Annotated in this window: 175 protein-coding genes, 1 tRNA gene, 3 rRNA genes, 2 pseudogenes and 1 riboswitch (2 of these 182 only partly in view); of the genes and pseudogenes, 105 read left to right on the forward strand and 76 right to left on the reverse strand. The window is 63.6% G+C overall.

Annotated features, from left to right (window positions below; genetic code table 11):
- The 6 genes from S6FBBBH3_RS03415 to S6FBBBH3_RS03440 form a co-directional block, all read right to left on the reverse strand.
- Positions 1 to 64, reverse strand: partial view of a PepSY domain-containing protein gene (locus S6FBBBH3_RS03415; RefSeq protein ID WP_120176419.1) — the start only. It extends 386 nt beyond the left edge of the window; the window shows 64 of its 450 coding nt (coding positions 1-64); the start codon lies at positions 62 to 64; the stop codon falls past the left edge of the window.
- A 326-nt stretch (positions 65 to 390) separates the two neighbouring features.
- Positions 391 to 693, reverse strand: a complete 303-nt coding sequence (locus S6FBBBH3_RS03420; RefSeq protein ID WP_120176420.1) for a hypothetical protein — start codon at positions 691 to 693, stop codon at positions 391 to 393.
- A gap of 275 nt (positions 694 to 968) precedes the next feature.
- Complete coding sequence (locus S6FBBBH3_RS03425; RefSeq protein WP_120176421.1) at positions 969 to 1,439, reverse strand: PepSY domain-containing protein; 471 nt, start codon at positions 1,437 to 1,439, stop codon at positions 969 to 971.
- Between the two features lie 490 nt (positions 1,440 to 1,929).
- Positions 1,930 to 2,412, reverse strand: a complete 483-nt coding sequence (locus tag S6FBBBH3_RS03430) for a PepSY domain-containing protein (RefSeq protein WP_120176422.1) — start codon at positions 2,410 to 2,412, stop codon at positions 1,930 to 1,932.
- A gap of 349 nt (positions 2,413 to 2,761) precedes the next feature.
- Positions 2,762 to 3,661: an Hsp33 family molecular chaperone HslO gene (gene hslO, locus S6FBBBH3_RS03435; protein ID WP_120176423.1), complete on the reverse strand. Its 900-nt coding sequence runs from the start codon at positions 3,659 to 3,661 to the stop codon at positions 2,762 to 2,764.
- 171 nt (positions 3,662 to 3,832) lie between these two features.
- Positions 3,833 to 3,909, reverse strand: a tRNA-Pro gene (locus S6FBBBH3_RS03440).
- A 208-nt stretch (positions 3,910 to 4,117) separates the two neighbouring features.
- On the opposite strand from S6FBBBH3_RS03440, the gene S6FBBBH3_RS03445 reads away from it, so the two are divergent.
- From S6FBBBH3_RS03445 to S6FBBBH3_RS03475, 7 genes are all read left to right on the forward strand, one after another.
- A complete protein-coding gene (locus S6FBBBH3_RS03445; RefSeq protein WP_120176424.1) occupies positions 4,118 to 4,954 on the forward strand; it encodes a PHP domain-containing protein in 837 nt (278 codons plus the stop codon).
- Between the two features lie 297 nt (positions 4,955 to 5,251).
- The gene (locus S6FBBBH3_RS03450) at positions 5,252 to 5,908 is read left to right on the forward strand and encodes a site-2 protease family protein (protein WP_120177806.1); all 657 of its coding nucleotides are present in this window, start codon (positions 5,252 to 5,254) and stop codon (positions 5,906 to 5,908) included.
- A 9-nt stretch (positions 5,909 to 5,917) separates the two neighbouring features.
- Positions 5,918 to 6,493: a class I SAM-dependent methyltransferase gene (locus tag S6FBBBH3_RS03455; protein ID WP_120176425.1), complete on the forward strand. Its 576-nt coding sequence runs from the start codon at positions 5,918 to 5,920 to the stop codon at positions 6,491 to 6,493.
- Positions 6,494 to 6,749: 256 nt separating this feature from the next.
- Positions 6,750 to 7,919 carry an outer membrane protein assembly factor BamC gene (bamC, locus tag S6FBBBH3_RS03460; RefSeq protein WP_120176426.1) on the forward strand — a complete coding sequence of 390 codons (1,170 nt, stop codon included), beginning with the start codon at positions 6,750 to 6,752 and terminating at the stop codon, positions 7,917 to 7,919.
- Between the two features lie 90 nt (positions 7,920 to 8,009).
- The gene (locus tag S6FBBBH3_RS03465) at positions 8,010 to 8,954 is read left to right on the forward strand and encodes a DUF805 domain-containing protein (protein ID WP_170143802.1); all 945 of its coding nucleotides are present in this window, start codon (positions 8,010 to 8,012) and stop codon (positions 8,952 to 8,954) included.
- Positions 8,955 to 8,958: 4 nt separating this feature from the next.
- Complete coding sequence (locus S6FBBBH3_RS03470) at positions 8,959 to 9,402, forward strand: DUF805 domain-containing protein (RefSeq protein ID WP_120176428.1); 444 nt, start codon at positions 8,959 to 8,961, stop codon at positions 9,400 to 9,402.
- Between the two features lie 17 nt (positions 9,403 to 9,419).
- The gene (locus S6FBBBH3_RS03475) at positions 9,420 to 10,046 is read left to right on the forward strand and encodes an FKBP-type peptidyl-prolyl cis-trans isomerase (RefSeq protein ID WP_120176429.1); all 627 of its coding nucleotides are present in this window, start codon (positions 9,420 to 9,422) and stop codon (positions 10,044 to 10,046) included.
- Between the two features lie 46 nt (positions 10,047 to 10,092).
- Here the strand turns inward: S6FBBBH3_RS03475 and gluQRS are convergent, their stop codons facing one another.
- Positions 10,093 to 10,998, reverse strand: a complete 906-nt coding sequence (gene gluQRS / locus S6FBBBH3_RS03480; protein WP_120176430.1) for a tRNA glutamyl-Q(34) synthetase GluQRS — start codon at positions 10,996 to 10,998, stop codon at positions 10,093 to 10,095.
- Between the two features lie 218 nt (positions 10,999 to 11,216).
- On the opposite strand from gluQRS, the gene S6FBBBH3_RS03485 reads away from it, so the two are divergent.
- Positions 11,217 to 12,518: a multidrug effflux MFS transporter gene (locus S6FBBBH3_RS03485; RefSeq protein ID WP_120176431.1), complete on the forward strand. Its 1,302-nt coding sequence runs from the start codon at positions 11,217 to 11,219 to the stop codon at positions 12,516 to 12,518.
- A 128-nt stretch (positions 12,519 to 12,646) separates the two neighbouring features.
- On the opposite strand, the gene S6FBBBH3_RS03490 is transcribed toward S6FBBBH3_RS03485, so the two are convergent.
- Together S6FBBBH3_RS03490 and S6FBBBH3_RS03495 are read right to left on the reverse strand one after the other, a co-directional pair.
- Complete coding sequence (locus S6FBBBH3_RS03490) at positions 12,647 to 13,357, reverse strand: HAD-IA family hydrolase (protein ID WP_120176432.1); 711 nt, start codon at positions 13,355 to 13,357, stop codon at positions 12,647 to 12,649.
- Complete coding sequence (locus S6FBBBH3_RS03495; protein WP_120176433.1) at positions 13,354 to 14,364, reverse strand: RluA family pseudouridine synthase; 1,011 nt, start codon at positions 14,362 to 14,364, stop codon at positions 13,354 to 13,356. Before S6FBBBH3_RS03495 ends, S6FBBBH3_RS03490 begins: the two co-directional genes overlap by 4 nt.
- 1,327 nt (positions 14,365 to 15,691) lie before the next feature.
- On the opposite strand from S6FBBBH3_RS03495, the gene S6FBBBH3_RS03505 reads away from it, so the two are divergent.
- From S6FBBBH3_RS03505 to S6FBBBH3_RS03515, 3 genes are all read left to right on the forward strand, one after another.
- Positions 15,692 to 19,165 (forward strand): ribonuclease E/G, encoded by a 3,474-nt coding sequence (locus S6FBBBH3_RS03505; protein ID WP_120176435.1) that lies wholly within the window; start codon positions 15,692 to 15,694, stop codon positions 19,163 to 19,165.
- A gap of 492 nt (positions 19,166 to 19,657) precedes the next feature.
- On the forward strand, positions 19,658 to 20,818 hold the full coding sequence (locus S6FBBBH3_RS03510; RefSeq protein WP_232008823.1) for a hypothetical protein: 1,161 nt from the start codon (positions 19,658 to 19,660) through the stop codon (positions 20,816 to 20,818).
- Between the two features lie 99 nt (positions 20,819 to 20,917).
- Complete coding sequence (locus S6FBBBH3_RS03515; protein WP_120176437.1) at positions 20,918 to 22,528, forward strand: gamma-glutamyltransferase family protein; 1,611 nt, start codon at positions 20,918 to 20,920, stop codon at positions 22,526 to 22,528.
- Between the two features lie 137 nt (positions 22,529 to 22,665).
- Here S6FBBBH3_RS03515 and S6FBBBH3_RS03520 read toward each other — a convergent pair whose 3' ends face one another.
- Positions 22,666 to 23,550 (reverse strand): LysR family transcriptional regulator, encoded by an 885-nt coding sequence (locus S6FBBBH3_RS03520; RefSeq protein WP_170143803.1) that lies wholly within the window; start codon positions 23,548 to 23,550, stop codon positions 22,666 to 22,668.
- Between the two features lie 221 nt (positions 23,551 to 23,771).
- Between S6FBBBH3_RS03520 and S6FBBBH3_RS03525 the strand changes: the two genes are divergently transcribed.
- The 4 genes from S6FBBBH3_RS03525 to S6FBBBH3_RS03540 are packed head-to-tail and all read left to right on the forward strand — an operon-like array spanning position 23,772 to position 26,664.
- Positions 23,772 to 24,392 carry a flavodoxin gene (locus S6FBBBH3_RS03525; protein ID WP_120177807.1) on the forward strand — a complete coding sequence of 207 codons (621 nt, stop codon included), beginning with the start codon at positions 23,772 to 23,774 and terminating at the stop codon, positions 24,390 to 24,392.
- The gene (locus S6FBBBH3_RS03530; protein ID WP_120176439.1) at positions 24,389 to 25,339 is read left to right on the forward strand and encodes a DUF362 domain-containing protein; all 951 of its coding nucleotides are present in this window, start codon (positions 24,389 to 24,391) and stop codon (positions 25,337 to 25,339) included. Before S6FBBBH3_RS03525 ends, S6FBBBH3_RS03530 begins: the two co-directional genes overlap by 4 nt.
- An 11-nt stretch (positions 25,340 to 25,350) precedes the next feature.
- Positions 25,351 to 25,812: a cyclophilin-like fold protein gene (locus S6FBBBH3_RS03535; RefSeq protein ID WP_123957632.1), complete on the forward strand. Its 462-nt coding sequence runs from the start codon at positions 25,351 to 25,353 to the stop codon at positions 25,810 to 25,812.
- 39 nt (positions 25,813 to 25,851) lie between these two features.
- Positions 25,852 to 26,664 (forward strand): carboxymuconolactone decarboxylase family protein, encoded by an 813-nt coding sequence (locus S6FBBBH3_RS03540; RefSeq protein WP_120176441.1) that lies wholly within the window; start codon positions 25,852 to 25,854, stop codon positions 26,662 to 26,664.
- 101 nt (positions 26,665 to 26,765) lie between these two features.
- Here the strand turns inward: S6FBBBH3_RS03540 and S6FBBBH3_RS03545 are convergent, their stop codons facing one another.
- Positions 26,766 to 28,394 carry an FAD-dependent oxidoreductase gene (locus S6FBBBH3_RS03545; RefSeq protein WP_123957633.1) on the reverse strand — a complete coding sequence of 543 codons (1,629 nt, stop codon included), beginning with the start codon at positions 28,392 to 28,394 and terminating at the stop codon, positions 26,766 to 26,768.
- Positions 28,395 to 29,127: 733 nt separating this feature from the next.
- On the opposite strand from S6FBBBH3_RS03545, the gene S6FBBBH3_RS03550 reads away from it, so the two are divergent.
- From S6FBBBH3_RS03550 to S6FBBBH3_RS11395, 7 genes are all read left to right on the forward strand, one after another.
- The gene (locus S6FBBBH3_RS03550) at positions 29,128 to 32,241 is read left to right on the forward strand and encodes a molybdopterin-dependent oxidoreductase (RefSeq protein ID WP_120176443.1); all 3,114 of its coding nucleotides are present in this window, start codon (positions 29,128 to 29,130) and stop codon (positions 32,239 to 32,241) included.
- A gap of 16 nt (positions 32,242 to 32,257) precedes the next feature.
- Positions 32,258 to 33,178: a 4Fe-4S dicluster domain-containing protein gene (locus S6FBBBH3_RS03555; RefSeq protein ID WP_120176444.1), complete on the forward strand. Its 921-nt coding sequence runs from the start codon at positions 32,258 to 32,260 to the stop codon at positions 33,176 to 33,178.
- A 10-nt stretch (positions 33,179 to 33,188) separates the two neighbouring features.
- Positions 33,189 to 33,905, forward strand: a complete 717-nt coding sequence (locus S6FBBBH3_RS03560) for a cytochrome b/b6 domain-containing protein (RefSeq protein WP_120176445.1) — start codon at positions 33,189 to 33,191, stop codon at positions 33,903 to 33,905.
- Between the two features lie 358 nt (positions 33,906 to 34,263).
- A complete protein-coding gene (locus tag S6FBBBH3_RS03565; protein ID WP_170143804.1) occupies positions 34,264 to 35,184 on the forward strand; it encodes a formate dehydrogenase accessory protein FdhE in 921 nt (306 codons plus the stop codon).
- A 21-nt stretch (positions 35,185 to 35,205) separates the two neighbouring features.
- Complete coding sequence (gene fdhD / locus S6FBBBH3_RS03570; RefSeq protein ID WP_120176447.1) at positions 35,206 to 36,087, forward strand: formate dehydrogenase accessory sulfurtransferase FdhD; 882 nt, start codon at positions 35,206 to 35,208, stop codon at positions 36,085 to 36,087.
- A gap of 318 nt (positions 36,088 to 36,405) precedes the next feature.
- A complete protein-coding gene (locus S6FBBBH3_RS03575) occupies positions 36,406 to 37,680 on the forward strand; it encodes a dicarboxylate/amino acid:cation symporter (protein ID WP_232008824.1) in 1,275 nt (424 codons plus the stop codon).
- A gap of 314 nt (positions 37,681 to 37,994) precedes the next feature.
- Complete coding sequence (locus S6FBBBH3_RS11395) at positions 37,995 to 38,360, forward strand: P-loop NTPase family protein (RefSeq protein ID WP_120176448.1); 366 nt, start codon at positions 37,995 to 37,997, stop codon at positions 38,358 to 38,360.
- Here the strand turns inward: S6FBBBH3_RS11395 and S6FBBBH3_RS03585 are convergent.
- The 5 genes from S6FBBBH3_RS03585 to S6FBBBH3_RS03605 form a co-directional block, all read right to left on the reverse strand.
- Positions 38,306 to 40,123, reverse strand: coding sequence for an aryl-sulfate sulfotransferase (locus S6FBBBH3_RS03585; protein ID WP_120176449.1), 1,818 nt, complete (start codon positions 40,121 to 40,123; stop codon positions 38,306 to 38,308). The two genes, S6FBBBH3_RS11395 and S6FBBBH3_RS03585, sit on opposite strands and share 55 nt — an antisense overlap.
- A gap of 239 nt (positions 40,124 to 40,362) precedes the next feature.
- Positions 40,363 to 41,322 (reverse strand): LysR family transcriptional regulator, encoded by a 960-nt coding sequence (locus tag S6FBBBH3_RS03590; RefSeq protein WP_120176450.1) that lies wholly within the window; start codon positions 41,320 to 41,322, stop codon positions 40,363 to 40,365.
- A 172-nt stretch (positions 41,323 to 41,494) separates the two neighbouring features.
- The gene (locus S6FBBBH3_RS03595; RefSeq protein WP_170143805.1) at positions 41,495 to 43,015 is read right to left on the reverse strand and encodes a flavocytochrome c; all 1,521 of its coding nucleotides are present in this window, start codon (positions 43,013 to 43,015) and stop codon (positions 41,495 to 41,497) included.
- 174 nt (positions 43,016 to 43,189) lie between these two features.
- Positions 43,190 to 44,170 (reverse strand): LysR family transcriptional regulator, encoded by a 981-nt coding sequence (locus S6FBBBH3_RS03600; protein WP_120176452.1) that lies wholly within the window; start codon positions 44,168 to 44,170, stop codon positions 43,190 to 43,192.
- On the reverse strand, positions 44,167 to 45,111 hold the full coding sequence (locus S6FBBBH3_RS03605; protein ID WP_120176453.1) for a LysR family transcriptional regulator: 945 nt from the start codon (positions 45,109 to 45,111) through the stop codon (positions 44,167 to 44,169). The genes S6FBBBH3_RS03600 and S6FBBBH3_RS03605 overlap by 4 nt, the downstream gene beginning before the upstream one ends.
- Before the next feature lie 227 nt (positions 45,112 to 45,338).
- On the opposite strand from S6FBBBH3_RS03605, the gene S6FBBBH3_RS03610 reads away from it, so the two are divergent.
- Together S6FBBBH3_RS03610 and S6FBBBH3_RS03615 are read left to right on the forward strand one after the other, a co-directional pair.
- Positions 45,339 to 46,865 carry a flavocytochrome c gene (locus S6FBBBH3_RS03610; protein ID WP_120176454.1) on the forward strand — a complete coding sequence of 509 codons (1,527 nt, stop codon included), beginning with the start codon at positions 45,339 to 45,341 and terminating at the stop codon, positions 46,863 to 46,865.
- A gap of 14 nt (positions 46,866 to 46,879) precedes the next feature.
- Positions 46,880 to 47,617, forward strand: coding sequence for a cupin domain-containing protein (locus S6FBBBH3_RS03615; protein WP_120176455.1), 738 nt, complete (start codon positions 46,880 to 46,882; stop codon positions 47,615 to 47,617).
- 200 nt (positions 47,618 to 47,817) lie between these two features.
- Here S6FBBBH3_RS03615 and S6FBBBH3_RS03620 read toward each other — a convergent pair whose 3' ends face one another.
- From S6FBBBH3_RS03620 to argH, 3 genes are all read right to left on the reverse strand, one after another.
- Positions 47,818 to 48,501: a FadR/GntR family transcriptional regulator gene (locus tag S6FBBBH3_RS03620; RefSeq protein WP_120176456.1), complete on the reverse strand. Its 684-nt coding sequence runs from the start codon at positions 48,499 to 48,501 to the stop codon at positions 47,818 to 47,820.
- A gap of 152 nt (positions 48,502 to 48,653) precedes the next feature.
- Entirely contained in the window at positions 48,654 to 50,000 is a 1,347-nt protein-coding gene (locus S6FBBBH3_RS03625; RefSeq protein ID WP_120176457.1) for an anaerobic C4-dicarboxylate transporter family protein, read from the reverse strand.
- 112 nt (positions 50,001 to 50,112) lie between these two features.
- Entirely contained in the window at positions 50,113 to 51,525 is a 1,413-nt protein-coding gene (gene argH, locus S6FBBBH3_RS03630) for an argininosuccinate lyase (RefSeq protein ID WP_120176458.1), read from the reverse strand.
- A 382-nt stretch (positions 51,526 to 51,907) separates the two neighbouring features.
- Between argH and S6FBBBH3_RS11400 the strand changes: the two are divergent.
- The 7 genes and pseudogenes from S6FBBBH3_RS11400 to S6FBBBH3_RS03665 form a co-directional block, all read left to right on the forward strand.
- Positions 51,908 to 52,093 (forward strand): annotated as a pseudogene (locus S6FBBBH3_RS11400) (helix-turn-helix domain-containing protein); the annotation flags it as partial.
- Between the two features lie 149 nt (positions 52,094 to 52,242).
- Positions 52,243 to 52,881 (forward strand): LysR substrate-binding domain-containing protein, encoded by a 639-nt coding sequence (locus S6FBBBH3_RS03640; protein ID WP_232008825.1) that lies wholly within the window; start codon positions 52,243 to 52,245, stop codon positions 52,879 to 52,881.
- Between the two features lie 183 nt (positions 52,882 to 53,064).
- On the forward strand, positions 53,065 to 54,900 hold the full coding sequence (locus S6FBBBH3_RS03645; RefSeq protein ID WP_120176461.1) for an aryl-sulfate sulfotransferase: 1,836 nt from the start codon (positions 53,065 to 53,067) through the stop codon (positions 54,898 to 54,900).
- 168 nt (positions 54,901 to 55,068) lie between these two features.
- Positions 55,069 to 55,207, forward strand: a riboswitch (FMN riboswitch).
- A 205-nt stretch (positions 55,208 to 55,412) separates the two neighbouring features.
- Entirely contained in the window at positions 55,413 to 56,069 is a 657-nt protein-coding gene (ribB, locus tag S6FBBBH3_RS03650) for a 3,4-dihydroxy-2-butanone-4-phosphate synthase (RefSeq protein WP_120176462.1), read from the forward strand.
- Between the two features lie 176 nt (positions 56,070 to 56,245).
- A complete protein-coding gene (gene sbcD, locus S6FBBBH3_RS03655) occupies positions 56,246 to 57,562 on the forward strand; it encodes an exonuclease subunit SbcD (RefSeq protein ID WP_120176463.1) in 1,317 nt (438 codons plus the stop codon).
- A gap of 2 nt (positions 57,563 to 57,564) precedes the next feature.
- A complete protein-coding gene (locus S6FBBBH3_RS03660; RefSeq protein ID WP_120176464.1) occupies positions 57,565 to 60,948 on the forward strand; it encodes an AAA family ATPase in 3,384 nt (1,127 codons plus the stop codon).
- 111 nt (positions 60,949 to 61,059) lie between these two features.
- Complete coding sequence (locus tag S6FBBBH3_RS03665) at positions 61,060 to 61,668, forward strand: hypothetical protein (protein ID WP_120176465.1); 609 nt, start codon at positions 61,060 to 61,062, stop codon at positions 61,666 to 61,668.
- 82 nt (positions 61,669 to 61,750) lie between these two features.
- Here S6FBBBH3_RS03665 and lplT read toward each other — a convergent pair whose 3' ends face one another.
- Positions 61,751 to 63,067, reverse strand: coding sequence for a lysophospholipid transporter LplT (lplT, locus tag S6FBBBH3_RS03670; protein WP_120176466.1), 1,317 nt, complete (start codon positions 63,065 to 63,067; stop codon positions 61,751 to 61,753).
- Positions 63,068 to 63,413: 346 nt separating this feature from the next.
- Between lplT and alr the strand changes: the two genes are divergently transcribed.
- Both alr and radA read left to right on the forward strand, forming a co-directional pair.
- Positions 63,414 to 64,499: an alanine racemase gene (gene alr, locus S6FBBBH3_RS03675; RefSeq protein ID WP_120176467.1), complete on the forward strand. Its 1,086-nt coding sequence runs from the start codon at positions 63,414 to 63,416 to the stop codon at positions 64,497 to 64,499.
- Positions 64,500 to 64,608: 109 nt separating this feature from the next.
- The gene (gene radA / locus S6FBBBH3_RS03680; protein WP_120176468.1) at positions 64,609 to 66,015 is read left to right on the forward strand and encodes a DNA repair protein RadA; all 1,407 of its coding nucleotides are present in this window, start codon (positions 64,609 to 64,611) and stop codon (positions 66,013 to 66,015) included.
- A 109-nt stretch (positions 66,016 to 66,124) separates the two neighbouring features.
- Here the strand turns inward: radA and S6FBBBH3_RS03685 are convergent, their stop codons facing one another.
- From S6FBBBH3_RS03685 to S6FBBBH3_RS03700, 4 genes are all read right to left on the reverse strand, one after another.
- A complete protein-coding gene (locus tag S6FBBBH3_RS03685; RefSeq protein ID WP_120176469.1) occupies positions 66,125 to 66,547 on the reverse strand; it encodes a hypothetical protein in 423 nt (140 codons plus the stop codon).
- 185 nt (positions 66,548 to 66,732) lie between these two features.
- Positions 66,733 to 67,794, reverse strand: coding sequence for an aldo/keto reductase (locus tag S6FBBBH3_RS03690; RefSeq protein WP_120176470.1), 1,062 nt, complete (start codon positions 67,792 to 67,794; stop codon positions 66,733 to 66,735).
- Positions 67,795 to 67,875: 81 nt separating this feature from the next.
- A complete protein-coding gene (locus S6FBBBH3_RS03695) occupies positions 67,876 to 68,232 on the reverse strand; it encodes a TIGR04076 family protein (RefSeq protein WP_120176471.1) in 357 nt (118 codons plus the stop codon).
- A gap of 22 nt (positions 68,233 to 68,254) precedes the next feature.
- The gene (locus tag S6FBBBH3_RS03700) at positions 68,255 to 69,844 is read right to left on the reverse strand and encodes a Na+/H+ antiporter NhaC family protein (protein WP_120176472.1); all 1,590 of its coding nucleotides are present in this window, start codon (positions 69,842 to 69,844) and stop codon (positions 68,255 to 68,257) included.
- Here S6FBBBH3_RS03700 and S6FBBBH3_RS10975 point away from each other — a divergent pair.
- Positions 69,843 to 70,046 (forward strand): hypothetical protein, encoded by a 204-nt coding sequence (locus S6FBBBH3_RS10975; RefSeq protein ID WP_123957634.1) that lies wholly within the window; start codon positions 69,843 to 69,845, stop codon positions 70,044 to 70,046. The two genes, S6FBBBH3_RS03700 and S6FBBBH3_RS10975, sit on opposite strands and share 2 nt — an antisense overlap.
- 278 nt (positions 70,047 to 70,324) lie before the next feature.
- On the opposite strand, the gene pbpC is transcribed toward S6FBBBH3_RS10975, so the two are convergent.
- The 7 genes from pbpC to S6FBBBH3_RS03740 all read right to left on the reverse strand — a co-directional run bounded on the left by pbpC (position 70,325) and on the right by S6FBBBH3_RS03740 (position 84,810).
- A complete protein-coding gene (gene pbpC, locus S6FBBBH3_RS03710) occupies positions 70,325 to 72,736 on the reverse strand; it encodes a penicillin-binding protein 1C (RefSeq protein WP_170143807.1) in 2,412 nt (803 codons plus the stop codon).
- A 197-nt stretch (positions 72,737 to 72,933) separates the two neighbouring features.
- Entirely contained in the window at positions 72,934 to 74,379 is a 1,446-nt protein-coding gene (locus tag S6FBBBH3_RS03715; protein ID WP_120176475.1) for a lyase family protein, read from the reverse strand.
- A gap of 89 nt (positions 74,380 to 74,468) precedes the next feature.
- Complete coding sequence (locus S6FBBBH3_RS03720; protein ID WP_120176476.1) at positions 74,469 to 80,624, reverse strand: MG2 domain-containing protein; 6,156 nt, start codon at positions 80,622 to 80,624, stop codon at positions 74,469 to 74,471.
- Positions 80,625 to 80,864: 240 nt separating this feature from the next.
- A complete protein-coding gene (locus tag S6FBBBH3_RS03725) occupies positions 80,865 to 81,827 on the reverse strand; it encodes an AEC family transporter (protein WP_120176477.1) in 963 nt (320 codons plus the stop codon).
- A 241-nt stretch (positions 81,828 to 82,068) separates the two neighbouring features.
- A complete protein-coding gene (locus S6FBBBH3_RS03730; RefSeq protein ID WP_120176478.1) occupies positions 82,069 to 83,166 on the reverse strand; it encodes a hypothetical protein in 1,098 nt (365 codons plus the stop codon).
- Positions 83,163 to 84,095 (reverse strand): SAM-dependent methyltransferase, encoded by a 933-nt coding sequence (locus S6FBBBH3_RS03735; protein ID WP_179950565.1) that lies wholly within the window; start codon positions 84,093 to 84,095, stop codon positions 83,163 to 83,165. The genes S6FBBBH3_RS03730 and S6FBBBH3_RS03735 overlap by 4 nt, the downstream gene beginning before the upstream one ends.
- A gap of 112 nt (positions 84,096 to 84,207) precedes the next feature.
- Positions 84,208 to 84,810, reverse strand: coding sequence for a Maf family protein (locus S6FBBBH3_RS03740; RefSeq protein WP_120176479.1), 603 nt, complete (start codon positions 84,808 to 84,810; stop codon positions 84,208 to 84,210).
- A gap of 139 nt (positions 84,811 to 84,949) precedes the next feature.
- Between S6FBBBH3_RS03740 and S6FBBBH3_RS03745 the strand changes: the two genes are divergently transcribed.
- Entirely contained in the window at positions 84,950 to 85,480 is a 531-nt protein-coding gene (locus S6FBBBH3_RS03745) for a YceD family protein (RefSeq protein WP_120176480.1), read from the forward strand.
- Positions 85,481 to 85,529: 49 nt separating this feature from the next.
- Here S6FBBBH3_RS03745 and mfd read toward each other — a convergent pair whose 3' ends face one another.
- A complete protein-coding gene (gene mfd, locus S6FBBBH3_RS03750; protein ID WP_120177809.1) occupies positions 85,530 to 89,012 on the reverse strand; it encodes a transcription-repair coupling factor in 3,483 nt (1,160 codons plus the stop codon).
- A 289-nt stretch (positions 89,013 to 89,301) separates the two neighbouring features.
- On the opposite strand from mfd, the gene brnQ reads away from it, so the two are divergent.
- Positions 89,302 to 90,642, forward strand: a complete 1,341-nt coding sequence (brnQ, locus tag S6FBBBH3_RS03755; protein ID WP_232008827.1) for a branched-chain amino acid transport system II carrier protein — start codon at positions 89,302 to 89,304, stop codon at positions 90,640 to 90,642.
- A gap of 145 nt (positions 90,643 to 90,787) precedes the next feature.
- On the opposite strand, the gene S6FBBBH3_RS03760 is transcribed toward brnQ, so the two are convergent.
- Together S6FBBBH3_RS03760 and S6FBBBH3_RS03765 are read right to left on the reverse strand one after the other, a co-directional pair.
- Positions 90,788 to 92,023 (reverse strand): MFS transporter, encoded by a 1,236-nt coding sequence (locus S6FBBBH3_RS03760; RefSeq protein WP_120177810.1) that lies wholly within the window; start codon positions 92,021 to 92,023, stop codon positions 90,788 to 90,790.
- Positions 92,024 to 92,191: 168 nt separating this feature from the next.
- Positions 92,192 to 93,631 carry a DUF362 domain-containing protein gene (locus tag S6FBBBH3_RS03765; protein ID WP_120176482.1) on the reverse strand — a complete coding sequence of 480 codons (1,440 nt, stop codon included), beginning with the start codon at positions 93,629 to 93,631 and terminating at the stop codon, positions 92,192 to 92,194.
- A gap of 143 nt (positions 93,632 to 93,774) precedes the next feature.
- Between S6FBBBH3_RS03765 and S6FBBBH3_RS03770 the strand changes: the two genes are divergently transcribed.
- Together S6FBBBH3_RS03770 and S6FBBBH3_RS03775 are read left to right on the forward strand one after the other, a co-directional pair.
- Positions 93,775 to 94,668, forward strand: coding sequence for a LysR family transcriptional regulator (locus S6FBBBH3_RS03770; protein ID WP_170143808.1), 894 nt, complete (start codon positions 93,775 to 93,777; stop codon positions 94,666 to 94,668).
- A gap of 141 nt (positions 94,669 to 94,809) precedes the next feature.
- A complete protein-coding gene (locus S6FBBBH3_RS03775) occupies positions 94,810 to 95,874 on the forward strand; it encodes an alpha/beta hydrolase (protein ID WP_120176484.1) in 1,065 nt (354 codons plus the stop codon).
- A gap of 147 nt (positions 95,875 to 96,021) precedes the next feature.
- On the opposite strand, the gene S6FBBBH3_RS03780 is transcribed toward S6FBBBH3_RS03775, so the two are convergent.
- Complete coding sequence (locus S6FBBBH3_RS03780) at positions 96,022 to 97,677, reverse strand: sigma-54-dependent Fis family transcriptional regulator (protein ID WP_120176485.1); 1,656 nt, start codon at positions 97,675 to 97,677, stop codon at positions 96,022 to 96,024.
- A 310-nt stretch (positions 97,678 to 97,987) separates the two neighbouring features.
- Here S6FBBBH3_RS03780 and S6FBBBH3_RS03785 point away from each other — a divergent pair, with 310 nt between their 5' ends.
- The 3 genes from S6FBBBH3_RS03785 (at position 97,988) to S6FBBBH3_RS03795 (ending at position 101,796) form a co-directional block, all read left to right on the forward strand.
- The gene (locus S6FBBBH3_RS03785; RefSeq protein ID WP_232008828.1) at positions 97,988 to 99,496 is read left to right on the forward strand and encodes a flavocytochrome c; all 1,509 of its coding nucleotides are present in this window, start codon (positions 97,988 to 97,990) and stop codon (positions 99,494 to 99,496) included.
- A gap of 57 nt (positions 99,497 to 99,553) precedes the next feature.
- Positions 99,554 to 99,928, forward strand: a complete 375-nt coding sequence (locus tag S6FBBBH3_RS03790; protein ID WP_120176487.1) for a cytochrome c3 family protein — start codon at positions 99,554 to 99,556, stop codon at positions 99,926 to 99,928.
- A 209-nt stretch (positions 99,929 to 100,137) separates the two neighbouring features.
- Positions 100,138 to 101,796, forward strand: coding sequence for an HAL/PAL/TAL family ammonia-lyase (locus S6FBBBH3_RS03795; protein ID WP_120177811.1), 1,659 nt, complete (start codon positions 100,138 to 100,140; stop codon positions 101,794 to 101,796).
- A gap of 120 nt (positions 101,797 to 101,916) precedes the next feature.
- On the opposite strand, the gene S6FBBBH3_RS03800 is transcribed toward S6FBBBH3_RS03795, so the two are convergent.
- Both S6FBBBH3_RS03800 and S6FBBBH3_RS03805 read right to left on the reverse strand, forming a co-directional pair.
- Positions 101,917 to 103,281 (reverse strand): OmpP1/FadL family transporter, encoded by a 1,365-nt coding sequence (locus tag S6FBBBH3_RS03800; protein ID WP_120176488.1) that lies wholly within the window; start codon positions 103,279 to 103,281, stop codon positions 101,917 to 101,919.
- Between the two features lie 486 nt (positions 103,282 to 103,767).
- Positions 103,768 to 104,262 (reverse strand): TIGR00645 family protein, encoded by a 495-nt coding sequence (locus tag S6FBBBH3_RS03805; RefSeq protein ID WP_120177812.1) that lies wholly within the window; start codon positions 104,260 to 104,262, stop codon positions 103,768 to 103,770.
- A 210-nt stretch (positions 104,263 to 104,472) separates the two neighbouring features.
- On the opposite strand from S6FBBBH3_RS03805, the gene ispF reads away from it, so the two are divergent.
- Entirely contained in the window at positions 104,473 to 105,657 is a 1,185-nt protein-coding gene (ispF, locus tag S6FBBBH3_RS03810) for a 2-C-methyl-D-erythritol 2,4-cyclodiphosphate synthase (RefSeq protein ID WP_120176489.1), read from the forward strand.
- A gap of 99 nt (positions 105,658 to 105,756) precedes the next feature.
- Here ispF and S6FBBBH3_RS03815 read toward each other — a convergent pair whose 3' ends face one another.
- Positions 105,757 to 107,172: an ATP-binding protein gene (locus S6FBBBH3_RS03815; protein WP_120176490.1), complete on the reverse strand. Its 1,416-nt coding sequence runs from the start codon at positions 107,170 to 107,172 to the stop codon at positions 105,757 to 105,759.
- Positions 107,173 to 107,451: 279 nt separating this feature from the next.
- Positions 107,452 to 108,171 carry an osmolarity response regulator transcription factor OmpR gene (gene ompR, locus S6FBBBH3_RS03820; RefSeq protein ID WP_120176491.1) on the reverse strand — a complete coding sequence of 240 codons (720 nt, stop codon included), beginning with the start codon at positions 108,169 to 108,171 and terminating at the stop codon, positions 107,452 to 107,454.
- A 369-nt stretch (positions 108,172 to 108,540) separates the two neighbouring features.
- Here ompR and S6FBBBH3_RS03825 point away from each other — a divergent pair, with 369 nt between their 5' ends.
- From S6FBBBH3_RS03825 to panF, 6 genes are all read left to right on the forward strand, one after another.
- Entirely contained in the window at positions 108,541 to 109,035 is a 495-nt protein-coding gene (locus S6FBBBH3_RS03825) for a hypothetical protein (RefSeq protein WP_123957635.1), read from the forward strand.
- Between the two features lie 255 nt (positions 109,036 to 109,290).
- Positions 109,291 to 110,034: a tRNA (adenosine(37)-N6)-threonylcarbamoyltransferase complex dimerization subunit type 1 TsaB gene (tsaB, locus tag S6FBBBH3_RS03830; RefSeq protein WP_120176493.1), complete on the forward strand. Its 744-nt coding sequence runs from the start codon at positions 109,291 to 109,293 to the stop codon at positions 110,032 to 110,034.
- Between the two features lie 20 nt (positions 110,035 to 110,054).
- Positions 110,055 to 110,504, forward strand: a complete 450-nt coding sequence (gene rimI / locus S6FBBBH3_RS03835) for a ribosomal protein S18-alanine N-acetyltransferase (protein WP_232008829.1) — start codon at positions 110,055 to 110,057, stop codon at positions 110,502 to 110,504.
- Between the two features lie 42 nt (positions 110,505 to 110,546).
- Complete coding sequence (locus S6FBBBH3_RS03840; RefSeq protein WP_120176495.1) at positions 110,547 to 111,596, forward strand: uracil-DNA glycosylase; 1,050 nt, start codon at positions 110,547 to 110,549, stop codon at positions 111,594 to 111,596.
- A gap of 4 nt (positions 111,597 to 111,600) precedes the next feature.
- Positions 111,601 to 111,939 carry a YhdT family protein gene (locus S6FBBBH3_RS03845; RefSeq protein ID WP_120176496.1) on the forward strand — a complete coding sequence of 113 codons (339 nt, stop codon included), beginning with the start codon at positions 111,601 to 111,603 and terminating at the stop codon, positions 111,937 to 111,939.
- A gap of 15 nt (positions 111,940 to 111,954) precedes the next feature.
- Positions 111,955 to 113,469, forward strand: a complete 1,515-nt coding sequence (panF, locus tag S6FBBBH3_RS03850; protein WP_120176497.1) for a sodium/pantothenate symporter — start codon at positions 111,955 to 111,957, stop codon at positions 113,467 to 113,469.
- A 99-nt stretch (positions 113,470 to 113,568) separates the two neighbouring features.
- Here the strand turns inward: panF and S6FBBBH3_RS03855 are convergent, their stop codons facing one another.
- Together S6FBBBH3_RS03855 and S6FBBBH3_RS03860 are read right to left on the reverse strand one after the other, a co-directional pair.
- Positions 113,569 to 115,404: an aryl-sulfate sulfotransferase gene (locus tag S6FBBBH3_RS03855; protein WP_120176498.1), complete on the reverse strand. Its 1,836-nt coding sequence runs from the start codon at positions 115,402 to 115,404 to the stop codon at positions 113,569 to 113,571.
- 292 nt (positions 115,405 to 115,696) lie between these two features.
- The gene (locus tag S6FBBBH3_RS03860) at positions 115,697 to 116,917 is read right to left on the reverse strand and encodes an aminotransferase-like domain-containing protein (protein ID WP_120176499.1); all 1,221 of its coding nucleotides are present in this window, start codon (positions 116,915 to 116,917) and stop codon (positions 115,697 to 115,699) included.
- A 699-nt stretch (positions 116,918 to 117,616) separates the two neighbouring features.
- Between S6FBBBH3_RS03860 and S6FBBBH3_RS03865 the strand changes: the two genes are divergently transcribed.
- From S6FBBBH3_RS03865 to S6FBBBH3_RS03885, 5 genes are all read left to right on the forward strand, one after another.
- Complete coding sequence (locus S6FBBBH3_RS03865) at positions 117,617 to 118,597, forward strand: Bug family tripartite tricarboxylate transporter substrate binding protein (protein WP_120176500.1); 981 nt, start codon at positions 117,617 to 117,619, stop codon at positions 118,595 to 118,597.
- A 146-nt stretch (positions 118,598 to 118,743) separates the two neighbouring features.
- Positions 118,744 to 119,595 (forward strand): 1,4-dihydroxy-2-naphthoyl-CoA synthase, encoded by an 852-nt coding sequence (gene menB / locus S6FBBBH3_RS03870; RefSeq protein WP_120176501.1) that lies wholly within the window; start codon positions 118,744 to 118,746, stop codon positions 119,593 to 119,595.
- 7 nt (positions 119,596 to 119,602) lie between these two features.
- Positions 119,603 to 120,961 (forward strand): AMP-binding protein, encoded by a 1,359-nt coding sequence (locus tag S6FBBBH3_RS03875; protein ID WP_120176502.1) that lies wholly within the window; start codon positions 119,603 to 119,605, stop codon positions 120,959 to 120,961.
- Between the two features lie 603 nt (positions 120,962 to 121,564).
- Complete coding sequence (locus S6FBBBH3_RS03880; protein WP_120176503.1) at positions 121,565 to 123,502, forward strand: cytochrome C; 1,938 nt, start codon at positions 121,565 to 121,567, stop codon at positions 123,500 to 123,502.
- Positions 123,503 to 123,739: 237 nt separating this feature from the next.
- Positions 123,740 to 124,042, forward strand: a complete 303-nt coding sequence (locus tag S6FBBBH3_RS03885; RefSeq protein ID WP_170143809.1) for a helix-turn-helix domain-containing protein — start codon at positions 123,740 to 123,742, stop codon at positions 124,040 to 124,042.
- A 109-nt stretch (positions 124,043 to 124,151) separates the two neighbouring features.
- Here S6FBBBH3_RS03885 and nth read toward each other — a convergent pair whose 3' ends face one another.
- The 5 genes from nth to S6FBBBH3_RS03910 all read right to left on the reverse strand — a co-directional run bounded on the left by nth (position 124,152) and on the right by S6FBBBH3_RS03910 (position 128,654).
- The gene (gene nth / locus S6FBBBH3_RS03890) at positions 124,152 to 124,820 is read right to left on the reverse strand and encodes an endonuclease III (RefSeq protein WP_120176505.1); all 669 of its coding nucleotides are present in this window, start codon (positions 124,818 to 124,820) and stop codon (positions 124,152 to 124,154) included.
- 9 nt (positions 124,821 to 124,829) lie between these two features.
- Positions 124,830 to 125,447 carry an RnfABCDGE type electron transport complex subunit B gene (locus S6FBBBH3_RS03895; protein WP_120176506.1) on the reverse strand — a complete coding sequence of 206 codons (618 nt, stop codon included), beginning with the start codon at positions 125,445 to 125,447 and terminating at the stop codon, positions 124,830 to 124,832.
- A 7-nt stretch (positions 125,448 to 125,454) separates the two neighbouring features.
- Entirely contained in the window at positions 125,455 to 126,198 is a 744-nt protein-coding gene (locus S6FBBBH3_RS03900; protein ID WP_120176507.1) for a ferredoxin--NADP reductase, read from the reverse strand.
- Positions 126,199 to 126,435: 237 nt separating this feature from the next.
- Entirely contained in the window at positions 126,436 to 126,759 is a 324-nt protein-coding gene (gene fdxA, locus S6FBBBH3_RS03905) for a ferredoxin FdxA (protein ID WP_120176508.1), read from the reverse strand.
- Positions 126,760 to 126,944: 185 nt separating this feature from the next.
- Positions 126,945 to 128,654, reverse strand: a complete 1,710-nt coding sequence (locus S6FBBBH3_RS03910) for an FAD-dependent oxidoreductase (protein ID WP_170143810.1) — start codon at positions 128,652 to 128,654, stop codon at positions 126,945 to 126,947.
- A gap of 130 nt (positions 128,655 to 128,784) precedes the next feature.
- Here S6FBBBH3_RS03910 and dinB point away from each other — a divergent pair, with 130 nt between their 5' ends.
- The gene (gene dinB, locus S6FBBBH3_RS03915) at positions 128,785 to 129,933 is read left to right on the forward strand and encodes a DNA polymerase IV (RefSeq protein WP_120177813.1); all 1,149 of its coding nucleotides are present in this window, start codon (positions 128,785 to 128,787) and stop codon (positions 129,931 to 129,933) included.
- A 117-nt stretch (positions 129,934 to 130,050) separates the two neighbouring features.
- Here dinB and S6FBBBH3_RS03920 read toward each other — a convergent pair whose 3' ends face one another.
- Entirely contained in the window at positions 130,051 to 130,824 is a 774-nt protein-coding gene (locus tag S6FBBBH3_RS03920; protein ID WP_120176510.1) for a BPSS1780 family membrane protein, read from the reverse strand.
- A gap of 103 nt (positions 130,825 to 130,927) precedes the next feature.
- Complete coding sequence (locus S6FBBBH3_RS03925; protein ID WP_120176511.1) at positions 130,928 to 131,365, reverse strand: hypothetical protein; 438 nt, start codon at positions 131,363 to 131,365, stop codon at positions 130,928 to 130,930.
- Positions 131,366 to 131,687: 322 nt separating this feature from the next.
- Between S6FBBBH3_RS03925 and polA the strand changes: the two genes are divergently transcribed.
- Positions 131,688 to 134,588, forward strand: coding sequence for a DNA polymerase I (polA, locus tag S6FBBBH3_RS03930; protein ID WP_120176512.1), 2,901 nt, complete (start codon positions 131,688 to 131,690; stop codon positions 134,586 to 134,588).
- 86 nt (positions 134,589 to 134,674) lie between these two features.
- Here the strand turns inward: polA and S6FBBBH3_RS03935 are convergent, their stop codons facing one another.
- Positions 134,675 to 135,115, reverse strand: a complete 441-nt coding sequence (locus S6FBBBH3_RS03935; protein WP_120176513.1) for an META domain-containing protein — start codon at positions 135,113 to 135,115, stop codon at positions 134,675 to 134,677.
- A gap of 475 nt (positions 135,116 to 135,590) precedes the next feature.
- Here S6FBBBH3_RS03935 and S6FBBBH3_RS03940 point away from each other — a divergent pair, with 475 nt between their 5' ends.
- The 7 genes from S6FBBBH3_RS03940 to S6FBBBH3_RS03970 all read left to right on the forward strand — a co-directional run bounded on the left by S6FBBBH3_RS03940 (position 135,591) and on the right by S6FBBBH3_RS03970 (position 142,469).
- Positions 135,591 to 135,941 carry a YgiW/YdeI family stress tolerance OB fold protein gene (locus tag S6FBBBH3_RS03940; protein WP_120176514.1) on the forward strand — a complete coding sequence of 117 codons (351 nt, stop codon included), beginning with the start codon at positions 135,591 to 135,593 and terminating at the stop codon, positions 135,939 to 135,941.
- Positions 135,942 to 136,350: 409 nt separating this feature from the next.
- The gene (locus S6FBBBH3_RS03945) at positions 136,351 to 137,571 is read left to right on the forward strand and encodes a hypothetical protein (protein WP_120176515.1); all 1,221 of its coding nucleotides are present in this window, start codon (positions 136,351 to 136,353) and stop codon (positions 137,569 to 137,571) included.
- The gene (locus tag S6FBBBH3_RS03950) at positions 137,562 to 138,662 is read left to right on the forward strand and encodes a hypothetical protein (RefSeq protein WP_120176516.1); all 1,101 of its coding nucleotides are present in this window, start codon (positions 137,562 to 137,564) and stop codon (positions 138,660 to 138,662) included. The genes S6FBBBH3_RS03945 and S6FBBBH3_RS03950 overlap by 10 nt, the downstream gene beginning before the upstream one ends.
- Positions 138,663 to 138,719: 57 nt before the next feature.
- Positions 138,720 to 139,409 carry a hypothetical protein gene (locus S6FBBBH3_RS03955; RefSeq protein ID WP_120176517.1) on the forward strand — a complete coding sequence of 230 codons (690 nt, stop codon included), beginning with the start codon at positions 138,720 to 138,722 and terminating at the stop codon, positions 139,407 to 139,409.
- A 92-nt stretch (positions 139,410 to 139,501) separates the two neighbouring features.
- Positions 139,502 to 140,947, forward strand: coding sequence for a DUF6844 domain-containing protein (locus S6FBBBH3_RS03960; RefSeq protein ID WP_120176518.1), 1,446 nt, complete (start codon positions 139,502 to 139,504; stop codon positions 140,945 to 140,947).
- On the forward strand, positions 140,937 to 142,190 hold the full coding sequence (locus S6FBBBH3_RS03965; RefSeq protein WP_120176519.1) for a CsgG/HfaB family protein: 1,254 nt from the start codon (positions 140,937 to 140,939) through the stop codon (positions 142,188 to 142,190). Before S6FBBBH3_RS03960 ends, S6FBBBH3_RS03965 begins: the two co-directional genes overlap by 11 nt.
- Before the next feature lie 27 nt (positions 142,191 to 142,217).
- On the forward strand, positions 142,218 to 142,469 hold the full coding sequence (locus S6FBBBH3_RS03970) for a DUF4236 domain-containing protein (RefSeq protein WP_120176520.1): 252 nt from the start codon (positions 142,218 to 142,220) through the stop codon (positions 142,467 to 142,469).
- Between the two features lie 105 nt (positions 142,470 to 142,574).
- On the opposite strand, the gene S6FBBBH3_RS03975 is transcribed toward S6FBBBH3_RS03970, so the two are convergent.
- Both S6FBBBH3_RS03975 and S6FBBBH3_RS03980 read right to left on the reverse strand, forming a co-directional pair.
- On the reverse strand, positions 142,575 to 143,843 hold the full coding sequence (locus S6FBBBH3_RS03975) for a hypothetical protein (protein WP_120176521.1): 1,269 nt from the start codon (positions 143,841 to 143,843) through the stop codon (positions 142,575 to 142,577).
- A gap of 189 nt (positions 143,844 to 144,032) precedes the next feature.
- Positions 144,033 to 145,253, reverse strand: a complete 1,221-nt coding sequence (locus tag S6FBBBH3_RS03980; RefSeq protein WP_232008830.1) for a dicarboxylate/amino acid:cation symporter — start codon at positions 145,251 to 145,253, stop codon at positions 144,033 to 144,035.
- A 538-nt stretch (positions 145,254 to 145,791) separates the two neighbouring features.
- Between S6FBBBH3_RS03980 and S6FBBBH3_RS03985 the strand changes: the two genes are divergently transcribed.
- The 5 genes from S6FBBBH3_RS03985 to murB all read left to right on the forward strand — a co-directional run bounded on the left by S6FBBBH3_RS03985 (position 145,792) and on the right by murB (position 151,330).
- Positions 145,792 to 146,724 carry a ZIP family metal transporter gene (locus tag S6FBBBH3_RS03985; protein ID WP_120176523.1) on the forward strand — a complete coding sequence of 311 codons (933 nt, stop codon included), beginning with the start codon at positions 145,792 to 145,794 and terminating at the stop codon, positions 146,722 to 146,724.
- A 100-nt stretch (positions 146,725 to 146,824) separates the two neighbouring features.
- Positions 146,825 to 147,100: an exodeoxyribonuclease VII small subunit gene (xseB, locus tag S6FBBBH3_RS03990; protein WP_120176524.1), complete on the forward strand. Its 276-nt coding sequence runs from the start codon at positions 146,825 to 146,827 to the stop codon at positions 147,098 to 147,100.
- 136 nt (positions 147,101 to 147,236) lie between these two features.
- The gene (locus tag S6FBBBH3_RS03995; protein ID WP_408646496.1) at positions 147,237 to 148,145 is read left to right on the forward strand and encodes a polyprenyl synthetase family protein; all 909 of its coding nucleotides are present in this window, start codon (positions 147,237 to 147,239) and stop codon (positions 148,143 to 148,145) included.
- A 48-nt stretch (positions 148,146 to 148,193) separates the two neighbouring features.
- Positions 148,194 to 150,095: a 1-deoxy-D-xylulose-5-phosphate synthase gene (gene dxs, locus S6FBBBH3_RS04000; RefSeq protein ID WP_120176525.1), complete on the forward strand. Its 1,902-nt coding sequence runs from the start codon at positions 148,194 to 148,196 to the stop codon at positions 150,093 to 150,095.
- A gap of 221 nt (positions 150,096 to 150,316) precedes the next feature.
- Positions 150,317 to 151,330, forward strand: coding sequence for a UDP-N-acetylmuramate dehydrogenase (gene murB / locus S6FBBBH3_RS04005; protein ID WP_120176526.1), 1,014 nt, complete (start codon positions 150,317 to 150,319; stop codon positions 151,328 to 151,330).
- A 159-nt stretch (positions 151,331 to 151,489) separates the two neighbouring features.
- Here the strand turns inward: murB and rpsT are convergent, their stop codons facing one another.
- On the reverse strand, positions 151,490 to 151,753 hold the full coding sequence (gene rpsT, locus S6FBBBH3_RS04010) for a 30S ribosomal protein S20 (RefSeq protein ID WP_120176527.1): 264 nt from the start codon (positions 151,751 to 151,753) through the stop codon (positions 151,490 to 151,492).
- Positions 151,754 to 152,099: 346 nt separating this feature from the next.
- On the opposite strand from rpsT, the gene murJ reads away from it, so the two are divergent.
- On the forward strand, positions 152,100 to 153,641 hold the full coding sequence (gene murJ, locus S6FBBBH3_RS04015) for a murein biosynthesis integral membrane protein MurJ (RefSeq protein ID WP_120176528.1): 1,542 nt from the start codon (positions 152,100 to 152,102) through the stop codon (positions 153,639 to 153,641).
- A gap of 134 nt (positions 153,642 to 153,775) precedes the next feature.
- Here the strand turns inward: murJ and S6FBBBH3_RS04020 are convergent, their stop codons facing one another.
- A complete protein-coding gene (locus S6FBBBH3_RS04020; RefSeq protein WP_120176529.1) occupies positions 153,776 to 154,186 on the reverse strand; it encodes a YgiW/YdeI family stress tolerance OB fold protein in 411 nt (136 codons plus the stop codon).
- A gap of 249 nt (positions 154,187 to 154,435) precedes the next feature.
- A complete protein-coding gene (locus S6FBBBH3_RS11405) occupies positions 154,436 to 154,546 on the reverse strand; it encodes a helix-turn-helix transcriptional regulator (protein ID WP_120176530.1) in 111 nt (36 codons plus the stop codon).
- A 31-nt stretch (positions 154,547 to 154,577) separates the two neighbouring features.
- On the opposite strand from S6FBBBH3_RS11405, the gene S6FBBBH3_RS04030 reads away from it, so the two are divergent.
- The 4 genes from S6FBBBH3_RS04030 to S6FBBBH3_RS04045 all read left to right on the forward strand — a co-directional run bounded on the left by S6FBBBH3_RS04030 (position 154,578) and on the right by S6FBBBH3_RS04045 (position 157,739).
- Positions 154,578 to 154,964, forward strand: coding sequence for an NAD(P)H-dependent oxidoreductase (locus tag S6FBBBH3_RS04030; protein ID WP_120176531.1), 387 nt, complete (start codon positions 154,578 to 154,580; stop codon positions 154,962 to 154,964).
- A gap of 235 nt (positions 154,965 to 155,199) precedes the next feature.
- Positions 155,200 to 155,436 (forward strand): putative quinol monooxygenase, encoded by a 237-nt coding sequence (locus S6FBBBH3_RS04035; protein ID WP_408646492.1) that lies wholly within the window; start codon positions 155,200 to 155,202, stop codon positions 155,434 to 155,436.
- 252 nt (positions 155,437 to 155,688) lie between these two features.
- Complete coding sequence (locus tag S6FBBBH3_RS04040; RefSeq protein ID WP_120176532.1) at positions 155,689 to 156,855, forward strand: porin; 1,167 nt, start codon at positions 155,689 to 155,691, stop codon at positions 156,853 to 156,855.
- 65 nt (positions 156,856 to 156,920) lie between these two features.
- Positions 156,921 to 157,739 carry an SGNH/GDSL hydrolase family protein gene (locus tag S6FBBBH3_RS04045; protein ID WP_120176533.1) on the forward strand — a complete coding sequence of 273 codons (819 nt, stop codon included), beginning with the start codon at positions 156,921 to 156,923 and terminating at the stop codon, positions 157,737 to 157,739.
- 102 nt (positions 157,740 to 157,841) lie between these two features.
- Here the strand turns inward: S6FBBBH3_RS04045 and S6FBBBH3_RS04050 are convergent, their stop codons facing one another.
- A complete protein-coding gene (locus S6FBBBH3_RS04050; RefSeq protein ID WP_232008832.1) occupies positions 157,842 to 158,192 on the reverse strand; it encodes a hypothetical protein in 351 nt (116 codons plus the stop codon).
- 322 nt (positions 158,193 to 158,514) lie between these two features.
- On the opposite strand from S6FBBBH3_RS04050, the gene S6FBBBH3_RS04055 reads away from it, so the two are divergent.
- Positions 158,515 to 159,624, forward strand: a complete 1,110-nt coding sequence (locus S6FBBBH3_RS04055; RefSeq protein WP_120176534.1) for a hypothetical protein — start codon at positions 158,515 to 158,517, stop codon at positions 159,622 to 159,624.
- Between the two features lie 72 nt (positions 159,625 to 159,696).
- Here the strand turns inward: S6FBBBH3_RS04055 and S6FBBBH3_RS04060 are convergent, their stop codons facing one another.
- A complete protein-coding gene (locus S6FBBBH3_RS04060) occupies positions 159,697 to 161,610 on the reverse strand; it encodes an ABC-F family ATP-binding cassette domain-containing protein (RefSeq protein ID WP_120176535.1) in 1,914 nt (637 codons plus the stop codon).
- Between the two features lie 6 nt (positions 161,611 to 161,616).
- Positions 161,617 to 162,543 carry a 50S ribosomal protein L3 N(5)-glutamine methyltransferase gene (prmB, locus tag S6FBBBH3_RS04065; RefSeq protein ID WP_120176536.1) on the reverse strand — a complete coding sequence of 309 codons (927 nt, stop codon included), beginning with the start codon at positions 162,541 to 162,543 and terminating at the stop codon, positions 161,617 to 161,619.
- A 442-nt stretch (positions 162,544 to 162,985) separates the two neighbouring features.
- On the opposite strand from prmB, the gene S6FBBBH3_RS04070 reads away from it, so the two are divergent.
- A complete protein-coding gene (locus S6FBBBH3_RS04070; RefSeq protein WP_120176537.1) occupies positions 162,986 to 163,978 on the forward strand; it encodes a LysR family transcriptional regulator in 993 nt (330 codons plus the stop codon).
- Here the strand turns inward: S6FBBBH3_RS04070 and S6FBBBH3_RS04075 are convergent.
- The 11 genes from S6FBBBH3_RS04075 to S6FBBBH3_RS04125 all read right to left on the reverse strand — a co-directional run bounded on the left by S6FBBBH3_RS04075 (position 163,966) and on the right by S6FBBBH3_RS04125 (position 177,645).
- Complete coding sequence (locus S6FBBBH3_RS04075) at positions 163,966 to 165,210, reverse strand: 4Fe-4S binding protein (RefSeq protein WP_120176538.1); 1,245 nt, start codon at positions 165,208 to 165,210, stop codon at positions 163,966 to 163,968. The two genes, S6FBBBH3_RS04070 and S6FBBBH3_RS04075, sit on opposite strands and share 13 nt — an antisense overlap.
- The gene (locus S6FBBBH3_RS04080; protein WP_120176539.1) at positions 165,207 to 167,582 is read right to left on the reverse strand and encodes an FAD-dependent oxidoreductase; all 2,376 of its coding nucleotides are present in this window, start codon (positions 167,580 to 167,582) and stop codon (positions 165,207 to 165,209) included. The genes S6FBBBH3_RS04075 and S6FBBBH3_RS04080 overlap by 4 nt, the downstream gene beginning before the upstream one ends.
- The gene (locus S6FBBBH3_RS04085; protein ID WP_120176540.1) at positions 167,579 to 168,331 is read right to left on the reverse strand and encodes a 4Fe-4S dicluster domain-containing protein; all 753 of its coding nucleotides are present in this window, start codon (positions 168,329 to 168,331) and stop codon (positions 167,579 to 167,581) included. Before S6FBBBH3_RS04085 ends, S6FBBBH3_RS04080 begins: the two co-directional genes overlap by 4 nt.
- A gap of 89 nt (positions 168,332 to 168,420) precedes the next feature.
- Entirely contained in the window at positions 168,421 to 169,128 is a 708-nt protein-coding gene (locus tag S6FBBBH3_RS04090) for a TorD/DmsD family molecular chaperone (RefSeq protein ID WP_120176541.1), read from the reverse strand.
- Between the two features lie 21 nt (positions 169,129 to 169,149).
- A complete protein-coding gene (locus S6FBBBH3_RS04095; RefSeq protein WP_123957636.1) occupies positions 169,150 to 169,938 on the reverse strand; it encodes a hypothetical protein in 789 nt (262 codons plus the stop codon).
- 21 nt (positions 169,939 to 169,959) lie between these two features.
- The gene (locus S6FBBBH3_RS04100; protein ID WP_120176543.1) at positions 169,960 to 170,553 is read right to left on the reverse strand and encodes a 4Fe-4S dicluster domain-containing protein; all 594 of its coding nucleotides are present in this window, start codon (positions 170,551 to 170,553) and stop codon (positions 169,960 to 169,962) included.
- A 53-nt stretch (positions 170,554 to 170,606) separates the two neighbouring features.
- Positions 170,607 to 173,264: a molybdopterin-containing oxidoreductase family protein gene (locus S6FBBBH3_RS04105; protein ID WP_120176544.1), complete on the reverse strand. Its 2,658-nt coding sequence runs from the start codon at positions 173,262 to 173,264 to the stop codon at positions 170,607 to 170,609.
- A gap of 449 nt (positions 173,265 to 173,713) precedes the next feature.
- Positions 173,714 to 174,586, reverse strand: a complete 873-nt coding sequence (locus S6FBBBH3_RS04110; protein ID WP_120176545.1) for a TonB family protein — start codon at positions 174,584 to 174,586, stop codon at positions 173,714 to 173,716.
- Positions 174,549 to 174,938, reverse strand: coding sequence for a TonB system transport protein ExbD (gene exbD / locus S6FBBBH3_RS04115; RefSeq protein WP_120176546.1), 390 nt, complete (start codon positions 174,936 to 174,938; stop codon positions 174,549 to 174,551). The genes S6FBBBH3_RS04110 and exbD overlap by 38 nt, the downstream gene beginning before the upstream one ends.
- Entirely contained in the window at positions 174,935 to 175,363 is a 429-nt protein-coding gene (exbB, locus tag S6FBBBH3_RS04120) for a TonB-system energizer ExbB (protein ID WP_120176547.1), read from the reverse strand. Before exbB ends, exbD begins: the two co-directional genes overlap by 4 nt.
- Positions 175,364 to 175,569: 206 nt before the next feature.
- Entirely contained in the window at positions 175,570 to 177,645 is a 2,076-nt protein-coding gene (locus tag S6FBBBH3_RS04125; protein WP_120176548.1) for a TonB-dependent receptor domain-containing protein, read from the reverse strand.
- Between the two features lie 449 nt (positions 177,646 to 178,094).
- Here S6FBBBH3_RS04125 and S6FBBBH3_RS04130 point away from each other — a divergent pair, with 449 nt between their 5' ends.
- The 10 genes and pseudogenes from S6FBBBH3_RS04130 (at position 178,095) to def (ending at position 192,035) form a co-directional block, all read left to right on the forward strand.
- A complete protein-coding gene (locus S6FBBBH3_RS04130) occupies positions 178,095 to 179,138 on the forward strand; it encodes an ABC transporter permease (protein ID WP_120176549.1) in 1,044 nt (347 codons plus the stop codon).
- A complete protein-coding gene (locus S6FBBBH3_RS04135; RefSeq protein WP_120176550.1) occupies positions 179,135 to 180,184 on the forward strand; it encodes an iron chelate uptake ABC transporter family permease subunit in 1,050 nt (349 codons plus the stop codon). The genes S6FBBBH3_RS04130 and S6FBBBH3_RS04135 overlap by 4 nt, the downstream gene beginning before the upstream one ends.
- Positions 180,185 to 180,205: 21 nt before the next feature.
- Complete coding sequence (locus S6FBBBH3_RS04140) at positions 180,206 to 180,961, forward strand: iron ABC transporter ATP-binding protein (RefSeq protein ID WP_197714302.1); 756 nt, start codon at positions 180,206 to 180,208, stop codon at positions 180,959 to 180,961.
- Between the two features lie 78 nt (positions 180,962 to 181,039).
- Positions 181,040 to 182,005 carry a siderophore ABC transporter substrate-binding protein gene (locus S6FBBBH3_RS04145; protein ID WP_120176551.1) on the forward strand — a complete coding sequence of 322 codons (966 nt, stop codon included), beginning with the start codon at positions 181,040 to 181,042 and terminating at the stop codon, positions 182,003 to 182,005.
- Positions 182,005 to 182,961 carry an ABC transporter substrate-binding protein gene (locus S6FBBBH3_RS04150; protein ID WP_120176552.1) on the forward strand — a complete coding sequence of 319 codons (957 nt, stop codon included), beginning with the start codon at positions 182,005 to 182,007 and terminating at the stop codon, positions 182,959 to 182,961. Before S6FBBBH3_RS04145 ends, S6FBBBH3_RS04150 begins: the two co-directional genes overlap by 1 nt.
- A 283-nt stretch (positions 182,962 to 183,244) precedes the next feature.
- Entirely contained in the window at positions 183,245 to 186,859 is a 3,615-nt protein-coding gene (gene smc, locus S6FBBBH3_RS04155) for a chromosome segregation protein SMC (protein ID WP_120176553.1), read from the forward strand.
- A gap of 179 nt (positions 186,860 to 187,038) precedes the next feature.
- On the forward strand, positions 187,039 to 188,226 hold the full coding sequence (locus S6FBBBH3_RS04160; protein WP_120176554.1) for a hypothetical protein: 1,188 nt from the start codon (positions 187,039 to 187,041) through the stop codon (positions 188,224 to 188,226).
- 5 nt (positions 188,227 to 188,231) lie between these two features.
- A pseudogene (gene ligA, locus S6FBBBH3_RS04165) lies at positions 188,232 to 190,355 on the forward strand (NAD-dependent DNA ligase LigA); the annotation flags it as partial.
- A 365-nt stretch (positions 190,356 to 190,720) separates the two neighbouring features.
- Positions 190,721 to 191,488: an S-methyl-5'-thioinosine phosphorylase gene (locus tag S6FBBBH3_RS04170; protein WP_120176556.1), complete on the forward strand. Its 768-nt coding sequence runs from the start codon at positions 190,721 to 190,723 to the stop codon at positions 191,486 to 191,488.
- A 19-nt stretch (positions 191,489 to 191,507) separates the two neighbouring features.
- Positions 191,508 to 192,035, forward strand: a complete 528-nt coding sequence (gene def / locus S6FBBBH3_RS04175; RefSeq protein WP_120176557.1) for a peptide deformylase — start codon at positions 191,508 to 191,510, stop codon at positions 192,033 to 192,035.
- 79 nt (positions 192,036 to 192,114) lie between these two features.
- Here def and S6FBBBH3_RS04180 read toward each other — a convergent pair whose 3' ends face one another.
- Complete coding sequence (locus S6FBBBH3_RS04180) at positions 192,115 to 192,792, reverse strand: FadR/GntR family transcriptional regulator (protein ID WP_197714303.1); 678 nt, start codon at positions 192,790 to 192,792, stop codon at positions 192,115 to 192,117.
- Between the two features lie 477 nt (positions 192,793 to 193,269).
- Between S6FBBBH3_RS04180 and S6FBBBH3_RS04185 the strand changes: the two genes are divergently transcribed.
- On the forward strand, positions 193,270 to 193,836 hold the full coding sequence (locus S6FBBBH3_RS04185; protein WP_120176559.1) for a TMEM165/GDT1 family protein: 567 nt from the start codon (positions 193,270 to 193,272) through the stop codon (positions 193,834 to 193,836).
- Between the two features lie 131 nt (positions 193,837 to 193,967).
- On the opposite strand, the gene S6FBBBH3_RS04190 is transcribed toward S6FBBBH3_RS04185, so the two are convergent.
- On the reverse strand, positions 193,968 to 194,729 hold the full coding sequence (locus S6FBBBH3_RS04190) for a MipA/OmpV family protein (protein ID WP_120176560.1): 762 nt from the start codon (positions 194,727 to 194,729) through the stop codon (positions 193,968 to 193,970).
- A 332-nt stretch (positions 194,730 to 195,061) separates the two neighbouring features.
- Here S6FBBBH3_RS04190 and S6FBBBH3_RS04195 point away from each other — a divergent pair, with 332 nt between their 5' ends.
- Complete coding sequence (locus tag S6FBBBH3_RS04195) at positions 195,062 to 195,688, forward strand: TetR/AcrR family transcriptional regulator (RefSeq protein WP_170143811.1); 627 nt, start codon at positions 195,062 to 195,064, stop codon at positions 195,686 to 195,688.
- Between the two features lie 64 nt (positions 195,689 to 195,752).
- On the opposite strand, the gene S6FBBBH3_RS04200 is transcribed toward S6FBBBH3_RS04195, so the two are convergent.
- The 3 genes from S6FBBBH3_RS04200 to S6FBBBH3_RS04210 all read right to left on the reverse strand — a co-directional run bounded on the left by S6FBBBH3_RS04200 (position 195,753) and on the right by S6FBBBH3_RS04210 (position 201,198).
- Positions 195,753 to 197,273: a hypothetical protein gene (locus tag S6FBBBH3_RS04200; RefSeq protein WP_120176562.1), complete on the reverse strand. Its 1,521-nt coding sequence runs from the start codon at positions 197,271 to 197,273 to the stop codon at positions 195,753 to 195,755.
- Positions 197,274 to 197,328: 55 nt separating this feature from the next.
- Positions 197,329 to 200,064, reverse strand: a complete 2,736-nt coding sequence (mutS, locus tag S6FBBBH3_RS04205; RefSeq protein WP_120176563.1) for a DNA mismatch repair protein MutS — start codon at positions 200,062 to 200,064, stop codon at positions 197,329 to 197,331.
- A 168-nt stretch (positions 200,065 to 200,232) separates the two neighbouring features.
- On the reverse strand, positions 200,233 to 201,198 hold the full coding sequence (locus S6FBBBH3_RS04210; protein ID WP_120176564.1) for an inositol monophosphatase family protein: 966 nt from the start codon (positions 201,196 to 201,198) through the stop codon (positions 200,233 to 200,235).
- Positions 201,199 to 201,812: 614 nt separating this feature from the next.
- Here S6FBBBH3_RS04210 and S6FBBBH3_RS04220 point away from each other — a divergent pair.
- From S6FBBBH3_RS04220 to S6FBBBH3_RS04265, 10 genes are all read left to right on the forward strand, one after another.
- Complete coding sequence (locus S6FBBBH3_RS04220) at positions 201,813 to 203,354, forward strand: ABC transporter substrate-binding protein (protein ID WP_120176566.1); 1,542 nt, start codon at positions 201,813 to 201,815, stop codon at positions 203,352 to 203,354.
- Positions 203,355 to 203,556: 202 nt separating this feature from the next.
- Positions 203,557 to 205,851 (forward strand): dipeptide ABC transporter ATP-binding protein, encoded by a 2,295-nt coding sequence (locus S6FBBBH3_RS04225; protein WP_120176567.1) that lies wholly within the window; start codon positions 203,557 to 203,559, stop codon positions 205,849 to 205,851.
- A 3-nt stretch (positions 205,852 to 205,854) separates the two neighbouring features.
- The gene (locus S6FBBBH3_RS04230) at positions 205,855 to 206,778 is read left to right on the forward strand and encodes an ABC transporter permease (protein ID WP_120176568.1); all 924 of its coding nucleotides are present in this window, start codon (positions 205,855 to 205,857) and stop codon (positions 206,776 to 206,778) included.
- Between the two features lie 43 nt (positions 206,779 to 206,821).
- On the forward strand, positions 206,822 to 207,655 hold the full coding sequence (locus tag S6FBBBH3_RS04235; protein ID WP_120176569.1) for an ABC transporter permease: 834 nt from the start codon (positions 206,822 to 206,824) through the stop codon (positions 207,653 to 207,655).
- Positions 207,656 to 207,755: 100 nt separating this feature from the next.
- Positions 207,756 to 209,375 (forward strand): alkaline phosphatase family protein, encoded by a 1,620-nt coding sequence (locus S6FBBBH3_RS04240; RefSeq protein ID WP_120176570.1) that lies wholly within the window; start codon positions 207,756 to 207,758, stop codon positions 209,373 to 209,375.
- Positions 209,376 to 209,506: 131 nt separating this feature from the next.
- Entirely contained in the window at positions 209,507 to 210,451 is a 945-nt protein-coding gene (gene serB / locus S6FBBBH3_RS04245; RefSeq protein WP_120176571.1) for a phosphoserine phosphatase SerB, read from the forward strand.
- A gap of 223 nt (positions 210,452 to 210,674) precedes the next feature.
- Positions 210,675 to 211,565, forward strand: a complete 891-nt coding sequence (locus S6FBBBH3_RS04250) for an aldo/keto reductase (protein ID WP_120176572.1) — start codon at positions 210,675 to 210,677, stop codon at positions 211,563 to 211,565.
- Between the two features lie 110 nt (positions 211,566 to 211,675).
- On the forward strand, positions 211,676 to 212,470 hold the full coding sequence (locus S6FBBBH3_RS04255) for an RNA methyltransferase (RefSeq protein ID WP_120176573.1): 795 nt from the start codon (positions 211,676 to 211,678) through the stop codon (positions 212,468 to 212,470).
- 103 nt (positions 212,471 to 212,573) lie between these two features.
- A complete protein-coding gene (locus S6FBBBH3_RS04260) occupies positions 212,574 to 213,302 on the forward strand; it encodes a hypothetical protein (RefSeq protein WP_120176574.1) in 729 nt (242 codons plus the stop codon).
- Positions 213,303 to 213,481: 179 nt separating this feature from the next.
- A complete protein-coding gene (locus tag S6FBBBH3_RS04265) occupies positions 213,482 to 214,042 on the forward strand; it encodes a flavodoxin family protein (protein WP_120176575.1) in 561 nt (186 codons plus the stop codon).
- 117 nt (positions 214,043 to 214,159) lie between these two features.
- On the opposite strand, the gene S6FBBBH3_RS04270 is transcribed toward S6FBBBH3_RS04265, so the two are convergent.
- Positions 214,160 to 215,338, reverse strand: coding sequence for a MalY/PatB family protein (locus S6FBBBH3_RS04270; protein ID WP_120176576.1), 1,179 nt, complete (start codon positions 215,336 to 215,338; stop codon positions 214,160 to 214,162).
- A gap of 317 nt (positions 215,339 to 215,655) precedes the next feature.
- Between S6FBBBH3_RS04270 and ilvD the strand changes: the two genes are divergently transcribed.
- From ilvD to S6FBBBH3_RS11140, 5 genes are all read left to right on the forward strand, one after another.
- Positions 215,656 to 217,317, forward strand: a complete 1,662-nt coding sequence (gene ilvD, locus S6FBBBH3_RS04275; RefSeq protein WP_120176577.1) for a dihydroxy-acid dehydratase — start codon at positions 215,656 to 215,658, stop codon at positions 217,315 to 217,317.
- Between the two features lie 435 nt (positions 217,318 to 217,752).
- A 16S ribosomal RNA gene (locus tag S6FBBBH3_RS04280) occupies positions 217,753 to 219,287 on the forward strand.
- Positions 219,288 to 219,577: 290 nt separating this feature from the next.
- Positions 219,578 to 222,458 (forward strand): 23S ribosomal RNA (locus S6FBBBH3_RS04285).
- Between the two features lie 97 nt (positions 222,459 to 222,555).
- Positions 222,556 to 222,670: ribosomal RNA gene (rrf, locus tag S6FBBBH3_RS04290) — 5S ribosomal RNA — on the forward strand.
- Together the 16S, 23S and 5S rRNA genes form the textbook arrangement of a ribosomal RNA operon.
- A 113-nt stretch (positions 222,671 to 222,783) precedes the next feature.
- Entirely contained in the window at positions 222,784 to 223,260 is a 477-nt protein-coding gene (locus tag S6FBBBH3_RS11140) for a YdcA family protein (RefSeq protein ID WP_179950566.1), read from the forward strand.
- Positions 223,261 to 223,352: 92 nt separating this feature from the next.
- Here S6FBBBH3_RS11140 and S6FBBBH3_RS04300 read toward each other — a convergent pair whose 3' ends face one another.
- Positions 223,353 to 225,941 carry a [protein-PII] uridylyltransferase gene (locus S6FBBBH3_RS04300; RefSeq protein WP_120176578.1) on the reverse strand — a complete coding sequence of 863 codons (2,589 nt, stop codon included), beginning with the start codon at positions 225,939 to 225,941 and terminating at the stop codon, positions 223,353 to 223,355.
- Positions 225,942 to 226,202: 261 nt separating this feature from the next.
- The gene (gene map, locus S6FBBBH3_RS04305) at positions 226,203 to 227,027 is read right to left on the reverse strand and encodes a type I methionyl aminopeptidase (RefSeq protein ID WP_120176579.1); all 825 of its coding nucleotides are present in this window, start codon (positions 227,025 to 227,027) and stop codon (positions 226,203 to 226,205) included.
- A 357-nt stretch (positions 227,028 to 227,384) separates the two neighbouring features.
- Between map and rpsB the strand changes: the two genes are divergently transcribed.
- The 4 genes from rpsB to frr form a co-directional block, all read left to right on the forward strand.
- Entirely contained in the window at positions 227,385 to 228,137 is a 753-nt protein-coding gene (rpsB, locus tag S6FBBBH3_RS04310; RefSeq protein ID WP_120176580.1) for a 30S ribosomal protein S2, read from the forward strand.
- A 154-nt stretch (positions 228,138 to 228,291) separates the two neighbouring features.
- Positions 228,292 to 229,176, forward strand: a complete 885-nt coding sequence (gene tsf / locus S6FBBBH3_RS04315; protein ID WP_120176581.1) for a translation elongation factor Ts — start codon at positions 228,292 to 228,294, stop codon at positions 229,174 to 229,176.
- 317 nt (positions 229,177 to 229,493) lie between these two features.
- Positions 229,494 to 230,225, forward strand: a complete 732-nt coding sequence (pyrH, locus tag S6FBBBH3_RS04320) for a UMP kinase (RefSeq protein WP_120176582.1) — start codon at positions 229,494 to 229,496, stop codon at positions 230,223 to 230,225.
- Between the two features lie 329 nt (positions 230,226 to 230,554).
- Positions 230,555 to 230,686, forward strand: the start of a protein-coding gene (gene frr, locus S6FBBBH3_RS04325) for a ribosome recycling factor (protein WP_120176583.1). 426 nt of this gene lie beyond the right edge of the window; the window shows 132 of its 558 coding nt (coding positions 1-132); its start codon is at positions 230,555 to 230,557; the stop codon falls past the right edge of the window.

Genomic DNA, 230,686 nt, shown 5'->3' on the forward strand with positions numbered 1-230,686 from the left:
AGAGGCCGGCAGCGCCGAGCGTGCAGGCGGCAAGGAGAGCGGCAAAAACGGACTTCTTCGACATGATTTCTGTTCCTTATGAGGTTCGGTGATCGGGACTCTGTTTCCGATCGGGTTCGGTGTTTGGTTGATTGGCAGTGTACGGATCGGAAATTAGGCTTCGTCGAGCCCGAACTTAGGAAGTGCTAGGGGAGGGTTACTTTTTGTATTTACCCGTGAATATCAATGAGATAAGTGCTTTTTGGTCGCTCCTCGAAGGTGGCGGGGCGTCCTCCGAAGGACGGAGCGCAAAGCAAAGCCGCCCCCGACCGTGCGGACGGTCGGAGGCGGCTTCGAGGCGTGCGTGCGGGCGAGGGAGAGACGGATCGTCCGCACGAAGAAAAGAGTTCCTCAGCGAATGCCTTCCTGCATCATCCATTCGGGCGTCCGGCCCGCATCGCGGGATTCGTACATGCGGCGACCCGAATGCCCCATGGCGTGAGCCGCTTCGTCTTCGCAGTCCGCGAATCCCATCCAATCCATGTGCCCCGCGTGGCCCATGCGGCTCATGTGGCCCGAGTAGCTCGAATGGCAGCCCGTACGGAAGAAGTCCCGAACGCCTTCGGGCCCCGACGTAACGGCGGCGTAAGCAAGAGCGGAGGCGGAGACGGCGCCGACCGTACAGAGGGCGACAACGGCGATCTTTTTCAACATGGTTCGATTCCTTCAGTGTGGTGCGACTCGGAAAGGGGTAGCCCGAGGGTTCCCGATCGGATTCGGTTCCGAGAGAAAGTCAGTGTAGATACCGAGAATTAGCTTCCGTCGAGCCCGGACTTAGGGAATCCTGTGGGAGCGTTACGGATTGTTTTCCGAGGGACTTCGGGAATACGAACGAAAAAAACTCCGCGTCTGACATGGGGTCGTGAGCGGAGTTTTTTCGTGCGGAGCTCAGGGCTCCGAGAGCGGCGCCCGCGAAGGCGCGTTTCTCTTTACCACCAGTGGTGGAAACCGTGGCCACGGTGGTGACGCGGGCCGTTACCCATCATCGGGCAGTCGGGATTGGGACCCATGCCCATGCCGGGGCCGCCCATCGGGCACTGGGGATTCGGCATCGGCTGAGCATTCTTCTGAATGCCGATGACGTTGGCGGCAACGGCCTTGCCCGTCTGCGCGTCGACGTAGGCGCGAACGCGGGTGCCGTCGTCACGCATGAGGCGAACGTCCCAGACGAGGCCGTACTGCGCGGTCTGACGGAGGTTGGCGCGGAAGCTCTTCGCTTCGTAGGTCTTTTCGGCCGTAGCCACGGCGGTGCTCATCGCCACCGAGGGATTGACGGACTGAGTCGCTTCGGCGGGAGCGGGCGTGGCGGGTTCCTGAGCTTCAGTGGCGGCAAAGGCCACGGCGGCAACGGACATCGTGCCGGCGGCAAGGAGCGCGGCGAGGGTGGTCTTCTTCAACATGTTCGATTCCTTTTTGTTGTCGGGCGCCGGTAGGAAGTGTTCGGCGCTTCGGCGAGCGTGCTCGCTTATTGAGTATGCGGGAAGTATAGAGGTCGAAAATTAGGCTTTTCCTAGGAGAAACTTAGGGTTCCCTAAGTCAAGGTAACGGGCCGTATTTCCAGGCAAATCACCGGCTTACGGAGAGTCTCGCGAAGTTGCCCGGGGAGCCCTGAAAACCCGCCGGGGTCCTCTCGGACGAGGGGGCCGGGGAGAGCGGCGCGGGGCAAAAACCCTTTTCGAATGTTTGCATGTCCGGGGTTTCTCGTCTTATCCCGTCCGCTCGGCGGGACGCAGCTCGGGCGACAGCCCGAACGCAAGGGGCGACGTGTTCCCGACACGCCGCCCCTTGGACGAAAGTATGGAACCGTCGTCGGTCGGCCCGGAGGCTCGGCGTGCTGCTCCTTGGACTTGGCAGCTCCGACCGAGCGTCGTCCGGGCTCCGACGGACGAGTTACCAATTGTGGTGGAAGCCGTAACCGCGATGGTGACGCGGACCGTTACCCATCATCGGGCAGTTGGGGTTGGGACCCATCCCCATACCGGGACCCATGCCTGGACCGCCCATCGGGCATCCGGGGTTCGGCATCGTCTGAGGCGCGCCGCGGCGGATGCCGATTTCGTTGGCGGCGACGGCGTTCCCCGTTCGGGCGTCGACGTAGGCGCGCACGCGGGTGCCGTCGTCGCGCACGAGGCGAACGTCCCAGACGAGGCCGTACTCGGCGGTCTGACGGAGGTTCGCGCGAACGCTCTTCGCGTTGTAGGCCTTTTCGGCCGAGAGGAGGGCGTCGCCCATCGAGACGGCGGGCGTCGCAGCCGTGACGGCGGTGGAGGCAACGGGCGCGGGCGCCGGGGTTTCGGCGGCGGCAAAAGCGACGGCGGCGACGGACATCGTGCCCGCGGCGATGAGAGCGGCAAAGGCGGTCTTCTTCAACATGGTTTTTTCCTCTTTTCCGTAGTTCGGGCTCGTTCGATGCGTCCGACGGCAAGGAGCGTTGTCGAGTGTCGTCAGGCGTCGTCGAGTCTCGTCGTCGGGGAGGAGAGCATCCCTTTCGACTTGCCTTCAGTGTAGAAACTGAAAATTAGGTTGGGTCGAGGAGAAAGTTAGCGTTTCCTCAGCCGTGGTTACGGAGGATGTCTTTCCTAGGAAAAACAGCGTGTTGACGGGGGGTGTCGGTTCGAAAGACGGGGGTTTGAGGGCGACGAAAAAGGGGGACGCTTGCGCGTCCCCCTTTCCGAAGCGATTCGACTGCAATTCGAGCAGCCTCACGGCCAAGCCGTGCGGATTACGCCTTTGCGTCCCGGTTCGCGTTCGCAAAAAGCGCGCGCACGTCCACTTCGTCGTAGCGACGCACTTCGCCGCAGAAGTTGCACGTCACTTCGATCGCGCCCTTTTCCTTCACGAGTCGAAGGGCGTCGGCTTCGCCGAGACCGCGGATCGAGTTTTCGACGCGTTCGTTCGAGCAGGAGCAACGGAAAACGGGCGTCGCTTCGCGCGTGACGCGGGGTTCTTCTTCCCAGAAGAGGCGCGTGTTGATGGTGGTCGGGTCGAGCGTGAGGAGCTCTTCGCTCTTCACGGTCGAGGCGAACATCGAGAGACGGTCCCAGGCTTCCGGGTCGTAGTTTTCGGGAAGCGTCCCGCCCGTGGCGGGCATCTTCTGCAGCATGACGCCGCCTGCGGACGCGTCGTCCGCGGCAAGCAGAATGCGCGTTTCGACCTGTTCGGACGTACGGAAGTAGGTCTCAAGTGCTTCGGCGAAGGTCTTCCCTTCGAGGGGGACGATGCCCTGGTAGGGCTGGCGGTCCGCGGGACGCGATTCCGGATCGAGAATGAGGGCGCAGCGACCGTTCTCGGAAGCGTTGACGAGTTCGGTCATGCCGGCGTTGGCATCGACCTCGCCCGCGTCGGGCTTCATTTCGACGCACACGCGGAAGGAGAGGTCGCGTCGCACTTCGACGACGACAAGCTTCACGGGACCGTCGCCCGCGATCTGCAAAAGTACCGACCCGTCCGTTTCGAGAGCGGCGGCGGTAAGGAGCGCGGCAACCGTCACTTCGCCCGCAAGGCGTCGAACGGCCAGAGGAAGCGGACGGTGAGCGAGCGCGCGAGAGAGTTCGTCGCGAAGGGTCACCGTTTCGCCGCGCGCGTTCGCACGGACAAAGAGGAGTTTCTGAAGGGCATCCATGGCGATTCTCCGATAGAGGGCGGCCCGATGCGGCGTGGCGGCACGGACGGCCCGAAAGCGGCCCGAAAAAGGAGATGGTACGACGCTCGGCAACGGGCGTCGCACTCGGGGAGCGGAAAAACAACGAAAAAAGGTTGCCGACCGAAATCGACAACCTTCCTGAATTTGTTCTGGTCGGGGCGGCGGGATTCGAACTCGCGACCCCTTGCACCCCATGCAAGTGCGCTACCAGGCTGCGCTACGCCCCGACTAGAAGATGAAGTATAGCGCGGGCTTTTGAAAAAAGCAAGAGTCGAAAAATAAAAAATCCGTCGTCGATCGGGAGGGCGAAAGGGCGGGGGCGACGACGCGCACGCGAGTCGCTTTCGAGAATGTCTAAAATACGAAGACGTCTCACTTCCGTTGCGGCTTTCGGCGGTCTCGGAAGGTTCTCCCTCTTTACCCCGGACGACTGTCATGCTTGTTGACCTTCACATGCACTCCAACCGATCGGACGGCGCCCTGCCGCCCCGAGCGCTTGTCGAACTCGCGCACCGCAACGGCGTGACGCTCATGAGCCTTACGGACCACGACACGATGGAGGGCGTGGGGGAGGCGAGGACCGTTGCCCGGGAGCTCGGGATCGACTTCATCTCGGGCGTCGAGATTTCGTCCCGCTGGGGCGGCCGCGGCATCCACGTGGTGGGCCTGGGGCTTGACGAAACCCGCGAAGACGTGACGGCCTTTTTCGATTCCGTCGCCCTGCGACGCGACCGACGCGGTCGGGAAATGAACGCGTGCTTTGAAAAGCTCGGTATTCGCGGCGCCTACGAGGGGGCGCTCGCTCTGGCCGGAAACAAGTCGATCCTCTCGCGCACGCACTTCGCGCTCTGGCTTCTCAACGAAGGCTGGGTGAAGAATTACCAGGACGCCTTCGACAAGTACCTGCGGCCGGGCGCTCCCTGCTCGGTCGACGTCGACTGGCCGACCGTCGAAGAGTCGGTGCGCTTCATTCGGGAAAAAGGGGGCTTGGCCGTACTCGCGCACCCGGGGCGCTACCACTTCTCGAGCGACTGGATGGTCGAGGAGCTCCTCAAGCACTTCAAGGCCGTAGGGGGCGAAGCGATCGAAGTCTGCTCGGGATCGCAGGCCCGCTCGGACGACGTGCGCTTTTCGGCGCTCGCCCAATCGATGGGCTTTTTGGCGAGTACGGGCTCGGACTGGCACAGCGACCGGTCGAGCCGCCCGAAGCCGGGCGAGCAGCCGCAGCTCCCCGAGGGTGTCGTTCCGGTGTGGACGCGCTTCGGGTTCTGACCGCTACAAGCTGTTCTTGCGCCTACAACGTCTCCAATGCCTCCAACACCTCCAACGCCGCGAGCGCCGGAGGTGTTTCGTTTATTTCGAGTATTTCGAGTCGTTTCCGACCGCTCGGAAGGGAGCCGTCTTTCGTGTAGGATTAACGAGCCGTCGGGCCGACGAGAGCCCGAAAACGCGCGCCCGACGCCGATCGTGCGCGTGCCGCGCGTCCCTCCGACCTCACAACGGGCGGCGCGCTCCGGGCGGCCCGACGCGGGCACGGCCGGGGGCGACCGTCCGCGGAAATTTGTCATGATGAGTTCTTTTGCGAGCGCCGTGCAGACCGTTTGCGTCTATGCGATCCCGCTCATTTTTGCGATCACGCTTCACGAAGCGGCTCACGGGTGGGCCGCGGCCCGTCTCGGGGACCGTACGGCCCTCTATCTCGGGCGCGTGACGGCGAATCCCGTTCCTCATATCGACCCCGTCGGTACGATCGCCGTGCCGGGGGCGCTGCTGCTGCTCTCCGCCTTGACGGGCGGAGGCGGCCTTCTCTTCGGTTGGGCGAAGCCCGTCCCGATCAACACCCGCAACTTCCGTCGGCCGCTGCGCGACATGATGCTCACGGCCGCCGCGGGTCCCGCGGCGAACGCCCTGCAGATGGTCTTCTGGCTCTTTTTGCTCAAGGGCCTTGTCGGTCTCGGCATCTACGAAAAGTTCGTCGTGAGCGTTTGCACGGCGGGCATTTCGACGAACCTCATGCTGATGGCCTTCAACCTGATTCCGATTCCGCCTTTGGACGGGGGCCGCATTCTGCGCGGGCTCCTTCCGGGGCGCAGCGGCTACTGGCTCGATCGCGCCGAGCCCTACGGCTTCGTGATTCTCGTCGTTTTGATGATGAGCGGCGCGCTTTCCTACTTCATCGCCCCCTTCCTCTGGGCGGGGCAGGCGATCGTCAACGCCGTGCTTTAAGGAGGCACCATGGACGAAACTTCGGCTTGCACCTGCAACTGCAGCGCGCTTCCCAGCGCCTGGGTGATGCGGTTTCTCTCGATTCTGCCCCGCGGCGCCCGCATCCTCGACGTCGCGGCGGGCGAAGGGCGCCATACGTCGCTCTTTTTGCTCGAAGGTTTCAACGTGACGGCGGTCGACGTCGACGTCTCGAACCTGGAGCCGCTCGTCGGCACCCCGGGGCTGACGCTTGAGTGCCGCGACCTCGAAGCCGAACCCTGGCCCTACGGGAAGGAAGCCTTCGACGGGATCGTCGTCACGAATTACCTCCACCGCGAACATTTCCCCCACTACTGGGAAAGCCTCGCGCCGGGCGGCATCTTCCTCATGGAAACGTTCCTGCGCTCGAACGAATACATCTGGGGGCGCCCGAAGAATCCCGCGCACGGCTTTGAGAACGGGGAACTTCTGCGACTCATGCCCGAGGGCGCCCGCATCATCGCGTACGAAGAGGGGATGGCGTCCGACAACCGGCTCGTCGCGCGCATCGCGTTTGCGAAGCCCGGTCGCGTCGAACCCTACGGGTACCCGCTTCGCGCCCGTTAACCGGGGAGCGGCGACGCTTCAAAGCGGTCGGCATAAGGTCGGGAAAGGATCGGGAAGGGGACGGAAAAAGGTCGGAAAAACCTTGCCCGAAACGCTTTCCCGACGACCGATCGCGCTCGCAAAAGCGTTCGCGAATGTTTCTCCTAGCCTCGAATGCCCCGCGCACGCGGCGCAAAAGGCCGGAGAGGTTTGATAAAATTCCGCGATCAACGCCCGGCAAAGCCAGCCGGACGAACTACGAAGGAATCCATACAGAATGACCAAGCACGTGCTTCGTCTCGCGGCGATCTCGCCCGCGCTCATCGCGCTTTCGGGCTGCTCCTACTTCGGTATCGACCAGTACTTCAACCAGGACAAGGTTCAGTACGAATCGTCGAACACCCGACAGAACCTCGAAGTTCCGCCCGACATGGCGCCGATTCCGCAGGACGACCGTTTCCAGGTTCCCTCGCGTCCCTCCGTCGTGAGCATGAACGCCGAAGCCGCCCGCGAAGCGGCCGCCAACGCCGACAAGACCGTGACGCCTTCCTCGATCGTTGCCACGACCGTCACCGCCAAGGTGATGCGCGAAGGGGGCGAACGGTGGTTGCGCGTGAACGCGCCCGCCGATCAGCTCTGGGCCGTCGTTCAGGACTTCTGGCCGTCCGTGGGTCTCACGATCATGAAGCAGGACCCGAAGACGGGCTACATGGAAACCGTTTGGGCCGAAAACAAGGCGAAGCTCCCGCAGGACATCATCCGCGGCACGCTCGGCAAGGTGCTCGACTTCGCGTACTCGACGGGCGAGCGCGACCAGTACCGCTGCCGCCTCGAACGCACGCCCGACGGCTCGACCGACATCTTCATCACGCACCGCTCGATGGTTGAAGTGGTGAGCGGCGCACAGAACGAAACGACGCTCTGGCAGCCCGGTCCTACCGACACGACGATGGAAGCTGAAATGCTCCAGCGCCTCGCGCTTCGCATCGACGCCGAATTCAACCCGGATGCCGCCGAGCCCCTCAAGGCCGAAGACATCCGGAAGGACCTCATCCAGGTGCCCGCCGAAGCGAAGAGCAACATCGTGAAGTCGGCCGACGGCGCCGTCGAAGCGGTCGAGCTCAAGGAACCCTACGACCGCGCCTGGCGTACGGTCGGCCTCGTGATCGACCGCATGGGCTTTGAGCTCGTCGACCGCGACCGCGTGGCGGGCTACTTCATGGTGCGCTACCTCGACCCGAAGTACGAAGCGGCGAAGAAGAGCGAACAGGGCTTCTTCACGAACCTCTTCGGTTCCGACAAGGCGGTCGACGCCCCGAACTACCGCATCCACCTCGCGGACGAAGGCGCGACGACGCGCATCACCGTCCAGGCGGGCGACGGCAACGCCGACACCACGGGCGTGGCGCCCAACATCCTCACGCTCCTGGCCGAACAGCTCCGCTGATCGTCGGAAAGCGTCCGAACGAAGGGAGGTCGACCGTGCGGTCTTCCTCCTTTCTTTTTGTCGAAATCGTCCGTTCTCAGGAGCCGCTCCGTGTCCGTCGCCACCGCCGATGTACTGACCTTTTCCCTCCGGGGTCGCGCCGCGCGTTCCGCCTACGTCGCGGGCGTTTTTCTCGCGCTCGCCTCGGGGGCAGCCGCGGGAACGATGTTTGCGGCGGGCACCGAGCTTCCCGCGTCGACGCTCGCGACGGCGCTCACGGCCTTCTCGGCTCTCTTCGGGCTTGCGGCCGCGGGACTGCTGGTTTCGAGCGTCGTACGGCGCCTGCACGACATTTCCTACGGGGGCTTTGCGGCGCTCGTGCTGCTCGTGCCGCTTGTGAACGTCGTGTGTCTCGTTCTTCTCGCACTTTGGCCGGGAAAGCGCGGATCGAACCGCTTCGGCCCAGACCCCCGCGCCTCGATCGAAGAGGGGGCGCAAGCGTACGATGAACGGAGCGCCACCGCACGGACCTCGTCCGAAGTCGTCGACCTTCACGAAACACCCGACGCCTCCTCGAGCGTTGAAACCACCCCGGAAACCGTTGCGGGCCCGTCGCCCGATGCGGTTCCTCTTCTTACCACTGACAGCCCGACCGCCATGGATGACACTTCCCGCACTGCCCGTCCGTCCCGTTCTTCCCGTTCGAACGCGGGCTCGAACACCCGTTCGGGCGCGCGTACGGCAGCCAAACCGATCGCGAAGTCGCACCCGAATGCGAAGTCCGGTTCGAAATCCGCTCTGAAGCCGAAGGCGCAGCCGAAGCCGAAAGCGTCCGAGACTGCGGAGCCCGTCGAAGCCGTCGAGGTTGTCGACGAAGCCGAAGCCCGGTGCGAACGCGTCTGGGAAGCGGCTCGCGCTTCGATCGTCGACGAAAACCTTTCCGTTCGCCTTCAGGTGAAGGTGCGCAGCGTCGACAAACTCCGAAAGCTCCTCGACAAAGGCCGCATCACGCCCGAGCACTTCAAGCGCTGGAAGATACGGATCATGGAGCTCTGACGCCGTGAAGCCCCTCGAAGCTCTCGGCCGACTGGCCCTTGCCGTTTATTACCCGCAGGTGCGTACGGGCCGTGCGGTCTTTGCGGCCGAGCTCGCGCTATGGGCCGCGGCGGGGCTCTCGGTCTGGGGGCTTCTCGACCCGATTGCGGACGCCGAGTGGATCAGCGATGCGATGCTCGTGCGGATCGCACAGGTCGTCGCGGTGCTTGCGGGCTTTTGGAATGCGGCGCTTTTTCCGATTTGCGCGCGACGGCTGCACGACCTCGGACTCTCGGGCTCGTGGGCGCTTTTGAATGCCGTGCCGGGCGGCACGATCGCGCTTCTCGTCCTCGGTCTTGCGGTGCCCGGACGCCGCGCGGGGCGCGTCTGGCCCGAACGCGTCGGATTCGCGGTCGCGGACGAGTTTGCGGACGGCCGCCTCGGGCGCCTATACAATACCCGCAACTGATTTTTTCGGAGACTAGCATGAGCCTTGCGGTTCAGAACGACCGTCTCGTGACGCTTCAGGTCACGATGGCCGATATGACGGGAAAGGTCCTTGAGGAAACCGGCCCCGAGGGGATCGTCTACCTCCACGGGCACGGCGACATTTTCCCCAAGATCGAAAAGGCCCTCGAAGGGCGTTTCGAAGGCGAAGGATTCACGATCCATCTCGAGCCCGAAGAGGCGTTCGGGGAGTACGACTCGGAGGCGATTCGTCTGGTGCCGCTCGAGCGCTTGGGCGATCCCGAAGCGATCGTTCCGGGGCTCCTTTTCGACGAAGTGCCGGGAGAAGGCCCCGACGGGCGCACCTGGCGCGTGACCGACGTGGCCGACTCGGTGGCGATTCTCGAAGCGAACCATCCGCTCGCGGGGATCGGTCTTCAGTTCGCGATCAAGGTCGTGAAGGTCGAAGAGCCCGAGGGCGACGCCGTCGGTACGGACGACGTGGTCGTGCCGGGGTTCCTCGGCGTCGTCGACAAGCTCGTCGACGAAGACGAAGAAGACGACACCCCCTACGAAAACGTCGAAGGGGCGGGCGGCGCGCTTTCCGCATACGACGACGGCTCCTCGATGGCCAAACTCGCGAAACCTCCGCGCATCGTGCGCTGAGGCCTGCAAATCGGGCGGCTCGGATGTTTCCGTGGCCGCCCGTTTTTTAATGTCGTCCGCTTTCGACCTTGACGGGAAGGCTCGCAATCCGCTCCGCCCAGAGGGGAAGGGCCGCTCTGAGAAACGCTTCCGCCGAGTCGGCCCCGATTGCCGGAAGCCCCAGGTGGCGCGCCGCACGTTCGAGTTCGCCCAAGGGGTTCGTCACGTCGACGGGCGTGGCGCCCTGCTGCTTCGAAAGTTTTTCTCCGCGGTCGTTCAAAACGAGCGGCAGGTGCATGTAGCGGGGCGTCCGAGCGCCGAGCGCTTCCGTGAGAACGATTTGCCGCGGTGTGTTGTCGAGAAGGTCCGCCCCGCGCACGACGTCCGTCACGCCCGAGGCGATGTCGTCCGTCACCACGGCGAGCTGATAGGCCCAAAGGCCGTCGGCGCGCTTCACGACGAAGTCGCCCACGGCTTTTTCAACGTTCTGCGCGTAGTGCCCGTACCAACGGTCGTCGAACGCCACGTCGCGATCGGGCACCCGAAAGCGAAGCGCCCGAACCGCGCGCCCGTTCGTTCCCGTGCGACAGGTCCCGGGATAGACGGGGTAGGGGATGCCGAGGCGCTCGTCCGCTTCTTTCACGTCCTTGCGCGAGCACGCGCACCCGTACACGAACCCCGAGGCGACGAGCCGCGCGAGCGCTTCTTCGTACGCGTCGTAGCGGTCGTGCTGCCAGAGAACGGGTTCGTCCGAAACCAGACCGAAACCCTCCAAGGCGGAGAGAATCGCCCGGTCCGCCCCCGGAATGTCGCGCGGTGGATCGATGTCTTCGATGCGAACGAGCCACGTGCCCGCGTGCGCCCGAGCGTCGAGCCAACTCGCGAGGGCCGCCGCAAGACTGCCGCGGTGCAAAAGACCCGTGGGGGAGGGCGCAAAGCGTCCGCGGTAAGGAAGCGGGGTGATGTCGGTCATGGGGATTCGGGACGGAAGGTCGAGGAAGTTTGTAAACGATTTGAGCCTTTGAAAATGAGAAGCAATTTCGCGTGGTTCGAAGGCCTTTTGCTAAACTCGACATTTTAGGCGCACGAACGAAAACGGACGGTCTTCGAAGGCCGTTCGAACGAAACCGCGGAAATTTGCAACCGTCGGCCGCGTGTGCCGTCAGAACGACAAAGGGAAACGAGCGGGAAATGAGCAGAGCAATCGGTGCGGGAAGGACGACGGAGACGGCGGAAAGCACGCGGCCGACCGAAGGGACGCCCCAGGCCTTCGGGCGCTCGAAGAACCCTCCGCCCCGATTGAAGGACGCGTTCTTTCTCGCCTTTCTCTCAAGTCTCGGCCCCTTTGCGGCGGGCGCCTACCTGCCGAGCTTTCGGATGATTGCCGAGGAGCTCGAGGGATCGATGCTCGCCGTGCAGCAGTCGCTCACGATCTACCTCGTCGCCTTTGCGGTGTCGTGCCTCTTTGCGGGCACGATTTCGGACGCCTTCGGGCGGCGCCTCGTCATCATCGGCGGAACGCTTCTTTTTGCGGCGGCCTCCGTCGGGGCGATGTTCTCGGGATCGCTCGAAGCCCTCTGGTTCTGGCGCGGCGTTCAGGGCGTGTGCGCCTCGGTCGGGCCCGTCGTCACGCAGGCGGTCGTGCGCGACCGTTGGGAGGGCGCGGACGCGGCGAAGCTCCTTTCGCTGATGGCGGTTCTCTTTGCGCTCTCCCCCGCGCTCTCCCCCGTCGTGGGCGGATGGCTCGCGGTCCACGCGGGTTGGCGCATGATTTTCCTTTTCCTTGCGGTCTTCAATCTCGGTATTTGCCTTTCGGCCGCGCTTGGTCTCAAGGAGTCGCTCCCGCCCGAAAAGCGCCGCGCCTTTTCGCCCGGGGCGGTGCTCGGTCCCTACGGACAAGCGCTCCGGCACAAGGCCTTCATGGCGGGCGTCGTCGGGCACGGCTTTTGCTTTCTCGGCGCCATCGTCTATACGGCGGGCTCGGCCGACTTCGTTCTCAACATCATCGGGATGCAGCCCGACGAGTTCGCCTGGTACATGTTCCCGATCATTGCGGCGACGATGACGGGTGCCTGGCTGAGTCCGCGTTTGGCGGCGCGCACGAGCCCCAAAAAGCTCGTCCTCGGCGCTGCGGTCGTGATGGCGACGGCGGGTCTGGCAACGGCCTGGATCGAGCGCGAAACGGCGCTTCCCTATCCCTGGATTTTGTCGACGCCGATCATCTACAGCTTCTGCATGTCGCTCGTTCGTCCGGTCATGAACGTGATGAACCTCGACTACTTCCCGCAGGCGCGCGGCACGGCCGCGTCGATCCAGCAGTTCTGCCAGACGATGGCGTTTGCTTCGTCGTCGGCACTCCTCGTTCCCCTCATTCTCGGGTGGGTGTCGGGCTACAGCCTCGTCGCGGCGGGCGCGGGCCTCTGCGTTCTGGGGCTCTGGGCGATCGTCTTTGCCGAACGCCGGCGCCTCGGCTTCAAGGACGAGCGCTTCTGACGGCACGTTGATCGAATCCGAATGCGAATCGGCCCGGGGACGAAATCTCCGGGCCGATGTCTTGGTGCCTGATTGTTCGGGTGATTTCGAGAAAGCGTGTACTTACTCAATCCCGCCTTGAAGGCGGCTTATTTTTCCTCGCGGGCGGCGCGTTCCGCTTCGAACATCTCGGGGGTCACGAGCCCGGGGAAGTCGAGCGCGGCGGCGAGTTCGACCGTGTTGCGGCAACGCGCGACGGCGGGGGCCTTCGCAAGCTCCTCGGCGCTCTGAGCGCCCTGCAGCATGGCGATCCCGTCGCAGTGATAGTCGCGCGCCATGAAGAGGTCGTGCGTCGTGTCGCCGATCATGACCGTGCGCGAGGCGTCGACGCCGGTTTCAATGCCGATTTCTTCAAGCATGTCGGGGTTGGGTTTCGGACGGCATTCGTCGGGCGTGCGCGTCGTGACGAAATAGGCCCCGAGCCCCGTTTGTTCGAGTACGCGATCAAGCCCCGGGCGGCTCTTGCCCGTAGCGACCGCCAGCTGCACCCCCGCGGCATGAAGCCCTTCGATGAGGCGCCGCGTCCCCGGAAAGAGCGTCACGCGCGCTTCGTTCGGGATGTACCAGCGGCGAAAGATCTCGCCGAACTTTGGGTAGTCCTCGTACGCGAGGTCGGGTACGGCGCGACGCAGCGCGTCCTGCCATCCGAGACCGATCACGGTGCTTGCCGCTTCGAACGAGGGAACGGGAAGTCCCAACTCGCGGGCCGAGAAACGGATCCCTTCCGCAATGAGGGCGGTCGTGTCGAAAATCGTTCCGTCCCAGTCGAAAACGACGAGGTCGTAGGGGCGTGCGGTCATTGGCCTTTCTCCAGAGCGTTGAGAAGCGCCTCGCACTCGGGCGGAAGCGGCGCTTCGATGACGAGGCGCTCGCCCGTCACGGGGTGCGTGAAGGCGAGTTTGGCGGCGTGCAGGAACATGCGGCGGAAGGGTACGCCGAGCGAGCCGCGGGCGACCGCCTTGTTGAATTCGAAGTCCCCGTATTTGTCGTCGCCCACGAGCGGATGGCCCGAGGCCAACGCATGCACGCGAATCTGGTGGGTGCGGCCCGTTTTGAGTTCGACGTCGAGGTAGGAGACCGTCCCGTAGCGCTTCAGAAGCGTGAAGATCGAGTGGGCGGAGAGGCCTTCCTGCGAAACGCGCACGCGCCGCTCGCCCGAGGGGAGGAGGTAACGCTCAAGCGGGAACTTGACGTGCTGCCGATCGTTCACCCAGTCGCCCTTGACGAGCGTCAGGTAGTGCTTCTCGACCCCGCCCTCTTTCATGAGGTCGTGCATGCGCACGAGCGCCTTGCGGGTCTTCGCGACGATCAGCGCGCCGCTCGTTTCCTTGTCGAGACGGTGACAGAGTTCGAGCGACACTTCGTCGGGGCGCGTCGCGCGCAGCCGCTCAATGAGCCCGTGACGAATGCCCGAACCCCCGTGGGAGGCAAGGCCCGCGGGCTTCAGAACGACAAGCAGATGGCGGTCTTCGAAGAGAACGGGAAGAGCGTCCGCCGCGAGGGGCGCGGCGGGCGCTTCGGTGACAGGGCGGTCGCTCACCCGCATGGGGGGAACGCGCACGAGGTCGCCCGTCGCCAGTTTCGTCTGCGCGTCGACGCGTTTTTTGTTGACGCGCACTTCGCCCCCGCGGATCACGCGGTAGACGTGGCTCTTCGGAACGCCCTTCGCCAAGCGGAAGAGAAAGTTGTCGAGACGCTGGCCGTCCGTATCCTCGCCGATCACAACGAACGTGACCCGGTCGGAGGGAAGAGCGCGCAGCGACCCCGAGGGCACGGCGGAAATTTTGTCGATGGAATCGGCCGTCATCGTTTATACTTTTCTATCCTCTGCTAGATCGGGCGAGCCCCGACGGTCGGGGAAAACGGGGAATCCGGACCGCTCGGACTGCGCCGAAGGTGTTTGCCTGAAGGCCGATTTTCTCACGTTTTCATAAGGTTTTGTTCTGACGGACGAACGGCCGGTCTTTCGGGATCGTGCGGCTCGTTCGGCAGTTTTTTTGGTGCGTCCCCCGCGGAGGAACCGCCGACGCTTTCACACGGGAGCGTTGCGCGAGGCTTCGCACGAGGACGCGATCGTCCGCACGGCCGGCAGGCCGCGTTCGGACGATGCCACGATTCATAAAGAATTTCGTTTGCCTCTCCGAAGGCTCACGTTCGACGTACTCGAACGGCAGGGCCGGCGGTGTGGGAAAACGCCTTGTCGACGTGCCGACGGGTGCGACCCGTTTCGCGCGTCACGTTGCGGCGCGTCGAATCGGATTCGACCCGACCGCGCCGGCACCGCTTCGAGAAGCGGCCGTCCGAAGGCCGAACGCGCACGAGCTCCCCGTGGTCATCCCGGGTCGAGCCGCCGAACCGAGATTCGGCGCACGAAGACGCGCGGCCTGGGCGAGAGGATTCGGGCGCGCGGGTTGACCCTCCCCGTTGCCGTACGGACGAACGGAGCGGATTCGCGTGCCGATCCGCATGCTCAGGGCGTCTTCTTTTCCCCGTCGGTTCCTCTCCGCTTCTGCGTCGTCGTCGCGTGACTTGAACGGCGAGAGAATGCGTTTTGCGAACGGATCGTCGCTTAACGGACGGCATTTTCGTCGAACGCATTCGGAAAAATCGGATTCTGTGAGGGATTGAGCCCTGACGGAGGATGCCGCGTGCCGGCCGAGTGTCGTTTGCCCGTCGATTTTTTCGACGCCCGGGGCAATCGACGCGCCCGAAGCCGCACCGACAGCAAAAGGTGGAAGTGGACCGCCCCCTCGCTCGTGCGAGGCGACGCGCGTTCAGACTCCCTTGCGCTCGGCTCCCGTCGGCCGTGACTCTCCCCATCGTGCCGCCCCCGTTTTGTCGGGCTCGGCCGACACAGACCGCACACAACCGCAACCGCGCCGTGGTTCGAAAGGACGGGTGCGGGACCGCGCTTCTCCGCAGTGCGTTGCCGCTCGGGGAAGCGTTCGTTGTCCCGACCGCCGTCGCCCGAGGACCCGGGGCAAACGAAAGACGGGGAGCGTGCGCCCCTCGGGTTTTCGCCCGAGCGAGGCTCGTGCCTCGGTCGGACACCGACCTGCGCGCCGCTCCTCCCTTTAGAGCTTCCGTGGCACGTCTTCCGCCCGCGTCAGTGGCGGCGAAGGAGTGCTTTCACAATGAAGCGCATGCTTTTCAATGCCACGCACGCCGAAGAGACGCGCGTCGGCATCGTCGACGGGCAGAAGCTCATCGACATCGACATCGAAACGGCCGGCCGCGAAGCCCGCAAGTCCAACATCTACAAGGGCATCGTCACCCGCATCGAGCCGAGCCTCGAAGCGTGCTTCGTCAACTACGGCGAAGAACGCCACGGGTTCCTCCCCTTCAAGGAAATCTCCCGCAGCTACTTCAAAGAGGGCGTCGACGTCCGTACGGCGACGATCCGCGAAGCGATCACCGAAGGGCAGGAGCTCATCGTTCAGGTTGAAAAGGAAGAACGCGGCAACAAGGGTGCGGCGCTCACCACCTTCATCAGCCTCGCGGGCCGCTACCTCGTTCTGATGCCCAACAACCCGCGCGCGGGCGGCGTTTCGCGCCGCATCGAAGGCGAAGAGCGTCAGGAACTTCGCGAAGCGATGGAAAAGCTCGACCTGCCGCACGGCATGTCCACCATCGCCCGTACGGCCGGGATCGGTCGCACGACCGAAGAGCTCCAGTGGGACCTCAACTACCTCCTCAAACTCTGGGAAGCGATTGCCGACGCGGCGGCTCCCCAGTACGAGCTCGTCACGGAAGAAAACGGCCGCCGCAAGACGGTGGCGACGACGGAACCCGTCGCGAACGGCAAGCCCCTCAAGCGCCTCAATCCGCCGCCCTTCCTGATCGTTGAAGAATCGAACCTCGTCGTTCGCGCGATCCGCGACTACTTCCAGCCCGAAATCGGCGAAATCCTCGTCGACACGGACGAAATCTACGAGCAGGCCCGCCAGTTCATGGCGCACGTCATGCCCGACATGGTGAATCGCGTCAAGCGCTACCGCGAAGACATTCCGCTCTTTACGCGCTTCCAGATCGAGCAGCAGATCGAAACGGCCTACAGCCGTACGGTGCCTCTCCCCTCGGGCGGCGCGATCGTGATCGACCACACCGAAGCGCTCGTTGCGATCGACGTCAATTCGGCCCGTGCAACCCGCGGCGCCGACATCGAAGAAACGGCCTTCCGCACGAACTGCGAAGCCGCGGACGAAGTCGCGCGCCAGATGCGACTGCGCGATTTGGGCGGCCTCATCGTGATCGACTTCATCGACATGGCCGACTCGAAGAACCAGCGTGCGGTCGAGCAGCGCTTGAAGGACGCGATCCGCTACGACCGCGCCCGCGTGCAGCTCGCGAAGATCAGCCGCTTCGGCCTGATGGAGCTCTCGCGCCAGCGTCTGCGCCCGTCGCTCTCCGAAGGCAACCACGTCACCTGCCCGCGCTGCAACGGCGTCGGCGTCATCCGCGATACCGAAAGCTGCGCTCTGCAGGTGCTGCGCATCCTCCAGGAAGAAGCGATGAAGGAAGGGACCGGGGCCGTTCACGCTCAGGTTCCGGTCGACGTCGCCACGTTCCTTCTCAACGAGAAGCGCAACGACATCACGAAGCTCGAAGCACGTCACCGCGTGCCGATCGTGCTCATTCCGAACACCTACCTCGAGACGCCGCACTACCACATCGAGCGCCTGCGTCAGGACGACGAACGTCTCGACGACGCGAAGCCGAGCTTCGACCGCGCCGAGGAAATCGAAACCGTGGCGGACGACCCCTACGCTCAGAAGGGCCAGGAAGACAAGCCCGCCCGTCCGAAGCAGGTGCCCGTGATCAAGAACGTGCTGCCGCGCGACCCCGCGCCCGTGCACGTTGAAAAGAAGCCGGAAGGCAACGCCGAAAAGGGTGCGAAGGACGCCGGCCGCGCCGCGCAGTTGACGCCCGTGACGCCCAAGAAGGGGCTCTTCGCGCGCATCGCCGCCTTCCTCTTCGGTTCGCGCGACGAAAGCGCCGAGGCCGCTCCGAAGGCCGAAGCTGCCAAGGCCGAAGGGCAGGCGAAGGACGAAAAGTCCGAAAAGAACGAACGCGACGAACGTCGCGGTCGCCGCAGCCGTCGCACGAACGAACGCCGCTCGAACACGGGCCGTCGCGAACGCACGGAACGCACCGACCGACTCGAACGCGCCGAAAAGCTGAAGGGCGAAAAGGCGGAGAAGGCCGAGAAGGCCGAAAAGGGTTCGGACCGCACGGAGCGTACGGACCGCACGGACCGCACGGACCGCAACGACCGTCCCCGCCGCTCGCGTCGTCGCACGACCGAAGAGGCCGTGAACGAAGCGCCCGTCGTGGAAACGACCGAAGCGGTTGAAGTCGCCGCGGCTCCCGTCCAGTCCGCTCAGCCCGCCGCTCCCGCCGCCGAAGGCGACGAAGCGCAGAAACCCCGTCGCAGCCGCCGTCGTCGCCGTTCGAGCGCCGAAGGCGAAGTCGCTCAGGCGACCGACGAGGTGAAGAGCGAAACGGCTGCCACCGATCGCGAAGAGGGCGAGAAGGCCGAGAAGGTCGAGCAGGCTGAAAAGCCCGCCGTCGCGGCCGAAATCCCGGCCGAAGTTCGCGAAACGACGGAAGTGGTCGAAGCTGAGGCCGCCGAAGCCGACAAGACCGACAAGGCCGAATCGGGCGACAAGGCTCCCGAAGCCGACGAAGGCGAAGGCCGTTCGCGCCGTCGTCGTCGTCCCCGTCGTCGCACCCGTGCGGCGGCCGAAGAGGGTGCCGAGGAAGGTGTGAAGGCGGAAGATGCGAAGTCCGACGCCGAAGCCGCGGTCGAAGCGCAGTCCGAAACCAAGACGGAAGCCAAGGTCGAGGCGAAGCGCTCGGGCGAACTCCCCGTTGAAGGGCTCCTCCACCCCGAAATCGTCGTTCCCGCGCCGCACGTGCCGGAAGTGCCCGTGCCGCATGCGACGACCAACTTCGCCTCCGAACTCGTGCAGATCGAAACGAAGAAGTCCGCCGTAACGGAGGCCGTCGAACACGCGCTTGAGGAAGAGGCCCAGCCCCGTCCGAAGCGCCGTCGTCAGGCTCCGCGCCGCGAAGAGGAAACGCTCGTTCAGATCGAAACGAAGAAGGTCGACGTTGCGCAAACCTCGCCCGTCGTGACGGAAAAGGCCGAAGCCCCTGCCGTGGCGGAAGCGGTCGAGACGGTCGTCGCGGTCGAGCAGGTCGAAACGACCGAAACGATCGAAGCGGCCGTCCCTGCGGTTGAAGTCGTCGAGGTTGCTGAAGTGACGGAAGTCGTCGAAGCGCCGAAGGCTGTGAAGCCCGCGAAGGTCGACGACGTTGCCGAAGGGCTCGAAGCGAACCTTGCGCGTGCCGGTCTCGTTCAGGTTCACACGAACCCCGAGCACGTTACCTTCAAGGGTTACGACGTCGTTCGCCAGCCCGGCCGCGCGGTTGAAAAGCGCGCCGACGAAGCCTCGGAAGGCCCGCTCGAGCAGGTGCACACCCGCCCCGAGCTCTGCCGCCCGGTCGTCTATGAAGCGGTCCGCTACCCCGGCCGCCCGAAGGCGACGGTCGTCGTGACGGAAGAGGGTCCGCTCGTCCAGGTCCACACGACGAAGAAGGACTGAGGCGAAGCAGGGAAGCGTGCGGTCTGAAGCACCCGAACGGGTGCTTCGGCCCCGCATATCCCCCTGAGACACCCTCACAAAGAAAACGTCCGCATCGGAAACGGTGCGGACGTTTTCTTTGCGTTGTTGTGTTTTTTGCAACGAAGCTCTGAGATTTTCCACGTAAAGGTCGAAATCCCGAGGAATATGAGATATTTGCCTTAAGGAAACGGCGCTGAGGAGCTCCGCCTAGGGCGATTGCGGCAGGTGAAGCGTTGCTTAAAGCGCTCGCTTTTTGCGCGGGCCATAGGCGGTTTCTCTCAGGACGCGTTCGAGCGTCCCCCGCTACGCTCGAACGATGGAGTCCCCCGCCGAGGTTCGCCGAAGGCGGAACCCGACGAGGTTCGTTCCGGGGACGCTTCGCCAACCCTCCATCGACGGGCGCGGGCGGAAAGACCGGCACGACGCAGTGTGGCCGGGCAGGAAGCCGCGCGTACAGGCATGTTCGACAACATGTTTTTCTATCTCTTCCTCTGCCTCCTCTTTTTCGGGATCGGGGACTTCCTCGGCACGCTTACGAAAGCGAAACTCTCCGCGGTCTTCGTGAGTCTTCTCCTCTTTTTGGTGGGCTTCATGACCGACCTCATTCCGGACGACATCGTGAAGGCCGCGGGCCTTGCCGAAATCGGCAAGTGGTCCGTGCTCTTCATCGTCTTCTCGATGGGGACGACCATCAACTTGAAGGAGCTCCTCAACGAATGGCGCACGCTCGTGACGGCCGTCCTTTCCATGATCTTCGTCATGCTTTCCGCCTGCGTCATGATTCCGCTCGTCGGCACGAGCGAAACGATCGTGAGCATTCCGATCATCAACGGCGGGATCGTCGCGACCCAGATCATGACGAGTGCCGCCATGGAGCAGGGTCTCACGATGGCGGCCGCCTTGGGCACGATCGTCTACGCCGTACAGAAGTTCTTCGGCACGCCCTTTGCCTCGAACTTCGGTCTGCGCGAAGCGCGCGCGATCGTGGAAGAGTACCGCCGCACGGGCGTGAAACCCGTCGTGCCGGGCGTCGCGCCCGAAGGCGAAGCGAAGCCCACGTTCTTTGAGACGCACAAGAAGTACTACGGGAACTTCACCTCGCTTGCGATCACCGCCTTCTTTGCCTGGGTGTCGTTCGTGCTCGGCAAGTGGACGGGGCTCTCGGCCACGATTTGGGCGCTTCTGCTCGGCACGGCCGTTTCCTGCACGGGGATGCTCCCGAAGAACATCCTCAAGCACGCCAACTCGGCGGGGATCTTCAACGTCGCCGTCTTTGCGACCATCATTCCGTCCTTGGCCCAGATCGAGCTCGGCGACCTCGGCGCGCTCGGCGTGAAGACGATCGTCATGTTCGCGATCACGTTTGCGGTGCTCTACCTATTTTTCTACATTCTTCCCTTCTGGAAGATCCTCGGCTCGAAGAACCTTGCCATGGGTGTTTCCGCCGGGCAGCTTCTCGGCTTCCCCGCCACGTACCTGATCGTCAACGAAGTGGCTCAAGCCGTGGCCGAAAACGAAACGGAGCGTCAGATCATCACCGATCGCCTGATGCCCAAGTACCTTGTGTCGGGCTTTGCCACCGTGACGTCGCTCTCGGTGGTGGCGGCCGGGTTCTTTGAAAAGCTCCTCTGACGCAACCACCGCCTCTCGATTCTTTCTTGACGTCGCGCGCCTGGCCGGCAACGCCCCGGGCGCGCTTCGGACCCTCTACGACTCCAAAGGAAATCCGCCATGTACGAATTCGATGCTCAGGACTATCCGTACCCTTCGAAGCGCCACGTCGTCTATGCGAAAAACGGCATGGTCTGCGCCGGCAACCCGACGGCCACGGCCGCGGGTCTTCAGACGCTTTTGAAGGGCGGCAACGCCGTCGACGCGGCCGTCACGGTCGCCACGACCCTGCCCGTCGTCGAGCCTACGGGCAACGGCCTCGGCTCCGACTGCTTTGCGATCATCTGGTATAAGGGCAAGCTCTACGGCATCAACGGCTCGGGCCCCGCGCCCGCCGCCAACTCGGTGGCGGCGCTGAAGGCGCGCGGTTTTGACAAAATTCCGTCTTACGGGATCGAACCCGTGAACGTCCCGGGCGCCGTCGGCGGCTGGATGGCGATGCACGAACGTTTCGGCTCGATGGACCTCGAAGAAGTCATGAAGCCCGCGATCTTCTACGCGGAAAACGGCTTCCCCGTCTCTCCCAACATCTCCCGCCTCTGGGAAGAAGCCTTCGGGATCTACTCGAAGTTCCGCGATCGTCCGGAATTCGCCCCCTGGTTCGAGACGTTTGCGCCGAAGAACACGTGGCTGCGCCCGGGTGAAATGTTCGCGAACCCCGACATGGCGAAGTCCCTGCGCCTCATTGCGAAGACGCACGGCGAAGCCTTCTACAAGGGGGAACTCGCCGAACGCACGCACGACTTCTTCAAGAAGTACAACGGCTTTTTGACGGGCGAAGACCTCGCGGCCTACGCGCCCGAATGGGTCGATCCGATTTCGGTCGACTACCACGGCTACGACATTTGGGAGCTTCCTCCGAACGGCCACGGGATCACGGTCCTCATGGCGCTTCAGATTCTGAAGGGCTTCGAACTCGGCGAGCGCGACTCCGCCGATACGATGCACAAGCAAATCGAAGCGATGAAGCTCGCGATGACGGACACGGCCGCCCACGTGGCCGAGCCTTCCTACATGCGCGTGACGGTCGAAGAGCTCTTGTCCGAGCGCTACGCCGCGGAACGTCGCGCCCTGATCGGCGAAGAGGCGATGCTTCCGACGGCGGGCGATCCGCGCTACCATTCGACCGTCTACTTCTGCTGCGCGGACGCCGAAGGGAACATGGTCTCGATGATTCAGTCGAACTTCCGCGGGTTCGGTTCGGGGATCGTCGTCCCGGGGACGTCGATTTCGCTCAACGACCGTGCGGAAAACTTCAAGTTCGACGAAAACCACCCGAACGCGCTCTTGGGCGGCAAGCGCCCCTACCACACGATCATTCCGGGCTTCATCACGCAAAAGGGCGAAGCCGTCGGGCCCTTCGGCATCATGGGCGGCTTCATGCAGCCGCAGGCCCACGTGCAGGTTGTGCAGAACATGATCGACTGGCACCTCAACCCGCAGCAGGCGCTCGACGCTCCGCGCTGGCAGTGGATCGGCGGCAAGAACGTCGAAGTCGAGCAGGAAACGCCCAACCACATCATTCGCCTCCTGCAGCGTCGCGGTCACAACATCATCGTGCAGCCCGACCCCTACCACATGGGACGCGGTCAGATGATTCTGCGCGATAAGTCGGGCGTGCTCGTGGGCGGCACGGAAAAGCGTACCGACGGCCAGATCGCTTCGTACTGACGGGACGCCGGTTTCTCCGATTTTCCGGTGCCTCATGAAGTCGGGCGCCTTTCCCGGAAGCGGGAAGGGCGCCCGTTTTGCATTGCGCCGTTCGACACGACGCGGAAGGCGTCGATCAAGCGTTGTTCACATGTCGGTTACGCGCCGGCCGCCGCAACCTCTTCGCGCAGCGCCTCGAGAAACGCCGCTTCGACGGAGTTTTGCCGACGACCGTTGGGCCAAACGAGGAGGGCGTCCGTGAGAAGTTCGGGCTCGAGCGCCACGAACCGCACGTCGTCCGAGGCGTCGAGCAACCCCGGCACGTCGAGCCCGAGCACGACCGCACCCGTGCGCGCGAGGCGCCGCGCGTTGTTGATCAAGTTGTACGTTCCGCAAATCCGCAGTTCGTCGAAGGGAAAGCCCAGCCAGCCCGCGAGGCGATTGGCGATGAGGGGATGGCGCGGCACGTATAAGGGGAGGTGCCGAAGAGCATCGGGCGCGATCCCCGTCGGGAAGCTGCGCGCGAGCGCGTCGCTCATCCAAAGGCCCCAACGGGCTCGGGCACGCAGCTCCGCGTAGTCGAGCCCGTTCAAATCGACGGGGGCGTTCACGAGCGCGAACTGCGCGGCGCCCGACCGGAGGTCTCCGAGCGCCCGCTCGCCGTTCGTGCTTTCGACGTGCACGCGCACGTTCGGGTGGGCGCTTCGCAGGCGCGCGAGCGCCCGCGCCACCTCGTCGAAGGCGGGCACTTCCGCGGCGTCGATCGTGAGGTCGCCCGTCAGATCGTCGCCCGCTTTCATCGTTCGCTTCGTCTCTTCGACGAGATTCAGAATGGCCTGCGCCTGATGCAGAAGTTGCATGCCTTTTTCGGTGAGCTCCAGACCGCGCCCCGTACGCACGAAGAGTTTCGTGCCGAATTCGTCTTCGAGTTCGGCAATGCGCCGAGAAAGCGTCGGCTGCGTGAGAAAGACGCGTTCGGCTGCGGCGGTAAGGTTGAGCGTGCGTGCAGCTTCGACGAAGCAGCGCAGGGCGATGAGATTCATGACAAATAAAGGGAAGTTCGGGGAAAAAGCGCTCGAATGCGCTCGACGAGAAGCCATACGTTTTCTGCATGGATCCCCATGAGCATAAATCATTGGCGCGTCACGCTTCGCAGGGCGTACAGTGATTCCGAGTCGAAGGTATTCGGTTCGCTTTTCCCCGATCTCCGATTCCTCTTTCCCTTCTCCTTCCTTGTGATCCGTGTTTCCCGGGAGGCCTCGCCATGTCATCTGCTTCTTCTCGGTTGAATCTCTCGAACGCGTCGCTCGTGCGGCGGCGTCTCCTCGGAACAGCCTTCGCACTGCCCTTGGCTTGTGCCTTCCGTCCCGTCCGGGGAGCCGCCTCCCGTCGCACGCTCGTCGTCTGCTATTCGCGCACGGGCACGACGGAAGCCCTCGCACGTGCCGCAGCCGAATCGCTCGGAGCCGACTTTCGCACGATCGAGCCGCGCGAGCCTTATGCGGCGGAGTATTCCGACATGACGGATCTCGCGCGCGAAGAAAAACACACGGGCGCCCGGCGCGAACTCAAGGGGCCCCTTCCCGATGCGAGCAGCTACGACCTCGTCGTCATCGCTTCGCCCGTGTGGTGGGGCGGACTCTCGACGCCCGCGAGCACGTACTTGACCGACGAAGCGCGCGTCGGGCACCTCAAAGGAAAGCTCGTCGCAACGCTTCATACGTCGGGCAGTTCCGGCCCGCGCGCCGCCCGTGCCGAAGCCGAACGACTCGCCCCCGACGCCCGGTTCGTCGGGGAACCCTTCATCGCCTCGGGCTCTCGGGCGCGCACGCGTACGGACCAAGCGCAAGCCTGGGCCCGCAAACTTCTTGAGGAGGCTCTATGACGTTTCGATTGACGCGTCGCCGCTTTACGGCCGCCGTCGGTACGGCACTCGTTCTGCCCGCGGGGGTTCCCGCATTCGCGGTCGGCGAAAAGCCCGTCGTCCTCCATGCGCCGGAACCGTCGCCCCAAGCGCTCATTGCGCTTTGCCGCGCTCTGCAACCCGCGGGACTGCCCGCCAACCCCCGCGTTGGGATCAAGATCCACGGCGGCGAAGCGCGGGTCAACTATCCGCTTTTCGCCGCGTTGCGCGACGCGTATCCCGGCGCGGCCTTCGTCGAAATCAACTGGGCGAGCGACTTCGGCGGCAGCCGCCGTCATACGCAGAGCCACATCGAAGAAATCCGCAGCCAGGGCGTGACGGGTGAGATCGACATCCTTGACCGCGACGAGCGCGACGAAGATTACGTCACGGTGCCGGTCAAGAACGGGATCGAACTCACCGAAATCGAAACGACGCGGGTGTCCCTGGAAGCGTACGACTTCTTGATCGACCTTACGAACTTCAAGGTCCCGAGCTTTGCGGGCTATACGGGCGCCGTCAAGGATACGGGGATCGGCTTTGCGAGTCCGCGCGCAAAGAGCATCGTGCACGGCCCGGGCTACGCGAAAAGCGAAGGCTTTTTCCGGCGCCTTGTCGATTCCGCGCGCGGGATTGCCGGGGCCCTGAGCGAACGGATGATCCACGTCAACATCGTGACGGATCTCAAGCCCGTGACGCTCGACGGGATCGAAGCGCGTTCGGGAACGCTCGGGATTTTCGCTTCGAAAGATCCCTTTGCGGTCGATCAGGCCGTGGTCGATGCGGTCTACGGTCGGGACAACCGCGCGAAGCTCGCGGCTCAGCCCCTCGAACGGAAAATCGAAAGCGGCGTTCTGCAACTCGAACTCTTCGCACCCTACGACGCCCCCGAGCGCGACGTGCGGATCGAAACGCCGAAGGTCGTTTGAAGGAGGTTGCCGTGAAGACCCTGCTGTTTGCTTCTCTTGCCGCCGCACGCCGCTCGTTGGCCGTACTTTCTTTTCTCTCGATTTCCGCTTTTTCTTTCTTCCCGGAGCTTGCCGTGTCGCAAACCGTTTATCTCGTGACGAACGAAGGGCGCCATGCCGTGGAACTTCTCTCGAACATCGTCGCGCACCGTCTGACAGAGCGCATGCCGCTCGAAGTGGCCTTCGAAGATTACGGTTCGACGGAGCGCATCGCCTACCTCAAGGAAAAGCTCGATGTCACGGGCGCGCCCGACTCCTGTACGCCCGCTGTGGGCGACCTCACCTACTACGCGCCCTGGGGAAATCTCGCCGTTTTCGTGAAGCCTTTCCGCCATTCCGAAGGACTTGTGCCTCTCGGGAAATTGTCTCCCGAGGCGCTCAAGGCCGTGAAACGTTCGGGCGACACCGTCCTTCGCTTCGAAGCGGCCGAATGAAGCGGCCCCCGGTCGCGTACCGTCTGCTCGGAGGTACTCATGCAACGACGTACGCTTTTTCTAATCGCACTCGCCGCGGCGCTCCCCGAGCTCGAGGGAGCGGCCGCCGTACAACTCTCTGAATCTACGAATACGAACATCATGCCCGCTGCCTCTACTCAACCCGAACTTTCCACGGACGCCTTCTCCACGCTCGAACGCATGACGAAGCGCGACCTCGGCTCGATGCTCACGGCGATCAACCTCGATACGGCGCGCCTTGTGGCCGTTTCCGCCCTGACCGCGATCGGCGATGAAATCGCTCTCGAGGAGATTCTCAAAACGGCCCTTGACGAAGGGGTCGAAGCCGATCGGCTTCACGAAGCGATGCTGCAGGCGATGCCCTATTCGGGCATTCCGAGCACGCTTCGCGCCGAACGAACGCTCGGTCACGTACTTGAAGCGCGAGGCGTCGCCTTCCCGAAGGCGGGGCGCGCCCCCTCGGACGAAAAGCGTTTCGAAGAAGGCCTTCGCATCCAGAAGGGGATCTTCGGCGAAGCGATCGACACCATGCACAAAAACGCCAAGGCCGACGAGCGCACCCTCATGGTGAAACTCCTTACGGAGTTTTGCTTCGGCGACGGCTATGCGCGCGGCGTGCTCGACACCCCCGTGCGCGAACTCCTCACCTTCGCGACCATCGCCGCGATGGGCGGGTGCGAGCCGCAGGTGAAGGCCCATGCGGGCGGGAACCTTTCGGTCGGCAACACCCGCGCGATGCTCCTCGATACGCTCGTCGTTCTCGTTCCCTACATCGGCTTCCCGAAGACGCTCAACGCGCTCGCAATGGTCAACGAAGCGACAAAGGGCTGAGCGACGCGGCCCGTGCGGAACACAAAAAGAAAGGGGCGCCTCCTCGGGGGGCGCCCCTTTTTTGTGTTCCGTCAAACGAGTCGCTTCGGATGCGTCCCGTCTCAATTGGCCGAAGGTTTCGCGCCTTCCGACTCGGCAAAGCGCATCGCGCCGTGCGTTGCCTGCGCGGCAAGGCCGGGCAACTCGACGGGGGCTTTTGCACCGTGATTCCGCGCTCTTTCGGCCGGAGCCTGCCGTGCGTAGGCCGCGGCGGCTTCGCCCGCGGTGCGCCCGAAGACGATCGCGTCGGTGAGCGCCGTATCTTCGAGGCGCGACGCACCGTGAACGCCCCCCGTCACTTCGCCCGCCGCAAAAAGCCCGGGGATGGGGTTGCCGTGCCGATCGAGCACCCGAGCGTGCGTATCGATGACGACGCCGCCCGTCGTGCCGTGCAGAGCCGGGCGAACGCGCACCGCGTAAAGCGGGAAGTCCGAAAGGTCGGAGAGCATCGTCGGGCGCCGGAAGTCTTCGTCCTTGCCCTTGCGAACAAATTCGCGGTAGCGAACGAGCGTCTCCGCCACGGTGCGCGCAGAGGCGTGCATGACGACCGCAAGCTGTGCTTCGGTGTGCGCCGGGTAGACGAGTCCCTCGGAGACGAGCTGATGGATGACGGGCACGTTCTGAACCGTGTGACGGTCGACGATGAGCCAGGCGTAGTTGCCGTTTTCCCGGATGGCGTCGGACACTTCGGTGCTCGAGGCGAGTTCGTTCACGAACCGACGTCCTTCGGGATCGAGCAGTACGGCCCCGTCTGCGCGCAACGATTCGGGAAGAATCGCTCCCGAAAGCGGCACGGCGGTCGGATGGTAGAGAACGTCCTTGAGGCAGGTAAAGGCGGCGCCCACGCGGTCGGCGAGCATCAACCCGTCGCCCGTCGAACCGGGCGAATTGGAGGAGAGTTCGTGTGCGTCGGCGGGCGAAAAGCGCGTGAGCAGAAGCTGGCTTCCCGCATAACCGCCTGTTGCGAGCACCACGGCCTGCGCCTTGATGACGAAGCGGTTGCCGTTGGCGGTTTCGGCGAGAACGCCCGAGACGCGTTTTCCTTCAAGGACGAGGTCTTCGGCTCGGGTGAAGGTGAGAACGGGAATGTTGAGGGTTTCCGTGCGACGCAAAAGGGCCCCCGCGATTTCGGAGCCGACCGTTTCGCACCCCGTCGGTCGAAAGAGGCGGTATTCCTGCGTGCCCGGCACTTCGCGCACGTTTTCAAGAGCCGCACCGAGCCCCATCAGCCAGTCGAGCGCTTCGCCCGAATGCGCGACCATGTGGTGCACGAGCTTCGGGTCGGCTTCGCCGCGGCCCGCTTTGAGCACGTCCGCTTCGAACGTTTCGGAGGAGGCGCGAATGTCGTTCGCGGCCTGGTAGTTCGAGTCCGTCGCCGTGATGTGGCCCGTGGCCATCAGGGTGTTGCCGCCCGCGCGCGGCATCTTCTCAAGAATGAGAACGCTCGCCCCTTTTTCACGTGCGACGATCGCGGCGCTCATGCCCGCGCCCCCCGCACCCACCACGAGTACGTCGCAACGGTAGGCGGGATCCGTCGGATCGACCGTCGTATCGGCAAGAGCGTTCGTCGCGCCGAGCGCGCCCAACATGCTCGCCGCGCTCAACACGCCGAGCGTGCCGAAAAGCGTCCCGACCGTACGGGCGGATGTGAGAGCGACGGTCTGAAACGCGGCGGAAATCGTGGTTCGCATCGTGGTCAACGCAAAAGAAAAAGGAGGGCAACGGGTGTTCCCGAGGATCGGGGAGGGCGGACAAACACCATGCTCCCGAAGACTAAAGGAAAACCCTGATATCCCCAAGGATAGCAAAAACCATCGTGAAAATCACTCGCGGATTTGCGTTCTTCACGCTATAAACAAACCAATAACGATCGAAAACGAGAACGATTCTCTGCTGAAAGAAAGCGCCGGACCAAACGCTCCGTTCGGTTCTCCGAAATCCCTGCAAACGCGGGGTGTCGTAAGAGGTAGAGAAAAACGGTCGGAAGGCGTCGATCGTTAGTTAATTTCTATTTTCCCGATAGAAAGGGGAAACCCCCTGTCGGAGCGCACGATCGAGGTGTCGGAGAGACCGAGCCGTTATTCTCAAATAGAATAACGCAGGCCTCAACCTCTTCGGGACTTCTCTTCATAAACGGTCGCATGACGTACCTACATATAGGTATCAACCTAGCCCGAACGATGCTTTTTTTGCGTAAAGAAATGCTTCCAACGACGGACGGCTTCTCCTACCAACGACGGCTTTCGTGCGGAGCGCAAAACGTCGACACTGCGTGCGTGAAAGGTGAAAGGCGTGTTTCGCTTCCCGGTTCGGGCGCTCGAAAGGCTTTTTCCCCTGCACACGTTATGACCCACGCACAGCTGGCGCCGCATGCTTGATGAGAACGGAGCGCCGCGTGCACCCCGACACGATTTAGGAGGTCCCATGGACGTATCACGCAGAAGTTTCCTGAAGCGTGGCCTTCTTCTCGGCACGACGCCTGCCGCCGCCGGTATCGCCGCCGCGGCCCGAGCCGCCTCGCCCGCCTCTCCCAAGGCGCCCTACAAGCTTCAGAACGTCACCGAAACGACGAACATCTGTTGCTACTGCTCCGGCGGTTGCGGCACGATCTGTTCGACCCGCAACGGCGAACTCATCAACCTCGAAGGCGACCCGGATCATCCGGTTAACCTCGGCGGTCTCTGCCCGAAGGGCGCGGCCATGTGGGGTCTTCGCAACGTCGTGACGAAGGATCGCAAGTCGCAGCTTCACCCCGACCGCGTGCTCCATCCGATGGTTCGCCGTCCGGGCTCGAAGACCTGGGAAAAGGTTTCCTGGGAAGAAGCCATCGACGCCATCGCCAAGCGCGTGAAGAAGACCCGCGACGAAACCTTTGTTGAAAAGGAAGGCGACGTTACGGTCAACCGTTGCGACGGCATCGCCTCGTTCGGCGCCGCTCAGCTCAACAACGAAGAGGGGTGGCTCGTTCAGAAGTTCGCCCGCTCGCTCGGCGTCGTCGCCATCGACAACCAGACGCGCGTCTGCCACTCCTCGACCGTCTCGGGTCTTGCGCCCTCGTTCGGTCGCGGCTCGATGACCTCGCACTGGTGCGACTTCCAGAACTCCGACGTCATCATGTCGATCGGCTCGAACAACGTGGAAAACCATCCGCTTTCCTCGCGTTGGGTCGAGCGCGCCCAGGACCGCGGCGCCACGTGGATCGTGGTCGATCCGCGCTACACGCGTTCCGCCGCCAACGCGGACATCTACGCGCGCATCCGTCCGGGTACCGACCTCGCCTTCTACGGCGGTCTCATCAACTACATCCTCTCGAAGGACCTCTGGCAGCACGAGTACGTTCTCAACTACACGAACGCCGCCTGCATCCTGCGTTCCGACTACAAGTTCGACGAATCGACGGGTCTCTTCTCCGGTTGGGATCCCGAAACGAAGACCTACTCGGACGAAACGTGGGGCTACGACGTCGACCACAAGGAAGTGTGGGATACGTCCGAAACGGGCGAGTACGCCTGGGTGAACGCTCCGGGTACGCCGAAGTTCGAAACGCCGCATCTTAAGGTTCTCAAGCGCGACGAAACGCTCTCGAACCCGATGTGCGTCCTCAACGTGCTCAAGCGCCACTATGCCCGCTACACGCCCGAGATGGTTGCTCAGGTGACGGGTATGGATCCGGAAGTGATGCAGAAGGTCTGGGAGGTCTATGCTTCGACGGGCAAGGCCGACAAGGCGGGCTCGATCCTCTACGCTCTCGGCCAGACGCAGCATACCTACGGTTCGCAGAACTGCCGCGCCATGTGCATGGTGCAGCTCCTTCTCGGCAACGTCGGTATCGCCGGCGGCGGCATCAACGCGCTTCGCGGCGAACCGAACGTTCAGGGTTCGACCGACGTCGGCGCGAGCGTGCCCGATGCTCCGGGCTACCTCAAGTGGCCGCAGGGTCGCATCCACAAGACGCTCGCCGACTACCTCGCGACGGAAACGTACGCCGCGGGCTACTACGCCAACAAGCCCAAGTTCTGGGTGTCCGCTCTTCGCGAATGGTTCGGCGAAAACGCCACGGTTGAAAACGACTACTGCTACGACCTGCTTCCGAAGATCAGCCCGAAGCTCGACTACGGTGCCTACTCCACGATGATGACCTTCAACGGCATGCGTGACGGCAAGTACAAGGGCTACTTCTGCTGGGGCATGAACCCCGCGCACTCGGCCGCCAACGGCGTGCACGTGCGTCGTTCGATGGCCAAGCTCGACTGGCTCGTCGTTGCCGACTGGTTCCTGACGGAAACCGCGCTCTTCTGGGATGCTCCGGACATGAAGCCCGAAGAAATCCAGACGGAAGTGTGGTTCCTGCCGGCCGCCCTCATCTACGAAAAGACGGGCTCGATCAACAACTCCGGCCGTTGGATCCAGTGGCGTGAAAAGGCGATCGAACCTCCGGGAGAATGCAAGTCCGACTTCGAAATGCTCTCGATGCTCTTCGAGCGCATCCAGGCCCTCTACAAGGCCGAAGGCGGCGTCTGCCCGGATCAGATTCTGAAGACGCAGTTCTCCTACAAGATCGACGGCAAGTACGACATCCGCGCGCTTTGCTGGGCTCTGAACGGCTACACCGTCGCCGACGGCAAGCTCCTCAAGGGCTACGGCGACCTGAAGGCCGACGGCTCGACCGCCTGCGGCATCTGGATCTTCTCCGGCTACTACAACAACGAAGCCGACAAGATGGATCCGATGAAGCAGCCGATGACCCGTCGTTCGAAGGAAGACCCCACGGGGCTCGGTCTCTACCCGAACTGGTCGTTTGCCTGGCCTGCCAACCGCCGCATCCTCTACAACCGTGCGTCGGCCGACCCGCAGGGCAAGCCTTGGAACCCCAACCGCGTCCTCGTCGAATGGAAGGACGGCAAGTGGATCCAGAACGACGTGGGCGACTTCGTCACGGCGAAGGCTCCGGACAACAACGCCTTCTTCATGACCTGGGAACAGAACGCCCGTCTCTTCGCGTACTCGATGGTCGACGGCCCGTTGCCCGAACATTTCGAACCTTGGGAATCCCCCACGGAGAACAAGTTCAACGGCGCCGGTCAGAACCCGATGGCCCGCTTCACGGACGACTCCTCCGTCAAGCGCGGTTCGGCGAAGGACTTCCCGTACGTTGTGACGACCTACTCCGTCACCGAACACTGGCAGTCCGGTACCCAGACCCGTAACATCCCGTGGCTCAACGAACTGATCCCGTGCAACTTCATTGAGATTTCCGAAGAACTCGCGAAGGAAAAGGGCATCAACTCGGGCGACACGGTCCGCGTCTGGAACAACCGCGGCTCCGTCAAGGTGAAGGCGATGGTCACGATCCGCATGAAGCCCATGACGATCAACGGCCAGGTCACGCACGTCGTCGGCATGCCGCACCACTTCTCGTGGGCGACGAAGTTCGCCACGGGTGACAACGTGAACGACCTTTCGCCCAACGTCGGCGACCCCAATTCCTACATCCCGGAATACAAGGCCTTCCTCGTCAACATTGAAAAGGCCGCGTAAGGGCTAGGAGAACAACATGCCTGAAAAGAACAAAGAAGTAGCAATCCTCTTCGACTCCTCGCACTGCACGGGCTGCAAGGGCTGCCAGGTGGCGTGCAAGCAGTGGAACATGCTTCCCTCGAAGATGGGCTTGAACGACAACGAGTTCACCGGCTCCCTCCAGGGGCCGGGCGACCTCGGCGGCGACACCCGCCTCGTCATGACCTTCGACGAAAAGCCCTCCGGCAACAAGCTTCAGCCCATTCACTGGGCGATCGGCCGCCGTTCGTGCTTCCACTGCACGGACGCGGGCTGTGTGGCGATCTGCTCGTCGGGCGCTCTGAAGAAGAACGACAACGGCGTCGTCTCGTTCGATACGGAAAAGTGCAACGGCTGCACGTACTGCCAGAGCGCCTGCCCGTTCGACGTGCCGCGTTTCCGCGACACGGACGGCAAGATCGACAAGTGCACGCTGTGTCTCGATCGACTTGAAGAAGGCCAGGTCCCGGCTTGCGTCAAGACCTGCCAGCCGGAAGCCCTCAAGTTCGGTCCGCGCGAAGAGATGCTCGAAATCGGGCGCAAGCGCGTCGAATTCCTGAAGGCCAAGGGCTTCGACAAGGCTGAGCTCTACGGTGAAAAGGAAATGGGCGGTCTGCACATCCTGCACGTCCTCAAGTTCGGTCACGAAGCCTACGGGCTCCCGACCGATCCGAAGCCCAACTCCATGGTCGGCGTCATGCAGGCCATGAAGCCCGTCACCGCCGTCGGTACGGCTGCGGTCGTCGCCGGCCTCGCCGTGTCGTTCCTCGCCGCGATGGGCTACCGTCGTCAGGAAGTCTCGATCGAAGAGGCCAAGAAGAGCTGGACGCCCGAACAGCGTGCCAAGGCCGACCGCGAAGTCGCGGAGCTCCTCAAGAAGGAAGCCGCGTCGAAGTCGACGGGCACGAACGCCCAGTAAGGAGGTATTTATGACTCGTCGTTACATTCAGCGTCATTCGCTCCTGACGCGCGTCACCCACGGGGTTGCGGCCATTTCCTGCATCCTCCTGGCGCTTACGGGCCTCTTCGTGTTCTGGCCGGAACTCGGCGGCAGCATCATGGGGGGGGATTTCACCCAGGTGATGCGCCAGCTTCACCGCTGGATCGCCATTCCGTTCATCCTGGTTCCGATCTTCGCCGTGCTGAAGTCTCCCAAGGGGTTCGTGCACCTCTTCAAGGAAGACGTCTTCGGCAAGTGGGACAAGGACGACTTCGAATGGGCCATGAAGTTCCCGCTTTACCTCTTTGCTCCGGGTAAGGTGCACATGCCCCCGCAGCATCACGTGAAGTCCGCGCAGCGTCTCGCTGACGGCGCGCTCCTCATCCTCGGGATCTTCATGGCGATCTCGGGCGTGGTGCTCTGGCTCAACACCGGCATGTTCGGTCTCACGGTGCAGTTCGAAGCGGGTACGCTCCTCTTCTGGCACCTCGTGCACACGATCTGCTTCTTCCTCACGGTCTTCATCGGCATTGCGCACATCTACCTCGGCGCGGGCATCTTCCAGCCCTACCGCGGCACGATCCGCATCATGTTCGGCGACGGCAAGGTGAGCGAATCGGATGCGGCCTACCACTGGGGCTACTGGGCGAACGAAGAACTCGCCCTCGGCAAGAACGTTACGGTGGAGAAGGACTCCAAGAAGTAACGTAAAACCGATCGGGGACGGCACTCCCGCTGTCCCCTCCAACGGCGCCGGGCCCGGAAATTTCCGGGCCCTTCGTCGGAATGAGGACGGCTTTTTGTTTTTTAGCTCCTCTTCGTCCTCATTCCCGCGAAAGCCAAGCGGTCTCCAAGCGTTTCTCCAAGCCCTCCGGGCACCCGGGAGGTGCTTTCCCCCGCAACGAAGGGGAAAGCGTCGGGTCGGGGAGCAAAATACAGACGCGGAGACGACCCGCCCCCGAAAGGCGGGAATATGCGGCAGAATGGACGGGTGCTCGTCGGGCGCCCGGTCTCAAACCGTTTTGCCCGACCGACATTCATTCGCAGAAGAAGGAATACCACCCATGCTCAACCGCAAGACGATTGAACGCGCGCTCGCGCAGTATGCGGATCACCGCGACGCCGACGTCGCCCGACGCCTCGCCCTCTACGGCCCCATGCTCCTTGCGGCCGCCGACGTGAAGAAAAAGGCCGTCGTGTCGGCCGAGCTGCCCGAAGCGAAGGAACTCGCGAAGTACCTTCTCGCTCCGACGGCGCCCCTTCTCTCGACCGGGGCCCTGACGCTCGATCGCGCTTCGATGGAAGCGGGCGTGAAGGAAGTGCTCGCCGCGCTCGTCGAATGGTTGAAGCCCGAAGCCGACGTGCTCGCGCTCATCAACGGTCTCGACTGGTCGGCCTACCTTACGGACGACATGTTGAAGCTCGCCTCGACGGACCCCGTCGCGTGGCTCGAGCGCGCGCGCGAATCGGCCGCGGGTCTCGGCGAAGCGCACGAAGCGCTCGTCGACATGGTGATCCTCCCCGTGCTCGGCTATACGTTGCGCGCTCATCTCGACCGCTTCGCGACCGAAGCCTCGAACGCGCTTGAACGCGTCGACGACCCCGTCACCTCGCACGAACGTCGTACGAGCTGCCCCGTGTGCGGCGCTCCCGCCACGTTCTCCGCGGTCGTTCCGACCTCGCGCTCCGGCAACGTCAAGAAGCTCTTTTGCGAGTGTTGCGGCGCTTCGTGGAAGTTCGAACGCATCCGCTGCGCCGTCTGCGGCGACGAAGCGGTTTCGGACCTCGAATACGTCCACGACGAAGGCGACACGGCGCACCGTCTGCACGTCTGCCGCGGCTGCGGCGAAGCGACGCCCACGCTCTTTGCGCCGGGCGACGAAGAAACCTTCTCGGCCGACGTCGAATCGATCGTGATGACGGGTCTCGAAATGGCGTACGAAGAAAGCCGCGCCGCCGAGTCCGCCGACACGAAGGACGCCTGATTTTCGTCTTCGGAGAAACGCATGACGACCCCCGACCGCACCGATTGTCCTGAAGCCGACCGCCCCGAAGGGGCGCGTGCGGTGGAGATTCTCCGCGTGCGCGATGCCGTGGAGCCCGCCACGGACTTTGTCGTCGAAGAAGCCCCCGTCGCGCTCGTCTATAACGGCATCTCGCATGCCGTCATGATGACGACCCCGTCGATGCTGCGGGAGTTCGCCGTGGGCTTTTCGCTCGCGGAAGGTATCGTCGCCTCGCCCTCGGAAATCTACGAAATCGAGGTGACGGACGCCTGCGGGAACGGGAAAAACGTCGAAATGCGCGTTTCCTCCGAAGCCTTCTGGAAGCTCAAGGAGCGCCGCCGCTCGATGGCGGGCCGCACGGGCTGCGGCCTGTGCGGTGTCGAAAGCCTCAAGGACGCGGTGCGTCATGCGCCGCGCCTTCCCGTGACGCAAACCTTCGACATGGCGCACTACGACGCGGCGCTCACGTACCTCTTCGAAGCCGAACGGCTCGGGGAACTGACGGGCGCGACGCACGCCGCCGTCTGGGTGACGCCCGACGGGCGTCTTGCGGGCGGTGCCGAAGATGTGGGCCGCCACGTGGCGCTCGACAAGCTTCTCGGCCTTCGGGCCCTTTCGGGGTGGAAGGACGGGGCGCTCGTCATCAGCTCGCGCGCTTCCTACGAAATGGTAGAAAAGGCCGCGATGTGTGGCGTCGAAATCCTCTTTGCCGTTTCCGCTCCGACGGCGCTCGCGGTCGAAGTGGCGCGCGATGCGGGGATGACCCTTGCGGCCTTCTGCCGACGAAGTCGCGCGAACATCTACAGCCACCCCGAGCGCCTTACGGGGCTCGAGGGGCTCGATGCGTTGGCGGGCTTCGCACGACACGCCAAGAGCGCCTGAGCGCCTGAAATCCGGAATCCTTCCTCGTCGCCCGCACCGGTCGCAGCCGTTGCGGGTGACGTGCGTTTCGGGGCAGCACACCCTTACATCGCGCGTACGATTCCTCACACCGAACCCGCGTCTAGTTGTTTTCGGATCCCGTCTTTGCGTCCCGCATCGCATTTTCTTTGGGCCTGCGTGCGTGTTGACGAAGAAAAGAAATAGTTGAGGAATTTGGTTGGGTTTATACTGCGAAGGTCATTCCGACTTCTCAGACTCCCGACCGCACTCCGCCCCCGGGGGCGCGGCCGACATCCCCAGCAAAGAAGGGAAATCATCATGTCCATTGACACTCGACCCGCACTCGCGCCCGAGGCCAAGCGCGAGCAGCTGATCATGGCCGGCTTCTACCTCGTCGCGATCGTTCTCGGCGTGCTGAACGGCTTTTACGGAACGGCGTTCACGCATTCCGTCGGCGACTTCGTCTCCTCGGTCTTCATCAAGCTCTTCAAGTTCATCAGCATCCCGATCATCGCGGTGTCGATCATCTCGACCCTCGCTTCGATCTCGAAGTCGAGCGAATCGGGCCGGATCTTCCGCCACACGATCTTCTACACGCTCCTGACAACGATTCTCGCCGCAGTGCTTGCCGCGGGTCTTTACCTGCTTTTCAGTCCCGCGAACGTGGCGCTCCCCGACGGCGCGACCGCTCCCGCGGCCGTTGCCGAAAAGAGCTACTTCGCATACGTGCAGTCGGTGATTCCGGACAACTTCCTCGCGCCCTTCCTTTCGGCGAACGTCCTTTCGGTGCTTCTCATCGCCGCTGCGGTCGGTCTTGCGATCGCGAAGCTGCCGCGCGAGAGCCGCTCCCAGGAAATCCTGACGGCGTTCTTCACGGCCTGCCAGGATGTCCTCTTCGTCCTCGTCAAGTGGCTGATCAAGGTCCTTCCCGTCGGGATCTTCGGCTTCATCTCGGCCCTTTGCGTGGAGCTTGCGAGCGGCGTGAGCATCGGCGGCCTCGGCACGTACTTCGCGACCGTGCTGACGGCGAACTTCCTGCAGATGCTCGTTGTCCTTCCGCTCGTTCTTCTCATCCGCGGTCTCAACCCCCTGCGCGTTGCACGCGGCATGATGCCCGCGCTTCTCGTTGCCTTCTTCTCGAAGTCCTCGGCGGGGACCCTTCCCGTCACGATGGCCTGCTCCGAAGAACGCGTGGGCGTTCGTCCCGCGGTTGCGCGCTTCGTGCTTCCCATCTGCACGACCATCAACATGAACGCCTGCGCGGCCTTCATCCTGATTACGAGCGTCTTCCTCATGCAGAATGCGGGCGCCGAAATCACGCTCGGCACGCTCGGCGTCTGGGTGTTGATCGCCACGATCGCCGCCGTCGGGAACGCCGGCGTCCCCATGGGGTGCTTCTTCCTCACGGCGAGCCTCATGGCGAGCATGAACGTTCCCATCCTCCTCATGGGCGTGATCCTGCCCGTCTATGCCGTGATCGACATGATCGAAACGATGTTGAACGTTTGGTCCGACAGTACCGTCGCCGCCATGGTCAACAAGGACCTCTACGGCGACGAAGACGAAGCGAAGCGCGAAGCCGTTTCGGCCTAAAGCCAAGCTTCCCTTGAGCCTCGCTTGAGGCTTCGATCGGGGCGTTCTTCCACTCCTGCACGGGACTCGGAGGGCGCCCCGAATCTTTTTCCGGTCGCAGCGTGCGGAGGTCTCGCACCTCGAAGGCCCCTCCGAAGGGCTCGAACTGATCGCCAACAACCGCGGCCGGAAGAAAAAGGCGACGTGGCTGAAGACAGCTCGTTTTCCCTCATGCCAACCTGGTTACGTTCGATCCCAAGCTCTGTTGCGTTCCGACAAAGAAACTCGAAGAGCTCATGGATCTGCAGCGGCCGGTTTGAGGAGAAAACCTCTACCTGAACGGACCGACCGGACCGGGCAAGAGCCTGCCGGCCGTGGTCCTGGGAAAACGGGCTGTCCGTGCAGGATACCGCACTTTCTTCGTCGAGAAGGCCGTGAACGAGCGGTTTCTCGAGAAACGCAACGATCCAGCGTCTCTTGGGCGAACCGGAAGCGAACCGAGAGAGTGCTCCGGACGAAAAAAACGAAGCGGGAAAATGCTCCGGCCCTGCAAACGAAAAGAGGACGCTCGTTTGAGCGTCCTCTTCGGATCGGCCTCAAGTCGATCCGATCCTCGGCGGACCGGATCGGTCGGGCAGTCGACGAATTACTTCGCTTCCTGCGAGAGAGCCTTCTGGACCGAGAACGGCCAGGCCTGGTAGCCCGTGCAGTTCTTCAGCTGGATTTCGACGGACGGTTCCTTGGCGCCCCACTTGAATTCGTTGATGAAGGGGTTCGGAGCCGAGGTGAAGGCACCCGTCGAGAGGTCGAAGTTGGCACCGGCGGTCGCCGAGTAGACGAAGACGGAGTCCTTGTCGGCTTGGTATTCCGTGAGCGACGTAACGGGGCTGTACCATTCGTGTCCGCGTTCCTTGCCGTATTCCCAAACCTGTTCGACGGTCATCTTCTTCTGGTCGATCTTATAGACGACCGAACGCGAGTACTTCATTTCGGGCAGAGCGGGTTGTTCCATGCCGCGCGCATCGCCGTTGTCGAAGGCCGAGACGTAGATGATGTCACCTTTGCTCTTTTCGTCGATCTTGAAGGCCGTGTGCTGCGTCCAGGTCCAGTCGAAGTCGCCTTCGCACTTGGAGCCTTCGCATTTGATGGGGTTACCCTTCGCGTCGACGGGCTTCAGGACCTTTTCGGCCCAACCTTTCTTCCAGCCTTCGGGCGAACCGAGAATCCACTTCACCTTCTTGTCGCGACCGATCTTGACAATGGCGGACTGGTGGCGCGAGGAGATGATGATGGAGTCGTCTTCGGGGTCGTAGTCGACGGAGTTGACGTGCGCCCAGTTGCGGCCCGGACCCGTACCGACGATGTCGCCGAACTTGTCCGAAGCGTCGAGCTTGGCGAGGTCTTCGGACGAGAGGGTTTTGCCGGCCTGCGAAGCGTCGATGTTGAGGCACACGGCGCCCTGGTCGAGCACCTTCATGACATTGTCGCGGTACGGATCGAGAATTTCTGCGAGGCGGAATTCGTCGACCACGTTGCCGTTGGCGTCCACTTCGGCGATGACGTCACGAACGGTACGAACGTTTTTGCCGTCGGAGCGCTTCCAGTTCGAGCTCGCGACGCGCAGGAAGTAGTGACCGTTCTGGGCGTCGTCCATCGAGTGCGAGTAGTCGCCGTAGCGCAGCGGCAGACGACGGTTGAAGACTTCGCGACCGAGGATGTCGTACTTGACGTAGCGTTGGCCGTAGCCCCAGGTGAGAAGGCCGTCGTCGTTCTGCTTGAAGCCCATCATGACGCCCGCGCTGTAGAGCGAGTTGAGGTCGTAGATGGGGTTGGCGAACATGTACCAGCGAACTTCACCCTTCGTGTCGATAACGGTGTTCTGCGGCCAGAAATTCCATTCGAGAGCGCCGCCCGTGGGGTTGTTCCACACGGCGCGCGTGCCGACGCCGGACTTTTCGGCGAGGTTGTTGACGAAGTAGAGACGGTCGGAGAATTCCTTGTCGACCTTTTTCACGTCGACGCCGAAAGGCATCGCGCGTTCCATCGTATTGCCGGCGGGTTCGAAGTAGACGGGAGGAGCGTAAAGCTTGTATTCGTCCTTGAATTTTTCGGACTTGCCCGTCGTGTCGGTACGGGTGTACTCGACGCGAACCGTGTTGAGGTAGTCGGCGTAGAGACCGAAGACGGGAATACCGCCGTGCGTGAGAAGCTGCGTGCGGGAGACCTTGTAGTCGATCGGCTGACCGCCCTGCTTCGGAACGATGTGGACGGTGACGTCCGAAAGAGTGTAGCCGCCGTCGCGAATCACGGCCGTGAGCGGAGCGATCCCATAGGGATTCGCCATGACTTCGCCGATGTGTCCTTGAACTTCGTAGTCCACTTTGGCCCCCGAGGGGCCGCCGATGGCAAAAGCGGCACACGGAATCGTCGCGGCGATCGCGAGGGCGATCCACTTTTTCTGCATGGTGTTTCTCCTTTGTTTGCGCCCGGCACTCTCGCCGCGGCGCATGTCCCCCGTGTCAGGGGGTTGGGTGGTCATGCCCTGAAAGCGGGCTTCGTAACGAGGAGTAGTGTCGCCTTTGGGAGGCGCGGCGCGCATCGGAAGTTTCGACGGTCGGCGGAGTGTTTACGGGAAACGGCTTTTCTGAAAAATCGAAAAAGATGTTTCCCGCATGTAACGGAAACCGCAGTTTCGAACTCGTCTCAGATGCCCTCGAGGACGGGCAGGTCTTTGAGATCGGCCAGTTCCTTGGCGGCGGAAAGGAGTACGGAGCGCACCCACACGGAAGCGGGATCTTCGTGGAGGCGCTCGTGCCAGAGAAGCTTCGGGGAGAAGGCTTTCGCCGAAGCGGGGCGCCCGAGGATCACGAGGTCGGGGAACCACCGGCGCAGTCGCATGAACGTCTGAAAGGGAACGGCTCCCCAGAGCTCCATGTTGCTCATGATCTGCAGGACGGAAATGAAATAGGGCGTCCAGACGGCGACGTTGTCGGCGAGCATCGGCACGTCGCCCCGGGTGTCCGACCACGGGTCGGCCTCGTACTTCGCGGGCGCCGTGGCGATGCGAACCTGACGGTAGGGCTTGAAATCCTCAGCCGTGAGCGGCCGCTTTTCACTCAGGCGCGCAAGCGGGTGCTTTTTCGAGCATGCGAGCACGAAGACGTCCTCGGCGAGCGGCGCCGAGTGGAGGACGTCGCTCGCCGGGGCGGTCGGGTAGACGGCGAAGTCGAGTTCTCCCGTAGAGAGTTGCTCGGTAAAGTTCGGCAAAATGGGACGGAATTCGACGCCGATTCGCGGTGCCTTCTCAAAGAGCGGCGGGAGGCTTTGCGAAAGGTAGGTGAAGATCGCAGTGTCGACACATCCGATGCGAAGTACTCGGATGAGGTCCGTCGGCGCAAATACTTCCGGATTGAAGAGTTCGCTGTAGTTGCCGACGATTTTGGCGACGCGCGGCGCGAGCGCCTTCGCCTTGGGCGTCGGAATGAGCCCGTGGTTGGTTCGGTCGAAAAGATCGTCGCCGAACGTTTCGCGCAATTTGCCGAGCAGGCGGCTTGCGCTTCCGATCGACATCGAGCAGGCGGCTGCGGCGCGCGTGAGCGAGCCCGTACGCATCAGTTCCCGAAAAAGGAAGAGTGCGTCCGTATCAAGAGAAGGACGAAGCATGGCGGTTGAAAGGTGTGGTCGGGCCGACCGAGAGGGTCGATTCGGTCGGCTTGGTCGTTTTGGTCGAAGTTCGATATTACCGACTGTCGCGTTCGATTGCCCTGACAAAATGGACCGCTGTTCGTAAACCGAGCATGACTTTCGCTCGGCGCAGGGCGAGCGCAGCCTTGTCTCAGTCTCGTGCCTCGGGGAACGTCTCCGCAGCCAGCCGGCCGATCGTGCGGCCCATGACGAGGCAGTCGAGGATGGCGCACGAGCCCATGCGGCAGGCGCCGTGCACGCCGCCCGCACACTCGCCTGCGGCGTAGAGTCCCCGCATCGCTCGACCGGTCGCGGCGTTTCGCACGCGCCCGAGGGTGTCGGTGAGGAGCCCGCCCATGCAGTGGTGCACCTTGGGGCGCATCTCGGCGGCGTACCAGGGACCATCTTCCAAGGGCTTGGCGACGGTGAGGGGGCGGAAAAATTCGGTGTCGCGCCGACGGCGGATCATCGCGTTGAAGTTGCGGACGGTCGCTTGCAGGGCGCCCGTAGGAATTCCCCAAGCCGCCTCGAGCGCTTCGATCGTGTCGTACGCGTTGATGAGCCCGCGTTCGAGCATGCGGTCCATGTAGCCCGGGCGCAGTTGGTCGAGCTTTTCCTTCGAAATGCGCGAGCCGATTGCGATGGCTTTGAGGCCGAGCCGGTGGAGTTCCAGCACGGCGTCGCTTGCCGTTTTCCGGTTCGAGAGTTCGTTCACGAAGCGTTGCCCGTTGCCGTCCACCCAAAGACCGTAGTCGGCGCCCACGTAGTCGCTGAAGAGCCACCCGCTTCCCATGCCCTTTTCCTTCGGATTCGACCAGGGCGTGCACTGGATGCGGCTCGCTTCGATCATCGCGCAGCCGATGCGCTCGGCTTCGCGCCAGAGTTCGCCCGTCGCGCCGGGTTGGTTCGTGGTGTCGTAGTCGGCCGTGAGCTGCCGGTTGAAGCGCATGCGGTACGCAACGTCCGCACCGAACCCGCCGTAGCAGAGGCACAGGCCCCGACGGAAGCGAATCTCGCGCACCGTGCCGCTCTCGGCATCGGGAAAGGCGTAGCCCTCGCGCACGCGAAGCCCGACCACCTCGCCCGAGGTGTCCGTTAGAAACGCTTCCACGTAGGCGTTGAGGCGGATTTCAACGCCGCTCTCGCGCACGGCCCGGATGAGCTTTTCGTAGATTTCGCGGCCCGACCCCGTTCGCACCGTGAGCGTTCTCGGGACGCTGTGGCCGCCCGCCCAGGTGACAATGGGAAGCCACTCGACGCCGAGGCGCTTCGTCGTCCAGTCGTAGAGTGCTTCGGAGTGGAGCGCGACGTAGTTGACCTTGCTCGGATCGTTCAGGTGCTCGCCGTTTTCCAGCATGTCGTTCGCGAGCAGATCGGGCGAGTCGGCGATGTGCCGCGCGCTTTGCTGCGGGGAGTTCGCGACCGAAAGCATCCCCTCGTCGATCACGGAGTTGCCGCCCGGGGTGCCCATCTTTTCAAGAACGAGCACGCGGGCCTTCCCGCCCGAACGCTCCGCCGCCTCCAGAGCGGCAGCAAGGCCCGAAAAGCCCGAACCGATCACGACGACGTCCGCGACTTCGGGACTCGAATCGAGCGCCGAACGCGGTGCGGCGTCGGCGTCGCGTCGGGAGGTTGAGACTTCGGAAGGAATCGGGTTTCGAGTAGGGGGCATGGAAATCGTTACACGCTTGGGGCCTGCGGCCGAATGTCGAAGGACACACATTTTCCATACGGCGTGTTCGGTCGGGGAGAGCGTTAAGGGTAAGTTCGGTCTGGGGTTAACGCGGAGAAGGTCCCTTTAAAATTGTGATTTTTGCGAAGAAAACTGAAATCCATTGCATGAAAGTCAAAGCACGGGACGCTTCTCGACGGCGAGCCCCGGCGTTTCGGACCATTGTCTGCGGCACAGCGTCACGACCGTTTGGATGCGGGGCGACGGGTAGCGTTGGGGCGCGCGCAGCAGCCAGGCCACGGGAGCGGGCATGCGCCAGTCGCGCAACACCTCGACAAGGTCCCCGCGACGGAGCGCGGCGTGCGCAAGGCATCGGGGCAGACCCACGGCCACGCCCGCACCCGAGAGCGCCGCATTGAGAAGGGCGTCGTGCGTGCTGAGGTCGGACGTAAGGAGCGTCTCGGGGACGCGTCCGAGCGCGCGTGCGGCTTCAACCGACAAGTCGGGGCGGTCGCTGTCCGCCGGATCCTTCAAGTCCTTCGGGTCCTTTGAAACAGGCTCGAAGGTCGGGCGGCGCTCCAAGAGGGCCGTGAGCACCGCGTGCGTACTGAGGTCGTCGGGGTGCGTGATGTCGCCGTTACGCTCCAAGTAGTCGGGCGAAGCGGCGCAGACGAGCGGCATCGTGCCCAAGCGGGTGGCGATGACGCGCTCGACGGGCGGCTCGGGCTGAAGCACGATCGAAAAGTCGAGCTCCCCTTCGGGGGTGCGGTTGGGGCGGTCCGTGGCGCGAAGTTGCAGGCGCAGGCCCAATTCCGAAAAAGCCGCCCCCAAAGGCGCGAGAACGACGGACGCGACGGCGGAAGGCGCCTCGACGGAAACTTCGTCGGCGCGCGTGCGTTGGAAGCGGCGTTCCAGGTTGTCGAAGGCGCGCATGACCGGGGCAACCTCTTCGAGAAGACGCGCCGCTTCCGGGGTGAGGATCGTCGCGGTGCCCGCCCGTTCGAGCAGCGCCACATCCCATTCGTCCGAAAGATTCTTGATGCGCCGAGAGGCTTGGGAAACAGAAATCCCGAGCGTTTCCGCGGCGCGCGTGAGGCTGCCTGTTTCGGCGACGGCGCCGAGCGCCTCAAGGCATTCGAAAAGTTGACGGCTCATCGGACTTCTCCTTCGTTCGTCGCCGTGCGGGCGGCCTCCAGAAATTCCAGTACGACGGGGTTGGAGCGCCAACGGGCGCTCACGTCCGCTTCGAGCACCATCGGACGCATGCACCAGTCCCGAAGCAGAGGGACGAGGCGGCCTTCGAGGAAAAACGGACGCAGAAGCGCTTCGGGAATGCCGACGGCGACGGCCTCTCCGTCCAAGGCGGCTTGCACCGCGCTTCGTGCCTGGCGAAAGAGGGTCGGGCGGTGCAGTTCCACGGGGAAGTATTCGCCGTTTCGCTCGAACACCTCTCGAATCCGGTCGCGCGCGGCCACAACGCCGGCAGCCTCTTGGGTGAGAGCAGCGGGGAGTTCTTCGAGGTCGGCGGGCGAGAGAAGCGGCGCGTGCGTTTCCAAAAAGTCGGGCGAGGCCGCACACAGGCGACGAACGTTGCCGAGCGGGATCTCCGTTCGGCTTTTGCGAGCGGGGTGCGTACGGGCGCGCATCGAAACCGCCGGGAAGGTGTCGTCCCGGGCCGAGGACGCATCGCCCGTCCAGGTCACCCGAAAGTCCCAGCGCATCGCGGGATGTCGAGCGCCGATCCGCGCGGCGGCATCCCGAACGAGGTCGAGCGCAACGTCGCCCGAGCAGGCGAGACCGAAGCGCCCCGGAGCGCTTCCCGCTCCTTCGCCGCCCGGTGCGCCCTTGCGGGCGAGGGCCGCTTCCATGCGCGCGACAAGCGGCGCCACTTCTCGGAAAAGTCGTCTTCCGCTCACCGTGAGCGTGAGGCCCGCTTCGGCGCGGCTGAAAAGCTGAAGTTCGAGGTCTTCTTCAAGCCGGTTGATGCGTCGCATCAGCGAGGCGGGATCTATGCCGAGGGCTCGGCCCGCCGCGAGAAAGCTTCCCTCCCGCACAACGGCAGTGAAAAGCGCCCAGGTTTCGAATTTGATTCGCATGAGGGTTTCGGATGCTATGACATTTATGCAAGGGAATTTTGACAATCATAATATTTTTGAAAGGAGGAAGGCTCCCTAGAATCGCTTCCAAGGCCTCACCGGTGCGGCGCCGTCGCTCGGGGGAGCCTCGAGAACAACCCGCGGGGTTCGCATGTCGGGTGTTGCATTTCCCCGGTGCGGACCGGACCACCGCAATGTTTCCTTCCAAGCTTCAAAGGAGAACCAATATGGCTCAGCTTTCCCGCCGATCCTTCCTTTCGATTTCCGCCGCCGCGGCCGGCCTGGGTTTTGCCGCGACGAGCGCGAATGCCTCGACCAAGGTCCCCGCCAAGTGGGACGAGACGTACGACGTCGTTGTCGTCGGCTCGGGCCTTGCGGGCATGTCCGCCGCCGTTGAAGCGACCGCTGCGGGCGCTTCCTGCGTGATTATCGAAAAGATGGCGATCGTGGGCGGCAACTCCAACATCAATGCGGGTGCCATGGCCGTCACCGGCACGCCGATGCAGCAAAAGAAGGGCATCAAGGACAGCCCCGAACTCCTCGCCGAAGACATGCTTCGCGAAGGTCTCGGTCTGGGCGACCCCGTGCAGGTGAAGCTCGTCGCCGAAAAGAGCCTTGAAGCTTGGGAGTGGACCCGCAAGACGCTCGGCGTCGAATGGAACGAACAGACGGTCGTCGCCGAAGGCGGTCACTCGGTCGCCCGCGGCTGCATCACGCTCTCGGGTACGGGATCGACCATCATCATGAAGGGGATCGAAAAGGCGAAGCAGCAGGGCGCGAAGGTCATGACCCGCACCTACGTCGAAGACGTCATCCGCGAAGAAGGCGGCCGCGTGCTCGGCCTCAAGGTTCGCACGGGCTACAAGTTTCCGGACGCTTCGAGCGGTACGGTCCGCTACATCCGCGCCGCCAAGGCGGTGGTGCTCGCTCACGGCGGGTTCGGCGCCGACGTGGCCTTCCGCGTGGCGCATGACCCGAAGCTGACGGATCGCTTCCAGACTACCAATCAGCCGGGCGCCACGGGCGAACTCTGGCGCGTGGCGAGCTCGATCGGCTGCAACGTCATTCAGGCCGACTGGATCCAGTGCGGTCCCTGGGCTTCGCCCGACGAAGCCGGTTTCGGTCTGGCCGTTGGCTTTGCGCAGGACTGCTGCGCCATGTACGGCCTCTGGGTCAATACGACGACCGGCAAGCGCTTCGTCAACGAACTCGCGAACCGCAAGGTCCGCGCCGACGCGATCATCAACCTGAACAACAAGGAGCAGCAGTGCATCGCGATCGCCGACTCGAACGCCGTTGAAGTGTCGATCAGGGAATCGCGCCCGGGGCACCTCGAAAAGGCGCTCGAAAAGGGCTGCGTCTTCAAGTTCGACAGCCTCGCCGCCATCGCCGAGAAGTTCAAGATCCCGATGGACGTGCTCGAAGCCGAAGTGAAGGCGTACAACGAAGACGTCCGCAAGAAGGCTCAGACCGACGCCATGGGTCGGCTCCTTCAGGTCGGCGCCCGTCCGCTTGAAAACGGTCCCTGGTACGTCTCCCGTCTCGCGCCGAAGGTCCACCACTGCATGGGCGGCATCCGCATCGACGAAAACTGCGCCGCGCTCGACGTCCTGACCGACAAGCCGATCCCGGGTCTCTTCGCTGCGGGCGAAGCGACGGGCGGCACCCACGGCGCCGTGCGTCTGGGTACCTGCTCGATTACGGAGTGCATCGTGCACGGTCGCATCGCGGGCCAGCGTGCCGCGAAGGCCTGAGAAGGAGTGGTCTCATGACGAAGCGCAGCCTCGTTGCGCTGTTCGTCGCCGCCGTTTCCTGCGCCGCTTCGGCGCAGGAATACGCGCACGAGCAGTTTGCGTACCAAGAACCGCTCTACGTTCCGCGTTGGAGCACCCCGTACCTGCCTCAGGATACGATGCCCGAAGCCTGCCGCAATCCGGAAGTCGAAGCCTACATCCGCGACTGGGAAGCGGGTCGCATCGACTTTCGCACGATCCGGGCGAACAATTCGATTTCGAAGGACCAGCAGTTCTGCAAGAGCCTCGACGACAAGGGAAACATCCTCGAGGTGAAGAGCTGCCGGTATGAAGATTCGCCCGTTGGCTACATCTGGAAGGACCTCGCCGACGCCCCCGTCGTGATCGGGATCACGGACGGCGGCATGTCCGACCATGAGCCTCACTACCATTCGCAGCCCGAGTGCTACTACGCCGTGAAGGGTGAAGGGATGACGCTTGCGGACGGCCGGTTCGTGCCGCTCAAGAAGGGCCAGTACTTCTACATCCCGGGCAACACGATCCACAACACGCCGATCTACGAAAAGGGCTTGGGCGTTCTCTATTGGTACCCGAAGAACGCGCATTTCAACGGCTTTCAGTACCACTGGCGTCGTGACGTCAAGTACCTGACGCCCGCCGAAGAAGCCTTCGACAAAGTGGACGAAGTGCGCCGGCGCGACCTCAACATCGGTCCCTACGGAACCAACCAGACGGTTTTCGGAAAGAAATAAGGGGGCACCCAAACCGGAGAGGCTCTTCGTGAAAAGACGGCCCAGTGCCGATCACGTATTGATAAAAGAGGTCGGAAGGAAACATCCTCCCTGACCTCTTTTTCATGATCGGTCTCGGGAGCCGGGTGTTTCGAGCGTTGGAGTTAGCGCCTGCCGTTCAATCGGTCGAACGGCAAGCCCGCATCGGGCGCCGTCGTCCATCAGTCGGCGTTTTCTTCGCGTCCGAGCGCAACGACGTAGCTCGATTCCGTTTCAAGCATCTCGCGCAGGGTCTCGCGGGCGGCCTCGAGCTTGCCCGCTCGGGCATAGGAGACGAGTTCGCGCATGCCGTTGAGGAGCTGCATCACCGTTTCGTGGTCGTGGTGCAGGTGCGATTGGAGAACTCGGTCGTGATGGAGCGCGAGCGCGTAGGCGTAGCCGTAGAGAATGCGGTTTCCCGCGGCGTTGAGAATCGTGCGGTGGCACTCGAAGTAAAGCTTCAGAACGGCTCCGTGGAACTCCGTGCAGCGGGCCATCCGGTTGAGCTTTTCCTCGAGGTCGCCGAAGATGACGGGGGTCATCCGCTTCATGGCAAGCGGCAGGATTTCGAGTTCGGTGCTCGTGCGGGCCTCGCCGATCTCGTAGCCGTCGAAGGATGCGATCGAGAGGTGGTCGTAAATCTGCGAGGCCAGCAGATTCGGACTGTAGGGCATGAGCGTGACGCCGCGCTTTTGGGCGCGCGCGATGACACCCATGTCCGTGAGGCGGTCGAGTACGCGGCGCACGCGGAAACGTGAAACCTTGAAGCGTTCCGCGAGCTGAACTTCGGTGTCGACTTTCCCCTCTTCGCGGCTTTGTTGCCGCAAAAGCTGGAAGATGTCCTGGAAGAGGGTGTCGTCGTTCATCTTGTGAAAACCGAGGAAAGTATCGTACGGAAGTTTATGGATGTTAATCCATCGGGGACTGCGGTGTCGCGCAGATACGCAAGTGCCGGGGAAGCCCCCTTTCTGAGGGCGTTCCCCGGCTTGTTCGAGGGGTTCGGAAGTGAGCGTCGAACTCAGCCGATGAGGCTGTAGATCAGGTAGCCCGCCGCCGTTCCGCTCAGGATGTGCACGAAGCCCGGGAGCAGGTAGGAGTGGTTGAGTACCCAGGAGCCGAGATGGGTCGTCCCCGTTCGGTCGAAGGCGCAGCACCCGATCTGAGCGCCGCCCGGAATCAGGAAGTCGCCGCACGTGGCCGGATAGAGCGCCACGAGGAGCAACGGCGGGATCCCGATCGCCGCACCGATCGGCATAAGGGCCACGACGGTCGCCGACGGACTGAGAATGACCGCGGAGAAGAGGAAGAGTACCACGCCGAAGAGAAGCGGCGTCGACTCGGCCATGGTCTTGAAGAGCTCGATGAACGTGTCCTGATAGGCGTCGAAGAAGGTCCCGGTGAGCCAGGAAATACCGAAGACGCCCACCACGCCGACAAGGCCCGCACGGAAGACGGAACCGTCGGAGAACTTGTGCGGCGGCACCTTGCACAGAACGATGATGAAGAGCGCGCACGCGAGCATGAGCATCTGGATAAGGCTCGGAATCGGGAGCATCGTTTCCTTGCCGTCCACCGTCCAATGCGGCAGAAGCGCCTTGTCTGCACCGAAGAAGAGCACCGTGAGAACGCCGAGCGCAAAGATGGCGACGGAACGGCGCACGATCTTGGCGGCCTGCGCCGATTCGGGCGTCTTCTTGTCTTCATCGGACGACTTCGCTGCGAACTCGATGAATTCACCCGTCGCGACGCGACGCTTGAATTCGGGGTCGTTCTCAAGCTCGGGGCCGCGCCAGTAGACGGCCAGGCAGGTGCAGAGCGTAGCCGCAAGGAAGGCCGGAACGCTGATCAGTAGAATGTCGATGAGGCTCACGTTGTAGGGCGAGAGCGCGGCGACCATGGCCGCGGTGGCGGCCGACATGGGCGAAGCGACGACGGCGATGCCCGCGCTGATGACGGAGGCGGCGATCGGACGTTCCGGACGAACCTTGGCCTGCGTGGCGACTTCGGCAACGACCGGATAGACGGCGAAGGCGACGTAGGCGGTGCCGACGAAGATCACGAAAATTGAGCACACGAACGGCGCGACGAACGTAATGGCTTTCGGCCAGCGCCGCAGCAGCCGTTCGGCGCAGCGCACCATCAAGTCGAGACCGCCCGCACCTTGGAGTACCGACGTGCAGGCGATGACCGCCACGATGATGAGGATGGTGGAAACCGGCGGGGAGCTCGGCTTGAGACCGAAACCGAGCACGAGAAGGCACACGCCGAGACCGCCGGCGGCGCCGAGACCGAGACCGCCGAATCGACCGCCGATGCCGATGCAGACGGCGACGATGGCGAGTTGAATCCAAAAAACGAGATCCATGGGAAAACCTCAGGAAGAAAGAAGCGGGCGAGCGCATCCGGTAAAGAGGGCGCCCGCCCGAGGCCCGCAAGGGCTCATGAGGGCGTACGAGGGTCGACGCTCGACGCGCGGATCAGAGAAGACCGAGGGTGCGGGCTTCGTCGTCAAGCACCTTCTCGGCGTTGGCGATCTGGCGCGCAACGGCTTCGGGGGCCGTGCCGCCGTAGGAGCGGCGGGCGCGCACGCACGTTTCGAGACTGATCTCTTCTCGGATGTCTTCTTCGATCTTGTCGGAGAAGGACTTGTATTCCTCCATCGTGAAGTCGTCGAGCTTCTTGCCGTGCTTGATGCCGTAGTTGACCATTGCACCCACCACGTGATGCGCTTCGCGGAAGGGGATGCCCTTCTTGGCGAGGTAGTCGGCAAGGTCGGTGGCGTTGGCGTAACCGAGCTCGGCGTTGGCGCGCATCTTTTCGCCGTTGACGCGCATCTTGTCGATCATCGGCGCCATGATGGCGAGCGAGGTTTCGAGCGTGTCGATGGAGTCGAACACCTGTTCCTTGTCTTCTGAGAGGTCCGTGTTGTAGGCGAGCGGAATGCCCTTCATGATCGTGAGCATCGCCATGAGGTTGCCGTACATGCGGCCCGTCTTGCCGCGGACCTTCTCGGCGATGTCCGGGTTCTTCTTCTGCGGCATGATGGAGCTGCCCGTGCAGAAGTCGTCGGACAGTTCGACGAACTTGAAGTCCTGCGTCGAGAAGGTGACGAGTTCTTCGGAGAGACGCGAAAGGTGCATGTAGCACATGGCGGCCGCGGCGTTGAATTCCACCATATGGTCGCGGTCGGAAACGGCGTCGATGGAGTTTTCCGTCGGGCCGTCGAACCCGAGTTCGGCAGCGGTGTAGGCGCGGTCGATCGGGAAGTCCGTCCCGGCGAGGGCGGCCGAGCCGAGCGGGCAGCGACCCATGCGGGCGTAGAGGTCGGAGAAGCGCGTGAAGTCGCGTTCGAGCATCCAGAAGAAAGCCATCATCCAGTGCGCAAAGAGGATCGGCTGCCCGGTCTGCATGTGCGTGTAGCCCGGCATGATGACGTCGTCGTAGCTCTTGGCCTTGCGAACGATGACGCTCTGGAGTTCGCGGATCGCCTTCTGCACGTCGCGGATGGTGTGGCGCAGGTACATCTTCGTCGAGGTCGTCGTCTGGTCGTTGCGGCTGCGACCCGTGTGCAGACGGCCGCCTGCCGGACCGACGATCTCGGTCATGCGCTTTTCGATGGCCATGTGGATGTCTTCGTCCTTGACGGAGAAGACGAATCGGCCGGCGCGGATTTCTTCACCGACCTGCTCGAGGCCGCGAATGATCGCGTCGGCGTCTTCGCGCGGGATGATGCCCTGGCGCGCGAGCATGTCGGCATGCACCTGCGAGTCGCGAATGTCGAACGGGCAGACGCGCTGCTCGAACGTGATCGTGGCGTTGAAGTTTTCAACGAGCTCGTTGGCGGGGAGGTCGAAGCGCCCGCTTCGGCTCTTGGATTCTTGCTGAGTCATGTTGTTTTCCGGTGATGGAGGTGGTGGGTCGATGGGGAAAAAGCGTACTTATCGTAAATAACGCAAGCTTTATCCTCGTTGTGAAAAACAATATACGCTTTATTGTCGACAATATAACGGAATAAAACAACAAACTCAGGGTTTCCGAGAAAAGTAGAAACCCTGAGGATGGGGCGACGGAGGAAAAACGAAGGTCTCCGGGCGGGAGCGGTGCGGGGAAAAGATGCCCCCGTAGCAGTTTCGGGCGGTATCCTTGCGGACGGTTGTCGGAGCGGAACCGAGAGACCTCGAACAAGAAAGGGCGTTCTCAAGCGTCCCCGTCTTTCGTTTTCCGCCTCCCGCCGACCATCGACCGCCACCACCACCGAGGAACCTTTCCGCCATGCTTCGTCCCGACCAACTTCCCGATCCGGAAGCGCTTCGTCTGCTTGCCGAACTCCACCGAACCCGATCGCTCGGCGTGGCGGCGGAGCGGCTCGGCTGTTCGCTTTCGAAAGCGAGCCGCATGTTGGGGACGCTTCGAAAGCTTTTCGACGACGAGCTTTTCGTGCGGTGCGACCATTACATGCACCCGACGAAAAGCATGCAGGCGCTGGCGCCCAAGATCGAGCGGATTCTCGGTGCGTACGCCGCGCTTTCGGAAGGGGACTGCTTCTTGCCGCAACGCTTGGAGCGCACCTACAACATCGGGGGCCTTGACAAGCTCTGGTCGCGTACGTGCTTCCAGTGCTCTCGGACCTCGCCGCCGCCGCGCCCGGCGTCGCGCTCAACTTCCACCCGTTGGGGCGCGACTTCGCGTCGGACCTGCGGGCGGGGCGGCTCGACCTTGCGATCTATGCGACGGAAAACGACTACCCCGGCATTCTGAAGCGCCCGCTCGTCGAAGACATGTTCGTCTTCGTCGCGCACGACGAGCATCCGCTGGCCCGTCGCCTCCGAGAGGGCGGCGTCGTAACGAGCGACGAAGCGTCCGCGGCGGCCTCCATCCGAACGACCGTTCCGATGCGCTCGCCCGACGAAACGCCGCACGCCTACTGCATCAACCATCTGCCGGATTCGCCCGGAGGCCGTCGCAGCGCAACGAAACTCTGGACGCCTTTCTTCTCGACGATCCCGATCGCGCTTGCGGAAACGCGCGGCGTCGCGCTCATGCCCTGCCGCGTGGCGGAGCGACTCGCGAAACACCTCCCCGTCACGATTCTCGGGGCGCCCGCCCAGGCGCGGCCCTTCGTGCCGTACGTCTTTCGAGCCGAGCACGGGCACGGGGACGAGTCGCTCTCGTGGTTCGAGAACCTCTTGGTGCAGAAAGTGCGGCAAACGGCCGCCGACCTTCGAACCGTGCCGCTTCTCCCCTGAAAAACACGCCCGTTGCAGACAGTGCAACGGGACCTTGTCGATTCGTGCGCGTCGGCCTTGGGAACTGCCGAGGCGAGGGCGAAAGGCCCTTTCTAAGATGGACGACAGTTCCCGCGTCGCACCTCGCCACCGACCAACACAACTACCGGCGAGACGTGCGGCCGACCACAAAGGAGAAACGACATGCACTCGGTCAAATTCACGGCGCTCTCTTGCGCGATGCTGGGCGTTTTCGCCCTGTCCGCGGATGCTTTCGCCATGGGCGGCCCCTCGGGCCCGAGCACGAACTACATCATGCAGGGCCACCTGGGCGAAGTCATGATGAACCCGTACGGCACGGCGCCGCTCACCGCCATCATCCGCGACAACGGTTACACGCTCCATGACGTGACGGTGCGCATCGTGCCGAAGCCGAACGGCTACGACCTGAAGTACAAGGTTTCCGACGCGCAACTTCTTACGCACGGCGGCATTCCCGTCTTCGGCCTCTACCCCGACTACCTGAACCACGTCGAAGTCACCTACACGCGTGAGCTTCGCGGCAAGCGCGAAACGATGACGGACACGTACCAGCTCTACGCGCCGCCCGTCTACACGGAAGTGGCCGGGATCCCGACCGAACGTCACGCACTCTTCGGCGTCGAAGTGAAGAAGGTCGATCCGGAATTCAAGGATCGCCTCTACTACATCAACAACATCGCCGAAAAGTCCGGGATCGGCACGCGCGCCGTCTGGAACAACCCCGCGGGCGGGGCGCTCCAGTGGAACTTCTGGCCGCAGAACGCCGTCATCGACACGAAGGGCGACATCCGTTGGTTCCTCTTTGCGAACCCCATCTACGACCTGAACGACATGTACCAGGCGGGCGTCATGATGGGCTTCAAGCAGAATGACGACGGCATGATTTCCTGGGGCTACGGGCAGCGCTACGTCAAGTACGACATCATGGGCCGTGAGGTCTTCAATCGTTTGCTCCCGTACCGCTTCAATGACATTTCGCATTCCGTCGACGATGCGCAGAACGGTCACTACTTCCTGCGCGTCGCCTCGTCGAACTACCTGCGTCCCGACGGCAAACACGTGCGCACGGTGCGCGACGTCATCGCCGAAGTCGATCAGAACGGCGTGGTGGTCGACGAATGGCGTCTGGCGGATATTCTGGATCCGTACCGCGACAACGTGCTGAAGGTGCTCGACCAGGGGGCCGTGTGCCTTAATATCGACGCCTCGATGGCCGGCAAGACCCTCACCGATGAAGAACTCGCCGCCGCGGACAAGAGCGACGCCTTCGGCGACATCGTCGGTACGGGTGCGGGCCGCAACTGGGCGCACGTCAACTCCGTCGACTACGACCCCGAAGACGATTCGATCATCATCTCCTCGCGCCACCAGTCCGCCATCATCAAGATCGGTCGCGACAAAGAGGTGAAGTGGATCCTCGGTTCGCCCGAAGGCTGGAAGAAGGGTTGGGCCGAAAAGGTCCTGAAGCCTGTGGACTCGAAGGGGAACCCCATCAAGTGCGAAGGGTCGAAATGCGAAGGCGACTTCGACTGGACCTGGACGCAGCACACGGCCTTCAAGATCGACGAAAAGAGCAAGGGCGACATCATCTACGTTTCGGCCTTCGACAACGGCGACGGCCGCGGCATGGAGCAGCCCGCTCTGCCCGACGAAAAGTACTCTCGCGGCGTGATCTTCAAGATCGACCAGAAGAAGGGTACGGTCGAACAGATTTGGGAATTCGGCAAGGAACGCGGTCACGAGCTCTTCAGTGCGGTGACGTCGCTCGTCGAATACCAGCCCGACCACGACTCGATCATGATGTACTCAGCCACCTCGGGCGCAGAATACGACCTCAAGACGGGTGCCTTTGCGACCGCCCCGAATCCGACCATCTTCGAATTCAAGTGGGGCAGCACGACGCCTTCCGTCGAAATTCAGCTGAAGGACTGCACGGGCTACCAGGCCTGGCCGTTCTCCATCGAAAAGGCGATGAGTCAGGAAGTGCTGAAGAAGTAAGCTCTTACTTCCTGCGATCTTAAGCCGACCGAAAGCCCGCTCTCCGGAAACGCTTCGGAGCGCGGGCTTTTCTCGTGCGGACACGCGCGCCCGAGTCTCGGATGGCAGGGCGTTCGTCAGGTCCCGTTACGGACTGTTGGCGAATTCAAGCGTTAACCCGTAGAATGCGTTCTTGCTCAGGGATGGGTGAAATTCCCTATCGGCGGTAAAGTCCGCGAGCGCCGGGCCGTGCATAAAAACGGGACCGCGCGCAGATCCGGTGCGACTCCGGAACCGACGGTGACAGTCCGGAAGGAAGAGCAGGGAGCGGCTCGGTCGTCGGCCTCTCGGGACGAGGTTCCCGACGGCGTCCGACGTTTCGTACTCGGCATTCGGCGCGCGAGGTGTCGCGCCGTGAGGCATCCCGAAAGTGCGGGCCCGTACGGGCTCGCGCGGCACTCTTTCGCGGCCGTCGGGCCGCAACCCTCGGGCGACGAACCGATTAACGCCACCCAACAAGAAAGGAGTGCCCAATGACTGAATCCGCCCGCTACGATCTGACCGCTTTCGGCGCCGATGCCGAAGAACGCATGGTCCGCGCGCTCGAAGCCTTTCGCCGCGGCGAAGGTCTGTGCGTCGTCGACGACGAGGATCGTGAAAACGAAGGCGACCTGATTTATTCCGCCCAGCACCTGACCGAAGCGCAGGTCGCGCAAATGATCCGCGACTGCTCCGGCATCGTTTGCGTGTGCCTTACGGAAGAGGCGTGCGATCGCATGGCGCTGCCTCCGATGGTTGCGACGAACACCAACACGCAGGGCACCGCCTTCACGGTCGCGATCGAAGCGGCGGAGGGCGTCACGACGGGCGTGTCCGCCCATGACCGACTCCTCACCATCAAGGCGGCCGCCAACCCGAACGGGCGTCCCGAAGACCTCCGTCGTCCGGGGCACGTTTATCCCTTGCGCGCCCGTTCCGGCGGCGTCCTTGAGCGCCGCGGCCATACGGAGAGCTCGATCGACCTCTGCCGCCTCGCCGGGCTTGAGCCCGCGGGCGTTCTCTGCGAACTCATGCACCCCGACGGCACCATGATGCGCCTGCCCGACGTCGCCAAGTACGCGCTCGAACACGGCATGGCGATGATCTCGGTCGAGGATATCGCGGCCTACCGCATCGCGCACGGCCTCTGAGACGAGACGCCGCAAGCGACTTGAATTCAATGCTGAGCCCGCGCTTCCGGAAGCTTCCGGGCGCGGGCTTTTTCGATGCGGGTCGCCTTCCGAACGGAGCCCCCATGGGTCCTTTCGCCTTCGCGTAGACTTTTCGGACAAGCCATCCGACAGTTCTTGCTCTTCGAAGGTTTTCCATGCCGATTCGCATTCTTCACACTTCCGACTGGCATCTCGGGCGCACGCTCGCCGACGTCGACCGCACGGCCGACTTCGCGAGCTTTCTCGATTGGTTGGTCGGGATCCTCGTCGAGCGCAAGCCCGACGTACTCCTCGTCGCGGGGGACGTCTTCGATACGACGATGCCCTCGACGGCGGCACAGCGCCTCTATTACGACTTCCTTCGGAAAGCCTCCGAAACGTCCGTGAAGGCTGTTGTCATCACGGCGGGAAACCACGACTCGGCGCGCTTTTTGGGCGCCGCGCGCCCGCTTCTCGAAGGCTGCCGCGTGTTTGTCGCCGGGGACGACCCCGAGGAGCAGGCGTTCGTTGTCGAAGACGAATCGGGGATGCCGATTCTGGGCGTCGCGGCGGTTCCGTACCTGCGGGAAGGGGACGTCCGCACGTCGGCCTTGGACCTCTCGAACCTCGAGCGTGCGGAATTGTGGGAGCGGGGCGTGTTCGAGCACTATCAGGCCGTGCGGCATCTCCTGCTTGACGAAACGGGCGGGCGCGTGCCGCTCGTTGCGATGGGACACCTTTTCGTGACGGGTTCGAGCCTTTCGCCCGGCGTCACGACACCCGCCGACTACGATCCGAGCGTCTACGTGGGGTCGCTCAAAAACGTCCCCTCGGCCGCCTTCGGGACGGGCTGGCACTATGTGGCGCTCGGGCACATTCATCACGCGCAAAGCGTGAAAGCGGACATTCCCGTGCGCTACTGCGGCGCGCCTCTGGCGCTTCATTTCGGGCATGCCGCGTACGACCATCAGGTGGTGCTCGTGACGATCGACGACGATGGGCGAGTGCTTGAGCCCGAAATCCTTCCCGTGCCGCAGCCGCGCGAAATCGTCTCGATCCGGGGGACGCTCGACGAGCTGAAGTTGGCGATCGCCGATCGTGCGAACCCCGGTGGACTCGCCGCCATCGTCGAAGCCGAGTACGAGGGCGACGCGGCCGACGCGTCGATCGTGGTCGACGAGCTGCAGCGCGCGGCGGAAAAAGCCGGAGTCGTGCTCGGTGCCGTGCGGCGACATTCTCCCCGCAGAGCCGCCTCGGAAACAAGCCTTCCCACCATGAGCCTTGACGACATCACGCCCGAAGACGTGTTCCGCTCGGTGGCGGAGCGGGAAATCGAAGACGCGGCGGAGCGCGAAAAGCTCACGCACCTCTTCAACGACGTCCTGCACGAGGTGCGCGTGAAGGCGCTCCCCGACGAAGAGACGGTGAAGATCGCGGCAGCGGAAAAGTCCGCCGAAGAAAACACCGAAAAGACGGGCAACTCGGAGAACTGACGATGCGGCTCTTGAAACTGCGCTGGAAAAACATCAACTCGTTTGCGGGCGAATTCTCGATCGACTTTCGCGATCCCGCCTATCAACAAAGCGGAATTTTCGCGATCGTCGGCCCGACGGGAAGTGGCAAGACCTCGATTCTCGACGCGCTTGCGCTCGCCCTTTACGGCACGACCCCCCGAACCGAAGCCGGCAAGGGGGCGGAAAAGTGTATGGTCATGACGAAGGGCCGCACGGAATGCTATGCGGCGGTCGTCTTCGAAGTGCGGGGCGTCACGTACCTCTCGCGCTGGTCGCAGCGCCTCGCGAGGAAGAGCCTCAACCTGCAACCCGAGCAGGTGGAGCTCGTGCGCCTCGCGCACCCCGACGACGCTGCCGGCGAAATCTTGGCCGAAAAGAAGACCGAATGGCGAAACGCCATCGATCGGGTGACGGGACTGACGTTCGAAACCTTTACGAAGAGCGTCATGCTCGCGCAAGGGGCGTTTGCGAGCCTTTTGCGCGCCAAAGAGGACGAACGCGCGGCGATTCTCGAACAGATCACGGGGACGAGTCTTTATTCCGACATCGGGCGCGCCGTCTTCGAGCGCGAACGCGAGGAGCGCCGAAAGCTCGCGACGCTCGAAGCCGAACTCGAACACGCGCTTCCGATGAGCGACGAAGCGCGTGCGGCGCTCGATGCCGACTACGCGCAGGCGGCCAAAGACGTGACCGAACACGAAGCGCGCCGTGCGGTGCTCGAAAAAACGAAGGCGCTCTGGAAAGCCCGAACCGAGGCCGAGGTCGAACTCAAAGCGCGCAAAGCGCAAACCGCGCGCGCCGAAGAGGAAAGCTGCCGCACGATCGAGGACGAAGCAAAACTTCAAGCCGCGCGCCGCGCTTTGGCGCCTGCCGAAGGGCTCACGGCTCTGGAGCGCGATCGGCGCGGGGCCGAAGCCTTGGAGCGGGACCTCGCAAAAGCCCACGCGACTGCGGCCTCGGCGCGCGAGCACGCGCAAGCGGCCGAGTCGGCGCGGTCCGCTGCACGCAATGCACGTGAAGCCGCAGAAAAGTCGGAAGCCGAATTCCAGCCCGTCTTCGAAGCGCTCCTTCGGGCGGATACGGAGATCGCACAGCTCGCGGAAGCGCTTGAGCGCGAAGCCAAAGACCTCCGTGCGGCGCGTGAGAATCTCACGGCGTCCGAGGCGCGCGTCAAGGCCGCCCGGGCAACGTTCGACGAAGCCTCGCGCGCGGGCGCGAAGGCCGAAGAGGTGCTTCGCTCCGACCCCGACGCGGAAGCGATCCGCGCGGGGCTTTCCGCCATGAAGCTTGCGGTTGAGCGGCACCGCGCCGCGGCCCTGCGACGCATGGCGGTCGCAAAGAAAACCGAAGCGCTTGCGGCGGAAATCGCCGAAGACGAACGTCTCGAAGCGGAGCGCCGTCGCACCTTGGAAGCGCTCGCCAAGAAAACGGCGCTTGCCGCAGGCGCCAAAGAAAAGGCGGAGCGCGATCTCGAAATCGCATCGGCCGGCAAAGGCCTGGAACAAAGCCTCCTTGAAATGCGCCGCGCCGCGGAAGCGCGGTTGTGCGCCGAGTGGGTGACCTCGATCGACGACGAAAGCGTGCGCGGGCGCGCGGTGCTCGAAAGGGTCGAAGGCCTCACGGACACGGTGCGCGACTACCTCGAAGGGCTTCTGGGGCGCTTCGGCGAAGTGCGTGCGCGCTTGGAAGGCACCTGGCCCGAAGCGTTCGAGGGCGGACGCCCCTTGGGGGCGGATCGGCTTGAAGGGTCGATCGCGACGCTTCGCGAATGGTCGAGTACGGCGGGTGCGGCGCAGCGCAAGGCCGACGAAGCGCGTCGCGCTTTGGCGGCTGCGGAATGTACCGAGCGGGAGGCCCGCGACGAAGCCGATGCGGCCCGCCGTCGTGCGGAAGGTCGGGCGCTCGAGCGTCAGACGCTCGTCGGCGAATTGGCGGGGGCCGAAAGTGCGCTCGAGGCGGCCCGAGCCGACTATTTGCAGTCGGTTTCGCCCTGGATTTCCGAGGAAAGGCTCGCGAAAGCCCCCAAGCCCGCCGCGATTTTGAAGGAGCTCGAAGAGCGCGCCGCCCGACGCGACGAGGCGCTTCGTGCGCGTGACGCGGCACTCGAAGCCGCGCGTCGCGCGGAAAGTGCGGCGGAGCTCGAAGCGGCGAAGTGCGAAGAAGCGCGCGCCCGGGCGGAAAACGCCCGCGCGGCGCTTGAGGCTCGCGAAAAGACGCTTGCCGAAGCACGCGAAGCGCGCACCCGCACCTGGGGGACGATCGACCCGAAGGCTGAAAACTCGGCGCGTCGTGCGGCTCTTGCAACGGCGCGCACCCGCGAAGAAGCGGCGGAAGCCGAAAGCCGTCGGGCGGCGAAAACGCTCGCCGAGTCGCTCGAAGCGGAAAAGGGGCTCGAAGCGCGGAGGGAAGCGGCTGCGAAGGACCTTCTTGAGGCCGAACGGGCGTTCGGAGAGAAACTCCGCGCGGCGGGCTTTGAAAGCGAAGCCGAACTGCGTGCGGCGTGTTTGTCGGGTGCCGAAATCGAGCGCCTGGAGCGCGCCGTGCGCGAACGCGCCGAGGCGCTCTCGGCCGCACGCACCGCGCTTTCGATCGCTCGACAGAACGACGAAGCGGCCCGAGGGGCGCTCGAAGCGCTCTTCGCGTCGCTCGAAGCGGAGGGGGCAGCGGACGCGCGCCTTGATGCCGAACAAACCGACGCGGCCCTTTCCGCGGTGCTTTCGGCGGTCGCGCAACTGCGCGAAACGCTCGGGAGCTTGTCGGAAAAGCGTCGGGCCGACGACGAACGGCGTCGCACGAGTGCCGAGATGCGAAAAGCGATCGACGCGCAGCGCCTGCGAGGCGCCGAATGGGCGAAGCTCGTCGCTCTGATCGGGGACGGCGAAGGGAAGCGCTTCCGCAAGGCCGCGCAAAAGCTCACCTTTGCGATGCTTCTTCTGAACGCGAACGTGATGCTCGAACACATGCACAGCCGCTATCGGTTGGAGCCCGCTGGCGCCTCGCAATTGGACGTCGCGGTGCGCGACGAAGACCTCGCGGGGATCGTGCGCACGTCGGCGAACCTCTCGGGCGGGGAAACGTTCCTCGTCAGTTTGGCGCTTGCGTTGGCGCTCTCGCGCATCAGCACGAAGAACCTGCGCGTCGACACGCTCTTTCTCGACGAAGGTTTCGGGAGTCTCGACGCCGTTACGCTCGAAAAGGCGCTTTCGGCCCTCGAAACCCTGCAGCGCACGTCGCAAAAGCTCATCGGCCTCATCAGTCACGTGAAAGCCGTGAGCGACCGCATTCCCGCACACGTCACGGTGCGCCCGCGCGGCGCGACGGGTGAGAGCATCGTGACGGGGCCGGGGGTCGAGCGGATCGCCTGACGAAGTTCGAGGGGCCCGGTACGTCGGATGTGTCCGAAACATCTCGCCCCTCGAAATTCCCGACGGAGCCGAAATCCCGGGAAACACTCGAAGAAGAAAACGGAGGAAGTCATGAGTGTCGAATTCAGCTTTTTCACGCCGGAGGACGACGTCTTGCCGTATTGGTCGGTCGACACCGTCACGGGCCTGTGCCGCATCATGCTGTTCATCGATCGGGCGACGAAGACGGGGCTCACGGGCGAGTGCGTGCCCGTCGTCGTTGAGAAAAACGGCGTTGAGATTCCGGGCGTTGCCACGCCCGAAGAGGCGCGCCGTCGGGCGCAGGAACTCCTGCCTTCGGTCGACGCATCGCGCGACTGGTCGTTCGAATTTGTCGTGGGCGACTGCCGCGGGACGGTTGCCGCGAAGGATTCCGTCGGAAAGGTCACCGTGGGCTTTTCGTGCGACGACCCCGAAGCTACGCTCTCGATCGGCGAAGCAACGCTTGCGGCGGGCGAAGGACGTACTTCCTATCACGTGTTCGCGAGCATCGATATCGACGAAGACTCGGAGAATTACCTGGGCTTTGCGGGGTTCGTCGTCGCCTTCTTCGACCTCCTCACGGCCGAGGATACGGAGGTGCAGCCCATGTGCCTTCTTGACATTCCCTGCGCCAATCGGACGATCGACGCAGTGCACGCGGCGCTTGCGAAGGAGTCCGTGCCGACCGAAGCGGACTGACGAGCCGTCTCGGGGCTCGTAAAACAGAAGGCCGCCCGAACGCTGTCGTTCGAGCGGCCTTTTTTCTGAAACCGAGCGGCTCTCAGTGGCGTTTTTCTTCGCCGATCAGGTGCGTGCTGTCGTACTCGGCCTGATTGCGGCGGTGTTTCCAGATGACGAGCCCCATTGACGTCATCACGAAGAGCCCGAAGATCACCATCGTGGCGGGCACCGAGAGGTCGAAGAGGATGAGAAGCGAATAGACGCCGAGCATCACGAGAATCGAGAGATTTTCGTTGAAGTTCTGCACGGCGATCGAGCGCCCCGCGCTCATCAGGACGTGACCGCGGTGCTGCAGAAGGGCGTTCATCGGCACGACGAAAAAGCCCGCGCAAATGCCGACGAGCACCATAACGAACGCCGCGAGGAGAACGGCCCAGGAAATCTCGAACCCGAAAAGACCGAGCCCGCCCGCGGGCGCCATGTCCTTCGTGAAATAGGCCGTGAGGGTGACGAGCGCCCCCATGCAGATCCCCATCGGCAAAACGGAGAGGGAGCGCTTCAGGGGAACCTTGGCGGCGGCAAGCACCGCGCCGATCGCAATCCCGAGGCTCACCACGGCCTGCATGACGGCCCCCTGCGAGAGGTCCATCCCGAGCGCATGGTCGCACCACTTGAGAACAAGGAACTGCAGCACGGCGCCTGCGCCCCAGAAAAGCGTCGTGACGGAGAGCGAAATCTGCCCGAGTCGGTCGTGCCAGAGGAGGCGGCAACTTGACATGAAGCTGCGGATCGAATCGATCGGATCGAGCTTTTGCTTCGGGTAGCGTACGCCCGTATCGGGAATGGCGAGGTTGACGACCGAGGCGGCGAGGTAGACGAAGGCGATCGCAAAAATCGCGCCTTCGGCGTAGGTATGGAGCCCAATGGCCTCAAGACCGAAGACGTTCAAAATCGGCTGCGCGACTTCGGGCTTGATGAGCACCCCGCCGAGCACGACCCCTAGGATGATGGAGCCCACCGTGAGCCCTTCGATCCAGCCGTTGGCAACGACGAGCTTTTCGGGCGGGAGGAGCTCGGTGAGAATCCCGTACTTGGCGGGCGAATAGGCCGCGGCCCCGACACCCACGATCGCGTAGGCGAGAAGCGGATGGCCGCCGAAGAGCATCAGGAGGCACCCACACGCCTTCAAGAAATTCGTGAGAAACATGACCCGGCCCTTCGGCATCGAGTCGGCGAAAAGCCCCACCCAGGCGGCGAGCAACACGTAACTCACGACGAAGAAGAGCTTCAACAGCGGAGTCATCCACTCCGGCGCGCCGATCGAAGCGAGCAGCGCGATGGCGGCGATGAGCAGGGCATTGTCGGCGAGCGAAGAGAGAAACTGCGCCGCCATGATGGTGTAAAAACCACGATTCATCTAAACATGTCCTAGCCTGGGCCTGCCGAATGCGGTAAGCCCGAAATAAACGTCCCCGAAGTTTAGCAAACGGACTCGGTCGAACAACCCCGACCGAGGTCGAATATGCCCCGACCTTGACGGGCTGCGGGAGGCCGCCCGCCGCGGCCTCGGGAAACGTGTCGGTTTGTTGCGAAGCGGGGTCCGCCGGCAAAGGGAAGCGTAAAATTTCGAGACCGTGCCTCCGTCGTTTCGGGCGGGCCCGGCTTGCGTGCGCACGCCTCCCCCTGCGGGCGGCGGTCTCGGCATGCGAGGGGGTTCGTGGCGAAACACCCGGGGGCGAAATTTTTTCCCGGAGGAATTCGTCGTGCCGCGCCCCATTTATGCCGAAATCGATCTTGATGCGCTTCGCCACAACCTGAACGTGCTTCGCGAGCGCGCCGAGGGGCGGACGGTCTGGGCGGTCGTGAAGGCAAACGCCTACGGGCACGGCTTGGAAAACGCGGTGAAGGCCTTCGAGGCGGCGGACGGTCTGGCTACGATCGATTTGTGCGACGCCGAACGCGCGCGTCGGTGCGGCTGGAAAAAGCGCATCCTTCTTCTCGAAGGCTTTTTCGACGAAACCGACATCGAGCCCCTGCAGACGATCGGCGTCGAGACCGTGATCCATTCGCCCTGGCAGATCGAAATCCTGAAGCGCATGAACCCGAAGGACGTGCGCTGCCACATCAAGGTGAATTCCGGGATGAACCGTTTGGGGTTCCTCCCCGTCGAAGTCAACACCGTCTACGATCAGCTCACCGCCCTCAAGGGCGTGCGGGTGATGGGTGTGGTCACGCACTTTGCGAACGCCGAACCCTCCTACCTCGGGGACGCGCCCGCCTCGGTCGGCAAGCAACTGACCCGCATGGGGCGACTTGCGAACGGCGAAACCGCCGCCTGCATGGCCAATTCCGCGGGCATTCTCTGGCACCCCGAAGTGGGCGGCAACGCCGTTCGCGCCGGGGTGGCGCTCTACGGGATCAGCCCCGACGCGCACATCTCGTCCGAAGAGCTCGGCCTAATCCCCGCGATGACGCTCTGCGCGAAGATCATCGCCGTGCAGCAAATCGCTCCGGGCGAAGCCGTGGGTTACGGCTCGCGCTGGATCGCGAAGCGCCCCTCGCGCATCGCGGTGGTCGCCTGCGGGTATGCGGACGGCTACCCCCGCTCGATGCCGGACGGCGCCCCCGTCTGGGTCGAGGGGCAGATCGCCCCGCTTGCGGGTGCGGTCTCGATGGACATGCTCGAAATCGACGTGACGGACATTCCCGCCGCAACGCTCGGCTCCACGGTCGAACTCTGGGGCAAGCACCTCCCCGTCAACCGCGTCGCTTCCGCCTGCGGCACGATCGGCTACGAGCTCATCTGCGCCCTGGCGCGCCGCGTGCCGATCAACGTGAAGAGCGCATGAGTTCGGGGCGGGCTGCGCCGGCACCGCTTCCTTCCCGTCTTTTCTCCAAATCCTTTCCCGACTCGTCTCTTCGGGGAGCGCCCGGCGCTCCCCTCGCGAGGAACGCTTGATGGCACCCAAAACGAAAAAGCCCCGCATCGAATTCGTCTGCAGCGACTGCGGCGGCACGACGGCGAAGTGGCAGGGCCAGTGTCCGCACTGCAAAGCCTGGAATACGCTCCAAGAATTCACCGTCGCCGAAGGCGCGGCCGCCCGTTACGGTTCGGGCCGCCCCGCCCCGAAGGGCTTCGTCGACACGACGGGGGCCCTTCAGGACCTGGCCGACGTCAGCACCGACGAAGCGCCCCGCATTCTTACGGGCCTGAGCGAATTCGACCGCGTGATGGGGGGCGGCCTCGTGCGCGGGGGCGTGGCGTTGATCGGCGGGGACCCCGGGATCGGGAAGTCGACGATTCTTCTTCAGGTGATGGCGCGCTTGAAGCAGTTGGGCGTCAGCGCCCTCTACGTTTCGGGCGAAGAAAGCGCCTCGCAGATCGCGATCCGCGCGCAGCGCCTTCAGATCGATCCGCACGGTCTGCAGCTCATGAGCGAAATCGAGCTCGAACAGATCGAAGCGGTCCTCTCCGAGAAAAAGCCCGAATTCGTCGTGATCGACTCGATTCAGACGCTCTTTTCGGGGCAGCTCGACAGTGCTCCGGGGTCGGTGTCGCAGGTGCGCGAGTGCGCGGCGCGCTTGACCCGCATCGCGAAGAGCCACGGGATCACGCTCGTTTTCGTCGGGCACGTAACGAAGGACGGGGCGCTCGCGGGGCCGCGCATTTTGGAGCACATCGTCGACACGGTCCTTTACTTCGAAGGGGACACGCATTCCAATTTCCGCCTCATTCGCGCTTTCAAAAACCGTTTCGGCGCCGTGAACGAACTCGGCGTCTTCGCGATGACCGACCACGGGCTTCGCGGCGTTACGAACCCCTCGGCCATTTTCCTCTCGGAATACAAGTCGAACATCCCGGGCTCGACCGTGCTCGTCACGCAGGAGGGGACCCGTCCGCTCCTCGTCGAAATTCAGGCGCTCGTCGACGAAAGCCACAGTCCCGCGCCGCGCCGTTTGGCGGTCGGGATCGATGCGCAGCGTCTTTCGATGCTCCTGGCCGTTTTGCACCGTCACGCGGGTGTCGCGTGCTTCGACCAGGACGTCTTCATCAACGCCGTGGGCGGCGTGAAAATTTCCGAAACGGCCGCGGACTTGGCGGTTTTGGCGGCGATCTATTCGAGCATCCGCAACAAAGCCCTCTCGAAGGGGCTCGTTGTCTTCGGCGAAGTGGGTCTCGCGGGCGAAATCCGACCGGCACCCCGCGGGCAGGAGCGTCTGCGCGAAGCGGCGAAGCTCGGCTTCTCGAAGGCCGTCATTCCGCGCGCGAACGCCCCGAAGACCCCGATCGAAGGCTTGCGGGTGGTGGCGGTGGACCGCCTGGCGGACGCTTTGCGTGCGGTCCTCTCGGACGACGTCGATTGAGTCCCGCAGAGTCGCAGGAAACAACAAACAACAAGCCCCGGCAACCGAACGGATGTCGGGGCTTCGTCTTGGCGGGGCACCGAGCGGCGTCGCCCGGTACCCGTTGAACTTACCGGGGCGGCGCGGGCGGCTGCGTCGGGCTCGTGCCCGTGACCGGAGTCCATCCGAGCGGGCAGGCGGGCACGCTCGGGTAGTAGGCGCCTTCGCTCTCGCACCAGTACCAGGTGTAGACCTGCGGCACGGGCGGTGCCGCAGGAACGGTCGTTTGTGGAACGACGACTACTTCGGGTTCGCGGCGCGAGTCGAGGTAGAGCTGCGTGCCGAGAAGCGCTCCGCCCACCAAAAGCGGCGCCACCCAATAATCGTGATCGTGGTGCACGCGGTAGTGAACGGGCGGAGGCGGCGGCCGGTGGAAAGCGGGCGGCGGCCGATGGCCGTGCGGCGGGAAGGGCGGACGGGCGCCCGCCGGCGCCGAGAGGGCGAGAGCGAGCGCGCTCGCGGCGAGCATGAGGGCGATGGTGGGTTTGCGCATGGCGGACTCCTTCGAGGAGCGTCCGGCCGAGGGTTCTGCTTTATGGCGTCTTTGGAACGTCTTTCGGGCGTCTTCAAACCTTCCCGGCCGGTTGTCGAATTTTTCTCCTCCGTTTGAATCCACGATAACGCAATTTCGCCGGAGTGCACAGGGCTCGGGCGTTTCGGTCGGTAACGCGGAGTTTCTCACCGGCCCGTCGTGCTCTCCGTGAGGTTCATCCTCATGATCGCGCGGTGCTTGCCGCCCTCCAAGCGCTCCAGGTCGAACGCGTCCCCTTCGAGCGTCGGGTAGTCGGCGAGAAACGCGTCGAGGGCGCGCCGCTCGTCGGGCGTGAGGTCGTTCGTAAGCAGCGCGGCCGCCGCATCGATGTGGCGGCTGCTGCGCGTACCGAGAATGACGGCACCGACCCCCGGTTTTCCCAGGGCGTAGAGGGACGCCGTCTGCGAGATCCCGAGGCCCTTGGGGCGCCCGATCTCTTCAAGGAGCCCGAGGAGCTTCTGGAAGCCCTCCCACCCGAGGGAGTCTTCGATCACGAGGTCGTACTTGACGAGCGACCGATTCTCAAAACTCGCGGGCCGTTCGCGCCCGATCCATTTCTCGGAAAGAAAGCCCCCCGCCACCGTGCCGTAACAGAGAAGGGCGACGTTTCGTTTGCGCGCGAGCTCCGCCAACCCCCTCTTGCGCTCCGGACGACGGTCGAGCGCCGAATACTGGCACTGGTTCGAGACGACGGGAATGCCTGCGTCGAGAAGCCGCTCGAGTTGCGCCCGATTGAAGTTCGTCGTCCCGATCCGACGCACGATCCCTTTTTCCTGTGCCCGCACGAGGTGCCCCGCGCACTCGACCATGCCGGGGACCTCGTAATCCCACCAATGGAATTGCACGAGGTCGAGCGCTTCGAGTCCGAGGCGTGCGAGCGACCGCGTCAAGATGCGCTCGACGTACGCATAGTCGACGCGTGCGAGGTCTTCGAGGTCGGGGACGAACTTCGTGTGAATGCGCGGAAGCGACAGTCCCGCGCGGCGCCGCTCCCGAACGATCGTGCCGTAAAAGTCCTCGACTCCCGTGTAGATGTCGGCGCCGTCGAAGGTGTCGAGCCCCAGGTCCAAGAGGCGCGCAAAGGCGTCGTGCGCGTCCTTCATGTCCAGGGGCGCCCCGAGGGCGTGGCCGGTCGAAAGCTGCCAGCCGCCGTTGATGACGCGCGGGATGGTGTAGCCGTCGGGAAAAACAAAGTGCGAAGCGGGCATGGTGCGGTGCTCCAAGAAACGAGAACAAGAAGAAAAATCGGAAGAAAAAAGAGAACGAAAGGGCGTCCTTATTCAGAGGCCTTATTCGGCGTCCTCCTTCGGGCGCCCGAGCGGCACGACCGTGCAGGCTCCGTGCGAGAGCGTGCGCTTCGCGCGGCGCACGATGCGAAATTTCGCCCCGCAATTGGGATCGGGACAGGCGATGAGGGCGTCGGTCGTCATCCAGTCGTTTCGAGCGGTCGGGCGCTCTTTTGCGGCAAGCAGCGGCAGAAGCGCTCCGAGGGCGTAGAAAGAAAAGCGCCCGCCCTCGGGAAAGACGAGGTCTTCGCCTTCGACCGCGAAGGCAAGCCCCGGGCGGTGGCGGCAGACGAAGGTGTCGGGGTCGCCCTCGACGTGCACTTCGAGGTCGTAGAGCTCAAAGGTGTCGGATTCGGTCATGGCGGAAGTCTCCTTGGGAATTTCAAAGCGCGGCTTCGGAGCGGGCCGAACGGGCCGAACGGGGGGCGGAAAGATTCGTCGAAGGGAGGGCCTTCGCCGCAAGCCCCTTCGTCGTGCGCCCGAACCCCGTTGCGATCGAAAAAACGAGCACCGCGGTAAGCGCAAGCGGGTAGAAGCTTGAGAGGCCGAGCGCGACGGGCGTCACCGCGTCGCCCCCGGGAAGGCCCGAGAGAATCCCCGTGAGGATGAGGATGAAGGCCGAAAAGGGCATCAGGACGGGAAGGCCGTTCGCAAAGCCCGTGAGCAGATGGGCGCGGCGCAGGGGATCGAGCCCCGCGCGGTTGGCGGGGTCGTTCGCAAGAACCCCCACAAGTGCGGTCGAAGCGCTCGTGACGGCCGCAAAGAGGGTCGTTACGACGAGCGTGGCCGCGGCCAGGAGAATTTCCACCCGCAGCGCGCCGCCCGTACTCTTCTCGGAGACAGTGTTCGTGCCGAGAAGCTTCTCGACCGCCGCCTCGCCGAGCCCGGAGCGCGTCACGACTTCGGTGAAGGCAAAAAGCGTGATGCAAAGAAGAATGATCCCGCCCATACCGGTCACGCCCGCGTAGAGGATCCCCGAGACCGCACCCTCGTGAACGCCGAGGATGTCGGATGCTGAAAAGCGCCCCGTCGCGAGACCGATCGCCAGCCCCGACACGATCCCCGCACCCGCCGCGGTGAGCACGTCCCGCGTGCGGACGGCCACGGCAATGAGAAGGAACACGGGCAAAAGCATCGCGAGGCCCGCGGCGTCGCCTTGCGGAAGAGAAGGAAGTTCCGGAAGGTGAGGAAGCGTCGCGGCGTTCGCGGTACCCGAAGCGGTCGCAACGGACTGCGCGTCACCCGAAAGGACCGCATAGCCGAGAAGCGCGATCCCGAGTGCGGGCAACGCATAGGGAAGACGCGTCGTCACCACGGCGCCGATTTCGGGGCTGCGCCCGTCGGTCGTGCGCTGCGTCATGGCGGAAATCACGGTGACGTCCGAAACGGGCGAGAGGTGGTCGCCGAAAATGGCCCCGGAAAGTAACGCCCCCGCCAAAAGCGACGCGTCCGCGCCGAGCGCGACGCCGGCGGGGAAAAGAAGCGGCACGGCGGTGAGCAACGTCCCGATCGAGGAGCCCGTGGCGGTGCCGAAAAGCGTCGCCGCAAGGAGCGCGAAGACCGTGAAGGCGTTCCCCGAGAGGTTCAAGAGGTTCCCGAGGTAGACGACCCCGTCCGCCGCACCGCCCGCTTTGACGACGGCGGAAAAGACCCCGGCCGCAAGCAGGAGCAGCACGACCGTCCCCGTCAGCGTCGACGCCGCGCCCGCGACGGCCGCTTTCCAGTAGAGGGCCGGGGTTTTGGAAAGAAGCGCTCCCGCAAAGAGCGCCGCGAGCCCCGCCGCGGCGAGACCGTAGAGGTCGAACGCCTGTTCGACGGAAAAGAGCGCGAAGGTGGTCGCAACGAACAGCGCCAGAGGCAGAAGCAGCGCCGCGGGGCCGCCGAAAAAGCGGGGGCGATCGGGCGTCGCGGAAGCGGCGGTTTCGCGCGTTTCAGAGGGAAAGTCAGCGGAAAAAGAAACGTCGTACGTCATGTCGGAGTCTCCGGAAAGCCTCGGTGAAGGTGCCTGCGTCGTCAAGGGAAATGCGGGAGACGCGGCGCCATCGAAGCTGCGGGAGCGCGAAGGCAACGTACGAAAGGGTGTTGGCGTGAAGGTCGATCATGGTGCGTTCTCTCAAGAGTCGGAAGGGGAAGCCTTCGGCTTCGGGCGGGCTCTTGATTTCAACGGTCCGTGAACGACGAAAGCCCGCGAGGAGCGGGCTTTTCATCTACGTTCCGGAGGTTCTCTCCGTTGTGTGTCGTCTGCGGGAAAAGTCGGTAGTCCGACGAATTTTCACCGTGCACGACACCGTGCCCGCTCGAGTTTTTCGAGGGGCCACCACCACGAGAACTGCGTGGTCGCAGGGACGGAGGCGTGAAGGTTCTGGAACATAGTGCGTCCATCCTAGCAAAGGTTTTCGTCGCGGTGCAATAAGGCGAACACCTCAGAAACCCCGGGACGGAGATTTGAGCGTCAATCGCGACGCCGCACGCGCACCGTCACGCTTGCGGTGCGGCCCGCTTCGTCGACGACCGCGAGCCGATGCGTCCCCGGGGCAAGCTCCGCCACAAGGTCGCGCTCCGGAGCGCTTTCGCCGAGATAGCGCGCGCCGTCGAACCAATGGAGCATTCCGGTCCCCGTCGGGGCCGAGGCCCGCAGGCGCAGTCGCGCAACGGGCGCACCTCCGGAGAGGCGGTTCGCGGGGTAGGAAAGGCCCGCCACGGGCGTTAAAACGACGGGGGCCGAGGCGGCGTCCGCAGCCGCCGAGCCCCTTCCGTTCGTATCGGTCGAGGCGTTCTCTTCGCACCCCGGCATCCACGGCGGGGGCGGCCGCTTCACGATCCCCGCCGCCCGGAAGGCGGCCGCGGCGTCCGAAGGCCAGAATTCCCAGAGGTGCTTCTCGGTCGTTTTGGGGTCAAACCGGCAGGCGCGCAACCCCGTCGCCCGATCGATCCAGATTTCCTTCAGGATTCCGCTGTCGCGCACGGGCGAGACGCCGGGGATGAACCACGCCGAGACGCGATCCCGACAAAGGGGCTGCCCCACGTCGCCCGTCGCACGGCAGACCGATTCGCGCGTGACGTTGAGCCCCTTGGGAACGTTCGCTTCCGTGAGCCGCAGGGGTTCGGCGGGGAGGTCCCGCGCGAGCAGGGCGCCGATGTCGCGAAAGAGCGGCACGGCCGTTTCCGCACCGCGCAGCCACGGGTTCGATTGGCCGTCGAAGTTCCCGAGCCAAACGACCAGAACGTAGGGCCCCACCAACCCCGCCGCCCACGCGTCGCGAAAGCCGTTGCTCGTCCCCGTTTTCCACCGGAGATGCACCCGCCCGTTGCGACGGTTTCGCACCGTGTCGCCCCGATCGGCGAGCATGACCGAAACGACGAAGGCGCTCTCGGGGGAGAGAACGGGAATGCGTTTGGGGTCGCCCCAAAGGACGGGACGCTCGGGCGTTTGGGTTGCGTCCGTGCTCCTCACGCGCCCGAGTTCGACGGGTTTCACGAGTCCGTCCGTGGCGAGCGCCCCGTAAAGCCGCACGAGGTCCGCCATCCGCACCTCGGCGCCGCCCAAAGCGAGCGTCAGCCCGTAGTGACGGCGATCGTCGTTGAGCGGCACGCCGACGCGCTTCAGGATGTCGTAGAGGTCGGGCGAGAGTTCGCGCTCGAGTTCCACGGCGGGGACGTTGCGACTCGAAAGGAGCGCGTCCTCCGCCGAGAGGGGTCCCCGAAAGGTGCCGTCCGCGTTTTCGGGGGCGTAGCCTGCAAAACTCTTCGGGCGGTCGAGGAGAACGGTGTGCGAGTGAATGAGCCCCTGGTCGAGCGCCAACCCGTAGATGAAGGGTTTCAGGGCGGAGCCGGGACTCCGGAACGCGGTGAACGCGTCGACCTCGCCCGCAATGTCGGAATCGAAAAAGTCTTTCGAACCCGCGTGTGCGACGAGTCCGCCCGTGCGGGTGTCGAGTACGACGGCGGCGCCGTTCTTGATGCCCCAGGCGCGAAGCCGCTCCACGTGGGCGGCAAGGAGCCGCTCCACGTCGCGCTGCACGTCAAGGCGCAGGGTCCCTTCGATCACGCCTTCGGGCGCGATCGACTCCACGAGTCGCGTGTAGTGGGGTGCGAGAAACGGAAGGTCCGTCGTGCGCCGTACGTGCAAAGGGAGCCGCAGCGCTTCCGCCCAACGTCGATCGAGCACGCCTTCTTCCAAGAGCATCTCGCCCACGCGTCGGCGCTGCGCTTCGAATTCGGGGTTGGCCGCGTCGGGCCGACGCTTCACGGGGTTTTGCGGCACGACGGCAAGGGCCGCAGCTTCGACGGGCGTGAGGCGCTCCGCGGAGTGCCCGAACCAGACGAGCGACGCGGCTTCGATCCCGACGACGTTCGCTCCGTAGGGAGCGAGCGTCAGATAGGCTTCGAGAATCCGGCGCTTGTCGTAGTGCGCTTCGTAGCGAAGTGCCATGAGCATCTGTTGGAGTTTCCCCGCCCACGTGCGGGTTTGGAGGCCCCCCTCCATGCGCGCCACCTGCATCGTGATGGTCGAAGCGCCGATCGGGCGCCCGCCTGCGACGCTTTGCCAGGCGGCGCGAAGGACCGAAAAGGGATTGACGCCTGGGTGCGACCAGAACCACCGGTCTTCGTAGCGCACGACCGCGTTGAGCGCTTCGGGGCTCACGCGGTCAAGCCGCACGGGCAGGCGATACTGCCCGTCCGCGGCGGGCTTCAGGTGCAAAAGCTCCCCGTCCGCGTCGAAGACGGCCCGTGCGTAGGGGACCGACTCCAGGAGCGGCGGTGCGGGCATGAGTTTCGCCCACGCCCAGAGGCCCGCCGCCAGAGAGACCGCGGTGCCGAGCGTGAGGGCGACGGAAATTGCAGTGGTGCGCAGAAGTGCCATGGGGGGACGGGCAAAGGGTGGAACTCGAAGTGCAGCCGACCTTTTGACGGCTATTGACGCTTGATCCATTGTCGACCGAAAGCCCGATGCATGTCGAGTTCGGGACGAACCCGGACGAACAATTCGGCGCCCCGAAACGCCGAAACACCCGTCGAACGTCACCGTTCGCAGGGGCTTCGGCGGGGCACTCCTTCGTTTCAGCGGGCGTTGCGGAAGGCGCGGATGGCCTCGGCCATGCGGGCGGGGTTTGTCATCAGCGCGGGATCGATCATGTGCTCGGCTTCTTCGGGCGTCATAAGTCCGAGAGCGTGGACGGCCTCTTTGACGGTGACGCCGTGCTCCTCGGCGTAATGCGCGACCTCAACGCCCGCGGGGTAGCCGAATGTCGCCGCCACGACGGTCGAGAGGGCGATCGACGTTTCGATTTCGTGCGCGCAGCGCCCCCGGTTGGCCGTGATGCCTTCCGCGCAGTCGCGGCGGAAGATCACGAGTTCTTCGGCAACGAGCCCGAGGTTTTCGAAGAGGCACTTGTAGAAGGTCGCGTCCCAGACGTTGAGGTCGAGCTCGCCCTCTTCGTACGCCAATGTGACGGCCACGTCGTTGCCGACCACCTGGTGGGCGATCTGAACGACCATTTCGGGAACCGTCGGGTTGATCTTCCCCGGCATGATCGAGCTGCCGGGAGCGCAGGCGGGCAGTTGAATTTCCATGAAGCCCGAGCGCGGACCGCTCGACATGAGGCGCAGGTCTTTGGCGACTTTCGAAAGCGACGTTGCGATTTCGCGCACGACGCCGGAGACCGATACGAGGAAGTCGGCATTCTGAAAGCCGTCGAAGAGGTTTTCTGCCGGACGCACGTCTTCACCGAGCATTTCGGAGATGTGACGATAGAAGGCATCCATGTATCCGGGCGACGTGCCGAGACCGGTGCCGACGGCGCTCCCACCCATGACGAGTTCGAAGCACCCCGGACGAAGCGCGCGGCACTTGCCCGCCAGGCGGCGCATGAGCGCGGCGTAGCCGGAAAATTCCTGTCCGAGCGTCAGGGGAAGGGCATCCTGCCAGCAGGTGCGACCGACTTTTACGATGTTTTTGAATTCTTCGGCCTTGGCCGCGAAAACCGCGGCCAGGGCATCGAGCCCGTCGACGATGCGGTCGAGTTCGGGGGCAATAGCGAGGTGGGTTGCGGAGGGAATCGTGTCGTTCGTCGACTGGCCCATGTTGACGTGGGTGTTCGGATGAACGCGCTCCTGACCTTTGCGACCGGTGAGGATCTCATTGGCCGCGTTGCCGAGCACTTCGTTCACGTTCATGTTGAGAATCGTGTAGCCGCCACCCTGCCAGATGTCGAGCGGGAATTCGGTGTCGAAAGCACCCTCGAGCGCGCGGTCGGCCGCCTGTGCGACGGCCTGCGCGACGTTCGCATCGAGAGCGCCGATGTCGGCGTTGGCCAAGGCGCACGCCTTTTTGATCTGAAAGAGCGCCCGGAAAATCCCGGGAGTTCCCCGCCCGTTTCGCACGGCGTCGAAGCGGGCGGAGCCGTACGGAAGGTGCCGGACGTCGTCGCACGCAACGCGTGTGAAGACTTCGTGCTCCCGGGTTGAAGGGACGCACGAAGTGTTGTCATGACAACACAAAACCATCCGCAGAGTCGGACTTGTATTCGGGAAAGCCGCCCGTTCGCGAGGGGTTGTCGATGCAACACTTCGACGAACGAGCGGAGTGTTCTCGCTCAGCGCTCCGAGCGATCTTCCCGAACAACCACCGTTGCGCTCGTTCCCCGCGCGCGCACCGCGCGCGAGAGGAGCGACTCGGCCGCGGGCGGAGCCGTGCGGAAGGTGCCGGGCGTCGTCGCGCGGACGCGGTACGAATAGATCGACTCTTCGCTCGTGACGCGCTCAAGGAGGAAGCGGATGCGGTCTTCGGCGCGTTCGGTCGAGATCGCTTCTTCGCCCGTCACGACTTCAACGGGCGTGCCCGGAGCGTCGGCGAGCGTAAAGCCGCCCGGAAGAAGGTCCGTCACCGCAATTTGACGCAACGCGTCTCGCACGTCGAATCGCGCGCCGCCGTAGCCGCGCAGACGCACTTCGACCGTGACGAGTTCGCCGAGGGCGAATTCGTTGGTTTCTACGCCTGCGGCGTTCAAGTACCGCCGCTCGATTTCAAACCCTTCGCGCACGGGCCCGGGCGCCGCGTCGCGCGCAAAGCCCGAGCGGATCGCACTCCAGTAGAGGCCGTCGAGCGATCCCGCTTCGGTCGCGTCGATCCGGAAGTTGAGGCACCCCGGCGCCGTCACCGTGACGCCGTACGGCGTGCGGTGCGTCTCGGCGCGGGGCTCGAACCCTTCGGCCCACTTCGTGCAGACGGGCGCGGGATCATTGGTTCGGGCGTTGTTCGCTTCTCCCAACGTGCCGCTTCGCATGAGCGCGCGCACCGTGAGGGCCGCATCGAGCGGACGCAGATCGTCGCGCGAAAGCGCGTCGAGCGCGGTTTCGGTGAGGCGTGTCGAAAGCGTCTTGAGTTTCGCCGCGTTCGCTTGTCCGGCAAGGGCGGAGTCGGGTCGTGCGGCCGCTTCCGCCAGAACCGTCGTCATGCGCGCAAGGTCCGTCGTGCGGGCGTTCGGATCGATTCTGGTGGGGAGCAATGTCCGGGCCGCGTCCTTCATCCGCATGAGGTCCGCCGCCCCCGCGAGGTACACCCAGAGGGCGTCCCCGGGCGCCCCCTCGAAGCGCTCCGTCACCGTGCGACGCAGGCTTTCGAGCCGGTCCGCAACGAGCGTCCCTTCTCGGGTGAGAACCCAGAGGCCGTAAGCGCGGTCTCGCGCTTCCTCCAGCGTTTCGGGAAGGTCGTTGAGGGACGCCTCAAGCGAACGGCGCAGCGCGGGAATCTCTTCGTCGACGGAGGGATCAACGCGTCGGGCGTCAAGCATCGTCATCAACGCTTCGGCGCTCGTCGCCGCGTCGGGCTCGCCCCCGGGGTAGGGGCTCAAACCCCGGGCGCCGAGGTGCTCGCGAATCGACGCGCGCAGCGCGGCAAGGCGCGTCGCGCGCTCTTCGGCGAAGGTCGGGAGCTTGTCGTTCGTGTTCGCATCTCCGTTCGCAGCGGGACGCGGCGTCGGGCGGTCGTCCTCACTCGCGCCCGCCGTGGCGGGGCCGTCCGCCGCACGCCAGAGCGTTTCGTCAAGAAGCAGCAAAGGAGCCGCCGCGGCCAACCGCTCGTCGAGTGTCCCCCAGTAGGCGGGAGCGGACGCGGAAAGGCACCCCGACAAAAGCGGCACCGGAAGGCGCGAAACCGAAAGCCGCGTGTCGGCTTCGATCGGGTAGAGCGCACCCGGCCAGGCGATCTCCGCCCCCTTCGCGTCAAGGCGCGCCGAGGCAACGTCCGTCGGAGCGGAGGGCTTCGCATCCGTGTTCTTCCCGCCGAGCCTGCCGCCCGAGCGGGTCGTCTCAAAGAGCGTTGCGGGTCGCACCGAAATCGTTTCGTCGGCGGAGGCCTTGAGGTCGCCTGCCGTCGCGTTCGCGCGCAGCGTAAAGAGCCCCGATTCCGAGGGCGCCGTGAAGGTGCCCGCAAAGGTTTCCGTCGCACCCGTGCGAAGCGACACGGTCCCGGAAGCGGGCTGCGGCGCGAAGTCGGGCGCGTCGATCGTGACGGAGGCCTCAACCGTTTCTTCCGTCGTCGGTTTTTTTTCACCTTGCGCATTGCGGGTGACGAGCACCGCCCCTCGGAAGGTGTCGCCGGGCGAGAGCGCGGCGGGAAGCACGGGTTCGAGCGCCAACGGGGGCGCCACGGTCGCGGCGGCGGAGGCTGCAACGAGCGCGCGACCCGTATCGTCCGAGGCCTTCTCGGACTTCGCATCGGATTTCGCTTCGAGCGGCTCGGCGGTCCCCACCGCAAAGACCCGCACCCGTCCGTTGAAGCGTTCGGGAAGCGTCATTTCGAACGTCTTTCCTTCGGGGCCCGTTTCGACGAGCCCGCCCCACCAGACGGCGGTTTCGACGCCCGTGCGGCGGAAGGGATTCGTCATGGCGCCCATGGCGGAACGCGCTTCGAAGTCCCCGCCGAAGGCGGAAAGCGTCGAGGGCAACGCGGGCGCGTCGGGCATCAGGTGTTCGATCAACTGCCGCGTTTCAACGCCGAGCGCGCGGTCGTCGAGAACGGCGCGCGCCGGGTCGGGCGTGGCGTAGTTCGTGAGCGCGAGAACGCCTTCGTCGACCGCCCAGAGGAAGACCTTGGCGGGTCGGTCGGATGCGACCGTCACGGGAATCGACCGGGGCGAGTCCGTGCGTTCGGGGGTCGTGATCGTCACCTTGGCGGTGCGCAAATCGCGGTCGATCGAAACGGGGAGCACCGTTTCGGTGTAGCCCTTCAAGAGGCGCGCGTCGGAGGGCGACGCCTTCGACGAGACATTTGCCGCCGTTTTCATCACGGCCGCGTGGAGGTAGTGGCGCCCCGGGGCAACGCCCTCGGGTACGGTCCACTCGATCGCGTTGTCGCCCGCTTCGACGTCCGCCCAGAGGGCGTCTTCGACCCTGGCGCCTTCAAGCGTCAAAAGGGCCTTGCCGCGGTAGGGCGACAGCACGGAAAGCTTTACGCGTTCGCCCGCGCGTACCGACGTCTTTTCGAGAACCGCCTTCACTTCGGCCGTCTGCAACTCTTCGGTCGCGGCTTCGAGCGAGTCGGCCGCGACGTGGAAGGGAATGCGCCCGAGCGCCGTCCCGTCGGCGGTGGCGAGTTCCACGAGGAAGTCGCCCGCTTCGGCGGTCGGAAGCTTCACGACGACGCGCCCATCCGGGCCGGTCACGGCCTGCGTTTCGCCCGCGGGCACGGTCGCGTAGGCGTCGCGGATCGTGACGCGCCCCGACGCGTCTTCGGCGAGTTCCGTCACGCTGCGGCGCTTCGAGAAGCGTGCCGCAAGCGTCATCCCCGCCGCGGGTTTGAGGTTCGGGTCGACGAGCGCGATTTCCATCGCGACGGGCGCGTTTTGAGCGAGCCAGTCGGTTGTGCGGCTCGTTTCCACCAAGCGCCAGCCCGCCATGAGGCGCGCGGGCGAGACGAGAAACGCCGACTCTTCCGTCACGGCTCGTCCGCCCTCGAGCTCAAACCCTTCCCAATGCACGTTCGCGCGGTAGGTGGCCGGGGTGAGTTCTCCGAGCGGGAGCGTCGCGCGCGCCGCGCCCGTGCGGTCCGTGTCGACGGGCGCAATCGGGAATTCGCGGTACGCGACGACGGGTGCGGGAAGGGGATCGAGAAAGTCGAAGTCCTCCCACCCCGGGAACGTGATCACGCCCGCGTTCGTCGCAAAGAGCGTCCCCGAGACCGTACGGCCTTCGGCTGCCGAGCCCGTACGTTGCAGGAGCGTGAGGAGCGCTTCGCGGTTTTCTAGCGGCACCCACCCAGCGGGCAACGTGCCCGTCTCGACCGTAAGGCGCAGCGTCTCGGGCGCGAAGTCTTCGACCGCGACGCGTGCGGTCGAAAGAATGCGCCCGTCCCCGACCGTCACGTCGCAACGCACGGACCCCGAAACGAAGTCTTTCGGGATCGTCCAGTCGAAGTTGACGAGCCCTTCTTCGCCCGCCCGCAGGGCGCGTTCGGCAAGCGTTCGCCCGCGCCCGTCGGTGACGCGCAACTTGAGCGGAAGCCCCTCGGGGAGCGCTTTTCCGTCGGTCGACGCGACGACCGCCGCAAAGCGCACGGTTTCGCCCGCGCGGTAGAGGCCGCGGTCCGCAAACGCCAAGGCCGCCAGGTTTTCACTGCTTGCCCGCCCCGCCGTATCGAAGCGCGAGAGGTTCGAGAGGTTTTCGAAGTCGGAGAGCGAAATCCACGCGAGGTCCGTCGTTTTCCCGTCGGCTTCGCGTTTGAGAAGAATCGCGCTCGGACGCTTTTCGCGCTCAAGCCCCGCCGTCGAATCGAAGCGCGCGCGCCCCGTCGCATCGGTCGTCGAGCGCTGCAGGACCGTCCCGTTCGCGGCCAAAAGGAGCGCCGTACGTTCGGAGGCGGGGGCCCCCGTGTCGAGTTCGAGCGCGAAGACGTCGATCGAGCGGTCGGCGTTTTCTTTGACGACGAGCCCCGTATTCGTAATGAGGACGGAGCGTTCCGTCGTCGTGCGGGCGCGGCGCTTGCCGTCCTTGTCCGTCACAAAGCCCGTGAGCGTTACGCGGTAGAGGCCCGGTCCCTCCTCGGCGAGGAAGGGCGCGAAGTCGATCGCACCGAACCGGGTTTCCCGGGCGGCGTCCGCAGAGCCTTTCGCGCCGAGCGCGATCGTCCCCGTGCGCGCGTCGACCGCGGTGTCGGAGGTTGCGGGATTCGTGAGCGCCCGCGGCATGTCGGCCGCAGACGCGAGAAAGGCGTCCCGCACGCGCACGATCCGATAGTCGACTTCGTCGACCGCCGAGGCGGCGAAGGTGAGCGTTTTGGTGCCCGAGAGGGCGAGCACGTGACCGGGCTGCAAAAAGTCAAGCCGACTTCCGGGGTCGGGCAGCGCCACGGCCGCGGTCCACGCGGTGCGCAGTCCCGCCGTGCCCGGTGCGGCAAAGCCTTCGGGGAGTCGCAGGACGGCGTAGCGGCCCGCGGGCGCCGTAAAGCGAATGCGATGCTCGACGGCGGGCGCGTCGGCCGCGTCCGCCGAGACGGCCTTCAACGGCGTCGAGCGCTTCAGGACGTTCTCATCCAAGGCGGGCGCCGCCGACCAGTTCGTCGTTGAAGCGGCGTCGTCGTTCAATTTTTCGGGAAGGAGTTTCACTTCCAAGGCGCGCACGAGCTCTTCCGTCGTGACGTTCATCGAGGTCGTGACGAGCACTTCATAGAGGTCGTTGAGGTTCTCGTCACGGGCGCTTGAAATCGAGACGCCCGTCACCTGAAAGAGGGTCGACTCGCCCGGAAGGCCGAGCGCCAACTGCGCGTTTCCGGAGGCATCCGTCCCCGCGGTCGTCAGCCACCCGCCCGAATCGTCGGCTCGCACGGAAGCGGCCGCCCCGGGAATCGTCGCCCGAAGTTCCGCGGGATCGCGCCCGAGTTTCAGAATCGGAATCCGAACATAAAAGGCGTCCGGCGCGTCCTTTTCCCAGATAAAGAGCGGGCGCCCGAGCTCGGGCAAGTCCGCCTTCGCAGCCTTCGGGTTCCCGGTCACACACTCGACCTCGAAGCGCCGTTCGAAGTCCGCGCGGTCGATTGCGGTCGTGAGCGTCCCCTCAAAGGTCGCAAAGCGCTTTCCCTTCGGATCGGGGTCGATCAAAAGGGCGCTTTCGTCCGACACGAGCGCAAGGGGCGGCAGCGTCGCCGTTGCCTCGCGGGCGGTGAGACGCACGCCCGAGGGGAGCACCAATTCCGAGAGGTCGACGCGCACGGTTTCGTTCGGTCGCCAGGGCTTTTCGGGCGTGAAGACAAGCGACGAGCCTTGTGCGCGCCACACGCCCGGGAGTGCGGGCGTCATGCGAATGCCCTCGACGCGCGAGCCCGCACGTCCGATCGAGCGGCGGCACTTCGCGTACCAGTCGTCGCCCCAGAGCGCGCGGCAGGCCTTTTCATCGGGAAGAAGCGTCACCGTGAGGGGCGTGAAGGCCCCCGTCGAGGCGTGCGCTTTTGGGACGAGCACCGCGCTCGCGGCGGTCGTCTTCGCGTCCGTACGCGCCGCGCCTTGAGCACTTTGGGTGGCTTCAGCTTCCGCGCGCGTTCCCGCTTCCGTCACGCCGAGCGCGCGCTCGAAGGGGTAGGGCTCGTTCCCGTCGGTCTGCGGGGCTTGAGCGGCCGGTGCGGCTGCGACGCCCTGGAGAAGCGAAAGCGCGCCCGCGGATCCGAGCGCGAGGTAAAGAGCGGCATCAAGGGCCGTACGCAATGCGGACGGACGTCCTTCGACGGCGGGTCGGTGCGCAAAAGCGGAAAGTTTGGACATGGTTCCTCCGTGGGTGCGGCCTCACGAGCATTCCCGATGCATGCGGATGTGCGGACGTGCGGTCCGTGCTAATGCACGAACGCACGAGCGCAAAAGCGCGAAAGATCAAAAAACGGTCGAATGACGGAGTGTCCGAGGGCCGCGGTTTCTTTGAGGATAGCCGTTCGAGCGAAGAGGCCGAAGAGCGAATTTGTATGCACTCGTACCCAGGTCTTCAGTTTTCCCCGTTTCCCTGCGGCCTTAGGCGAAGTTCGCGATCGCCCAGAGAAGCGGCAGCGCCGCGACGAGGCCGATCGTCGTGACGCCCACGGCTTCCGACACGAACGCGTCGTCCGCGCCTGCGCTTCGGCACAAGACCGCGATGACGGACGAAACGGGCATGGCGGAGGACGTGACGAAGACGCGCCGCATCATCTCGTCCATGTCGAGAGGCATCGTGACGAGGTACATCACAAGCGGCCGAATGATGAAGCACGACGCGAGCACGAGCTTGAGTTCAAGCGGCAAATGTTTGAAGGGTTCGAGCCCCACGCGGTGGACGACTATCCCGATGAAAAGGAGCGCCAGAGGCGAGGTGATCGCTCCGATCGTGCGGGTCGTGCCCGCAACGACGTCGGGTACGGGAATCGGAACCGCCACCGCGAAAAGCCCCGCGAGAAACGCGAGAAACGGAGGCGAAAGGAGCATCCGCAGGCTTTCGGGCGAAACGAGGGCGGGCTTCGGGCCACCGCGGGCCGCAACACCGTCAAGCTTCACCGCGTAGAGCCCCGCCGTCCAGATGAAGACGAGGTTCGCAAAGAAGTAGACGAGAAGGTACGGAATCCCTTCGGGTCCGTAGAGGGCGGTCGTGAGCGGCACGCCGACAAAGAGCACGGTCGACCCCGTAAAGGACGCGACGAAAGCTCCGCGCACCTCGCGCCGAACAAGCCCGAAGCGAATGAGAAGGAGCGAAATCGCCGTGTTGATCCCGACGGTCACAAAGGGAACGAACGCGGTTTGCAGAAGTTCGATCAGAGCCTCGTGCGAAAACTTCGAGACGACCGAATGGAAAAGAAAAAAGGGGAGCGTGAAGGTGACGATTTTCGCAGCCGCCGCGCGCTCCTTTTCCCCGAACGTTCCGCGTCGGGCGGCCCACCAGCCGCAGGCCGACACCAGTAGGAGAATCAAGACGTTCGCAAGCGAACTTTGCAGAGCTTCGAGCACGGCGCCTCCCGACGGGCGCCGAGAACCGCAACGTACTCCGAGAGGGGCGGCGCCGCCTGCTTTGCCTCGGGGAAGAAGGCGCCCTGCCGGAACTCGGAAGGCGCCTTTCAAAAGAGCGTAGCGCGTCCCTCTTTCCTTGGGAATTCGGGAAATCCGGGGAAATCGGTCCGGAGAAGCGCAAAGCCCGGGGCGCCCTTCGGCACCCCGGGCTTTGCGGCGGTCTTCGTTTTTTCTGCGTCTCTCAAGTCTGACGGTCGAGCATCTCGCGGTGTGCGGCTTCGCCCGCCTCGTGCCCCGAATGGCGCGGCTTGGGCCAGCGGGTCGACACCGTGACGGCGAGCATCCCCGCGAGGTCCGCCGCGCCGATCCCGATGCGGGTGTTCCCCGCCGAGCGGAGCATCGTGCACGCGGGTTCGACCGAGCATTCGACGATGCGCTTCAATTCCGCCGTGGGTCGGAGGAAGTAGGCGGCGTTGTGCGTACGCAGAATCGCCGCGACGGGTTCCTGCGTTTCGGCGGAGAGAACGAGCGCGTTCACGACGGCTTGGAGAAGATCCTTCTCGCGAATCTGTTCCGCCCACCGCTCGGGGTCGTCGTTGCGGCCCCCCTTCGATTTGTACTCGACGGAGACGAGCCCGCCCGGAATCCGAATCACGGCGTCGGGTTGCGCGAAAAGGTCGCCCGCACGGAAGGTCGCGCGGTCCGACTCCTTGAATAGGAGCGTGCACGCTTCGGGCGGCAAAAAGGGCACGATCCGCTCGACGGGGTTGGCGAGCCCGTTCACGGCGCCGGGGAAAAAGACCGCTTCGATCGACATCCCGCAAAAGTTCGCGTGCCCGGTCGTGAGCCCTTCGATCGGACGGAAGGGAAGCGACAAGAGGAGGTCCCCCAGGCGAACGGCGGGGAGCGCTTCGGGGGCGACCGATGCGACCGGTACGGCAGGCGCCGATCCAACCGATGCGGCCGGCGCACTCGAAGCAGCGGAAACGGCAACGCCGCCCCGAACGGCCTCGGCCGCCGTCGGATCGTTGCTCTCGTCCCCTTCGCGCTCGTCGCGGCGCTTCCCCAAGCGGGGTTCTGCGGTTCCCGAAAAGCGGGCGGTCGTCGCTTCGCGCAGACGCGCAAGGCCGATCGCGCCGCGCGACTTCGCGGGCTTCGCGGCGCGCTCCAACGGATCGTTTGAGGGCGCGCGGGCTTTGCCGCTCCCGCGAACGGCGCGCACGATCTTGAGTACGACCGAGGCGAGCGCGATCGTAATGAGGATGAAAAGAAGGACGCCCAACGCCGCGAGGCCCGCGGGCGAGAGGAGCCAGTCGCGCAGTGCGGAGAGCGCCGTCATCGACGACCTCCCTTGGGCGCACGGTCCGTGCCCGTGCGTCGCGAGGCGTCACCGTGCGAGGACTTCGACGACTTCGCCCCGTGCGCGCGGTGTCCCGAGAGCTTGCCGTGCTTTTCCGTTTTCTTTTCGCCTTTCCTTTCCACGTTCTTTTCCCCCTTGCGCGCGGCGCCCACGGGCGCATAACGCGGTGCCGCGGCACCCGACGGGGCCGCCAGAAGCGCAAAGACCGTGGGGAGTTTCGGAAGCGTCCGCTCTTCTTCGGGCTTTTCGAGCCAGAGGCGCTTCCACGCGTCGACGCGCATCGTGCGAATCGATTCGGTCGCGCCCGTGATGTCGGTTGCGACCGTCAGGCGCGTGTCGGCGCTGAGCGTCTCCACGAGGCTCGTCATCATCGAGCTGTTGCGGTAGGGCGTTTCGATGAAAAGCTGAGTTTCGGACGCACGGCTTTCGCTTTCCGCGTGCTTCAAGGCCGCACGGCGTTCGTCTTCGCGAATCGGGAGGTAGCCGAGAAAGCGGAAGCGCTGCCCGTCAAGGCCCGAGGCCATGAGCGTAAGGAGAATGGACGAAGGCCCCACGAGCGGCACGACGCGGCCGCCCGCCGCCTGCACGCGCGCCGCGATCTGAGCGCCCGGATCCGCAACGCCCGGGCACCCCGACTCGGAGAGCACCGCCATGTCAAAGCCCGAGCGCAGGGGTTCGAGCCACGCATCGATTTGCGCGGGATCGGGGTCGTGCCCGATTTCGACGATGGAGAGTTCGGCAACGGGCTTCGGGTGCCCGAAGGTGCGAATCGCACTGCGGGCGGTTTTGGCGGCCTCGACGAGCCAGTGGTCGATCCGGCCCGCAAGCGAACGGACGTCGGGAGGAAGCGCGGCCGTGACCGTACCGTCGCTGATCAGATTCGGAAAGAGGTAGAGGGTGCCCGGCATGGGTGGAGCCTCGCGGTGGAAACGCACGGCGGAAACGGTGCGGTAACGAAAAAGACCTCCGAAACGGCGCTCGGAGGTCCTTCGAAGAAGAAAAAAGAGAGCGCGGAAATGCTCAGCAGGTTTCGCCGAGCCCGTCGACCGCTTCGATGCCCGCGTGCGCGAGAAGCGTCGTGAGCTTCATGAGCGGCAGACCGATCAGCGAGGTCGGATCGTCCGAGGAAACGCTTTCCATGAGGGCGATGCCGAGCTTTTCGATTTTCGCTGCGCCTGCGCAGTCGAAGGGCTTTTCACGTTCGACGTAGGCTTCGATCGTGCGGCGCGTGAGCGGACGCAGCTTCACGGTCGTCGCCGACACGAGCTTTTCGGCCTTCCCTTGGGCGTCAAGGACGCAGAGCGCCGTGTAGAAGACGACGGTATTCCCCTGCATCGCTTCGAGCTGCTCGACGGCCCGCTCGAAGGTGTGGGGCTTCCCGAGCTTCACGCCGTTCAAGTCCGCCACCTGGTCGGAGCCGATCACGACCGCTCCGGGGTGGTTCGCCTGCACGGCGCGCGCTTTCATTTCCGAAAGGCGCAGCGCGGTGTCCTTCGGGGTCTCCCCGGGAAGGCTCGATTCGTCGATGTCGGGGCTCTCCGTGGTGTAGTCGAGGCCGAGACGGTTGAGGAGCTCGCGGCGGTAGCGGGAGCTCGAAGCAAGGATAAGAGTGGGCTGAGTCATGATCCCGTCATTGTAGCGGGTCCCCGAAGCGGGCGGATTTCCGCGAAAACCGCGGAGGGCCTCCTTCGGCCTTCGTCCTTTCTTTCCTCTCGGTACAATTCGTGCACACCTTCTCACTTCAAGGACTCGAGGACGTCCCATGCAGACGATCGACATTTTTGAATTCGCCCGCCGTCGTCAGACCCTGTCGGGCACGATTTCCGTGGCGGACATGCCGCAGCTTTCGGCCTTTCTCGCCGACACGACGGGTGAAATCCGCTGGTTCGCCGAAGGGCTCGGCGAGCGCCGCGGGCGCCCGGCGGCGCGCCTTGAAATCGAAGGCGAAGTGGCGATGCCCTGCGCCTTTTGCAACGGTCCCGTCCCGACCGAGGTGTACTCGGACGCGGTCTTTCTCGTTGTGAAAACCGAAGCGGAAGCCGACGCGATTCCGGTCGACGAAGACGAAGAGGACGAAGAAGTGACCGTGGGCTCGAACCGCTTCTCGATTGCGGCCTGGGTCGAAGAAGAGGCGATTCTGTCGCTTCCCGCCACGACCTCGCACGACGAAGGGTGCGAAGGCACCGAAGTCTTCGAAGAAAAGCGCGCCGAGGAAGAAGCGGCCGAAGAACGCGCCCGCGAAGAGCGCCCGAATCCCTTCGCGGCGCTCGCGGGTTTGAAAACCGGCCGCTAAGCCGGTCGCCGAGACCGCTCTTCCTTTCCGTTCCGCGCTCTTTTTTCCCTCAGGCGCGTCCCTCGAGTTCGTCGAGGAACGTCGCCACGAGCGCCGCGCGCTTTTCGGGGTCGGCCCCTCCCACCTCGACGCGCAACCGATCGGGGCCCGCCATGCGGGCCTCTTTTCGTCTCTGGAGGAATTTCACGACCGCCATTGGTTCGACCGTCGTCTTCGGTTCGAACGTGATCACGGTCGCGGCGGGCGCGGCGTCGATTTTGCGAATGCCGAGCTTTTCGCACCGCAGGCGCAGACGGTGTACGAGGATGAGCCGCTTGGCGGCGTCGGGCAGTTTCCCGTACCGGTCGACAATCGCTTCGTGCGTGCGCTCGAGACCGAGCCGGTCTTCGGCGCTCGCAAGCTCCTTGTAGTAGGCGAGGCGCTGCGAGACGTCCGACACGTAGTCGGAGGGAAGAAGCGCGGGCGCGTGCAGATTGATTTCGGTCGTGGTGCGTAAGGGCGCGTCAAGGTCCAAGGCTTCGCCGCGCTTCAGCGCCTTGACGGCCGACATCAGCATGCGGTTGTAGAGTTCGTACCCCACTTCGGCGATTTCCCCCGACTGGTGTTCGCCGAGCACCTCGCCCGCACCGCGGATTTCCAAGTCGTGCATGGCGAGGTAAAAGCCCGAACCGAGCTCTTCCAAGGACTGAATCGCTTCGAGGCGCTTTTTCGCGTCCTTCGTGTAGGCGCCGTCGGGAGGCGTCAGAAGGTAGGCGTAGGCCTGGTGGTGGGAGCGCCCGACGCGGCCGCGCAACTGGTGAAGCTGCGCGAGCCCGAGCTTGTCCGCACGCTCGATGATGATCGTGTTGGCGGTCGGGACGTCGATCCCCGTTTCGATGATGGTCGTGCAAAGAAGCACGTTGTAGCGCTGCTGGTAAAACTCGCGCATCACCCGCTCGAGTTCGCGCTCCGACATCTGCCCGTGTGCGACCACGATGCGCGCCTCGGGCACGAGCCGCTCCAAGCGCTCGCGCCGGTTTTCGATCGTCTCGACTTCGTTGTGAAGGAAATAAACCTGACCGCCGCGCTTCAGTTCTCGGAGAATCGCTTCGCGAATGAGCCCTTCCTGCTCGCCCTGCACGAAGGTCTTCACCGAAAGGCGTCGTTCGGGCGCGGTGGCGATCACGGAAAAGTCGCGGATGCCCTCAAGACTCATCGAGAGCGTGCGCGGAATCGGCGTGGCGGTGAGCGTCAAAACGTCCACCTCGGCACGGATCTTGCGAAGCGCCTCTTTTTGACGAACGCCGAAGCGGTGCTCCTCGTCGATGATGACGAGGCCCAGTTTGTTGAAGGCGACCTTTTCGGAAAGAAGCTTGTGCGTCCCGATCACGATGTCGACCGTCCCCGCGGCAATCCCTTCGATCGTCTTCGCGGTTTCTTTCCCGGTACGAAAGCGCGAAAGTTCCGCCACCGTCACGGGCCAATTCGCAAAGCGGTCGCGGAAGGTCGCGGCGTGCTGTTCGGCCAAAAGCGTCGTCGGGCAGAGGACGGCGACTTGCTTTCCGCTCATCACGGCTACGAACGCCGCGCGCAGCGCGACTTCGGTCTTCCCGAAGCCCACGTCCCCGCAGACGAGCCGGTCCATGGCCTTCCCCGACGTCATGTCTCCGATCACGGCCTCGATCGCGGCCGCCTGGTCGGGCGTTTCGTCAAAGGCAAAGCCTTCGCGGAAGACTTCGTACTCAACGGGATCGACCCGGAAGACTTCGCCCGCACGACTCTTGCGAAGCGCGTAGAGATGCAAGAGTTCCGCCGCGGTGTCGCGCACTTCTTCGGCGGCTTTGCGTTTCGCCTTTTCCCAGTCGCCGCGCCCGAGCGCGTGCAGCGGAGCGTTCGCGGGATCGTTCCCGGAGTAGCGTGAAATGAGATGCAGATTCGTGATCGGCACGTAAAGTCGCGCTTCCTTTTTGTATTCGATTTCGAGGAATTCACTCTCGCCTTCGCCCGTTTCCATGTGCACGAGTCCGCGGTAGCGCCCGATCCCGTGGTCGACGTGCACGACCGCGTCGCCCACTTTGAGTTCGGCCACGTCGCGCACCATCATTTCGATGGAATTCGCCGTGCGGGTGCGGCGCGAACGACTGCGCCGGGGGCTCGCGGCGTAGAGTTCCGTTTCGGTGAGGAGCGTGATGCTTTCAAAGAGCGCCCCCGCATAAAGCGGTGCGATCGTCAGGCCGAGCGGGGCCTCGCCCGCCCGGGCGCTTTCCCAGTCGGCGTATTCCTCGACCTTGAGACCGCCCGCGCGCAGGAGCTCTCCGATCGTTTCGAACCGTCCCGCCGAGGGCGCGGCAATGAGAACGCGCCGACCGCGGGCTTTTTCCGCAGCCGCGAAGTTTTCGAGGTTCGCCAAGGGCTTCGGGTTCTTTCGGTCGACCGTCGCGCCCGCGAGGCGCCCTTCGGCATTCGGGTCCGCGGGCCGTTCGACGGGAAAGCGCGCGAAGCGCCCGAGACTCACGAAAAATTCTTCGTCCGAAAGCCACAGTGCCTCGGGCGGCAGGGACGGGCGTGCGGTGTCCGCGGCGAAAATCTTCGCGCGACTCGTCATGTCGGCGCGAAAGTCGCGAAGCGCCTTCGCGACGTCGCCGAGAAGCAGCACGCGGGTCGACTCGGGAAGGTAGTCGGCGAGCGTGGCCGTCTCGTCGAAAAAGAGCGGCAGGTAGTATTCGATCCCCGGGCTCAGCACTCCTTTTTCGGCGTCCGTATAGACGATGCTCTTTTTGGGGTCGCCCGCAAAGACCGTGCGCCAGCGCTGCCGGAAAAGGGCGAGCGCTTCGGCCGTTACGGGGAATTCGTGCCCGGGGAGAAGCCGGATTTCCTCAACGACTTCCATCGAGCGCTGCGTGTCGACGTCGAACCACCGGATCGAGTCGATTTCGTCGTCGAAAAGATCGAGTCGGAAGGGGTTGTCGGACCCCATCGGGTAGACGTCGACGATACTCCCGCGCACGGAGAATTCCCCCGCCGCGAGCACCTGCTTCACGGCGGCGTAGCCCGCCCGGACGAGGTTTTCGCGAAGCCGTTCGATCGAAATCCGATCGCCCCGACGCAAAAGGAAGGTGTTGGCTCCGACGAACGCGACGGGCGCCATGCGTTGCGCGGCCGTGACGGCGGAGGCAACGAGAATGTCCGCGCCCCCGGTGCCGCTCGTCAGTCGGTAGAAGGTTTCGAGGCGTTCCGATACGAGGTCTTCCTGCGGACTCAACGTATCGTAGGGAAGCGTTTCCCAGTCGGGCAGCGCCCGCACGTCCGCTTCGGGCGCGAACCAGGCGCATTCCTGCGTGAGACGTCTCACGTTCGCGGGGTCCGCGCACACGACGAGAATCCGTTCGCCGCGCCGACGCGCTTCGAGGCCCGCTTCGGCGACAGCCGAAGCGTCGCTTGCCGTGGCGGGAAGCGTCAGGCGGTACTTCGTCCCCGGAGCAAACGAGAAGAGGTCGGCGGAAAAGTGCGAACTCGGACGGGTGTCGGTGCGGGAGGTCGATTCGGAGGTCATGTCAAAAGGAAACGTGAAACCGAGAAACGATGGCGGGTGCCGGGAAGGCCGGGGGGCGGCCATTCGAAAATGGGAATTGTACTCGGAGCGGGTCGGACGCTTTTCGCGTGCGTTCGGAGGGTGATTCACGACCGACGGAACGATTGAAAACACTTTTCCGTCGTGCCGTGCTATCGTCCCGAACCTTCCATAAGAAATCGGCCCGCCGAAGCGGACTTTTCGCTTCGTTTTCCGCGGGCACCCAACCGCAAACACCTTCATGTCTTCCGCAGCACTCACAGCACTCCCGATGAAGAGTCGTCTTCTCGTCGGGCTCACGCTTTTTTCCATGTTCTTCGGCGCGGGGAACCTCATTTTCCCGCCCTTTCTCGGCGTAGAAGCCGGCACGCACACGTGGTTCGCCATGGCGGGCTTTTTGCTTACCGCCGTGGGTTTCCCGATTCTCGGCGTCATCGCGGTGGCCGAGTCGGGCGGGCTCGACGCGCTCGCGCGACGCGTTTCGCCCGCGTTCGCCTTCTGCTTCACGCTCCTCATCTACATCTCGATCGGCCCCGCGCTTGCCATTCCCCGTACGGCGAGCACGTCCTTCGAAATGGTCGTGCGCCCGATCCTCGATTCGACGGGGCTTCTGGAGTCGACTGTTGCCGGGATTCCCGTGCTCGCGGGTTCGCAGGCCCTCTATTCGGTGCTCTTTTTCCTCGTCGCCTTCCTCGTCGCGCTCAACCCTGAGAAACTCACGCAGCGCCTCGGGAAGTGCCTCTCGCCCCTTTTGATTCTTTTGATCCTCACGCTCTTTGCCGGGGTGCTCTTCAACCCGATCGGCGACTACGGTCCCGTGACGGGCGCCTACGCCGAAGGGGCTTTCGCGCGCGGCTTCATCGAGGGCTACCAGACGATGGACACCATCGCGGCGCTCAACTTCGGGCTCATCATCGCGATGAACATCCGCGCTTTCGGCGTCACGAAGGAGTCGGCGATCGTGGCGGAAACCGTCAAGGCGGGCCTCATCGCGCTCGTCGTCTTCCTTGTGGTCTACGGTGCGCTCGCCCACGTCGGCGCTCAGACGGGCGGAAGCTTCTCGGGGCTTGAAAACGGCGCTCAGACGCTCACGCAGGCGGCCGCCTACCTCTTCGGGCCCGCGGGCGCCGTGGTCCTCGGGCTTATCTTCTTCATCGCCTGCCTCAACACCTGCGTGGGGCTTCTTTCCTGCTGCTCGAACTACTTCCGCGGCCTCATTCCGGCCCCGGGTTACACGGGCTGGGTAGCGATTTTCGCGATCCTCAGCATGATCGTCTCGAACGCGGGTCTCACCCTCATCCTGAAGGTGTCGGTCCCCGTGCTCGTTGCGATTTATCCGCTCGCGCTCGTTCTGATCGTGCTCGCGCTCTTCACGTTTGCGGCGCCCCGACTCGGTGCGATGCCGAAGCTCTACCCCGTGACGATGCTCGTGACGGGCATCGTCTCCGTCACGCTCGCGCTCGAAGGGTGCGGGTTGCGCATTCCGGGGCTCTCGGACGCTCTTGCGCTTCTTCCCTGGTCCGCGTCGGGCCTCGGCTGGGTGACGCCCGCGGCCGCGGCCGCCGTCCTCACGATTCTCTGGGGGCTGGCAACGGGCAAGAAACCCGCGTAAAACCGCGACGCAAAACGCGAACCGTTCGGGTTCGCGGACAAGCGGATTCGAATGGAAAAGGGGCGCCTCGGCGCCCCTTTTTTCAGAACGTACGGAACGTTCCGAACGCTCTGGGGCGACGTTCGTCGCCTTTTTCCGTCCTCCTTCAGGCAGCCGCCCCTTCGGGGCGCTGCGATGCGTTCGGCACGACGGGCTCGGGATCGATCGAGCCCGCGCGCAGGCGCAACGCCGTGAGCACGAACGCAAGGACGAGCATCAGAAGCGTCCCGAAGAGCGCGGCTTTTGTGCCCATTCCTCCGATAAAGGCACCGCAAAACGCCGTGCCGAGCGCGGTGCCGAAGTTTGCGGCCGAGAGAAAGAGCCCGTTTGCGAGGTCGGGCGCGCGCCGCGCGGCGGTCGCGATGAGGTTCTGACCGACGATGTTCGCAAAGCCCGCCGCCACACCGAGCGCGAGAACGAGGCCGGCCGCGGCCGGACGCATGTCGGCCGCCGCGTACAAAAGCGTGTACGCCGCGAACATTGCGGGAGGCACGGCAAGCGAGAAAAAGCGTCGCCCTTTTCCGAAAAAGCGCCCCGCAAGGACGTTGCCGACGATGTTCGCCAAGCCGTACCCGAAAAGCACCGCACTCACCGCGTCAAAGTCAAAACCGCTCGCACGGTGAAGAAAGTCGCTCAGAAATGAAAAGAACCCGAACATGGCGCCGTTCAGTGCCGCAAAGGCCGCAACCGCAAGGAGAAGAGCGGGACCGCGCAGTACGCTCAGCTGCGCTCCGAGGCCGATGCGCTTTGCGGGCATCGAAGGGACGCGCCGCCACGTGATGAGGAGCGCGACGAGGTTGGCGAGACCGAAAGAAGCCGTGGCGGCTTCATAGCCGACGTGCGTCGTCACGAAGCTCGCCCAGGGAACGCCCAACACCATGCCTGCCGAGACGCCCGTAAAGACCCGGGAGATGCCGAGGGAGGGATCTTCGGGCGACGCTTGCGCGGCGAGCGTGAAGGCCATGGCGGTATAGACGGGATGCAGAAGGGCCGCGAGCATTCGAGCGGCGAGCAGGGCGGCGAACGACGTCGAGAAAAGCGCCACGACGTTCGAAAGCGTGAAGAGCGTCAGCGTGGCGAGCATCACCTTGCGGCGGTCGACGCCCGACATCGCGGCGGGCAGAAAGGGCGCACACGCGGAAACGACGAGCGCGAAAGCGCTCACGGTCCATCCCGCAGCGGGTACGGACACGTCGAAGCGTTCGGCAATCTGAGGAATGATGCCCGCCACGCCCATTTCGGTGGCGATGATGCCGAAAACACCGAAGGTGAGCAGCAAAACGAGCGAGGCGTCGGATCGGGACGGGGCCGAGGAAGAAGGGGCGGTGGTCGAAGAACGCATGGCAAAGAAGGGCGCTTCGGCCTCGTCGCGGCGCGCGAAGTCCTCCGAAGCGGGTCGGATGAACAATGAAAAGAAAGAGGAACGAACGGCGTGCCGCGTTCGGGCGCGGCACGCGCGGCGCGGTTCGGGGAGCGAATGCCCGGCGGGCTCGACGTCGAACCCCGGCGGTCAGACGCGCACGAGTTCGATCCCCTCGGGCTTCCCGAGGTTGCGCCCGTACGCCTTTTCGATTGCGTTGTTCCAGTGCTCGTGCACGCCGAGCGACTCGACCGCATGACCGAGCCCGTCCTCGTAGCGCGTGCCCGACGGCGCATTCGGGGCGGAGGCCGCCTCGTGGAGGTAGTTTTCAACGCCCGTGTTGCCCGCGAGCACCGGGTTGCGCTCGAGCACGTTCGGTTCGCTCGTCAAAAAGTCCGCCCCCACGGAGTCAACGGCCACCGGATCCTGCGACGCAAAGAGGCTTGCCGAAAAGCCCCCGTTGAAGGGCGGCATCGACCAGCGTGCCGCGTCGGCCGTGAGCGAAACGCTTTCGCCCGTGGCGGTGAGAAGTCCGTCGAGCAGGTAGAGCACGGTTTTCCCGCCGAGGTGCGCATGGGCCGCGAGGTCGACGAGCACGGAATAGTTGCCCGGACGGGCACCCGCCACGTTCCCGTGCAGCCCCGCCGCTTGCGGCGCGCGCATGCGGTCGGAGTTGACGAAGGAACCGAAATGGTTCTTGCCGCAGAGCGTGAGGCCGTAGCAGTGACCTTTGAGGTTGGCGAGGTTGATGAGGTAGGTCGCTTCCGTAACGCAGCGCGGGAGGTACGAGGTCTCGCCCCGAATGTCGCCCGCCCAACGGACGGGAAAGTCGGGGTCGGGCAGGGCGTCGAGCTCCCCGCCCGGATCGCGGTGACGAAAGACCGCGCCCGGCGCGAAGCCCTCGTTCACGTAACGCATCGCGTAGTTCGGGAAAATGCGGCCCGCGTCGTAAAACGTGACGTCTTCGGGCGAAACGCCCGCATGTTCGACGAGGCTCTCCAAAAGCGCGCGCATGAGAACGGCGTTTCCGTAGCTCTCTTCCGTGAACCCCGGCGCATCGGCGCCGTAGGCGCCCGAACCGTTCATGTTGACCTTAATCGCGATTTTCTCGCCGCGACGGTAGCCGCGTGCGGGCCGTGCGGAGGAATCGCCGTCGGCCCGGGCATTGCGGGCTTCGAAGAGCCTTTGCCAGGCGCGCGCCGTGCGCGCGGCCTCGGGCTCGAGAGCGGGATCGTCCGGAAGGACCTCGCCCGCCAGAGCGGTCACGGCCCGATCGAGCATGCGGCGTACGACGCGGGCGTCGTAGTGTTCGATTTCCCACCAATACCCTTCGCCCGCCCAGTGCACGGCCGCCGGGTCGTACGCCCAGACAACGCGCCCCGGAAGGGCGCCCCGGCCGCGACCGATCGGGACGTGACGCGGGAAAAAGCGTTCGGGCTCCCGATAGTTCGTTGCATTCGTTGCGTCCGTTGCGCCCGCCGCGGTCGGGCGAGAGGAGGAACTGTCGGCACGGGCGGAAGCGCGGGCGCCGGAGACGGAAGCCGCAGTTGCGGCGGTTGCGGCAAGGAAGGTTCGGCGTGAGAGCGGCATGGCGTGCGTGCAAGGAGAAGTGTTCGTACGGTCCCGGATATTATGGGTGCCTCGCGCTCAACCTATCAAATACTTATTATTGAGTTGAATACATGCTCTTCGGGCATGGAAGTTTGTTGCCGACACTTTCAAAAGAAATCGCCATGGACATTCGCGTTCTTCGTTACTTCATCGCCGCCGTCGAGGCGGAAAGCATTTCGGGTGCGGCCGAGCGCCTGCACGTGACGCAACCGACGCTCTCGCGGCAGTTCATGGAGCTCGAAGCCGAACTCGGGCACGTGCTCTTCGTGCGCTCGAACCGCAAGTTGCGTCTCACCGAAAAAGGGCGCCTCTTTTTCGAGCGGGCCCGGGCGATCGTGGATTTGTGCGATCGCACCAAGCAGGAAATGCTCGAAGAGGACGAGCTTTCGGGCGAAATCCGCATTGCGGCGGGCGAAACGCCCGCCCTGAGAACATTCGCGCGCGCCGTCAAGCGCCTTCAGGAAATGGCGCCGAAAGTGCGCTGCACCATCGTGAGCGGCGCGGAACCGACGGTCAAGGCGGAATTGCATTCGGGACTCACCGATCTCGGCGTCTTCGTGGGAACGGCGGACGCGGCGGGTTACTCGACGATTCGCCTGCGTTCGAAAGACGTCTGGGGCGTGCTGACGCGTGCGGACGGTCCTTTTGCGGGAAAGAGCCGCATCGAAGCCCGAGATCTCGTCGGAGAACCGATCATTTGCTCGAGTCAGGCGTTCGAGCGCAACGAATTTGCGGGTTGGTTGAGGTATTTGGCCGAGGATTTTCGCATCGTCGGCACCTTCAACCTGCTCTTCAACGCGTATCTCTTGGCGGAAGCGGGCGTCGGACACGTGCTCGCGCTGGGCGGCATCGTCAATCCGGAACCCGAGAGCGGCCTTGTGTGGTTGCCGCTTTACCCGAAACTCGAGGCCGACGTGGTGGTGGCGTGGGAGAAAAACCGGCGGCTTACGAAACCCGCGGAGCTTCTCCTCGACCTCTTGCGCGAAGAAGAGGAGAAGCTCGACATCCATGCTTAAAAGGCATGAACGAGCGTAAAAAGAAAGTATTTGTTATTTGTTTGTCGGGCTCATAGACTTTTCGAAGTAAAAGCGCCGCGGCGAGTGCTCGCCCGCGGGCGATTCTCCGTACGTCATCCTCGCACCTTTTGGAGGCCGGATATGGCTGCTTCGATTCCCGAAACCCTTTGCAAAGCCGCGTTGGCGGCATCTCTGAGCCTGTGCGCCGCCGGAGCGCTTGCGGCGCCCGTCGAACCGAGCTCGATCGAGCCCGAACCCCTCAAGCTCACGGCCGAGTGGGACAAGGTGTTTGCACAAAGCGACCGGGTCACGCACGAAAAGATCACCTTCGTGAACCGCTACGGCATCACGCTCGCCGCGGATCTCTACAAGCCGAAAACGGGCGGAAACTTCGCCGCGATCGCCGTGAGCGGACCGTTCGGGGCCGTGAAGGAGCAGTCCTCGGGCCTCTATGCGCAGACGCTCGCCGAGCGCGGTTTCCTCACGATCGCGTTCGATCCTTCCTTTACGGGCGAGAGCGGCGGTAAACCCCGTTACGTCGCGTCGCCCGACATCAATACGGAAGACTTCAGTGCGGCGGTCGACTACCTCGCGACGCGCGGGGACGTCAATCCGGATCGCATCGGCATTCTCGGGATCTGCGGTTGGGGCGGCATGGCGCTCAACGCCGCCGCGATGGACACCCGCATCAAGGCAACGGTCGCCTCGACCATGTACGACATGAGTCGCGTCAACGCCCGGGGCTACTTCGACGCCACGGACGAGGAAGGACGCTACGAATTGCGCAAGACCCTCAACGAGCGGCGCACGCTTGACTACAAGGCGGGCCGTTACACGCTCGCGGGCGGACTTCCCGACGAACGCCCCGCCGAACCGCAGTTCGTCGCCGACTACTGGGACTACTACAAGACGGAGCGCGGTTACCACAAGCGCTCGCTCAATTCGAACGGCGGTTGGAATACGACGTCGTCCCTTTCCTTCATCAACATGCCGCTCCTCGCGTACGCGGGTGAAATCCGCAGCGCCGTCCTGCTCGTTCACGGCGAGAAGGCCCATTCGCGCTACTTCAGCGAGGACGCGTTCAAGCTCCTCAAGGGCGAGAACAAGTCGCTCGTCATCGTGCCGGGCGCGAACCATACGGATCTCTACGACAAGAAGATTCCGTTCGATACGATCGAAAACTTCTTCTCGACCTACCTGAAGTAAGGTCGCCGGCCGACCGAAACCGATCTTTCGGCCGAAGCTGAAATCGAAAGAGGCGAAGTGCCCGCGCGCTTCGCCTCTTTCCCTCTTTGCGTACGGTTCAAACGCATTCCGTGCACCGTTCGCTCTTTCTTCGCTCTTCACGGTGCCTCACGAGCGCTCGAACCGCTCGAACCCGAGTCGCCGCAGGCGGCTTCGGAGCGTGTTCGCGTTGAGGCCCGAGAGCCGCGCCGCACCGTGTTCGCCCGCCACCCGACCGTTCGTTTGCGCAAGGAGCGCTTCGAAGTAGCACCGTTGCACTTCTTCGAAGGTGAGGGAGGAAAGCGTTTCCCGGAGGACAACCTCACGGGACGTTTGCGATCCTTGCGGCGCTTCGGACATCGTGTCGCCCGGCTCGCTCCATGCGAGCTCCGGCGTGCGTGCGTCGCCGGACCGGGCGCCTCTCCGAAGGGTTTCGGGCTCGTCGCCGGGCTCGGCGTCTTCGTCGCCCGAATAGGCGAGGTGTTCGATCACTTCGGGGAGCGCCATGAGCGTTCGGGCGGCGACGTTGCGCAGTTGCCGAACGTTCCCGGGCCAGAGCTTTTCCTCCGCCTCGCGAAGCGCTGCGGGAAGTAAGGGCGGGACGTCCCGCAGCCCGTAGGCCTTCGCAAATTCCGAAAGAAAGAGGTTGAGAAGCGGCTCGATGTCGACCGTACGCTCTCGGAGGGGTTTGAGCCGCACGGGCAGCACGTTGATTCGGTAGTAGAGGTCGAGTCGGAACGCACCCGATCGGACGAGCGCTTCGAGGTTCCTGTTCGTTGCCGCGATGATCCGCACGTTGACGGGCACTTCGACCGTGCCGCCTACGCGGCGCACGCACTGGTTCTGAAGCGCGTGAAGGAGCTTCGCCTGCATCGAATGAGGCAACTCTCCGATTTCGTCGAGAAATAGCGTGCCGCCGTTCGCCTCTTCGAAAAAGCCGATGTGGCGCTTCACGGCGTTCGTGAAGGCGCCCGCTTCGTGCCCGAAAAATTCGCTTTCCATCAGGGGCTCGGGAATCGCCGAACAGTTGACGCGCACGAAGGGCGCGTCGCGTCGGGCGGACATGCGGTGCACGGTGTTGGCGACCACCTCTTTGCCGGTGCCCGATTCGCCCGTGATGAGCACGGGCACGTCAAAGCGCGCCGCCTGTCGCAGGAGTTCGGCGATTTCCGCCGCGGACGGGGTCGTGCGCAAAAGGCGCGAGAGGACGGATTCTTTCCCTTCGTGCTTGAGCGCTTCGGAAAGAGCGAGGTTTTCCGTCATGAGCTGCTCGTTCGCGCGCCGCAGTCGAATAGCCGCCGCAAACCCCACGTTGAGAGCGAAAAGCACGCGGAAGGATTCGAGCAGAGCCTCGTGCCGGGGCTCGAACGCTCGGGGCTTGCGGCTCCAGAAACACATGACGCCGAGGTGCTGCGTTTCGATGTGAAGCCGCATCATCACGAAACTGCGGATCTCGGGAAAGTAGGCGGGAGCAACGGCGCGCGTGAAGGGGTCTTCCGAAAGATCGGCAACGCGCCGGGTCGCAAAGTCGTCGCGATGGCGAAGCGCCAACGTCTCGGGCGAGAGTTCGATCACGTCGTACATCGTGCGCCCGCCCTCGGGACCCGCTTCGGCCAGGAATTCGATTCGCCCGCGCTCGGCGCGAAGGACGTTGACGAAAATTCCGTCGACGGGCACCCCTTCCTCGCGCAACGCGAGAAGCGTGCGGTGCAGCACGACGTCAAGACGGAGCGACCCTGTGAGAGCCTCCCATAGGCGATGCGGGTGAAGTTCGGAGAGTGACATGCGGAACCTCGTCGGTAAACGTACGGCAGGGAGAAGATAAAAACGATATGTCGTAGGATAACGATATTACGTGAATAAACTACGACATTTCGTAATTCTGAGGAAGAGACCCCTTCGGGATAACCCCGATAGGGAAAGTCGGAGTAAAGGGCGCGCTCCCCGAACGGTCGGGGGCGGGCGAGGAATTTCGGCGGGTTTCCTAGTTTGGCACGCTTCTTGCTTCTAATGGAAGTGACCCCGTCGTGACGCTGAGCGCGTCCGACGCTTGAACGAATTTTTTTAATAAACGGAGACCCATATGGAACAGCACATGACCTCCCGCCGTCGCCTCATCATCGGCGGAGCGCTCGGCTCGGCCGCGGCTTTGGCCGGCAACGTCGCGCAGGCCGCAACGAACGCGAAGCCCAAGTTCGACAAGGTGTACGACATCATCGTCGTCGGCTCGGGTTTTGCGGGGCTTGCCGCCGCGCTCGAAGCGCGACTCGGCGGCGCCGAAGTGCTTCTCATCGAAAAAATGCCCGCCTTCGGCGGCAATTCCGCGATCAACGGCGGCGCGTTCTCGGTTGCGGGTTCCCCCTTGCAGAAGAAGTTCGGGATCGAAGACTCGACCGACCGGATGCTTGCCGACATGATCAAGTCGGGGCGCGGTCTCTCGCACGTGGACCTTCTGAAGATGGTGGTCGAAGGGAGCCTGCCCGCTTATGAATTTACGCTCCGCCACGGCGTCAAGTACAAGGACTTCGTGCAGCACTTCGGCGGCCACTCCGTGCCGCGCACGCTCCAGACGGTTGAAAGTACCGGGGGCGGCATCACGCGTCCGCTCACGGAATCCTGCCGCAAGCACGGCGTGGAACTCCACCTCCACGCGAAGATGGAAGACTTCGTTCGCGCCGAAGACGGCCGCGTGATCGGTCTCACGGTGCGCGAACGCTACCAGTTCCCGAAGGAAGATTCGGGCGTTCTGCAGACCTACGGCGCCCGCAAGGGCGTGATCATGGCGACGGGCGGCTTCTCGCGCAACCTTTGGTTCCGCCGTCAGCAGGATCCGAGCCTCGACGAACGCCTCGACTCGACGAACCACCCCGGTGCGACGGGCGAAGGCCTCTTGAAGATGTTCGCGATCGGCGGTGCCCCGGTTCAGGTCGACCAGATCCAGCTCGGCCCCTGGTGCTCGCCCGACGAACGCGGCTTCGGGCTCGTCTCGCAGTTCAACACGATCGCCGGCTTCCCGATGGGGATTATGGTCGACGTGCGTACGGGGAAGCGCTTCTGCAACGAACTCGCCGACCGCAAGGAACGTACCGACGCGATTCTCGGCCTCATGGAAGACGGGAAGCCCGTCTACCCCGTGTGCTTCACGGACTCGAAGGGCGTCGAAAAGGCCCAGACCCTGAAGAACGGCCTCAAGTACGGCGTCATCAAGGCCTTTGACACGATCGAAGACCTCGCGAAGGCCTACGGCATTCCGGCGGATGCCCTCGTCGAACAGGTGAAGCGCTTCAACGCGATGGTGGCCGACAAGAACGACACGGAATTCCACCGTGCGCTCGACCTCGCGATTCAGCTCGACAAGCCTCCCTTCTACGCCTGCCGCGTCTGGCCGAAGGTGCACTACTGCATGGGCGGCGTCGGCATCACGGCGAAGGCCGAAGTCTATTCGGTCGAAGGGAAGGTGATCCCAGGGCTTTATGCCGCGGGCGAAGTCACGGGCGGCACGCACGGCGCTTCGCGCCTCGGCGGCTGCGCCATTGCGGACGGTCTCGTCATGGGCCGCGTCGCCGCGGACAACTGCCTCAAGATGAAGCCCGTCGCGCTCTGAGCCGACGGTACCGCGAATCCGTAATCACCACGAACCGAATACTTCAAAGGAATCCCCATGATCCGCAACGCTTTTGCCGCTCTCGGCGCGACCGCGCTCGCTCTTACGCTCGGCGCCGTCTCGCTCTCCGCCTCGGCCTCCGCCCCGACCGTGAAGCCCTACCACAAGGCGCTCACGGACTGTGCCGCCTGCCACACGCAGGAAAACGCCGTCGCCGGCAACCCCTTCGTCGTGCCGTCGGACAAGGCCTGCCTCGCCTGCCACGGCTCCTACAAGGACCTCGCGAAAAAGACCGAGAACCTGCCCGAGCCGAATCCGCACGCCTCGCACCACTACGGCGAGGGGATCGCCTGCACGGCCTGCCACAAGGAGCACGAACCTTCGAAGGTGTACTGCAACGAGTGCCACGAGTTCTCGTACAAGATCAAGTAACTCGCAAGCCTCTTGACGGGTGAAAGGGGCGCGCGAGCGTCCCTCACCCGAGCGGTTCGAGCCGCCCGACCGGACTCGAACCGCCCCGATTCGCTTCCGAACGGTCCGACCGCCGTTCGCAAGCCCGAACGCGCGGGTGGACCGTTTTTCGCGGTCGCTTTTGTTTCCGTTTCCGCTCCGCGCTTTCCTCTCCGAAAAAGGATATGACCATGAACGCATTCAAGACGACGGCCTTGGCCGCCGCTCTCGCCGCCTGCACCGCCGCGGGTGCCGCCACCGTCACGCTCGACGGGACTCGTCTGACGATCGAAGACGCCTGGGCCGTGGCCGAAGGCAAAGCCGACGTGGCGATCGCTCCCGAAGCCATGCGACTGCTCGAAGACTCGCACAAGCTCGTGATGGCCTCGGCCGCGAAGGGGCAGGCGGTCTACGGCCTCACCGTGGGCGTCGGTCTCAACAAGGACCAGAAGCTTTTTTCCGCCGACGGAACGCTCTCTCCCGAAGTGCTCGAAGCTTCGCGCGCGTTCAACTACAACGCGCTTCGCTCCCACTCCGCGGGTGCGGGCGACATGATGCCGACGAACCTCGCGCGCCTCTCGATGGTGATTCGCTTGAATACGCTACTCACCGGCAAATCGGGCGCTCAGGCGCGCGTCGCGGAACTCTACCGCGACCTCCTCAACAAGGGCGTCACTCCCCTCATCCCCTCGGAAGGGTCCGTGGGCGAAGCCGACATTCTGCTTGCCTCTCACGTCGGCGCCGTCATGATCGGCGAATGGAAGGCGGAAGTCGACGGCCGCGTCGTCTCCGGTAAGGAAGCGCTCTCGAAGGCGGGGATCGATCCCCTCGTCCCGGAAGGAAAGGACGCCTTGGCGATCCTCTCGAACAACTCCGTCGCCATGGCCTACGCGATCGACGCCGCCCGCAACGCGGCGCGCATCGTGCGCCTGACGCCGACGGTCTACGGGCTTTCGCTTGAGGGCTTGAACGGGAACGTCGCGCCGATTTTGCCGCAAACGATCGGCACGCGCCCCTTCGAAGGGCTCTCCGAAACGGCCGCCGACATGCGCGACGTGCTCACCGGGTCGTACCTCTGGAAGTCGGACGCAACGCGCCCGCTCCAGGATCCGCTCTCCTTCCGCGTGACGGTCTACGGTCTCAACGAAGCGCGTCGCGCGCTCACCGATCTGAACGCCCAGATTCTGGTGCAAATCAACAGCACGGACGACAACCCGTCGACCATTCTCAACGCGGACGAGGCGTACCGCGCCGAATCGACTCAAGTGGCGGGGTACTTTGTTGAAGGAAACGGCGTGAAGGGAGCGATTATCCCCTCGGGGAACTTCAATCCCTTGCCCGTCGCGCTCGCGCTCCAGCGCACGTCCCTTGCGATGGCGCACCTCTCGCACTACAGCGTGCAGCGCACCGTGCACCTTTCGTACGACCACTTCACGGGTCTCACGCGCTTCCTCTCCGACCCCGACAACAAGGGGCACGCGTTCGGTGCCATTCAGAAAGCGTTCATGGGGCTCCATGTCGACAACATGGCGCTCGCCCAGCCCGTGAGCCTTTACGGGATGCCCGTTGCGGGTGAAATCGAAGACACCTTCACGAATCTTCTCCAGGCCGCGAAGCGCCTCGGCTCGATCGACCGGAATCTCATGCAGATCTATTCGCTTGAGACGCTCCACGCCGCCCAGGCCGTCGATCTTCGTCGCAATCTGAAGACGAAGGACCTCACGCTCGGCACGAAGACGCAGGTCTTCTACGACGCGTACCGCAAGGCGGTTCCGTACGTGAAGTCGGATCGCATCTTCACCGACGACATCCGTCGCGGCGTTGAAGTGCTCGAAGCGTACGAGCCGTAATCGATCGACTCTTCAAGCCATAAAAACGAAACGACCTCGACGCCCGCAACGGGTTTCGAGGTCGTTTTTGCATGGTAATCGGACTCGGGCGGGACGCACCCGCCCGGTCGGCCGATCCGCTTAGAAGCGGTACTGGGCCTGGACGCCGAGAAGGAACGCGTCGAGCTTGCGGAACTTGCCGAGCTCCTGACCGTTCTCCTTGCTGTAGAGGGAGCGTTCGTGCACGCCGTGCAGGTGCGCGAAGGCGACGTCCGTCTGGAAGTCCTTCGTCCAGTTGAAGGTCGAGCCGACGGCGAACCACCAGCGGTCCGCGTCCGGAATGATCGCCGTACGGGTTTCGCGTTCCTGGATGGGCGAGGTTTCGTAAGCGATACCGCCGCGCAGCGTCCAGAAGGAGTTGACGCGGACGTCGCCGCCCACGGCGTAGAGGTACGTGTCGCGCCAGTTGTTGCGGATGTAGCTCATGCCTTCGACCATCTGGCCGACCACGGCACCGACACCAGGCTTCGCTTCGTCAGGCAGTTGGCTGATGCCATGCTGGATGGCGCCTTCAAGAGCGGACGTGTCGACCTTGAGCGATTCGAAGCTCGACCAGTCGGTCCAGCGGAACGTGGCGTAGAGGCTCAGCCAGCTGTTGACGTCCCAGGCCGCGCTCATCATGGCCCAGGCGGGAGCCGAGACGACGGCGCCCGAATCGTACGTACCGTTGAAGAGGTTAAGCGGAACCTGAGCCACATGGCCGTTGCCGAGGTCGGCGCTGAGAGGCGCAAGACCGTCGATCGTCAGATCGCCTTCGGCCTTGTGCTGGATCTGCGAACGGTAGGAAAGACCGAGGCGAACGTTTTCAACCGGCATGAAGAGGATGCCGGCGTTCCAGCCCCAGGCCGTGCTCGTCGCTTCGAGCTGACCGTGAACGTTCGTCGTGCCGGTGCCCGTCGGAGCCGTGCCGCCCATGCCGAGCGACGCGTCGACGTACTGGAACGAAACGCCCGCGCCGAGGCGAACCTTGTCCGTCACCTTCCAAGCGACGCTCGGGTTGAAGTCGAACACCATGATTTCGGCGTCCGTGCCGTGATCCTTGTGGGCCCAGTTGCGGTCGTATTCGGTCGACATGCCGAAGGGAACCGTGAAGGAGAAGCCCACCCAGGTCGTGTCGTTCACCTGGTGCGAGATGTAGGCGTGCGGAACGAGTTCGGGCGCCTTGCGGCCGTTTTCGGTCGTGCCGTCGTTGCCGGCGTAGTCGAGGTTGAGACCCACGCCGACGAAGCCCAACTGGGCGGCGGTGCCCGGGGTGAGCGTCATGCTCGCGGGGTTGTAGTAGACGCCCGAGACGTCGGAGCCGTCGACGCCCGCACCGGCGTAGGCACGGCCGAGGCCGAGGGCGGACTGTTCGGTAAGCTGGAAGCCGCCGGCATTGGCCGCGGACGCGAAAAGGGACGCAACGGCAGCCGCGGCCGCAGCGATCTTGAAGGAGGTGTTCTTCACGATGTCTGTTCCTTGCTTCGGACCCTTCGGGTTCTCGAAGACGGGTTCTGCTCAGTGAGCTTGTTTGTGCTTTTTTGCTTGTTTTCGGTCGGCGATCTGCCTCGGAAGGACGCTCGCCGACGTGCGGAGGGAGAGGATACCGAAGCTCGGAGGAAAGGTCTAGCGGTAAACCCTTAAGGTGAGGCGAGAAAACAACCCGCAGCGATGCGACGGATGAGGTCGGATGAGGTGCGACTACCCCTCCGACGACCTGTGACATTTTGTCAATGTCATTGAAAAACGTGAAATTTTAAGGTGCCTTCGCAGGGCGTTCGGAGCATCGTGTTCGCGAGGGATACCTTATCCGTGCTAATCCGAAAAAGATGGAGGCGGGCGTGCTCTCAAGCGGCTTAAGCGACCCGGCCCGGCGAAGAAAAAGGGCCGCCCGAGCGTTCGGGCGACCCTTCGAAAGTTTGCGAGCCCGAAGTGCTTCGGGCTCGGAGGGCGTCAGTGCGCCTCTTTGTGCATGAGGTCGATCTTGGCCATCACGACGGCCGAGAGGACGAACGTGAGGTGAATCACGACGTACCAGAGGAGCTTCGAATCGGGGATCGTCTGAAGTTCCATGAAGACGCGCAGGAGGTGAATCGACGAAATGGCGACGATCGACGCGGCGACCTTGTTCTTGAGCGAGCCCGCATCCATCTTGCCGAGCCATTCGAGCTTCTCGGTGTGCTCTCCGATGTTGAGGGCCGAGACGAAGTTTTCGTAGCCCGAGAACATCACCGTGACGATGAGACCTCCCACAAGGCCCATGTCAATAAGGGAAAGGATGCCGAGAATGAGGTCCGCTTCCGCGAGCTCCAGAACATGCGGCAGGATATGGAAGACTTCCTGGAAAAATTTGATCGCCAGAGCGAGGAGTGCGGCCGAGAGCCCGATGTAGATCGGGGCGAGAAGCCAGCGGGCGGCGTACATGAGGCGTTCGAAAAAGACTTCCATGGTCGTGAAGAGCGAGTTGCGGTTCGTTGGCGGTTGGAAAAGCGGGCGGTCGTCGACGCGAACGTGTAGATCGTCGTGGACGAGCCGCACGAGGGATCGTCATTTTCTCACGGCGGGCGGAAAAATTCCCGCCCGCATCGCGCTTCGATTGGCTATTCTTGCGACATCGTTCGATTTTTTTCGTCTTTTTTTATTCGAGGGGCCGCCGTCATGTCCGCTTCCGCCGAAACCTCGCGCATCGTCGCGCTCATCTGTGCCGCGGGCGTCGGGCGCCGCATGGGCGCCGATCGTCCGAAGCAGTATCTAAAATTGGGCGCCCTGCCTATGCTCGTGCACACGGTGCGCGCGATCGCTTCGGTCGGGCGCGTCGCGGAAACGGTCGTCGTCGTGAGTCCCGAGGATCCCTATATCGACGAGACGGCCCGCGACTTCCCCGAGGGCGTTCGCGTACTGCGAGCGGGCGGCGCAGAACGGGCGGACTCCGTCTTGAACGGGCTTCTCGCCGCGGGTTTTCCCGACGACGCGCTCGTTCTTGTTCACGATGCGGCGCGCCCCTGCGTGCGCCCGAGCGAGGTCGAGCACCTGATCGACGAGGTGCTTGCGGACCCGCAGGCAGCCGGGGGCCTTTTGGCCGTCCCGATGTCGGATACCGTGAAGCGCGCCGACCAAGATCGGCGGGTCGTCGAAACGCTCCCGCGCGAAGCGCTCTGGCGTGCGGCCACCCCGCAGTGCTTCCGCGCGGGCGAACTGATTGCGGCCCTTTCGGGCGACCGCACCGGAATCACCGACGAAGCCTCCGCCATGGAGCGTGCCGGGCACGTCGTCAAGGTGGTTTCGGGTCGAACGACCAACATCAAGGTCACACAGCCGGGCGACGAAAAGATCGCCGGCCTTCTTTTGGGAGACGCTTCCGTGATTCCTCTTCGCATCGGTCAGGGGTACGATTCCCACCGACTTGTTCCCGGGAGGCCGCTCATTTTGGGCGGCGTCGAAATTCCGCATACGACGGGCCTTGACGGCCATTCGGATGCGGATGTTCTCTTGCATGCCGTAACCGACGCCGTCCTCGGGGCGAGCGCTCTCGGGGACATCGGGCAGCACTTTCCCCCTTCGGACCCCGCCTGGAAGGGTGCGGACAGTCGCAAGCTCCTCGCCGAAGTCGTGCGCCTGGCGCGCGCCAAGGGCTGGGGGATCGTCAACGTCGACGCGACGATCGTCGCCGAACGCCCGAAGATCGGTCCGCACATGGCGGCGATCCGCGCGAGCCTCGCGGCGACGCTCGGCGTCTCGGAAGAGGTCGTGAACGTGAAGGCGAAGACGAACGAAAAGATGGACGCGGTCGGCCGCGAAGAAGGGATGATGGCGCACGCCGTGGCGCTCATGGCCCGCATTTGATTCGCCCGACACCGCCGACTCGAAAAAGAAAGGCGCCCGGATCTTCCGGGCGCCTTTTCACTTCGAGGGCCTTGAGCTTTCGTGACGCTTCAACGTTGTTCAGCGTCGCTCTTCGAGCTTTTGCGCGGCCTTGTCCTGCTCTTTGAGCGCCTTTTTGAGTGCTCCCTTCGTCACGATCGGGAAGCGTACGCGCACAAGGAGCCCGTGCGGGTCGGCGTCTCCCAACTGCACGGTGCCGCCCGAGCGGCGCACGATGCGGTCGACAATCGCAAGACCGAGCCCCGACCCCGTCACGCCGCTTCGGGCGCTCTCGCCTCGTTCGAAAGGACGCATGACGCGTTCGCGCTCTTCGGCGGGGAGGCCCTTCCCTTCGTCCGACACGGTGAGAAGCGCCGTGCGGCCGTCGGGTTCGCGCTTCAATTCGAGCGTGAGGTAAAGCGTCCCGTCCTCGCTTCGGCCGTAGCGCTGCGCGTTCGTCACGAGATTCTGAATGGCGCGCGAAAGCTCCAAGGGATGCGCCATCACCCAGATTTCCGGATCGAGTCGGGTGGCGAGCTTCACCGTCGCGTCCGATTCGATGCGGGCGATCTGCAAGGCCGCTTCGACCGCTTCGCCGAAATTCACCATCACCTGATCCTCGTTCGAGCGACGCGCGTAGGCGAGGAACTGATTGACGATGTTTTCCATCTGTTCGAGGTCGCTCACCATGGCGTTGCGGGAATCTTCGGGAAGGTCCGCGAGTTCCACTTCAAGACGCAGACGCGTGATCGGCGTACGAAGGTCGTGGGAGACCCCCGCAAGAAGGAGTTCTCGGTCGGCTTCGATTCGCTTCAGGTCGCTCACCATCTGGTTGAAGGAGCTGTTGACGGCCTGAATTTCCGCGGTCGACGCGTCTTCGGGAAGGGGATCGGGGTCTTGCCCCCGGCCCAACTGCGTCGCAAAGAGCGAGAGGCGCGCCAAGGGCTGAATCACGTGCCGCGTGAGGGCGGTTGCGCCGAAGAGCGACGCAAGGCCCGCCGCCAACGCCCACCAGAGCCAGGCGGTGCCGTAGGGCGGATCGAGCGCGTCGTCCTTCGTTTGGAGCCAATAGGCGTCCCCGTCGATGTCAAAGGAGACCCAGAGGCCGTTGTTGCCGTTGACGCGCGTCGCGACGATCGTCTCGGGCCCGAGCGACGTTTTGACGAGCTGATCGATGAGGCCGTTGAACCCTTCGCCCGAGAGGCGCACCACCTTGTCGGTCTCGTCTCGGGGGGAGATGAGGACGCCCTCGCGGGCGGCGAGTACCTTGAGGAGGTCGAGTCGATACAAGGGGTCGGCCGTCACGAGCGCGTACTTCGTGATGTTCACGGTCGAGACGAGGTGTTGCGCCACGCCCTGGGAGTAGGGGAGTTCGGAGAGCACGCGAAAGCTCTGCAGCCAGCCGATCACGGAGAAGAAAAGGAGGCCGCAAAGGAGCAGAAAAGTGCGCCAGAAAAGACTGGGGCGGCGGTTTTTGAGTTGGGCGATCCAGGACATGCGACGGTGCCCCGCCGAAGGGGGCGTGAAGAGGTGTCGATCGAATCGGGGCGCGGAGAGCGCGCCGAGCGGGCGCGTCGGGCCGAGGGCATCGCAAGAGCGGCTCGGGCCGAAGGCCGGGGTGTTGTACCGAGCATCATAGCGGAAGACGGCCGTCCGACGAACGCCCTACGGACCGAAGAACCGAAGGCCGGTGAAAAAAAGAAGGACGCCGATCGACTCGGGCGTCCTTCTCGGGAAACCGGGGGGCGTCGGAAGGGCGCCCCAACAGGTTCGGTATCAGCTCTGGCCGTCCGGAATGAAGACGTAGCCGAGCCCCCAAACGGTCTGCAGATAGCGGGGCTTCGAGGGATCGGGTTCGATCAGCTTGCGAAGGCGCGAAACCTGCACGTCGAGCGACCGGTCGAAGGCTTCGTATTCGCGACCGCGGGCCATTTCCATGAGCTTGTCGCGCGACAAGGGCTGGCGCGGGTGACGCGCGAAGGCCTTCAAAACGGCGAATTCGCCCGTCGTGAGCGGCACGGGCTGGCCGTTTTTGGTGAGCACGCGCGTGCCGAGGTCGAGTTCGAACGCGCCGAATCGCACCACTTCGTCCGCCATGGAGGGAGCGCCCGGAGCGTCGGGCGCCGGACGACGGCGCAGCACCGCGTGGATGCGGGCGAGGAGTTCGCGCGGGTTGAAGGGCTTGGCGATGTAGTCGTCCGCCCCGAGTTCGAGACCGAGAATGCGGTCGACGTCTTCGCCGCGGGCCGTGAGCATGATGATCGGGGTCATGTCCTTCTGGCCGCGCAGGCGCTTCAGAATGGCAATGCCGTCTTCGCCCGGCATCATGAGGTCGAGAATCAGGGCATCGAAGTGTTCGCGCAGCCAGAGGCGGTTCATGCTCGCAGCGTTTTCGGCCACGAACACCTGGAAGCCGTTTTCGCCGAGATAGCGGCGCAAAAGGTCGCGAAGTCGGGGGTCGTCGTCAACGACGAGAATCTTGGGGGTGCGTTCCATGATGCTCCTCTGGGGCGGTGCCGCGTCGGGGGTGGCGCCGGAAGGGTAGAGGCCCCTTCCGCGTCCGGACGCAAATGCGGCTTCCGCCGGTGGTTGTCGGCCGAGGGCCCGCAGGCCCTCGGATTCCGTAGGTAATTATTTCGTATTGTCTCTCTTCGGGCGGCCCTTTGCCAACGGGGCCGAACACCCGGTTACGAAATGGGCCGTAAGCGCCCCCGGCGGGGGTCGGGTCCCCGAAAAAAGTTCGTAACGTTTTTTCCAATTTGAGTCTACCCGCGCGCAAAGCTCGATGTTAAATTCGGAGGCGAATCGAGACCAACCGAGACTTAACCCATGCATAAGCTCACAAAAACCGGACTTTTAGCCGCCGTGTTCGCTTGTGTTTCCGTCGGTTCGGCCGCCGAAAACGAATGGTCGACGCCGCTCGGCGCGGCCCTGGTGAAACCGGGCGAGAAAGCCCCGACGGCGACCGACTGCGGCGGCGACGTACCTTGCGTACGGCTCTGGAGCCAGATGTCGGCCGACGAACGCGCGAAGCTCTGGCCCTATCTGGACGACGTGTCGCGCACCTCGCACTGGCGCGAGATGAACCGCGCGGAGCGCGAAGCGCTCAAATCGCGGCTTTGCCCGCGCGACGTCGAAGCCCTGCGGCACCGCTTCACGCTGAAGTCGACCGAAGAATGCACCGAGTCGGGCCCGAAGCGGTTGCGCTCCCGCATGGCCGACGAGGCGGACCGTCGCCTGATGCGCGAACAGATTCTCGAAGTGCACATGGAGTTGTCGGGCGCCGAACACCGCTCGCACCCCCGCGCGCTGAGAGCGCCCGAGCCGATCGAGAAGGCCCGAACGCCCGAGGAAAAGTAAGCGTTTGCGACACATTGCGACACGCATGCGACATGCAGCAAGACGCTGGCCCGAAAACGGTCGGCGTTTTCTTTTCTTTTCGTTTCGCTTCGTACTCCGAACGCCGCATGCCGTCCTCTGCCGACCGTTGCCGAGCAGCCCGGTCGGGCCCCTCTATACTATAATGAAGGACCCTTGAGGGAGCCCGGTGCGGGCTCCCGATTTTGAATTCGACAGCTGTGCGTCCGCCTCGTGCGGGCGCTTGCGGGAACCTTCATGACTTCTTCGAACCCCCTTCTTCTCGCTCTCGACACCGCGCAGGAAGACTGCGCCGCTGCGCTCCTTCGCGACGGCAAGCTTTTGGCCGTCCGGTGCGAACACGTCGGGAACCGTCACGCCGAATGCGTTTTGGGCCTGATCGACGCCGTGCTCGCCGAGGCGGGCGAACGGAAGGCGAACCTCTCGGCCGTCGCCTTCGGGGCGGGACCGGGAAGCTTCACGGGGTTGCGCGTTGCGTGCGGCGTCGCGCAGGGCCTTGCCTGGGCGTTGCAACTCCCCGTCCTCGCGGTTTCGAATCTCGAAGCCGTCGCGCTCCTGGCCGCCCGTGAAAAGGGCCTTGCTCCGGGCGACCGAATTCTCGTTGCGAACGACGCCCGCATGAACGAATGCTACGCGGCGCTTTACGAAGTGTGCGACCCCGCGACGGGGCGCTACTTCACGTGCCTTGCGGAACCCGCTCTTCTGAAGCCCGAAGTCGTTCCCGTCGCCGCGCGCGAGGGCGGTGCGAAGCTCGTCGCGGGCAGTGCCCCGGTGCAGTTCCCCGAAGTGTTTGAGGGCGCCGCCGCGGAAGGGCTCGAACTCTTCCCGCGCACCGAAAGCGCCCCCGAAGAAATCGCGCTTCTCGGCGAAGCGATGTTCCGTCGCGGCGAAGCGGTCGAGCCTCAGGCGGCCGCGCCCTTCTATGTGCGCAACCGCGTGGCGCTCACGATGGCGGAACGCGCGGCCGGGGAAAAGCTTTGATGCGGGTCGACGTGCGGCCCATGACGGCCGAAGATCTCGATTGGGTGACGGCGGCGGAAGCCGAAGTGGAATTCACCCCCTGGACGCGACGCAATTTCGAAGATTCGATTGCCGAAGGGAGCCCCGTGCGCGGTCACGCGCACGTGTTGACGGTCGACGGCGTCCCCGCGGGTTGGGCCGTGATGCACCCCGTGCTCGACGAACTCGAACTTCTCATCATCGGCGTCGCGAAAGCCTGGCAGCGCCGGGGCTTGGGGCGAAAGCTTCTCTCGGACTTGATCGAGTCCGCCCGGGGGAAATTCGTGTGCGTGCACTTGGAAGTGCGCGCCTCGAACACGCCTGCGCGCTCGCTTTACGACGCGCTCGGCTTCGAGGAAGTCGGTCGCCGCAAGAATTACTACCGTACCGAATCGGGTCGGGAGGACGCGATCCTCATGCGGCTCGATCTCGCCGAGTCCGCGGGCGCGTGAGGCCCGGGACCCTTTCATTCGAACGAAATTTTGGGAGCGCTCATGTCCGACGCAACGGAGAACCACGACGACGTCCCCGGTTGGGGCGACGCCGACCCGGAAGCCTTCGAGCGGCTCGCCCGCATCTGGGACGCACTCGGCTGCGGTCCCCTCTGGCTCGAGCGCTCGACGCCCGATCCGCTCTTCGACCCGATCACGCGCCGCGCGCTCCTCGGTGAAAAGGTGCAGCCGGGCGCGGCTCCCGCAGCTCCTTCGGCTCCCTCGGCCGCTGCTTCCTCCGCTCCCGCCGCGCCGCAACCCGCGCCCCGATTCGGGCGTCCCGCGCAGGCGCCGGGCGCCGCGGCCCCGCAGCGCCCCCGCGCTCCGCAGGGGGCTCAAACCCAAGCGCCGACCCGTCCGGGTCCTCAGGCGCAAGCCCCTCAAGGGTCTCAAGCCGCTCCCGCGCCAATTCCGATTCTCTCCGAGGAGACCAAGGCCAAAATCCGCACGGCCGACTGGGCGACCCTTGAAGGGCTCGTTCGCGACTGCACGGCCTGTCCGATTTCGAAAACCCGACAGCACCCCGTCTTTGCCGAAGGGGCGCCGGGTCCGAAGTTGGTGCTTGTGGGCGAAGCCCCCGGGGCCGAAGAAGACCTCCAGGGGATTCCGTTCGTCGGGAAGTCGGGGAAGTTGCTTACCGCGATGCTCGATGCGATCGCCGTGCGACGGAAAGACGACATCGTCATTTTGAACGCCTTGAAGTGCCGTCCGCCCCAGAACCGCAATCCCGAGCCCGCCGAGACGGCCTGCTGCAGTCACTACCTCGAGCGCCAGTTGGAGATTCTGAAACCCGACGTTCTCTTCCTGATGGGGCGCTTTGCGGTGCAGACGGTGCTCAAAGACCGGGCGGCAGCGATTTCGCGCCTGCGCGGCGTCGTGCACGAAGCGGAACTCTCGGACGGCCGCAAGGTGAAGTGCGTCGTGAGCTACCACCCCTCGTACCTCTTGCGCTCGCCCGGCGAAAAGGCGAAGGCCTGGGAGGACCTCGTCCTCCTGCGGCGCACGATGCGCGAAGCGGGGATCCCCGTGCGCGAACGGGAAAAGCACTGGTAACGCGATGAGTTCGGAAAGCGAAAAGCCGGCCGACGCTCCGATCGTCGACTACGACGAGGCGCTGCGCGCGACGCACCGCGAAGCGGCGGCGACCCTCGTCGTGGCGGTCCTGATCGCCCTCTTTTTCTGGGGTGCGATCGGGCTCCTCCACGACGTGCCGGGGACGAGCGGGGGGTTCCCCTTATGGTTCTGGTGGGCGGTTCCGGGCGGCTACCTCGCGTCGATTGCGGGGGTGGTGTGGCTCGTTCGTCGGGTCTTTCGGAATTTCTCGCTCGACCTGACGCCCGATTCGACGCCCGAAAAGCCTTCCCGCACGTCGTCCGAATCCGCTCTTCGCTCGTAACCCGTCGAGACGCCCATGATTCTTGCGCCCGTTCTTCTCTTTTTTGCGGTCTTGGCCGCCCTTTCGCTTTGGACCGAACGTCGTCGAAGCCTTCCCCTGGAAGAGACCGGGGGCGGCGCGGGCTTCTCCCGCGAGTACTTCCTCGGAAGCCGCAGCCTTCAGGGCGTCGTTCTCGCGATGACGCTCACGGCCACCTACGGGTCGGTGAGTTCGTTCGTTTCGGGCCCGGGGATCGCCTGGAATCTCGGCCTCGGTTGGGTCGTGTTCGCCGCCCCGCAGATCATCGCGGGGTTTTTCATCCTGGGGTTGCTCGGGAAAAAGATGGCGCTCGTCTCGCGTGCCGTGGGCGCCGTGACGGTGGTGGACCTTTTGCGCGCCCGCTTCCGAAGCCCCGTCTTCGCGACCTTGGCCGCCCTCTCGATGCTCGTCTTTTTCACGACGATGATGGTGGGGCAGTTCGCGGGCGGTGCGGCGATCTTTGCCGAAGTGACGGGAGGGTCGACCACGCAGGGGCTTCTCCTTTTCGGGCTTCTCACGGTTTTCTATACGACCTTCGGGGGCTTTCGCGCGGTTGCGGTGACGGACGCGCTTTGCGCCCTGCTGATGGTGCTCGGGATGGTGCTCCTGGCGGGCGACATCGTTTCGGAAGCGGGCGGTTTTGCGGAAGCGATGCGGGCGGCTGCAGCGGCTGCGCCCAATGCTGAGGCCTATCTTTCATTCGATGCGGGCGGGGCGCTTCCTCTGTCGCTTTTGCTTTCGGCTTGGGTGCTCGTCGGCTTCGGCACGGCGGGTTTGCCGCAGTCGGCCGTTCGCTGCATGAGCTACCGCTCGACCGAAGACCTCCATCGCGCGATGTGGGTGAGCACGGTCGTTTGCGGCGCCCTCATGATCGGCATGACCTTGATCGGCGTGCTCGCGCGCGGGGTCTTTGCCGTTTCGCCCGAGTCGCTCGGTACGACCGACCACATGATTCCGCGCCTCATTGCCGAACACATGTCGCCCGTTGCGGCGGGGATCACGCTGATCGGACCGCTGGCGGCCACGATGTCGACCGTCTCGTCGCTTCTCATTGCCGCTTCTTCGGCGGTCGTGAAGGACCTTCTCCTTAACGCCCGCCCCGAGTGGGCGGCGCCCGGAAAGGAGAAGCGTCTGCGCTTTGCGGCCAAAGGAACGACCCTTCTTCTGGGGCTTGCGGCAACGCTCTTTGCCATCGATCCCCCCGATCTGATCGCCTGGATCAACCTCGCGGCCTTTGCGGGGCTGGAGCTCACGTTCCTTCTGCCGCTTGCGGCGGGACTCTTCTGGCGGCGAGCCAACAGCGCGGGGGCGCTCGCGGGGGCGATCTCGGGCGTGGGCTTTTACGGGGTGCTACTTGTTTGGAAGCCCGACCTTGCGGGCTGGCACCCGATCGTGCCCGCCTTCGTCGTGTCGGTGCTCGCGTTCGTCGCGGGCTCGTTCCTGGGGCGCCCCGAAGCGCCCGAGCAGTTGCGGTACTTCTTCCCGAACACGTCCCGAAAGGGCCGCGCGTAACGCGCGTTCGGATCAACTCAACAATCTCAACGAACCAAAAGAACGTGCCCGGAAGATTTCTCTCCCGGGCACGCGTTTTTCGACTTCCGGAATTCCGGATTACTTCACTTGGTAATTGAAGGCCTTGTCGACCGAGATCGGCATCGCCTGATAGCCCATGGCGTCGTTGATCTTGATTTCAACCGCGGGCGTCGTCTTCCCCCAGTCGAATTCGAGAATGTACGGATGGGCGCTTGCCGCCTTGGCTTTGCCCGTCGCGTCCTTCGAGGGAGCGGCACCCATGCCGGCCGTGGCCGAGTAGACCATGACGGAGTCCTTGTCGTCCATGTACTTCGTGAGCGACGTGACGGGGCTGTACCAGTCGTTGCCGCGTTCCTTGCCGTATTCCCAGATCTGTTCGACCGTCATCTTCTTCTGGTCGATCTTGTAGACCACGGCGCGCGAGTACTTCATGTCGGGCAGAGGCGGCTGCTCCAGCGCACGGCCGTCGCCGTTGTCGAAGACCGTGAGGAAGAGCACGTCCTTGTTCGTCTTCGAGTCGACGATCCAGGCCGTGTGCTGCGTCCACGTCCAGTCGAAGCCGCCTTCGCAGGCGTTGTTTTCGCACTTGAGGGGCTTGCCGTCCTTGTCGACCGGCGTCAGGATCTTGTCCTTGTACTTGTCGGACCAGCCCGTGGGCGTAGCGAGAATCCACTTCACTTCCTTGTCGCGACCGATCTTGACGACGGACGACTGGTGGCGCGAGGAGATCACGATCGAATCGTCGTTCGGGTCGTAGTCGACGGCGTTGACGTGCGCCCAGTTGCGGCCCGGCCCCACGCCCGCGATGTCGCCGAACGTGTCGGAGGCTTCCTGCTTGGCGAGGTCTTCGGCCGAGAGGGTTTTGCCGGCCTGCGACGCATCGATGTTGAGGCAGACGGCCCCCTGGTCGAGCGTCTTGATGACGACGTCGCGGTACGGATCGAGAATGTCGAAGAGTCGGAATTCGTCGACGACGCGGCCGTTTTCATCGACTTCGGCAATCACGTCGCGCACCGTATGGACGCGCTTCCCGTCGGCGCGACGCAGGTCGGCGGACGCAACGCGCAGGAAGTAGTGACCGTTCTGCGCGCGGTCGAGCGCGTGCGAGAAGTCGGAATAGTTGGAGGGCAGACGACGGTTGTAGACTTCGCGCCCGAGGAGGTCGTACTTGACGTAGCGCTGGCCGTAGCCCCAGGTGAGAAGGCCGTCCGTGCCCTGCTGGAAGCCCATCATGATGCCCGACTTGTAGATCGACTCCGGATCGTACATTTCGAGGTTCGGGAGCAGGTACCAACGCACTTCGCCCTTCGTGTCGATGATGCCGTTGGCGGGCCCGTACGCCCATTCGAGCGCGCCGCCCGCGGGGTTGTTCCAAACGGCGCGCGCGGCCTTCGGGGGCTTCGGAACGAGGTTGTTGACGAGGTAGAGGCGGTCGGCGTACTTGGCGTCGACGTGCTTGACTTCCGTGTCGAACATCACGCCCTTCGTGTTGACGCTCCCGTTCATCTCCATGTATACGGGGGCCGTGCGGATCTTGTAGGTTTCCTTGACGGCTTCTTTCTTGCCGTTAAAGAGGCGGTTGTAGCTCACCTCGACCGTGTTTTCGTAGTCGGCGTAGAGACCGAAGACGGGGATGCCGGCGTGGGTCTTGAGTTCCGCGTTGTTCACCTTGTAGGCGATTTCCTGGCCGCCCTTTTTCGGCACCACACGCACCGTGGCGTCTTCGATCACGTAGCCGCCGTTGCGGATGACGGCCGTGAGCGGAGCGATGTTGTAGGGGTTGACGACAACTTCGCCGATGCTTCCCTGAGCTTCCATCTGAACGACGGGACCCGAAGCGCCGCCCGAAGCGAAGGCGGTGCCGAAAGCGAGACCGAGCGCGAGCGCGCAGGGTGCGAGTTTAAGCATGTGCATGGGGAAATCTCCTCCGGTTGGTGGGGCGCGCCGCCTCCGATAAACGGTCCGAAGGAGGCGGCGCGATGGAAAAAAGTGTAAGAAAGAGAGGTCTATCGCGCCAATAGGATCAAACGGCAGAATTTTTTTGCGAAATGGAACGACCCGTTCCGAAAACACAAACCGAACGCGCCGAGCGGCCCGATCGGACGGTCGGAAACGAAAAAGCCCCGCATGCGAGGTGCGGGGCTTTGGGTGCCTTTCAAAGGCGGGAAAGAGCTTCAAAGGGAAGTCTCTTCCGGGAGCGGGTGCGTCAGAGGAAGGTCTTGAGTGCTTCCGCGACGGACTTCACGCCCGCCACGATCTTTTCGGCCGGGACCGTGACGAAGGAGAAGCGGCACGTGTTGACGTGGTCCTTGGGGTTGTTCGCATAGAAGGCTTCGCCCGGCACGAACCCGACCGGAACGTCGGAGGCGAGGGTCTTTTTCATCACCTCCGAGGCGTCGACCCCCTTCGGGAAGGTGAGCCAGATGAACATGCCGCCTTCGGGGCGCGTCCAGGTGATTTCGGGGTGCTTCGGCATGTATTCGTCGAGCGCGTCGAGCATCACCTTCGCCTGGCTGCGGTAGATGTCGCGCACCTTCGGGAGGTGTTCTTCGAAGAGCCCCTGCGAGAGGACGCGCGCCGTGACGAGCTGCGTGTAGGTCGCGGTATGAAGGTCCATCGCCTGCTTCATTTCCGCGGCGGCGTCGAGGACCGATTTCGGTGCGATGATGTAGCCGAGACGGAACCCCGGCGCGAGCACCTTGCTCATCGTGCCGAGCGTGATCGTGCGTTCGGGGCAGAAGGCGCGCATCGAAGCGGGCGGTTCGTCCCCGTAGTAGAGCTCCCCGTAGGGGTTGTCTTCGACGAGCCAGAAGTCGTACTCGCGGGCCTTTTCGGCGAGCTTCTTGCGTCGTTCGACCGAGATCGTGAGACCCGTCGGGTTCTGGAATGTGGGCATCACGTACGCAAAGCGCGCGCCGCGGCACTCTTCGCCCATGAGGTCGGGGTTCATGCCGAAGGCGTCGGTCGGGATCTCAACGCACTCGGGTCCGCAGAGCATGAAGGCCTGCAGGGCGCCGAGGTAGGTCGGGCTTTCGACAAGGATCTTCGAGCCCGGATCGATGAAAAGACGCGCCATCAGGTCGAGCGCCTGCTGCGAGCCCGAAACGATCTGAACGTCGTCGGCGGTCGTGGGGCAGCCGCGCGCGGTTTCGCGCTCGGCGATGATCGCGCGAAGCGCGGGGTCGCCCTTGAGGCTCGAATACTGCAGAGCGCGCTTACCGTCCGTGTCGATCACGTAGTCGGCCGCGGCCTTCACTTCGGCAAGCGGAAAGCCTTCGGGGGAGGGAAGGCCGCCTCCGAAGCTGATGACGTCGGGGCGTGCGGCGAGTGCAAGAATCTGCTGAATGAAAGAGTCGCCTTTGGGAGTGCCCGCCTTGCTGAAGTGCGGCACGGGCGTGGAGGAACAACAGGTCTTGCAGGTCGTCATAAAAAAGCCTCTCCGTGCATGAAGTCAAAGGAACTTCGAAAAAGTGCGTCGGAAACTGCGGGCGGCGTCGAGCGTTCGGGCTCAAGGGGTCGCGGCCCGTCCGAGCGCGCTTTTCGAAAAGAAAACAGGTGAAATCCATTCTAGGGAGCTCGGTCGGCGCCGAACGTTGTCCGTCGATGCCGAGTCCGCGAAACATCGCGGAGATTGCGCAACTTTCGATTTAATGCGGTATCCGTTAGGCGCTTTGCCGTAGAGTGTTCTCCTCAGAACCGCCCGTGAAACATGGGGTTGAGCGGACTTTGCCGATGTTGTTCGGCGTCGAACGCTTTTGCAAAACGGCGGTTTTTGCAAAAGCGGATCCCCTCCGGCGGAGGGCGGTTGAGTGACGGAAACGAGTTGAATGCAAGTCGGAGGCGCGTCGGATGCGTGGCGGATGCGACTCGAACACGGGACGGGAACGGGGCGGCCGCCCGAGCGCATTTCGACGGGGGAAAGTCCGTCGTTTTCGCGTACTTTCCGCGGGTCGTTCGTTTAGCCAACCGAAATACAGCATTTGTTTTCCGTGGGACGGATAAACAACCAATTTTCGATTACACGAAAACACACATTTGGCAACATCTGTAGGACCGAAAACGCTCGGCGCGAACCTTATACTCCGCGGGCTTACGAAAATTGTCTTATGGGTGAGGAGTAGATTCGATGACTTCCCGACGCACCTTCCTTGCGGCCGCTGCGACGGCGGCCGCGGCTTCCGCTTTCGGCTTTTCGGTTCCCGCGTTCGCGAAGAACACCACCGCGCGCGTGATCGTTCCCTTCCCCGCGGGCGGGGGCGGCGACGCGCTCGCGCGCACCGTGGTCGACGTGCTCGCCCGACAGGCGGGGAGCCGCATTCTCGTCGACAACCGCCCCGGCGCGGGCGGGAACGTCGGTACGCGCCTTTTGACGCAGGCAAAGCCCGACGGCCTCACGCTCGGCTACGTCACGAACGGCATTCTGTGCGTCAATCAGCACCTCTACGGCGAGACGGGCTTCAATACGAACGACCTCATTCCTGTGGGTCTTTCGACCGAAATCGGTCTCGTGGCGGTTCTGAACCCGAAGGCGATCGAAGGCGTCACGGACCTCAAGTCCCTCATCGCCTACGCGAAGGCGAACCCCGGGAAGGTCGACTTTGCGTCGTCGGGGAACGGCACCACGAGCCACCTCGCGGGTCTTTTCTTTGCCGAATGCGCGGGCCTCAAGCTCACGCACATCCCGTACCGGGGCGGTGCCGCCGCGATGCTCGACGTCCTCTCGGGTCGCATTCCCCTCATGATCGACGTCGCTCCGAACGCCCTACAGCACGTGGCGGCCGGGAAGCTCACGGCGCTCGCCACCCCCTCGCGCGAACGCCTCCCGAGCGCGCCCGACGTTCCGACCTTTGCCGAAGCCGGGGTGCCGGGGTTCGAACTCTCGGCCTGGGACGGGTTCGTGCTTCCGAAGGGGACGCCCGAGAAGATCGTTCGCGACTGGAACCGCGCGCTCGTCGAAGCGCTCTCCGACGAGGAGCTGCGCCGTCGACTCGCCGCCCGCGGCGCCGACGTCCGTCCGGGCACGCCCGAAGCGTTCCGCGACTTCATCGCTTCCGAAGCGCCCAAGTGGGAAAAGCTCGTGAAGACGATTCGCGCCGAGCGCACCTGACAAAAATCCGATCGGCGGGTCCGATCTGACGTTTGTTAACGCTTTTCGCACGAGCGACGCCGTCCGATTTTTCCGTCGGGGCGTCGCTCGTCGTCGTTGCGTCGTATGATTCCGTTCTCTTCTTGAAACTTCTACAAGGATCCACCATGCAACCCATGCTCGATACGTCGCACCTCCCGCGCATTCCCGAATGGAAGAAGGCGGGCGACTACACCGACATCCTTTACGAAAAGGCCGAAGGGATCGCCAAGATCACGATCAATCGTCCGGAAGTGCGCAACGCCTTCCGTCCGCTCACGGTGCGCGAAATGGAATCGGCCCTCGCCGATGCGCGCGACGACGATGAAATCGGCGTCGTGATCCTCACGGGCGCGGGCGAACTCGCATTTTGCTCCGGGGGCGACCAGAAGGTGCGCGGCACGGGCGGCTACGTGGGCTCGGACGGCGTGCCCCGCCTGAACGTCCTTGACTTCCAGCGTCAGATCCGCACGTGCCCGAAGCCCGTCATCGCCATGGTCGCGGGCTGGTGCGTCGGGGGCGGGCACGTCCTTCACATGATGTGCGACCTCACGATCGCCGCGGAAAACGCCCGCTTCGGTCAGACGGGTCCGCGCGTCGGGTCGTTCGACGGCGGTTGGGGCGCTTCCTACATGGCGCGCATCGTCGGTCAGAAGAAGGCCCGCGAAATCTGGTTCCTCTGCCGCTTCTACGACGCGAAGGAAGCCCTTGAAATGGGTCTCGTGAACCGCGTCGTCCCCTACGAAGAGCTCGAAGCCGAAACGGTGCAGTGGTGCCGCGAAATTCTCGCGAATTCGCCCTTGGCGATCCGCTGCCTCAAGGCGGCGCTCAACGCCGACTGCGACGGTCAGGCGGGCCTTCAGGAGCTCGCGGGCAACGCCACGCTCCTTTACTACATGACGGACGAAGGCCGCGAAGGGAAGAACGCTTTCCTTGAAAAGCGTCGCCCCGACTTCACGAAGTTCAAGCGTCTCCCCTGAGTCGATCATGTCCGACTTGACCGTCGAGGAACTCCGTCGGGATTTCTCCGTCTTCGAGGCCGCGCGCGAGCAGGGCGCCGCCCTCTTCGTGCGTACGCCCGAGGGGGACCTCACGTACGCGGAGGTCGCCCGCCTCGTTGCGGACCGCATCGCAACGTTCGAGCGCTCCGCGCCCGGACGCCCGCACGTCCTTGTCGCGCGCAACGACCTCGTGTCGATCGTTGAAATCCTCGCGTGCCTCGAACTCGAAATCCCCGTGGTGCTTCTGCACCCGGGGTTGACCGAGCACGAACAACAGGCTCAGCGCGACGAAATCGCCGCGAAGCGCGATCCCCTGCCCGAAGGGGCGGCGGTCGTCGTCTTTACGTCGGGAACGACGGGCCGCGCCAAGCCCGCCGTCCTCACGCGTCGGGCGCTCGCCGAGAGCGCCCGATCGTCGGAGGCGAACATCGGCCTTGCGCCGGGCGACGTGTGGCTTCTCTCCATTTCGCCCGCGCGCATCGGGGGCTTTTCGATTCTCACGCGCTCCCTAAGGGCGCGCTCCGCCGTTGCGTTGGGCGGACACTTTTCGCCCGAAGGATTTCTGCGCGAAGTCGAATCGATGGGGGTGACGCTCGCCTCGATCGTGCCGACGATGCTCGTGCAGATCCTCAAGACCTTCCCCGGATGCAAAGCTCCCGCGACCCTGCGCGCGCTCCTTCTCGGAGGGGCGTCCGCGAGCGACGCGTGGCTCGCTCGGGCGCGCGACGCGGCCTGGCCCGTCATCGCCACCTACGGCATGACGGAAACGGCAAGCAACGTGACGACGACCCCGTACGCCGAACGCTATTCGGGCGTCGTCGGGAGCGGGCGCGTCAATGCGTTTGCGGAAGTGCGCGTCGAAAACGGGCACATTCTCGTGCGCGGTCCCATGCGGATGACCGGGTACTGGGGCGAGACGCCGCTTGACCCCGAAGCCTGGCACGATACGGGCGACATCGGGTACTTCGACGAGGCGGGGTACTTGCACGTCGAAGCGCGCCGCTCGGACCTCATTCTTTCGGGCGGCAACAACGTCTATCCCCTCGAAGTCGAGGCGGCTTTGGAAAGCCTTCCGGGCATCCGCGAGGCGCTCGTAACGGGCCTCCCCGACGACGTGTGGGGTGCGGTCGTGACGGCGCTCCTCGTTCCCGAAAAGGAGCCGCTCGCTCCGGAAGCGATCGTCGACGGACTCTCGGGGCGGCTTGCCGCCTACAAGTCCCCGCGCCGTATCGCCTGGGTGAAGGCCCTCCCCGTCAATCCGGGCGGGAAGCTTCGCCGCCGACCCGACGTTTTGGAGGGACTGAAACTCGAAACCCTCCATTACCGCAAAGGGCGCTCCGCTTAAAACGAACCTTAAGCGCCGCACCTCAAGCACCTTCGATCAAGCGCCTTCGGACAAAACCGCCCGAAGGCGCTTTTCCTTACTCGCCCTGCGATTTCAAGCCGGCGACGGAGGTTTTTCGGTCCGTGCGCGGCCCGCCCCGCGTCGCCGATTCTGACTTGTGGCTGAAGGGCAACAAAAGATTTTCTAGGGATGAACACCAGTAGGTCGCGGGGACTAGTCCTTTCGCAGGAGGTGTATACGTACGGGCCGTCCGATCGGTCGGATGAAGGGGGTTGTTCGAAATAAACGAACGAATTTTAGTGTGGTTCGGGTTTTCTGTAGAATCGGTCGGATTACGTGAATCTTAATTTTCAGAATAAACATTAAGATCAGTTTTTGTTCACGTGCCGTTCGGCGAAAATTTCGATTGATCCGACCGAACAAGATGGTATGCGGTAGGAAATCGGCGGTCGGCGGACGGGGGTCGGGGGTGCCTTCGGGGAATTTTTCCGCGAACTTTTCGGCTGTTTGTGCATCGGCCCGAAACGGTGCATAGTTGAGCCTGTCTCGGGAAACCTCGAGACTTTCCCAAACCAGGAAAAGAGACCAACCAAGGAGTACCAAATGCAAAACACCAAGCTCCTCTCGCTTTCCGCCGCGCTCCTCGCCGTGATGGCGACCAATGCCGTGGCTGCCGAGAACAAGGTCGACCTTCCGCGCACCCTCGACGGCTATGTCGCTCAGGACAAAGCCTTCTGGGACTACCTCAAGGCCAACCACCCCTATTTCAAGTACCTCAAAGAAGGTCGTGTCGTCGGTAAGTTCACGATGTCCGACCGCAACGAAGAGTGGGTTGAATTCGGGGGCGGCGACAAGTACCACCAGGACACGGGCCGCAAGGCTGCCGTGACCTATCGTCTGCCGTACGAATCCTTCCTCGACCTTCCGAACAACTACGTCGGTCCGAAGAAGTGCGGCGAATGCCACCCGGCTCAGTACGAAAAGTGGGAACGCTCCCGCCACAACAAGATCGTCCGCTTCCCTGAAGAACTCACGGAAGTCGGCGGCGACATGAAGAAGCCCCTTTACAATTCGAAGGCCTCCGTCCTGCCGGAAGGCATTGAAGCCGATGACGTCTTCGTCATCATGGGCACGCCCCGCACGAAGTACGGCTTCGTCGACAAGTGGCTCGTTCGCGGTACGTACCACGTCGAAGGCGGCAACATCAGCCAGGGCACCGGCAAGATCGTTGCGGGCGGCAACCAGTTCTCCCGCAACTGGGCCGAACACATCACTCCGGAAGTTGCCAAGAAGATCAACGCCTGGGATCCGACCTTCCCTGTGAAGCTCGAAGACTTCGGCGCCCAGTCCTCCAACGTCTGGGGCTTCAACTCCTACGGTTCGTCGAACCGCACGCAGGCCATGTTCCAGCCGGGCTCGTCCTACTGCGAAATCTGCCATACGTGGAAGTTCGACTTCAAGAGCCAGGACGAACTCTTCGCCGCTTTGGGCGATGCCAAGAAGTTGCGCTCGCACACGATCGCCAAGGGCGTTTCGTGTGAAGAATGCCACGGCGCCGGCGCTCACCTTTACGGTGCTCGCGGTGCGGGCATGCCGTCCGATTGCGAACGTTGCCACCAGCGCTTCGTCTACAACCAGGACGACGCCAAGAACAACTTCAAGACCCCGTTCAACAGCTACTTCAAGAGTTTCTGCCCGGCTTGCGGTACCGAAGGTTCGCAGTCCCACTACACGAAGCACTATCAGAAGGGCATGCGTTGCACGACCTGCCACGACCCGCATGAAGTGACCTCGAACGACTGGGCTTCGCACTACACCGTCCCGAACCTGAAGAAGCAGTGCCAGGATTGCCATACGACGGCTGCCGAATTCTTCGCTCAGGGGGGCACCCACAGCCGCAACAGCTGCGAATCGTGCCATATGCCGATGATGGGTTCGTGCGAAAACTTCGCCGCGATCCAGCGTCCGGACCTCGCCGGCTTCGACAACGTCCGCCGCAGCCATATGTGGCGTATTCTCGTCGACCCGGAAAAGAAGTCGATCAATCCGCCTGCCGGCGCCAAGGACCGCAAGCTCACCAACCCGAAGGGCTGGAACCTCACGAAGGATGACGGTCGTCCCTACATCGACCTGATGTGGAGCTGCGGCCGCACGGCGTTTGCCGACCGCTACCTCGTCGAATCGATGGGCTGCCACAGCCCGATCCAGTCGAAGTTCCCGGAAAGCATGCGCTTCAAGGATCAGAAGACGATCTACAACAAGGTCATCGCTTGGCAGACCCCCGTTAAGGAAGGCTACGCCAAGATCACGGCCGACCTGCTGACGATCCAGGACAAGCTCGAAGTCGCCAAGATCTCGGATGCCGAACGCGCTCAGGTTCTGCTCTATGTGGAACAGGCCCGCAAGAACGCCGCCAAGATCAAGGATGACGGTTCGTGGGGCGTCCACGGTCCGAAGTATGCGAAGACCCTCGTGAACGAAGGCAAGACCTTCTGCGAACAGGCTCTCGCCATCCTCGACAAGAAGACGGCCGCCAAGTAAGTCCGTCGGCGATCGAAGGGAGGTCTTGCTTGGTCGCTGCCCCCTTCGATCGTTAAACTGGCTCCTTGGGTCTCTTCGAGGGAAGGACGGGTTGCTCGCCCTTCCCTCTCCGTATAATCGGGGAGCCCGACGGTCGACGACCGATCCGCAAAATGCCGACGTGCGATGTTCTTCGCACGCCGGCGTTTTCTTCTCTCCCCATACCTCCCTCAAACCTTTCCCCGAACCCGACACCTCATGCGCGGACGTCCTCGAAAATTCGTCGCCACGCTCACCCCCGAAGAAAAAGAACGGCTCCTAAGCGTCGCCCATGCGGAAGCAACCCGGGACCGTCGCGTTGAGCGTGCGCGCATCATCCTTCTGAGCAACAGCGGGCACCGCAGCGTCGACATTGCGGAGATGCTCTCCGTGTCGCTTTCGACCGTGAGCAAAGTGATCAAGCGCTGGAGCGAACTCGGCGCCGACCGCGCGATCGAGGACATGCACCGCTCGGGCCGCCCCCCGACGAAAAAGGCGGCGGAGCCCGACAAGTCCGAATAAAGCTCGAACAAAGCCCGTCGAACACCCGAAATGAAACGGCGCGAAAGCTCTTCCGAGGCCTTCGCGCCGTTTTGTTCGGTCCGTATTCGGCCGTACCAGGCCGTACGTCTCAGCTTTCGCTCTTCGGAGAAAAATCCGCGAGCCGCGCCTTCTTTTCGGGTGCGTTGCAAAAGTCGACGACGGGACAGCGTTCGCACTCGGGCGAGCGCGCCTTGCAGCAGTAGCGCCCGTGGAGTAGCAGGTAGTGGTGCGCTTCCTTGAGGTAGGCCTTCGGCACCGCCTTGAGGAGCTTCTCTTCTACCTCGTCGGGCGTCTTTCCGCGGGCGAAGCCCGTACGGTTCGAGACGCGGAAAATGTGCGTGTCGACCGCAATCGTCGGGTGTCCGAAGGCGACGTTGAGAACGACGTTCGCCGTCTTGCGCCCGACCCCGGGGAGGGCGACGAGCTTCTCAAAATCCTCGGGCACCTCGCCGCCGTATTCGTCGCGAAGGATTTCGGAGAGCTTCACGACGTTTTTCGCCTTGTTGCGGTAGAGCCCGATCGTCTGGATGAAGGGTGTCAAGCCCTCGACCCCGAGGGCCGCGATCGCCTCGGGGGTATTCGCGATGGGAAAGAGTTTCGCCGTGGCGATGTTCACGCCCTTGTCGGTTGCCTGGGCGGAAAGCACGACCGCAACGAGCAGTTCGAAGGGCGTCGTGTAGTTGAGTTCCGACTTCGGATTCGGATGGGCAGCGGCAAGCGCCGCCATGAAGGCTTCGCGATCGGCTTTGCGGACCATGGCAGCTCCTTATTTCGAGGCGCGTACGCGCGCCATGATGTCGGCGATGAGGCCGGAGGGGGCGCCGCCTTGAGCGGCAGCCGCCGGGCGGCGCGCTTCGAGGCGGGACTTCTCTTCGGCCGCGCGACGCACGCCCCGTGCCCAGGCCTCTTCGTAGTGTTCGCGCGCCCGGTCGGCGTCCTCGTCCGTCCACTCGGTCCCGGTTTCGACGTAGTCGATGCAGTCCATCGGACAGGCGGGCGCACAGAGGGCGCAGCCCGTGCAGCGCGATTCGATCACGGCGTGGAGGCGCTTGGGAGCCCCCGCAATCGAATCGGTCGGGCAGACCTTCACGCACCAGCCGCAGCCGATGCACTCGGCCGCGCGGATGCGGGCCGTCGCGAAGGGAACCTCGTGACCGTACTCGGGGTCGAGGTCGACGACGGGCGCACCCGTCACGCGGGCGAGCTTCGCGATCCCGCGCGCGCCCCCGGGGGCGCAGCGGTTGATGGGAGCAAGCCCCTCGGCAATCGCCTCGGCGTAGGCTGCGCACCCGTCGAAGCCGCACTGACGGCACTGGGTTTGAGGAAGCGCACGGTCGACGGCTTCGGCCGAAGCGCGGTTGGGGTTGGAATTGAAGTGCGTCATCGATCGATTACCAGAAATTTTCCGCGACGAGCTGCCCGGGCTTCCCGAAGCGGGGCGAGACGATGCCGCGCGCCTTGAAGACCGCACGCGTGGCCGTGATGAAGTCGGGGTTGCCGCAGAGAAGAACGCGCGACGCTTCGGGCGTGATGCGCTTTCCGACGTGCGCTTCGAGTTCGCCCGATTCGAGGAGCGCGGGAATGCGGCCCGAAAGGTCGCCGCGGCGACCGTCTTCTTCTTCGCGGGTCGTGGAAACGACGAGCGTGAATTCGCCCGGGAACGCCGTATCGACGAGTTCGCGCGCGACGGCGGCGTCTTCGAAATTGCGTACGCTCAGAACGAGCACCACGTCCTTGCGGTCTTCCCACAGGGACTTCGAGCGGAGCATCGAGAGGAAGGGCGAAAGGCCCGAGCCCGTCGCGAAGAACCAGAGGGTTTCGCCCCCGGGGATGCGGCGGGGCAAAAGGTTCCCTTCGGCGGCGCCGTCAAGGAGCGCGGTTTCGCCCGGCTCCAGATCGGTAAGGCGCGGGGAGAGGGCGCCTCCCTCGACGCGCGTTACGAGAAAGCGAAGAACGTTTTCTTCCGGAGCGGACGCGACGGAATAAGCGCGCATGAGGGGATCGGCTCCTTCGACGGGAAGACCGATGCGGGCGAACTGGCCCGCTTCGAAGGACCAGCCTTCGGGGCGCGTGAATTCGAGCACGAAGAGGTTCGGAGCGGCCCGGCGTTTCGACGTAAGCGTGATGGTCTGCATGACGATTCCAAAAGTCGTGATTCGGTGTCGGCGCGAAAAGTCGCTTCTCGGAGGGCGCAGGCACGAAGGCCCGCAGGCTCTCATTGGCTCCGAGCGTCGCGGCGCAACCGATGGATTCGGGAAATGCTACCACGCTCGGGGGGCGCGCCCGAAGCGCCGTCGGATCTACTCAAAAAGAACGGCCCCCGCTGCGGGCGGAGGCCGGTCGTTGCGTGTCGGATGTTTGACGCCGCGCGATCAGCGCTTCAGGAAGCGGATCTTGTTCGGCACGCCGCGCCATTCGTCGGCGTCGTCCGCGTAGGGCTTGCGATGCGTGATGGAGGGCCATTCGCGCGCGAGCTCGGCGTTGAGCGCGATGAATTCGCGCTGGTCCTCGGGGACGTCTTCTTCGGCATAGATCGCAGCTTCGGGGCATTCGGGAATGCACACGGCGCAGTCGATGCATTCGTCGGGGTCGATCACGAGGAAGTTCGGACCTTCGCGGAAGCAGTCCACCGGGCAGACGTCAACGCAGTCGGTACGCTTGCAGCCGATGCAGGCTTCGCAAACAACGTGAGGCATAGTCAGAAGTCTCCGTTCGAGAGAGGGTCCGACGGGCGGGGTCGTCGTCCTTCGGGCCAGTACTGAATAGGGGAAAGCGCGTCGCCCGTGAGGGCGAACGCGCGAAACAAAACATTGTAAAACAAAGGCGGGCGGCCGTGCGACCGCCCGATCGGGAGAGGAGGAACTCTCCCGAAAGCGGCGTGTCAGCCGCGCGTGCGGTGCCAGTACTGCATGCCGCCCGTGAGGATGTAGACGTTTTCGAATCCGTCGCCCTGCAGGATGCGGCTTGCGGTGTGCGCGCGCACGCCGCGGCGGCAGACGACGACCACGGTCTTCCCTTCGGGGATTTCGTCCGTGCGGTCGCGCAGTTCGCCGAGCGGAATGTGAACGAGCGGGTAGTCGAGTCGGTCGTCGGCCAACTCGGACGCTTCGCGCACGTCGAGAATCGTCACGTTCTCGGGTGTATTGGGGACGTTCTCACCGAGATAGGGGGCCTTGCCTTCCATGAGGTCGGCCAATTCCTGCGGTTCGATGAAGCGGGCGAGGTCCTGCATGATGTTTTCTCCGATGTGACCGACGACGTTGACGGGATCCTTGGGGCTGCCGGTCTGGGGAGCGTAGCAGAGGTCGAGCTGCGCGAGGTCGCGCACGGTCGCGCCGAACCGCATCGCGGTCGAAAGGACGTCGATGCGCTTGTCGGCGCCGTCGCGGCCGATCGCCTGAGCGCCGAGAAGCTTTCCCTTCGTGTCGAAGAGAATCTTGAGAAGGAGGGGTTTCGCGCCCGGGTACCACGCGACGTGGCTCGCCGTTTCGATCGTAGCGCGGTAGAAGTCCTTGCGGGGCTTCAGGCCTTCGTTCAACAGGGTCTGCTCGTTTTTGCCGGTCGACGCCCACAAGAGGCCGAAAAGCGATACGGCGTTCGTGCCGAACCCGCCCGGAAGCGGCTTGGGGTCGAGCCCCGCAATGGCGTCCGCCGCTTCGCGCGCTTCCTTGACGGCGGTACCCGCCAACATCATCGGGCGCTCTTCCCCCGTCACGGGGTCGGTCGACGTGGCGACGTCCCCGACCGCATAGATCGAGGGGTCGCTCGTGCGCATGAGGCCGTCCGTGAGGATCGTGTCGCGCGGCCCGAGCGTGAGGCCCGCGTCGCGCGCAAGGGACGAGCGGGGCGCGACGCCCGCGGCGCTCACGAGGTAGTCGACCGCAAGCGTCTCGCCCGTCGAGAGCGTGAGGTTAAGCAGCCCGTCGGCGCGCTTTTCCGCCTTCGCAACGGACGTTTCCATGTGCCAGACCATGCGCGGTTCGCCGCACGTCGCGGCACGGCGGAAGAAGTCGGAGAGCGCCGGGTCGTTGCGACCCATGATCGTGCGACCGTACTCGAAAAGGTGCACGGTGCCGCCGCGGCGGATGACGTTTTCCGCGGTTTCAAGACCCACGGCGCCGCCGCCTACGATCCCGACCGTAAGATCGGGCTTCGCGTCGACCGCGGCGCGAAGGCGATCGGCGTCTTCGGGGCGCCACAGGGGGAAGGCGTTCTCTTTGAAGCCTTCGACGGGCAGCATGCGGGGTTCGGCCCCGGTCGCGAGCACGAGCACATCGTAGGATTCGGTGAAGACCTCGAACGTCGCAAGGTTTTTGACAGTCACGCACTTTTTCTCGCGGTCGATCGAGAGCACTTCGTGACGCTCGCGCACGTCGACCCCCTGAATGCGGCGCAGCGCTGCGGCACTCGTCGCAAAGAGGGACGTGCGCTCGACCTCGTCGCCCACATAGTAGGGAAGGGCGCAGTTTGCAAAGGAAATGCGCTCGCCGCGCTCGAAGAGCACGACATCGGCCGAAGAGGCCATGAGGCGCTTCAGGCGCGTGGCGGTGCTGACACCGGCGGCCACGCCGCCCACGATCACGATTCGCATGGGTTCCTCCGGGTGAAATACGAATTCGTCGGTTGTGAGGCATTGTACGGGGCGACCTTGGGAAAGGACACCGTGAAAACAGACACTCCATGCCCGTTTGTTGGTAGGCAGAACGGGCGATAATGCGCGCATGACTTCGAAAGGAACGATCCCGCCCATCTTCACGAACGATACGTCGCGACGCATCGTGCACGTCGACATGGACGCGTTTTATGCGTCGGTCGAGCAACGCGACCGGCCCGAGCTGCGCGGCCGGCCGATTGCCGTCGGGCACGAGGACGGGCGCGGGGTCGTGGCGACCGCGAGTTACGAAGCGAGGCGCTTCGGCGTTCGAAGCGCGATGCCGAGCCGCCGTGCGAGGGAGCTTTGCCCCGAACTCATTTTCGTCCCGTCGCGGATCGCCTACTACCGCGAAGTCTCGGCGCAGATTCACGACATCTTTCACCGCTACACCGACGTGGTCGAGCCCTTGTCGCTCGACGAAGCGTTTCTCGACGTGACGGGAAACAAATTGGGCCTCGAAGTCGGCACCGAGGTCGCACGCCGCATCAAAGAGGACATTCGGCGCGAGCTCAATCTCGTCGCGAGCGCGGGCGTTTCCTACAACAAGTTTCTCGCGAAGATCGCCTCGGACTTTAGGAAGCCCGACGGCCTCTGCACGATCCACCCGTCGCGCGCGATCGCCTTCATCGATCGGCTCCCCGTCGAAGCGCTCTGGGGCGTGGGACCCGCGACGGCGCGGCGCTTTCACGAGATGGGGATAACAACCGCTCCGCAGGTGCGGGCGCTTCCGCTTTCGGTCCTCACGGACGTTTTCGGGCAGGCGGGTGTGATGTTCTACAAGTTCGTTCGCGGGATCGACGACCGCCCCGTATTGGCCGAGCGCGTCCGAAAGAGCGTCGGTTGCGAAGAAACGTTCGAAACGGACATCGGCGCGCTTGATGCGCTCCGCGCGGAGCTCTCGGCGGTCGCCGAAGAGCTCGCGCGCCGCATGAGGAAAGCCGCGTTCGCCGGCCGCACGCTGACCCTCAAAGTGCGCTTCTCGGATTTCACGACGATCACCCGCAGCACGACTCGCCCGGGCGCGTGGCCCGCCGACCCTGCGGCACTTTCCGAGGGCGGCTGCGAGCTGCTCTCGGGCGTGGCGATCCCGCCCGAGGGCGTGCGGCTTTTGGGGCTTTCGGTGAGTTCGCCCGTGTCGGGAGTTTCGGAGGGTTCGGGCGGCTCGGGCAGCTCGGAACGCGCCGCCCCGCGGTCGGAACAGGGGACGCTCTTTTGAAGCGCCTTGAAGCGCCTTGAGGCGTCTTGACTGCTCTTGAAAAAAAAGAAAGCGCCGACTTCCCGTTGAGGAGGTCGGCGCGTTTCTTATTCGTCGGGAGCGAGATACAGCGAAGGCTCACACCGAGCCGCGTCGCACCTGGTTGAAAAGGTCGCGGTACATCACCCAGATGCCCGCCTGAGCCACGGTCGTGAGGACCGCGATCAGAAGCGGCGCCACGTAGGGAAGCGCGTTCGGAAGGCCGATCGCGGCAAAGAGTGCTTCGAGAATGAGGCCCGAGCCCGCCGTAAGGCCGAAAAGGAGCACGACGAAAACGACGACGGGCGGAAGGTTGCGAAGCACGCCGAAGAAGGAATAAAAGAGGCTCTTCCCGAGGGCCTGGCGCTTGTCCGCCACGAGAAGCGGCGCGAAGACCGTCATCATAAGGAGCGGCACGTAGAGAATCACGGTCGTCACGAAAGCCGTCACGGGAAGGTTCGCCATCACGGACTCGAAGTCGATCCCTTTTTCGGTGATCTTCCAGGCGGCGATGGCGTCCGCGCCGAGGTAGTCGAAGATCACCATTTCCACTTCGAACCAGAGCGAACTCAAAAGCCCGATCCCGAGGAGGGGCCAGCGGCTCGGCGCGTCGCGAAAGATCTGCGGGAGCATCTGATAGGTGGGCACGCGCCCTTCGAGCGTGTCGCGCGCGGCGTAGCCCGTGAGCACGGCGCCAAAGGGCATCCAGCAGCTCGCGAGGATCGCGCCGATGAAGGGAAAGCCCGAGAGCAGACCGCTCACGAGGGTCGAGAAAATCACGATGCCGGGCAGCGCCACGGGCTGACGGCGAAGGGCGGAAAGACTCTCCTTGAACCAGACGAGGCCGTCCGAGAAAGCAGGTGTTTGTGCCATGAGGTAGGGGTAGTGCGGTGCGGGAGCGGACGCTCCTCAACGTAAAGCGCCCGGGCGGCGATGTCGCTCGGGCGCATCGAAAACGAACGAGGACGTGCGGGGATTACCAGCCGAACTCAATGAACTTCGGGGTGCCGAGGGTGCTCTTCGAGTTGCCGCCCGGGGTCGTATCGATCGGGCGTTCGGCCTGATTTTGCATCGAATAGGGAATCTGGGTGGAGCCCGGCGTCACGACGTATTCGGTGACGCGGTTGTTCTGGTCGCGCACGGCTTCGATCGTCGTACGGTTGTTGTGAACCTTCGGAACGATCCCCTTTTCACGATCGGCGCGGGCCTTCTCGAGGTCCGCTTCGCTCGGGGCGATCTGCATGCCTTCGCTTTCGGCCTTGGGCGGAAGCGTTCGGGCGGGCGGAGGCACCTGAGCCTGCGTGGGGGAGACGTCGCCCGCATAGGGCGGGAGTTCGTCGGACGGGGCTGCGGGAGCGGCCGCAAGCCCCATCGAGGCGCAAAGCGCGGCGGTGAAGAGGAACGGCTTGATCATAAGTTTTCCTTTCTCAAAAACCTCCCGAAATGCGGGAGAGGGGCCCGGTCGGCGGGCTTTTCGCCCGTTTGCGGGCCGCGGAACGCGGTCGTGTGTTCTTCGTGCGACGTCGCTCGCAGCCGTGCCGCTCGGGGTCGGTCGGCGGGAGTCGCTTCCGTACCGTCATTCTGCCACGTTGCCCGAGGGCGGCGCTTCGGGGCGAGCACGAATTTCGGGGGCTTTCGCGGGCTTTTGCCGGCGCCCGATCCCGTTCGCGGTCGACGGCCTCCGCATCCAGTATCCTTGAGGTCTCAAAGTACTTTTACGGATGACGCAATCAGTCATGTCGACGCTACTACTCATTGACGGATCGAACTATCTTTTCCGCGCCTACCACGGCCTGCCGCCCCTTTCCACCTCGACGGGCGAACCGACGGGCGCCATGCGGGGCTTTCTCGGCATGCTCGGGCGCGTTCAGGGCATGGTGAAGCCCGACCGCGCGGTCGTCGTTTTCGACGCGCCCGGGAAGAATTTCCGTCACGCGATGTATCCCGAGTACAAAGCGAATCGTCCGCCGATGCCCGACGATCTGCGCGTGCAGATCGAACCCCTGCAAAAGGTCCTCCCCGACCTCGGGTGGCCGCTCCTCGTCGTTCCCGGCGTCGAAGCCGACGACGTCATTGCGACGCTTGCGCAAAAGGGGCGTGCCGAAGGGATGAAAATCGTCATCGCAACGGGCGACAAGGACATGGCGCAGCTCGTCGACGAGAACGTAACGCTTCTCAACACGATGAACACCAAGTTCTACGACCGCGACGGCGTGATCGAAAAGTACGGCGTTCCGCCCGAGCGCATCATCGACTACCTGGCGCTCATGGGCGACAAGGTCGACAACGTCCCCGGGATCGAAAAGTGCGGTGAAAAAACGGCCGCCAAGTGGATCGCTCAGTTCGGAAGCCTCGACGAAATCAAGCGTCGCGCCGACGAGGTGAAGGGAAAAATCGGCGAAAACCTCCGTAAGGGCCTTCCCTTCCTCGACGAAGCGCGAAAGCTCGTCACGATCAAGAACGATTGCGAACTCCCCGTTTCGGGTCTCGCCGATCTCGACTTCCGTACGCCCTCGGCGGAGGCCCTGCGCGCGTTCGCGCGCCGCTGGGAAATGTCGAACGAAACGATTCTGCGCGCGCTCCCGCCCGGGATGCGCGCTCGCGTGAAGACGGCTCTTGAAGCTCCGAACGAGTCGCCGCACGAAGCGGGCGTCACCGGGTCGCTTTTCGACTTGGGCGAACTCGACGCGATGCCCGCGCCCGTCCCCGTTCCCGGCGACACGCCCCGAAAGACCGCGGTCGAACCCGCCGCGGCTCCGCAGGCGGTCGACGTCGGTACGGCCGAGCGCGTCGCCCGTCTGCAGGGCGCGATCGGCGCGAGCGAAGCGGGGGACGCTCCCGACGAAGTCCCCTTCACGCGCGTCGAAGATCCGTTGCAGCTCGCGGACTTTGCGGCGCGTCTTGCGGACGCCTCCGCGAAGAGCGAATTCCCCGCGGGCATTGCGCTTCACTTTGAGGGCGACTGCCGTCACGCGCGCCTTGCGGGCGTTGCGGTTGCGCTCTCGCCCAAGGACGTGACCCTCGTTCTTGCGTCCGAGAGCCTTCCCGCCGAAGCGATTGCGGCGGGGCTTTCGGCATGGTTCGCGAGCGACGCTCCCAAGGTCTTCCACGACGCGAAGACGATGCTTCACGTTCTCGCCGCCGCGGGGGTGCCCGTCGAAGGGCGGGTCGACGACACGATGCTCATGGACTACGTCGTCGAAGCGCACGTGAAGCACGAGCTTCCGAAACTTGCCGCCCGCTACCTCGCCCGCACGATTCCGGAGCGCGACGTCGTGTTTGGGAAGGGCGCGAAGCGCAAAGTTTGGACCGATGTGCCGCGCGAAGAGGTGGAAAAGCTCCTTGCCGAAGAAGCCGCGGCCGTTCGGGCGATTTCGTCCGTCTTGGGTTCGGTCCTTCACGCTGACGAAGTGCTTTGGCCTATTTACGACGAAATCGAGCGTCCGCTTCTCAAGGTCCTTTTCCGCATGGAAAATACGGGCGTTGCGGTGGACGGGTTCCTCCTTGCGCGCGAATCCGAAGAGCTCGGGGTGCGTATCGATGCGCTCGAAGCCGAAGCGGAACGCGTCGCGGGAACCGCCTTCAACCTTTCGAGCCCGAAGCAGTTGGGGAAGATCCTCTTCGAAGACCTGAAGCTCCCCGTTCTCAAGAAGACCCCGTCGGGGACGCCTTCGACGGACGAAGACGTCTTGACGGAGCTTGCGCTCGACTATCCGCTCCCGAAGATCGTGCTTGAACACCGTCGTTTGACGAAGCTGCGGAGCACGTACCTCGAAAAGCTCCCCCGCATGGCGGACCCCGTCGACGGGCGCGTGCACACGACCTTCGGTCAGGCGACGGCCGTGACGGGGCGCTTGGCAAGCTCCGACCCGAACCTTCAGAACATTCCCGTTCGAACCGAAGAGGGTCGGCGCGTGCGCGAAGCGTTCGTCGCCGAGCGGGGCTCCGTCATCGTGTCCGCGGACTACTCGCAGGTGGAGTTGCGCATCATGGCGCACCTATCGAAGGACCGGGGGCTTCTCGATGCGTTTGCGCGCGGCGAAGACATCCACCGTTCGACCGCAGCCGAAGTCTTCGGTCGTCCGATCGAAGCGGTGACGCCCGACGAGCGCCGCATGGCGAAGGTGATCAACTTCGGTCTCATCTACGGGATGAGCGCCTTCGGTCTCGCGCAGAATCTCGGGATCGACCGGCGTGTCGCCGCCAACTACATCGACGCCTACTTCACGCGCTATCCGGGCGTGAAGCGCTACATGGACGAAATGCGCGCGCTCGCGCACGAGCAGGGGTTCGTCGAAACCGTGTTCGGTCGCCGACTCTGGATTCCCGACATCAAGAGCGGTCGCAAGCCCGTGCAGGCTGCGGCCGAACGTGCGGCCATCAACGCCCCCATGCAGGGGACGGCCGCCGACGTCATCAAGAAGGCGATGATTGTGGTGGACGCGTGGCTGCGCGAACGCAAGCTCGGCGCCCGACTCGTCCTTCAGGTGCACGACGAACTCATCCTCGAAGTGCCCGAGGGCGAGGTCGAACTCGTGAAGACCGAAGTGCCGAAGCTCATGCGCGAGGCGGCCGATCTTGACGTGCCCCTCATCGCCGAAGTGGGCTCGGGCGAGAGCTGGGAGGCTGCGCACTGACCTTCCTCCCTGCGTGAGACGCACATGAAAAAAGGGGAACCCCCGCGGGGGGTCCCCTTTTCTCAAATCGGTGTCGAGCTCTCGGCTTATTTGCAGTTCCCGGCCTTTTCCGGAACGAGCGTCACGAGCTTTTCTTCGTCCTTCGACCAGAGCGTGATCCCTTCGCCTTCGCTCGTCACGAACGCCACCTGATTGAGGATGCCGAGGAACTTCTGCTCGACTTCCATGAATTCGGGGGCGCACATCTTCATCGTGGAGCCGAGCGGGCCCATGGTGATGGCCTTGCCTTCGAGCTTCCAGCCGCCGATCAGGTTGTTGCAGCCGGCGTTCCCAGAGACGCGGCCGTCGGCGCCGAACGTGATCGAGGGCGGGAGTTCGCAGTTTTCGCTCACGGCTTCGGCCCACATGAAGGTCTTGCCGGCGAGTTCGGGGGCGTTGCCCGCGGGGCCTTCCTGGCCGCCGGTCGAGGCGCAACCCGCGGCGAGAAGCGTGGCGGCGAGAGCGGCGCAAATCTTGATCTTGGTCATGTTGTTTGTCTCCGTAGGAAAGTTCCGCCCGACCGTATCGGACGGGACGAGTCGGACGTGCGGCTTGCGCACGGCCGTTGGCGTCGGTTGTCGACGTTTCCCGGGCACCCGTTCGGTCCCCGAGGTTCTCTTCTTCTTTCGAAGGGGCGGGCGAAAAGCGCCGGGAAGCCCCGAGGCTTCGCTTTTGTCCCCGCCCGCAATCGTACACCGTGTCGCCCGTCGGACAAAGGGGGCGGGCGACGGAGTCAACATCCGGAAACAAATCGGGTCGCCCGTCGAACAAGCGTTTCCCCTCCGTTAACGTCCTCAGTTGCTTTGCCGCAGGGCATATCTTTTGCGCTTTGACAGGCACCGCCCGCAAAGTCGGAACCGAACGGATCGACAATGCTCTTCGTAGGACTCTCGGATCGGATGTTGCGGGCGAGAAGAGGCCCGCCGATTCGAGGCGAAACTGTTTACTAGTGGGGGTAGAAAAATGAGAAAGGCGTTCGTACTTCTGGGGCTTGTCGCCGCGCTCAGCTGCGCGACGGCGTCGGCCGAAATCGTGGTGCCGCACCGCATCCATCCGACGATCGATACGGTCTCGGAGGTGCTCGCTTCGGGGAAGGACGAAGATTGGGTGATGCTCACGGGCGCGCTCGTACGCAAGGAACGCGCGAACGAATACGTCTTCCGTGATTCGACGGGCGAAATCAAGGCGACGGTGCTGAGCGACGTTTTCGCGGGGCGCGTGCTCCACTCCGATCAGACGGTCCGCGCCGTGGCCCGCGTCTCGCGCCCGCCCTTTGAAACGCCGACCATCGACATCGAACGCATCGACGAATAATTCGCGTGCTGCACGGGTGATAAAGCGGATAAGGGAAAACCCCCGAAATACCCCCGAAAGTCGCGGGATACACTCGGGAGGAATTCGTTGGTTTTCCCCGAAGATTTGCCGGGCTTTTATGCTCGGTTTATCTTGAAAACACGCCGAATAAAGCCGAATTAAACCGAATGGTGCCGCAGTTTGCCGAAAGGGCGACGAACGAATGGGTTCGATCCCGAAGCGAAAAAACGGTCTGATCGGCGGCATTGCGGTTTTATTCGTCGTGTGCGGTTTATTGCCTTTTCGTGCTCGGCACGATGCGGGAAAAGCGCCTCGGGAATACCGGCGAAATCGGTTTCGGCCGGACGGCAGGATGTCGTTCGGGTGACGCAAATCGGCCGAACGGCCTTTGAGAAGAACGATTTCCGACATGCTTTTCTCCCGACGTCTTTTCCTCGCGCTCTGCGCGAGCGGAGCGCTCGCGGGTTGCAGCGAGACGCTCCCGACGAAGCGCCGCTCGCCCGTGGCGGCGCTCGAGCCCGTCAACGTGCAGTTTGCGGGCGTTTCTTTCAGCGGGGACTTCAAGGACAACGAAGCCCATACGCCGTACGCCTACGCCGTTTCGAAGGAGGTGGATTTCGACGCGATTTTCCGTCGCAAATTGGCGGCCGTCGATCCGACGAGTTTCAAGAATTTCCGCCTCACGACCGACAATGCGGGCGCTCGAACGACGGATGTCGGAGCGCAGGCTTTCACGCTCGCCATCGACCTTGAAACCGTGACCGTGAGTCGCTTGGGCAAGAACGAATACAAGGTGATTCTGGACCTCTACGCGAGCCTTCTCTTTTTCGATTTTTACGAAAAGAAAGTGCTCAACACGCGCCCGATTCACTTGCAGTACGTGACGCTCGAAGCCTCCAAGCCGGGGAAAAAGCGCTTGCAGGAACTCATGCGCGGCATGTTCACCGGGGGCCTCTCCGGGCTCGATCGCGACCTCTTCGACGTGGCCGTCGAACGACTTCAGACGCTCGAACTCCTTTCGGGCGACGCGGGCGCGCGCCTCAAGGTGCGCAACGTCACCGTGCACGAGCGCACCGCAGAGGCGCTCCGCTCGGCGGGTATCAAGGCGGACGAACTCGAAACGCTCTGCGCGCAGCTCGTCACGCGTTCGCTCGTCGACACGCTCGGTCAGCCGATGCTCCCCTACACGAAGGGGCAGGCAATCGGCGCCAAGATGAGCGGGCGGTTCGTGAACGGCGACGCCTACGCGCTTGTCATTCCCGACGGCGACTACGGGATCGATCTGCAAATCGAGTCGCTTCGCACCGAGCGGCTTCCCGAAACGGACGAGCGGACCTACGAGCAGGCCTTCTTCACGTTCGTCACGATCTCGGCCTATCAGCCCGATCTCGGCAAAACCTACTTCAAAGAAACCCTGCGTGGCGTCGGAACGGCGCTCCTGCTTCAGGGGCAGGAGCCCGGCCTCAAAGCCAGCTACCTCGAAACGCTCGTTCGCCTTTTCGACGGGTTCGCTCGCAACATCGAAAAGCCCGAGGACGAGTGGACGGAGAGCGCCGTGCCGCCCGAGCGCGTCGGAACGCTCGAAACCCAATTCGAACAACTTGAGGAAATGCTCGAAAAATGTCGCTGAAAACTCTTTACGCCGCGCTCGGCACCGCGCTTCTCGTTGCGGGTACGGTTTCTACGCCCGCTTCGGCCGTCGAAGTGAAGGCCACCGCCACGGTCCCCTATGAGGCGGGGCTCTTTTCGAAGAACCCCACCGACGAAGAAAAGGCGCGTGCCGTCGCCGAAGCCAAACTCGGTGCGATCAAGGAATGGTCCGCGTCGCTTTCCCCGGCGCAGCAGCGCCTCTACGCCAAGATCGAGCCTCAGGTGCTCTCTCAGGTCGACCGCTACATTTCGAGCTGGGTGATCGTGGCCGAGGATCAGGATCGCGGGTTGAAGACCCTCACGCTCGTCGTTCGCGCGAACGTGAACGACAAACTCCTGCGCAGCGAAATGACCGCGCTCGCGGGCGACGCCGCAGCGCCCGCTCCGGCCGCGGAAGGCCTGATGGCGTCGCTTTTCGTCGCGCGCCTCACGAATTCGAGCACCGCGTTCGAGGCGAAGGTTTCGAAAGCGAGCGAATCGCAGTCGCAGCGTTCGGCGTCGGCTTCCGGGAGCGGCTCGGGTGTTGAGGAAAGCGCCGAAGAACGTCGTCTCACGACGACGGGCGGAAGCACCTCCCGCAAGAGCGCGAAGGAAACCTACACGTACCTGTCGAGCGCCGACTTCGACGCCGCCTTCAATGCCGAAATGACGCAGCTCGGGTACGAATCCTCCACGTACGGCGACGTCTACGAAACCTGCTCGGGCGGCCCTGCCGTCGAGGCGGTCGAACGCGAATTCATCGCGAAAAACGACATTTCCTCGAAGTCGAGGAACGGCATGTTCAACGCTGCCCGCGCCTGCGACGTCACGTACTTCACGGTCGGCAACATGGACGTCTCGGTTCCCTACACCGACAGCGTCACCGGGAACCTCAAGGTCTACGTGTCCGTTTCGGGTCGCGTCTACGACATCACGAAGAAACTCCCGCGCACGCTTGCCTCGGTCGGGCCCATCCTCGCGACGGGCTTCGGCGAAGACGAAGCGAGTGCGCGCCGCGCGGCGCTTGCCGAAGCCGCAAAACTCGCGGGTCAGGCGGTGGCCGACACGCTTCGCAGCAAGAACGTTCGCTGATGCGTTCGTCGAACTGTTTTTTTTATTTTCACCACTTGAACATCCAAAGGAACTCCAATGAAAAAGACTCTTCTCGCCGTGCTTTTCTCCGCCGCCATCCTTTCCCCGGCCGCTCAGGCGTTCGACCTCGGGGGGCTCGCGAGCAAGGCGGGTGCCGTCGCGGGTGCCGTGCAGGGCACGCCCTCGGCGCTGATGGACGAACAGGCCGCGCTCGTTGCGAGCTACACGAAGGCGTCCGTCAAGGTGCTTGAAGCGCAGCAGATCTTCGCGAACGCGCTCAACCTGAAGAAAGATTCCGAAAGCCTCTCCAAGGTGATTTCGAGCCTTCAGAGCGGCAACCTTTCGACCTCGGACATCGATGCCGTCAAGGCGCAGAGCGCTTCGATGAACGACAAGGTGGTGTCCATTCTGAAGGAAAAGCAGAAGCTCACCGACGCGCAGAAGAAGGAACTCACGAACGGTGCGCTGGCCTACGCCGAAGGCGCCGTTTTCTCCGCCGCCACCGTGGCCGCCGCGAAGAAGTTCGGTACGTCCGCCGCCGACGCCATGAAGAGCGCCGACGTGGCCGGCAAGGCCCTCATTGCGAAGGACGTCGCCGCGGGCGTCGCCCTCTCGACGAAGTTCCCGGGCCAGGCGGTCGAACTCGTGAAGGGCGGCAAGCAGATGTTCGAACTGATGCAGTCGAACGGCGTTGACACGAAGGCTGCGGTCACGAAGTTGAACGACGCCGCTCAGTTCAAGCTCTGATAGGACCGAACGGTCAATCCACGGAAAGCGCCCCGCCCGAGCGGTTCGGCCGGGGCGTTTCCATCTCGGAACGCTTTTTTGGGAAATACGACATGCTGAAGACCCAAGTGTTCGCGGCGCTTGCCGCACTCTTCGTGATGGGCGGTGCACCGGTTCGGGCCGCGGAAGCGCCCGTCGCTCCCGCCGCCGATGCCACGAACGCGGGCGAACCCGCGCCCGTCGAAACGGCCGTCAACGAAACGGACGCCTTCTTCGGAGCGGGCTCCGAAATCGACAAGGTCTACCAGGAATGGTTGGATTCGGCGAGCGCGAAGACGCTCGAAGGTTGCAAGAAAAAGGGACGCGACCTCTCGCAGCCCGAATGCCGTCTGGAGCAGATCATCTACACGGGCGACGCCACGGTGACCGCGGAAAAGACCGACCCGAAGTGGATCGAACGTCGACAGCTCGCCTTCATGGAAGCGAGCCTCAACGCGCTCGCGCAGTTTGCCGAAGGGCAGAGCCTCACGAACAGCGTTGAAAGCCTGCGCGAATACGTTCAGGACGATCGGCCCATTCCCGAAGATCCGTTCCGCGCCAAGGGTCGCATCTCGGAAATGCTCGACAAGGTCATGGCGCTCGGCGATGCGATGCTCAACAAGTACCTGAACGACTACGGGGTCGATCCGGCCGCCTACGCGGCGCTTCCTCAGGAAGAGCGCAAGAAGATGCTCGAATTGAAGCTCACGTCCCGCAGCACCATGCGGGCCGCGGCCGAGATGACGGGGCTCGTGCCGCTCATGACCTTCGAAGGCTCGGACGGTCGGGGCGGTCATGTCGTGCGCGTCGTCTACGTGGCGTCGCCCGAACGCGTGAGTACCGCAAAGAGCATCCTTCGCAATCAGGCGAAGATCGGCCCGAACGACGCGAAGAAGAACCCGCGCGGGGTCGCACGCTTCTACGAACTTCCCCCCGAAAAGCTCTTCACGGCGTACGGCGTTCGCATGGTCTACGACGAAGAAGGCTACCCGGTACTTCTTGCCTACGGCCAGAGCGGCGTGGAAAAGACGCCCGACAAGAATCTTCAGGGGATGCTCATCACCCAGGCGCGCAACGACGCCCGCAGCGCCGCCATCAATCAATTGACGCTCCTTTTGCAGTCGTCCGTGGCGAAGAAAGCGGCGCGCTCGAGCGTGAGCACTCTGGCGAGCGAAGCCGTGAAGGTGCGCAACGCCGACGGGTCGGTGGCCTCGAAGCAGGAAACCGAAAATACGCTGTATAAGCAGGTCGAAGAAGCGACCTCGGTGACGGGCCGCATCAGCAACTTCGCGGGCGTTCGCGTCGTGAAGACCTGGCAGTGGGTCGAACCGCAGAGCCACCTCCCCGTCGTGGGCGCTGTCGTCATGTGGTCGCCCAAGACCGCTTCGGTGTCCGAGGCCATCGCTACGGCCCGTCCCACGAGCCCGAGCGCTCCGGCTCCCGCTGCGGCCGCCAAGCCCGCCGTGAAGGAAAAGAGCGGCGTGTCTTCCGGACTGGAGGCGGACGACTATGAATTTTAAGAAGCTCTGCGCGGCCCTCGTTCTTGCCGCAGCCTTCTGCGCCCAAGCGAAGGTCGTAACCGTTGAAACGAGCGGCGTCGGGGCAAGCCCCGACGAAGCGCGCATCAACGCGCTTCGCGACGCGATCATGCAGGTGACGGGGACGGAACTCAACGTCGAAGCCGTGAGCGTACTGCAGAGTGCCATCCACTCCGAAACGCAAAACGGCGTCGGCAACCAAACCGTCGCGGTTGACAAGGCTTCTCAGCAAAGCATCATCGAGAATACGAAAGGCTACGTCGAAGGCTTTCGCGTCCTCTCGCGCAACAAGAACCCGGACGGCACGTACGAGGTGACGCTTTCCGTCGACATCGACAAGTACGACGTCAAGGGCGTCACCGACGAGCGTCGCTCGATTGCCGTGCAGGGGATCGGCGTGGAGGGCGCCTGCCGCTGCTTCGGCAAGAACCTTCCCGCCGAGCGCGTGGCTTCGGGGCTTGAAGAAGCGCTGCGCACGGATCTTGTCGGCACGCGCAAGTTCGCGGTGCTGAAGCGCGGCGACGCGGGCGTGGCGCTCGAGCGCGAAGCGCTTCGCGACGAAAACGTGCACGCGCGCGAACGCAACCGTCTCGGTCTCGGGCGCGGTGCGGACTACGTCATCTCGGGGACGATCAAAAACTTCTCGGTTTCGGAGTCGAAGCGTACCGTGAAGCTTACGGGCGACGTGCTGACGAGCCGCTCGGCGACCTTCACGGCGCAGCTCGATTTGTCGTTCGTCGCGACCGATCAGGTGAAATTCTCGAAGACCGTCACCGTGCGGCTTTCCGACAAGGAAATCGGCGGACGCAATTGCGAGGAAGTGCTCGCTCTCGCAAGTTCCCGTGCCGCTCGGGCCATGGTGCACGACGCGACGCGCGACATCTATCCTCCGATGATCGTCTCCGTCACGGGCGGGCGCTTCATGGTGAATTACGGGAACGAGGACCTCAAAAAGGGCGACACCTTCGTCGTGAATGCCATGGGTGAGAAAATCATCGATCCCTACACCAAGGAGTCGCTCGGTCGCGAGGAGGTGCCCGTGGGCAAGGGCCGCATCGTCGACACGAAGCCGAAGTATTCCGTTCTCGAGCTGATCGAGGGCGACCCGGCGCTCGTCAAGACGGGCAGCGTCCTTCGTCCTGCGCCCGAAGAGAAGAAGCCCGAACCGAAGGCGGCGCCCTCGAAGAAGGCTTCGCTCAAGGCGAAGATGGACGAGGCTTGGTAATCGCCTAACAATCAAGGAGGATTTCTCGTGGGACTTCGCTTTCAACGACGAATTCGGCTTTTCAAGGGCGTGTACCTCAACCTCTCGAAAACGGGCGTGAGTTTCTCGCTTCGGGGTCGAGGGGGCGGCATCACGGTCGGTAAGAGAGGACCGCGCGCGAGCGTGGGGATTCCCGGGACGGGGCTCTCGTACCAAACGAAGCTCGGCTCCGGGGGCGGCGTGATCGGGATCGTGGTCGCCGTCATTGCGGCGATCGTCATCCTCGCTCAGTTCATTTGAGGGTTGCTCGCCAACCCAAAGTCGAAGCCTCAAAGGCTGAAGGCCGAAACTTCAAAGGCCGCTTTCCGACGGGAAGGCGGTCTTTTCCCAACTGCGGGCGGCGAATCAGAGTTGCGCGAGCACGATCGGGGAGAGTGCTTCTGCGTCGGAGCCGAATCGCGTCCCGAGACACCGCGCGAGCTCGTGCCTGCCGGCCGTGCGCGGCAAGGGCTTGAGGCCGGTTGCCCGCAGGATCGCCTCGATGCCCGCGGGCTTTGCTTTCTCTGCCTCCATCGAGGCAAGAAGCGCCTCGGTGCTCGCGTCGGGACATTGCCGCCTCGGGTTGGAAACGTCTCCGACATGCAGGAAGGCGAGTGCGTCGCCGCTTTGCAGAAGGGCGGTCGACGCCGAGCTCAATATGCGGCCGATTTCCTCCGCGCTCATGAGGACGTTCGCCTTCCGGAGTTTCTCCTGCAAAAGCCGCACGATGAGGAGCGCGAGCACGCAGATGCCGACGTGACCTTCGATGCGGGCGCTCTTTTGCGCACACATCGGATGAAATCCGAAGCGGCTTGCCATGGCGCGGAAGGCGTCCGAGATCGCCTCAACGTTTTCAATAGCCTCATCGACTCCGTACTTCCGTTTGAGCGTCTCGAAAGCATTCGTCGAGCTCGCCGAGCAGTCGCCCGCACGGACGGCAAAGTCCCTCGGGAAGCTCGCGGCGTCGACGACAAGCGCGACGGAAAGGGGGTCCGACGCGAAGTCCGTGCTCACATCGCAGACGGCGAGCGTCAAGGGCGTTTTGCCGAACTGCGCGTCGAGCCGTCGGTTCACCCAACCGAAGAGTTCGTCCTTGGCGCCCGTCATAAAGTCGAGTGCCGATCCGAGGTCGTCGAGCGCGAGGTCCGCCGCCGGGTCGCCGATGAATTCGTCCTTGCTCGCGAAGTCGAATCGGGCGGAGTGCGGGTCGGGGACCTTCATGAAGGCAAGGAACGAGAGCGCTGCGTTGAGATCGAACGGGCGGGCGCTCTTCGCTTGCAGATTCCGAAGCTTGACGTCGAGCTGCAGGTCTTTCGTCCAGATGCGGCGCAGCGGAAAGTGCCCGTAGCGAACAACGAGCATGGAAAGGTGAGAATCCTCGGCGGAGTCGAGCTGGGCCCGGAGCCGTTCGTCGCGCACGGCCGCGGCCGTGGTGCGCTTCGCTTCCCGATCGCTTCGGAAGCGGGCACGCAGTTTTTCAAGCGCTTGCGGATCCTTTTCGATGAGCGCGTCGAGCGGCCCGAGGTTTTGAACCGTTCGCGAGCGGGGACGACCTTGCTCGTCGCGAAACGACTCCTTCACCAAAACATACTTCTTGGCGGACCCGCGTCCGCCGCCGACAACCGCTACGTACATGCACACAACCTCGTTCGACCCGGTGCCTCAAGCCTACCATCGAGGCGACTCGGATGTCGGCGACTGCGGGAGGGGTGCAGACAAAGGAAAACGGCCGGAAGCGCATGAAGCGTTTCCGGCCGTCGGGTCTCGGGAGCGTCGCAAGCCTCGTTGTCGGAGGAACCGGAGGCTTGCGGCGGATTCCGGGAATCAGGCTTCGCCTTCGACGTAGGGTTCCTTGCCGAGGTCGCCTTCGAGGTTCGTGACGATGACCGCGGAGGCCACGTCGCCCACCACGTTGATCGAGGTGCGGATCATGTCGAGGATACGGTCGATGCCGGCGATGAGCGCCACGGCTTCGAGCGGGATGCCGACCTGCGTGAAGACGATCGTCGTCATGATGAGGCCCGCACCGGGGACGCCCGCGGTACCGATGGCGGCGAGAACGCCCATCAGAACGATCGTCACCTGGTCGACCATCGTGAGGTCAAGCCCGTAGACTTCCGCGGCGAAGATCGAGCACACGCCCATGTAGACGGCCGTGCCGTTCATGTTGATGGTGTTGCCGAGCGGAATCGAGAAGGAGGCGATGCTCTTCGTCGCGCCGAGACGGCGGGCGGCGGCGAGGTTCGCCGGAAGGGCCGCAGCCGACGAGCAGGTCGTGAAGGCGATGAGCCAGGGCTCGAAGATGCCGCGCAGGAACTTCATCATCGGAACGCGCGCCAGGATGTAGACGAGCGGGATGAGGACGAGAAAGACGAGCGTCGCCGTCGCGAGGAAGGACGAGAGAATGAGCTGGAAGAGCGGCAGCAACACCTGAAGCCCGTGACGCGAAACCGTGTAGGCCATCAAACCGAAGACGCCGATCGGAGCGTAGTGCATGACCATGTTCGTCACGCGAACCATCGTGTCGCCCACGAGTTCGAAGAATTTGAGCACGGGCTTGCCGCGTTCGCCGAGGCCGGCGAGCGCAAAGCCGAAGATCACCGCAAAGAAGATGATCTGAAGCATGTTGCCCTTGGCGAACGCTTCCATCGGGTTGATCGGCACGATGTCAAGGAGAGTGTCGACGAGCGCCGGAGGCGTCACCTGCTTGGCCTGGAGGCCTTCGGTCGAGAGGTTGATCCCGACGCCGGGCTGAATGACGGAAGCGAAAACGAGGCCGATCGCCACGGCGACGGCCGTCGTGATCGCATAGACGCACAGGACCTTCGTCGCGACGCGCCCGAGCTTGGACGTGTCGGAAATGCCCGCCGCACCGGCGATGATCGTGGCGATCACCAACGGAACGACCACCATGCGGATCAAACGAATAAAGAGCGTGCCGAGCGGCTGCAGGTACGTCTGCGCGAAGCTCGAATCGACCACGGCACCGACGGCGATACCGAGTGCAAGGCCGATCATCATCTGCCACGCAAGGCTGATTTTCATTTTGGAGGCCATATCTCCACCCCTAGCGATTGTTGGAATTGTGTTGGCGTCCGGGTGCGAGGGCGCAACCGAACCGAAACGGAAATCCGTGCCGTTGACTCGATTCTAGGGATCGGCGTCCTTGCTCATAATGGGTAAACAATTACGTGAAAATACGTAATTCTCGTGTATAGAATACTAAATAACGTGGTTTATATGAAATTTTGTAAAAATCCAACCTGAAAATCGAATTTCAGGCGGTTTGCGCCAACGCAAAAAACCGCGAAAATCCGCAAATCGTGCACACATGAGAATTACTCCTTAAGGGGTAATTTTTTCGTAAAGACGAGACTTTCTTTTGAGAAACCTCTATTTTTTGTAAGATGTAGCGCCGTTCGGAGGCGGGTTCGGAGAGTAGCGGCGGTACGGCTCGGGCTCTTTTTTCCGTGCACCCGCCCATAATCGGCTAACCTTAAGCGTTTCCCGCAGTCCGTTGCCCCGAGTTCGCCGGCTTCGGTTCCCTCCGTTTTTTGCATTCAGGCAAAAGGCTCCCCCGTTCATGCTTTGGCTCGTTATCGAAGTGGCGCTTGCCAACCTTCTCACGCGTTTCGTTGCGCTTGCCGCGGCCCTCTGGGTGTCACACCGCTCGCTTGCGCGCTGGGGCGAGCGGCTCCTGGGGGTGGCAAGCGGCTTCCTTGCGACGCTCTCGCTCACGCACCTCCTGCCCGAAGCCTTTGAGTCCGAAGCGGCCGATCCGCACGCGCTCGGTCTCGTGATGTTGGGAACGCTCTTTGCATTCGTGTTTCTCGGGCTCGCGTCGGGGCACGCCCATGCGCACGGCCACGACCACGATCGGCAGGCTGCGGAACACCGCTCCGACGCGGGGGCGCTCCTCACGGGCGCGGCACTTCACAACATCGTCGATGGCACGCTCGTGGCGGCCGCCTTCATGACGGACGCGCGCGCGGGGTGGCTCGCGGCCGCGGCGGTGCTCGTGCACGAAATTCCTCAGCAGATCGGCTACGCGATCGTGCTCAAAAACTGCGGCTATTCGGAACGGAAGACCGTCGCTTGTCTGGCGGCGCTGGCGCTTGCGGCCCTCTTCGGGGGCGTGCTCGGGTGCGGGGCGGTAGGGATGAGCGCGGAACTTCTTCCGTACCTGCTTGCGGCCTCGAGCGTCGCATTTCTCTACATCACCTTTTCGGCGCTTCTTCCCGAAGTGCTTCACGCCGCGCTTCAAAAGGGCACGGCGGGCGCCCGCCTTCAGGTGGCCGCGTCGCTTGCGGCCGGGGCGGCGCTGTCGATGGCGCTTCTCGGCGTCGGGCACGGGCACGAGCACGGACTTGCGCACGCGCACGATCACGCGGTCGAGACGGTCGAGACGGTTGAAGCGTCGGGCGCCGACGAGCATGGTGCCGAACACGCCTTTGCCGACGAAAACACGGCCCCGCGCCCTGTGACGGAAAAGCCCGAGACCTCCGGAGTCCGCTAAAATTGTCTGATTTCGGAGCGCGTGCCCGATCGGGAAACGGTCGGGAGCCCCGCGGCGAAGCGCGCTTTCCTTTCATCCCATCCTTGCGGAGGACGATCCGATGGCCAAGACCGCGAAGGCAGCTTCCGAGGCCCTTCCCGAGCCCGAAACGTTGACGTTTGAAGAAGCGCTCGACGAACTCGAGTCGCTCACGGCCGCCATGGCCACGGGCACGACGACGCTGCGCGAGAGCGTCGCGGCGTACGAGCGCGGGACGAAGCTCCTCGCGCGCTGTCGCAACGAACTTGCCGACGCGCGCGCGACGATCGAGCGCCTGCGCGAAACCGAAGAGGGCGACGTGGAGCGCCGTCCGCTCGACGACGAAGACGAGGACTGAGGATGACCGAAGAGGTCGGGGGAGATTTTTCTTTCGGCCTTTCGCATTGAAACCCATTGACTGACGAGGACGACACGTGACGACCGAAATTGATGCCGACCGTACGGCGCAGACCGAGGGCTCGTCCGAAGCCCGGATCGACTTTTCCGTTTGGGCCCACGAGCGCGCCCGGCACTTCGAATGGCTCGCCGAAAAAGGGCTCCCGCAGCCCGGACGCGATCCGAAGCGCCTGATCGGCGCCATGCGTTACGCGGTGCTCGGCGGCGGCAAGCGCATTCGCCCCCTGCTCTGCTACGCGGCGGGTGCCGTGACGGGGGCGCCGCAGCCCGTGCTCGACGGCGCCGCGCTCGCGCTCGAGTGCATTCACGGCTACAGCCTCGTGCACGACGACATGCCCGCGATGGACAACGACACGCTCCGGCGCGGTCGTCCGACGGTGCACGTTCAGTACGGCGAAGCCTGCGCGATGTTGGCGGGCGACGCCCTGCAGACGGAAGCCTTCTCGGTGCTTTCCAAAATCGACGCCGCGCCCGAAGTGGTCGTGCGCCTTTTGCAGACGCTCTCGCGCGCTTCGGGCGTTGCGGGGATGGCGGGCGGTCAGGCGATCGACCTCGAAATGGTGGGCGCGCACCCCGACGAAGGGGCGCTTTTGCGCATGCAGTCGATGAAGACGGGCGCTTTGATCGTCGCTGCGGTTCTCATGGGCGCGCAGTCGGGCCGTTGGGAAGAGCTTTCCGAAGCGTCGAAGGGCGGTTTGGCGCTTTACGGCCACTCGCTCGGCATCGCCTTCCAGGTGGTGGACGACATTCTCGACTGCACCCAGGATACGGCGACGCTCGGCAAGACGGCCGGCAAGGACGAAAAGGACGACAAGCCCACGTGGGTTTCGATCCTCGGGCTCGAAGGCGCGCGCGAGCGCGCCCGGGCATTGCGCGCCGACGCGCAGCGCGGGCTCGATCTGATCGCCGCGGACCCGTCGGTTCCGGAAGGGGCGCTCGTGCGTCTTACCGAAATCGCCGATTACGTCGTCGCCCGAAGCTACTGATTTACCGAACGGGATCCCGAACAAAACCCGTCGATCTAGGAGAAGGTCGTGAGCAACTATCCGCTTCTTGACACCATCAATAGCCCCGAAGACCTGCGTCGCCTGCCCGAGGACGAACTTCCCGAGGTGGCCGAGGAATTGCGCGGCTTCATGGTGGAGAGCGTTTCGAAGACGGGCGGACACCTCTCGAGTTCGCTCGGCGCGACGGAGCTTGCCGTGGCGATCCATTACGTTTTCGATACGCCCCGCGACCGCATCATCTGGGACGTGGGTCATCAGGCCTACGCCCACAAGATCCTGACGGGGCGTCGCGAACAGATGGCGACCCTCAGACGCCACCACGGTCTCTCGGGCTTTCCGAAGCGCAACGAGTCCGAGTACGACGCATTCGGTACGGCCCACTCGTCGACCTCGATTTCCGCGGCGCTCGGCATGGCCGTGGCGGACAAGTTGAAAGGCGACGACCGTTGGCACGTGGCCGTGATCGGCGACGGCGCCCTTACGGGCGGCATGGCGATCGAGGCCTTGAACGACGCGGGCGTCTATAAGAAGGACGTGCGTCTCCTCATCATTCTCAACGACAACGACTGCTCGATTTCGCCCGCGGTCGGGGCTCTCTCGGGACACCTTGCGAAGATCGTCTCGACGCGCGCTTTCAACGGGGCGCGCGAGCTGAGCAAGAAAGTGCTCAAGCCCGTCCCGGGCCTCTGGGAAGTCGCCAAGCGCATGGAAAAGCAGGCGATCAACTTCGTGAGTCCCCCGTCGGGCATCTTCAGCAGCTTCGACATCAACTACTACGGTCCCGTCGACGGTCACAACCTCGAAGAGCTGGTCGACATCCTTCGCAACCTGAAGGCGCACGACTGTCCGATCGTTCTCCACGTGACGACGAAAAAGGGGAAGGGCTACGCCCCCGCGGAAGCCGATCCGACAACGTACCACGGCGTCTCGCCCTTCGACCCCGCCGTGGGGATTGTGCCCTCCGGGAAACCGTCGAAACCCACCTTCACGCAGGTCTTCGGTCGCTGGATTTGCGACACGGCCGCGCGCGACGAACGCCTCTACGGGATCACGCCCGCGATGCGCGAAGGCTCGGGCCTCGTCGAATTCGAGAAGAAGTTCCCCGATCGCTACCGTGACGTGGCGATCGCCGAGCAGCATGCGGTGACGTATGCGGCGGGTCTTGCGTGCGAAGGGATGAAGCCCGTCGTGGCGATTTATTCGACGTTCCTGCAGCGTGCGATCGACCAGGTGATTCACGATGTCGCGCTTCAGAACCTGCCGGTTGTCTTTGCGGTCGACCGTGCGGGCCTCGTGGGGGCGGACGGCGCGACGCACCACGGCGCTTTCGACGTCGCGCTCCTGCGTCCGATTCCCAACATGACGATCATGACGCCCTCGGACGAAAACGAGTGCCGACTGCTGCTCAACACCGCTTTCGCGATGGATACCCCGACCGTCGTGCGTTATCCGCGCGGCAAGGGGACGGGCGTGGAAGTGACGGCCGACGCCGAAACGGTCGAGGTCGGCAAAGCGCGCGTTCTGCGCCGCGGCAAGGGGCGCGTTGCGTTCGTCGGGTTCGGTCCCATGACGCACATGTTGGCGGAAGTCGCCGAACACCTCGACGGCACGCTTCTTGACATGCGTTTCGTGAAGCCCTTGGATCGCGAAGCGCTCCTTGAAGCCGCCGAGGAGCACGACCTCGTCGTCGTTGCCGAAGACAGCGCCCTCGAAGGGGGTGCGGGCTCGGCCGTTCTCGAAGTGCTCGTCGAAGCGGGCGTGACGGTCCCCGTGATGCGTTTCGGGCTGCCCGACCGCTTCATCGAGCAGGGGACGCAGGCGGAGCTGCACGAAGAGCTCGGCCTCACGGCCGCGGCCGTCGAAGAAAAGGTGAAGGCTCGCCTCGCCACGATGAAGAAGTCTCCGTTCGGAGGCCTCTTCGGTCGCTGAGGGTTGCCAAGACCGCGAAGAGCCCGACGGCAAGGAGCGGCACAACGGCACACACAGGGCCCGGTACGGAAACGTCCGGGCCTTCGTCGTTTTCGATTTCGGCAGTCTTCGTCCGAAGTCGTATCCGTTCGTGTCGACTTCGAGCTCCCGGTCGACCCGTCCCTATAATTCTTGAAGAACCATGCAATTCGAGCGGGGGCGAAGGCCTCCGGCAAAACACCATGATCGACCTCAAGCTTGACGTGCCCCTGGAGGGCCTTACCACCTTCGGTCTTCGTTCGACGGCCGAAGCCTACGCCGAAGCGGCGACGACCGACGAGCTACGCGCCGTGCTTGCGGCGGCCCGCGAACGGAATCTCCCCGTGCATTTCCTCGGGGGCGGTGCCAACACCGTGGCAATGCCCCGCGTCAAGGGACTCGTCGTGCGCGTCACGATGAAGGGGTTCGACGCGCGTCGCGCGACCGACGGCGACGTGCTCGTGACGGCCGCGGCCGGGGAAGTCTGGGACGAGGTCGTCTCGCGCACGGTCGCCGAGGGTTTCGGCGGACTCGAAAACCTCGCCGCGATTCCGGGTACCGTCGGGGGCGCGGTCGTGCAGAATATCGGCGCCTACGGGCTGGAATTGGCCGAGCGTCTTGAAAGCGTGACGGTCTACGACCGCGCGAGCGAGTCCGTTCGAACGCTCACGCGCGAAGCGTGCGACTTCGGCTACCGTCACAGTATCTTCAAGACGGATGCGGGGAAGGACCTCGTGGTCCTTTCGGCGACGCTGCGTCTCCCCGGCGAATGGACGCCCGTCATGACCTACAAGGGCCTCGACGAAGCCTTGGGCGGCGCGGAAACGACGCCCGCCGTACTCGAAACGGTCGTGCGCGCGATCCGCGCGAAAAAGCTTCCCGACCCGAAGGTGCTCGGAAACGCCGGGTCCTTCTTCAAGAACCCCGTGGTGCCGAAGGTGGTCGCGCGGCCGCTTTTGACCGTGCACCAGAGTCTCGTCGCCTATCCTCTCGGCGGCGCGCGCGTGAAGCTCGCGGCGGGCTGGTTGATCGAGCAGGCGGGCTTCAAAGGCTACCGCTCGGGTCCCGTGGGTGTCTGCGAAAACCACGCCCTCATCCTTGTCAATTACGGCGGCGCGACGGGCGAAGACGTAGAGCGCCTCATGAAGGAAATCACGGCGGGCGTTGAAGCCAAGTTCGGCATCGCGCTGGAGCCTGAACCCGTCTTCCTTCAATAAAGCCGGGACGTCTTTCGACGGGACCCGCCTCGGGCGGGTCCGCGCGAGGCAAATCGCGCGACAACGCAAAAAACGCGCATAAAAAAAGTCCCCGATCCTGAGGGTTATCGGGGACTCTTTTCATTCGGGGTTCGAGAACCCCGAGCGCTTCACTCGCAATTAGGCCATGGCCTTGATCGAAGCGGAGAGGCGGCTCTTGTGACGAGCGGCGGCGTTGGCGTGGAGAACGCCCTTGCGAGCCATCGAGTCGATCACGGATTCGGCCTTCTTGAAGGCTTCCTGAGCGGCGGTCTTGTCACCGGCGACGACGAGCTTGCGCACGGCCTTGATGGCGGTGCGGTATTCGCTGCGCTGAGCCGAGAGATGCAGGTTGCGCGCAACGATCTGGCGGGCGCGCTTGCGAGCTTGCTTGGTGTTAGCCATTTGTAGTGTGTCCTTGATGAACGTCCCCGAATCGGGGAGCCCGGCCGGCCTCAGCTTCATGCGCCCGATGGGGGAGCGTGGGCCCGGCCGGTTCGTGTGAAAAACAAAGCCCCGAAACGCACGAGCGTTCCGGCGGCGGCTCCGACAACCATCAGATCGATCAGTCGCGGAGTATTTTCGAAACGTTCGGCCGTCGTCCGCCTCGTCCGTCGTGCGTGCGGTTGCAAAATTTCACCACAGCCCGTCGTCCGCAGGCATTAAACTGCCAGGCTCCGAAAAGTCCTCAACTATACCAAATTTCGAACGGCGCTACAAACCCAGAGCGCCCGAAATTTTCGAGTTTCGAATGTCGCTCATCAAGTCCGCCGCCACGATTTCCGGCCTCACCCTGGTGTCCCGCATCACCGGGGTGATCCGAGACATGCTGATCGCCCGCTATTTCGGTGCGTCTGCGGAAACCGACGCGTTCTACGTTGCGTTTCGTCTTCCCAACATGCTTCGACGGCTCTTTGCCGAAGGGGCCTTCCAGCAGGCGTTCGTGCCGATGCTCTCCGACGTGCGCGAGCGCGAAAGTCCCGAGCGCGGCGCGGCCTTCGTCGACCACGTCTTCACGATTCTCGGTGCGGCGGTGCTGGCGGCAAGCGTCCTGGGGGTCCTCTGCTCGCCGCTGCTCGTCTGGGCGATTGCGGGCGGGATGAGCGAAAACGGCGAGGCCTTCGATTTGGCGGTCGCGCTCACGCGCTTCATGTTTCCCTACATCGCCTTCATGAGTCTCGTGGCGTTGGCGGCGTCGATCCTCAATACGCTTAAGCACTTTGCTATTCCGGCGGCGACGCCCATCCTTCTCAACCTCTCCTTCATCGGCTGCACGATCCTCGTCGCGCCCCGCTTGGAGGAACCCATCTGGGCGTTGGCGGGTGCCGTCATGCTCGGGGGCGTGTTGCAGCTCGGAGCTCAGTGGGTGGCGCTTGCGCGCCTCGGCGTGCGGCTACGGCCGCGTGCCTTCGGCACGAGCCTGGCGGACGCGGACGTGCGGCGCGTTCTGAAGCTCATGGTGCCCGCGCTCTTCGGCGTAGGGGTTGCGCAGCTTTCGATTTTGATCAACACCAACATTGCTTCGCATCTCGGGCACGGCGCGGTGACGTGGCTCAATTACGCCGACCGCCTGATGGAATTCCCGACGGCGCTTTTGGGTGTCGCGCTCGGAACGGTTTTGCTCCCGGGTCTTTCCGCCGCCTTTGCGAAAAACGATCTGGAGCGCTACAACGGTCTGCTCGACCACGGGTTGCGTCTCGTCGTTCTCGTGGGGCTCCCCGCGAGCGTCGGGTTGTGGCTTACGGCAGACGCGCTCGTTGCATTCCTCTTTCAGGGGCGCAATTTCTCGCCCGAAGACGTCCGTCAAACCGCGACCGCGGTCGTGGGTTACAGCGCGGGCCTGATGGGGCTCATCGCCTTGAAGATCGTGGCCCCCGCCTTTTACGCCCGCAAAGACATCCGAACGCCCGTGCGCGCGGCCTTCGCGTCGCTTGTGGTCGTACAGCTCGTCAACCTCGCGGCCGTGCCCCTTCTCGCGCACGCGGGGCTTGCTCTGTCGGTGGGGCTCGGGAGTTGCGTCAATGCCCTGACGCTCCTCGTTATTCTCGGAAAGCGCCGCATCTACAAGCCCCTTGCGGGCTGGGGCGTCTACGCGTTGCGGGTATTCCTTGCAACCGCCCTCATGGGGGCGGCCCTTTACTGGGTGCAGGACGGACAGGACTGGACGCAGCTCGGTTGGGCGTACCGTGCGCTCGGGGTGGCGCTGCTCGTCGCGGGCGCGGCGGTGCTCTACTTCGGGGTGCTCTTCGTCACGGGCTGGCGCCTGCGGGATCTGCGCCCGGCGAAGAACTGAACGCCGCAACCGGCTTAACCCGACGAGCATTGGAAAGGCCGCATTCCCGGTGGGGATGCGGCCTTTGATCATCCCGGTCCGTCCGAGGCTTTCGGATTCAGCCCGGAAGCTTTCGGAGGTCGGAGCGTCGGATGTCAGAGCGCGCGGGCGCTCTTCACGTCGAGTTCGATCACGGTCCCGAGGCGTTCGCGTTCGATTTCGGCCGTGATTTCAACGGGGGCGTCCTTGCGGATGTGGCTCCAGTTGCGGTCGTCGTCGAGTTCGGCCACGATCGTGCCCGTGTCGTCCGTGAATTCGAACTTTTCACGCGAGAGCTGCTTCGTGAAGCGCCCCTTCAGAACCACGTGCTGGTCGTCGTAGCCGTTCTTTTTCACTTCGGCGACGGTCTTCGGGACGTTCACGGGATCGAACCCCTGAGGACCCGCGGGCACGGCGGCGTTCTGGGGCGCGGGGTCAAACCCCTGCGGGGCGGCCTGAAGCGCGGTGACGCCTGCGAAGAGCGCGAAGGCGGAGACGATGGAAACGGCGGTTTTCTTCGTAAGCATGGCGTACTCCTTGGAAGAGGAAATCGGTTGTCGTTGCTCGTTTTTTCGTTTGTCGGGAGAACTTTCCCCGACCGTTGAGGAGAGTGTAGGAAACGAAACTTAGGAGAAACATAGAGGTTGAATTTCCTCGAATAAAACGCAACCGACCGCATCGACCACGTCGACATCCCCGACCGAGTCGGTCGCCGAGAGCCTGCGGATGTCGCGTAGCGGCGGCTCTCCGAAAAGCCCCTTGTAGTCGCGCACGAACTACGACGAGCTTTCGTACCCGACCGCAAACGACGACCCCGCGACGTTCATGCGGTGCGAAAGCAGAAGCTTTCTCGCTTCGTAGAGCCGCACGCGTTTACGAAACTGCACGGACGAGTGGCCCGTAAATCTTCGGAAATTCGTGTGGCACTTCCCCTTCTATTGGTACTCGGTGCCCGCTCTCATGAAGACGTGGATGGATGCCGTTCTGACGCGAGGTTTCGCGTTCGGTACGGGCGGCACGGCGCTTCACGGCAAGAAGCTCGTTTTGTCCTTTACGACGGCCGCTCCCGCCGAAGAGTACGTGCGAGGGGGCGGCATGGGCTGGCCCGTCAAGGATTTCCTACCGCTCCTGATGCAGACGGCGCGCCTCTGCGGGCTGGAGATGCTGACGCCCATCTGGACGTGCGGCGCCATGTACGTTCCGGGCGTGAGCACCGAAGACGACTTGCGCCGCGTCCTTGAGGCGGCCGACGCGCACGCCGAGCGTCTCTCGGCCGAAATCGAATCGGTTGAAAAGTCCGCCTGAGAAGGAAAAGCCATGCAGTACCTTGTCAACGTGTGATTCACGACCGTGAAGCGGCGCCGCCCCACATCCCCGGTCACATCGCCTACCTGAACGCCTACCTCGAATCGGGCGACATTCTCTGCTTCGGCGGTTACGAAGACGGTACGGGCGGCATGATGATCGTGCGGGCCGCTTCGCCCGAAGCGCTGAGAAGCTCCTCGCCGTCGACCCCCTCAAGGATGCGGGTTGCGCTGAGGTGGGCCGCGAATCGATGCGGCTTGAGCCCGGCGTTCGCGTGCTCTACAGCCTTCAGGCAAAGAAGGATCCGACGTCGTTTGCGATCCTTGAAATCTACGAAAGCGAAGAGGCCTATCGGCATCACATCCGGACGCTGCATTTCCGCAAGTACAAGGAGGGAACGGCCGACATGGTGACGAGCCTCGAACTCGTCGACTGCGATCCGCTCGTCCCCGAAGCGCTCATCAAACCGTAAGCCCTGCTGCAAGGTCGGGTCCGAAGCCCTGACCCAAGAGCTCATGCAAGGCCGCCCCGGTTACGTCCGGAGCGGCCTTCGTGCGTCGAAGATCCGAAGGCTCTTCGGTCCGGCCGATTGCGCAAACGGCAAAGTTTCTTTGCCCGCCGCGGTCTGGTGAGCCTCGGCTGCGTCCTCCTACACTCGGTGTAAATCTCGTGCGGACCCATTGACCCGGGGGCCGCACAACCGACCAGAAAAGGAGAACGCATCATGACTCGACTCACCCGCTCGGCCTCGGCGGCCGCCCTCGCGCTCGCGATTTTCGGAATGTTCGGAACGGCCCAAGCCGCCGACGTTGAAGTCTACGGTCGTCTCGACACGGGCTTCCTTTATACGATCAACCACGGCGACGCGCAGGACACGGCGGAAATGACCTCGGGCCGCTCCACCGGGTCCCGTTGGGGCCTAAAAGGCAGCGAAGCGCTCACGAACGACGGCTGGGCCGTCCACTTCGTTCTGGAGTCGGGCTTTGACTCGGATACGGGCGAATTCTCAAGCTCAGGAAAACTCTTCGGTCGGCAGTCGACGCTTTCGCTCTACCACCGCTCCTACGGCGAACTCGCCTTCGGCCGCTCCGGGAAGCCCATGTCGGGCTCCGACCAATTTACCCGCATCGGACGCTTTACGCCGTTCGGCGTCACGTACGGTGACGCGGGTCTGCTTTTCTACGGGAAGGGCGGGCGCGTCGACAACGGTATCTTCTACCAGTCGCCGAAGCTCGCGGGCTTTCGTGTCGTCCTCGCGGGCTCGCTCAATACGAGCGGCACCGAGGCCGAAAAGTGGAACGACAACAACCGCTTCCTCGGCGGCACCGTTGACTACACGTACGGGAACTTCGGCGTGATGGTCGGGGCGGAACGTATCTTCATGAGCGACGAAGATTACGCCGACAACGACGACGCCGATCCGACGACGCTCTTCGTCGGTGCGAAGTACGATTTCGGCTTCATGGAGCTTATGGGCGGCTACCAGCGCGGCTGGGGGCTCGACCGCGTCGGCGCTTTGCAGAGCATCAAGATCGGCAAGCACGGCGAAGTCGCGAAGAACGCGCAAATCAAGGATTGGGACGGCAACAGCTACATGATCGGCGCACGGATTCCCGCGTGGGGCGGCTCCGTTCGCTTGAGCGGCATCTACGTCGAAGGCGAAAACAGCCGCAACATCGCGAACAACAACGTGGGCGACCTCGGTCGGGATGCGGGCTACTACGCGCTCGGCGCGGGTTACATTTATCCCTTCAGCAAGCGCACCAACGTCTACGGCGTCCTTTCGCACCTCGAAGGGCGCAAAGGGCTCGCGAAGGACTACAACATCTACAACGGCGACGGGGACCTCGACCGTACGACGATCGCGGTCGGTTTGGTTCACAAGTTCTGACGCCCGAAACAACGCGGGAGCCGAGGCCTGACGGCCCGCGCCCGCATCTCACGAGGACTTCCATCATGTCATTCGTTCGAAAGTTCGCCGCCGTTGCGGCCGGTGCTTTCCTTGCCGTCGGGTGCGCGCAGGCGCTCGAAAACACCGTCGCCCCCGACATGACCGCACCGCTTGCGAAAGCCCCGAAGGTTGCGCTCCTGGTCGGAAATTCCTATTCCTTCTACAACTGCGGGGTTCACACCTACCTGCGCGGCTTCATGCAAAACGGCACTCCGAAGGAAACGATGAAAACGCGACTGCTCACGATTTCCTCGGGTTCGTTGTCGTTCCACGACATGCGGCACTACCTCGCGCCCCACGAGCAGGATCCCTACGCCGAAGTCAAGAACGGAAAGCTCGCGCATCCCATGTTCGACGTCGTACTGTTGCAGGAAAATTCGGCGGGCGCCACGTCGAAAAAGCGGATTCCCTTCTTCGAAAAGTACGCGATCGAACAGGCGGACATCATCCGCGAAGCGGGAAGCACGCCGCTTCTCGTCATGACCTGGGCGAAGAAGAACAAGCCCGACGACATCGTGCGGATCGCCGACACGACGATTCGCATCGCCAACAAGGCGAAGATGCGCGTCGTACCGGTGGGGCTCGCTTTCGCGGAGGCGATCAAGTCGAAGCCCGAGCTTGAAATGTACATGCCCGACAAGAGTCATCCGTCGGCGGCGGGTTCGTACCTTTACGGTGCCGTCCTCTACGCGACGCTCTTTCACCGTACGCCTGCCGATATCAACTATTTCGGCGAGTGCGAAAAGCCGCTCGCCCCCGACACCGCCGCGTTCCTGCGCGACGTCGCCTGGAAGACCGTCTCGGAATTCAACGGTTGGAACTGAGTCGCCCGCGTTGCAACGACTCCCCAACCGCGCCCCCGAAGATAAAAACGGCCCGCACGCTTCGCGAGCGTTCGGGCCGAATTCTTTGAGAAAAGCGCCGGCTCAGGCTTCGGCGTCCTCGTCCTCTTCTTCGCAGCCGAGGTCGTCGATTTCGTCGAACGTGAGGAACGGCATCTTCGCCGGCCAGGCGATCACTTCGTCTTCGGAGAGGGCCGTGAGCGCGGCCGGGCCGAGGCGGGCGGAATTCACCGCGTAGTTGAGCTTCGCGTAGACATGCACGAGGTCGTGCTTGAGAATTTCTTCGGACGTCTCCTCGTCGGGATTCGCCTCAAGCTTGGCGAGCACCTCAAGGAGCGCTTCGCTCGCGTCGTTCAGGGTGGCCTGAAGCCATTCCGGATCGGGCATCAGGTGCGCCGCTTCGGTCTCGGAAAGGTCGCGGTCGATGTCGGACATGTCGTTGAACCTCACAGTTGCGGGAAATAGGGAGAAAAAAAGGAAAAACGCCCGAACCGGGGTGCCCCTTCGGGGACGCAGGCGCGATACGGGATCGAACGGTTTCGCCTCATTGTATACCCGAGGCCGCACCTTCTCAAATCGGTCCTAAGATTTGTCCGAATCGTGCGTTGTCGGGAGGGACGGTCGGCGGCGCGAAAAGCGCAATCAAGACTTAAGAAATGCGCGCTAAAGTCTTTTTCCGACTGCGTCGAAAGGCCGCTGCGACGCTCCACTCTCAATTGCGGCCGCACACGAATACAAAAAAAGGACCCGCCCCATCATGCCGGAGAGTAAGGTTGCGGCGCGCCGTGCGCGCAAATTGTCGAAGCGTCGTCAGGGAGGCGCCGATCGGCCCGTGAGCTACGTGCAGATGCTCGACTACCTGCGCGAATCGCTCAACAATCGCTTTTACGAAGAACAGGGCTTCCCGCATCTCGAATTCCTCGCCCAGAACTGGTCGGGCCCCGAGCAGCAGCACGGCGACCTCTCGAACTACTTCGAGCTCCAAGACATGTTCATCGGCTTTGCGTACTCGCTTGCCCGGGCGCTCCACAGCGGCGCGCCCTACACGCTTGAAGAACGCGAAGACCGCGTCGCGGCGGTGGCGTACGCTCTGGCGGCGACGCTTCTCAACATCCGTCCCGACTACCGCGACGACTCGAACTGGATGGGTAACGGCGCGCTTGACGCCCTGCGCGAGCGCTGGGGCCTCGCGAAGATGATTCACGCGGGCGTTCCCGTGCAGAACCGCTTCATGGAAAAGCGCGACCTCGTCTGCCTCTTCGCGATCGACTTCGTGATGTCGTTCCTCGACATGACGGGCGAACTCGCTCAGATGGGCGGCGACAAGGTGATTTCGGTCACGAACTGCAAGGACAGCCTCATTACCGCCTACACGGGGTTCGTCACGGCGAACCTGCAGCTTGCGAACTCGACCCTGCCCGACTTCGAAGGGATCATCAACCAGAACCGCGTGACGCCCGAATTCCTCAAGGACTACCCCGACTGGAAGCCCGAAGCCGCGGACGCGCTCGACGTCGAACGCGTGGGCTTCAACAGCGTCAATCCCCTCGACATGCAGTTCATGACGGAAATGATGGGGAACGCCGAATTCATGAGTGACATGCGCAACCTCTACCTCATGGATGAATCGGCCGCGATGCCGCAGGGTAAGCGCGAAGAAATCGTCATGGGTTACGTGCTGCGCTACGGTCCGCGCTGCAAGCAGGCCTTTGCCGAAGGGCGCGATCCGACGGAAGAAGAAATGGACCGCGACGCCGAGGTGGTGAATTCGATCGTCTACCACCTGATCGAATCCGTGCGCGGTGCGGGGGCTCCGGCGCCCGAAGCGCCCGCTCAGACTTCCGAGTCGAGCGACTCTCGGGCGTGAAGATCGCGAAAGAAAAAGCGGAGCCGCTCCGAAAGGCGTGCTCCGCTTTTTCTTGCTCGAGAGCGAACGGTCTCAGACCACGGCTTCGATCTGCTCGGAGAGTTCGAGCCAGCGCATTTCAAGCTCTTCGACCTGCGGCGCGAGTTCGCCGTGTTCGCGCGTCACGCGCGCAACTTCGTCGGGGTCCGCACTCGAATAGAGTTCCGGATCGGCGAGTCGGGCGGCGAGCGCCTTCAGGGCTTCGCTCTTGCGGCTCAGTTCCTTTTCGACCTTGTCGAGCTCCTTTTTGAGGGGCTTGCGCAGTTCCGCAATGCGCTGACGCTCCTGCGCTTCCTGACGACGCGCTTCCTTCTTGTTGACGGAGGGCGCTTCCTTTGCGGCCAGGCGCTCGGCGCGCTCGACGGCGGCCGTCGTGCGACGGTGTTCGAGGACGAGCTCTGCGTAGTCGTCGAGGTCCCCGTCGTACTCGTCGACGCGCCCTTCGTGCACGAGCCAGAGGCGTTCGGTTGCGGCGCGAAGAAGATGTCGGTCGTGCGAAACGATGAGGACCGCCCCTTCGAAGGTCGAGAGCGCCATCGTGAGCGCTTCGCGCGTTTCCATGTCGAGGTGGTTCGTCGGTTCGTCGAGAACAAGGAGGTTGGGCTTTTTCCAGGCGATGAGAGCAAGCGCGAGGCGCGCCTTTTCGCCGCCCGACATCGGACCCACGAGGCTCGAAGCAAAGTCGCCCGAGAAGCGGTAGATCCCGAGGAAGTCGCGCAGATCCTGTTCGCGCACGTCGGGGGCGAGCCGCTTCATGTGTTCGAGAGGCGTCTCGTCCGTGCGCAGCTGATCGAGCTGGTGCTGCGCGAAGTAGCCGATTTCAAGCCCCTGACCGCGACGGATTTCGCCCGCCATCAGGGGAAGTTCCCCGACAATCGCCTTGACGAGCGTCGACTTCCCGGCGCCGTTTACGCCGAGAACGCCGATGCGCTCGCCCGAGCGGACGGAAAAACTCACCTTGTCGAGAACGACTCGGTCGCCGTAGCCGATCCGCATCGCTTCGGCGTCGACGAGGTGCTCGGGCAGTCGCACGGGCTTCGGGAATTCGAAACGCCATTCGCGCTTGGCGCGCACGGGTTCCACCGCCTTCAGGCGTTCGAGCATCTTGATGCGCGACTGCGCCTGACGGGCCTTCGTCGCCTTAGCGCGGAAGCGTTCGATGAAGCTCGTAAGGCTCGCCGCCTCGCGTTCGTAGGCTCGGTGGGCCGCGTCCTGAAGCTTCAGCTTTTCGATCCGCTCGGCTTCGAACTTCGTGTAGTTCCCCGCGTAGCGCACGACCGAATGGTCTTCGACGGACCAGACGGTCGTCACTGCACGGTCGAGAAATTCGCGGTCGTGCGAAATGATGAGTACCGTGGCTTCGACGCGCTTCAACCAGTTTTCGAGCCAGATGAGACTGTCGATGTCGAGGTGGTTGGTCGGTTCGTCAAGGAGCAGCAAATCCGCGGGACGCATCAGCGCTCGCGCGAGCGCGATGCGGTTACGCCAGCCGCCCGAAAAGTCGTAGACCGACCGGTCGCCGTCTGCCTGCGAAAAGCCGAGCCCCGCAAGAATCGTGCGCGCCTGCGCGACGACGGCACCTTCGTTGAGTTCCGCAAGGTTCGCGTGCGCGGTTGCAAGCGCCATTTCGTCGCCCGAGGCCTCCGCGGCGGCGAGCGCCGCGCGTGCCGCCATCAGAGGGGCGTGCCCCGAAAGGACGAAGTCGATGCAGGGCATCGGCTCCGCGACGAAACTCTGCGCGACGTGGGCGATGCGGTCCTGCGGGGGCGTTTCGATGTCGCCCGCTTCCGGAGAGAGTTCGCCCAGAATCGCGGCGAACAGGGTCGACTTGCCGCAGCCGTTCGGGCCCACGAGACCGATCCGTTCGCCGGGCGACGCAACGAGCGTCGCGTGTTCGTAAAGAACGCGGGTACCGCGGGCAAGCGCGAGATTTTGAAGACGCAACATTTGGGATCAGGCCCCGAAGTAGCGGTCGAGTTCGGCCTTGGTCGCCATGAAGACCTGATCGTCCCCTCCCGAAACGGAAAGCCACGTGAGCTCAAGCCCCGGGAAGGCGGCTTCGACGGCTTCGAGCCCGTCGCCCACTTCGACGACGATGATGCCGTTGTCGTTCAGGTGACGACGCGCTTCGGGGAGGAGTCGTCGCACGACGTCCATGCCGTCCGCACCCGCGCCGAGCGCCATTTCGGGCTCGTGACGGTACTCGGACGGAAGGCGCGACATCGAGTCCGTGGTGACGTACGGGGGGTTCGAGATGATGAGGTCGAACGTACAGCCTTGGAGGTTTTCGAAGAGGTCGCCCCGAACGAGTTCGAGCGCGTCCTCGAGGTCGTAGTCGCGGCGGTTGATCTTCGCGACTTCCAGAGCGTCTTCGGAAAGATCGCTCCCCGTCACGGCCGCGTTCGGGAACACGCCCGCGGCGAGAATCGCAAGGCACCCCGATCCCGTGCAGAGGTCGAGCACGGAGGAAACGGCATAGGGATCTTCGATCCAGGGGGCGAGGTCTTCTTCGAGGAGTTCGGCGATGTAGGAGCGCGGAATGAGGGCGCGCTCGTCGATGTAGAAACGGTGCCCGGTGAGCCAGGCTTCCTTGAGAAGGTAGGCGGTCGGGACCTTGTCGTGGACGCGACGGTCGACGAGGTGTACGAGGCGAACGAGTTCGTTGTGCGTAAGCGCCGCGTCCTGGAATTCTTCGAAGTGCTCGAACGGGAGCTTGAGCGCGCGGCAGATGAGGAAGGACGCTTCTTCCCAGCTGTCGGGCGAGCCGTGACCGTAGGAGAGATCCGCCGTTTCCATCTCGGTGATGGCCCAGCGGTAGAGGTCGCGGATCGTCTTCAGGTTGTGGATCGGGTCGTCAAGAAGCGGGGCGATTTCGTACATGGCTCACTCACAGAAATGGATTGTCGGATGTCGGCGGCAAGGCACCCGAAGGCGCGTCGCCGCGAAGGGGCGAACGCGAACGCGTTCGCACGGGCGGGCTAATTATAGATGCGGGGATCGGTTGAGCGATTCCCGCGGGGTGTTTGCATCGCAGTGCTCTCACGGAGATCGGCGCAGAAGTCCTTCGACTTCAGGCGAAAGAGGAAGGCACAGTGTTCGAAAAATTGACGGCAACCTCGATTTTTGCCCCGACCGTGACGACTTTTTCGGAAAGAATACGTGAAGGCAGCCGCGACGGCACGAAGTTCGGTTCTCGTCAAGGCGGATTCGTACCGAAGCCCGGAACGGCCCGATGTGGCCATAATGAGCGGAAAAGAAGAGAGTTCTCGGCGGCCCGCATCGCGGGCGCGAACCCGGAGCAAAGTACAGCAAAGGAGAGAGCGTGGACATTTCGAAGAACATCCTGGCCTGGCGCGTCTTTCTGAGTGCGGTGCGAACGGGGAGCATCTCGCAGACGGCGCTGGAACTCGACCTGGAGATCACGAAGGTGTCGCGGCTTCTGCTCGAGCTCGAGCGCGAGTTCGGGTGCGCGCTCTTTGATCGGACGCGGCGTCCGATGCTTCCCACCGATGCGGGAACGGAAATTGCGGCGGAGGTGGGGCCGCACGTCGAAGCCTTCGTCCGGCTCGAGCGGCGTCTTCGCGGCGAGGCGGATCCGTTCGTCGTGCGGTTCACAGCCCCGGCCGATCTCACGTGCCTCTTTTTCGGGCCCATGTTGCGCGCCTATGCGAAGCGCTCGCCCGGATTCGAATTCGTGCTCTACCGCGAGCTCGCACTCGAGAAGTTCGCCGCAACCGACGAGGCCGACCTTGCGGTGCTCAACTGCGAGCTCTGCGACGATGCGGGACTCGTGCTGCGGCCCTACAGCCGCGGAAGCGCCGTTCCCGTTGCAACGCCCGAATATCTGCGCCGTTACGGGACGCCCGAGTGTCCGGAGGAACTCGCCGAGCATGCGGGGCTGCTCCTCTCGGGCGTGAACCAGACGCCCACCGAGTGCCTCTGGCGCGAGGGGGTGCCGAGCGCCCCTCTGCGCTGGAAGAGCGAATGTCACGAACACGAGCAGCTCGTGCTCAAACGCCGCATGTTGGACCACGAGGGCGTTGCGGTCGACATCTATCTCGGGCACCTCGTCGAGGAGTTGCGCACCGGCGTCGTCGTTCCGCTCATGCGCGGCTGGGAGCGCCGCCGCTGGCACATGGCGGTGGCAACGCGCCTCGAGGACGAAATACGCGAGCCGCGGCTTCGCGCGCTTGCCGACTGGCTCGCGATCCAGGCGCGCGATCAGACCGGGGCGCTCGACGCCGCGGGCAGGCGCGAGACTGCGCTCGCCTACTGGAGAGTGCTGCAATCGGGCTCCGGGGTTCACGTGCGGTAGACGGGGGCGTCGAACATCTCGGCTACGAGTGCTTCCGGGGAGAAGGCGGCGTTGATCTCGGACGCTGGAGCGTCCTCGCGTTGCAGAAGGTCCCCTTCGGCCCCGGCCGGACGGCTTCGGAGGAGGATTCGAGGCGAGAGGGATTCGCCCTGAGCGCGTGTGCGCATTCTCAAGGCGTCCGCCGTGCAGAGATCGGCGCAAAGGCCGCACCCGGAACAGCGTGCGGGATCGAGCGCGATTCCAGCGTCCTCCGAACGGAGCGCCTCCTGAGGACAAAAGCGCACGCACAGTCCGCACGATTCGCACGATCTGCAAGGCCCGCTTCGGCGGCCGGGAAGGACGTCGGGAAGATGCAAGTCCGCGGCGTCGAAGCTCCTCGGGAAGGCCGCACGGGAGGCGAGGAGGCGCTGGCGGACCGGAGCGAGCGGGACGGGTTCGAGCGCTTCGCGCCCGAGTAACGGGCCGAAGCTGCGGTCGGCAGAATCGGAGCACTCGGAGGGATCGGCGGAGCCCGCAAAGAGCCGGCGAAAGGACGCACGTTTCGCGGGCGACGCGGGCGTATCGCTCCCGTTCTCGTTCCCGGCCTCGTGCGCTTCCGTTGCGGTCGGGAGGCGCGCCTCCGGCATCGTCCCGTCCGACGTGCGCTCGATTTCGATCGAGATCTCGCCGCCGGCGCGGTGGACGCCCTCCGTCAGAGCCGCGGCGCGTCGGGAAAGGAGGGAGGGATCGGCCGAAGGCGCGGGGGATTCTGCTCCCTCACCCGGCGAACAGACCCCGCAAGTCGCACAGTCACCCGTTTTCCAGATCCAGCGGCGAATGCCTCCCGCCGCGCTCCAGAGCGCCCAGTCGACGCCGAGGCGCAGAAGACAGGGAAGCGTGATTTCGGTCGGGTTCGGGGCGTGTGCCTCGTGCACCGCCGACGCCGCCCCGAATGACCCGCACCCCTCGCACGCGAAGACCACGACCTCCGCCCCCGCTGCGCGGCGTGCTCGGACGGCGTGAGCGAGCGTTTCGTCTGCGGGATTGAGAGCGAGCGCGCTCATGGGACAGAGGGCGGCGCAGAGTCCGCATCGGGTACAGGCCGAGGCGCGAAGCGTCAGAGTGCCGCGGTCGAGCGCGATTGCGTGCTGCGGGCAGGCGTCCGCGCAGACGGTGCAGCTGCTCGCCGCATGCCGCGTGCGAACGCAGCGTGCGGGATTGAGTTGAAGCTCGTGGAAGACGATGTCGGTCATGATGCGATGCGGGTTTGCGCTTGAAGAGATGAGAGAGATTGTCGGGGCTGGAGCGGGCGGGGCGTGCCGGAGCCCGCACCGAGCGTTTCTCCCGGAGGCAGGACGCCGAAGTCGCGCAGAATCGCTTCCGCCGCGCGTCGTCCGTCGCCGACGGCCGTGGATACGAGGGAGGATCCGTGAACCGCGTCGCCGCCCGCGTAGATGCCCGGGCGCGCGGTCCGGGTATTCCGGGCGCGCACGCGACCGATGGGGTCCGTCTCGACCCCGAGCGCGCGCACCCAGTCGGGGGCGCTCGGACGGAAGCCGACCCCGGCGACGAGACGGTCGGCCTCAATTCTTTCCGTCCCCTCGGGCGTGCGGACTTCAACCGCCTCGAAGCGTCCGTCTTCGTCCGCAAGAATGTCCGCAACTTCGTATTCGCAGAGAAACCGCACGCCTTCGGCTTCGGCAAGGAGCACGTCGCGCGCGTGCGCTCTCATGCGGTTTCGCGGGCTTCGAGAGAGAACGATCACTTGGGCGGCGCCTTCGCGAATCGCCGTGCGCGCCGCATCGACCGCCGTGTCGCCGCCGCCCGCGATGAGGACGCGCAGTCCCGTGAGCGACGCGTCCGACGGGCGCTCGAGGAGGTCCTTCGCCGAGAGGACCCCTTCGGCCCCTTCGTGCGCGAGTCCGAGCGGCGCGGGCGCTTCGGCTCCGAAGGCGAGAAAGATCGCGTCGAACCCGCCCGGAAGGGGACGAAGAGGGGTCGTGGCGCCCGGCGTGTTCGGATCGCAGGAATCGCTCGAGAGTTCGAGCCCTTTCGCGGCATCCGTGCCGGCGTGAAGGACGACGCCGAGCGCTTCGAGCGCCGCGACGCGCTTAGCGATCGTTTCGCGCGGCATCTTGAAGGGAGGCATGCCGTGCGAGAGCATGCCGCCGAAATTGCTTCTCTTCTCGAAGATCTCGACCGTCGCGCCGAAGCGCGCGAGCGCGTCCGCGCAGGCGAGCCCCGCGGGGCCCGAACCGACGACGGCGACGCGGATGCGCTCGCGGGGACGGCGCACCGCGGGGCGCCGTCCCGAGGCGAGTCCGTTTTCGGCGATGGAGCACTCGAGCGCCGCAATCGCGATCGGTCCGCCCGTTCCGTCGGGGTCAACGGGGAGGATGCAGGCGCGTTCGCAGAGCCGCTCGCTCGGACAAACGAGTCCGCAGATTTCGGGAAGCGTGCCCGGACGAAGGAGAATCTCCTCGGCCTCGTCGAGCGAGCCGCGAGCCGCCGGCCGTAGCCACGCGGTCGGGTCCCGGTGCTGCGGACAGACCTTTGCGCAGGCGCCGCAGAGGAGACACCGTTCGGCCTCAAGAACGGTCTCGTAAGGTGTCATCGGGCCGGAGTCGCCCCGCACGCTGCGGCGAGGGATGCCCGCAGCCGCGCCGGTTGCGGAAGTCGTTGCCGAAGCCCCTGCGGAAGGCACGGTCTTTTCGACCATTTCGACCTTTTCAATTTTTTCGATCCGGTTGTCGTGCTCCGCGGCGAATGCGGCGGGCGTGAGCGGAAAGGCGATCGCGTGCGTCGGGCAGGCCGCTTTGCATGCGCCGCACTTCGTGCAGCGCGCAAGCTCCTCGGGCGGGAGCTGCCCCCGGAAGGCGCGCGCGAGATCAATTCCCTCGGGACAGGCCCGCGTGCAGAGCCGGCAGGCGAGGCCGCGCGTGCTCGCCACGCACGCCTTGGGGTCCGCGGCGGGGCGGAAGGTTCGGTTGAATCGGGACAGGAGCGTGAGGAGCGCGCCGATCGGACAGAAGCTCGCGCACCAGTGCCGAAGCACCAGAAGTTCGAAGGCGAGAAAGCCCGACGCCCAAAGAAGGGACCACCCGAACTCCTGATGGAGCGCAAAGCGCCAGAGCCCCACGAGGAGAGCGAAGAAAAGCCCCACGGGACAAACGAGGCAGAAGACGGGAAAGCCGAAGGCCGCGGCGCTCGCGATCGCGCCGCCCAGGACCCAGTAGGGCGCGCGCGAGGGGCGAGCCTCTTCTCCGGATGCGGCTTCGGTCGCTTTACCGGCTGCCTCTCCGGGTTCATCCTTGGCATATTCGTGTTCCTTCTCCCGGTCGACCGGGCCTTCGCGCCCGAGTCGGCGCCGAAACCAGGGAATGGGGCAGATCCATCCGCAAAAGGCGCGGCCGATGAGAAGGACGGCGATCACCGTCGCGAGAAGCGCCCAGAAGGCCCTCGGGGCGATCGTTCCGGAGGCGGCCCAGGTCTCGAGGGCTCCGACCGGACAGAGCGCGGTGACGACGTCGACGCCGAAGGCCGAGGGCGTACCCCAGCCCGTGTGAAAGACGAGTCCGAGTGCGAAAAGAAGCGCGAAGAGCAGGGCGACGCGACCGGGTTTCATGACGGTACTCCTTTGCGGGCGACGACTTCGATGCCGCGCGTCGCGCGAAGCGACTGGAAGACGTTCGACGGGCACTCGAGGACGCACCGTCCGCACCCGTTGCAACGCTCGGGGTCGATTTCGGGGCGGTTTCCGTCGACGAGCGTCACGGCGTCGTAGGGACAGACGTCCGCACAGACGCGGCACGCTCCGGTGCGAAGCGCGATGCAGGCGTCGGTGAGGCGTGCGAGCCCGACGCGCTCGGTCTCGGGGTCGAAGGGGAGGATCGCGCCCGTGGGACAGACGTCGGCGCAATCGCCGCAAAAGTCACACCACCCGAGCTTGAAGTCGAGGACGGGGGTGCGCATGACGAGGAGCCCTTCTTCGAGACCCCCCGGACGAATGACGTCGGCGTGGCACGCGCTACGGCAGCGGTCGCAACGCAGGCAAAGCGACGCGAAGTCGCGGCCGCCCGGCGGGCGAACGGGCTCGGGGCGCGCCGAGGCGTCGGGCCCCTCTTCGCTTCGGTGCACGAGCGTTCCGAGGAGGAGAAGCGCTCCGACGCCGCCCGCACCCGCGATCAGATCGCGGCGAGAACGGGCGTACGGGTGCGGATGAAGGTCCGCACCGGCGTCGGACCTGTCGCCCGAAGCGCTTCGCTCGGTACATTCCTTTACTTTGTACTCAACTTCGCGCTCGCCTTCATGTTCACGGTCGCGTTCCGGACCGCATTCGCTCTTCGCGTGTTCATCCCGAGGGCTTTGTGTCATGACAACGAGTATCTCCTTTTCGGCTCACCGAGGCCGCTCCAACGGCCGGATCCTGCGGTCGCCCGCACGGACGACCGTCCGTCCGAGCGTCAGTTGTCGGAGGCGGCCTTGTCGGAAACCTCTTCGCTCTGAAGTTCCTCCCTCAGGTCCCGGAGCGTTTCCGCATCAAGTGCGAGCCACGCCTCGGTGAGGTCCGCGGCGTCCTGATAAAAGCCCGTCGTTCCCTTGATGCGGCGTACGTCGGCCGCAAGACGCGGAACCCAGCCGAGAAGGTGATCCCGCAGGAAGGTCTCCTCGAAGCGAAGTTCCTCAAGGAGCGCCTCGGTCGTTTCGGCCGATCCGTCCTGCGCGGCGAGCGACGCCATGAAGCCGAGCTCGACCCCAAGATGATCTTCGTAGAGTCCGATCCGGGGCTTCACGGCGATGCCGCGCTCAAGGTACGCGCGCCGCACGCTCTCCCAGGAGTTCTGCATAAGGAGCCGCTGCGGGCTCGTGTAGACGGATTCGTACGGGACGGCGGCGTCGCCTTCGGCGACACCCGCACCGAGGAAGATGCGCGCGTAGTCGACGGCGAGCGCCTCGAGGTCGGCTCTGAGCGTGTCGTCCGTCATCGCTTCGCACCGAGCGCGCAGCCGCGCGGCCGGCGCCGCAATCGCCTCGGGGGCGTTTTCGAACCGGAGCGCGCAAAGCGCCTTCAGTGTCTCGACGTCGACCTCCTCAAGGTAGAGGCACGAGAGAAGCTTGTAGAGCGTGGCGCGCGAGTCGGCGATCGCCCGAAGGTCAGCCGTGGTGGTCATGAGAGGTTCTCCAAAAGGGGTTTATCCGAAAAAGCGCCAGGCCGCTTCGCCGAGCGCCGCAAGCGTCGCATGCGTCAATCCCATGGCGGCCGCCGTCGCGGCGAACGCCGCCGCGGCTTCCGCGTGCTGGGGTGCGCGGCGCAGCCAGGGACCGAGTGCGACGAGGGGCGTGACGATTGAGAGTCCGATGCAGGTCGCGGCCGGGAGCGCGAGCTCGACCGATAGGAGCCTTCGAAGCGGCTCGCTCTCCGGACCGAGCGCGAGCGCATAGAGCGCCGCACCGACCGGAGCCGAGAGTGCGAGGAGGGCTTCGCGCAAGGAGAGCGGCCGGCGCACGAAGGCCGCCCGTACCGCGACGGCACCCGAGGCGCACAGTCCCGCTTCGGGGAGTATCACGGCGGGCGAGGCCCAGGCTTCGCGCCAGGGCATGTATTGGGTGGAGGCCTGCGCGAACGCAAGCGCACAGCCCGCGACGCCCGCGAGCGCGGCGAGTCGCCTGCAACGGCGCAGGTCGTCGCCGCTCGCCAGGGCGCGGGCGTAAGGGAAAAGGAACGCGAGCGCCGCAAGGCTTGAGGCGACGCCGCGAAAAACGGGGCTCGCAGGGTGCGCGAGCACGTTCAGAAGAAGCGCCGGCCGTCCGAAAGCGGCGGCCGTCGCCGCGAGGTGCGCGAGAAGTGCGAGGCCGACGAACGCGAGCACCGCGCGCACGCGCGCGTACGAAACGAGCTCGCGTTCGAGCGCGGGCAGGGCCGCCATGGCCGCGGCGGCCGAAAGCGCGGCCGTCGCGGCGAGGACGGAGAGTGAGAACAAACCGCCGCTCATCGCCGCCTCTTACTGCATCTTGGGCGGATGGGCCTGCCAGTGCCCGTTCTTTTCGTGCAGGATGTAGCGCACGGTGGGATGGTTCCCGGTGTCGGGCAGCGAGTGCACGTTCTCGGGGCCGGCCGCTGCGAGAACCTTCGAAACGTCGCTTTCCGGATCGTCGACGTCGCCGAAGAAGCGCGCCTTGGCGCAGCATGCCTTGACGCAGGCGGGAGCTTCGCCCACTTCCTGCAGGTGGTTGCAGAGCGTGCACTTCTCGACGACCTTCGTTTCCGGATTGAAGGAGCGCGCGCCGTAGGGGCATGCCGTCATGCAGGCGCGGCACCCGATGCACTTTTCCTTGTCGATCATGATCTGACCGTCTTCGGTGCGGTAGGTCGCGCCCGTCGGGCACACCTTGACGCAGGGCGCGTCCTTGCAGACCTGGCAGAGCGTCGGCAGGAAGTACTGCTTGACGTCGGGGAACTTCCCCATCGGGCCGATGGAGAGCACTTTGTTGTAGTACACCCCGAGCGGCACGCCGTTTTCCTGTTTGCAGGCGATCTCGCAAGCCATGCAGCCGATGCAACGGTCGAGATCGATAACCATGGTTTTTTGAGTCATGATGGTCTCCGTCCGGGGCGCCAATCAGGCGTCGCCCCGGCGTTCGCGTTGAATTAGAGTTGCGGGTTGGGCGTCCGATCGGTCGGCTGCGGCAGCCACGCCTTGAAGTCCTCGGGCTTTTCCCAGACGCCTTCGGGCTTGCCCGGCGCCTTGCTGACGCGCACGGCGATGCCGCGCAGCGTGTAGGTACCCACCATGTCGTTGAAGGGCGCGGTGTTCTTCGTGAGGACGTTGACGTTCATTTCCTGCCAGCCGCCCGTCGGCGTGTTGACGGTCTCGGGAGTCCAGAATCGTTCCATGTAGACGACGTCCGGGGCCATGCCCTCCGTCAGACGGCACTTGCCGCGGATCTTTCCGCGCAGGGATTCGATCCAGGCCCAGTCCCCCTGCGCGAGGCCGTACTTCGCGGCCGTCGCCGGATTGATCCAGAGTTCGGGCACCGGATAGATTTCGCGCAGGAAGGGCGAATTGCGCAGCGTCCCGTGGTGGTAGACGGGGATGCGGCCGTTCGTGAGGACGAGCGGGAAGTCTTTGACGATTTCGGGCGCGGCCTCGCTCGGCTTCAGGTAGTAGGGCAACGGGTCGTAGTCCTTCTTGACCGGAGGTACCTCGTCGAGCGCGTAGGGCTTTCCGGTGCGGCCGAGCGTGATGAACACTTCACCGTAGAGCTCAAGCTTCTTCGAGGGCGTCCGGAAGCCCTTCGGAAGTCCCGTCTTCGGGTCCTTCTCGAGGTATACGCCATAGGTGTTCCACTTCTCGTAGGGGAGGTACTCGTAGGGGTTGTGCTCAAGGAGGCCCTTCCACGTGAGGTTGACGGTCTTGAGGCGCTGATCGAGGAGCTCCTCCATCGAATCCCAGTAGGCGAGGTCGCCCTTCATGAAGGCGGGGTCGCAGGCGCGTTTGCAGTTCTCGTTGCCGAGTTCGGCGCAGCGCTTCGCGAGCTTGGACCAGAAGAGCGTCTCGTCCTCGGTCTCCCAGACGTGGGCAACCGCCTGTCGGGCGAAGATCATGTTGAGGGACTCGACGAGCATGTTCGTTTCGAGCCACTCGGTGGCGGGCAGCAGAATGTCCGCGTAGTTTGAGAACGAGGTCGGGTACATGTACATGTGGACGATGAGGTCCACGTTCTTCATCGCCTCGACCCAGCTCTGGGCCTGGCCGTTCACGGCCATCTTGTTGCCGGAACGCTCGAGCCAGACCTTGATCGGGTAGGGCTTTCCGGTGAGCATGGCTTCAAGCACCGCGGTAGGCTGGGCTGCGTCCCACTGGATGAGGCCCTTGTGCTCGTTGCTGCCGAGACGCTTCGCGAGTTGTCCTTTCGGGAGGAGGTAGGAGCACCGGGTCGCAAGCGACCCCGCCGGCACGACGTTGCTCGTCGGGTTGCGCTGCATGAGGGAGCCCGGACGCTCGACGTTGCCGGTGAGGGCGTTCAGGATGACGCAACCCATGGCGGCCTGCACGGAGTTCGGCGTCTGGTCGGTGGCGACGCCGAGCGCGATGCCCGAGGGGCCGTCCGCATAGATGCGGATTGCCTCTTCGATGCGTTTCGGATCGAGGTCGCACTCTTTGCCGGCGGCTTCGAGGGTCCAAGGTTCGACCCGTTCGGCGAGCATCGTCCAGCCGGTTTTGAGCGTGCGGCCGTTCCATTCGAACGTCCCCGCGAGCGCCGGGTCGAGTGCGTCGTCCCAGGGATAGCGGATCGCCTTCGGGGACTTCGTCTTGCGGTCCCAGACGACGTAGGTCTTCTCGTCCCCCTTCGGATCGAGTTCGTCGGCGCGCACGAGCATCTTCGTTGCGGCGTCGACCAGATACGGGAGGTTCGTCCAGTGCATGACGAAATCCTCGTCGTAGAGCTTTTCCGTCATGATGAAGCGCATCCACGCAAGCATGAGCGCCACGTCGGTGCCCGGGCGGACCGGGAGCCACACGTCCGCGCGTGCCGCCTCGGGGACGAAGCGCGGGTCGATTGAGACGGTCTTGACGCCCTTGGCGCGCAACTCGACGAGTGCGAGGCCGCCCGTTGCGGGCGAGCTGTAGCTGCTGTCCGTGCCCCAGAGCACGATCGACTTCATCTTCGTGTTGGGATTGTAGATTTCGCGGCTCTTTTCGTCGGCGATGCTCGTGTCGGGACCGCCGTACATCATGTCGAAAGCGAGCGTGCGCGGGAGGTAACACTGCGCGCAACCCGGTTCGTAGAAGTTGGGCGTACCGAACGCGTTGCAGAAGCGGGCGATGCCGCGGAAGGCGGGGTTGCCGCCTCCGCCCGTCGTGACGAGTACGGATTCGGCGCCGTACTTCTCCCGAACCTCCATCATCTTCTTGGCGATGGTGTCGATCGCTTCCTTCCAGGAGATGCGCTTCCACTTGTTCTCGCCGCGCTTCCCGACGCGAATGAGCGGATACTTGTTGCGGTTCGGGTGGTAGAGCGCGGTGATGCCCGAAAGCCCCTTCGCGCAGAGCGCGCCGTGGGACATCGGATATTCCGGGTTGCCTTCGAGCTTCACGACGCGTCCGTTGCGCACGTGCGCAAGGACGCCGCAATTCTGAATGCAGCCGCGGCAGCAGGTTTTGACAATTTTCGTTTCTTCGGCGGCTCCTTCGGCGGCCTCGGCGGCCGGTACGAAGAGTCCATCCGCGTCAAGCGCGGCCGCGGCACCCGCCGCGACCGAAACCTTCAGGAAGGTTCGACGGTTGAGTGTGCACTTCGCCATGATGAGGGTCTCCTTTTCATGTGGCGTTGTTGCCGACGAGCCTCGCACAAGGTGGTCTCAGAGGGCGCGAGGACTGCATCGGTTGAGGCTGAGTGTCGCTCGGGGCTCCGGCGCCAGCAACGCACGAATTGCGAAGGAGTTTGGGAAAAATGCAAACTGCCGGCGGCCGAAGAATGCGGCGGTGCGAGAGGCTGAAGTGCTCGGGGCTCCGAAAGGCGGGACGGGCCGAGAGCTAGGGAGAGAACTTTCCCTACCCGGGAGAAGTTCGGAGGAGAAAACCTGAGGTACGCGGCGGGCGTAGCCCGAAGCGGGGCGGGCAAAGGAGGAGGTGGAAGAGGGGCGGTCGATCCTTGCGGTGGGAGAGTTGTGCCTGTCTCGTTTGCACTTTGGCTGAGTGGATGGAAAAAACCCCTCGATTTCCGCCGAGGGGAAACTTTATAGGCCTTCGATTACGAATTTTTGAGGCGGAAAGCGACTGGAAGGCGCAGACGCACCGTGCGACCCGGAGCTCCCCAGAGCGACTCGGCCTTCGTGACGGCGGCAAGCGCCGCGCGGTCGAGCATCCCTTCGCCCGAAGACGTGTGGATGACGAGTTCGGAAAGCCGTCCGTCGTTGGCGACCGTGAACTGCACGAGGGCGGTACCCTCTTTGCCGAAACGGCGCGCCTTGCGAGGATAGACGAGGTTCGATTCGATCAAACGCTTCACGTCGGCAAGGAACGGATCGTTCGTCTCCCCGTGCACGAGCGTCGCAATGCCCGCTTCGCCCGCGGCGGGAGTGCCCCCCGTTTGGGGAACGACGCCCGGAGGCAGGGGTTGCGTCGTTGCGGCCTTCGGTGTTTCGGCGGCCGGTGCGGGCTTCGCTTCGGGCTTCGGCGCCTTCTTTTCGACGGGCTTCTCGACTTTCTTCTCGACGGGTTTCGGTTTGGGTTGAGGCTTGGGCTCGGGCTTCGGAGCGGGCTCCGGAATAACCTCGGGTTCGGACTCAGGCTCCGGAACCGGTTCGGGCTCGGGCTCCGGAGGCGTCGCTTCGGGTTCCGGTTCCGGCTGCAGCTCGGGAGCGGGCTCGTCGACGATCTCTTCTGCGGGTTCGGGCGGTGCCGTTTCCGCCGCAGGGGCGCCGGCGGGGGCGGCGGCCCCCGCTATCTGCGCGAACGCAATCGTCATCGGGAGGGGCTCTCCCGCGGGAAGCGGTGCGTTGACCGTCAAGCCGAAGAAGGCGAGGGCGGTAAGAGGTGCGTAGATCGAGCAGGCGATCAGGAACGAGTGCCGGTGGCGTCGCGCGTCACTGTGCTTTTTCGGCAGCGATGGTGAAGTTTTCATGGCCGTGCGTCTTGAAAAGGTCGATCACCTGGATGAAGCGGTCGAAGGTCGCCGCCTTGTCGATGCGCAAAAGCACGCGTTCTTCGGGCTTCAGGCCGCGTACGACCTCGTCGAGGCGTTCGAGTTCGTACTTTTCGTCGTTCCAGAAAATGTCGCCTGCCGCATCGATCTGCAGCAGCACGGGCGAGGCGTTCGCGCTCGGCGCGCTCGCGGAATTCGCCTTCGGCAGATCGATCGGGATTTCGCCCTTGGCGATGAAGGTCGAAATCGAGAGGACCATCGCCAGAAGGACGAGCATGATGTCGATGAAGGGAACGATGTTGAGCGGTTCCTTTTTCGGAATTTCGATCATGCTTCGACCTCCCGGGGCTTCCAGCGGGCGGAAAGCACGTTGATGCGACGCTGCAGGGCGTTGTAGACGATGAGGGTCGGAATCGCGACCGCAAGACCGAGAGCGGTGGCCTTGAGAGCGAGCGAGAGCCCCGTCATGATGTGGCCCGCGTCGATGTTGCCGCTCATTCCCATGTCGTAGAACGTGATCATGATGCCGATCACCGTGCCGAGAAGACCCACGTAGGGGGCGTTCGAATAAATGATGTAGAGCGTCGTGAGATTGTTCGTGAGCGCTTCGTCCCACTCGTCCTTCGTCGCGTAGTCCGACGGATCGAGTCGCTTGAGAAACATCACGCGTTCGATCGTGAGCCAGACGGTGACGAAGCCCATGAGACCGAGCACGGCGAAGATGATGTAATCGATGCTTTCTTTGAGAAATTCCACGATGGGCTCCCGTAACAAGAGTCGGAAGAGAATTGAGGATGCAATTCTAACTGATAACCCTTCTCATTACCAAATGCACGAATGCGAGATGCGAAAAAAACGGGCTTCGCGCCGGTGTCGGCGAAAAGCCCGTTCGCGCAGCTTCCCTTCGGAATGCGCGCCCCGCGGGGAATGCCCCGCTGGGGCTCTCGTGCGACCGACGAGGCTTAGAAGCTGTAGGTGTAGGACACCCAGAGGTTGCGCCCGTCGACCATGTCGCTGTAGCGGTTCGCGTAGGAGACCTTGCCCTTCGACTCGATGGCTTCCCAGTCGGTCGTCGACTGGTCGAGCACGTTGTTGACCGCCACCGAGATGCGGTGGTTCTTCATGAAGCCGTACGAGGCGCCGAGATCCACGATCGTCACGTCGTTGTAGGTGTCCGAAGTCGGCGCGCCCTTCGTCGAGGTGACCGCCATGTCGAACTTCGACGTCGACTTCAGGTAGGCGCTGAAGTTGCCGTTCGCGTAGTCGAGGCGATTCTGCCAGCTGTGCTTCGGAAGCTCGTTCGGGCGCTTGCCGCGGCTCGCGCCGTCGCGGATTTCGGCGTCCGTCAGGGTGTAGCCCGTCGAGAAGGACCAACCGTGGAAGCTCGCCGTCTTGAGAAGGACTTCGATGCCGCGCGTACGCACGCTCCCGTAGTTGATCTGGATCTTGTCGGCCTTGCCGTCCGAGCCGATGTGGTCGGCGCCCGTCATGTCTTCGGTCGCGATCATGTTCTTGAAGTCGGTGTAGAAGCCCCCGACCGTCAGCTGCGCGGCGCGCGCGATGTCGAGCGTCGTGGAGAGTTCGTAGCTCCAGCTTTCTTCGGGCTTCAGGTCGGGGTTGCCGAACGTACGGTCGCCGGCCTGCGTCCCGCTGAAGGCGCCGTTCGTGAGCTGCTTGACGTTCGGGGTCTTGTAGCCCGCGGAAACGCCGCCCTTGAAGCTGAGCGCTTCGAGGGGCTTATAAACGAGGAAGGCGCGCGGCGAGAAGTGAGCGCCGAAGATGTCGCTCCAGGTCGCACGACCGCCCACCGTGGCGATCCACTGCTCGGTCATGAAGTATTCGGACTCGAGGAAGGCGGAGATCACCGACTGATCGAGCGTCTTGTCGCGGATGATTTCCGTTTGCGTGTCCTTGAAGGTTTCGTAGGTGCCTTCGAGCCCGCCCGTCACCATCATGCTCCCGTAGGCGTCGAATTCGACGGGGGAGGTGAATTTCGTTGCGGCCGTGTAGCTCCAGGTCGAACGCAGGGGATCGTTCCAGGAGCCTTCCGTCGTGCTCGCAACCGCGTTGTTGCCGGAAGACCAGGGGTTGAGGGACGATTGCGTGCGCAGAAGATCGAGCCCGTTGGCCATCACGTAGGTTTCCGTGCGGCCGAAGTCGTACGTCCCTTCGTGAGCGGCGAGGAAGTTGTACTTCTGGTACCAGCGACGCGACTGAATGCTCGAGGAACTCGTTTGCATGGAGCCGCCCTGGAAGCGCGAGAAGTCGCCGTCGACGTAGAAGAAGTTTTCCGGGTCGACCGTGAGGTTGAGGCGCGCGCCGAAATTCCCGAGGTAGGTTTCGGTCGAGGAGTGCGTGGCGTACTGGCCGTTCGGGGCGGTGATTTCATCCTTGCCAGACTTCTGGTAGCGGCCGCGCATCGTCAGCGACGCGACCCCATCTTTCAGGGGGACGCCGAGGTAGAAGCTCGAACCGCCGCGGTTTCCGTACTCGTCGTGTTGCTGAATCGTGCCGTCGATCGTGATGCTCCCGGTGAGACGATCGGGGTGACGCTTCGTGATGACGTTCACGACGCCGCCCACGGCATCCGACCCCCAGGCGACCGAGGCGGGGCCGCGCAGCACTTCGATGCGCTCGATCATGCCGACGGGCGGAATGAAGGCCGAGGTCGGATCGAACCCGTTGTCGATCATCGCCGTGCTGACGTTCTGACGCTTGCCGTCGATCATGAAGAGCGTGTAGGCGGCGTCGAACCCGCGGATCGACACCGTGCTGTTGCCCATCTTCGTCTGCGCGACGTCCACGCCCGGCACGTCACCCACGGCGGAGCCGAGGTCGGTCACGGGCTTGGTCTGCAGTTCGCGCTCGGTCGTAATGGAGATGCTCGCGGGTGCTTCGCGGGTGTCCTGCTCGTAGCCCGAAGCGGAAACGACGGATTCGTCAAGCGTGGTGTAGCCCGCCTCGGTCGCCCAGGCGGCGGAAACCGCGCAGGAAAGAAGAGCGAGAGAAAGAATGGGGGTGGTCTTCGAAGTCGTCATATCGGTGGAAACGAAGAGAAACGCGCCCTCGGCTCGGGTGAAACGCGGTGGAAGCTTCGGGCGCCCGTTAGTCGGTTCGGGAAGGGTTCTCCCGTGAGTTGCGACGAAGTGTAACTGATAACTATTCTCAAATGGAGGTGAAAAAACCATGCTCGCCGTCGGTCAGAGGGGCCGAAGGCTCGCAGACCGTTCTTCGGAAAGCGAATGCGAATACCTGAAATACAACGGATTTTTCAGTCGTTTACAGGCGAGTATTTTACCTAACGGGGGGATTGTTAATTTAAATCGATAAAATGTAACTAAATACTAATGAGAATGACTCTCAAAATCATTCTTCTATAGAGTGTGGGCATCGACAACCGTGCCGGGGTTTTCGAGTACTTCGGGACTTTGAGAAGTCCCGTCGATGCGATTTCCTCTCCCGCGCACGACTTCGACCGTACGAAACCATGACGAGATCCACTTACTGCCTCCTCGCCTTGACGCTTCTTCTTTCGGCAGCTTCCCTTTTCGTGGGTGCGGCCGACATTTCGCTCGCGCAGATCCTTTCGGGCGACGTCGAAGCGCTTCACGTTCTTGTGACTTCGCGCCTGCCGCGTCTTCTGGCCGTGCTGTGTACGGGGGCGGGCATGAGTATTGCGGGTCTCATCATGCAGCAGCTCTGCGCGAACAAGTTCGTCTCGCCCACGACGGGCGCGACGATTTCCTCGGCGCAGTTCGGGATTCTTCTCGCGCTTCTTTTTCTCCCCGACGCGGGCATCTGGGGGCGAGCGCTCTTTGCGTTTGCGGCCGCCATGCTCGGCACCTGGGTGTTCGTGTGGTTCGTGATGCGACTTCCGATGAAGGACGTCGTGCTCGTGCCGCTCGTCGGGATCATGTTCGGGAACGTGATCGGAGGGATCACGAACTTTCTCGCTTTCCGCTTCGACATGACGCAGGCGCTCTCGACCTGGATGGTCGGGCACTTCTCGCTTGTTCTCAAAGGGAATTACGAGCTCGTCTGGCTCTCGCTCCCTTTGATCGCGCTTGCTTTCGTTTTTTCGAGTCACTTCAACATCGTCGGCATGGGGAAGGATTTCTCCCGCAATCTCGGCGTTCGCTACGAAACGGTGCTCTTCATGGGGCTCAGCATCGCCGCGATGATCACGGCCTCGATCGTGACCGTCGTGGGGTCGATTTCCTACATCGGTCTCATCGTTCCGAACGTCGTGAGCCTTTTCAAGGGGGACAACCTCAAGGCGACGCTTGCCGACACGGCGCTTTTCGGCGCGCTCTTCGTGCTGACGTGCGACCTGGCGGGCCGCCTCATCATCGCCCCCTACGAACTTCCGATCGAATTGATCGTGGGCTCCGTCGGCAGCCTCCTCTTCATCGGGCTCGTCTTCTACCGCCTGAAGTTCGGCCGCCGCTCGATCGACCGCGACGTGCTTTTGAAGCTCTTCGGTCTCACCCGTGACCGCAACCCCAATCTCTGCGGAGGCTGCCGCCAATGAGTGCCATGGAATCCGTTCAGTCCCTCGAACCCGTTCGGGCCCTGCCCGCTGCTTGCGGTCCCGACGCGAAAAGCGCGGCGCGGGCGCGCTCCCGCCGCATCGCGATCGGCATGACGGCACTTGCGGCGGCGACGCTTGCCGCGGTGTTCGCCTACCAGTTCGCGTTCGTCAATCCGAAGTACTTCGAGTACGCGATGAGCCTGCGCTGGCCGCGCTTGGCCGCGATGCTCACCGCCGCCTTCGCGATTTCCGCGGCGTCGCTCGTCTTCCAAACGATCATCCGCAACACGATCGTGACGCCGTGCCTCTTGGGCATGAATTCGCTCTACGTGCTCGTTCACACCGGGGTCTTCTTTTTCTTCGGTGCGGGAAGCGCCTTTGCGACCGATCCGCAGCTTGCGTTCTTCCTCGACATCGTGGTGATGGGTGTGGTGGCGACCTTCGTCTACAACACGATTTTCGAAAAGACGGGCGGGAACGTCCTCTACGTCCTTCTGATCGGCACCGTCCTTTCGACCTTCTTTTCGAGCGTGCAGTCTTCGATCACCCGCATCATGGACCCGAACGAATACGACGCGCTTCTGACGAGCCTCGTCGCGAGCTTCACGAACGTGAACGCGTCGGTGCTGATTCCGGGCGTTCTTCTTCTGGCGGCGATCGGCCTTTGGCTGCGGCGCGACCTCGCACTGCTTGACGTCATCGCTCTCGGGCGAGAGCCCGCCGTGAGTCTCGGCGTCGACTACGAGCGCACCGTACGGCGCCTCATGACGGGCGTCGCGCTTTCGATTGCCGTCGCGACGGCGCTCGTCGGACCGCTTTCTTTCCTCGGCCTCATCACGGCGAACCTTTCGCGACGGATCTTCCGTACGTACCGCCACGACGTTCTCATCGCGGGGTCGGTCTTCGTCGGGATGTTCATCCTGACGGCCGGGCAGTTCCTCGTCGAACACGCCGCCAACTACAGCGTTCCCGTGAGCGTATTCGTAACGGTGGGCGGCGGCATTTACTTCCTCTACCTCATTCTCACGACGACTCGAAACCGTTGATACGTTGACAGGAATTTCGACATGATCACCATCCGCAATCTTGAGAAGCGCTACGACGAGCGCGCCGTCGTCGACGACGTTTCCGTGACGCTGCCCTCCGGGAAGGTCATCTCGATGATCGGCCCGAACGGGGCCGGCAAATCGACGGTCCTCGGCATGATCGCCCGACTCGTCGCCCGGTCGGCGGGCGACATCGACTTCAAGGGGCGCGACGTCTCTTCGTGGGAGAGCCGCGAACTCGCGCGTCACCTGGCCATTCTCACGCAGAGCTACGCCGTCTCGATGAAGCTCACCGTGCGCGAGCTCGTCGCCTTCGGTCGATTCCCCCACAGCGGCACGCACCTGACGGCCGAAGACTGGGAAAAGGTCGACGAGGCGATCCGCTATATGGAGCTCGAACCCTTTGCCGAGCGCTTCATTGACGAAATGTCGGGCGGGCAGCGCCAGCGCGCCTTCATCGCCATGGTGCTCGCGCAGGATACGGAGTACGTGCTCCTTGACGAGCCGACCAACAACCTCGACATCTACCACGCCACCCAAATGATGAAGCTCGTTCGGCGACTCTGCGACGAACTCGGCAAAACCGTCATTTTGGTCTTGCACGAAATCAATCTCGCCGCCTTCCACTCCGACTACATCTGCGCCTTCAAGGACGGGCGCGTAGCCGCCTTCGGCACGGTCGACGAAGTGATGACGAGCGAAACCCTCGAATCGATTTACGGCGTGCCTTTCGAAATCCACCGCATCGAAGGGCGCCCCCTCGCGATTTTCCACTGACGCCCGACCGGGGCGATCCCGGGAGGTCCGTTTTTTTCGTACCGCTTTACTCACGCCTTACTTCCAAGGAAACCATCGATGTTCCGACGCTCTCTTTTCCGCGGCGCCGCCGCGCTTTGCTTCTCGGCCGCTCTTGCGCTGCCCGCGTTCGCGCGTGCCGCCGACATGATGACGCTCGACACGCTCGACGGCCGCATGAAGGCGAAGACCGTGCAGGTTCCCGCCGATCCGAAGCGCATCGCCGTGCTCGACGTGGCGGTGCTCGACATGCTCGACCGCTGGGATCTCGGCGATCGCGTCGTCTCGCTTCCGAAGACGACGGCCGTGCCCTTCCTCTCGAAGTACTACGATCCGAAAAACGGCATCGCCAACGTGGGGACGCTGAAGGAAATCAACATGGAAGCGCTCATGGCGAGCGAACCCGACGTGATCTTCATCAGCGGCCGACTCGTGAAGAAGTACGACGAACTCTCGCGCATCGCGCCGGTCGTCTACATGACGACGGACCGCACGATCGGCACGCTCGAGAGCTTCCGCCGCAACATGGCGAACGTCGCGCAGCTCTTCGGGCGCGAGGCCGAAGCTCAGGCGACGTACGAAGAGTTCAAGAATCGTGCCGACGCGATCCGCAAGGCTTCCGAAGGCAAGACCGCGCTCGTCGGTCTCGTGACGGCAAGCCACGTGAACCTTCTCGGAAACGCCGCCCGGTGCTCCCTGATCGGCAACGAATTCGGCTTCACGAACGTCGCCGAAAAGGCCAACGCCAACCACGGCAACGAGTCCTCGTTCGAACTGCTTCTGAAGCTCAACCCCGATTACTTCTTCGTTCTCGACCGGGATTCCGCGATCGCCCGTCCGGGCGCGAAGCTTGCGGCCGACGTGCTCGACAACGACATGGTGAATCGCATGAAGGCCAAGCAGGACGATCACCTCGTGCACCTCACGCCCTCGGCCTGGTACCTCGCCGAAGGCGGCATCACCGCGATGGACATCATGTTCACCGACGTCGAGCGCTCGCTCGGCATTGCGAAGGAGGCGAAGTAATGAGCGCTCTTTCCCGTCGCACGCTTCTCGGAGCGACCTCGGCCGCCGCGTTCCTGGCGGCTCTCCCCTTTGCCCGTACGGCTTTGGCCGCGGCCGTTGCCGCAACCGCCCCGAAGAACCCGTTGCGCGTCGTCTGCATCGACTACGCGACGCTTGACATGATGCGCCTCTGGGGGCTCGAAGACCGCATCGCTGGCTCGGCTGCGCTCACGAGCGTTCCTTTTCTCGCGCCCCTGCCCGCGGGGCTTCCCGTTACGGGCGGCCTGAAGGACGCGCCGCTTGAGAAAATCGCGGCTCTGAAGCCCGATCTGATCGTGATCACCGGGCGCCTTGCACGCCTCGAAAAGGAAATCGGCGCGATCGCTCCCGTGCTCCTCATCACGCCCGATCAGCAAAACGGGGCTCTTGCGAGCTACGGCACGAACCTTCTGACGGTTGCGAGCCTCTTCGGGAAGGCCGATGCCGCAAACGCCCTGATCGACGAAGCGAAGAAGCGCGTCGCCGCCATTCGTGAACGCGCGGCCGGCAAGAGCGCCGCCGTCCTCATGGCGAACGAAGGGCGCATCGGGATGCTTGCGCCTCAGGGTCGCTGCTCGATGATTTCGGCCGAAATGGGTTTTGCGAACGTCGTTCCGCCCCGCAAGGGGCCGGGCCCCAAGAAGGGCGGCCCGAAGCCCGACGCGGAAGCGATCGCGAAGGCAAACCGCAAGACGCTCGAGGATCTCAAGCGCCTCAACCCCGAGTACGTCTTCGTGCTCAACAAGGACATCGCGGTCGGCCGCACGCCTGTGACCGATTACCGCGCGATCTTCGGCGCCGAGTGGGACGCGCTTCCCGCCGTGAAGGCCGGGCGCGCCACCGAGCTCTCGCACGCGGCCTGGTACCTCGGCGAAGGCGGTCCGACGGCGATGAACCTCATGCTCGCCGACATCGAAAAGGCGGTCGGGATCCGGTAAGCCGACGCGTTTCGGATTCCCGGAGCGATCGGACGTTCTTGAACGCCCGACTTCGGGAATTTTCGAGGTCGAAAAAGCCGCGCAACCCAAGTAGCGCTTGGGGTGCGCGGCTTTTCGGTTTTTTCGGCTCGTAGTTATGGAGAGGCCGAAGGACGCGCTTTTTCCGGCACCCCCGACGGTCTTTCGACGAACGGCTACAATGTCGCCCGTTCCGCAAAGGAGGTGCCCGGCCGTAGCCGACCACCTCCATTATTTTTTCTCGTTTTCAAAGGGCCTATCCTCCGTGCGTCTTCGCCAGATCAAACTCTCGGGCTTCAAAAGCTTTGCCGATCCGACGTTGATCGAACTCAACGACCCCTTCGTCGGGGTGGTGGGGCCGAACGGTTGCGGAAAGTCGAACGTGATCGACGCCGTGCGCTGGGTGCTAGGCGAAGGGCGTGCGAGCGAGTTGCGCGGCCTCGGGATGACGGACCTGATTTTCGCGGGCTCCTCGGGCCGCGCCCCGATGGGGCGCGCGAGCGTGGAACTCGTCCTTGAAAACGACGACGGGCGCGTGAAGGGCCCGTGGGCGGCGTACGCGGAACTTTCGATCAAGCGCGTCGTCACCGCCGAAGGCGAGTCGGGTTACTTCATCAATCATCAGCAGGTGCGCCGCCGCGACGTGCAGGAAATCTTCCTCGGCACCGGGCTCGGTCCCAAAAGCTACGCGATCATCTCGCAGGGGATGATTTCGAACTTCATCCGAGCCAAACCCGAGGAGCTGCGCGTTTACCTCGAAGAAGCGGCGGGCGTGTCGCTCTATAAAGAAAGGCGTCGCGAAACGGAGTCGCTTTTGCGCTCCACTTTGGAAAACATCGAGCGCGCCGAAGACCTTCAGACCGTGCGCGGCGAAGAAATAGCGCGCCTCAGGGAGGATGCGGGGCGCGCCGCGCGCTGGAAGGAACTCACCGACCGCCGCACTGAGTCCGAGGGTCTCCTTTATTTTCTTCAGTACGAAGACGCGAAAAACGAATTGGAGCGCGTGCGCACCGAGGGCCTGGCGACGGTTGCGGCCCTTCAGGAAAAGCGCGCCGCCTACGAGGAGAGCACGGCGCAGCACGAGGGGCTTGCCGGGCAGGCGACCTCGGCCGAGCACGCGCTCGCGGCCGCGGAGGCGGACGAACGGCGCGTCGAGCGCGAGCTCGCACGCCTCGAAGGGGAAGCCAAACGCACCATGGAGCGCCGCGCCGAAGCGGAGCGCCATCTTGCGGCCGCAACCGCCACGCTCGAAGCGAAAAAAGCGCGCCTTGCGGCCGAAAACGAACAGCTCGCCGCCGACCGCGAAAGCCGTGCGGCGTTGACGGACGCCTGCGACGAAGCCGAAGCCCTCGAAGCCGAAGCCGCGGAGCGCCTCGAAGCCGCGGAAATCGAACTCGAAGCGGCCGAAACGGGACGCCGCCGAACGCGCGAAGCGCTTGAAACCCTGCGTCGCCGCACGTCGGTCGACGAAGCCGCCCTCGGGCACGAACGCAATCGCCTTGCCGAAATCGAACGCAACCGCTCGAAAACCGAAGCGGACCGCGCAGCAGCCGAAGCATCGCGCCCCGACGAAAAGGAAACGGCGCGGCTGCGCGAGGAGGTCGACGAAGCGCAAGCCGCGGCCGAAGACTGCGCCGAGCGCCTCGAAGTCGCGGAAACGCTCCTTGAAGAAACCCGAAGCCTCGCGGATGAAGCGGACAAGGCCTATTTCGCGCTCCTCGGGGACCTCAAAGCCAAAGGGTCGCGCCTTGCGGCGCTGCAGGAAGTGCAGGCGGGGGCCGAACAGCAGGCCGCCTTTTCCGAGTGGCTCGAAGCGCGGGGTCTCACGGGGATCCCCGCCTTTTTGGAGGAAGCCCTCGTCGAAGAAGGCGCCCTCACGGCGTTGGAGGCCGTGTTGGGGGCGCGCGTGCGCGCGCTGCTCCTCAGAGACCTGCGCGCCGCCTCCGGGTTTGAGCGAGAACGCCCGCCTGCGCTTTTGAGTTTTGCGGCGCCCGTTCCGGGGGAATCCGCGTCGGAAGCATCCGGCGGGGCGCTTTCCGAAGCGTTGCTGAAACTCGGCGAAAAATGCGCGCTGCGCCCCTTGTCGGACGTCGTTACGAGCGCGCACCCGGCCGTTGCGGCCGCCGTGCGGGATTGGTGTGCGGGCGTGGGGCTCGTCGAGTCGCTTGCAGAAGCGATGCGCGTTCGGGAATCGATCCCCGAAGGCGTCATGCTCGTCACCCCCAAGGGCGACATCGTCGGGCGGGCGAGCATTACGTTTTTTGCATCCGACGCCCCCGAAAATTCGCTCCTTGCGCGCGCCCAGGAAATCCGGCGCCTTACGGACGAAATCGAAGCAGCCGAGGTTGAGCTCGGTCGCGCGGACGACAGCCGCCGGAAGGCCGCGGCCCGCGCGGCGGACGCGAAGCGCGCGGTCGACGACGCGCGTCGCGGCGCGTCGGACGCCGAACGGACGCTTTCCGCCCTGAAGCTCGAACTCAAAGACCGCGAAGCGGCCGCAGCCGCCTGGCGTCGTCGCGACGAAGATTTGCGTCGCAGCAGCGAAGAACTCGAAGCCGAACGCGCGGAGCGCACGCTCGAAATCGAATCGATTCTGGAGCGGCTTGAAGCGGGAGCGGAGGCGCTTGAAAACGCCGAACGGGCCGACGCGTCGGCCGCCGCCCGCGAAACCTCCGCCCGCGCGAGTTCCGTTCGGCTTGCGCGCGAAGCGGCCGACGCTCGCGAACGCGTGTCGATTCTCGCCCTCAAAGCCAAGCAACTCCGGGACGCGGACCTCGCGCGCACGCGCACGATCAAGGACCTGACGGACGACATCGAGCGCGAACGGCAGCGCGTCGAAGCCGCCCGCCGCACGATCGACGAGACGGACCGCGAAGAGCTCGACGCCGGAACGCGCGCGCTCGTCGAAGACCTGGAGCGGCTGCGCCGCGCGAGCGCCGAAGCGCGCAATGCGTTGGAGATTGCGCGTGCGACGCTTTCCGCCAACGAAGTCGTGAGTCGCGAATTGCAGGGGGCGATGTTGCCGCTCACAGAGGCGATCGGTACCCTGAAGCTCGCGGAGGGCGAACAGAAGACGCTTCTCGAACAGTACTCGCAGCGCATGGACGAAGTGGGTGCGGACTGGACGCGCATGTCGGTGGTCGCACAAACGCGCGGCGTCAAAATCGGCACCGTCCGAAACGAGGTCTCGCGCTTGGCGGGCGAAATCGCCGCGCTCGGCCCCGTCAATCACGCGGCGCTCCTGCAACTTGAAGAAGCGGAAAAAGTCTTCGAGGCGACGCGCCTTCAGATCGAAGATCTTCGGACGGCCGCCAATACCCTCGAATCCGCCATCCGCACGATCGACGCCGACACCCGAAGCCGCATGCGCGAGACCTTCGAGCGTGTGAACGCTTACTTCAAGGAGACCTTCACGGGGCTCTTCGGGGGCGGGCACGCCGAACTCACGATGACCGGGGACGAAATTCTCGCCTCGGGGATCGACGTCACGGCACAGCCCCCGGGAAAGAAAAACGCGTCCGTCCGGTCGCTCTCGGGGGGCGAGCAGGCCCTTACCGCCACGGCGCTTGTTTTCGCGATGTTCAAATTGAATCCCGCGCCCTTCTGTTTGCTTGACGAAGTGGACGCGCCCCTTGACGAAGCGAACCAGGCGCGATTGGCGGGGCTTTGCCTCAAGATGTCGGAGTCGACGCAATTCCTCATGATCACGCACCACCGCGTGACGATGGAATTCACGAAGGCCTTGATCGGCGTGACGATGCGCGAGCCCGGGGTGAGTCGCGTCGTGAGCGTCGATTTGGACGAGGCCGTACGGATCGCGGAGTCGGCGTCGAGCGATCGAGCGCCGGGCGACGCCGCAGCCTCAGGCGTCGGCGGGTAAAACCCACTCACAAATTCCCCGGCCTCGTGTGCCACGTGCCCGTTCGTCGGCGAACGCGCGGGTTACAATGCAACGCAAACCCCGCGGATTTTCACCGCGCACGGGCGACCCGACTTGCTACGGCGTCGGCGTCGCGGATTGCTTTCCAACGCACTTCAATTCTTCGCTTCCCGAGCATCATGCCGAATCAGACTGTCATCATTCTCATCCTCGTGGGCGTCGCCCTCATGATCTTCCTTTATTGGCGCTCGAAGCGCGAGGAACGCAGCGCCCTCGACAAGACGAAGAAGATGCGCGTTTCAACGCAGGACGTGCTCACGGAAACCCCGCGCATCGAGCCCGGTCTCGGCGGCTCCGACGCCGCCTTCGAATCGGCCGAAGCGCGCGACCAGGACGAAAACGAGGTCGTTGCGGCGGCCCCCGAAGAGCCCTCCGAAGAGCCTCCGATTTACGAAGAGCTCGAACGCGAAGAAGCCGAAGAAAAGAAGGCGAAGGAAGAGGCGCGCGCTCAGGAAGCGGCGCGTCCCGTCGAATCCGAACTGAGCGCCTACCCGCCCGTCGATCCGGGCATCGAATGGGTGCTCGACATTTCGCCGCGCGACGGCCTGCAATTTTCGCTCGGGGGCGTCAAGAGCCTCGAACTCGAATTGAAGCGCCTTGATCTTCCGCTTCTCGTTCGCATCTGGGCGCAGAGCTCTCGCGACGGCCTCTACTACGACCCGAAGAACCTCTCGGCGCCCGCGCGTCACGTCGTTGCGGCCATGGTGCTTGCAAACCGCACCGCAAAGCTCGACCCCGTGATGGCGTCGAACTTCTATCAGGTGCTCGAACAGTCGGCCGCGCAGAACGACGTCGCCGTTCGTCGTCAGCTCGAACCCGTGCAGGCCGCGGAACTTTCGGACAACTTGAAGAGCGTGATCGAGTACTACGACCGTACGATGGAAGTGTCGATCGTGCCGACCGATCCCAACGCGGTTCCCTTCAGTTTCGACACCGTGAACGACGCCGCGCGCGCCGCGGGCTTCACGGCGGCAAGCGGCCGCTGGGAATATCGCCCCGACCCGACGGATCACGATCCGGTGATCACGCTCGCCTTCGGTGCCGAAGGCGGCATGAGCCTCTGCCTCGGCTTCGACGTGCCGCTCTCGAACCTTTCGCGCGGCGACCTGAAGCTCTTCTTCACGTTCGCGAACCACTTCGCCAATACGCTGCACGGTGCCTGGACCGACCGCAAGGGTCACCCGATCGATGCGGCGGGTGCCGTCATCATTGAAGAAAACATCCGTTCGCATGTCGAACTCATGGCCTCGAAGGGCGTTCCCTCGGGCTCGAACCGTGCGAAGCTTCTTTTTGCCCGCGGAGCCTAAAACCCATGGCCGAACTTTCGAGCGAATTTTCGGCCGCGCAAGCGGCCGATTTTTTCGGCCGTACGACGGCGGCCGAAACGACGGAATCCGAAGCGCCCGAGCGCATGCGCGCGCTCGAAGCGATTCTCGAGCGTTGCAATTACGAGTATTACGTCCTCGATGCGCCGACTCTGCCCGACGCGGAGTACGACCGTCTTTGGAACGAACTGAGCGCGCTCGAAGAGCGCTTTCCCGCGTTGAAGAGCCCCGCCTCGCCCACGCTGCGCGTAGGCGGCGCCCCTCGGAGCGACCTCGCGAAGGTCGTCCACGAGATGCCGATGCTCTCGATTCACACCGAGACCGACTTCTCGCGCGACGGCGCCAAGGCGTTCGACGCGCGCGTGCGGCGCGAGCTCGCGCTCGGGGACGACGATGCCGCCCTCGAATACGACTGCGAAATGAAGTTCGACGGCCTGGCCGTGTCGCTTCGTTACGAAAAGGGCGTCCTTGTGCGCGCCGCAACGCGCGGCGACGGCACGACGGGCGAAGACGTGACGGCGAACGTCCGTACGATCCGCACGATCCCGTTGCGCCTTACGGACGCGTCGGTGCCCGACGTCCTCGACGTGCGCGGCGAAGTGATCATGCACCGCGCGGACTTCGAAGCGCTCAACCGCCGACAGCTCGACGCGGGTCAGAAGACGTTCGTCAATCCGCGAAACGCCGCGGCGGGTGCGCTCCGACAGCTCGACCCCAAGGTGACGGCCGAGCGGCGTCTGCACTTTTACGCTTACAGCCTCGGCGTCGTCTCGGGGCCGGTTCCCGCCGACACGCAAAGCGGGATTCTCGACTGGTTCGCCGCGATCGGCTTTCCGGTTGCGGGCCTGCGCCGCGTCGTCTCGGGCCCCGAAGCGCTGGCGGACTTTCACGAACTGGTGAGCGCCGAACGCGCGAACCTCCCCTTTGAAATCGACGGCGTCGTCTACAAGGTGAACCGCCTCGACCTTCAGGCTGAGCTCGGCTTTGTCGCGCGCGAACCGCGTTGGGCATGCGCGCACAAGTATCCCCCTCAGGAAGCCCTGACGACGGTCGAAGGAATCGACGTGCAGGTGGGCCGCACAGGGAAACTTACGCCGGTAGCGCGCCTGAAGCCCGTTTTCGTCGGGGGCGTCACCGTCTCGAACGCTACGCTTCACAACGAAGACCGCATTGCCGAGCTCGATCTTCGCGTCGGCGACACGGTGGTCGTGCGCCGCGCCGGGGACGTCATTCCCGAAGTGGTGCGGGTCGTGCACGAACGCCGCCCCGAAGGGACCGAACCTTTTGCAATGCCCGGGCACTGCCCGATTTGCGGCAGCGCCACGATCCGCGACGACGAAGAAAAAGACACCCGTTGCACGGGCGGTCTCGTCTGCCCCGCGCAGATGAAACTCTCGATCGTGCACTTTGCTTCGCGCCGCGCGGCAGGGATCGACGGACTCGGCGAAAAGATCGTCGACATGCTCGTCGAAGAGGGGCTCGTCAAAACGCCCGCGGACCTCTTTTCGCTCACGCACGAAGCGCTCACGGCGCCGTTGACGGCTACGGTCGAAACCGAAAAGCCCGTCAAACGCATGGGCCCCAAGGCGGCCGCCAATCTCCTCGCGAGCCTTGAAAAAGCGAAGCACACGACCTTTGCGCGCTTCATCTACGCGCTCGGCTGCCGCCACGTGGGCGAAGCAACCGCGCTCGGTCTCGCGCAGCACTTCGGCACGCTCGCCAAACTCGAAGCTGCGACGTTCGAAGAGCTGACGGGCGTCGAAGACGTGGGCGAAGTGGTCGCTTCGAGCGTCGAAGCTTTCTTCCGCGAACCCCACAACCGCACCGTCATCGAAGCGCTCGTGCGCGCGGGGGTCACCTGGCCCGCCGTCGAAACGAAGCGCACCGACTCGGCCGTCGCCGGCAAAACGTTTGTTTTGACGGGCACCCTTCCGAACCTCACCCGCGACGAGGCGAAAGATCGCCTGATCGCCGCGGGTGCGAAGGTTTCGGGATCGGTAAGCCGCAAGACGGACTTCGTCGTGGCGGGCGCGGAAGCGGGCTCGAAACTCGAAAAGGCCGAAAGCCTCGGCGTTCGGGTGATCGACGAAGCGACGCTTCTTGCGATGCTCGCCGACGACGGGGCGACCGAATCGGCTGCGCCGAGCGAGCCGTCGGAGCCCGTCGCGAAGGCGGAAGCGAACACAACGGCTGAAGCTCCCGAGGCTGACAAGGCTGCCGAAGCAACCGAAGCTGTCAAGGCCACCGAAGTTACCGAAGAGCCGACGCCCGCCGCGCCGAAAAAGAAGACCGCGCGAAAGAAAAAGGACGCGCCCCGCGAGGAGTCCGCTCCCGCAACCGCCCCCGAGGCGGAGCAGCCGTCGCTCTTCGATTGAGCCCGAACGCCTGTTCGGGTTGAATCACCGCTTTTTTCGAATCCACGTTTTCCAATTTCAGACGCCCCCGGCTTTCCCCGGGGGCGAAGGATCTCAGACCCATGTATGCGCTTATCGGCGGATCGGGCTTCACGTCGAACGACGTCGTCACCGACCGCGAAGAAATCGAAATGACCACCCCGTACGGCGCCCCCTCGGCGCCGCTCGTCTTCGGGCGCCTCGGCGGAACGCCGATCGTGTTTCTGCGCCGCCACGGCGTGAACCACCAGTTCGCGCCCCATCGCGTGCCCGCGCGCGCGAACCTCTGGGCCTTGAAGCAGGCGGGGGTCGAAGGGGTCATTGCCGTTGCCACCGTGGGCGGGATCGCCGCCGACATGGGTCCGGGCGGGATTGCGTTGCCCGACCAACTCATCGACTACACCTGGGGTCGCGAAGCGACCTACTACGACACGCCCGAAGCGGGCGTGAAGCACGTCGACATGACGCACCCCTTCGATCGCACGCTCTCGGCGGGTCTTGCGGCCGCGGCGGCTAGGATCGGTCGCACGGTGCGCACGGGCGGCGTCTATGCCGCGACCCAGGGGCCGCGCCTTGAAACCGCGGCCGAGGTCGAGCGCTATCGCCGCGACGGGGCCGACATGATCGGGATGACCGTGTATCCGGAATGCGCCCTTGCGCGCGAATTGGGTCTTGCGTACGCTCCCGTCTGCGTCTCGGTGAATCACGCGGCCGGAATCGGCACTTCGAACGAAGGGATCGACTTCGAGTCGCTCAAGGATACGGTTGCCGAGGCGGTGGTGTCGGTGGTCGACATCGCAAAGGCGTTCGTGGCGTTCGAAGCCCTAAAGACTCCGGGCGCCGCCCGATAAGACGCAAAGGGTCATCGACGTGCAGCGTCCCGTTCTTCGTATGGGGAATCCCGTCCTCATCACGCCTTCGCTTCCGGTGCGCGAATTCGGCACGACCGAGTTGCGAAAACTCGCGGGCGACTTGTGGGATACGATGGAGCGCGAAGGGGGTTGCGGCTTGGCCGCTCCCCAGATCGGTGTCAATCTTCGCGTGATCTGCTTCGGGTTTAAATCGAGAAATCCCCTGCGCGAAGGGCGTTCGATTCCGCAGACGGTGCTCGTCAACCCCGTTGTCGAGCCGATCGGCGAGGAAACGGAAGAGGATTGGGAAGGATGTTTGTCGCTTCCGGGACTTCGCGGCGCCGTGCGGCGCGCGAAGAAAATCCGCTATCGGGGGTTTGATATCGAAGGCAACCCGATCGAGCGGACGGCGACCGGCATGCACGCGCGGGTCGTGCAGCATGAAACGGATCATCTCGACGGGATCCTCTACGTGATGCGGGTCGAGGATTGGTCGAAGTTCGGTTTTCGAAAGGAAATTGAAAAGACGGAAGGCGGAGCGGCTTGAATCCGACCGCCCCGAAACAAAAACGCCCCGGCGCGCGCAGCGCGAGGGGCGTTTTGATTTTCGTTTTGCCGACGGGCAATCAAGCCTGAAGCATGTCGACCTGTTCGCGCAGGTGTTCGCGCAGGAGCTCTTTCGCACGGTCTTCTTCGCCGCGCTTGATGGCTTGCAACAGCTCCCGCTCCTGACGGGCGATGTTGAGAAAAAACTCCGGATTGTTCTGCGGCAGGGTCGAGGTCGTCTTTTCGAAGTACGTGACGAGCGCCGCGGAGAAGACCTGAAGGACGCGGTTCCCGCAGGCTTCAAGGAGCAGCAGATGGAATTCGCGGTCCCAACGGTCCGCTTCCTGCGTGTTCGCGGCGTTTGCTTCGATGCGGTTGATCGCTTCGTCGAGTCGGCCGAGGAGGGCGGGCGTCACGCGGCGGATCGCGAGCGGAATGATGTCGACCTCGATCAGGAGACGCGCTTCGATAAACTCGCGGATATCGAAGTTCGCGATGTCCATCTGAACCTGGATCTGCGCGGAGAGGTTCTTCGGGCCGAGATTGTTGACGGTCATGCCGCGCTTCGGAGCACGGTCGACGACGCCCATCTGGGAGAGAACGCTCAACGCCTTGCGGATCTTGTAGCGCGTCACGCCGAAGCGGGTGGCGAGTTCCGTTTCGGTATCGATGCGTCCGCCCGACTTGGCCTGGCGGAGAATGTGTTGATGAATCGCGCGAAAGAGCGCTTCTTCATCGACCAACGTGTCTTTTGTCAAAGCCGTTCCCCGGAAAGTGCCGTCCGACGGGTGTGTTCCGCCCGGGTCGGATCCTTCGGGCGGAGACGAACGGCTGCGTGCTGGTTGGAAAAAATTGAAGTGGCGCTCATTTTAGCGCAGAGACGCGACGGTATCGCTCGCCCAAAGACGAGCGAAGCGGAGGGCGCGCGGTCCGTGCTGTATATTCGACCAAACGCCAATCGGCACGCTTGAATTCTGTTAAAATCCCCGCTCTTCTCGCAGAGGAGTAGCCGGGAAGGGCGTCCGAGACGCCGTTTCCGTCCGCGTCAACATACTTGGCGTCCGTTTTTCCCACCTTGCGGACCCATGGCGCGGACAGCGGGGGTGCGTGCAACGCGCACCGTGTCGGCAAGATCTGCGAAGGCATCCGATGCGACCGGGCGGGACCGGCGGCGGAGGCCTTCGTACGATTGTTTGTCGCCGACTGCCCGCCCTCTCCTTTCCCTGACCCCTATCATGATCCTCGAGTCGCTTACCCTCTCGACCCTGGTCGTCACGGCCGCCGAAATCGGCGACAAGACGCAGTTGCTCGCACTTTGCCTTGCGGCGCGCTTTCGCGCCCCGGTGCCGATCGTGCTCGGCATTCTCGCCGCCACCGTTTTGAATCATCTGTTGGCCGGGCTCCTCGGCCTCTCGGTGGCGAGCTTTCTCACGCCCGAGACGCTCAAGTGGATTCTCGTCCTCTCGTTCCTTGCGATGGGTCTCTGGATGCTCGTTCCCGACAAGATCGACGAGGCGGACTGTACGAGCGCTCCGAATACCTACGGCGTCTTCGTAACGACGGCCACGCTCTTTTTCCTCGCGGAAATGGGTGACAAGACGCAGCTCGCGACCGTGGCGCTCGCCGCGCACTACCACGACGCGATTTTCGTGGTGGCGGGTACCACGCTTGGGATGCTGATCGCCGACGTCCCCGCGGTCTTCGTGGGAGACAAGCTTTCGCAGAAAATCAGCATGGTCTGGATGCGTCGCATCGCGGCCGTGATCTTCCTCGGGTTTGCCGTGGCGTCCTACTTCGCCTAAGACGCCGCAGAGCATTTCTCGCAACGAGATCAAAACGACAAAAAGGGGCGCGTACCGCTGCGGTACGTGCCCCTTTTGAATATTCGGGCATTCGGGCGGCGGTTGCACCCCTCCGCCCGGAACCTCTCAACTTAGAAGTTGTAGCGCACGCCCGCGCCGACCAACCACTTCACGTCGTCTTCGACCATCGGGCTGTCCTTCACTTCGGAGGGGATCAAGGTCGCGGAAGCCGTACCGAAGAGCGACCAGTTCGCGCCGAGCGAATAGTCGACGTCCATGCCGAAGGCGGGCGTCACGGCGGCGTCGGGCGAGTAGGCGTTGAAGCCCGAGCGACGCGATTCGGCGTTGGAAACACCATAGTAGTAAGAGTTAAAGTTCTCGCTCGCCCACGTGATCGTGGTGAAGGGGACGAGCGTCAGGTCGCCCAAGCGCACCGGGTAGCGGTAGGAGCCGATCATGAGGACGCCGTCGCTCTTACCGAGCACGTCGACGTGCACGCTCGCGTCGACGATACCGAAGCGGCTCGTCCAGCGGTAGCCGACCGAGGCGGCCATCGAGGTGTCGCGCTTCTTGAGGGTCTTCATGCGCGCGTCGTCGGAGTCGTCCGGATCGAAGAACATCGGCATCCAGCCGAGACCGAGACGCACGGAATGGGCTTCGTTCTTGAAGAGATAAACGCCGCCCGCGACGCCGTGCATCCAGAAGTGATCCGATTCGACCGTGAGGGCGGGAAGCGGGTAGAAGACGGTGTCCGTGTCGCGGTATTCGGACGTGGTCGCGTAAAGCACGCCGCCGAGGCTCACCTGGGTGGGCGCAGCCTGAAGGGCGGCGGGCAGAGCAAAAGCGGCGGAAATCGCGGAAACGAGCGCAAGCTTGCGGAACGAAGCGGTCATGTGAAAACTCGCAAAAGACAAAGGAAGTCGGAGTCGTACGGATCGAAACGAGCGATTCGGAGAGCCGATCGGACGAGCGTAGGGTGAACTGAACCGTACAGTCCACTTTTGATAAAACTGAACCGCCGAGTTTATTTATAATTTTTTACGCTGTCAATGAACGGTTGTTCGTTTTTTTGAGAGACCGCTCGGGGCGTGTGTTTTTTCGCTTCGAGCGTTTTTCGTACCGACGACCGAACGCGCCTTCCGCTATGCTTTTTGTCGGATGTCGGTCGGCGCGCAGGAGACGAGCGCCGCCGACGCCGGGAACGACCGCTGAAAAAAAGAAACGAATGAAGACCCTTTCTCCGATTCGCAGGGAATCCATCCTTGCTGCCGCCTATGCTCTGATTGACGTCGACGGGCTCGAGGGCGCCTCGATGGACCGCATCGCCCGCGAAGCGGGCGTCTCGAAGACGACGCTCTACAACTACTACCCGTCGAAAGAGGAGCTTTTGCGAGCGGTGATCGTGCGGTACGCAACCTCCTTTCTCACGCGCTCCGTCGAGGATCTCGTTGCGGCGGAGGATTCGCCCGAGCCGCTCGAAGCGAAGCTCAAGACCTTTGCCCGGCACGTGCTCGACTTTCTCTACCGCGAGAAGTCGGTCGGACGCTTTTACCGTTTGATCGTGGGGGCGTCGGTGCACTCCGATGTGGGGCGCATTTTTCGAAGTGCGGGTCCCGAAGAGGCCATGCAGGCCGTGGCCGCCTACCTGAAGCGTCGCATGGACGCGGGCGAACTCGCGCCCGCCGACCCGTACGTGCGCGCGCGGCAGCTGATGGCGATCATCCGCTCGGAAACGGACGCGTACCTGCTTTCGCAGGACTTCCCCGACTTTCGTCCCGAAGACGTCGAGGCGATGAGCGCTCGGGCGGCCGCCTTCTTCGTCGAAGGCGCGAAGGCCCGTTCGAACGTCTGATCCAAGGATCCATCGAAAGTCCGAAAAGAAGAAAGGCCTGCCGAAGCGGCGGGCCTTCGTTCTTTCAGATGTCCGACGAACCGAGTTCGCGAACGGGCAGACCCCGGCGCAGTCCGCGCAGCGCGTCGTCAAAGACGGAGGCGGCGTTGAACGAGAGTTCCACCGTGTAGGAGCGGTCGCCCGAGAGGAACGTGATGGCGGTGCCGTCCGAGGTGGCCGCGTCGAGGTCGGAGAGTCGAATGCTGAAGGGCTTTTCGGACTGAAGGAAGAGAACGCGTCGGGTCGTGAGCACGAGTTCCCCGGGCGTCGATTGCGCGACCCGACCGTAGATGGGTTTCCCGTCCATCCCGCCGAATTGCATGGAGATGTTCTTCGTGACGCGGAGGCTTCCGCCCAAGTAGCCGCCCGAATGTTCCGTCACGCGCTCCGTCACGTCCCGACGCCGGCCGGAACTCTGAAAGACAACGGATTCGTCTTCGTCGAGCAACGGGCCGTTCGAGGTGTGGAGGATCGGAAGGTATCGACCTTGGCGAACCGTCTCGACAAAGTCGGGCGTCATGGGGCCCGAACCGAAATCGGCTCGGAACGCCTTCAGCTTTTTGGCTCCGAACGCCTTCAACTTTTTGGCTTCGACAATCGCGCGGGCGCGTTCGGCCGCCCGAACCTTGTAGGCTTTGTAGGCCGGAGTTTCGACCCACAGCGCGCGGTGCGCGAGACCGAGCGTCACGACGTGCAGGCCGAGCGCAATCCCGAAGGCCGTAAGGTCGTTCGAATCGTCGTTCGAATCAACGAGAAGTGCGAACGCGGCCGCGAGAATGGCCGCAAAGAGGCTCAACGCGCTCGTCCCGTAGTAAAAGCGAAATTCCCAGTCGGCGACGAACTTCCACGGGCGCAGCCGCCCGTAGACCAAGTCCGCGACGATGGTTGCCGCGATCAAGACGGCGACGAGAACGATCCACCAAGGAGTCGCCGAAGCGGCTTCGCCCGCGCTTTCCGCGCGAAGCCCCGGCGGAAGGCCGGCAACGACGAAGAGGCCGATCAACGCCAACCAGAGCCAGGCGACGGGACTCACGGCCTTGAGAAGTCGCGAAACGACGTTCGCTTTCGCATCGTTCGCCTCAGGTGCCGCTTCTTTATGCGTTCGGGTGCCCTCGGTGGTCTCACCTTCTTCGGCCGACGGGATGGGCTCTTCTTTCGGTTTCTTCTTCGAGATACGCAGCGCGCGGTGCGCGAAGCCGAGCGTCGCCAGGTGTGCGACGAGAAAGAGCGCAAAGAGCGCGGAATTTTCGGGTGCGAAGTTGATTGCAACGAAGGATGCAAGCAACAGCGTGACGCTCGAACCGTACCAAGCGCGGTAGGCCGTGTCGCGCACCCATCGCCACGGACTCAGACGACTTCGATAGAGGCCGACCGCCGTCGGAAGCAGAATCACGACGCCCGCAACGCCGATGCCCGCGGCAACGCCCGCAGGATCCTCGGCAAACTGCCCCGAGAAGAACTGAGAGGCGGCTCCGAGAACGAAGAGCGTCACCCAGAACCAATTGACGGGACTCAGGGCCCTGAAGAACCGGGTGAGGATCGTCATGTGTTCGGCCTCCGAAAGAAAGGGTGCGGGGTGCGGCGTTTATGTGTCGAAAGCGTTACGCGTCGCTCGCGTTGCTCTTCTCGGACGCTTCGAAGCGGGCTTCGGTTTCTTCGAGCGCCGTCTTCAGCGCGGGAAGCGTCCCGTAGAGAAGTTCGAGCGCGGCGCGCGGCGTGAGACTGTCGAGGTCCGTCGCGCAGAGCGCTTCGACGCGATCGAGGAAGGGGCGAAGGTCCTCTGGACTAACCCCCGGGGCCTTTTCTTCGAACGCATCGTCGCCGAAGTCGTCCGCCGCGGGTGCGTCGAGCAGCGGATCGTGCGGCAGGTCGAAGAGCGACGGCTGCATCCCGGGCATTTTCCCCGCTTCGAGGTCGCGCAACACTTCGCGCGCACGGCGCACCACCTTGGGCGGAACGCCCGCCAACTGCGCGACCGCAATCCCGTAGGAGCGGTTGGCGGGACCTTCCGTGATTTCGTGAAGGAAGACGACGCGCGACTTTGCCTGCGTGGCCGCAACGTGCACGTTCGCCACGCCGCGCAGCTCTTCGGCGAACTTCGTGAGTTCGAAGTAGTGGGTCGCAAAGAGCGTGTAGGCCCGGGCGTCTTCGACGAGCGACTGTGCGATCGCAGCCGCAAGCGACAAGCCGTCGTAAGTCGACGTGCCGCGCCCGATTTCGTCCATGAGGACGAGACTCCGGTCCGTCGCCTGATGCAGAATCGTCGCCGCTTCGGTCATCTCGACCATGAAGGTCGAGCGCCCGCGCGCGAGGTCGTCCGAGGCGCCGATGCGGGTGTGGATGCGGTCGACGGGGCCGATCTCGGCCGAGGCGGCCGGAACGAAACTCCCCGCCCACGCAAGAAGGACGATCAGGGCAACCGAGCGCATGTACGTCGACTTACCGCCCATGTTGGGACCGGTGATGACGAGCATGCGACGGTTTTCGTCGAGCCGGCAGTCGTTTGGGACGTAGTTTTCGATGGCGGTTTCAACGACCGGGTGGCGCCCGCCCGCAATCGAAAGGCCCGTGCGGCCCGTAAGACGCGGCTTCACCCAGCGGTATTCGATCGCATGCTCCGCAAGCGAGAGGAGCGCGTCGAACTGCGAGAGGGCGGAAGCGGCCGCCATGAGGCGCTCGACTTCGGGTTGCAGGCGCTTCACGACCTCAAGGTAGAGTTCGCGCTCCAGAGCGCTCGAGCGCTCTTTGGCGGAGAGGGCCTTGTCCTCGTAACTCTTCAGTTCGGGCGTGATGTAGCGCTCCGTATTCTTGAGCGTCTGCCGACGGTGGTAGTGCAACGGCACGTCCTTCGACTGTGCTTTCGAGACTTCGATGTAAAAGCCGTGCACTTTGTTGAATTCGACGCGCAGGGTGGAGAGGCCCGTCGCCTGACGCTCGCGCGCTTCGAGGTCCAAAAGGAATTGGCCCGTGTTGTCGCGTAGGTCGCGCAGGGTCTTCAGCTCTTCGTTGAAGCCGCTTGCAATCACGTCCCCGTCGCGAAGCTGTACGGCGGGCTCTTCGAGAAGCGCTTCGCGCAGAAGCGTTGCGACGGTCTCGGGCACCGCGAGCGCGCGACAGAGGTCCGCAAAAAGCGCCGCGGGCGAATCCGCAAACACCGCGCCGAGAGCGCGCACGGCGGGCAGCGCGTCGCGCAACGACGCGAGTTCCCGCGGACGGACGCTTCCGAGCGCGATGCGGCTCGCGATGCGTTCGATATCGGGAAGAGCGTTCAAGGCCTCGGAAAGACGCGCGCGGTCGTCCGTATCCGTCACGAGTCGTTCGATCGCATCGTGTCGGGCGCGCGCGGCGTCGGCGCCGCGCAGCGGCTGATTGAGCCAGCGCTTCAGTTCGCGGCTCCCCATGGCGCTTCGGCACCCGTCGAGCACCGAAAAGAGCGTCAATTCGCCCGCGTCGCGGCGCACCGTGTCGGAAATTTCCAGATTGCGGCGGCTCGCCGGGTCGATCACGATGAATTCGTTTTCGGTGACGAGTTTGAGCGGTCGGATGAAGGGGAGGGCGTCGACCTGCGTCTCCGCCGTGTAGTCGAGGAGCGCGTTCGCGGCTTCGAGAACGAGCGGAAAGCCCTCGATTTCCCAGGCGTCGAGGTTGTCAAGGCCGAATACCTTCTTGAGGTTCTCCTCCCCGTGGGCCGCATCGAAGTGCCAGTCGGGCATCGACGTGAGAACGAGCTCGGGGTGCGTGTCGCGAAGCGTTTGCTTCAGGTGTTCGGGCACAAGAATTTCCGACGGGGCGATGCGTGCGAGTTCGCTTTCGAATTGCTCCGCGGAGACGTTCTCCGCACGGAAGTCGCCGCTCGAGAGCGTGAGCCACACGAAGCCGTAGCCCGCATCCCCCTTGCGACGGCGCTTCGGAGCGGCGACGGCAAGAAGCACCGAGTCGGACTTTTCAGGGAGGAGCGCCGTTTCCGTAAGCGTCCCCGGCGTGATGATGCGGGAGATCTTGCGCTCCATGGTGGGGCCCTTCCCCGGCACCCCCTGCTGCTCGGCAATGACGACGCTCTCGCCCATTTTCACAAGCCGCGCCACGTACTGATCGAGCGACACCATCGGAATCCCCGCCATCGGAATGGGCGTACCGTCGGGCATCTTTCCGCGTTTCGTAAGCGTGATGCCGATCAGACGATTGGCCTTCGCTGCATCGTCGAAGAACGTTTCGTAGAAGTCCCCCATGCGAAAGAGGACGAGTTGCTCGGGGTAGCGACGCTTGATTTCGACGAACTGCCGCATGGCGGGCGTGAACTGCGAAAGCGACTCGGTCTGAAGGTCGAAGGTGCCCATGAGATGAGTACTGTAGATTGTCGGTATCGGAAGAGGACTATTTTCGCATGCGCGTTCGGCACCGCGAAACGAAAAGACCCCGAAGTCCGCGGAACGGATCGGGGTCTCCCGGGACTCGGCCGGGGCCGAAAAGAGACCGCGACAATTCGGGTCTCTCGGACGCGGAGATTATTCCGCGGCGGCCTTCGGCTTGCGCGGAGCGCGCTTCTTGGCGGGAGCCTTTTCAGCCTTGGGGGCTTCTTCGGCGGCGTCGGCCGTCTTTTCGACCTTCGTCGTCAGGGTCTTCGTGCTCTTCGCGGCCGTCGATTCGGTTTCGCTCTTTTCGGCCTTTTCCGTCTTTTCAAGACGGCCGACGAGCGGGAGGAGCTTCGCGAAGATGCGCGGCGTGCCGCAGCAGACCGAGCCCGTTTCGAGCCACTTTTCGCCGCCTTCGAGGTCGGTGATGAGGCCGCCCGCTTCGAGAACGAGGAGGCCGCCCGCGGCGATGTCCCAGGGCTTCAGGCCCGCTTCCCAGTAGCCGTCGTAGCGGCCGCAGGCAACCCACGCCAGGTCGAGCGCGGCCGAGCCCGGACGACGGATGCCCGCCGAGCGTTCGGCCACCTTGCGAAAGCCCGTCATATACGCATCGAAATCGTCCGTGCGACGGAAGGGGAAGCCCGTGCCGATCAACGAGCGGCGAAGGTCTACGGTGTCGGAGACGCGGATGCGGCGGTTGTCGAGGAACGCCCCCTGGCCCTTCGCGGCCGTGAAGAGTTCGTTCTTCGCCACGTCGTAGATAACGGCCGCTACCACTTCGCCGCGGTAGGCGAGCGCGATCGAGACGGCGTACTGCGGAAGACCGTGCATGAAGTTGGTCGTACCGTCGATCGGGTCGATGATCCAGAGGTAGTCGCTCTTGCCGCCGATGCGACCGGCTTCTTCCGTGAGGAAGGCGTGACGCGGATACGCGGCCTGCAGCTCCTGAACGATCGCTTCTTCGGCGGCCTTGTCGGCGCTCGTCACGAAGTCGTTGGCGGCCTTGGCTTCGACGGTGAGGCGGTCGAGGTCGTTGGCGGCGCGGAGGATTTCCTTGGCGGCGCGGCGAGCGGCTTTGACGGCCGTTGCAATATAGGCGGAGAGTTGCGACGTGGACATGGGGAGCTCGAATTGAAAGAGAACACGGGGCCCGGGGACGCGCAACGAAAAAGCGCGTGCGGACTTTAAAAAAGCAAAGCGGAGAGAGGCCCGACGAGGCCCGCCCTCCGATATCGGGCGAAGAGTTTAACGCAAAGCCCGCTCGAAGTGGGGGAAAACACGGTGGTTTTCCCTAGGGACGTCGGTTTTCGTGACGAAACGATGACGAAAACGGGCGCTGAAAAGTCCTCAAGCTGTTTACCGGCTAACGGGTCACGAAGACTTCATGAAGCCGTGCAAAGAAATGTCACACGTGGGGCGGAGAATGCTTCCCGAGCCGACGGACGGCGCACGCGTTGTCACGAAAGACACAACGCCTGCACGGACGCGGTCTCAGGAATTTTTCGGTCCGTACGAAATACGACGAAGTACGACGTCCGACGACACCCCGAAGCCCGCAACGCACGGCAAAGAGCCGCACGAAGAAAAAACGGAAATCGCTCGGGTTCTCGGCGGGTGAGGGCGCTCTTCGGTCTTCGGTTTTCGTGCGGATCTTCACCCGGGCCTTTCGGTCTCTTCAAACGCACCCGATGCGGGGTCAAGAAGACCGACGGACCCCTAGGAGTTTCTCTCTCATGCTTGCTATCCGTACGATCGTCGCCGCGACGCTCTCGGCCGCTTCCATCGCCGCTTTTGCCGGGGCCGACCACATGGTGATCGCCATGCCCCAACTGCCGACCGTGATCGAGCCGCAGGGCTTGAACAACAACGCGATCGACCGCTACCTGCCTTCCGTCTTCGAAACCCTCCTGAAGGCCGACAACGCAACGGGCGAACTGAAGCCGGGGCTCGCCGAATCCTGGAAGCGCGTCTCGCCCGAAACGGTCGAATTCAAGCTCCGTCACGGCGTCAAGTTCCACGACGGCACGGACTTCACGGCCGACGACGTCGTCTTCACGTTCGGTCCCGAACGCTTCTCGGGCGAAAAGGCTCCGGGCCGCGCCGTCGCGTGGGAATTCCTCGGGAACCTCAAGGAAGTGACGAAGGTCGACGACTATACGGTGAGGATCACCATGAAGACGCCCGACCCGATCATCGAACGCCGTTTCTCGGCGCGCACCTCCGAAATCGTCTCCGAAGACGGTTGGAAGGCCGCGGGCGGCTGGGAAAACTGGATCCGCAAGCCGATCGGCACGGGTCCCTACAAGATCGTCGACTTCAAGACGGGCAACCGCCTCGAACTCGTTCGCAACGACGGCTACTGGGCCAAGCCCGCTCCCGCCGCGCGCGTGAGCTTCGTGGAAGTGCCGGAACTCTCCGCCCGCGTCGCGGGTCTGCGCTCGGGCGAATTCGACCTCATCACCGAGGTGACGCCCGATCAGGTGAAGCCCCTCTCGCAGGACGGCCGCATCGACGTCGTGGGCGGCGCCATCGACAACGTCTACGGCATGATCTTCGACTCGAAGAGCTCGAACCTCATGGCGAGCAAGGAGCTCCGTCAGGCGATCCTTCACGCGATCGACCGCGACCTCCTCGTGCAGGCCCTCTTTGCGGGTCGCACGACGCCCGCGAACAGCTTCCAGTCGAAGACCTTCGGCGAACTTTACCTCCCGCAGTTCGACGCCAAGCTCTACGACCCCGAAAAGGCGAAGGCCCTCGTCAAGGCCTCGGGCTACAAGGGCGAACCCATCGTCTGGCGCATCCAGACGGGCTACTACACGCAGGAACTCACCGTCTCGCAGGCGATTGCCGGGATGCTCAAGGCCGTGGGTCTCAACGTTCAGCTTGAAGTGAAGGAAAACTGGACGCAGGTCGAAGCCGACGGCGCCGATCGCATGATCAACAACGCCTCGTTCTCGGCCTACTACCCCGATCCCGTCGCGCAGCTCTGGCGCCGCATGAAGCCCGCGAGCTTCTGGATCGATGCCGGTTTCGTTGCCGACAGCCCCGAATACCGGAAGTTCTGCGAACTCGGCCGCGTGCTCGAGAGCTCGGTGGACGCCGCCGAACGCAAGAAGGCCTGGGAAGGGATGCTCGCCACCTTCGCCGAGAACCCTTGGGCCTGCCCGCTCTACGCCCTCCCGATGCTCTACGCGAAGCAGAAGAACGTCGAGTGGACGCCGAACGTCATGCAGGGGAGCCTTGACCTCTCGGCCGACAACCTCGCTTTCCGCTGATTGAGGCGCAGCCCCCGGCCTTGAGAACCTTCCTGCCGGGGGTCGCCCTTTTCTGCGAAGAGCGCTCGCCGAGAAGCGCAAAGCATCCGAGGCTCCGGACGCGGCGGACCGCGTCGCGGAGCCCTTTGAATTCCAAATCCCCATTTCCCAACGCATTCGTCACCCAGGAAGAAGGGCCGGAGAGTCCTCCGGTCGCACGTCTATGGCATCCCTGACACCATCTTCGAACGCCGTTTCCGAACTCCTTGCGGTACGGAACCTTCACGTTGCCTTCGGCGCCGTGGAAGTCCTCCACGGGGTCGATCTTTCCGTCCGCACGGGACGCATCCACGCTCTGATCGGCGAATCGGGCTCGGGCAAAAGCGTGCTCGCGCGCTCGATTCTCGGGCTCGCGGGCCGTACGAGCCGCACGACGGGCTCGATCCGTTTTGAAGGCCGCGAGCTCGTCGGCCTCACCGAAGACGAATTCCGCGCGCTGCGCGGTGCCGAAATCGGTCTCGTCGTTCAGGACGCGATGTCGGCTCTGAACCCCATGCGCACGATCGGCGAGCAGCTCGCCGAAACGCTCGCCTACCGTCACCCCGACTACCGCAACCGCATGTCCGGGGCGACGGCGCTTGTGAAACACAAGGCGGACCTCACGGATCAGGCCCTCGCGCTTCTTAAGACCGTCGGGATCACCGCCCCCGAAAAGCGCATGACCGCTTACGCCCATCAGCTCTCGGGCGGGATGCGCCAGCGCGTGATGATCGCGCTCGCGCTTGCCGGCGAACCCAAGCTCCTTCTTGCCGACGAACCGACGACGGCTTTGGACGTCGTCGTGCAGCGCGAGCTCTTGAACGAAATGCGCGACCTCGTGCGTGCGCGCGGCATGTCGATGCTTCTCGTCACGCACGACCTTCATCTCGCGCACGACGTGGCGGACGACGTTTCCGTCATGTACGCGGGTCACATCCTCGAAGAAGGTCCGGTCGCCCAAGTGATCGCCCGGCCCGCACACCCCTATACGGAAGGGCTTTTGAACGCCATGCCCGACATGGAAAGCGAACGCGGGACGCTCAAACCCATCCCCGGCGAAATTCCGCCGCCCGACCGTCTCGGCTCGGGTTGCCCCTTCGCGAGCCGCTGCCCGCTCGCCCGCGAAGCCTGCCGCCTCGCGCTCGGCGCCATGAAGATCCTTTCGGTTGCTTCGGAGGCCGAAGGCGACACGACGGTCGAACGGCGCACCCGCTGCGCGGATGCCCTTTTGGACGAAAGCGAGGTTCGTGAAATCCGCGAAACCGCCGACATACTCGAAGCAATCGAAGCGTGTACGTCCGCGGCCAACGCGACCTCCCATGCGTCCGCCGCGACCCCGGTCGAGGCGCGCCCCGCGCAGGCCGACGATGCGACCGACGCCGCCGACGACGAACGGCGCCTTGTTGAAAACGCCGAATCGTTCGGGCCGGTCGGCCCTGCCGGTGCGGACGTGGAAGCCAATCCGCTCGGGGAGCCGCAGCAAACCGACTTCCCCGTGATCGTCGACGTGCGCGTGAAGCGCCACTGCTACTACGCCAGGAAGGGCTTCTTCGGTCGTCGCACTCCCTGGGACGTCCTTCAGGACATCGACCTCAAGATCCGTTACGGCGAAGTGATGGGGCTCGTGGGCGAATCGGGCTGCGGGAAGTCGACCTTGGCGCGCTTGATGCTGGGCCTTGCGAAGCCCACCGAAGGGACGGTGCTCTTCAAGAACGAAGCCTATCCCGAACCCCGCTCGCAGCGCTGGCGCGAACAGCGCTCCTCGATGCAGATGATCTACCAGGACCCCTACGGGTGTTTCGACGCGCGCATTCCGATCGTCGACCAGGTGGCCGAACCCCTGATCGTGCATTCGGGTTTGACGGCGGAGGAAGCGCGCTCCCGTGCGCTCGACGTTCTGAAGCTCGTCGGCATGCCCGAACACCACGCGGGAAAGCTCCCCGGCGTCATGTCGGGCGGGCAGCTGCAGCGCGCGGCCATTGCCCGCGCGGTGGCGCTCCGTCCGGCGCTCCTTGCCTGCGACGAACCCGTGGCGTCTTTGGACGTTTCGATCCAGGCGCAGGTGCTGGAACTTCTCAACCGACTTCGCGAACAAACGAAGATGTCGATGCTCTTCGTGTCGCACAACCTCAACGTCGTTCGCTACATCTGCGACCGCGTCACGGTGATGTACCTCGGGCGCATCGTCGAGACGGGGGATGTGGACACCGTCTTCGGCAACCCCAAGCACCCCTACACGCGCCTTCTCATGGCCTCGACCCCGGGGGCGAACGACTCGGTCGTGAAGTACTACCCGAAGGGCTCGATGCCGAGCCCGATCGACCGCCCCGCGGGGTGCGTCTTTGCGAACCGCTGCCCCTTGGCGCGGGACCTCTGCCGCCGGTCGGTGCCGCCCCTGCGCACGGACGCGTCGGGTCACGGCGTCGCGTGCTTTCACGGCACGTCCTTTCTCACCGCGACGACCTCCGAGGAGCTCTGACCGATGTTTGCTCTGATTTTCCGTATCGTTCTGCGCGCCGCGTTCACGCTCTTTTTGCTCACGGCCTGCGTCTTCTTCGCTCTGCACCTCACGGGCGACCCCGCCCGCATCATGCTCGGGAATTCCGCCGACGCGGTGGCGCTCGAAGCCTTCCGCGAGCAGTGGGGGCTCAACCGCCCGCTCTGGGAGCAGTTCCTCGTCTACTTGCAGAAGTTCGTCATGCTCGACATGGGGACGAGCTACATGACGGGTTTGCCCGTGAAGGAAGTCTTCCTTTCGGCCTTCGGTCCCACGATGAGCCTCATGATTCCCACTGCGATCGTGACGCTTCTTTTCGGGATTCCGACCGGGGTGCTCGCCGCTTTGAAGCGCGGCACCCGCACGGACCGCGCCATGATGGTGCTTTCGGTCTTCGGCTACGCCGTGCCGAACTTCTTCATGGGCGTCCTGCTTCTTCTTGTCTTTTCGATTTGGCTCGGGTGGCTTCCCTCCTACGGGAACGGCTCCGTCTGGCACTACATCATGCCGATCGTGACGATGGCGACCTCGGAAGCGGCGATTTTCTCCCGCTACGCCCGAAGCGCCATGATCGACGCGATGCGCCTTCCCTGCGTGCGTGCCGCGCGCATGCGAGGGCTTCCCGAGTCGCGCGTCATTTGGCTCCACGCCCTTCCGAACGCCATGCTCTCGATCCTCACGATTCTGGGCTTTTTCATAGGCACCCTCGTCGCGGGCGCCGTCATTACGGAAAACGTCTTCTCGTGGCCGGGCGTCGGGAAGCTCCTCGTGCAGTCGGTCGCGAACCGCGACATTCCGGTCGTGCAGATGATCGTGCTCGTGACGGGCGCCTCGCTTGTGACCGCCAACCTCTGCATGGACCTTCTCGCCCTCGTCGTCAACCCTCGTCTTCGCAAAGGCGACAACTGACCGGACGACAACCGACACAAGCTGATTTCCGGGACACACCAACATGAACACACGTATTTCGGCAGCGGGTCGAAGCGGCCTCGTCACGGCGAGCGCGCTCCTTCTTCTCGTCTTTTTCCTGGCGGGGGTGCTCGCCCCCTGGATCGCTCCCTACGACATCGAAGCGATGGACCTGACGGGGCGCCTTCTGATGCCCTTCGAATCGAGCGCGCACTGGCTCGGCACGGACGAACTCGGTCGCGACGTACTCTCGCGCCTCCTCCATTCGATTCGCCTTTCCTTCCTCCTTGCGGTGGCGGGGACGGTGCTCGGCGCCGTGATCGGCACGACCTTGGGCTTCATCGCGGCGCGCTTCGGCGGGCTTGCGGACGATGCGGTGAACGCGGGGGTCGACTTCACGGCGTCGCTTCCCTTCATCATCCTCGCGCTCACGATCATCGCCTTCCTCGGGACGGACGTCACCGTGATCATCGTCATCATGGCGGTCTACGGGTGGGACAGGTACGCACGCTTGACGCGCAACCTCGCGCGCTCGGCCTACACCGAGGGCTACGCTTCGGCCCTTGAAGGGCTCGGGATCCCGACGATGCGGATTGCCTTCCGCCACATCCTTCCCAACATCGCCTCGGCCCTGGTCGTCAACATGACGCTCAACTTCCCCGGGATGATCCTCCTTGAAACGTCGCTCTCGTTCCTCGGCGTCGGCGTCCAGCCCCCGATGAGCTCGCTCGGCACGATGCTCGGGTTCGGTCGCGACTACCTCACGACCGCCTGGTGGATCGCCGTCGTCCCCGGGGTCGTGATCGTGCTCTCGACCCTCTCGATGTCGATCCTCGGCGACTACGTGCAGCAAAAGCTCGAACCCGCCTCGCGATAAACCGCAACGCACTGCTCGGGAGCCGGACGCGAGCGTTCGGCTCCCGAAGCCTTTTTGGAAGAACCGCTTTCAACACATCCAAATTCAACGGACCGCAACCATGACGAATTCCGACAACGCTTTGAAGACCGCCGCTCCCGCGCATCCGCGCTTTCTGATCGTGGGCTTCGACGGCCTCAGGCCCGACGCCGTGACGGCCGAAGAAATGCCCGCTTTGACGAGCTTTCTTTCGGAGTCCCACGTGTGGACGAACTACCGCGCGGACTTTCCGACCGAAACCTACGTGAACCACCCGGGGATCTTCTCGGGCTTTCGCCCGACGGACCACGGCGTCATTGCCAACACCTATTTCCGCCGCGGCATGAAGTCCGAAGAGGCGGTCTTTCGCGGCTCGAGCGTCGAGTCGGTGCTCGCGCACGAACGCTTTGAGGGCGGCTGCGGCGTCGTCGCCGTTCCCTCGATCGGGGACCGTTTGGGCGAACGCGGCATGACGATGCGGGTTTACTGCGCGAATTCCGTCGGAAGCACGCGCCTGCAGCACGTGCATGCGGACCGCTACGCGACGCACGTCGTTGCGTGCGTCCATCAGCTCGAAGCAACCGAACCCGCGAACGCCCGCGAAACGCTCGTCGACGCGTTCGGAAACGGCGTTCCGCTCGAATTCCCCGACTTCAAGGGGTCGGCCCTCACGGTCGAGCTCTTTTTCAAGGAAGAGTTGCGCGGGGGCGGCGCCGAAAACCTCGGCGACGTCACGGTCCTCTGGATCGGCGAACCCGACCATTCCTCGCACGAATTCGGCCTCTGGGACGACCGCACGCGCGCGGCGCGTCGTCATGCGGACGACGAGTTCGCGCGGGTGCTCGCCTGGTGGCGCGAAACGGGGCGCGACGCGGGCGTGCAGCTCGTCGTGCTTTCCGACCACGGTCACGGCGTCGTGCGCCGTCACATCTCCATGACGGAAATCCTCGAAAAGGCGGGCTTCAAGGTCGCTACGGGCCGTGATGTCGCCCGCGGGCTCGACCCGAAGACGGTCGACGCGGTCTTGGTGGGTACGTACACGTCGGGGCTCTGGCTGACGGATCCCACCGTCGAAAACCTGCTACGCGCCCGCGACGCCCTGATGGCTTCGCCCGACATCGGGATGCTCTTTTCGCAACCCGACGAAGCGCGTCCCGACGCCGTCGAAGGGCGCGTGCCGGGGACCTTCTCCGAAGCGCTCGTCTTTACCGACAACGACCGTTCCCCCGACCTTCGCATCGTACCGCGCGGCAACCCCGCGACGGGCGACCTCGTCATGGGGCGCGAACTCGCACTCGGGACGGGGAACCACGGGGGGCTCCTGCCTCAGGAATTGAGCTGCGTCTGTGCGATCGCGGGCTCGCGCTTCCCCGGGAAGGGCCGTCACACGGAACCTGCGGGGCACGCGGATGCGGCCGTGACGATCATGGATCAGTTGGGGCTCTTGGACGACGAGGCGCTCCTGCCCCTTCCGACCGGGCGCCTGCTTGTCGAAGCGATGGAGGGCAGCTCAACCTGCTCCAAGGGGACGCTTCCCCTCGTGCCCGCCGTCGAACGGTTGGAGCTCACCTGCGGCTCCTTCACGCAGGTCTTGGAGCGCATCAACCACGCGGGGCGCACCTACCTCACGGCGGGCTACCGCACGAGCGACGACGGGTGGTGCGCCGAAACGGGCCTTCCCGAAGACGTGAGTGAAAAGTAAAGCGCTCGCATCGCAAAGCGGACCACAATAGCCCCGATAGTCTCGACAAGCGTCCCGGAAACATTCCGGGACGCACCACCGGACAAAACACCGTACAAGACACCGGCCTCGACCTAACGAACAAAACCGACATGACCTCCCACGAAACCCAAGCAACCAGCGCCCTCCGAAAGGACGACCGCATCGACATCCTCCTCGGCGGGACCGATCCCGCGGAGCTCGAAAGTTTCGCCCGCGAGTTCCCGGCCGACCTCATCCTTCGTCGCCCGGACTTCATTCGCCTCGCGAACGTCCCAGCGGAAAGCCTTACGGAAGAGCTTCGCAACCGTGCGATCGAGAATCAAATCGACCTTATTGCGCTCACGCCCGGTCTTTCGCTCAAGGACTTCCGCGTCGCGTGCTTCGATATGGACAGCACGCTCATTCAAAACGAGTGCATCGACGACATGGCCGCGATCGTCGGTCGCGGCAAGGAAGTTGCCGAAATGACGCGCCTTGCGATGGAAGGGCATCTGCCCTTTGCCGAAAACCTCCGCCGACGCGTTCATTGTCTCGAAGGCGCCGACGGGTCGATTTTCGAAAAGACGATCGCGGGCTTGAAGCCCACGCCCTTTGCGGCCGAATGGATCGCCATGCTCACCGCAAACGGCATTCGCACCTACATCCTCACCGGGGGCTTTGCGGAAATCGCCCGCGTCGTGGCGGAGCGCTACGGCATGACGGGGTTCGTCTCGAACCGGCTCGGCCTCAACGCCGACGGGTCGCTTTCGGGCGAGGTGACGGGCCCTGCGGGCGGGAAGATTCTCGACGCCGACGGGAAGCGCCGCGCCGTCGAAGTGCTCGCGGAAGTCGCGAACGCGCCGCTTTCCGCCGTCATCTGCGGCGGGGACGGCGCGAACGACCTGGAGATGATCGGGGTTGCGGGCTTCGGCTTTGCCTACCACGGGAAACCCGTCGTTGCGGCCGCGGCCCGACATGCGGTGCGCTTCGGCGACTTCCGCACGGTGGCGCACTGCTTCGTCGAAGCCTGGCCCGAACTCTCCGAATGCGCCTGCGCCGCGCCTTCCGCAAACTGACGGAATCGACCGAACGCCGAACACGACGGGAAGGACGGACACAAAGCCGGTGGTCGGCTTCGGGAGGGCGGTCGCTACAATGACCCTGCACCCGAAGACAGCCGGAAGACGGCCGAAGGCACCTCAAAACCGCTTCGAACCCGTCCTTTCCAGCTCTTCCTCGTTTCCGTTTCGGCTCCTTTTAGGACCCGTTTCGTTTTCACCGCGTTTTTCCGAGGTTCCCATGCTTCCCATCATCGATCGCATCCCGACGTCGCCCGACGACCGCTACGCGCTTTCGGACGGGAATTCGATTCCCTGCATCGGTTACGGCACCTGGCGCGTCAAAGACCGCGAAGACGGCGCGCGCGTGTGCGAAGAGGCCGTCCGAGCGGGCTACCGTCACTTCGATACGGCCTACCTCTACGGGTCCGAAGGGAGTGTCGGCGAAGCCGTTCGCACGAGTGGTATCGCTCGGAGCGAATTCTTTGTGACCACCAAAGTCTGGAAAGACGACCTCTCGGCTGAAGGCGCCCGACGCGAGCTCGGCGTCTCGCTCGAACGACTCGGCCTCGACTACGTCGACCTCCTCCTCATCCATTGGCCCCGCCGCTCGGCGGAGGACGCCGACTGGAAGCGCGCGATCACGGAAACTTGGAACGCCTTTCAGGACTTCAAGGCCGAAGGCCTCGTGAAGTCGATCGGCGTCGCGAACTTCCTCCCGCACCACTTTGCGACCTTGGAAGGCGAAACGCCCGTCGTGAACCAGATCGAGGTCCATCCCGGCTACCTTCAGGAAGAGGTGATTCGCTATTGCCGCGAACGCGGGATCCTCGTCGAAGCTTGGGCGCCTCTGGGGCAAAGCCGCCTGATGACGAACGACGTCGTCCGTGCGATTGCCGAAAAGCACGGCGTGACGCCCGCCCGAGTGTGTTTGCGCTTCTCGCTCGAACTCGGCCTTTTGCCGATTGCGAAGTCCGCGGACCCCGAACGCATGCGCGCCAACCGCGACGTTTTCAACTTCGCGCTTGACGACGAAGACCGCGCGGCGCTCTTCGGTCTTCCCGAAAAGACGGGCTGGTCGGGCGAACACCCCGACGACGCGATCCCGATGCCGGACCCCTCGAAGCTTTGAGCCGCTGCCCGAGCCGCAGTTCGAGTCGAAACCCGATTCGACCGCCGCGAAGCGGACCGCTACAATAGGCGGTCCGCTTTTTTCCATTTTTTCTTGGAGTCGATCGAGAAGTGAATACGCCGGAACTCGCCCGTCGCGTTCGGTTCGTGCTTTGCGAACCGAGTCATCCGGGCAACATCGGATCCGCCGCCCGTGCCGTCAAAACGATGGGTTTTCGCGATCTGCGCGTCGTCGCCCCCCGCGAGGCCGACTACCGCACGCACGAAGAAGCGGTTGCGTACGCCACGAGTTCGATCGACGTGCTCGAAGCCTCGCGCTCGCACGCGACGCTCGCCGAAGCGCTCGAAGGCGTCACTTTCGCCTGGGCCCTGACGGGATACGACCGCGAATTCGGGCCGCCCATGTCCCCCTTGCGCGAAGCGACCGTCAAAACGGATGCGTGGTTGAAGAACTACGACGGGGACGTGGCGTTCGTTTTCGGCACGGAACGAAGCGGCCTCACGAACGAAGAGGTGATGCTCTGCCAAGGCTCCGCCGCAATTGCCGCCGACCCCGAAAGCCCGAGCTTGAATCTCGCCCAGGCCGTGCAGCTCACCGCCTACGAAATGCACATGGCGCTTCTTGCGGGCGAAGGGCACGAAGGGGGGCTTTACGACTGGCAGTCGCGTTTCGGCCACGAAGCGCCCGCCACGAACGAAGCCGTCGAAGGCTTTTTCGCGCACTGGGAAAAGGCCATGATCGCCTGCGGCGTGCACGACCCCGAACACCCGAAATTCCTCATGCCGATCACGCGGCGCCTCTTCGGCCGTTCGGGCCTCACCCAAACCGAAATCGACCTTCTGCGCGGGATCTGCGCGGCGATCATCCGCCCGAAGAAAGACCGCGCGGGCTCGAAAAAGCCCTGAGTTGCCGCGAGCCTCGCGAAGCCCTCGCGCGGCTCTGGCACAATGGGTACTTCCGGGGGCCGACGGGCCCCGGGCACCTCAACTCTTCATCGGGACCACGAACATGTTTGAGTACGCCAAAGAACTTCTCGAAATTCACCGTACGAAGACCGGTCGCTCGACGCTCGGGATCGTCTTCGGCGCTTCGGGCTGGCAGGCGGCCGTGCTCTCGCGCGCCGCTTACTGGTGCGCGCTTCAGGAGTGGGAGGCCCTGGGCGGCCTCGTCTCCTCGCTCAACCGCATCCTGACGGGCGCGGACATCGCCCCCGACGCGAAGCTTTGCGAACGGGTCTACATCGCGCACGGCGCGGGCGTCGTAATCGAATCGGGCGCGCGCCTTGATCCCGACGTCGAACTCCTCGGCTCGGCCTTCGTCGCCCGCAACGTCCGCGTGGCGGCGGGCACCGTGCTCGCTCACGGCGTCCACGTGACCGAAGAAGCGCCTCAGGCTACGGCTCAGGCGATCGAAACCGTGAAGACCGATTCCGACAAGGTCGAAGTTCCCGTTGAAGCGGAAAAGGCAACGGAAAAGGCTCCCGAAAAGTCCGAGGAAAAACCTGCCGAGAAGCCCGCCGACAAGTCCCCCGACCGCGACGCCGCCCTGAAGGAGCTCGCCCGCGTCGTGAAGGAACAAAACGCCGTCATTCAAAAGCTCAACGCCAACCTGAAGGAAGCGGGCGGCGAAGCGATTCCCGACGAAGACCTCCCGAAACTCAACACCCGCAACCTCGGTCTCTCGGTGCGCCGCGCGCGTCATCACCGCACGAAGACGAAACCCGCTGCCGAAGAATGATTGCGCAAAACGGGTTGAATTCCTGAAAATGCAGCGGCCGGACGTATGTGCAACGTGCTCCGGCCGTTTTTCTTTCTGAAATTTTCGAGCAATCCGCGTTCTGCGCCGCATTGCTCGAACGCACGGACGAAAGGACGGCTACACTAGGTGGAAACGATAACTCGAAGAACGCACTCATCATGTCTGCTTTCGATACCGCTTCCGAAACCCAAACCGCTACCGTCCGCGGCTCGACGCCTCTCATCGTGATCAGCTCCCGCACCGGCAACACGCTCATGCTCGCGCATGCGATTTGCGACGCCTGGCCGGGATCGGTCCTCATGAAGCCCGAAGATCTCCCCGAGGATCTATCGCCCTACAACCCCGTGCTCCTCGGCTTCTGGTGCGACCGCGGCATGGCCCCCGAAGACATGCAAGAGGCCGCGAAGCGCTTCGAAGGAAAGCGCATCGGGTGCTTTGCGACGATGGGCGGAAACCCCGACGACGAAAAGTCGAAGGACTGGATGCGCCGCACGTCCGAAGAGCTCGTCGCCTCGGGTCGCGGCAACACGCTCGTTGAAACGTTCCTCTGCCGGGGCCGCATCGACCCGGAACTCTTCGCGCGCATGACGGCCGCTTTGGGCGGCACCGTGAGCCCCGAACGCGAAGCGCGCCGGCAGGCGGCGGAAACCCACCCCGACCGCCTGGACCTCTCGCGCGGCGTGGAAATTTTCCGGAGCGTCTTCGGCGCGAACTGGTGATGCAAATAGGAAAGGCGCCCGGAACAACTCCGAGCGCCTCCGCGGTCTTCCGTGACCATCGAAAGCGTTCGTCGGTGCGAAACCGTCGAACGCTTTTTCCTTGCATGCGACCTGAAATCAGCAACCCTTTTCCTTCTCAAGCGCCTCAAGCCCTCGCTTCAAGCGTCCGAGCGCATCGTCCAAGCGCGTCGCCTGCGTTGCGACATTGAGGCGCAACCATTCGCCCATGTCGGGACGGAACTGGCTCCCGGGCGAGACGATGAGCCCCGTCGTGCGACGGATGACCTCGACCGCCTTGCTCGACGGGACGCCGTAGGCGGAAATGTCGAGCCAGAGAAGGTAAGTGGCAAGCGGATGGCGGCACTTCACCTTCGGAAGTTCCTCGGCGATGAATTGCACCGTACGGCGCTTGTTCGCTTCCAAAACGACGAGCAGCTCTTCGAGCCAGGGTTCGCCCGCGTTGTAGGCGGCAAGAGCGGGTTCGATCACGAGCGCCCCGGGGTTGCAGACCTGATCGCGGTGCAGACCCGCGGCGGCGCGGGCGCGCAGCCGCTCGTCGGGGATGATGACGGCGGAAACGCCGAGCATCGGAATGTTGAAGGTCTTCGAGGGCGAAACGCACGTGAGACTCAAGCGACGCGCTTCGTTGTCGATTGCCTTCTGGTAGGGGACGTAACGGGTTCCCGGGTCGACGAGGTCGCCGTGAATTTCGTCCGACAGAACGGGAACGCCCGCCTTGCTCGTCAATTCGCCGATGCGGCGGAGGTCCTCTTCCGACCAGAGCGTGCCCGTGGGGTTGTGCGGGTTGCAAAGGATCATGAGACGAACGGCGGGGTCGCGAAGCGCCGCTTCGAGCGCCTCGAAATCGATCCGAACGGAACCCTCTTCCTCTTCGATCAAAGGAACGGTCGAGGCGGTGCGGCCGTTTTCTTCGATCGCCTGGAAGAAGCAGTGATAGACGGGCGTAAGCACCACCACCTTGTCGCCCGGGTTCGTGAGCGTTCGTACGAGCGAATGGACGGCGGGCATCACACCCGTGGCAAAGCGCACGCACTCGGGTGCGAAGTGCCAGCCGTAACGGCGGGCGTACCAGGAGGCGACGGCCCGGCCGAATTCGTCCGGCACGATCGTGTAGCCGTAGAGCCCGCGCGCGGCCGCACGCGTTGCGGCCTCAACGATGACGGGCGCCGTTCGAAAGTCCATGTCCGCGACCCAAGCGGGGAGCTCCCCTTCGGCCACGTTCCACTTGAGCGAATAGGTGCCCGAACGGTCGATTTCGGTCGTAAAGTCGAACATCTCCAAAAAACCTCCGAAATTCTGAGAAGAAAGCGGGTGGCCAGCGCCGAAAGCAGCGCTTCGCCAAGTGCCCGGTCGCCGGCCGCATGCCGTCTCCGGGTCTGTCGTCGGGAAATCTTACCGCGGCGACGAGGCGTCATACGGCGCTCTTCCGCCCGGTAGGCAAATGCGCTTAAGGAGAACCGCGAAGCCGTGTCTACGGCGTTTTGCGCAGGCGAATCGGGCTTTTCGCTTGATAGAGTGAAAGTTCGGGTCTGAACAAACGCTCAATCCAAGGCCCGTCAACCCATCCACTTCAAGAACAGGAGAACTTGCCTATGCGAAGCGATCGACTCACGAAGGGAGCCGCCGCGGCACCGCAACGCGCCATTCTGAAGGCCCTCGGTCTTTCCGACGCCGAAATCGAGCGGCCGCTCATCGGGATCGTGAATTCGCAAAACGACATTGTTCCGGGGCACGTGAACCTCGACAAGATCACCGAAGCCGTGAAGGTCGGGGTGGCGCTCGGGGGCGGCACGCCCGTGGTTTTCCCCGCGATCGCCGTCTGCGACGGGCTTGCCATGGGGCACGCCGGGATGAAGTATTCGCTCGTGAGCCGCGAGCTCATCGCCGACAGCGTCGAAACGATGGCTTCGGCTCATCCCTTTGACGGGCTCGTTCTCGTCGCGGCCTGCGACAAGAATGTTCCGGGGCTGCTCATGGCCGCTGCACGCCTCAACGTGCCGAGCATCGTCATTTCCGGGGGCGCCATGCTCGCGGGCCGCACGACGGACGGTTGCCGCCTTTCCTATTCCGACGTCGCCGAAGCGGTCGGGGCGCATGCGACGGGTCGCATCGACGCGGTGCGTTTTCTTGAAGTCGAAAACAAGTGTTGCCCGACCTGCGGCTCCTGCTCGGGGATGTTCACGGCGAACTCCATGAACTGCCTTACCGAAGTCCTCGGCATGGCCCTTCCCGGCAACGGCACGATTCCCGCCGTCATGTCCGCCCGCATCCGCTTGGCCAAAGTTGCGGGCATGCGCGTGATGGACCTCGTTCGTGAAGACGTTCGTCCGCGCGACCTGATGACGCGCGAAGCGTTTGAAAATGCGCTCACGGTCGACATGGCGCTCGGCTGCTCGACGAATTCGATGCTGCACCTTCCGGCGATCGCGCACGAGTGCGGGTTCGAGCTCGATTTGTCGGTCGCGAATACGATCGCCCGCCGAACGCCCAACCTCTGCCACTTGGCACCGGCCGGGTGCCATTACATCGAAGATCTCGACCGTGCGGGCGGGATTCCCGCCGTCATGAACGAACTCGGTAAGAAGGGGCTTTTGAACGAAGAGTGTCGCACGGTGTCTGGCGAAACGATCGGCGAGATCCTGCGCAAAGGCCGGGTGCTTGATCACGAGGTCGTCCGTCCGATCGAGAACCCGTACGGGAAGGAAGGCGGCATTGCGGTGCTCAAAGGAAATCTCGCTCCCGAAGGGTGCGTGGTGAAGAGGAGCGCCGTGGCGGATGCGATGCTCTGTCACGAAGGGCCCGCCCGGGTCTTCGACAACGAAGAGTCGGCGATCGCCGCCATCCATTCGGGTGCGATCCGTCCGGGGGACGTGGTGGTCATCCGTTACGAAGGCCCGAAGGGGGGACCCGGCATGCGCGAAATGCTCAACCCCACCGCCGCCATCGTCGGTGCGGGTCTCGGCGAAACGGTGGCGCTCGTTACCGACGGGCGTTTCTCGGGGGCGACCCGAGGAGCGGCCCTCGGACACGTCTCTCCCGAAGCCGCGGACGGCGGCCCGATTGCGCTCCTTCGCGAAGGCGATCGGATCCGTATCGACATCCCCGGTCACACGATCTCGGTCGACGTGTCGGATGAAGAGCTCGCGCGGCGTCGCGCCGAATGGCAGGCTCCCGAACCCCGCATCCGTACGGGGGTGCTCGCACGCTACGCGAAGCTCGTGAGTTCGGGCATGTCGGGAGCCGTCCTCACGTAAGGATCCGAGAGAGACTCGAAACGACGAGGGGCGCGCAGCGCCCCTCGTTTTTTTCGGGGTCTCGAAAAAAAAACTCTTGACAAACGAAAATTCCCGCGTATAATTCACTTCCTCTCGCGAACGACGACGCTTCGAGCGGCGGACTTCGGGAGGGAAACAAGAACGACCGCGAAAAATTTTCAAAATCGCTCTTGACAAAACGAAATCGACTCTGTATGATTTCAATTCTGCGCTTCACGAAGCGCAGTGCTCTTTAAAAATCAGATTCAACGAACCGATAAGTGTGAACATCGGAAAGCGAGAGGTCGCTCAAACGACAACGTGTCCTCACGGGCACGGCTCGAAAATTTTACGAAGTTCGCACTTGTCTGATAGAAAGACGAAGGTTAATTCCTTCCTCTTTCAATTCCGGCGAGAGAGCGAAAAACAGAGATTGAACTGAAGAGTTTGATCCTGGCTCAGATTGAACGCTGGCGGCATGCTTTACACATGCAAGTCGAACGGCAGCACGGGGAGCTTGCTCCCGGGTGGCGAGTGGCGCACGGGTGAGTAATACATCGGAACGTGTCCTCTTGTGGGGGATAACAACCCGAAAGGGTTGCTAATACCGCATGAGACCTGAGGGTGAAAGCGGGGGATCGCAAGACCTCGCGCAAGAGGAGCGGCCGATGCCCGATTAGCTAGTTGGTGAGGTAAAGGCTCACCAAGGCGACGATCGGTAGCTGGTCTGAGAGGACGACCAGCCACACTGGGACTGAGACACGGCCCAGACTCCTACGGGAGGCAGCAGTGGGGAATTTTGGACAATGGGGGAAACCCTGATCCAGCCATGCCGCGTGCAGGATGAAGGTCTTCGGATTGTAAACTGCTTTTGTCAGGGACGAAAAGGTTTCGGCTAATACCCGGAACTGCTGACGGTACCTGAAGAATAAGCACCGGCTAACTACGTGCCAGCAGCCGCGGTAATACGTAGGGTGCAAGCGTTAATCGGAATTACTGGGCGTAAAGCGTGCGCAGGCGGTTCCGTAAGATAGATGTGAAATCCCCGGGCTTAACCTGGGAATTGCATTTATGACTGCGGGACTGGAGTTTATCAGAGGGGGGTGGAATTCCAAGTGTAGCAGTGAAATGCGTAGATATTTGGAAGAACACCAATGGCGAAGGCAGCCCCCTGGGATACGACTGACGCTCATGCACGAAAGCGTGGGGAGCAAACAGGATTAGATACCCTGGTAGTCCACGCCCTAAACGATGTCTACTGGTTGTTGGGGATTCATTTCCTTGGTAACGAAGCTAACGCGTGAAGTAGACCGCCTGGGGAGTACGGTCGCAAGATTAAAACTCAAAGGAATTGACGGGGACCCGCACAAGCGGTGGATGATGTGGATTAATTCGATGCAACGCGAAAAACCTTACCTAGCCTTGACATGCCAGGAATCCCGAAGAGATTTGGGAGTGCCCGCAAGGGAATCTGGACACAGGTGCTGCATGGCTGTCGTCAGCTCGTGTCGTGAGATGTTGGGTTAAGTCCCGCAACGAGCGCAACCCTTGTCACTAGTTGCTACGAAAGGGCACTCTAGTGAGACTGCCGGTGACAAACCGGAGGAAGGTGGGGATGACGTCAAGTCCTCATGGCCCTTATGGCTAGGGCCTCACACGTCATACAATGGTCGGAACAGAGGGCAGCGAAGCCGCGAGGCGGAGCAAATCCCAGAAAACCGATCGTAGTCCGGATTGCAGTCTGCAACTCGACTGCATGAAGTCGGAATCGCTAGTAATCGCGGATCAGCATGCCGCGGTGAATACGTTCCCGGGTCTTGTACACACCGCCCGTCACACCATGGGAGTGGGGTTCACCAGAAGACGTTTGTTTAACCGCAAGGAGGACGGCGTCCACGGTGGGCTTCATGACTGGGGTGAAGTCGTAACAAGGTAGCCGTACCGGAAGGTGCGGCTGGATCACCTCCTTTAAAGAGAGCAAGTCCGAACGGCCTGCCGCTCTTCACGGTGTTCACACTTATCCGTGTCGTTGAAATGATTTTCGAAGACAGGAATGTTCTTTAAAAATTTGGAAAAGAAATGAAGCGTTCAACTGAATGCGCCGGCTCTTGATGAGAGGGTCGGAGATGCAGCAGTTGAGGGTTGTGATTGCATTCATTTGATTTCATGAAGTTCTCAAGAACCGACATAAATCAGAGAAACAGCGAAACACGTTACAGGTTGCTTGTAGCTTTGAAGGCAAAAGGCTTCAGAGTTATAGGATCAAGTGACTAAGTGTATGTGGTGGATGCCTTGGCGATCACAGGCGATGAAGGACGTGACAGCCTGCGAAAAGCTGTGGGGAGCTGGCAAATAAGCTTTGATCCACAGGTCTCCGAATGAGGAAACTCACCTGTTTTACAGGTATTCATAACTGAATACATAGGTTATGAAGGCGAACGCGGTGAACTGAAACATCTAAGTAACCGCAGGAAAAGAAATCAACCGAGATTCCGAAAGTAGCGGCGAGCGAAATCGGAGAAGCCCTGTGTTTGATAATGACTTCGATACCGGAACGATCTGGAAAGTTCGGCTATAGAGGGTGACAGCCCCGTACGGGAAATCGCAGTCATGGTACTAAGAACACGACAAGTAAGGCGGGACACGTGACATCCTGTCTGAAGACGGGGGGACCATCCTCCAAGGCTAAATACTCGTGATCGACCGATAGTGAACCAGTACTGTGAAGGAAAGGTAAAAAGAACCCCGGGAGGGGAGTGAAATAGATCCTGAAACCGCATACATACAAACAGTAGGAGCCTCGTAAGGGGTGACTGCGTACCTTTTGCATAATGGGTCAGCGACTTACGTTCAATGGCAAGCTTAACCGTATAGGGGAGGCGCAGCGAAAGCGAGTTCGAACAGAGCGATTCAGTCGTTGGGCGTAGACCCGAAACCAGATGATCTATCCATGGCCAGGTTGAAGGTGTGGTAACACACACTGGAGGACCGAACCGACTAGTGTTGCAAAATTAGCGGATGAGCTGTGGATAGGGGTGAAAGGCTAAACAAATCTGGAGATAGCTGGTTCTCCCCGAAAACTATTGAGGTAGTGCCTCGTGTATGACTCCAGGGGGTAGAGCACTGTTATGGCTAGGGGGACATGGCGTCTTACCAAACCATGGCAAACTCCGAATACTTGGAAGTTTGAGCACGGGAGACAGAGCACCGGGTGCTAACGTCCGGACTCAAAAGGGAAACAACCCAGACCGCCGGCTAAGGTCCCTAATATTGACTAAGTGGAAAACGAAGTGGGAAGGCTAAGACAGTCAGGAAGTTGGCTTAGAAGCAGCCATCCTTCAAAGAAAGCGTAATAGCTCACTGATCGAGTCTTCCTGCGCGGAAGATGTAACGGGGCTAAGTCAATAACCGAAGCCGCGGATGCACAGCAATGTGCGTGGTAGGGGAGCGTTCCGTAAGCCTGCGAAGGTGACTTGCAAAGGTTGCTGGAGGTATCGGAAGTGCGAATGCTGACATGAGTAACGTTAAAGCGGGTGAAAAGCCCGCTCGCCGTAAGCCCAAGGTTTCCTGCTCTACGTTCATCGGAGCAGGGTGAGTCGGCCCCTAAGGCGAGGCTGAGAAGCGTAGCTGATGGGAACAAGGTTAATATTCCTTGACCGCCGCCAAGTGCGAAGGGGGGACGGAGTATTGAAGATCATCCGGGTGTTGGAAGTCCCGGTTTCCGAGCGTAGGAAGTCGACAGGCAAATCCGTCGACGAATTTCCGAGGCGAAGGATCGAGGTTCTACGGAACCGAAGTGATTGGATGTGCTTCCAGGAAAAGCCTCTAAGCTCCAGCTTGGCGGGACCGTACCGCAAACCGACACTGGTGGGCGAGCTGAATATGCTCAGGCGCTTGAGAGAACTCAGGAGAAGGAACTCGGCAAATTGACACCGTAACTTCGGGATAAGGTGTGCCTTGGTAGCGTGAAGGGAGAAACACCCGGAGCGTGAAGAGGTCTCAGAGAATCGGTGGCTGCGACTGTTTACTAAAAACACAGCACTCTGCAAAGACGAAAGTCGACGTATAGGGTGTGATGCCTGCCCGGTGCTGGAAGATTAATTGATGGGGTGCAAGCTCCTGATCGAAGTCCCAGTAAACGGCGGCCGTAACTATAACGGTCCTAAGGTAGCGAAATTCCTTGTCGGGCAAGTTCCGACCTGCACGAATGGCATAACGATGGCCACACTGTCTCCTCCTGAGACTCAGTGAAGTTGAAGTGTTTGTGATGATGCAATCTCCCCGCGGCTAGACGGAAAGACCCCATGAACCTTTACTGTAGCTTTGCATTGGACTTTGAACCGATCTGTGTAGGATAGGCGGGAGACTGTGAAGCGAGGACGCCAGTTCTCGCGGAGTCGTCCTTGAAATACCGCCCTGATTTGTTTGAGGTTCTAACCTAGGTCAGTCATCCTGATCGGGGACCGTGCATGGTAGGCAGTTTGACTGGGGCGGTCTCCTCCTAAAGGGTAACGGAGGAGTGCGAAGGTACGCTAGGTACGGTCGGAAATCGTGCTGATAGTGCAATGGCAAAAGCGTGCTTGACTGCGAGACCGACAAGTCGAGCAGATACGAAAGTAGGTCATAGTGATCCGGTGGCTCTGTATGGAAGGGCCATCGCTCAACGGATAAAAGGTACTCTGGGGATAACAGGCTGATCCTGCGCAAGAGTTCATATCGACGGCGGTGGTTGGCACCTCGATTTCGGCTCATCTCATCCTTGGGCTGTAGCCGGTCCCAAGGGTATGGCTGTTCGCCATTTAAAGAGGTACGTGAGCTGGGTTTAAAACGTCGTGAGACAGTTTTGTCCCTATCTGCCGTGGGCGTTGGAAGATTGACGGGGGCTGCTCCTAGTACGAGAGGACCGGAGTGGACTGACCTCTGGTGTACCGGTTGTCACGCCAGTGGCATCGCCGGGTAGCTATGTCGGGAAGAGATAACCGCTGAAAGCATCTAAGCGGGAAACTTGCCTGAAGATAAGTCTTCCTGGAGGCTTGACCTCCCTAAAGAGTCGTTCGAGACCAGGACGTTGATAGGTTGGGTGTGTAAGCGCTGTGAGGCGTTGAGCTAACCAATACTAATTGCTCGTGCAGCTTGATCCTATAACCGTGAAGCTTTTCTCCCTGTCGGAGAGAACTTCGAAATCGATGGGCAACACAGCCCGCTTCATTTCGATTCCGTACAAAATTCAAAGTTTTGTCTGGCGACCATAGCGAGGTGGCCCCACTCCTTCCCATTCCGAACAGGACAGTGAAACGCCTTAGCGTCGATGATAGTCGGTTGTATTTCCGGTGAAAGTAGAACATCGCCAGACTCCCCATTCAAGAACCCTCGGTACTTCGGTATCGGGGGTTTTTGTTTTGGATCGTGTATTCTGGTGCACGGTGTCCGCCCGCTGCGACGCCTCGTTTTTCGTCCGATCTTCCCATGTCCCCCTTCAAGTTCGTTTGCTGCGCGTTCGCCCTCGCTTCGGCGTTCGCTCTCCTTGCGCCCGACACGATGGTGTCGGCCGTTGCACCCTTCTCACCCGTCTCGAACGCCTCGGCCGCCAACCTGCCGTGCTCGGGGAAAATGGGCGGCATCGAACGGTGCGTCGAAGGGCGGTTTCTCTGCCGCAACGGCCAATTCTCCCGAAGCAAGAAGGTGTGCGATGCGTCCGTGGTCGGACAGAACGGGAATGCCGCGAGGAGCTTTGCCGGTTCGAATGCAGCGAACCCTGCCGTAGCGAATCGTTTGAACGGCTCGACCGGCATGAAGGGCTCGACCGGCACGCGACCCTTCCGCCTCAATCAACCGTGCTCCGGGAAAATGGGCGGGATCGAGCGGTGCGTCGAAGGACGGTTCCTTTGCCGCAACGGCGAATTCTCCCGCAGCAAAAAGGTCTGCGACCCGTCGCACCTCTGAAGCGCGGGGACGCGTTCCTTTTCCCGATAACGAAAGCCTCCGATACGCGGTACCGGAGGCTTCGGTGCTTTTGGGGTGTCGGTTTCGAGGAGTCAGCTCTTGGGGGCGGACACGGCCTCGACGAGTTCGGCTTCGAGTGCGAGCACGGTTTCGTCCGAAGCGAGCGCCGCACCGTCGATGAGGAACACGTCTTCGACGCGCTCCCCGAGCGTGGCGATCTTCGCCGTCTGAAGGTTCACGCCGTAGCGGAAAAGCACTTCGCAAATTGCGTTCAAGAGCCCCAGGCGGTCCGTGCAGACGACGGTGAGAATCGACGCCTTACCCGATTCGTCGGGCATGACGGAGACGACCGGACGGATCGGGAAGTGGCGCGAACGGCGCGAGAGCCGCACCTTCTTCGGGGACTCCAAGGGGGCCGTGTCGACCAGGGCGGCCGCGAGGTCCCGCTCGAACTTCCGAAGGGCCGCGTCGCCCCCTTGGGCGAGTCGCCCGTGGGCGTCCGCGACGAGAAAGGTGTCGAGCGCATAGCCGTGACGCGTCGTGCAAATGCGCGAGTCGACGACCGACAAGCCGCATTTTCCCAGGTAGGCCGCAGCTCGCAGGAAAAGCCCCGCACGGTCGGGGAGGTAGAAGAAAAGCCGGATGCCGCCCATTTCGGAGGCGACCTCCGCATGCACCAAGGGCGTCGGATCGTTCCGGCGCAGGGCGATGCGCTCCGTGTGGCTCACGATCTCTTCGGGCGTATGGCGCATGAAGTAGACGAGGTCGAGCTCTTTCCAGAAGGCGTCGCGCGCTTTCGCGTCCACCCGTCCTTCGAGGAGTGCTTCCGCCGCTTCGCGTCGCCGTTCCAGAACGTGCCCCGCCGACACGGCCCCGCCCGAGAGGCGCGCAAGGGTCGCACGGTAGAGGCTTTCCAGGAGCTGCCCCTTCCACTGCGTCCACACCTTGGGGGAGGTCGCACGGATGTCGGCAACGGTCAAGAGATAGAGGGCGTCGAGACGCTCCTTCGTTTTGACAACCGAGAGGAACCGTTCGATGACGGCCGGGTCGGAGAAGTCCTGCTTTTGCGCGACCTGGCTCATCGTGAGGTGTTCCCTCACGAGAAAGACCACGAATTCACGGTCGCTCTCGGAGAGCGCAAACTGCCGGCAGGCTTCGTCCGCCTTTTCCGCCCCGAGCACTTCGTGGCGACCGCCGAGGCCTTTCCCGACGTCGTGAAAGAGCGCCCCGAGCACCACCCGCCAGTTGTCGTGGAGTTCCGCCATGATTTTCGAGCAGAAGGGGTACTCGTGCGCGTATTCGCTCCGAGCAAAGCGGCGGACGTTCCGCACGGTGCGAAGCGTATGTTGGTCGACCGTGAAAATGTGGTAGAGGTCGTGCTGCATCTGCCCCACGGTGTGGCTCCACCCCGGCAGGAACCGTGAAAGGAGTCCCCAGGTATTCATGAGCTTCAACGCGTGATAGGTCCCCCGGGGCATCTTCATGATCTCCATGAAGATCGCTCGGTTGGCGGGATCCGAGCGGAACGCGTCGTCGATCGTGAAGGACGCGTGCCAGAGGGCGCGCAAGAGGCGCGTCGACAAACGGGAGAGTTCGCGGTGTTGTCCGTAGACGAGGAACGTGCGCAAAAGGGCGTTCGGGTCCTTCTTATAGACGTCGTCCGAGACGAGATCCATTTCGTCCCCGCGCGCAACAAAGGCCGCCTCAAGCCGAACGGGCGTCGCCGCTTCGTTGTCGCCGAGGAGCCGATCCGCAATCGCCTGAAGCTGCACGGTCGAAAGCTGCGTGACGGTTTTCGCGTTGAGGTAGTAGCGCTTCATGAGCGCTTCGGAAGCGCGCTGCAGAGGCGTTGCTTTGTAGCCCATGCGGGAGGCAAGCGCCTCCTGCAAATCGAAAATCAAACGGTCTTCGTGTCGCCCTGCGAGGAGATGCAGATTGATGCGCAGGTCCGTGAGGAATTCAAGACTGCGCGCGAGTGCGTGCATTTCGCGCTCCGTGATGAGCCGCCCTTCGGCCATCGCTTCGAGGGACTCGGCAAGGCCCGCCGCCTTCGCGCACCAGAGAAAGACCTGGATGTCGCGCACCCCCCCCGGGGACTCCTTGAGGTTGGGCTCAAGCGCATAGGGCGTGTCGTCGTGACGCTGATGGCGTCGCGCGAGCTCCAACATCTTGTCGCGGAAAAAGGCCCGCGCGTCGAGGGCCGCGTAGAAATCCTGAAGGGCCTCTTCAAAGAGCTCGGCGTCCCCGTAAAGGACGCGGTGTTCGAGATAGGTGGTCGCCACCGACACGTCCGCGGCACCCGCTTCGGCAAACTCGGCGCGGCTCCGGACCGACGCCCCCACCGACAGACCGAATTCCCAAAGCGCCGTCGTAAAGCGCGCGATCGCGTCGCGTTCGGGCGAGGCGATGTCGACAGGGTGAGCCGTGAGGATCAAAAGGTCGATGTCGGAATAGGGAAAGAGTTCCCCACGGCCGTAGCCCCCGACGGCGGCCAGCGTCAGGTCGTGTTCGGGAAGGCCCGCACTGCCTGCCAACGCCACGAGCGCCCGGTCGAGCGCCGCCGTGTGACCCGCAAGGTAGGCGCGGCCTTCGCCTCGGGTTTCGTACTCGGTTTTGAGGCGCTCGCGCTCCGAGCGGAAGGCGTCGAGAATGCGGGTGAGGTCGCGGGCGAAAGTGTCCATGGCGGGAATGTCGATTGGGGAGTTGCAGAAAGAGGGTGTCGGATTTTTTTCGATCGTCGTCGGATCTTAGCCGATGCTGTTCGTTCGGACCTTACGGGCGACGATCGAGAGGGGACGACGGAAACCGTGAACGGAAGCTCAAAAAAAAGAAAAAGCCGCCCGGGCGACGCGCGCCGGACGGCTTTTCGGGAGACTTGGAGCGTCGAAAAGTCGAACGATTGAACGATCAAACGATCAAAGGGCTCCTGCAGATTCCGTGCTTCAGAGGTTTTCGGGCTTCTTCCACCCCTTCACGAAGGCGGGCGGCTCGGGCGTGCCGCGGCTCACCGTGAGGATGTCGTAGCCCGTTTCGGTCACAAGCACCATGTGTTCCCACTGGGCGGAAAGCGACCGGTCGCGCGTGACGACGGTCCAACCGTCGCCGAGCATCGTCACGCCGTAGCGGCCCGCGTTCACCATCGGTTCGACCGTGAAGACCATGCCGGGTTCGAAGACGGGCGTCGGGCGCGTCACGGGGAAGTGATTGACGTGGGGTTCTTCGTGGAAGCCCTTGCCGATCCCGTGGCCGCCGTAGTCGCGAACGACGGAAATCCCGAACTTGTCGGCGTAGGCCTGGCACGCGACGCCGATGTCGTTGAAGCAGCCGCCCGGGCGCACGGCGTCGATCCCGGCCCACATCGTTTCGAAGGCGAGCTTCGCAAGGCGCGCGCCCGCGATGGTGGGTTTGCCGACCACGAACATGCGGGAGGTGTCGCCGTGGTAGCCGTCCTTGATGGAGGTGACGTCGATGTTGACGATGTCGCCGTCCTTCAATTTCTTCGGACCGGGGATCCCGTGGCAGACGACGTGATTGACGGAAATGCAGGTCGTGGCGGGGTAGGGCGTCATCCCTTCGGGCTGGTAGCCGAGGCACGCGGGAATGCACTTTTGCACGTTCACCGTGTAGTCGTAGGCGAGCTCGTCGAGTTCCTTCGTCGTGACGCCGGGCTTCACGAAGGGGGTGAGGTAGTCGAGAAGTTCCGAAGCAAGGCGACCCGCAACGCGAAGGCCCGCGATGTCTTCGGGGGTTTTGATGGTAATGGCCATGGAAAAGCGTCCCAAAACAAATGCGGCCGGCGCGCGGTATGACACTCGGGCGCCGGAAAGGAAGTGCCCGTATTTTAGCGGACTTGGCGGGGCGTCCGAGCCGCGGGGAAAGGGGACGAGAAGAAAAGGCGTCACACCCTGCAAGAAAATGCGTGAAGACGCTTGAAAGCCTGCGGACGGTCGCGTAAAATCGCGGCTTTCCTACCGAAGGCGTTTCACTCGGAACGTTTTTCGGTTTCAACGCCCGGTCGCCTTGGTCGGCCCGGGTACAACCGTGCGCACGCTCCGCCCCCGAGGTGCCCCTGAAGCGGGGGTTCTCTGCGGAGCGTGTCAGACTCTAACCTTGGAGCTACTCAAATGATCAGCATGCGCGAAATGCTCGAAGCGGGCTGCCACTTCGGCCATCAGACCCGTTTCTGGAACCCGAAGATGGCCCAGTACATCTTCGGCGCCCGCAACAAGATCCATATCATCAACCTCGAAAAGACGGTCGCCAAGTTCGACGAAGCCTGCAAGTTCGCTCGTCAGCTCTCGAGCCAGGGCGGCAAGATCCTTTTCGTCGACGCCAAGCGCGGCGGCCGTGAAATCATCGCGGCCGAAGCCCAGCGCGCCGGCTGCTGCTGGGTCGACCAGCGCTGGCTCGGCGGCACGCTCACCAACTTCAAGACGGTGCGCGGCACGATCAAGCGTCTGAAGGATATGGAACAGCAGCTCGCCGACGGCACGGCTGCCGCTCTCACGAAGAAGGAAGCGCTCGATTTCCAGCGCAACGTCGAAAAGCTCAACAAGTCGATCGGCGGCATCAAGGAAATGACGGCTCTGCCCGACGCCCTCTTCATCGTTGACGTCGGCTACCACAAGATCGCCGTTCAGGAAGCCAACAAGCTTGGCATCCCCGTCATCGGCGTGGTCGACACGAACCACTCCCCCGATGGCATCGACTACGTGATCCCGGGCAACGACGACTCCTCGAAGGCCGTCGCCATCTACGCCGCGGGCATCGCCGACGCGATCATCGCCGGCCGCAACGACAGCGCCCAGGAAATCGTTGAAGCCGCCAACGAAGACTTCGTCGAAGTCTCCGAAGGCGAAGAAACGACCGAAGCCTGATTTTCGTTCGAGCGCTGTGGGGCGCCCCGTCGTCACCGTCTATAATGGCGCGCGACGAGGGCACCTCCGTGTACCGCTTCATGAAAAGGGGGGCTCGTCGAGCCCCCCTTTTCGATACATCCATACCACAACCGAATTCAATTGGAGATTGAACATGGCTGCTATTTCCGCCGCGATGGTCAAGGAACTGCGTCTCAAGACCGACGCGCCGATGATGGAATGCAAGAAGGCCCTGACGGAAGCCGACGGCGACATGGCCAAGGCTGAAGAAATCCTTCGCGTCAAGCTCGGCAACAAGGCCTCCAAGGCCGCCAGCCGCGTTACCGCCGAAGGCGTCGTCGCCGTCTACATTTCCGAAGACCGCAAGGTCGGTGCCATCCTCGAAGTCAACTCCGAAACCGACTTCGTGGCGAAGAACGACGAGTTCATGCAGATGGCCAAGGACGCCGTGCGTCTCGTGGCCGAGCACAACCCCGCCGACATCGCCGCTCTCGGCGAACTCGCTCTCGGCGACAAGACCCTCGAAGCCGTCCGTACGGCGCTCGTGGGCAAGATCGGCGAAAACATGACGTTCCGCCGCTTCGAACGCATCGAAGCCAAGGGTGAACTCTCCTCCTACGTCCACGGCTCGAAGATCGGCGTCATCGTCGACATCACGGGTCCGGCCGAAGTCGCTCACGACGTCGCCATGCACATCGCCGCCTCGAAGCCGAAGGCTCTCGACGAATCCGGCGTCGACGCCGCCGCGATCGAATCCGAACGCCGCATCGCCATCGAAAAGGCCCGCGAAGCTGGCAAGCCCGAAGCCATGCTCGAACGCATCGCCGAAGGTACCGTGAAGAAGTTCCTCAAGGAAGTCACGCTCGTCAACCAGCCGTTCGTCAAGGACGACAAGAAGTCGGTCGGCGAAGTGGTCAAGGCCGCCGGCGGTCAGATCAACGGCTACACGCTCTACGTCGTGGGCGAAGGCATTGAAAAGCGTGCCGACGACTTCGCCGCCGAAGTCGCCGCGCAGGTTGCCGCCGCCAAGCAGGGCTAATTCGTTTGAGCCCCGCGTCGGGTGACGGGGGACTCTGATCGCCCCGCGCGATCGAACTCCAATCCCGACAAAAAGCGCCCCGTACGCCTTAAGAAGCGTTCGGGGCGTTTTTTCGTTCTTCTTTCGCGCTTTTTCGCCCGGAAGGTCTCGGTGCACCGCCGCCCCTCGGGCGGGTTGACGGATATTCGAACAAATTCCAACCTGCGATAAAGTACCTAGTCGGACAAAAGGTGCTTATAATTCGAAAAATTTTGAAATAGGGGGCGCCGCGGGTGCCTGCCTTTCCCGAAACTCTCACTGCATACGGAGCTCCAGCGATGTCCGAACACGAGAATCCCCAGCCGGTCTACAAGCGTATCCTTTTGAAGCTTTCGGGCGAAGCCCTCATGGGCGACGACGCCTTCGGGATCAACCGCTCGGTTCTCCAGAGCATGGTCGAAGAAGTTCGCAGCGTCGTCGAGCTCGGCGTTGAAGTGGGCATCGTCGTCGGCGGCGGCAACATCTTCCGCGGCGTTGCGCTCGGTGCGACCGGCATGGACCGTGCGACGGGCGACTACATGGGTATGCTCGCCACGGTGATGAACGCCATGGCGCTCGGCGACTGCTTCCGCAACAACGGCGTCGAAGCCCGCGTGCAGTCGGCTCTCCATATCGAACAGGTGGCCGAACCCTACATCCGCGGCAAGGCCCTGCGTCATCTGCGCCTCGGCCGCGTCGTGATTTTCGCGGCGGGTACCGGCAACCCCTTCATGACGACGGACACGACGGCCGCCCTGCGCGGCGCCGAAATCGGTGCCGAGGTCGTTTTGAAGGCCACCAAGGTCGACGGCATCTATACGGCCGACCCGAAGAAGGATCCGACGGCGACGATGTTCGACGAAATTACCTTCGACAAGGCGCTGCACTCGAACCTCCAGGTGATGGACGCGACCGCCTTCGCGCTCTGCCGCGCGCAGCACCTCCCGATCAAGGTCTTCAACATCAACAAGAAGGGTGCGCTGCGTCGCATCTGTCTCGGCGAAAAGGAAGGGACGCTCGTTCACTCCTAATCGAGGGACTTGCGCAGGAGAGCCTTCGGCATCCGTTCGAAAGGCTCTTCCTGTCGTTCGAAGACCGTCCGAAGTCCGCTTCCGGCACGACCGGGCGGGCTTCGTCGTTTCGGGGAAAGTACTTCGAGCGCCTTCGGGCCCTGTGATAAAATTCCCCACGCTCGGGCGTCCGGGCGGCTTCTGTCGCTCGACCCTTTGCGGGGCGACACTTCGCCTCGACACGAACACCAATTTTTGCAGGCGCGAAGAGCGGACCTCTTCGCGTTTTTTCTAAAAAATAAGGCAAGGAGGATGAGCCTCGGGCTCGGACACCTCCGGGAGAAATCAACATGACTGGCGACGTCCTCAAGCAGGCCGAACACAAGATGGGCCGCACCGTGGAAACCCTCCGCGAAGACTTCACGAAGATCCGTACGGGCCGTGCGAGCCCCGGCCTGCTCGACCACATCCGCGTCGACTAC

It is taken from the genome of Sutterella megalosphaeroides (assembly GCF_003609995.1).
GTDB classification, from domain to species: domain Bacteria; phylum Pseudomonadota; class Gammaproteobacteria; order Burkholderiales; family Burkholderiaceae_F; genus Sutterella; species Sutterella megalosphaeroides.

Excerpts from the sequence above, each read along its gene's own strand:
- map (WP_120176579.1), bottom strand. The coding sequence starts at position 227,027 with ATGGCCATTACCATCAAAACCCCCGAAGACATCGCGGGCCTTCGCGTT.
- mfd (WP_120177809.1), bottom strand. The coding sequence starts at position 89,012 with ATGACCTCCGAATCGACCTCCCGCACCGACACCCGTCCGAGTTCGCAC.
- S6FBBBH3_RS03600 (WP_120176452.1), bottom strand. The coding sequence starts at position 44,170 with ATGAGCCGTCAACTTTTCGAATGCCTTGAGGCGCTCGGCGCCGTCGCC.
- fdxA (WP_120176508.1), bottom strand. The coding sequence starts at position 126,759 with ATGCCTCACGTTGTTTGCGAAGCCTGCATCGGCTGCAAGCGTACCGAC.
- S6FBBBH3_RS03955 (WP_120176517.1), top strand. The coding sequence starts at position 138,720 with ATGAAAAAGACTCTTCTCGCCGTGCTTTTCTCCGCCGCCATCCTTTCC.
- S6FBBBH3_RS03545 (WP_123957633.1), bottom strand. The coding sequence starts at position 28,394 with ATGCGAACCACGATTTCCGCCGCGTTTCAGACCGTCGCTCTCACATCC.
- S6FBBBH3_RS03555 (WP_120176444.1), top strand. The coding sequence starts at position 32,258 with ATGCCTGAAAAGAACAAAGAAGTAGCAATCCTCTTCGACTCCTCGCAC.
- S6FBBBH3_RS04125 (WP_120176548.1), bottom strand. The coding sequence starts at position 177,645 with ATGACGACTTCGAAGACCACCCCCATTCTTTCTCTCGCTCTTCTTTCC.
- S6FBBBH3_RS04300 (WP_120176578.1), bottom strand. The coding sequence starts at position 225,941 with ATGGACACTTTCGCCCGCGACCTCACCCGCATTCTCGACGCCTTCCGC.
- S6FBBBH3_RS04185 (WP_120176559.1), top strand. The coding sequence starts at position 193,270 with ATGATCCTCGAGTCGCTTACCCTCTCGACCCTGGTCGTCACGGCCGCC.
- xseB (WP_120176524.1), top strand. The coding sequence starts at position 146,825 with ATGGCCAAGACCGCGAAGGCAGCTTCCGAGGCCCTTCCCGAGCCCGAA.
- menB (WP_120176501.1), top strand. The coding sequence starts at position 118,744 with ATGCAACCCATGCTCGATACGTCGCACCTCCCGCGCATTCCCGAATGG.
- S6FBBBH3_RS04100 (WP_120176543.1), bottom strand. The coding sequence starts at position 170,553 with ATGACTCAAAAAACCATGGTTATCGATCTCGACCGTTGCATCGGCTGC.
- S6FBBBH3_RS03715 (WP_120176475.1), bottom strand. The coding sequence starts at position 74,379 with ATGGTTTTGTGTTGTCATGACAACACTTCGTGCGTCCCTTCAACCCGG.
- S6FBBBH3_RS04130 (WP_120176549.1), top strand. The coding sequence starts at position 178,095 with ATGACGAGATCCACTTACTGCCTCCTCGCCTTGACGCTTCTTCTTTCG.
- S6FBBBH3_RS03795 (WP_120177811.1), top strand. The coding sequence starts at position 100,138 with ATGAACGCATTCAAGACGACGGCCTTGGCCGCCGCTCTCGCCGCCTGC.
- S6FBBBH3_RS11140 (WP_179950566.1), top strand. The coding sequence starts at position 222,784 with ATGTCCCCCTTCAAGTTCGTTTGCTGCGCGTTCGCCCTCGCTTCGGCG.
- S6FBBBH3_RS04075 (WP_120176538.1), bottom strand. The coding sequence starts at position 165,210 with ATGACCGACATCGTCTTCCACGAGCTTCAACTCAATCCCGCACGCTGC.
- prmB (WP_120176536.1), bottom strand. The coding sequence starts at position 162,543 with ATGTACGAAATCGCCCCGCTTCTTGACGACCCGATCCACAACCTGAAG.
- S6FBBBH3_RS03910 (WP_170143810.1), bottom strand. The coding sequence starts at position 128,654 with ATGCGAATCGTGATCGTGGGCGGCGTGGCCGCCGGTGTCAGCACCGCC.
- S6FBBBH3_RS04230 (WP_120176568.1), top strand. The coding sequence starts at position 205,855 with ATGTTTGCTCTGATTTTCCGTATCGTTCTGCGCGCCGCGTTCACGCTC.
- S6FBBBH3_RS04270 (WP_120176576.1), bottom strand. The coding sequence starts at position 215,338 with ATGTTCGACTTTACGACCGAAATCGACCGTTCGGGCACCTATTCGCTC.
- S6FBBBH3_RS03490 (WP_120176432.1), bottom strand. The coding sequence starts at position 13,357 with ATGACCGCACGCCCCTACGACCTCGTCGTTTTCGACTGGGACGGAACG.
- S6FBBBH3_RS03520 (WP_170143803.1), bottom strand. The coding sequence starts at position 23,550 with ATGAATCTCATCGCCCTGCGCTGCTTCGTCGAAGCTGCACGCACGCTC.
- S6FBBBH3_RS03430 (WP_120176422.1), bottom strand. The coding sequence starts at position 2,412 with ATGTTGAAGAAGACCGCCTTTGCCGCTCTCATCGCCGCGGGCACGATG.
- S6FBBBH3_RS04170 (WP_120176556.1), top strand. The coding sequence starts at position 190,721 with ATGTATGCGCTTATCGGCGGATCGGGCTTCACGTCGAACGACGTCGTC.
- S6FBBBH3_RS03565 (WP_170143804.1), top strand. The coding sequence starts at position 34,264 with ATGCTCAACCGCAAGACGATTGAACGCGCGCTCGCGCAGTATGCGGAT.
- S6FBBBH3_RS03605 (WP_120176453.1), bottom strand. The coding sequence starts at position 45,111 with ATGCGAATCAAATTCGAAACCTGGGCGCTTTTCACTGCCGTTGTGCGG.
- S6FBBBH3_RS03975 (WP_120176521.1), bottom strand. The coding sequence starts at position 143,843 with ATGTACGTAGCGGTTGTCGGCGGCGGACGCGGGTCCGCCAAGAAGTAT.
- S6FBBBH3_RS03950 (WP_120176516.1), top strand. The coding sequence starts at position 137,562 with ATGTCGCTGAAAACTCTTTACGCCGCGCTCGGCACCGCGCTTCTCGTT.
- S6FBBBH3_RS03945 (WP_120176515.1), top strand. The coding sequence starts at position 136,351 with ATGCTTTTCTCCCGACGTCTTTTCCTCGCGCTCTGCGCGAGCGGAGCG.
- S6FBBBH3_RS03740 (WP_120176479.1), bottom strand. The coding sequence starts at position 84,810 with ATGACTCAGCCCACTCTTATCCTTGCTTCGAGCTCCCGCTACCGCCGC.
- S6FBBBH3_RS04105 (WP_120176544.1), bottom strand. The coding sequence starts at position 173,264 with ATGGCGAAGTGCACACTCAACCGTCGAACCTTCCTGAAGGTTTCGGTC.
- S6FBBBH3_RS03685 (WP_120176469.1), bottom strand. The coding sequence starts at position 66,547 with ATGCGCAAACCCACCATCGCCCTCATGCTCGCCGCGAGCGCGCTCGCT.
- S6FBBBH3_RS03885 (WP_170143809.1), top strand. The coding sequence starts at position 123,740 with ATGCGCGGACGTCCTCGAAAATTCGTCGCCACGCTCACCCCCGAAGAA.
- S6FBBBH3_RS04200 (WP_120176562.1), bottom strand. The coding sequence starts at position 197,273 with ATGACGATCCTCACCCGGTTCTTCAGGGCCCTGAGTCCCGTCAATTGG.
- S6FBBBH3_RS03495 (WP_120176433.1), bottom strand. The coding sequence starts at position 14,364 with ATGACGGCCGATTCCATCGACAAAATTTCCGCCGTGCCCTCGGGGTCG.
- S6FBBBH3_RS03690 (WP_120176470.1), bottom strand. The coding sequence starts at position 67,794 with ATGCCCGCTTCGCACTTTGTTTTTCCCGACGGCTACACCATCCCGCGC.
- S6FBBBH3_RS03940 (WP_120176514.1), top strand. The coding sequence starts at position 135,591 with ATGAGAAAGGCGTTCGTACTTCTGGGGCTTGTCGCCGCGCTCAGCTGC.
- S6FBBBH3_RS04190 (WP_120176560.1), bottom strand. The coding sequence starts at position 194,729 with ATGACCGCTTCGTTCCGCAAGCTTGCGCTCGTTTCCGCGATTTCCGCC.
- S6FBBBH3_RS03920 (WP_120176510.1), bottom strand. The coding sequence starts at position 130,824 with ATGGCACAAACACCTGCTTTCTCGGACGGCCTCGTCTGGTTCAAGGAG.
- S6FBBBH3_RS04195 (WP_170143811.1), top strand. The coding sequence starts at position 195,062 with ATGAAGACCCTTTCTCCGATTCGCAGGGAATCCATCCTTGCTGCCGCC.
- S6FBBBH3_RS03455 (WP_120176425.1), top strand. The coding sequence starts at position 5,918 with ATGGACGAAACTTCGGCTTGCACCTGCAACTGCAGCGCGCTTCCCAGC.
- S6FBBBH3_RS04140 (WP_197714302.1), top strand. The coding sequence starts at position 180,206 with ATGATCACCATCCGCAATCTTGAGAAGCGCTACGACGAGCGCGCCGTC.
- S6FBBBH3_RS03840 (WP_120176495.1), top strand. The coding sequence starts at position 110,547 with ATGTCCGACGCAACGGAGAACCACGACGACGTCCCCGGTTGGGGCGAC.
- radA (WP_120176468.1), top strand. The coding sequence starts at position 64,609 with ATGGCACCCAAAACGAAAAAGCCCCGCATCGAATTCGTCTGCAGCGAC.
- tsaB (WP_120176493.1), top strand. The coding sequence starts at position 109,291 with ATGACTTCTTCGAACCCCCTTCTTCTCGCTCTCGACACCGCGCAGGAA.
- S6FBBBH3_RS03700 (WP_120176472.1), bottom strand. The coding sequence starts at position 69,844 with ATGACGTACGACGTTTCTTTTTCCGCTGACTTTCCCTCTGAAACGCGC.
- S6FBBBH3_RS03550 (WP_120176443.1), top strand. The coding sequence starts at position 29,128 with ATGGACGTATCACGCAGAAGTTTCCTGAAGCGTGGCCTTCTTCTCGGC.
- S6FBBBH3_RS04150 (WP_120176552.1), top strand. The coding sequence starts at position 182,005 with ATGAGCGCTCTTTCCCGTCGCACGCTTCTCGGAGCGACCTCGGCCGCC.
- S6FBBBH3_RS04060 (WP_120176535.1), bottom strand. The coding sequence starts at position 161,610 with ATGTTGCGTCTTCAAAATCTCGCGCTTGCCCGCGGTACCCGCGTTCTT.
- S6FBBBH3_RS03745 (WP_120176480.1), top strand. The coding sequence starts at position 84,950 with ATGCAGACGATCGACATTTTTGAATTCGCCCGCCGTCGTCAGACCCTG.
- S6FBBBH3_RS03610 (WP_120176454.1), top strand. The coding sequence starts at position 45,339 with ATGGCTCAGCTTTCCCGCCGATCCTTCCTTTCGATTTCCGCCGCCGCG.
- pyrH (WP_120176582.1), top strand. The coding sequence starts at position 229,494 with ATGTCCGAACACGAGAATCCCCAGCCGGTCTACAAGCGTATCCTTTTG.
- gluQRS (WP_120176430.1), bottom strand. The coding sequence starts at position 10,998 with ATGACCGACATCACCCCGCTTCCTTACCGCGGACGCTTTGCGCCCTCC.
- panF (WP_120176497.1), top strand. The coding sequence starts at position 111,955 with ATGATTCTTGCGCCCGTTCTTCTCTTTTTTGCGGTCTTGGCCGCCCTT.
- S6FBBBH3_RS03665 (WP_120176465.1), top strand. The coding sequence starts at position 61,060 with ATGAGTGTCGAATTCAGCTTTTTCACGCCGGAGGACGACGTCTTGCCG.
- S6FBBBH3_RS03695 (WP_120176471.1), bottom strand. The coding sequence starts at position 68,232 with ATGACCGAATCCGACACCTTTGAGCTCTACGACCTCGAAGTGCACGTC.
- ilvD (WP_120176577.1), top strand. The coding sequence starts at position 215,656 with ATGCGAAGCGATCGACTCACGAAGGGAGCCGCCGCGGCACCGCAACGC.
- S6FBBBH3_RS03875 (WP_120176502.1), top strand. The coding sequence starts at position 119,603 with ATGTCCGACTTGACCGTCGAGGAACTCCGTCGGGATTTCTCCGTCTTC.
- S6FBBBH3_RS04240 (WP_120176570.1), top strand. The coding sequence starts at position 207,756 with ATGACGAATTCCGACAACGCTTTGAAGACCGCCGCTCCCGCGCATCCG.
- brnQ (WP_232008827.1), top strand. The coding sequence starts at position 89,302 with ATGAAGAGTCGTCTTCTCGTCGGGCTCACGCTTTTTTCCATGTTCTTC.
- S6FBBBH3_RS10975 (WP_123957634.1), top strand. The coding sequence starts at position 69,843 with ATGTCGGAGTCTCCGGAAAGCCTCGGTGAAGGTGCCTGCGTCGTCAAG.
- murB (WP_120176526.1), top strand. The coding sequence starts at position 150,317 with ATGATCGACCTCAAGCTTGACGTGCCCCTGGAGGGCCTTACCACCTTC.
- ispF (WP_120176489.1), top strand. The coding sequence starts at position 104,473 with ATGTCCGCTTCCGCCGAAACCTCGCGCATCGTCGCGCTCATCTGTGCC.
- S6FBBBH3_RS03560 (WP_120176445.1), top strand. The coding sequence starts at position 33,189 with ATGACTCGTCGTTACATTCAGCGTCATTCGCTCCTGACGCGCGTCACC.
- S6FBBBH3_RS03925 (WP_120176511.1), bottom strand. The coding sequence starts at position 131,365 with ATGATCAAGCCGTTCCTCTTCACCGCCGCGCTTTGCGCCTCGATGGGG.
- S6FBBBH3_RS03765 (WP_120176482.1), bottom strand. The coding sequence starts at position 93,631 with ATGCCGCTCTCACGCCGAACCTTCCTTGCCGCAACCGCCGCAACTGCG.
- S6FBBBH3_RS04080 (WP_120176539.1), bottom strand. The coding sequence starts at position 167,582 with ATGAAACCCGGTCGCGTCGCCCTGCTCTTCGCGCTTCTTTTCGCACTC.
- S6FBBBH3_RS03510 (WP_232008823.1), top strand. The coding sequence starts at position 19,658 with ATGTTTTTCTATCTCTTCCTCTGCCTCCTCTTTTTCGGGATCGGGGAC.
- S6FBBBH3_RS03855 (WP_120176498.1), bottom strand. The coding sequence starts at position 115,404 with ATGCACATGCTTAAACTCGCACCCTGCGCGCTCGCGCTCGGTCTCGCT.
- rpsT (WP_120176527.1), bottom strand. The coding sequence starts at position 151,753 with ATGGCTAACACCAAGCAAGCTCGCAAGCGCGCCCGCCAGATCGTTGCG.
- S6FBBBH3_RS03880 (WP_120176503.1), top strand. The coding sequence starts at position 121,565 with ATGCAAAACACCAAGCTCCTCTCGCTTTCCGCCGCGCTCCTCGCCGTG.
- S6FBBBH3_RS03645 (WP_120176461.1), top strand. The coding sequence starts at position 53,065 with ATGCACTCGGTCAAATTCACGGCGCTCTCTTGCGCGATGCTGGGCGTT.
- S6FBBBH3_RS03780 (WP_120176485.1), bottom strand. The coding sequence starts at position 97,677 with ATGTCACTCTCCGAACTTCACCCGCATCGCCTATGGGAGGCTCTCACA.
- fdhD (WP_120176447.1), top strand. The coding sequence starts at position 35,206 with ATGACGACCCCCGACCGCACCGATTGTCCTGAAGCCGACCGCCCCGAA.
- S6FBBBH3_RS03515 (WP_120176437.1), top strand. The coding sequence starts at position 20,918 with ATGTACGAATTCGATGCTCAGGACTATCCGTACCCTTCGAAGCGCCAC.
- S6FBBBH3_RS04055 (WP_120176534.1), top strand. The coding sequence starts at position 158,515 with ATGCCGGAGAGTAAGGTTGCGGCGCGCCGTGCGCGCAAATTGTCGAAG.
- S6FBBBH3_RS04050 (WP_232008832.1), bottom strand. The coding sequence starts at position 158,192 with ATGTCCGACATCGACCGCGACCTTTCCGAGACCGAAGCGGCGCACCTG.
- argH (WP_120176458.1), bottom strand. The coding sequence starts at position 51,525 with ATGACTCAGCAAGAATCCAAGAGCCGAAGCGGGCGCTTCGACCTCCCC.
- S6FBBBH3_RS03770 (WP_170143808.1), top strand. The coding sequence starts at position 93,775 with ATGGACATTCGCGTTCTTCGTTACTTCATCGCCGCCGTCGAGGCGGAA.
- polA (WP_120176512.1), top strand. The coding sequence starts at position 131,688 with ATGTCGACGCTACTACTCATTGACGGATCGAACTATCTTTTCCGCGCC.
- S6FBBBH3_RS03790 (WP_120176487.1), top strand. The coding sequence starts at position 99,554 with ATGATCCGCAACGCTTTTGCCGCTCTCGGCGCGACCGCGCTCGCTCTT.
- pbpC (WP_170143807.1), bottom strand. The coding sequence starts at position 72,736 with ATGGCACTTCTGCGCACCACTGCAATTTCCGTCGCCCTCACGCTCGGC.
- tsf (WP_120176581.1), top strand. The coding sequence starts at position 228,292 with ATGGCTGCTATTTCCGCCGCGATGGTCAAGGAACTGCGTCTCAAGACC.
- S6FBBBH3_RS04260 (WP_120176574.1), top strand. The coding sequence starts at position 212,574 with ATGTTTGAGTACGCCAAAGAACTTCTCGAAATTCACCGTACGAAGACC.
- exbD (WP_120176546.1), bottom strand. The coding sequence starts at position 174,938 with ATGATCGAAATTCCGAAAAAGGAACCGCTCAACATCGTTCCCTTCATC.
- S6FBBBH3_RS03960 (WP_120176518.1), top strand. The coding sequence starts at position 139,502 with ATGCTGAAGACCCAAGTGTTCGCGGCGCTTGCCGCACTCTTCGTGATG.
- S6FBBBH3_RS03735 (WP_179950565.1), bottom strand. The coding sequence starts at position 84,095 with ATGCCGGGCACCCTCTACCTCTTTCCGAATCTGATCAGCGACGGTACG.
- S6FBBBH3_RS03485 (WP_120176431.1), top strand. The coding sequence starts at position 11,217 with ATGAGCAGAGCAATCGGTGCGGGAAGGACGACGGAGACGGCGGAAAGC.
- ompR (WP_120176491.1), bottom strand. The coding sequence starts at position 108,171 with ATGGAACGCACCCCCAAGATTCTCGTCGTTGACGACGACCCCCGACTT.
- S6FBBBH3_RS03575 (WP_232008824.1), top strand. The coding sequence starts at position 36,406 with ATGTCCATTGACACTCGACCCGCACTCGCGCCCGAGGCCAAGCGCGAG.
- S6FBBBH3_RS03475 (WP_120176429.1), top strand. The coding sequence starts at position 9,420 with ATGAGCCTTGCGGTTCAGAACGACCGTCTCGTGACGCTTCAGGTCACG.
- S6FBBBH3_RS03965 (WP_120176519.1), top strand. The coding sequence starts at position 140,937 with ATGAATTTTAAGAAGCTCTGCGCGGCCCTCGTTCTTGCCGCAGCCTTC.
- S6FBBBH3_RS03505 (WP_120176435.1), top strand. The coding sequence starts at position 15,692 with ATGAAGCGCATGCTTTTCAATGCCACGCACGCCGAAGAGACGCGCGTC.
- dinB (WP_120177813.1), top strand. The coding sequence starts at position 128,785 with ATGACTTCGAAAGGAACGATCCCGCCCATCTTCACGAACGATACGTCG.
- lplT (WP_120176466.1), bottom strand. The coding sequence starts at position 63,067 with ATGAATCGTGGTTTTTACACCATCATGGCGGCGCAGTTTCTCTCTTCG.
- S6FBBBH3_RS04235 (WP_120176569.1), top strand. The coding sequence starts at position 206,822 with ATGAACACACGTATTTCGGCAGCGGGTCGAAGCGGCCTCGTCACGGCG.
- S6FBBBH3_RS04220 (WP_120176566.1), top strand. The coding sequence starts at position 201,813 with ATGCTTGCTATCCGTACGATCGTCGCCGCGACGCTCTCGGCCGCTTCC.
- bamC (WP_120176426.1), top strand. The coding sequence starts at position 6,750 with ATGACCAAGCACGTGCTTCGTCTCGCGGCGATCTCGCCCGCGCTCATC.
- S6FBBBH3_RS03845 (WP_120176496.1), top strand. The coding sequence starts at position 111,601 with ATGAGTTCGGAAAGCGAAAAGCCGGCCGACGCTCCGATCGTCGACTAC.
- S6FBBBH3_RS03525 (WP_120177807.1), top strand. The coding sequence starts at position 23,772 with ATGTCATCTGCTTCTTCTCGGTTGAATCTCTCGAACGCGTCGCTCGTG.
- S6FBBBH3_RS04250 (WP_120176572.1), top strand. The coding sequence starts at position 210,675 with ATGCTTCCCATCATCGATCGCATCCCGACGTCGCCCGACGACCGCTAC.
- S6FBBBH3_RS03660 (WP_120176464.1), top strand. The coding sequence starts at position 57,565 with ATGCGGCTCTTGAAACTGCGCTGGAAAAACATCAACTCGTTTGCGGGC.
- S6FBBBH3_RS03785 (WP_232008828.1), top strand. The coding sequence starts at position 97,988 with ATGACCTCCCGCCGTCGCCTCATCATCGGCGGAGCGCTCGGCTCGGCC.
- serB (WP_120176571.1), top strand. The coding sequence starts at position 209,507 with ATGACCTCCCACGAAACCCAAGCAACCAGCGCCCTCCGAAAGGACGAC.
- S6FBBBH3_RS04225 (WP_120176567.1), top strand. The coding sequence starts at position 203,557 with ATGGCATCCCTGACACCATCTTCGAACGCCGTTTCCGAACTCCTTGCG.
- ribB (WP_120176462.1), top strand. The coding sequence starts at position 55,413 with ATGACTGAATCCGCCCGCTACGATCTGACCGCTTTCGGCGCCGATGCC.
- S6FBBBH3_RS04145 (WP_120176551.1), top strand. The coding sequence starts at position 181,040 with ATGTTCCGACGCTCTCTTTTCCGCGGCGCCGCCGCGCTTTGCTTCTCG.
- S6FBBBH3_RS03865 (WP_120176500.1), top strand. The coding sequence starts at position 117,617 with ATGACTTCCCGACGCACCTTCCTTGCGGCCGCTGCGACGGCGGCCGCG.
- mutS (WP_120176563.1), bottom strand. The coding sequence starts at position 200,064 with ATGGGCACCTTCGACCTTCAGACCGAGTCGCTTTCGCAGTTCACGCCC.
- S6FBBBH3_RS03615 (WP_120176455.1), top strand. The coding sequence starts at position 46,880 with ATGACGAAGCGCAGCCTCGTTGCGCTGTTCGTCGCCGCCGTTTCCTGC.
- S6FBBBH3_RS03585 (WP_120176449.1), bottom strand. The coding sequence starts at position 40,123 with ATGCAGAAAAAGTGGATCGCCCTCGCGATCGCCGCGACGATTCCGTGT.
- S6FBBBH3_RS04040 (WP_120176532.1), top strand. The coding sequence starts at position 155,689 with ATGACTCGACTCACCCGCTCGGCCTCGGCGGCCGCCCTCGCGCTCGCG.
- S6FBBBH3_RS03895 (WP_120176506.1), bottom strand. The coding sequence starts at position 125,447 with ATGACGCACTTCAATTCCAACCCCAACCGCGCTTCGGCCGAAGCCGTC.
- S6FBBBH3_RS04020 (WP_120176529.1), bottom strand. The coding sequence starts at position 154,186 with ATGCTTACGAAGAAAACCGCCGTTTCCATCGTCTCCGCCTTCGCGCTC.
- S6FBBBH3_RS03625 (WP_120176457.1), bottom strand. The coding sequence starts at position 50,000 with ATGGATCTCGTTTTTTGGATTCAACTCGCCATCGTCGCCGTCTGCATC.
- S6FBBBH3_RS03730 (WP_120176478.1), bottom strand. The coding sequence starts at position 83,166 with ATGACGGCGCTCTCCGCACTGCGCGACTGGCTCCTCTCGCCCGCGGGC.
- S6FBBBH3_RS03985 (WP_120176523.1), top strand. The coding sequence starts at position 145,792 with ATGCTTTGGCTCGTTATCGAAGTGGCGCTTGCCAACCTTCTCACGCGT.
- S6FBBBH3_RS03620 (WP_120176456.1), bottom strand. The coding sequence starts at position 48,501 with ATGAACGACGACACCCTCTTCCAGGACATCTTCCAGCTTTTGCGGCAA.
- S6FBBBH3_RS03900 (WP_120176507.1), bottom strand. The coding sequence starts at position 126,198 with ATGCAGACCATCACGCTTACGTCGAAACGCCGGGCCGCTCCGAACCTC.
- S6FBBBH3_RS03425 (WP_120176421.1), bottom strand. The coding sequence starts at position 1,439 with ATGTTGAAGAAGACCACCCTCGCCGCGCTCCTTGCCGCCGGCACGATG.
- S6FBBBH3_RS04110 (WP_120176545.1), bottom strand. The coding sequence starts at position 174,586 with ATGAAAACTTCACCATCGCTGCCGAAAAAGCACAGTGACGCGCGACGC.
- S6FBBBH3_RS03530 (WP_120176439.1), top strand. The coding sequence starts at position 24,389 with ATGACGTTTCGATTGACGCGTCGCCGCTTTACGGCCGCCGTCGGTACG.
- S6FBBBH3_RS04265 (WP_120176575.1), top strand. The coding sequence starts at position 213,482 with ATGTCTGCTTTCGATACCGCTTCCGAAACCCAAACCGCTACCGTCCGC.
- S6FBBBH3_RS03935 (WP_120176513.1), bottom strand. The coding sequence starts at position 135,115 with ATGACCAAGATCAAGATTTGCGCCGCTCTCGCCGCCACGCTTCTCGCC.
- S6FBBBH3_RS03420 (WP_120176420.1), bottom strand. The coding sequence starts at position 693 with ATGTTGAAAAAGATCGCCGTTGTCGCCCTCTGTACGGTCGGCGCCGTC.
- S6FBBBH3_RS03760 (WP_120177810.1), bottom strand. The coding sequence starts at position 92,023 with ATGCGTTCTTCGACCACCGCCCCTTCTTCCTCGGCCCCGTCCCGATCC.
- S6FBBBH3_RS03595 (WP_170143805.1), bottom strand. The coding sequence starts at position 43,015 with ATGCCCCCTACTCGAAACCCGATTCCTTCCGAAGTCTCAACCTCCCGA.
- S6FBBBH3_RS04160 (WP_120176554.1), top strand. The coding sequence starts at position 187,039 with ATGCCGAATCAGACTGTCATCATTCTCATCCTCGTGGGCGTCGCCCTC.
- S6FBBBH3_RS03775 (WP_120176484.1), top strand. The coding sequence starts at position 94,810 with ATGGCTGCTTCGATTCCCGAAACCCTTTGCAAAGCCGCGTTGGCGGCA.
- sbcD (WP_120176463.1), top strand. The coding sequence starts at position 56,246 with ATGCCGATTCGCATTCTTCACACTTCCGACTGGCATCTCGGGCGCACG.
- S6FBBBH3_RS03980 (WP_232008830.1), bottom strand. The coding sequence starts at position 145,253 with ATGAAAATCAGCCTTGCGTGGCAGATGATGATCGGCCTTGCACTCGGT.
- S6FBBBH3_RS03445 (WP_120176424.1), top strand. The coding sequence starts at position 4,118 with ATGCTTGTTGACCTTCACATGCACTCCAACCGATCGGACGGCGCCCTG.
- S6FBBBH3_RS03450 (WP_120177806.1), top strand. The coding sequence starts at position 5,252 with ATGAGTTCTTTTGCGAGCGCCGTGCAGACCGTTTGCGTCTATGCGATC.
- rpsB (WP_120176580.1), top strand. The coding sequence starts at position 227,385 with ATGATCAGCATGCGCGAAATGCTCGAAGCGGGCTGCCACTTCGGCCAT.
- S6FBBBH3_RS03540 (WP_120176441.1), top strand. The coding sequence starts at position 25,852 with ATGCAACGACGTACGCTTTTTCTAATCGCACTCGCCGCGGCGCTCCCC.
- S6FBBBH3_RS04210 (WP_120176564.1), bottom strand. The coding sequence starts at position 201,198 with ATGTCCACGTCGCAACTCTCCGCCTATATTGCAACGGCCGTCAAAGCC.
- S6FBBBH3_RS03860 (WP_120176499.1), bottom strand. The coding sequence starts at position 116,917 with ATGACGACCTGCAAGACCTGTTGTTCCTCCACGCCCGTGCCGCACTTC.
- S6FBBBH3_RS03815 (WP_120176490.1), bottom strand. The coding sequence starts at position 107,172 with ATGTCCTGGATCGCCCAACTCAAAAACCGCCGCCCCAGTCTTTTCTGG.
- S6FBBBH3_RS04085 (WP_120176540.1), bottom strand. The coding sequence starts at position 168,331 with ATGACACAAAGCCCTCGGGATGAACACGCGAAGAGCGAATGCGGTCCG.
- nth (WP_120176505.1), bottom strand. The coding sequence starts at position 124,820 with ATGGTCCGCAAAGCCGATCGCGAAGCCTTCATGGCGGCGCTTGCCGCT.
- S6FBBBH3_RS04090 (WP_120176541.1), bottom strand. The coding sequence starts at position 169,128 with ATGACCACCACGGCTGACCTTCGGGCGATCGCCGACTCGCGCGCCACG.
- S6FBBBH3_RS04045 (WP_120176533.1), top strand. The coding sequence starts at position 156,921 with ATGTCATTCGTTCGAAAGTTCGCCGCCGTTGCGGCCGGTGCTTTCCTT.
- hslO (WP_120176423.1), bottom strand. The coding sequence starts at position 3,661 with ATGGATGCCCTTCAGAAACTCCTCTTTGTCCGTGCGAACGCGCGCGGC.
- S6FBBBH3_RS04135 (WP_120176550.1), top strand. The coding sequence starts at position 179,135 with ATGAGTGCCATGGAATCCGTTCAGTCCCTCGAACCCGTTCGGGCCCTG.
- murJ (WP_120176528.1), top strand. The coding sequence starts at position 152,100 with ATGTCGCTCATCAAGTCCGCCGCCACGATTTCCGGCCTCACCCTGGTG.
- rimI (WP_232008829.1), top strand. The coding sequence starts at position 110,055 with ATGACGGCCGAAGATCTCGATTGGGTGACGGCGGCGGAAGCCGAAGTG.
- S6FBBBH3_RS03590 (WP_120176450.1), bottom strand. The coding sequence starts at position 41,322 with ATGCTTCGTCCTTCTCTTGATACGGACGCACTCTTCCTTTTTCGGGAA.
- S6FBBBH3_RS03720 (WP_120176476.1), bottom strand. The coding sequence starts at position 80,624 with ATGTCCAAACTTTCCGCTTTTGCGCACCGACCCGCCGTCGAAGGACGT.
- S6FBBBH3_RS03805 (WP_120177812.1), bottom strand. The coding sequence starts at position 104,262 with ATGGAAGTCTTTTTCGAACGCCTCATGTACGCCGCCCGCTGGCTTCTC.